Below are 210,967 nucleotides of genomic sequence, written 5' to 3'. Positions count from 1 at the left end.
GTTGAATCTCAAGGAGTTTTCCGTTTCGACTGCGCCGGAAGTGGGGCGAATTATAGGCCCATGGAATCTGCCGTCAACCCTTATTTTCATCTTTCTGTCACAAGGGTCAGAAACAGCGCAGAACACGCTCCCTGTAGGAGCTGGCTTGCCAGCGATGGGGCCAGCAAGCCTTGCAGTGCCCAGAAGGACGCCATCGCCAGCAAGCCGGCTCCTACGGTTTAGGTGTTGCCCCCAAAATGGGTGGACGACGACATACCTGTAGGAGCTGGCTTGCCAGCGATGAGGCCCGCAAGCCTTGCAGCGCCTAGAAGGACGCCATCGCCAGCAAGCCGGCTCCTACAGTTTGGGTGTTGCACCCAAAATGGGTGGACGACTACATAGTTGTGGGAGCTGGCTTGCCAGCGAAGGGGCCAGCAAGCCTTGCAGCGTCCAAGATGACGCCATCGCCAGCAAGCCGGCTCTCCTACCTATATAGAAGAGAGCAGGGCGCCTAGAGCACCCCGGCTTCCCGCAACCCGGCCACCGTCTCCGGTGTCAGGCTCAATACCCGCTGCAGAACCTCCAGCGTGTGCTCGCCCAATAGAGGAGGGGCATTACGATATTCCACCGGCGTCTCGGAAAGCCGGATAGGACTCGCAACCTGCGGCACCCGCCCGGCCAGGGCATGGGGCAGCTCGATGGCCAGCCCACGCGCCTGTACCTGGGGATCGGCAAACACCTGCGACAGATCATTGATCGGCCCGCACGGCACACCGGCCTGCTCCAGCTGCGTCACCCACTCGGCCGTCGTCTTGAATACGGTGGCCTGGCGAATCAGCGGAATCAGCACCGCGCGGTTGGCCACCCGCAGCTTGTTGGTGACGAAGCGCGGATCGTCCGCCCATTGCGGCTGACCCGCCACCTCGGCGAACTTGCGGAACTGCCCGTCATTACCCACCGTCAGGATGAAGTCGCCATCGGCGGTAGGGAAGTCCTGGTACGGCACGATATTCGGATGGGCATTGCCCAGGCGCTTGGGGGCCACCCCAGTGGTGAGGTAGTTCATCGCCTGGTTGGCCAGGCATGCCACCTGCACATCCAGCAAAGCCATGTCGATATGCTGCCCGCCACCGCCATGATCCCGATGGGCCAGGGCCGCAAGGATCGCCACGGTCGAGTACAGGCCGGTGAGGATATCGGTCAGGGCCACGCCCACTTTCACCGGACCGGCACCTTCATCGCCCTCCGGCCTGCCCGTCAGGCTCATCAGCCCGCCCAGCCCCTGGATCATGAAGTCATAGCCGGCACGCTTGGCATAAGGCCCGGTCTGACCGAACCCGGTGATCGAGCAATAGATCAGGTTCGGGTTGAGCGCCTTGAGCGATGGGTAGTCCAGGCCATAGGCCGCCAGCCCGCCGACCTTGAAGTTCTCGATCAGGATATCGGACTTCATCGCCAGCTCGCGTACCAGGCGCTGGCCCTCGGGCCGGGTGAAGTCGATGGTGACCGATTGCTTGTTGCGGTTGGCCGACAGGTAGTAAGCCGCTTCGCTGGTGTTCTCGCCGTAGGCGTCCTTCAGGAAGGGCGGCCCCCACGCACGGGTGTCATCGCCGTTGCCCGGGCGCTCGACCTTGATCACCTCGGCCCCCAGGTCCGCGAGGATCTGACCGGACCAGGGTCCGGCCAATACCCGCGACAAATCCAATACCCGCAGATGCGAAAGCGCGCCCATGAGCCGAGCTCCTGTCAGTAGAACGCCTGGAGGCCGGTTTGCGCACGCCCGAGAATCAGCGCATGCACGTCGTGGGTGCCTTCATAGGTATTCACCACTTCCAGGTTCACCAGGTGACGAGCGACCCCGAACTCGTCGGAGATGCCGTTGCCGCCGAGCATGTCCCGCGCCATGCGGGCGATGTCCAGGGACTTGCCGCAGGAGTTGCGCTTCATGATCGAAGTGATTTCCACCGCCGCCGTACCTTCATCCTTCATCCGACCCAGGCGCAGGCAGCCCTGGAGGGCGAGGGTGATTTCAGTCTGCATGTCGGCCAGCTTCTTCTGGATCAACTGGGTGGCAGCCAACGGGCGACCGAACTGCTGGCGATCCAGGGTGTACTGGCGAGCGGTGTGCCAGCAGAATTCGGCAGCGCCCAGCGCGCCCCAGGAGATGCCGTAGCGGGCGGAGTTGAGGCAGGTGAACGGACCTTTCAGGCCACGGACATCCGGGAAGATGTTCTCTTCGGGGACAAAGACGTTGTCCATGACGATTTCGCCGGTGATGGAGGCGCGCAGGCCGACCTTGCCGTGAATCGCCGGGGCGCTCAGGCCTTTCCAGCCTTTCTCCAGAACAAAACCGCGGATATCGCCGGCATCGTCCTTGCCCCAGACCACGAACACATCGGCGATCGGACTGTTGGTAATCCACATCTTGCTGCCGGTCAGGCTGTAGCCGCCTTCGACCTTGCGCGCACGGGTGATCATCGCCCCGGGATCGGAACCGTGGTTCGGCTCGGTCAGGCCGAAGCAGCCGATCCATTCGCCGGAAGCCAGTTTCGGCAGGTACTTCTGCTTCTGCGCCTCGGTGCCGAACTCATTGATCGGCACCATCACCAGGGAAGACTGAACACTCATCATCGAGCGGTAGCCCGAGTCGACGCGCTCCACTTCACGGGCGATCAGGCCGTAGCTGACATAGTTGAGGCCGCTGCCGCCGTACTCGACCGGAATGGTCGCGCCCAGCAGCCCGACCTCACCCATTTCGCGAAAGATCGCCGGATCGGTCTTTTCATGCCGGAAGGCTTCGAGAACCCGTGGCGCCAGCTTGTCCTGGGCGAACTGCTGGGCGGTGTCACGAATCATCCGCTCCTCTTCAGTGAGCTGTTGATCCAGCAGCAGGGGATCGATCCAGTTGAAGCTAGCTTTACCGCCCATGGGAGAGTCCTCGCGAAGTAGGTCAAATATCGTGGATTGATCCTAGGCGTCACCCGAGGATCCGGCAAACGAGGATTTCGCATGCTGTTGTGCTAATTTCTCACTCCGAAAACCTTTTGAACGCCTTTTCGACCCATATTTAGTGAGGTTGCCGTATATGCGCAGGAAGATCCCCAGCACCGCCGCGCTGGTCAGCTTCGAAGCCGCCGCCCGCCATGAGAGCTTTACCAAGGCCGCGGTCGAGCTTTCCCTCACTCAGGGCGCGATTTGCCGACAGATCGCCAGCCTGGAAGAATTCCTCAGTGTCGAACTCTTCCGACGTTCACGACGGGGCGTGAAGCTGACCGAGGCAGGTCTGTCCTACAGCCGCCGTATCGCCACGCAACTGGACGCGGTCGAACGCGACACCCTGTCCGTCATGGGCCAGCAGGGCACCAATGTGATCGAACTGGCGGTGGTACCGACATTCGGCACCCAATGGCTGTTGCCGCGACTCAAGGATTTCCAGCAACAGCACCCGGAAGTCACGGTCAACCTGACCAACCGCACCCGGCCGTTCCTGTTTGCCGATACCGACTTCGACGCCGCCATCTACTTCGGCGATGCCGACTGGTCGGGTACCGAATCCCATCGCCTGATGGGCGAGAACCCGATGCCGGTATGCAGTCCGGCCATGCTCGGCAACCGCCAGAGCCTGAGCGCGACGCAGATCGCCGAATTGCCGCTGCTGCAACAGACCACACGGCCCTACGCCTGGCGCCAGTGGTTCAACGCCCAGGAACTGAATATCCCCCGCGACATGACAGGCCCGCGCTACGAGCTATTCTCCATGCTGGCCCAGGCCGCCATGCACGAGATGGGGATCGCGCTGATTCCACCGTTCCTGATCCAGCGCGAACTGGCCGAGAAACGCCTGGTGATCGCCAACCCCAATGCGCTCTCCAGCATCAAGGCCTATTACCTGATGATTCCCGACCGGAAAGTCGAATCGGCGTCTTTACGGGCTTTTCGTGACTGGCTGGTAAACCAGGCACAAGGCTACAGCCTGCTTTCCTGAAGGCTTTCCGCCATTACTTGACCTCGTAGTCAGTAAAACAAAAGCCCTACAGATATAAGAATATGTCGCCTTTAAGCAGACTGTACCTACTCCCCTCAAACTTGTACGAAAGTGCCTGATGGCAAGGGCTACAGCCCATATCGCCTGCAATATCGACTTATTCATGTCGCCGATTCGAAATTTCTCCATTTCCAGCCAGAATCCATGTGAGGCCTCTATTCTGTGGGCCTGCGGCCAATCCGTGCGACATTCAGTCACAGGGTGACTTGTAGTTAATATTGCGTCACCTTTCAGAATCTCTTGAAGGGGGCAGTTTTCGCCTGCAAAATGCCGCGCCCCGCCTCGAAACCGGCGGGATCGTGCTGATCGGCCGCTCCAGTCGCACCATCCGCAGTGCGCTGGCCTTCTTATAAAAAAGATCACGCAGGAGATTTGACGTGCACATTGGTGTTCCTCTCGAAACCCAGACGGGTGAAACGCGGGTTGCTGCAACCCCGGAAACCATCAAGAAGCTGGTCGGCCAAGGTCATAGGGTCACTGTGCAAAGCGGCGCCGGGCTCAACGCCAGCGTTGTCGACAGTGCGTATGAGGCAGCAGGCGCCACTATTGGCAGCGCCGCCGAAGCCTTTGCCGCCGAGCTGATTCTCAAGGTGGTCGCCCCCAGCGACAGTGAACTGGCGCTGATCAGGCACGGTACCGTGCTGGTGGGCATGCTCAATCCGTTCAGCAATGAAACCATCGCCAGGCTGGCGGCCCAGGGCATTACGGCCTTCGCCCTGGAGGCCGCGCCACGTACCTCCCGCGCGCAAAGCCTCGACGTGCTCTCGTCCCAGGCCAACATTGCCGGCTACAAGGCCGTGTTGCTGGCCGCCCATCACTACCCGCGCTTCATGCCGATGCTGATGACCGCGGCGGGTACCGTGAAAGCCGCCCGCGTGCTGATCCTCGGTGCCGGCGTGGCCGGACTGCAGGCAATCGCCACGGCCAAGCGCCTGGGTGCGGTGATCGAAGCCTCGGACGTGCGTCCGGCGGTGAAGGAGCAGATCGAGTCCCTCGGAGCGAAGTTCGTCGACGTGCCCTACGAGACCGATGAAGAGCGCGAATGCGCAGTCGGTGTCGGCGGCTACGCACGGCCGATGCCGGCCAGCTGGATGCAGCGCCAGGCCCAGGCCGTGCACGAACGCGCCAAGCAGGCCGATATCGTCATTACCACCGCACTGATTCCCGGTCGCAAGGCACCGGTGCTGCTGAGCGCCGAGACGGTCGCGCAGATGAAGCCCGGCTCGGTGGTCATCGACCTCGCCGCCGCCCAGGGCGGCAACTGCCCGCTGACCGTGGCGGACCAGGTGGTGGTCGAGCACGGCGTGACCATCTGCGGCCCGACCAACCTGGCCGGTGAAGTCGCGGCGGATGCCTCGGCGCTGTATGCCCGCAACCTGCTGGATTTCCTGAAGCTGGTCTTCAACAAGGAAGGCCAGTTCGAAGTGAACCTCGAAGACGACATCGTCGCCGCGTGCCTGATGTGCCGCGACGGCCAAGTCATCCGCAAAAACGCCTAAGCAGGGATTCAGACGATGGAAGAGCTTATCTCCCCCGGTATCTACAACCTGATCATCTTCGTGCTGGCGATCTATGTCGGTTACCACGTGGTCTGGAACGTGACACCCGCGCTGCATACGCCTCTCATGGCAGTGACCAACGCCATCTCGGCGATCGTGATCGTCGGCGCCATGCTCGCCGCCGCGCTGACCGTGACCCCGCTGGGCAAGACCATGGGCACCCTGGCCGTGGCCCTGGCCGCGGTAAACGTGTTCGGTGGCTTCCTGGTGACGCGCCGCATGCTTGAGATGTTCAAGAAAAAAGCCCCGAAAGCCGTAAAAGAAGAGGCGCCGAAGTAATGAGCATGAATCTCGTAACGACGCTCTACCTGATCGCGTCGATCTGCTTCATCCAGGCGCTCAAGGGCCTGTCGCACCCGACCACGTCGCGGCGCGGCAACCTGTTCGGCATGCTCGGCATGGCCCTGGCGATCCTCACCACCATCGGCCTCATCTATAAGCTGGGGGCCGAACTGGCTACCGCGGGTATCGGCTATGTGATCGTCGGCCTGCTGATCGGCGGCACCGCCGGCTCGATCATGGCCAAGCGCGTCGAGATGACCAAGATGCCGGAGCTGGTGGCGTTCATGCACAGCATGATCGGCCTGGCCGCGGTCTTCATCGCCATCGCGGCGGTGGTCGAGCCGCAATCCCTGGGCATCGTCAAGCAACTGGGCGACTCGATTCCGGCGGGCAACCGCCTGGAGCTGTTCCTCGGCGCGGCGATCGGAGCAATCACCTTCTCCGGTTCGGTGATCGCCTTCGGCAAGCTGTCGGGCAAGTACAAGTTCCGCCTGTTCCAGGGCGCACCAGTACAGTTCGGCGGCCAGCACAAGCTGAACCTGCTGCTGGGCCTGGCAACCCTCGGTCTCGGCGTGACCTTCATGCTGACGGGCAACCTCGGCGCCTTTGCCCTGATGCTGGCCCTGGCCTTCGTGCTCGGCGTGCTGATCATCATCCCCATCGGCGGCGCCGACATGCCGGTGGTGGTGTCGATGCTCAACAGCTATTCCGGCTGGGCAGCGGCGGGGATCGGCTTCTCGCTGAACAACTCGATGCTGATCATCGCCGGCTCGCTGGTCGGCTCAAGCGGGGCGATCCTCTCGTACATCATGTGCAAGGCGATGAACCGTTCGTTCTTCAACGTGTTGCTCGGCGGCTTCGGCAACAGCGCGGACGCCGCCGGCCCGGCCGGTGCGAAAGAGGCGCGGCCGGTGAAATCCGGTTCGGCCGACGATGCGACTTTCCTGCTGACCAACGCCGACACGGTCATCATCGTGCCCGGCTACGGCCTGGCGGTGGCCCGTGCCCAGCACGCGCTCAAGGAACTGACCGAGAAACTGACCCACCGCGGCGTTACCGTGAAGTACGCGATCCACCCGGTGGCGGGGCGCATGCCCGGGCATATGAACGTGCTGCTGGCCGAGGCCGAGGTGCCTTACGACCAGGTGTTCGAGATGGAAGACATCAACTCCGAATTCGGCCAGGCCGACGTGGTGCTGGTGCTCGGCGCCAACGATGTGGTCAACCCGGCAGCGAAGAACGATCCGAAGTCGCCGATTGCCGGCATGCCGATTCTCGAGGCCTTCAAGGCCAAGACCATCATCGTCAACAAGCGCTCCATGGCCAGCGGCTACGCCGGCCTGGATAACGAGCTGTTCTACCTCGACAAGACCATGATGGTCTTCGGCGACGCGAAGAAGGTGATCGAGGACATGGTCAAGGCTGTCGAGTAAAACCTTGCCGTAGCGCAATACCGAAAACCCCATCCTTTATTAGGGTGGGGTTTTTCTTTGCCCGCAGAAAACCGACCGAAGGCTCTGAATCGGGGCCTGGCATTCGACCTTGGTCGGGCGGCGAAACCTTTTGAAATGTCTAGACTGCGCATCTTGCCTCCGTTGCCCGAGAAAAACTCCATGTACCGTGATCGTATTCGCTTGCCTTCTCTTTCCAGCAAGGTGATGAGCGCGGCTGACGCTGCCGCCCTGATCCAGGACGGCATGACCGTCGGCATGAGCGGCTTCACCCGCGCCGGCGAGGCCAAGGCCGTCCCTCATGCACTGGCCGAGCGCGCCAAGCTGTCACCGCTGAAGATCACCCTGATGACCGGCGCCAGCCTGGGCAACGACCTCGACAAGCAGCTCACCGAAGCCGGTGTCCTGTCGCGGCGCATGCCGTTCCAGGTCGACAGCACCCTGCGCAAGGCGATCAACGCCGGCGAAGTGATGTTTATCGACCAGCACCTGTCGGAAACCGTCGAGCAACTGCGCAACAAGCAGCTCAAGCTGCCGGACCTGGCGGTCATCGAGGCCGTGGCGATCACCGAGCAGGGGCATATCGTGCCGACCACCTCGGTGGGCAACTCGGCCAGCTTCGCCATCTTCGCCAAGCAGGTGATCGTCGAGATCAACCTCGCGCACAATCCGAACCTGGAAGGCCTGCACGACATCTATATCCCCAGCTATCGCCCGACCCGTACGCCGATCCCGCTGGTCAAGGTCGATGATCGCATCGGCAGCACCGCGATCCCGATCGATCCGGCCAAGATCGTCGCCATCGTGATCACCAACCAGCCCGACTCGCCGTCCACCGTGACCCCGCCGGACGCCGACACCCAGGCCATCGCCGACCACCTGATCGCCTTCCTCAAGGAAGAAGTGGCCGACGGGCGCATGACCAACAGACTCGGCCCGCTGCAGGCCGGCATCGGCAATATCGCCAACGCGGTGATGTGCGGCCTGATCGACTCGCCGTTCGAAGACCTGACCATGTACTCCGAGGTACTGCAGGACTCGACCTTCGACCTGATCGACGCGGGCAAGCTGTCGTTCGCCTCCGGCAGTTCGATCACCTTGTCGAGCCGGCGCAACAGCGATGTGTTCGGCAACCTGGAACGCTATAAAGAGAAGCTGGTGCTGCGTCCGCAGGAAATCTCCAACCACCCGGAAGTAGTGCGCCGCCTCGGTATCATCGGCATCAACACCGCCCTGGAGTTCGACCTGTACGGCAACGTCAACTCCACCCATGTCTGCGGCACGCGGATGATGAACGGCATCGGCGGTTCCGGGGACTTCGCGCGCAACGCGCACCTGGCGATCTTCGTCACCAAGTCGATCGCCAAGGGCGGGGCGATCTCCAGCGTGGTGCCGATGGTCAGCCATGTGGACCATACCGAGCATGACGTCGATATCCTCGTCACCGAAATCGGCCTGGCCGACCTGCGCGGCCTGGCGCCACGGGAGCGGGCGAGGGCGGTGATCGACAACTGCGTGCACCCGATGTACCGCGAGGCACTCGACAGTTACTTCGAACGTGCCTGCGCCCTGGGCGGCCACACACCGCACATCCTGCGCGATGCACTGAGCTGGCACATCAACCTGGAAGAAACCGGGAAAATGCTGGCCGACTGATTGATACAGTTTCCCGCTGACGCAAACACAGTTTCGTCAGCGGGAGCGCCTTCCCCAAACAACTGATAAAAACTGTACTGCTGTACCGGTCATTTTCCTGCTGAAACCTCCCCCGATTTCCCCCATTCGACCAAAAATGCACCAATATTGTGCCGACAGGTACAGTTGCCTCAATTATGAGCAGTACAGCACCTATAAACAGTTAACTGGTCCCTCACAATACAGATGAACTGTATCTAGAGAGACTAGGCAAAGAGGAGGATCATTGGCATCAGTTAAACCACTACCTAATCCCGCCATAAGCGGAAGGATGTCAATCATGGAACGTACACTCAGTTCCGACCTGTTCTACGAAAACACCGCTACCAACGCTCAAGCTGCCCTGCCTCTGCGCGTTCTCGCCAACCTGATGCTGTGGCAGCGCCGTATCGCCAGCCGCCATCAACTGGCTCGCCTGGATGCTCGCCTGCTGGCCGATGCCGGTATCAGCGAAGCACAGCGCTACGAAGAGTTGAGCAAGCCGTTCTGGCGCTAAGCAGCGCTCGCTGGCCCTGACCCACCGGGTCCACCGCCAGCACCCGAATTGAAAAAACAGAGCCCGTCGCGGGAAACCGCGACGGGCTTTGTCGTTTCCGGCCCCGGGATTGTCCGATGGAACGGGAAACACCCGGACATGTACAGTTTTAAATAAATTAAAAATGAACCGGTACAGTTTATGAAATCCGACGAAAAGGCTCTAGCCCGGCTATCAGGACGACAGAACCGGCTTTCCGTCCACCGGGAACTCCGCCTACTATCGCGGTCATAGGTAGCCCGCAGCGCGGAATGTGCGTCTGAGGTTCATCGCTTATCGCGTCCGAGTGGCCGTTGTTGCCTTGCGCCACTGTTCCTACTCATGTCCAGGAGATCCACCATGTCCCGTCTTCGCCTGCTCAGCGCTGCTGCCCTGTTGTGCCTGGCCGCCACGGCCAATGCCAGCAGCTTCATCGTCACCACCGACTCCCTGGTCGGCGCCCTCAAGGCCACTTCCGACGCGACGTCCGATGCCACTTCGTCGTTGCGTGACAACAAGATCGTACGCGCCGCCCAAGACGACGCCGCCAGCTTCGTCGCCAGCGACGGGCAGATCCGCAGCGTGAAGCTGGAAAGCGCATTCGACACGATTCGGCGCCAGGCGCCACAACTGCAAGCCAGCGATGCACAACTGGCCCAGGCGATCCTGGCGATCTGAACCGAATGATCTGCAGGAGCCGGGCTTGTCGGGACGCCGCATCGCCGCGAAGGGGCCGTTGAAATTGTCAAAAGCTTCGCGGGCAAGCCCAGCTCCTGCAAAGGACCGCGCTTGAGTGTTGAAAGGGTGTGCAACGTTGCACGATATTTCATCGATAATTGGCGCGCTGGCTCTGGTCCGCGCATTCCGCTAGCCTTGACGCTCGTTCATTCAGCCCTCGAGACCCATGCGTTCACTATCCTTATTGCTCATAGCACTCTGCTGGATCACTCAGGCCCACGCATTCGACCTGACCACACAAGGCGTCGTCATCAGCGGTTATGCCACCAGCCAGGTGACCACCGCGCCCTTCGACCATAAACTGATACTGGCGGCCCAGGATGACGCCGCAGCCTTTGTCGCCAGTGACGGCCGGTTACGCGGCGCACGACTGGAGTCGGCCCTGGCCTGGCTGCGCCGGGCCCAGCCAAAACTTCATGCCAGCGACCTTGAACTGGCCGAGGCAATTCTCGTCCAATAGTCACTTCTGTATCCCGGAGACACTTCATGCGTACCCCCCTGATCGCCGCTACCCTCGGCCTGTTGTTGCTGGCCGACGTGGCTTCGGCGCATACCCTGGTGGCCACCAGCAACATCATCGTGCGTGCCTCGGGCCGTACCATCGATTTCACCTCGGACACCACCACCTCGATCCGCGACTCGAAAGTGGTTCGCGAAGCCCATGACGATGCCGCCAGTTTTGTCGCCAGCCATGGCGAGATCCGTGGAGCGCAACTGGAAGCCGCCTTCAATGCCCTGCGTACCCAGGTGCCGGAAGCCCGCGACGCCAGCGACCAGACCCTCGCCGAAGCCATTCTCGCTCTGTGAGGCCACTTGCCGGCTGGCTGCTGGCCTGCGCGCTGTTGCTCAGTGGCAACGCGGCCCAGGCCGGCCTGCAACTGCGGCTCAAGACCGACGGCCTGAGCCCCGCCGAACAGAGTGCCAGCCAGGTCCTGCTCGATGAGGCCATGGCGCACCTGCCGCCACGCTTTATCGAGCAGCTGGACCGACGCATCGACGTCGGCTGGTCGACCGATATGCCGGCCAATGCCTACGGGCAGGCAACCCTGGTCGCGGAGCTGGACCTCAACCGCAACCTGCTCCCCGGCCTGGTGGACGGCTCCGCGGCCAGCAAGAAGACCAACCGCCCCCATGGCACCGTGCGCGAGGAAATGCTCGCCACCGTGCTCCATGAGCTCACCCACATCTATGACCGCGCCCGCCTGTGGCCCGATGCCGAACGCACGCTGATCCAGCGCTGCAGCCGACAGAACGACAACACCGGCCTGATCGGCCTGCCCGACCAATGCCGGGGCCAGACCAACCGACGCTTTACCCTCAGCGACGACCCGCGCCTGCTGGACCTGGCCGGCTGGCAGCAGTCGGTGGGCACCCGCGGCCAGCGCGAGCAGCACAACAAGCAGGTCGCCCGCAGCCCGGATATCTACGAGACCACCAATCCCAAGGAGTTCGTCGCGGTCAACATGGAGTACTTCCTCCTCGACCCGGCCTACGCCTGCCGTCGGCCGGCACTGTACCGCTATTACCAGGAACGCTTCGGCTGGGCGCCGCCGGCGAAGGACAACTGCGACAAGGCCTTCCCGTTCCTGAATGCCGGCAACGATTTCGGCAAGACCCCGCTGGGCCGGATCGATCCCGAGCGGGTCTATGAAGTCGACTACCTGTTGGCCGAAGCCAACCAGAACTGGGTCAGCCGCTGGGGCCACAGCATGTTGCGCCTGGTGATCTGCGCCCCCGGCCGTCCACGCGGACCGGATTGCCGGCTGGACCTGGACCAGCACCTGGTGCTGTCGTACCGCGCCTTCGTCAACGACGTGCAACTCTCGACCTGGGGTGGCCTGACCGGTGCCTATCCGTCGCGGCTGTTCGTCCTGCCGCTGGCCCAGGTCATCGACGAATACACCAAGACCGAACTGCGCAGCCTGGCCTCGGTGCCGCTGAAACTGTCGCGCCGGGAAATCGAGGAAGTCGTCGAGCACGCCGCCGAAATGCACTGGAGCTACGACGGCAACTACTACTTCGTGACCAACAACTGCGCCGTCGAGACCCTCAAGCTGTTGCGCAGCGGCACCGACAATGCCCAGCTCAAGGGCCTGGATAGCATCATGCCAAACGGGCTGCTGGAAGTGCTCAAGGGCCGTGGCCTGGCCGACACCAGCGTGCTCGACGACCCGCGTGAAGCCCTGCGCCTGGGGTATCGCTTCGACTCCTACCGCGACCGCTACCAGGCGATGTTCGAAGTGCTGAAGAAACACCTGCCGATCAGGCAGGAAACCGTCGAAGACTGGTTGTCGCTGTCCCCGGAAGAACGCCGCCCCTGGTTCGCCCAGGCCGACCTGCGCACCAGCGCCGCCTTGCTGCTGCTGGAGCAGGCGGGCTATCGCCGGCAACTGCTGCTGGCCCAGGACGAGGTCAAGCAGAAGTACCTGGGCGGACGCGATATCAAGGACGGCGGCATGGACCAGGCCAACCGTACCTTGCAGGCCATCCTCGCCAACAGCGGCTTCCTCAGTCGCCCGGCGGAACTGCTCGGCAGTGGTGGCTATGGCCTGCCGCAACCGGGCGAATGGCAGCGTCTGGAAGCCGAAAGCAGCCAGCGCCAGCAACAGCTGCAACGCCTCACCGGCGACCTGGACAAGGAAGTGCGCAAACTCCTCGACCCGGCGCGCGAGGCCGAGATCGAAGCCAGCGAAGCCAACCTGAAGCTGGTCGGCGAGCACCTGCGCAGCCTGCACAAGGCCGCGGGCGGGCTCGAATTGCCCTGACCGCATGTATTTGTGGGAGCCGGGCTTGTCCGCGAAGAACCATAACGCGATCCGCCTGTCGCTGCGCGTTCGTGGGCAAGCCCACTCCGACCAGCGCGCGGTGCCCAGACAACGCCCATGACCTTCCGTCCGACTTTCAGCAACGAAAGCTGGCTGAAAGCTTGCCCCATTAGCATCGCCTCACCGCCGGCACCAGACCGGTCGGCCGTGGCGCGTCTCGCAGACGCTCAACGGCCCAATCAACAACAACAATTGGTGATACCGATGTCCGCTACGACCCGCCTGTTCGCTGCAACTCCGCCCGTGCCTCCCGCGCTGACCGCCCTGCGCTGACCCCAGTCGCTTCGCCTTTCCCTAGCCGCGTTACGCCCGGAGTATCCCCATGCTGACTTTCCTTGGCTTCGCCATGGTCATTACCTTCATGTACCTGATCATGACCAAGCGCCTGTCCGCGCTGATCGCGCTGATCATCGTGCCGATCATCTTCGCCCTGTTCGGCGGCTTCGCCCCCAGCATCGGCAAGATGATGATCGAAGGCATCACCAAGCTCGCGCCGACCGGCGTGATGCTGATGTTCGCCATTCTCTATTTCGCCCTGATGATCGACTCCGGCCTGTTCGACCCGGCCGTGCGCAAGATCCTCAAGCTGGTCAAGGGTGACCCGCTGAAAGTCTCGGTCGGCACCGCCGTGCTGGCCCTGGTGGTGTCCCTCGACGGTGACGGCGCCACCACCTACATGATCTGCGTCGCCGCCATGCTACCGCTGTACAGCCGCATCGGCATGAGCCCGCGGATCATGGCCGGGCTGATCATTCTCGCCGGCGGCGTGATGAACATGACCCCCTGGGGCGGCCCGACCGCCCGTGCCGCCAGCGCGCTGCACGTCGACCCGTCGGATATCTTCGTGCCGATGATCCCGGCCATGTGCGCCGGGGTGGTCGCGATCCTGCTGATCGCCTACTTCTACGGCAAGCGCGAGCGTGCCCGCCTCGGTGAACTGCATGTGCTCGGCGACGATATCGACCACAGTGAAATCAGCGTCTCGCAATTCCCCGATGCCCGTCGGCCGAAACTGCTCTGGTTCAACGGTGCCCTGACCCTGGGCCTGATGTGCGCGCTGATCGCCGGGCTGTTGCCCCTGCCGGTCCTGTTCATGGTCGCGTTCAGTATCGCCATGATCGTCAACTACCCGTGCCTGCAACAACAGAAGGACCGTATCGCGGCCCACGCCGGCAGCGTGCTGGCAGTGGTCGGGCTGATCTTCGCCGCGGGCATCTTCACCGGTATCCTGTCCGGCACCGGCATGGTCGACGCCATGTCCAAGAGCCTGCTGGCGGTGATTCCACCGGCGCTGGGCCCTTACCTGGCGGTGATCACCGCGCTGGCCAGCATGCCGTTCACCTTCTTCATGTCCAACGATGCGTTCTACTACGGCGTGCTGCCGGTGCTGGCCGAAGCCGCCAGCCACTACGGCATCACCGCCGTGGAAATGGCACGTGCCTCGATCGTCGGCCAACCCGTCCACCTGTTGAGCCCGCTGGTACCATCGACCTACCTGCTGGTCGCCCTGGCCGGTATCGAGTTTGGCGATCACCAACGGTTTACCCTGAAATGGGCAGTGCTGGTGTGCTTGTGCATACTAGTGGGAGCACTACTGCTGGGGACCTTCCCGTTTTTCGGCAGTCTGTAAAGACAACGATTCACCGCCACCCCGGCGACCGGACCCGGTAAAGCACAGGTCGGCGCCGGGGCGGCCCAACACTCGCGCAAAGGAATACACATGGACTGGCTGACCAACCCGGAAATCTGGGTTGCCTTCTTCACCCTGACCGCCCTGGAGATTGTCCTGGGCATCGACAACATCATCATGATCTCGATCCTGGTCAGCCGCATGCCCAAGCACATGCAGCAGCGCACCCGGATCTTCGGCCTCGCCCTGGCGATGGTCACGCGGATCCTCCTGCTGCTGTCGATCACCTGGGTCATGCGCCTGACCGCCGACCTGTTCGTGGTCTTCGGCCAGGGCATTTCCGGACGCGACCTGATCCTGTTCTTCGGTGGCCTGTTCCTGCTGTGGAAAAGCTCCCAGGAGATCTACCACGGCCTGGAAGGCGAAGACGAGGAAGTCGGCGACGAACCCAAGGGCAAGGGCGGCAACTTCCTCTACACCATCATCCAGATCGCGATCATCGACATCGTGTTCTCGCTGGATTCGGTGATCACCGCGGTCGGCATGGTTTCCCATGTGCCGGTGATGGTCGCGGCCATCGTCGTGGCGGTACTGGTGATGATGCTGGCTTCGAAGTCCATCGGCGACTTCATCGACAAGCACCCGTCGCTGAAGATGCTCGCCCTGTCGTTCCTGATCGTGGTCGGCACCGTGCTGATCGCCGAAGCCTTCGAAGTGCATGTGCCAAAAGGCTACGTCTACTTCGCCATGGCGTTCTCCCTGGCCGTGGAAGCGATCAACATCAAGATGCGCACCGCGATGCAGAAAAAGAAACAGCAGCAGGATCCGGTGAAACTGCGCAAGGATGTTCCGGGTCAATAAACCCGAAGCGTCGGCAACCACAGGAAAGGGGCTTCGCTGCCCCTTTTTTGCGTCCGCAGGAAGCTGAATTTGTGACAGTTTTGTTTCAAGGCAGGCTTTGACTATGCGATGCTGGCGCTTGGCCCGATAGCCGACTAAAGCTTAAGGACAAGTCGTAGAAAGGCGCGCGGTATATACATTGGCCCGTTCAGGGCACTGGAACTCCAGGGGGCCCCTTCATGCTCACCCTGCTCAATCTGCTTTCCGCCGTGACCCTGCTGATCTGGGGCACGCACATCGTCCGGACCGGTATCCTGCGGGTCTACGGCTCCAACCTGCGCCATGTCATCGGCCAGAACATGGCCCGGCGCCCGCTGGCCTTTGTCGCCGGTATCCTGGTCACGGCCATGGTCCAGAGCAGCAACGCCACGGCGATGCTGGTGACCTCCTTTGTCGGCCAGGGCCTGATGGCGCTGACCCCGGCCCTGGCAACCATGCTCGGCGCCGACGTCGGCACCGCGCTGATGGCCCGGGTGCTGACCTTCGATCTGTCCTGGCTGTCGCCGCTGCTGATCTTCCTCGGGGTGATCTTCTTCCTCTCGCGCAAACAGACCCGCGCCGGGCAACTGGGCCGCGTGGGCATCGGCCTCGGGCTGATCATCCTCGCCCTGCAACTGATCGTCGAAGCCGCCGCGCCGATCACCCACGCCCAGGGCGTGAAGGTGGTCTTCGCCTCGCTGACCGGCGATATCCTGCTCGACGCCCTGGTCGGCGCACTGTTCGCCATGATCTCCTACTCCAGCCTCGCCGCCGTACTGCTCACCGCGACCCTGGCGGGCGCCGGGGTGATCAGCCTGCCGGTGGCCATCGGCCTGGTGATCGGCGCGAATATCGGCAGCGGCGTGCTGGCTTTCCTCGGCACCAGCATGCAGAACGCCGCGGGCCGCCAGGTCGCGCTCGGCAGCCTGCTGTACAAACTGATCGGCCTGCTGCTGATCATCCCGGTGCTGACCCCGCTGGTGCACTGGATCGACAGCCTGGACTTCAGCCCGCAGGAAATGGTCATCGGCTTCCACCTGCTCTACAACACCGTACGCTGCCTGGTGCTGCTGCCCAGCGTCGGGCCCATGGCGCGGCTGTGCGCCTGGCTGCTGCCGGAACGGCCGGAGGCCAACGGCAAGGTCAAGCCACGCCACCTCGACCCCGCTGCCCTCGACACGCCGAGCCTGGCGCTGTCCAGCGCCGTGCGCGAAACCCTGCGCATCGGCGACCTGATCGACAACATGCTCGCCGCCATGCTGGACGTACTGCGGGGCAAGCAGACCGCCGTCGCCATCGAGATGCGCCGCCTGAGCGACGACGTCGAAGTGCTCTACAGCGCGGTCAAGCTCTACCTGGCGCAGATGCCCCGGGAAGACCTCGGCGAGCAGGACAGCCGGCGCTGGGCGGAAATCATCGAGCTGGCGATCAACCTGAAACTGGCATCCGACCTGATCGAGCGCATGCTGCGCAAGGTCCAGCAACAGAAAACCGCGCAACGCCGCTCGTTCTCGGATGTCGGCCTGGAAGAACTGGCCGGCCTGCACAGCCAGTTGATCGACAACCTGCGCCTGGGCCTCTCGGTGTTTCTCAGCGCCGACCGGGAAAGTGCCCGCCAGTTGCTGCGGGAAAAACGCCGCTTCCGCGCCCAGGAACGGCGCCTGGCCCACGCCCATGTCAGTCGCCTGCAACGCAAGATCGTCCAGAGCATCGAGACCAGCTCCCTGCATCTGGAGCTGATTGCCGACATGAAGCGTCTGAATTCGTTATTCTGCAGCAGCGCCTATGTGGTCCTGGAAACCTCCGAGACCGGCGCGCTGGCCTCGGAAGAAACAGCCGATATCACCCACTCGCCTTGAACGTCCACGGTTTCACCGTTGTCTGTGCGTAGGAACCTGTCCTCGGAAAATGGTTATGCGTTGCCTGCTGTTCGTGTGCCTGCTGCTCAGCCTTGCCCCCGCCCATGCCCTTGATCGCTTCCAGGTCGAGGGTTATCAGTTGCCCAACGGCCTGCAACTGCTGCTCAAGCCCGGCAGCGAACGCGGGCATGTGGCGATCCGCCTGGTGGTGGGCGTCGGCTTCGACGATTTCGCCTGCGCCGACAAGGAACTGCCGCACCTGCTCGAACACCTGCTGTTCAGCGGCATCGACGGCAGCGGCGAGGGCGGCCTCGAGGAACGCATGCAGGCCCTCGGTGGCGAGTGGAACGCCTACACCAGCGACGCCGATACCACCTTCGTGATCGAGGCACCGGCCAACAACCAGCGCAAGATCCTCGACCTGCTGCTGGCCGTCCTGACCCGGACCCGCTTCAGCGACGCCGATATCGCCGCCGCCAAGCAGGTGGTCGAGCGCGAGGACGGCGGTCACTACTCGCACTTGCAGCGCTGGCTGGATATTCAGGAGAGCGGGCACCGCAGCAGCGATCAGCTGGCCGTGGAACTGGGCCTCAAATGTCCCGGGCGGGCAGGGGTCGAGCACCTGACCCGCGAACAGCTGGAGGCGGTACGCAAGAACTGGTACGCGCCGAACAACATGACCCTGATCATAGTCGGCGAGCTCGATCGCCTGCTGCCGGCCTATCTGGACCGGGCCTTTGGCGCACTGCAGCCGGTCGAGCCCAACGACCACCTGCCACTGCCGCAGATCCTCCACCACGGCGCCGCGCAGCGCGACCTGACCCGTGGCTGGGTCGGCAACGGCGCGAAGATCCACTGGCTGTTTCCCGAGCCGGTGCTGGAGGATCAACCCGACGAAGCCCTCGACCTGCTCAAGGACTACCTCGACTGGGCGCTCTACCGTCAGTTGCGGCTGGCCCACAGCCTGTCCTATGGCCCATGGAGCGAACGCGAGGTGCTCGGCGGCGTCGGCTTCTTCAGCCTGAATGCCGATGTCGAACGGGACAACCTCGGCGAGGCGAAGCAGGTGCTGGCCGAGCTGAAGGCACAACTGCTCAAGGACGGCCTCGACCCGACGACCTTCGCCCGCCTGCAACAGGCCGCCGTTGCCCGTCAGGCCTGGGCAGTGCAGGGTAACAGTGCCCTGGCCGACTATTACTGGGGCGCCCTGGGGGATTACGAAGACGGCCATTTCAGCAACCCGGCCAAGGCCTTGCAGGCCGTGACGCTCAAGGATGCCAACCAGGCCCTGCAGAAACTGTTCGAACAGCCGGGCTACCTGCGGATCGAGAAACCGCTGTTCAGCTATGACCAGTTGCTGTGGCTGGGCGCGGGCCTGCTCGGGCTGATCGTGCTCGGCCTGCTGGGCTGGCGCGCCTGGCGCCGCCACCAGATCCCCCGTCCGTGAAGGATCGTTCCCACGCTCCGCGTGGGAATGCCTCCCTGGACGCTCTGCGTCCGCTTTGTGACGCCGAGCGTCACGGGCTGCATGCTTTGCCGCGCGTGGCAACGATCACCACTGGCACCAGGAACCATCAAATACGCTTGCTCCCATCCCCGGCGTTAAAACGGTATTGTGTCAGGGTATTTCTCCCGCCAGCCCTGTGAATCGCCGAATGCCGAAACTGACCCTCTTGATCCAGCGCCTCCTCGAACTGATGAAGCGTTATCCGGGGGTTATCGCGGCCTTTGGCTTCTGCTCGGGGATCGCCAGTTTCATCCTGGTCGACCGCCAGCAGAGCAAGGCCAGCCTGATCGCCATCGTGCTGTTGCTGAGCTGGCTCTGGCTGATGCTGGAAAACGCCCTGACCCAACTGTTCAGCCGGCTGTTCAAGCGCGAGATCCCGGAACCGCTGTTGCGTTATGCGACGCAATTGATCCACCAGGAAAGCCTGTTCTTCGTCCTGCCATTCTTTTTCATCACCACCACCTGGAACAGCGGCCAACTGGTGTTCACCAGCCTGCTCGGCGCGGCGGCGCTGGTGTCGATCACCGACCCGCTGTACTACAAGTGGCTGGCGCCGAAACGCTGGCTGCTGCTCGGCCTGCATACCCTGACGCTGTTCGCCGCGTTGCTCACCGCGCTGCCGATCATCCTGCACCTGACCACCGCCGAGAGCTACAAGCTGGCCCTGGGTACCGCCATGCTGCTGTCGATCCCCAGCCTGGCGGTGAGCCTGCCGCTGCGCAGCGTGCGCGGCTGGCTGATGCTGGTCAGCGTGACCCTGGCCATCGGCGGCTCGGGCTGGCTGCTGCGCTCCTGGGTCCCGCCCGCGACCCTGTGGATGACCGAAGTCGCGGTGACCACGCAATTGCAGGACCGCACCCCCGGTGACAGCCTGAAACAGGTCAGCGCCAGCCAGGTGCGCAACGCCGGGCTCTATGCCTACACTTCGATCAACGCACCGCGCGGACTGGACGAGCGGATCTACCATGTCTGGGAATTCAACGGGCAGGAGGTCGACCGGATCGCCCTGGATATCCACGGTGGGCGCAAGGAGGGCTATCGTGCCTGGACCCACAAGCAGAACTTCCCGGCCGACCCGAGCGGACACTGGCTGGTGCGGGTGCTCACCGAGGACGGGCAGATGCTCGGCGTATTGCGTTTCGAGATCACCGACCAGCAACCGTCGGCAAACACCGCACAAGGGTCCTAGTGATTCGCCGACCGGTCGTGCTATTAAAGTGCTTTGCGCAAACGCCTATCCAGCACGGAGCTCATGATCATCAGCGCGATGGCCGGCAATGCCCAATTGGACACCTCGAGCACGCCCGTACGCCTGCGGATCAGCGGCGACTGGACGCTGGCCCACTACACCGCGCTGAAAAAGCGCACCGCCGGGCTGATCGGCAACTATGACGCCGCCGCGGCCGTCGACCTCGACCAACTGGGCGCCCTCGACACCGCCGGCGCCTCGTTGCTGGTGGAACTGCTGGGTGCCGAACGCCTCGGCCAGCTGGCCGACCATGCCGAGCACCTGTCCGCCGCCGACCGCGCATTGCTGCAAACCGTGTACTGCTCGCTGGCGGACTTCTGCGAACCGGTCAAGGAACCGGAACAGGCCGCCGGCATGCAGTTGCTCGAAAGGATCGGCCGCGCCGTCGACCAGGTGTGGAAAGACACCCTGCAACTGCTGGGCTTCATCGGCCTGATCCTCGAGACCTTCGCCCGCAGCCTGTTGCGCCCCTCGCGCTGGCGGATCACGCCCATGGTCGCCCACATCGAACAGACCGGCCTCGACGCCGCGCCCATCGTTGCGCTGCTGACCTTCCTGGTGGGAGCCGTGGTGGCGTTTCTCGGCGCGACCGTACTGGCAAGCTTCGGCGCCAGTATCTTCACCGTGGACCTGGTGGCGTTCTCCTTCCTGCGTGAATTCGGCGTGCTGCTGACCGCGATCCTGATGGCCGGTCGCACCGCCAGCGCCTTTACCGCGCAGATCGGCTCGATGAAGGCCAACGAGGAAATCGACGCCATTCGCACCCTCGGCCTCGATCCCATGGAGTTGCTGGTGCTGCCACGGGTCCTGGCGCTGCTGATCGCGCTGCCGATGCTGACCTTCCTCGCCATGCTCTGCGGGATTGTCGGCGGCGGCGTGGTCTGCGCGCTGTCGCTGGGCATCTCGCCGGCAATGTTCCTTTCCCTGCTGCAGGCCGATATCGGCGCCCAGCACTTCCTGGTCGGCCTGGTGAAGGCACCGTTCTTTGCCTTCCTGATCGCCGCCGTCGGCTGCCTGGAGGGCTTCAAGGTCAGCGGCAGCGCCGAGTCGGTCGGCGCCCACACCACCTCCAGCGTGGTCCAGTCGATCTTTATCGTGATCGTGCTGGACGCCGTCGCCGCCCTGTTCTTCATGGAGATGGGCTGGTGAGCCGGGTGGCGCGGCCGCCCAGCGAAGCGGCGATCAGGAGCGAAGCGGTGATCCAGGTCCGCGGCCTGTGCAATCGTTTCGGCAGCCAGAGCGTGCACGAGAACCTCGACCTGGACCTGTACAAGGGCGAGATCCTCGCCGTCGTCGGCGGCTCCGGCAGCGGCAAGTCGGTGCTGATGCGCAGCATCATCGGCCTGCGCCGGCCCAGCGAGGGCGAGGTGCGGGTGTTCGGCCAGGACCTGCCGAGCCTCTCGGAACAGGCCCGCTCGCAGGTCGAGCGGCGCTTTGGCGTGCTGTTCCAGAAGGGCGCGCTGTTTTCCTCGCTGACCGTCACCGAGAACGTCGCCCTGCCGCTGATCGAACACGCCGGCCTCAGCCGCGTCGACGCCGAGCACCTGGCCTGTGTGAAACTGGCCCTGGCCGGATTGCCGCTGTCCGCCGCCAACAAATACCCGGCTTCGCTGTCCGGCGGCATGATCAAGCGGGCCGCCCTGGCCCGGGCCCTGGCGCTGGACCCGGATATCCTGTTTCTCGACGAACCCACCGCCGGCCTCGATCCCATCGGCGCCGCCGCCTTCGACCAGTTGATCCTGACACTGCGCGATGCCCTGGGCCTGAGCGTGTTCCTGGTCACCCATGACCTCGACACCCTCTACACCATCACCGATCGGGTGGCGGTGCTGGCACAGAAACGCGTACTGGTGGCGGACGCCATCGAACGGGTCGCCGAAACCGACGACCCGTGGATTCACGAATACTTCCATGGCCCCCGTGGCCGCGCCGCATTCGAAGCGGCGACACCGCTCAAGGAGGGATGAGATGGAAACCCGTGCCCATCATGTGATGATCGGCCTGTTCAGCGTACTGGTGGTGCTCGGCGCCCTGTTCTTCGGCCTGTGGCTGGCCAAGTCCAGCGTCGACACGGCCTTCAAGGACTACGAGGTGGTCTTCAACGAGGCGGTCAGCGGCCTGTCCAAGGGCAGCCCGGTGCAGTACAGCGGGATCAAGGTCGGTGACGTGCTGCAACTGAGCCTCGATCCGAAGGATCCGCGCCGGGTCCTCGCGCGCATCCGCCTGCTCGGCGACACCCCGATCAAGGAAGACACCCGGGCCAAGCTGGCCCTGACCGGCATCACCGGCACCTCGCTGATCCAGCTCAGCGGCGGCACCCCGCAAAGCCCGGAGCTGAAGGGCAAGGACGGCAACCTGCCGGAGATCATCGCCACGCCATCGCCCATTTCACGCCTGCTGAACGACAGCAACGACCTGATGAGCGGCATCAACCTGCTGCTGCACAACGCCAACGCCATGTTCTCCCGGGAGAACGTCGAGCATGTCAGCCAGACCCTCGACAACCTCCAGCAGACCACCGGCGCCATCGCCGGCCAGCGCGACGATATCCGCCAGACCCTGCAGCAGATGACCCAGGTCAGCAAGCAGGTGAGTGCCACCCTGGAACAGACCTCGCTGCTGATGCGCAACGCCAACAACCTGCTCGACAAGCAGGGCACCCAGGCCCTGGGCAGCGCCGAACGCGCCATGCAATCGCTGGAACAGAGCAGCGCTACCATCAACAAGCTGCTGGCCAACAATCAGGATTCGGTCAACAGCGGCTTGCAAGGCCTCAATGAGCTGGCCCCGGCGATCCGCGAGCTGCGTGACACCCTGAGTACCCTGCGGACCATTTCGCAACGCTTGAACGCCAACCCCAGCGGCTATCTGCTCGGCCGTGACAAGAACAAGGAATTCACCCCATGAGGCCTGCCCGTCGCGCCCTGAGCCAACTGACCCTGATCACCGGCCTGGCCCTGGGCAGCGCCTGCTCGATCCTGCCCCAGGCGGAACCGGCGGATGTCTATCGACTGCCGACGGCACAGAACAGCCTCCCGGCCGCCAACAGCCTGCCGGTCGACTGGTCGTTGCGGATTGCCAAGCCCGTTGCCAGCGATGCGCTGAACAACCCGAACATCGCCGTGGTGCCCCAGGGCGACCTGATCAGCCACTACAAGGCTTCGCGCTGGAGCGATCCGGCGCCGGTGCTGCTGCGCAACCGTATTCTCGACGCCTTCCAGCGCGACGGTCGGGTGCGCCTGCTGAGCACCGACGACAGCAACCTGCAGGCGGATTTCGAGCTGGGCGGAGAGTTGCAGGCGTTCCAGACCGAATACCGCGGACAGGACGCCGAGGTGGTGATCCGTTTCGATGCGCGGCTGGTGCGCGGCAGTGACCAGCGGATTCTCGCCAGCCGGCGCTTTGAAGTGCGCCAGCCGATCGGTGACAAGCAAGTGCCCGGCGTGGTCGCGGGCTTCGGCCAGGCCGGCGACAAACTGACCGGGCAGGTGATCGGCTGGGCGGTGCAGCAGGGCGAGAGCTCGGCTAAACGCTGAGGGCCCTATCGCTGGCAAGCCAGCTCCCACAGGGTTCCCGACTCAACGATATTTCGCGGTGAGACACCGAACCATGAGAGCTGGCTTGCCAGTTCCCACAGGGTTCCCGGCCCAACCATATTTCGCGGTGAGGCACCGAACCATGGGAACTGGCTTGCCAGCTCCTACAAGGTTCTCGGCTCAACGCTATTTCGTGGTGAACTCCGTACTGTAGGAGCTGGCTTGCCGGCGATGGCCGCTGAATCTTGCATCGCCCTCACAGACGAGCACTGGTTTTAGCCGAAGAACCAGTAACACACCCCAATGGCCGCCAGCACCCCGGCCAGCTCCGCCAGCAGGGCGCAGCCCACCGCATGGCGGGCGCGCTGGATATTCACCGCGCCGAAGTACACCGCCAGCACATAGAAGGTGGTTTCGGTACTGCCCTGGATGGTCGCCGCCACAAGGGCCGGGAAACTGTCCACGCCCTGGGTCTTCATGGTCTCGATCAGCATCGCCCGGGCGGCGCTGCCGGAGAACGGCTTGACCATCGCCGTCGGCAGCGCATCGACAAAACGCGTGTCCCAGCCGGCCCACTGCACCAGGTGGCGAATGCCGTCGAGACCGAAGTCCAGCGCCCCGGAAGCGCGCAGCACACCAATCGCACAGAGCATCGCCACCAGGTACGGCAACAGGTTCCTGGCAACGTCGAAGCCTTCCTTGGCGCCTTCGATGAACGCCTCGTAGACCTTCACCTTGCGCAGCGCGCCGATCACCAGGAACAGCATGATCAGGCCGAACAGGGTCAGGTTGCCGAGGATCGACGACAGGGCCGCCAGGGCTGTCGCCGACAAGCCGGCCAGCACCGCCATGAAGCCACCGAGGATCAGCGCGCCGGGAACCAGATAGGCCAGCACCACCGGGTCCCACAGGCGCAGGCGCTGCATCACCGCCACCGAGAGCAGGCCGACCAGGGTCGAGGCGCTGGTGGCGAGGAGGATCGGCAGGAACACCAGGGTCGGGTCGGGCGCCCCCTGCTGGGCGCGGTACATGAAGATGGTCACCGGCAGTAGGGTCAGCGACGAGGCGTTGAGCACCAGGAACAGGATCTGCGCATTGCTCGCCACGGTCTGGCTCGGATTGAGCTCCTGCAGGGCGCGCATGGCCTTGAGGCCGATGGGCGTGGCGGCGTTGTCCAGGCCCAGGCCGTTGGCGGCGAAATTGAGGGTGATCAGGCCGATGGCCGGGTGGCCGCGCGGCACTTCCGGCATCAGGCGGCTGAACAGCGGGCCGAGGGCCCTGGCCAGCCAGTCGACGATCCCGGCCTTTTCGGCGATCCGCAGGAAACCGAGCCAGAGGGTCAGGGTGCCGAACAGCAGGACCATCACCTCGACCGACAGCTTGGCCATGGCGAAGATGCTTTCCACCATGACGGCGAAGATCCCGCTGTTGCCGCCCACCAGCCATTGCGCCAGGGCCGAGACCATTGCCACCAGGAAGAAGCCGAGCCAGAGGCCATTGAGCATCGAAAGAACTCCTTGAAGATGCGGCGAATGATAGCGGTCGGGCCGAAAACAACAAACCCCGGAAAGTCCGGGGTTTGTCTGTGCCGCTGATCGTTCCCACGCTCCGCGTGGGAATGCAGCCCTCGACGCTCTGCGTCGCCGCCAAAAAGCCGGACGCGGAGCATCCGGTGAGGCATTCCCACGCGGAGCATGGGAATGCCCGGTCATCAGCCCTTGGCGGTCTCGCCGGCCGGCAGCGGCGCCTTGCTGCGCCAGTGCGGCAGGGAATTCCAGTAGCGCTGGCCCTTGGCATCGTCGTACATGCCTTCCCAACGGGCGATCACCAGCACCGCCAGGGCATTGCCGATCACGTTCAGGGCGGTACGCGCCATGTCCATCACGCGGTCGACACCGGCGATGAAGGCCAGGCCTTCCAGCGGAATGCCCACGCTGCCCAGGGTCGCCAGCAGCACCACGAAGGACACGCCCGGTACGCCGGCAATGCCCTTGGAAGTAACCATCAGCGTCAGCACCAGCAGCAATTGCTGGCTGATGGACAGGTCGATGCCGTACAGCTGGGCAATGAAGATCGCCGCGATGCTCTGGTACAGGGTCGAACCGTCGAGGTTGAACGAGTAGCCGGTCGGGACCACGAAGCTGCAGATGGCCTTCGGCGCACCGTAGGCTTCCATCTTCTCGATCACCCGTGGCAACACGGTTTCCGAACTGGCGGTGGAGTAGGCCAGGACCAGCTCGTCCTTGAAGATGCGCATCAGCTTGAGCACCGAGAACCCGAACAGACGGGCAATCAGGCCGAGCACGACAAAGGCGAAGAAGATGATCGCCACGTAGACCAGCACCACCAGCTTGGCCAGAGGCAGCAGCGAGGCGAAACCGAAGTTGGCCACGGTCACCGCGATCAGGGCGAACACACCGATCGGCGCGTAATTCATGATCATGTGGGTGACCTTGAACATGCTTTCCGAGACGCCCTGGAACATCTTCACCAGCGGGTCGCGCAGTTCCGCCTGCAGGCTCGACAGCCCGAGGCCGAACAGCACCGAGAAGAAGATGATCGGCAGCATCTCGCCACGCGCCATGGCGGCAAAGATGTTCGAGGGAATCAGGTTGAGGATGGTTTCGATGAACGCATGCTCATGCTGCACTTCGGCGGCGGTCGCCTGGTACTTGGAGATATCCACGGTACCGAGGGTGCTCATGTCGATGCCCGTGCCCGGATGGAACACGTTGGCCAGCAGCAGGCCGACGACAATGGCGATGGTGGTGACAATTTCGAAGTAGATGATGGTCTTGAGGCCGATGCGTCCCAGCTTCTTCGCATCGCCGACACCGGCGATGCCGACCACCAGCGAGGAAATGACAATCGGGATCACGATCATCTTGATCAGGCGGATAAAGATGTCGCCCGCCGGTTGCAGGACATTACCGACCCACCAGGCCTTTTCGGCACTGAAATGGTTGAGCAGCGCGCCGATTGCAATCCCCAGTACCAGACCGATGAGGATCTGCCAGGCGAGGCTGAGCTTTGCCTTCTTCATGTCATTACCCTTACTTCAAGTTGACTCGGGCAGAAGCCTCTTGCCCGCACGTCTTGGCGCGCGCAAAGGATGGGCATCTGCCTCATGGAAGGTCACCGCGAGCGAGCCTGAAGGCTCTTTGGCAGGCGAAAAAAGGCGCAACTATTCCGATGCAAGGGTGGCACGTCTAATGCCGTAAACGCCTACCCTATGCCGAATCGGCATGGACTACGTCGGCTTAAACAGGCTTCCACAGCACCGAGAACAAGACGTTTCTGCCGCTGAAACTACCGTAAACCGGCCATTCCAGAGCAATTACTCTTATCTCAAGGGACGAATAAAAGACTACAGAATTTGCGTAAAAGTCTTACAAATTCAAGGGTTGGCAGAACACCAGCGAGGGATTTTTCTAGATATACGGTCGCGCCGCGGATTGGATCCGATACTAATCAGCACTTAATGTCAGAACGACATAGCGACGAAACAGCGGCAAGCCACAGGGACCGCCCTGCAGATTGCCGCCTGTTGCCTTCGCCTGACCCGGCCCTTGCGCAGGCACTCCCTGTACCCGTAGGTCGCTCCGATCCTGAAACAATCAGAACATCCCGGCCCCCTGGTCATGCACCCGCCGTCCTCGGGCGGTGCAGGGGTAGAAACCCATGTCGGGCTTCTGCTCTTTCAATGCATCGAACTCAGTACCAGTTCGGGTCTTTCTTCAGTTGCTCCTTCAACAGTGCCTGCATGCCCGCGTCCGGCTTGCCGAGGAAACGATAGTCGGCATGACGGGTTGGCGACTTGTCGGCGGGCAGTCCGGCCGGCACTTCCACCAACATCGCATAGGCGTCTTTCTTGTCGAGACCGAAGGCGACGATCAGGCGCTTGTTGAGGCAAGTGTCCGCGGTTTCGCACAAGGGGCCGACGAGGTATTTGTCGCCATCCTCCTGCACCGCGTTCATCTGCTCGGCGCTGCCCGACAGGTTCATCACCCATTCCGGCAGGCGCTCCTCTTTCTTCACCACGTCCTGCCAGGCCTGGCGGTACTCGGGGGAAGAGCTCAAGAGCTCGTTGGCCCGAGTCTGGCCGTCGTTGGCCGCCAGCGCCAGGCCGCCGCCGCCCAGCATCACGCCGGCGACGAGGACCCTGAGGGTTGGCAAGAACATGTTCAGCCCCGTCCGCGCCGACCGAAGAAGAACGACGCGACAAACATCACCAGGAACACGACAAAGAGAATCTTGGCGATACCCGTGGCGGTGCCCGCGATACCACCGAAGCCCAGCACTGCGGCGACTATGGCAATGATCAGGAATGTGATTGCCCAGCTCAACATGATGATTCTCCTTACCTAGACCTGCATTTTTTTGGCTGCTGCCTTTTACTGCCTGTTACTGCTTGCTGCTGCGAAACGCCCTGCGGCTTTCCGCCTGTTGCCTAGAACACCCAGCGTTCCTGCCGTGGCAGATCGGCCGGCGATTCGGCTTGCTCGACCGGCATCAGGGTGTAGGCGCCGCGGTCGACCGAAGCCGGTCCGGCAGCGCTGAAATGAGTCTGGGTCGGGGCATGGAAAAACATGGGGCGCGCTTCGACCACCGGCTGGCTCCAGCGTTGAAACGCCTGGCCCGCGATCAGCGTCACGAGCAACGCCAGGAGGGCAAACAGCCCTTGCTGCAAGTGCAGTGGCGAGATACGCAATTGCGCGGCACGTTGGCGATTCATCCTGAAGCTCCTCCGACACAGTATTTATTCTGGGTTGACGCGGCGAGGGCCGGTTCAACCTCGGGCAAGAAGACTATTGCAGCCTGCATGCCAGCTTTTTTGTCAGATAAATACCAATGAAATCAGTGAGTTATAAACAAACAAAAACAACGCGGAGCAGCATCCTGCACGATGCCCGGATTGTGGTCGTGCGAAATGCACGATAGGTTCATGCAAGAGCGCCTAGAATGCTGGAACAAATCAGCCACAAATCAGCCGGAATTAGCTGAGGCGTCGGCTGTCGGAAGCAAAGAGATCAAAAAATTCCCGAAATCAGCGGGTTAGCAATCGGGGGTAGAGACCGTTACCCTGCAGGTCATGGCCTCGATCAGAAGGGATCATGCAACCTGCCCGACCCGTCCGGGATCCATCAGGAACATTCATAATTAAGGAGCGTGGGACATGGAATCCGCCACGGAACACCAAGGCCGTATTCTGCTGGTGGATGATGAGTCCGCCATCCTTCGCACCTTTCGCTACTGCCTGGAAGACGAAGGCTATAGCGTCGCCACGGCCAACAGCGCCGCCCAGGCCGACACCCTGCTGCAGCGCCAGGTATTCGACCTGTGCTTCCTCGACCTGCGCCTGGGCGAAGACAACGGCCTCGACGTGCTCGCCCAGATGCGCATCCAGGCGCCGTGGATGCGGGTGGTGATCGTCACGGCCCACTCTGCCGTCGACACCGCTGTCGACGCGATCCAGGCCGGTGCCGCCGACTACCTGGTCAAGCCTTGCAGCCCCGACCAACTGCGCCTGGCCACGGCCAAGCAGCTGGAAGTCCGGCAGTTGTCGGCACGCCTGGAGGCCCTCGAAGGCGAAGTGCGCAAGCCCAAGGACGGCCTCGACTCCCACAGCCCGTCGATGATGGCGGTGCTGGAAACCGCCCGCCAGGTCGCGGGTACCGACGCCAACATTCTCATTCTCGGCGAATCCGGGACCGGCAAGGGCGAACTGGCCCGGGCCATCCACGGCTGGAGCAAACGCGCGAAGAAATCCTGCGTCACCATCAACTGCCCGTCGCTGACCGCCGAACTGATGGAAAGCGAGTTGTTCGGCCATAGCCGCGGAGCCTTTACCGGTGCCAGCGAAAGCACCCTGGGCCGGGTCAACCAGGCCGACGGCGGCACCCTGTTCCTCGACGAGATCGGCGATTTCCCGCTGACCCTGCAACCCAAGCTGCTGCGGTTTATCCAGGACAAGGAATACGAACGGGTCGGCGATCCCGTGACCCGCCGGGCCGACGTGCGCATCCTCGCCGCCACCAACCTGAACCTGGAAGACATGGTGCGCGACGGACGCTTCCGCGAAGACCTGCTCTACCGGCTGAACGTCATCACCCTGCACCTGCCACCCCTGCGCGAACGCAGCGAGGACATCCTGACCCTGGCCGACCGTTTCCTCGCGCGCTTCGTCAAGGAGTACGCCCGGCCCGCCCGTGGCTTCAGCGACGAGGCCCGCGAGGCGCTGATCAACTACCGCTGGCCGGGCAATATCCGTGAACTGCGCAACGTGGTCGAACGCGCCAGTATCATCTGCCCGCAGGAACGCGTGGAGATCAGCCACCTCGGCATGGCCGAGCAACCGACCAACAACGCCCCGCGCATCGGTGCCTCGATGAGCCTGGACGAGCTGGAGAAAGCCCATATCGGCGCGGTCCTGGCCACCAGCGACACCCTCGACCAGGCCGCCAGGACCCTGGGTATCGACGCCTCGACGCTGTACCGCAAACGCAAACAGTACAACCTGTGAGCCAGCGCCCATGAAGCTTGCGATGAAGTTGCGCACCCGGCTGTTCCTGAGCATTTCGGCACTGATCACCGTGGCCCTGCTGGGCTTGCTGCTGGGCCTGGTGGGCGTGATGCAAATGGCCAAGAGCCAGGAGTCATTGATCGGCGACAACTTCACCACCCTCGACCTGGGCCTCAAGCTGCGCCAGAGCCTGGGCGACCAGTTGATCATCATGCTCAGCGAAAAGCCCGACCAGGCAGCCCTCCAGGCCGCGCGCGCGCACTATCAGGAACTGCTGCGCGAAGGCATCGACCACGAACAGAACAGCGACCTGCGTGGCGGCTTCGCCCAGGCCCGCATCGACTACGAGCACTTCCTGCAGGTCTTCGACCGCTCCCGCAACGGTATGGCCGGCAACGACGAGCTCACCGAGAGCTTCAACACCCTGCGCAACGGACTGATCGTCGAACACAGGCAGGCCCTGGAAAACATCAGCGCCACGGAAAGCGAAGCCCGTGACCGCGCCCTGCTGATCGCCGGCCTGCTGGGCGTGGTCGGGCTGGCGGTACTGATCGTCGGCTTTATCACCGCCCACGGTATCGCCCAGCGTTTCGGCGCGCCCATCGAGGCGCTGGCCAAGGCGGCGGACCATATCGGCCAGGGCAACTTCGAAGTCACCCTGCCGATTTCCTCCGCCGATGAACTGAACCAGCTGACCCGCCGCTTCGGCATCATGGCCGAGGCCCTGCGCCAGCACCAGGCAACCAATATCGATGAGCTGCTGACCGGCCAGCAGCGCTTGCAATCGGTGCTCGACAGCATCGACGACGGGCTGCTGATGATCGATCGCCAGGGTCACCTGGAACACCTCAACCCGGTGGCCCAACGCCAGTTGGGTTGGGATGCCGAGCGTCTCGGCCAGGGCCTGGGCGACGCCCTCGGGCGGCCGGAGCTGGACGAGCAACTGAGCCTGATCCTGCGCGGCGGCAGCCTGGAACGGGCACCGGAGGACCTTGAGGTGGAGGTCGAAGGCGAATCCCGCCTGCTGACCTACAGCCTGACGCCGGTCAGCCATCCCCAGGGACATATCCTCGGTGCGGTCATGGTGCTGCACGACGTCACCGAGCAGCGGGCCTTCGAGCGTGTGCGCAGCGAGTTCGTCCTGCGCGCCTCCCACGAGCTGCGCACCCCCGTGACCGGCATGCACATGGCCTTCGGCCTGTTGCAGGAGCGCGTGCACTTCGACAGCGAATCGCGTGAAGCGGACCTGCTGAACACGGTCAACGAAGAGATGCAGCGCCTGATGCAACTGATCAACGACCTGCTGAATTTCTCGCGCTACCAGAACGGCCTGCAAAAGCTCACGCTGGCGCCCTGCGACATTGAGGAACTGCTGGAAAAAGCCCGCGACCGTTTTGCCGACCAGGCCCTGCGCCAGGGCATCGACCTGCAGATCGAGGTCCAGCCGCCGCTGCCGCGCCTGCACGCCGACCATCCGCAACTGGAACGGGTGATCGACAACCTGCTGGACAACGCCCTGCGCCACACCGCCGACGGCGGACAGATCCGCCTGCAGGCGCGGCGGCATGGCGAGCGGGTGATCATCAGTGTCGAAGACAACGGCGAGGGCATCGCCTACGGCCAGCAGGGGCGGATCTTCGAACCCTTCGTCCAGGTCGGACGCAAGAAAGGCGGGGCCGGCCTGGGCCTGGCCCTGTGCAAGGAAATCGTCCAGTTGCATGGCGGACGCATGGGCGTCTACTCAAGACCGGGGCAGGGCACCCAGTTCTATATGGCGCTGCCACTCTAGGGCCTAAGCCTCGTCGTCGATACGCCTCGCAGTCAGGCGCCGGCCACGGGTGATCATCTCGATGAATTGCACCGCCGTCAGTGCCTGGGCGAACAACCAGCCCTGCCCGTAGTTGACGCCTTCGCTGCTGAGCAGCATGGCCTGGGCCTCGTACTCGATACCTTCGGCAATCACCCGCAACTGCAGGGCATGGGCCATGCGGATGATGTGCGGCGCGACACCGCTGCTGGCCGCGTCGTGCCCCAGTGCATCGATAAACGCCTTGTCGATCTTCAGGCAGTCCACCGGCAGCGTCTGCAGGTAGGCGAGGCTGCAATAGCCGGTGCCGAAGTCGTCGATCAGCACCTGGTGCCCGACATCGCGCAGGGCCTGCAGGTTGTCCCGCGCCACCACGACATCGATCAGGCCGCGCTCCGTCACCTCGAAGGCAATCTGGCTGGCCGCCACCCGATGCGCCCGCAGCAGGCGGCCGATGACTTCGCCGATACGCGGGACCATCACATCGCAGGCCGCCAGGTTGACCGAGATATACAGCTGCGGATTGGCCCGCAGCACCGGCCCGAGCTGTTCCAGCAGGCGCTGCAGGACAAAGTCGGTGATCTGGCGGATCTGTCCGGTGTCTTCCGCCAGGGGAATGAACAGGTCCGGGCTGGTCAGCGTGCCGTCCGGGCGACGCCAGCGGATCAGCGCCTCGGCACCGACACAATGGCGACTGCTCAGCTCGAAGATCGGCTGGTAGAGCACCTGCAACTCGCCCCGACGCAACGCCCCCTGCAACTCGCCATTGAGCGATTGCCGCTGCCGGGCGAACTGCAGGGTCAGGCCGCCGATACAGGCCGCGATCAACAGGCTGGCGGGCAGCAGCCACCACCAGAGGGGGTTGAACTGCAACTGCATGGCACTGCGCGGGGCCACCATCACCAACTGGTACTCGGGGGTACGGGTCGGCATGCGGTAGATCAATTCCTGATCAGTGATCAGCAACGGGTCCTTGCCCTGGGTGGTCCAGCCCCGCGGCGGCCAATCCTGCACCGGCCCCAGGACCGGAATCGCCCGCTTGCCGTGATTGACCACCACCAGCAGGCTGGCGCCGGGCGGCAGCTCGACGACATCGGTCAGATGGCCGCGGGAGGTGGAGACCCGGAAGTTGCCGCGCCCGAGCATCAGGGCCGCGAGGTTATCGTTGGGCTGGGTCGAGGTGTTGAGCCAGTAGCTGTAGGTCGGTCCACGGATATCCGGCGCCCGGGAGGAGACCTGTGAATCCTGTCGGGGCCGGTTGGAACAGGACTGCACGGCATCGATGTAGAACGCTTCGTAGATAAACCGGTAGCTGAAGCTCAGTTGCTGCAGGGTATCGATCATCTGCGCGTCGCAATCGCGCAGGGGTTGGGCCTCGAGCAGATCGAGGCCTTCACGCAACTGGCCGAAAAGCTGCTCCAGGCGCTCGAGGAAACGCTGGCCCTGGGCATTCATCTGCTCGCTTTCATGCTGCCGCACCTGGCGCACCACCACACCCAGGCTGCCGCTGAGCAGCAAGGCAGTACTGATCGTGGCCGCGAGCAACGCCAGCGACCAGGGACGATGGAACCAGGAGCGCAACGTCTCGCGAGCGGCCGGCATCATGGAATATCCGAAGAATTACCAATGAGTTATAGCAACTGATTGGCAAAATAGCGCTAACCGTCCGGCGGTGACATTATTTTGACCGGTTAAGCACCTGCAGGATCGCCGCACTCTGTGCATCGGCGACGCCATCGAAACGCCCCGGACGGAAGTGCATCTGGAACGCCGCCAGCACATGCCGCGTGGCCACGTCCCATTCGCCGGTCTGCGGCGTGCTGTAGCCCAGGTACTGGAGCTGCTGCTGGAACCAGGTCGCGCTCGGCAACTGATAGGCGTAGGCCTCCTGCTGGCGCGCCACGGCCTGCTCGTCCGGCCAGACCCCCAGGCCTTCGGCGGCCAGGCGCTTCCAGGGGAACAGTGGCCCGGGATCCTGTTTGCGCAACGGCGCGATATCGCTGTGGCCGATCACATGGCGTGGCTCGATATGATTGCGCTTGACGATGTCCTTGAGCAGGACGACCAGGGCCTGGACCTGGGCTTCGCTGTAGGGATACCAGACGCGCCCGGCCGGCGTATCGCGAAAACCCGGGTTGACGATTTCGATGCCGATCGAGCTGGAGTTGAGCCAGGTGCGCCCCTGCCACTCGCTTTCCCCGGCATGCCAGGCGCGCTGGCTTTCATCCACCAGCTTGTAGATGGTCGCGGGATTGTCGTCGCCGATCAGGTAATGGCTGCTGACCTGGCCATGGGTCAGCAGGCGCAACGAATTTTCCATGTTCGCCGAGGTGTAGTGGACGACGACGAATTGCACGCGGTTATCGTGATTGACCGAAGGGTGGCTGCTATCGATGCGCGGGCCGCTGGAGCAACCCGCCAGCACCAGGGCCGCGAAAAGAAGAGGGAGCAATTTCATGAGAGAGACGACAAGCCAGGGCAGTAGCGCACTAGCATAACGTACGGAAGGCGCCGGCACCGGCCAAAGCAAGACTCTGTCACAAAACGACAGGTCCCGTTCAGCCCAGCTCCACCCGGTTGCGCCCGGCATCCTTGGCCCGGTAGAGCGCCTCATCGGCTCTTTTGAGCACATGATCGCTACGCTCGCCGGCCTTGAACGCCGAGACCCCGATCGACACGGTGATGGTGACGCGCTCGCCCTTGAAGTGGAAAGGGCAGGCTTCAATGGCCGCCCGCAGGTTCTCGGCCAGCTTGAGTCCCGCCGCCACCGGCGCCCCCGGCACCAGCAGGACGAATTCCTCGCCGCCGAAACGGGCGATGAAGTCGCTGGGGCGCAGACGCTTGCGCAATACGCTGGCGATGATCTTCAGCACCTTGTCGCCGGCCAGGTGGCCGTAGTTGTCATTGATGCGCTTGAAATGATCGAGATCGAGCATGGCGATCAGCAGGGTATTGCCATGCTGCTGCCATTGCGCGACCTCATGGTCCAGGCGCTCGCTCCAGGCGGCGCGGTTGGGCAGGCCGGTGAGCGGATCGATCAGGGCCTTTTGCCGCTGTTCTTCGAGGTGATCGCGATAGCCCTGGGCTTCCTGCTCCATGTGCGCGACGCGCTCGGCCAGGCTTTGCAGGCGGGCGGCGACTTCCTGTTCGCGCAGGTCGCGTTGCTGCTGATGCTGGTCCATGGTGCCCAGCAGACCTTCGAGGCGGTTTTCCAACACATGCTTGAGGCTGTCGAGATCGGCGGCGTCCTGCACGCTGCTCTGCAGACCACCGACATGTTCACGCAACTGGCTGTGCAATTCATTCGCCGCCGAGCGACCTTCGGCATGGCCCTCGCTGGCCGCCTGGAGATGGCTCTGGAACGACTCCAGCCGTTCGTTGAGCTGCTTGAGATACACCTCGAACTCATGCTGGCCGCTGTCGTTGATCGCCAGCATCAGCACCGCCAGATCGTCGAGGATCGGCAGCAACTCGTACCAGTTGAGCCCATGTTCGAGTCGATGACGCATGGCTTCGGCATGGGGGCGATGACGCTCGGGCAGCGTCAGGTCGTCCAGCAGGCCGAGCAGGGTGGACTCGATATGCTCGGCCACGGAGCTGTAGGACGGTTCCGGCGATTCCGGCAGCGCATACAGCACATCCGGCTCGGCAGCTTCGGGATCGACTGCCGCCAGGGCTTCGGCCATCACCGGGGGCAACGGCAGGCTGTCGAGGAATGCCGGAGCAGGAGGCGGCACGGGGGTGACAGCCTCGGGCTGGTCGGGGGGTTCAACGATGGCAGGCGCGGGTTCCGCCGGCACCGCGGGTGCCACCTCGACCCCTGGCGCGACCACGACATCGCTGGCTGCCGGCGTGTCCGGTGCCGGTGCGCTGGCAGGCGCCGGGACCGGCCCGGAAAGCACCACGGGCGGCGCGTAGGCAACCACTTCGGCGGGGACCGCCGGCAACACCGGCTCGACCTGCGGCTCCGGCTCACTGGCCGCGACTGCGGGAGCGGGCGCGTCGGCAACGGACGCAACCGCCACCACTGGAGTGACATGCTCGGGCGCGGGTGGTGCGCTATCCATCTTCGCCGCAGGCTCCACCGACAGCGGCGAAGCAACCGGCACCGCGGCTGGAGGGGCGGCGACGGGCGCCTGGGGCGGGGCGGCGTCAGTCGCCGGTTCCACCGGTTCTTTCGAGCCGAACAAACGCTGCAACAGTCCCGGACGCTCCGGCCCGGCAGGCTGTTCAAGCTGGGTCAGGGCCTTGCCCTGCAAGCCGCTCAGTTCGCTGAGCAGCAGGGGAATCTCGCGGGCCTGGCCGACCCGGCCATCGAGCTGCTTGGCGAAGTTCTTCAGTGGCCGGCTGACTTCTCGCGGCAGCGGCAGGGACTGCAACTGGGTCACCAGGGCCGTCAAGGCGGTGCTGATCTGCTCGACACGGGTCTCGCGCCGCTGCTCGGAGTCGAGCACGGCTTTTTCCAGGCGTGGCAACAGGGCCGCCAGGGGGCCGTCCATATCGTCGGTGCGCACCACCTCGCGCATTTCCTTCATGCACTGGTCGACCGCGCGATCGGTACCTTCCGCCGCCAGGGTGCTGCGCACCAGCCCACGGCGAAGCAGGTCCAGGCGAGCATCCCAGCGGCGCTCGAGCTTTTCCTGTTGTTCGATGCTTTTAAGGTACTTCTCTTTCCAGCGCTGGGCTTCTTCGCTGCTCATTGCACGGCGTCCGCGAGATTTAGCTACTCAAGGCCGGCAACGTATCAGAACCGATGGAACCTGGCAGGCGAATTTCCACGGCAACCGGTAAATGATCGGAAATCGGCTGGGCCAGCACCTGTACCCGCTCCAGGGTCAGGGTCGGGCTGAGCAGGATATGATCAAGGCAGCGTTGCGGACGCCAGCTGGGAAAGGTCGCCTCGACCTGCGGTGCAACCAGCCCCAGGTCACGCAGGGGCGAGTGTTGCAGCAGGTCGCTGGCATGGGTGTTCATGTCGCCCATCAGCACCTGGTGCTTGAAGCCGCCGATCAGCTCACGGATATACGCCAGTTGCCGGGTCCGCGTACGGGCGCCCAGTGCCAGGTGCATCATGACCACCACCAGCGCCTCCGGGCCTTCGCCGAACCGCACCAGGATGGCGCCGCGACCGGCCGGACCGGGCAGCGGGTGATCCTCGATCGCCCAGGGACGCAGGCGGCTGAGCACGCCATTGCTGTGCTGGGCCAGGCGACCGAGGTTGCGATTGAGTTGCTGGTACCAGTAGGGAAAGGCCCCGAGCTGGGCCAGGTGCTCGACCTGATTGATGTAGCCCGAGCGCAGGCTGCCGCCATCGGCTTCCTGCAGGGCCACCAGGTCGAAATCGCCGAGCAGGCCGCCGATCTTCTGCAGGTTGTCGGCCCGCCCGGTGTGCGGCAGCAGGTGCTGCCAGCCACGGGTCAGGTAATGCCGGTAACGCTGGGTGCTGATACCGACCTGGATATTGAAGCTGAGCAGTCTCAGGCGGTTGTCCGCCGGCAGGCCGCTGGCTTCCAGATGGTGTTCGTTGACCTTCGGCTCATGAAGGCCAACGATGCGTTCCGAACCCCAGCGAGCCATGGCCGGGCGCCTTACTTGGCGGCTGTCGCGCCGGCCGCCCGCTCTTTGGCGATCAGCTGATCGGCCACGTTCAGCGCCGCTTCCGGACCGCCGGCGGTGCCGAGGTCGAAGCGGTACTTGCCGTTGACGATCATGGTCGGTACGCCACTGACTTCATACTTCTTGGCCAGTTCGGTGACCTGGACGATCTTGCCCTTGATGGCGAAGGAGTTGAAGGTGGCCAGGAACTTGTCCTTGTCCACGCCCTGAGTCGCGACGAAGTCGGCCATTTCCGCAGGGTCGAGCAGCTTCTTGTGCTCTTTCTGGATGGCGTTGAAGACCGCGGCATGCACCTTGTGCTCGACACCCATGGCTTCCAGGGTCAGGAACAGCTGGCCGTGGGCATTCCACGGGCCGCCGAACATGGCGGGGATACGCACGAAGTGCACGTCCGCCGGCAGCTTCTCGACCCATGGATTGATGGTCGGTTCAAAAGCGTAGCAATGCGGGCAGCCGTACCAGAACAGCTCGACCACTTCGATCTTGCCTGGCTCCGAGATCGGCACCGGGTTCTTCAGTTCCACATAGGTCTCACCGGGTTTCAACGGTACGTCGGCTGCCTGGGCCGTCATGCCGAACAGGCTGGCGGTGACGAGTGCGGCGCTGAGGATCAGATTACGCATGCTTTACTCCTGGACATTAAGACGTCGCTTCCGTCGCGACCTGTATTTCAGACAGACCGAGCGGGCTCTTAGTTCGTTAGTGTAACGGCAGCGGCCACAAAAAAGGGCGGCCAAGGCCACCCTTTTATCGTTGCAGCGAAGGATTAATCGATCATTAACGCGGGGAAAGATACGCCTCTTTCATCCCGCCGTCCGACTCCAACTCAGTGCAGGCCCTGCACGTAGCTGGAAACCGCCTCGATATCCTTGTTGCTCAGCTTCGCGGCGATGCTCTGCATGATCTTGCTGTCGCCGTCGTTGGTGCGGGTCCCTTCGCGGAAGTCGGTCAGCTGCTTGGCGACGTACTGCGCGTGCTGGCCGCCCAGGTGCGGGAAGCCGGCGGCGGCGTTGCCCGCGCCGTTGGGCGAGTGGCAACCGGTGCAGGACGGCATGCCCTGGTCCAGCTTGCCGCCACGGAACAACTCTTCACCGCGAGCCACGACCTTCGGATCGGCGGCGCCGACACTGCCCTTCTGGCTGGCGAAATAGGCGGCGACGTCGGCAATGTCCTGGTCGCTGAGGTTGGTCAGCAGGCCGGTCATCTCCAGGACGGTACGCTTGCCCGACTTGATGTCGTGCAGTTGCTTGTCCAGGTAACGCTCGCCCTGGCCCGCCAGTTTCGGAAAGTTGGGCGCCATGCTGTTGCCATCAGGACCATGGCAGGCACCACACACAGCGGCTTTTGCCTGACCGGCAGCGGCGTCGCCTGCGGCATGGGCGAGGCCGGTGATCCCCAGGGTCAACAGCAGACTCACGATCAATTTGTTCATCAGCTAATCCAACTACGGCTAAGGGTTAAGAGTTATGGACCGGGCTTACTCGCTCATCCATTGGATGATGCTTCGGTAATCCTCGGCACTGCAGTCCATGCACAAACCACGCGGCGGCATCGCCTTGAAACCCTGAGTCACGTGTTGCACCAGCACGTCCATGCCTTGGGCCATTCTTGGCTTCCAGGCGACCTGATCGCCCTTCTTCGGGGCCATCGGCAACTGTCCGGCATGACAGGCACTGCAAACACGGTTGTACACGGCTTCCGGATCCTGTGTAGCCTGAGCGCCGCAAAGCGGTATCAGGACACCGACAACGAGCAGCCATCTAGTCATGAAACGACCTTTTCAGGGTTGGGAACGTGCCGCGTTCTATTGCGCAGCCTGGGTCAATCGTCCCCGTGTTCTTCATCCTACGTTGGGACAAAGCGCACACAAAATCTGCGGCATTATATACTGGCGCTACTGAAACGGAAACGACACAGCTTGTCGCGCCCCCCGGCACCGCCCACATCGGAAATCCCATGCAACTCAAGAATCCCATTCTCGGCCTGTGCCAACAGTCCACCTTCATGCTCAGCGCGGCCAAAGTCGACCAGTGTCCGGACGACGAAGGCTTTGAAGTGGCCTTTGCCGGCCGTTCCAATGCCGGCAAGTCCAGTGCGCTGAACACCCTGACCCACGCCAGCCTGGCGCGTACCTCGAAAACCCCGGGACGCACACAGCTGTTGAACTTCTTCAAGCTAGACGATGAACGCCGTCTGGTCGACCTTCCGGGCTACGGTTATGCAAAAGTACCGATCCCGCTCAAGCAACACTGGCAGCGTCACCTGGAAGCCTACCTGGGCAGCCGCGAGAGTCTGAAGGGCCTGATCCTGATGATGGACATCCGTCATCCAATGACCGACTTCGACCTGCTGATGCTCGACTGGGCGATCGCCAGTGGCATGCCGATGCACATCCTGCTGACCAAGGCGGACAAGCTGACCTACGGCGCGGCGAAGAACACCCTGCTCAAGGTCCAGGCGGAAATCCGCAAGGGCTGGGGCGACGCGGTGACCATCCAGCTGTTCTCGGCGCCCAAGCGCATGGGCCTGGAAGAGGCCTACACTGTATTGGCGGACTGGATGGAACTGGCGGACAAGGGCAGCGAAGCGCAGGCCGAATAACCAGAGCGGACGCGGAGCGTCCAGGGCGGCATTCCCACGCGGAGCGTGGGAACGATCAATGACCGGAGCGAACGAAAAAGCGGCGTTCAGGGCCCCGAATGAGCGTTTTTCGTCCGCTTTCAACGCAGCCTGGGCGCACCACGGGTCGTTCGGGACAAAAAAAACCCCGGACTTCGTATGGGGAGGGGAAGTTCGGGGTCCAAGTTCCGGACCGCTAGGGCGGGGTCCAGATATCTGCCAACACTTAACACAACATAGGAGCATCGAAGGGCTTCACCAGCCATTCAGTAACTCTGAGTCCGGTTTCACCGGTTTAGTTCCGAACTGTTTCAAAAACTATTTGGCATAGCCCCTGAACATTTCAGAACTAATGGCATTTCGATGCTGTTTCCGTAGGAGCCGGCTTGCCGGCGATGACGTCCGGATGGACGCAGCAAGCCTCAAGGACCTCATCGCCGGCAAGCCGGCTCCTACAGGTTTTTTGGCAAGGCGATATTTTGCCGTCAGACACCTATTGTGGGAGCCGGCTTGCTGGCGATGGCGTCCGGATGGACGCCGCAAGCCTCAGGGGCCTCATCGCCGGCAAGCCGGCTCCTACAGGTGAGCGCGGCGCATCCGGGCTCAGTGCGCCTCGTCCCAGTTGTTGCCCACCCCGACTTCGACCAGCAACGGCACATCCAGCTGCACCGCGCCACTCATGTGCTCGCGGATCTTCTCGCTGACCTCGGCCACCAGGTCCTCACGCACCTCGAGCACCAGTTCGTCGTGCACCTGGAGAATGACCTTGGCGTCCAGGCCGGAACTGGTCAGCCAGTCGTCCACCTTGACCATCGCCTTCTTGATGATGTCCGCCGCGGTACCCTGCATCGGCGCGTTGATCGCCGTGCGCTCGGCCGCCGCGCGCTCCTGGGGCCGGTTGGAATGGATATCCGGCAGGTACAGCCGGCGGCCGAACAGGGTCTCGACGTAGCCCTGCTCCGATGCCTGGCCGCGGGTGCGCTCCATGTACTCGCGAACGCCTGGGTAACGGGCGAAGTAGACATCGATATAGGCCTTGGCGGTCTTGGTGTCGACGCCGATGTCCTTGCCCAGTTTCTGCGCGCCCATGCCGTAGATCAGGCCGAAGTTGATCGCCTTGGCGCCGCGCCGCTGGTCGGAAGTGACCTCGCCCAGCTCGACCTTGAATACCTCGGCCGCCGTCGCCGTGTGCACGTCGAGGTTGTCGCGGAAGGCATTGAGCAGGCCTTCGTCCTTCGACAGGTGGGCCATGATCCGTAGCTCGATCTGCGAATAGTCCGCCGCCAGCAGCTTGTAGCCCTTAGGGGCGACAAACGCCTGGCGAATGCGCCGCCCCTCGGCGGTGCGCACGGGGATGTTCTGCAGGTTCGGATCGCTGGAGGACAGACGCCCGGTGGCGGCCACGGCCTGGTGATAGGAGGTGTGGATACGCCCGGTGCGCGGGTTGATCTGCTCCGGCAGGCGATCGGTGTAGGTGCTCTTGAGCTTGCTCATGGAGCGGTACTGCATCAGCACCTTGGGCAGCGGATAGTCGTCTTCGGCCAGCTTGGCGAGGACTTCCTCGGCGGTGGAGGCCTGGCCCTTGCCGGTCTTCTTCAGCACCGGCAGGCCGAGTTTCTCGTAGAGAATGACCCCCAACTGCTTGGGCGAGCCGAGATTGAACTCTTCACCGGCGATCTCGAACGCCTGGCGCTCCAGCTCGACCATCTTGTTGCCCAGCTCGATGCTCTGGACGCCCAGCAGCTCCTTGTCCACCAGGGCACCCTGGCGCTCGATCCGGGCCAGTACCGGCACCAGCGGGATCTCGATATCGCTGAGCACGCTGGCCAGGCTCGGAATGGCGGCCAGTTGCTCATGCAGCGCCTGGTGCAGGCGCAGGGTCACGTCGGCATCTTCCGCCGCATAGTGGCCGGCCTGTTCCAGGGGAATCTGGTCGAAGGTCAGTTGCTTGGCGCCCTTGCCGGCGATGTCCTGGAAGCTGACGGTGTCGTGGTCGAGGTACTTCTTCGCCAGGCTGTCCATGTCGTGACGGGTCGCGGTGGAATTCAGCACGTAGGATTCGAGCATGGTGTCGAAGGCAATGCCGCGCACGGTGATGCCCTGCGACGGGTCGCCGCCGATGGCGCAATTGGCCAGGATATTCATGTCGAACTTGGCGTGCTGGCCGACCTTGAGCTTGTCCGGGTCTTCCAGCAGCGGTTTCAGCGCCAGCAGCACGCTGTCACGGTCCAGTTGCTCCGGCACGCCGATATAGGAGTGGGTCAACGGGATATAGGCCGCTTCATTGGCCTGCACGGCAAAGGAAAGCCCGACCAGCTGCGCCTGCTGGGCGTCGATCCCGGTGGTTTCGGTATCGAAGGCGAACAGCCTGGCGTCCTTGAGCTTCTGCAACCAGACATCGAAGCGGGCCTGGTCGAGGATGGTTTCGTACCGCGGCTCGCCGGACACCGGCTCCACCGCTGCGACCGCGCCCGCGGCGGCCGGCTCGGAGGCTGTCGGGACGGACTCGGCAACAGCCTGCAGTTCGGCGCGCTTGGCTTCGCGCTGCAACTCGTCGATCCAGCTCTTGAACTCCAGCGTGGCATACAGCTCGGCGAGCTTTTCCCGGTCCGGCTCGCCCAGGTGCAGGTCCTCCAGGCCGATATCCAGCGGCACATCGACCTTGATCGTCGCCAGCCGGTAGGACAGGAAGGCCATTTCTTCATGTTCGAGCAATTTGGCCGGCAGGGTTTTCGCCCCACGGATCGGCAGGGTCGGCACCAGGTCGAGGTTGGCGTAGAGCTCCTTGAGGCCACCGTTGACCCCCACCAGCAGGGCGACGGCGGTCTTCTCGCCCACGCCCTTGACCCCGGGGATGTTGTCGGAAGAGTCGCCCATCAGCGCCAGCAGGTCGATGATCTGCTCGGGAGCGACGCCAAACTTCGCCTTCACGCCAGCCACGTCCATGGACGTTTCGTTCATGGTGTTGACCAGGGTAATGTGCCCGTCGACCAACTGCGCCATGTCCTTGTCGCCGGTGGAAATCACCACCGGGCGGTCCGCCGCCGCGCTGCTGCGGGCGAGGGTGCCGATCACATCGTCGGCCTCCACGCCTTCCACGCACAGCAGCGGGAAGCCCATGGCACGGACGCTGGCATGCAGCGGTTCGATCTGCACGCGCATGTCATCGGGCATGCTCGGACGGTTGGCCTTGTAGTCGGCGTACATCTCGTCGCGAAAGGTCCCGCCCTTGGCGTCGAACACCACGGCAAACGGGCTGTCCGGGTACTGCTTGCGCAGGCTGCGGAGCATGTTCAGGACGCCCTTCACCGCGCCGGTCGGCAGACCTTTGGAAGTGGTGAGCGGCGGCATCGCGTGAAACGCGCGGTAGAGGTACGAAGAACCGTCCACCAGGACGAGAGGGGCTTTGCTCATGAGCACGATCAACCTTTTCGGCGGGTCCGGCGCTAGAATAGCGGGACCGTTGACGACAAAGGGACAAGGTTATCATGCGCACGCTCAATCGCCTGTTGTTGGCCGGCCTGTTTGCGATCACTCCGCTGGCGGCCATCGCCGCGGATGACGCACCCTCGGCCGATCCGGAAGTAACCATCCGCACGGAAGGCGATAAAGTCATCCAGGAGTACCGGCAAAATGGCTTTCTGTACGCCATCAAGGTCACCCCCAAGGGTGCCCCGCCTTACTTCCTGGTACGCGCCGACGGAAGTGATGCAAACTTTATCCGTTCGGACCAGCCGGATATGCTGATTCCGTCATGGAAGATCTTCGAATGGAAATAGCCCTTTAACCTTGATCGGCGCCGGCTCAATCGCGGCGCCCGTACTGGCAGTTCTAACCATGTCTGTGTTCACCCCCCTGGCTCGGCCTGAGCTGGAAACCTTTCTCGCCCCTTACGGGCTCGGTCGCTTGCTCGATTTCCAGGGAATTGCCGCCGGTAGCGAAAACACCAATTTCTTTATCAGCCTGGAGAAGGGCGAATACGTCCTGACCCTGGTGGAGCGCGGGCCGGTCCAGGAAATGCCGTTCTTCATCGACCTGCTGGACGTGCTCCATGGCGCCGACCTGCCGGTGCCCTACGCCCTGCGCACCACCGATGGCGAGGCTCTGCGCGAGCTGGCCGGCAAGCCGGCGCTGCTGCAACCGCGCCTGGCCGGCAAGCACATCAAGCAGGCCAATGCCCAGCATTGCGCGCAGGTGGGCGAACTGCTCGGCCACCTGCACCTGGCGACCCGCGACAGAATCCTCGAACGTCGCACCGATCGCGGCCTGGACTGGATGCTCGAAGAGGGCGCCCAGTTCATGTCGCACCTGAGCGCCGAGCCCCAGGCCCTGCTGCAGGCGGCACTGGATGAGATCACCCGGCTCAAGGCGCAGATCCTCGCCCTGCCACGGGCGAACATCCACGCCGACCTGTTCCGTGACAACACGATGTTCGAAGGCACGCACCTGACCGGCCTGATCGACTTCTACAACGCCTGCTCCGGGCCGATGCTGTATGACGTGGCGATTGCCTTGAATGACTGGTGCTCGGACGAGGCCGGCCAGATCGACGGCCAACGCGCCCGGGCGCTGCTGGGGGCCTACGCCGGCCTGCGGCCCTTTACCGCGGCCGAGGCCGAGTTGTGGCCGACACTGCTGCGGGTGGCGTGCGTGCGCTTCTGGCTGTCCCGGCTGATCGCCGCCGAGTCCTTTGCCGGACAGGACGTGCTGATTCACGATCCGATGGAGTTCCAGCTGCGCCTGGCGCAGCGGCAGAAGATCAGCACACCGCTGCCGTTTGCCCTGTAAAACCGTTCCCCTTGCCGGCGATGGTGCTCGATCAGGCGATGCAAGGCTCCAGGGCCTCATCGCTGGCAAGCCAGCTCCCACAGGGCGTTGTGGCGAACACCGAAGTGGCAGACGACACACGCCTCCTGTAGGAGCCGGCTTGCTGGCGATGGCGGCCGATCAGGCGATGCAAGGCTCCAGGGCCTCATCGCTGGCAAGCCAGCTCCTACAGGGATTCCAGGCAACCCGCCAGGTCGTTGCCGAGTTTCTCCAGCACCTGCTCGTAACCATGGGCAGCCGCCGGCGTATAACCGCCCAGGGCATCCAGCTCCGCCAGTTTCACCGGCAGGCCGGAGACCAGGGTCTCGGCCAGGCGCGGGCGCAACGGCGGCTCGCTGAACACACAGGTCTTGCCGACCTCCTGCAGGCGCGTACGCATCGCCGCGACATGCTGGGCACCGGGCTGCACTTCGGCGGCCACGCTGAACACGCCGGTGTGCTTGAGCCCGTAGGCGTCTTCGAAATAATCGAATGCCTCGTGGAAAACGAAGTAGGGCTTGTTGGCAACGCCGGCCAGGCGCGCTTTCAGACGCGCATCCAGCGCATCCAGGCGCCCGTCGAACGCCTCGACATTGTGCTGATAGCGCTGGGCGTTGGCCGGATCGGCCTTGCTCAGGTCGGCGGCCATGCGCGCGGCGATCACCCGCGCATTCACCGTCGACAGCCACAAGTGTGCATCCAGCGAACCCGGGCGGTGGTCGTGGTCGTGCTCATCGGCGTCTTCGGCATGGGAATGGCTGTCTTCGGCGAAACGGCGCAGCTTCATGCCCGGCAGGTCCTGCACCGCCACGGTCGGCAGGCTGCGGCCCTTGAGCACCCGTGGCAGAAAGCTTTCCATGTCCGGCCCGATCCAGTAGAGCAGGTCCACCGACTGCACCTTGCGCACGTCGGAAGGCCGCAGCGCGTAGTTGTGCGGCGAAGCCCCCGGCGGCAACAGCACCTCGGGCGTGTCCACGCCGTCCTGCACCGCGGCGGCGATCAGTTGCAGGGGCTTGATGCTGGTCAGGACGTTGACCTGGGCCTGGACAGGGCCGATCACGAACAAACCGGCGCTTAAAGCGACAAAAAAGGTAAAAAGACGGGACACGATGGGCACTCAAGGCGGCAGGAACAGGTAACATAATAACGTCTCTCACAACAATCGTCGCCGCTCTCATGCCTAAAACACCCCTTGCCAGTCGTCCCCACGATCACTCTCACTGCGTGCACAGCGCGCTGTCCGAGGCCGATGCCCTGTGCGCACGGCAAGGCCTGCGCCTGACCGCCCTGCGGCGGCGGGTGCTGGAACTGGTGTGGCAGAGCCACAAGCCACTGGGCGCCTACGACATCCTCGCCGTGCTCAGCGAGCAGGACGGACGCCGCGCCGCGCCACCGACGGTCTACCGGGCGCTGGACTTCCTGCTGGACAACGGCCTGGTCCATCGCATCGCCTCGCTCAACGCCTTTGTCGGCTGCAACAATCCGGAGCACGCCCACCAGGGCCAGTTCCTGATCTGTCGCAGTTGCCACGCGGCCATCGAGCTCGAACAGAAGGCCATCAGCGACGCGATCATCCAGGGCGCCAGGGATGTCGGCTTCATCGTCGAAGCCCAGACCGTCGAAGTGGTCGGGCTCTGCTCGGGCTGCCAGGGGGCCTGATGAGCACTGCGCTGATTCGCCTTGAGCAGGTGGGCGTGACCTTTGCCGGGCAGAACGTGCTCGACAACATTCACCTGAGCGTCGAACCCCGGCAGATCGTCACCCTGATCGGCCCCAACGGTGCCGGCAAGACCACTCTGGTACGCGCCGTGCTCGGCCTGCTCAAGCCCGACCGCGGCAGTGTCTGGCGCAAGCCGAAGCTGCGGGTCGGCTACATGCCGCAGAAACTGCACGTCGATCCGACCCTGCCGCTGTCGGTGCTGCGGTTCCTGCGGCTGGTGCCGGGGGTCGACCGTGCCCGGGCGCTGGCCGCCCTGGGCGAAGTCGGTGCCGAACAGGTGATCGACAGTCCGGTGCAAAGCATCTCCGGCGGCGAAATGCAGCGCGTGCTGCTGGCCCGGGCGCTGTTGCGCGAACCCGAGCTGCTGGTGCTCGACGAACCGGTGCAGGGCGTCGACGTCGCCGGGCAAGCCGAGCTCTACAGCCTGATCACCCGCTTGCGCGACCGCCATGGCTGCGGCGTGCTGATGGTCTCCCACGACCTGCACCTGGTGATGAGCACCACCGACCAGGTGGTCTGCCTCAACCGTCATGTCTGCTGCTCCGGCCATCCCGAGCAGGTCAGCGGCGACCCGGCCTTCGTCGAGCTGTTCGGCAAGAACGCGCAGAGCCTGGCGATCTATCACCACCATCACGACCACGCCCACGACCTGCATGGCGCGGTGGTCAGCGAAGAGGCCCCGGCGGCCCACGTCCACGTTCACGGAGATAGCTGCAAGCATGGCTGATTTTCTGCTCTACGCCCTGCTCGCAGGCCTGGCTCTGGCGCTGGTGGCGGGCCCGCTGGGCTCGTTCGTGGTCTGGCGGCGCATGGCCTATTTCGGCGACACCCTGTCCCACGCCGCCTTGCTCGGCGTGGCCCTGGGCTTTCTGCTGGATGTCAGCCCGACCCTGGCCGTGACCGTCGGCTGCCTGCTGCTGGCGGTGCTGCTGGTGACCCTGCAACAGCGCCAGCCACTGGCTTCCGACACGCTGCTGGGGATTCTCGCCCCCAGCACCCTGTCCCTTGGCCTGGTGGTCCTGAGCTTCATGCACGAAGTGCGCATCGACCTGATGGCCTACCTGTTCGGCGACCTGCTGGCGATCAGCAGCACCGACCTGGCCTGGATCCTCGGCGGCAGCGCGGCGGTGCTGGTGCTGCTGGTCAGCCTCTGGCGGCCGCTGCTGGCGATCACCGTGCACGAGGAACTGGCGACGGTCGAAGGCCTGCCGGTCGCGACCCTGCGCATGGCCCTGATGCTGCTGATCGCCGTGGTGATCGCGGTGGCGATGAAGATTGTCGGCGTGCTGTTGATCACCTCGCTGCTGATCATTCCGGCGGCGGCGGCCCAGCGTCATGCCCGCTCGCCGGAACAGATGGCCCTCGGCGCCAGCGTCCTGGGGATGCTCGCGGTATGCGGCGGGCTGGCGCTTTCCTGGTTCAAGGACACCCCCGCCGGCCCGTCGATCGTGGTCACCGCCGCCGGGCTGTTTCTGCTGAGTTTTGTCCTGCCACGCAGAGGGGTGTAGACTTGCTCGTTTTTTGCGCAATTAGAGAGTCGCAGGAATGAAGCTGTCCGCCTCCCGTTATCTGCTCCTTGTCGCATTTTCCCTGCTGTTGGGTGCGTGCCAAAGCACCCCGCCGGCCGCTACCGCAGTGCCCGATGCCCGGGCCACGGCGATTGCCGCGCTGGAGCAGAACATCAACAGCAACGAGCTGGCCACCGCCGAAGATCAACTGGCCGCCTTGCAGGCGCAGTCTGCGGACGACCCGCAGCTGGTGCCCTACCAGCGGCAACTGGCCGAAGCCTATCTGCAACGCAGCCAGATCGTGCTGCAGAAGGGTGACGTCAATGCTGCCGCCACCGCCCTGAGCCGCGCCCGGGCCCTGATGCCCAAGGCCCCGGCCCTGACCGGCGGAGTCAACGGCGCCATTGCCCAGGCGCGCAAGGCCGAGCTGGAGAAAGCCGAAGCCGCCCTCAAGGCCGCCGAAGCCAGGCCGGCTGCCCGGCTGATCGATCCCAGCGCCGAAAGCAGCACTATCGCCCTGAATATCCAGGACATCGCGCAACTGCGCAAACAGATGGATGCGCTGGCGGCGGACGTGGTCAATTACCAGTGCGCGGTCACCTTCCAGGTCCCGCGCACCCTGGATTACCCGTGGCTGGCGACCCTGCTGGAGAAACGGGTGAAGAAGCTCGACCCTGGCTTCGCCTTGCAGATGGACAAGCAGATCGACCGGCAGGTGCAGGCCCAGGTGGTCTTGAGCCCGCGCAAGCCCTGAGCCCTGCACCGCCCATCCGGACGCCATCGCCAGCAAGCCGGCTCCTACAGGAGGTTTGTGTCGTCCGCCAAACCGGTGTTCGCCACAACGCCCTGTAGGAGCTGGCTTGCCAGCGATGAGGCCTTGGAGCCTCGCGTCGCCTGATCGACCGCCATCGCCGGCAAGCCGGTGTTCGCCACAACTCCCTGTGGGAGCTGGCTTGCCAGCGATGAGGCCCTGAAGCCTTGCATCGCCTGATCGGCCGCCATCGCCGGCAAGCCGGCTGCCACAGGACCGAGGCCTCACCCCGCTCTCAAGCCGGCACGGCCTTGGCCCGTTCCTCGCGCTCCCAGACCCGGTGCTGGGCCAGCGCCGCGACGAACGCCTTGAGCGTCTTGGCATCGCTGCCGACGATCAACCCCGCGTCCGCCTGCAGATGCAGGACCTCCAGCAACTGCTTCGCCTCCCCGTGCAGGACAATCGCCTTCAGGTGCTTGTAGGCCTCCAGCACGTAGTGCAGGGCCACGCCGTTGCCGGCGAGAGCCTTGACCGACGCCGCGCCACCCGGCACGTAGACCCCGTCGAAGGCGACTGACGGCAAGCCTTCCATCGAACCATCCACCGCCAGGCTCTTGCCATCGGCCGTGGTCACCGGCGCCGACGTCGGCCCGAGCAGCCGGGCATGGGCGCCCTCTGCCGCCAGCAGCTTCTTCAGCGCCGCGATCGCCGCACCATCGACACCGTTGGCCGCCAGGATCGCTACCTTGCGCGTCTTGATATTCCCCGGCAGCAGGTTCGCCTGGCTCAACGCCGGCGACCGCGCCAGGTCGGTCTTGCGCGGCGTCACGGTGCCGCTTTTCGGCGCAGGCAGGCCGAGGTTGGCGGCGACACGCCCGGCCAGTTCCAGGTCGATATTGGCCAGGATCTCGTTGACCTGGCGGGCACGGATGGCTTCCCGCTCGACCTTGCCCAGCTCGAAGCTGTAGGCGGCAATGATGTGTTCCTTCTCATGGCGGCTCATGCTGTTGAAGAACAGCCGCGCCTGGGAGAAGTGATCGCCGAAGGACTCGCTGCGCTGACGGATCTTGGCCGCGTCGATCCGCTCCGGATAACTCTCGAAGCCGCCGTCACGGGCAGCAGGCGGGGTTTCCTTCGGCCAGCCGCCGTCGATCGAGTTGGGCTCGTAGGCGGCTCGGCCCCTGTCGATCACCGTGCGGTGCTGGGCATCGCGCTGGCTGCTGTGGAAGGGCGCCACGGGCCGGTTGATGGGGATCTCGTGGAAGTTCGGGCCGCCCAATCGGCTGATCTGCGTATCGGTATAGGAAAACAGCCGGCCCTGCAGCAGCGGGTCGTTGGAAAAGTCGATCCCCGGCACGATATGCCCCGGACAGAATGCCACCTGCTCGGTCTCGGCGAAGAAATTGTCCGGGTTACGGTTGAGCACCATCTTGCCCAGCGGCGTGATCGGCACCAGTTCCTCGGGGACCAGCTTGGTCGGATCGAGGATATCGAAGTCGAACGCGTGCTCGTCCTCCTCGGCAATGATCTGCACGCCGAACTCCCACTCGGGGTAGTCGCCGCTTTCAATCGACTCCCAGAGGTCGCGGCGGTGGAAATCGGTGTCCTTGCCCGCCAGCTTCTGTGCTTCGTCCCACACCAGCGAACAGGTGCCGACCGTGGGCCGCCAGTGGAACTTGACGAAACTAGAGCGGCCCTCGGCATTGATCAGGCGGAAGGTGTGCACGCCAAAACCCTGCATGGCCCGCAGGCTTTTCGGGATCGCCCGGTCGGACATGGCCCAGATCACCATGTGCGCCGACTCCGGCACCAGCGAGACGAAGTCCCAGAAGGTGTCGTGGGCCGAGCCCCCCGTGGGTATTTCGTTGTGGGGTTCGGGTTTGACGGCATGGACGAAGTCGGGGAACTTGATCGCATCCTGGATGAAGAACACCGGCATGTTGTTGCCGACCAGGTCGAAGTTGCCCTCTTCGGTGAAGAACTTCACCGCGAAACCGCGCACGTCGCGCACCGTATCGCCTGAGCCGCGCGGGCCCTGGACCGTGGAGAAACGCACGAAGACCGGCGTCTTGAGCGCCGGGTCCTGGAGGAAGCCGGCCTTGGTCAGCGCCCCATGGTTGCCGTAGCTCTGGAAATAACCATGGGCCGCCGTACCCCGGGCGTGAACGATGCGCTCGGGAATCCGCTCATGGTCGAAATGCGTGATCTTTTCACGCATGATGAAGTCTTCCAGCAGGGAAGGCCCCCGCGCGCCGGCCTTCAGGGTGTTCTGGTTATCGGCGACCTTGACCCCCTGGTTGGTGCGCAAGGCCTGCCCGGTGGCGTCCGAGCGGAAGGGCTCGAGGCTTTCGAGCTTGTCATTGCTGTTGCCGCGATCCAGGGTAGCGGTTCCCGCCAGCTGGCTCTTGGTGGCCGCGCGCTGGGTAGCAGGGGTTTTCTTGGTACTCATCAGACAGACTCCTCGTTTGCAGTCGCCCGGCCATACCGGACAATGGGGCGAGATTCGAGTTGCCTTAGGAGTGACTGCCGCCGATTTGCGCCGTTCCTTTTTTCTGACCATTGATCGCGTTATTGCCAAATGACAGGTTGAATGCGAAATAAATGCTAATCGCCTCTATACGGACAGGCTAAAATGCGCGCCCGGCTAACCGCTGACCCATTTCCATTGCGCCCCACAAGGTTCGCTACGTGATCGAGTTTCATAACGTCCATAAAACCTACCGGGTCGCCGGTAAGGATATTCCCGCCCTGCATCCGACGAGCCTGCGTGTCGAGGATGGCCAGGTGTTCGGCCTGATCGGTCATTCCGGCGCGGGCAAAAGTACCCTGCTGCGCCTCATCAACCGCCTGGAAGCTCCCAGCGGCGGTACGATCACGGTGGATGGTGAGGAAGTCACCGCCCTCGACGCCGGTGGCCTGCGGCGCTTCCGCCAGCAGGTCGGGATGATCTTCCAGCACTTCAACCTGCTCGCCTCCAAGACCGTAGCCGACAATGTCGCGCTGCCGCTGACCCTGGCCGGTGAATTGTCCCGTCGGGAAATCGACCAGCGCGTCGCCGAGCTGCTGCAGCGCGTCGGCCTGTCCGACCACGCGAAGAAGTACCCGGCCCAGTTGTCCGGCGGCCAGAAGCAGCGCGTCGGCATTGCCCGCGCCCTGGCGACCAAGCCGAAGATCCTGCTGTGCGACGAGGCCACCAGTGCCCTCGACCCGCAGACCACCGCGTCGGTCCTGCAACTGCTGGCCGAGATCAACCGCGAACTGAAACTGACCATCGTGCTGATCACCCATGAGATGGATGTGATCCGTCGGGTCTGCGACGTGGTCGGCGTGATGGACGCCGGGGTGATCGTCGAGCAGGGACCGGTGGCGCAGGTGTTCCTGCACCCCAAGCACCCGACCACCCGGCGCTTCGTGCAGGAAGACGAACAGATCGACGAAAGCGAGCAGCGAGACGACTTTGCCCATGTGCCGGGCCGCATCGTGCGCCTGACCTTCCAGGGCGACGCCACCTACGCGCCCCTGCTGGGCACCGTCGCCCGTGAAACCGGCGTCGACTACAGCATCCTCGCCGGGCGCATCGACCGCATCAAGGACACCCCTTATGGGCAACTGACGCTCGCCGTCACCGGCGGCGACATGGACGCAGCGTTCGCCCGCTTCACCGCGGCGGACGTCCATATGGAGGTACTGCGCTGATGGACCTGTTTCTGAGCTTTTTCGCCAATATCGACTGGGCGGATATCTGGGAGGCCACCGGCGATACAATGCTGATGCTGGGCGGCTCGCTGCTGTTCACCGTGCTGCTCGGCCTGCCGCTGGGCGTGCTGCTGTTCCTGTGCAGCCCGCGCCAGTTGCTGGAACACAAGGCGACCTATGGGGCCCTGGCCTTCGTGGTGAACGTGGTGCGTTCGCTGCCGTTCATCATCCTGTTGATCGTGCTGATCCCCACCACCGTATTCCTCACCGGAACGTCGCTGGGCGTGGCCGGTGCCATTCCGCCGCTGGTGATCGGTGCCGCACCGTTCTTCGCGCGCCTGGTGGAAACCGCGCTGCGGGAAGTCGATCGCGGCATTATCGAAGCGACCCAGGCCATGGGCGCGACCACCCGCCAGATCGTCTTCAATGCCTTGTTGCCGGAAGCCCGCCCGGGCATCCTGGCGGCCATTACCGTGACCACCATCACCCTCGTGGGCTACACCGCCATGGCAGGTGTGGTCGGCGCCGGCGGCCTCGGCGACCTGGCGATCCGCTATGGTTATCAGCGCTTCCAGAACGATGTCATGCTGGTGACCGTGGTCATGCTGGTGGTACTGGTCCAGGTACTGCAGACCATCGGCGACAAGCTGGTGGCACGCTTCTCCCGTAAATGACCATCGTCAATAAAAACACGCTTTAGCAACCTGGAATCAGCCGGCGTCGCGTCGGCAGGTGCCTGCTCACATGGAGTCGTAAGATGAAAAAACTGCTTGCTGCCTTTGCCGCCGTCGCGGCGTTCTCCGCCCATGCCGCCGAGACCCTGACCGTTGCCGCCACGCCGGTGCCCCACGCGGAAATCCTCGAGTTCATCAAGCCGACGCTGGCCAAGGAAGGCGTGGACCTGAAGGTCAAGGTCTTCACCGACTACGTGCAGCCGAACGTGCAAGTGGCCGAGAAACGCCTGGACGCCAACTTCTTCCAGCACCAGCCGTACCTCGATGAATTCAACAAGGCCAAGGGCACCCACCTGATCAGCATCGCTGCGGTGCACGTGGAGCCGCTGGGCGCCTACTCCAGCAAGTACAAGAAACTCGAAGACCTGCCGGGCGGCGCCACCGTGGTGATTCCGAACGACGCCACCAACGGTGGCCGTGCGCTGTTGCTGCTGCAGAAGGCCGGCCTGATCAAGCTGAAGGATCCGACCAACATCCTGTCGACGCCGAAAGACATCAGCGAAAACAGCAAGGACCTGAAGATCCGCGAGCTGGAAGCCGCGACCCTGCCGCGCGTGCTGACCCAGGTCGACCTGGCGCTGATCAACACCAACTACGCCCTGGAAGCCAAGCTCGATCCATCGAAGGACGCGCTGTACATCGAAGGTGCCGACTCACCGTACGTGAACATCCTGGTGGGCCGCGAGGACGACAAGGATTCGGACGCCATGAAGAAGCTGGTCACGGCGCTGCACAGCCCTGAAGTGAAAGCCTTCATCCTCGAGAAGTACAAGGGCTCGATCGTTCCGGCGTTCTAAGCCACAGGCTGATACCCGGCCGGACAAAATACCCTGGGGGGCGATGAGGCCCTTCAGGACGCCACGATCGTTCCCACGCTCCGCGTGGGAATGCCGCCCGCGACGCTCTGCGTCACAACAGCGGACGCTCCGCGCGGGAACGATCAGCTTCACTCAGGCACTCCAGCAGGCAATCCAGTGCCGGCTGGCGCTGGGCGCGGCGCAACACCGCGATCAGCTGACGTTCGAAGGTCAGCTCACCCAACTCGATCACCCGCAACTGATCCGCCCGCTGCAACCACAGCCCGGCCCTGGGCACCAACGATACCCCCAGCCCGCACTCCACCATCCGCGCAATCGCCTCGATCTCGTCCAGCTCCAGCACATCGCGCACCAGGATCCGCTGTTCGCGCAGAAACTGGCTGACCAGGCGACCGCCGAACGAGCCCCGGTCATAGCGTACGAACGGCTGCTCGGCGAGCAGTTGCAACGGATCGTCGCCCGCCAGTTGCAACGGCGCGATCAGCACAAAGGCCTCGCGGGCCAGCGGGATCGCCAGCAACTCCTTGGGCAGCTCGAAGGGCGGCTTGATCAGCAGCGCCAGGTCCAGCTCGCCGGCATCGACCTGGCTCAACAGATTCAGCGACACCCCCGGCACCAGCTTCAGGTCGACCCGTGGCGCCGCCTGCCGAAACCTCGGCAGGGCCTGGGGCAGCAGGCCGGTCTGGACCGTGGCGATGGCACCGATGCGCAGCTCGCCCTGCCATTCCGCCGCGGCAGTGGGCAAGGCCATCGCGCCATACAACGCGAGGATCTGCTCGGCCAGCGGCAGCGCATGGCGTCCGGCGGCATTCAGCACCGCCGCGCGACCACTGCGGTCGAACAGGCGTACGCCCAGGTGCTGTTCGAGCACGCGCATCTGCGCGCTGACCGCCGACTGGGTCAAGCCGAGCTGCTGGCCGGCCGCAACGAAGGTGCCTTCCCGGGACACGCGGATAAAGGTCTTGAGTTCACGCAGCATGAAACACTTACCTAGCAAAATTATTTGGGCTCGACGGCAAGAATATGCGCTTTTCAACAAAATAATCGTCTCTAGACTGAAAGCTCATTTCCTTTTCCGGTATCCACCATGGCGCTCTCTCCCTTTCATCTGGCAATCCCCGTCCATGACCTGGCCGCGGCCCGACATTTCTACGGCGACGTGTTCGGCTGCCCGGAAGGACGCAGCAGCGACCATTGGGTGGACTTCGATTTCTTCGGCCATCAGTTGGTGATCCACCACCAGGCCAGGAACGCCGCCCAGGAACAGGCACTGAGCAACCCGGTGGACGGCCACGATGTGCCGGTGCCGCATTTCGGCGTGGTGCTGGAGTGGGAGACGTGGGAGGCCCTGGCCGAGCGTCTGAAGGCCAGGGAGACGCGATTCGCGATCGAACCCTACGTGCGTTTCAAGGGGCAGGTGGGTGAGCAGGCCACCATGTTCCTGTTCGACCCGTGCGGCAATGCGCTGGAGTTCAAGGCCTTCAGGGATATCGGGCAGATGTTCGCCAAGTGATCGGCAGAGGCCTCCAGGGCCTTTTCGCGGGCAAGCCCGCTCCCACAGGTTCCTCAGGGCCCCTCAATATCCAGGAAAACTTGAACATCATGGGAGCAGACCCGGCAGCCCTGCGCACAAATATTGTGGGAGGGAGCCGGGCGGCACGCCGCGCTAACATTGTGGGAGCGGGCTTGCCCGCGAAAGGGCCGGCCCTGCCACCCCATCTACTGGCGCTTGAGCAGCTCCGGTAACTGCGCCACCAGTTTCTGGTTGTTCAACGGTGCGCGGATAAAGCCGCGCTGACTGCCATCGGGCCCGACGATCGCCAGGTTGCCGCTGTGATCGACGGTGTAGTTCGGCTTGCTGGTATCGGCCGGGATAAACGGAATGCTCACCGCGTTCGCCAGCTTTTGCAGGTCCTCGATGGAGGACGCCGTCAGCCCCTTGAACTCGGGGTCGAAGTAGCCCAGGTACTGCTTGAGCTGCTTGGGGTTGTCCCGATTGGGGTCGACGCTGACCAGGACGATCTGCAGCTTGCCGACGATGTCCTTGGGCAATTCGCTCTTGATCTGGCGTAACTGGGCGAGGGTGGTCGGGCAGATGTCCGGGCAGAAGGTGTAGCCGAAGAACAGCATCGTCCACTTGTCCTTCAACTGGTTGACCTGCACCGGCTGGCCGTCCTGGTCGGTCATCTTCACATCCGGCAGGGAGCGGCTTTGCGGCAGCAGGATAATCCCCGCGTCGATCATCGCCGTGGGATCGCCCTGGCCCTTGCCACTCAGGACCTTGTTGACCGTCAGCCCCAGGACCAGGGCCACCAGCGCGACGAGAATAAAGACGGTTTTCTGGGTTCGAGTCATAGATTCAACAATAGGTAGTGATCGACAAGCAGCGCGATAAACAGCAGGAACAAGTAGTAGATAGAGTACTTGAAGGTGTTGATCGCCGCATGCGGCTGGATGCCACGGTACAGCACCCACGCCCATTGCAGGAAGCGCGCGCCGAGGCCCAGCGCGCAGAGCAGGTAGAGCACGCCGCTCATGTGGATCACGAACGGCAGCAGGCTGACCGCCAACAGGGCAAAGGTGTACAGCAGGATATGCACCTTGGTGTACTGCTCGCCATGGGTCACCGGCAGCATCGGGATATCGGCCTTGGCATATTCCTCCTTGCGGTGGATCGCCAGGGCCCAGAAGTGCGGTGGCGTCCAGGCGAAGATGATCAGCACCAGCAACAGCGGCTCGGCACTCACATGCCCCGTCGCCGCGACCCAGCCCAGCAACGGCGGTGCCGCCCCGGCCAGGCCGCCGATCACGATGTTCTGCGGCGTGGCGCGCTTGAGGAAACCGGTGTAGATCACCGCGTAGCCGAGCAGCGAGGCGAGGGTCAGCCAGGCCGTCAGCGGGTTGGTGAACGCCAGCAGCACGGCCTGCCCGAGCACTGCCAGGAGCAGGGCGAAGGTCAGCGCCGCCAGTGGCGATACCCGTCCTTCGGCAAGCGGCCGCTTGTGGGTCCGCGCCATGACCGCGTCGATGCGCCGGTCTACCACATGATTGACCACCGCCGCGCCACCCGCGCACAGGCCGATGCCCAGGTTGCCGAACACCAGCACTGTCCAGGGTACGCCGGCGCGGGTCGCGAGAAACATGCCCACCAGCGAGGTGATCAGCATCAACACCACCACCTTGGGCTTGGTCAGCTCCAGGTAGTCGCGCCAGATCGCCTGGCGGTGACGCTCACTGACTACAGTCGCCATGGCATTTCTCCTTTTATTGTTATCGGACCGTGGGCGGGTTTGCGCGGGCTGAGCCGCCAGCGCACGGGCGCCTGTTGCCGGACCCGGACCAGGGCGGTCCGTGCGTGGTAGTTGATCAGCACCAGGGTCAGCAGCAGGGCGGCGCCACCAGCGTTGTGGGCCACGGCCACCGGCAGTGGCAAATGGAAGTAGACGTTGCTCAGGCCCAGGCTGATCTGTGCCGCCAGGGCGATCAGCAGCAGCCCGGCCAGCCGGGTCATGCCGACCAGCCGCAACTGCCAGGCCAGCCCCAGCAGCACCAGCGTCACCAGCAGGGCGCCGATACGGTGGGTCAGGTGGATCGCCGTGCGGGCATCGCTGTCCAGCTGGCCGCCGAGATAGTTCGGACCGATATGCTGGGTCAGGTGGAAACCGTTGGCGAAGTCCGCTTGCGGCCACCATTGGCCGTGGCAGGTCGGCAGGTCGATGCAGGCCACGGCGGCATAGTTGGAACTGACCCAGCCACCCAGGGCGATCTGCAGGATCACCAGCAGCAGCCCGGCCGTCGCCCAGCGTTGCAGCCGTCGCGGCACGGCCAGTGCAGGCAGCACGCCGGACAGGCGCAAGGTCAGCAGGAACAACAGGCTCAAGGTGGCAAAGCCGCCCAGCAGATGCCCGGTCACCACCTGCGGCCAGAGCTTGAGGGTGACCGTCCACATGCCGAACGCGGCCTGGGCGAACACCACCGCCAGGAGAAACAGCGGCAACTTCAGCGGCTGCCCCTCGCGCCGCCGCTCCATCCAGGAACGAGCCGCCAGCACGACGATCAGCAGCCCGAGGGTCCCGGCGAAATAGCGGTGGATCATCTCGTTCCAGCCCTTGTGGGCCTCGACCGGCGTATCGGGGAAGTGCAGCTCGGCATGGGCCAGCTGGGCCTCGCTCTTGGGCACGCTGATAAAGCCGTAGCAGCCCGGCCAGTCCGGACAGCCGAGGCCGGCATGGGTCAGGCGGGTATAGGCGCCGAGCAGCACGACGATCAGTGCCAGCAGGGTGGCGAACAAGGCGAGGCGAAATCCAGGTTTGGCCATGACGATGCCCTTATCCGATATTCGACAGTTTCAGCAGCTGGCGCAGGTCGTTGAGCAAGTCCTTGCCCTTGACCCGGGCGTCGTAGCGCAGCACCAGGTTGCCGTGGGGATCGATGATCCACAGCTGCGGCGCGCCATTGCCACGGGCTTCCCGGGTGTAAGCGGGAAGGTCGAGCGGGTAGCGTTGCAGTTGCGGGTATTCGCGTTGCAGCTTGGCGGCATAGTCGCTGTCCAGCGGCTGCGCGGTCGCCAGGGCGTGGCTGGCGCGGGAAGCGTCACGACCCAGGCCGATCTGGATCTGCCGCGCCAGGTAGACCAGTTGCTGGCAATCCACCGAGCACTCCTGGGGCGCCGTCACCAGCATCTGCCAGCGTTGCTCGTCGGCCTGCACGCCGAGGTCGGCACGGCCCTGGCCATTGCCGATCAGCTCGCCGTGATAACTGCGGCTCTCCGGTACCCAGAACTGCAACTTGTACATGCCGGTGGCAAGGATCATCGGGCCGATGACCATCAGCACGATCAGGATCAACTGCCAGCGCCCGCGGGCGCGTCCCCCCGGCTGCCGGGCTTCAGCTGTGTTGAGTCGATTCATGGCCGCTCCCATGGTGTTTCTCCCTTGCGTTATGCCATCCGAGGTAGAGGTAAAGGCCGAACAGCGCCAGGGCCATGGCGAACCACTGCACGGCATAGGCGAGGTGTTTCTCCGGGCCCATGCCTTCGGCCACTACCGGCCAACCGGTTTCATAGGCGCCGGGGCCGGGCTCCTGGCGCAGCTCGTAGGCGAAGCCTTCACGACCCAGTTCCGTCCACAGCTTGCCGGGCTCGATCGTCGTCACCACGCGTGGCCAGGGTGCGTTCAGCGGGTCGGCATGGAGCTGGAAGGTGGCGCCCGGGGCGACATAGACCCAGGCGTCGATATTCAGCGCCTGTTCGGGCGTGCCGAAGACCGGCGGCGTGCGTCGTTCCGGCCAGGGCAGCCAGCCGCGGTTGACCAGCAACCAGAGCCCGCTGGCCTGGTCGTGAAACGGCTGGATCAGCTCGACGCCGACCTGGCCATTACGCACCCGGTTATCCAGCAGGTAGCTGTGCCCGGCATCAAACTGGCCGCGCAGTTGCACGCGGCGAAAGGCCGGGTCGGCACTGCCCTTCAACTGCTCGCCACTCAACGGCTCGGCCGTGCGGCGCTGGGCATAACTTTCCAGCAGCACGCGCTTCTGCTCGCCCCGGCCCAACTGCCAGAAACCCAGCAGCACCAGCAGCGGCAGCAACACCAGCACCACCAGGGTCGGTGCCACGCCGGGGCGAAAGCGCCTCACGACGGCACCCCATTGGCAGCATTCGGACTCGCTATACTCAAGTACACGCGCATCTCCCCCGGAGTCTCACCATGCTCAAAGCGGCGATAGTCCTGATGCTGATAGCCACGGTTGTCAGCCTGTTCAGCGGCCTGTTTTTTCTGGTCAAGGACGAAGGACCGTCTCACCGCCTGCTTACCGCGCTGACGGTGCGGGTCGGTCTCGCCGTCGCCACCCTGGCGTTGATCACCTGGGGCTTCTACAGCGGTCAGCTGGTGTCCAACGCCCCCTGGTAACGGCGCCGCGTCTACAGCACGTAGACGAAAACGAACAGGCCGATCCAGACCACATCGACGAAGTGCCAGTACCAGCTCGCCGCCTCGAAGCCGAACTGATGCTCGGCGTTGAAGTGCCCGCGCATGACCCGTACCAGCATCACGAACAGGATCAGCGTGCCGATGGTCACGTGGGCGCCGTGGAACCCGGTGAGCATGAAGAACGTCGCGCCATAGATGCCCGAGCCCAGGGTCAGGCCCAGTTCGTGGTAGGCGTGGAGGTATTCCTCGGCCTGGAAGCCGAGGAACGCCAGCCCCAGCAGCACCGTCAGCGCCAGCCAGATCTTCAGCGCCCCGCGATGGCCTTTCTTCAAGGCATGGTGGGCGATGGTGACCGTCACGCTGGAACTGACCAGCAGGATGGTATTGAGCAGCGGCAGGCCCCACGGGCTGATGGTGGCCTTGGGCGGCGGGAAGAGTTTCGAGTCCGGGTTCTGCAGCAGCGGCCAGACGTTCTGGAAGTCCGGCCAGAGCATATGCGCCAGGCCCTTGGCACCGCCTTCGCCGGCCAGCCATGGCACCGACATGTGCCGCACGTAAAACAGCGCGCCGAAGAACGCGATGAAGAACATCACCTCGGAAAAGATGAACCAGCTCATGCCCCAGCGGAACGAACGGTCCATCTGGGCGCTGTAGAGACCGGCGCGGCTTTCCTTGATCACCGTGCCGAACCAGCCGAACAGCATGTAGGCCAGCAGCAGTCCGCCGACAAAGAAGATCAGCGGGCCATGGGATTCCGGGCGCGCCGCCTTCAGGTCGTTGAACCAGGTGCCCAGGCCGTAGACGGTGGTCAGCATGCCCAGCGTGGCAATGATCGGCCATTTGCTCTGGGCGGGAACGTAGTAATGCTCGTGGGTTGGAGTTGCCATTTTATTGTTCTCCTTATCGGGCACGCTGGATGGCCTACCCGCCCGAGTGGGCCACGGGTGGGTTGCGGGCAGTGATATCGAACAGCGTGTAGGCCAGCGTCAGGTGCTTCACGTCCTTGGGCATGTCACGGTCAACGATGAAACGTACCGGCATCTCGATCCGCTGCCCGGGTTGCAGCGTCTGCTGGGTAAAGCAGAAGCACTCGGTCTTGTGGAAGTACATCGCCGCATTGCCGGGTGAAATGCTCGGAATCGCCTGGGCCTTCATCACATGGTCGGTGGGGTTGTAGGCGATGAAGATCATTTCGTTGACCGCGCCGGGATTGACGCTGATCTGGTCGGCCTTGGGATAGAACTCCCAGACCATGTCCACGGCATTGGTCGAGAGGAACTGCACCCCGACCCTGCGCGATGCATCCACCACCTGTTCGCCCTCGTACTGGCCGGCGGTCTTGCCGTTGATGCCGAAGGCCTTGCACATCACGTCGTAGATCGGCACCAGGGCGAAGCCGAAGGCGAACATCGCCACCACCACCAGCAGCAGGCGCGTGACCAGGCGCTTGAGTGCGATCGAGTCGCTCATCGGACAGCCCTCCGTGTCATTTCACTTCCGGTGGCGTGGTGAAGGTGTGGTACGGCGCCGGCGACGGGATATTCCACTCCAGCCCTTCGGCCCCGTCCCATGGCTTGGCCGGAGCCACCGGACCGCCACGGATGCACTTGATCACGATGAACAGGAACAGCAGCTGGGTGGTGCCGAACATGAAGCCGCCGATCGACGAAACCATGTTGAAATCGGCGAACTGCAGGTTGTAGTCCGGGATCCGCCGCGGCATGCCCGCCAGTCCCACGAAGTGCATCGGGAAGAAGGTCAGGTTCATGCCGACGAACGACAGCCAGAAGTGCAGCTTGCCGAGGGTTTCGTCGTACATGTGGCCGGTCCATTTCGGCAGCCAGTAGTAGGTCGAGGCGAAGATCCCGAAGATCGCCCCCGGCACCAGCACGTAGTGGAAGTGCGCCACCACGAAGTAGGTGTCCTGGTACTGGAAGTCCGCCGGGGCGATCGCCAGCATCAGGCCGGAGAAACCGCCGATGGAAAACAGGATGACGAACGCCACGGCGAACAGCATCGGCGTCTCGAAGGTCAGCGAGCCTTGCCACATGGTACTGACCCAGTTGAACACCTTGACCCCGGTCGGCACCGCGATCAGCAGCGTGGCGTACATGAAGAACAGCTCGCCCACCAGCGGGATGCCGACCACGAACATGTGGTGCGCCCAGACGATGAACGACAGGAACGCGATGCTCGCCGTGGCGTAGACCATCGACGTGTAGCCGAACAGCGGCTTGCGCGAGAAGGTCGGGATGATCGAGCTGACGGCACCGAAGGCCGGCAGGATCATGATGTACACCTCGGGATGGCCGAAGAACCAGAACACGTGCTGGAACAGCACCGGGTCACCACCGCCGGCGGCACTGAAGAAGCTGGTGCCGAAGTGGATGTCCATCAGCATCATGGTCACGCAACCGGCCAGTACCGGCATCACCGCGATCAGCAGGAAGGCGGTGATCAGCCAGGTCCAGACGAACAGCGGCATCTTCATCAGCGTCATGCCCGGGGCACGCAGGTTGAGGATGGTCGAGACCACGTTGATCGCGCCCATGATCGAACTGATGCCCATCAGGTGGATGGCAAAGATGAAGTAGGTCACGCTTTCCGGCGCGTAGGTGGTCGACAGCGGGGCATAGAACGTCCAGCCGAAGTTAGGTCCGCCGCCGGCGGTGAACAGGGTCGACACCAGCAACAGGAAGGCCGCGGGCAACAACCAGAAACTGAAGTTGTTCATCCGTGGCAGGGCCATGTCCGGCGCCCCGATCATCAGCGGGATCATCCAGTTGGCGAGGCCGACGAAGGCCGGCATCACCGCGCCGAAGACCATCACCAGGCCATGCATGGTGGTCATCTGGTTGAAGAACGCCGGCTGCACGATCTGCAATCCGGGCTGGAACAGCTCGGCACGGATCACCATGGCGAACGATCCGCCCAGCAGGAACATGGCGAAGCTGAACCACAGGTACAGCGTGCCGATATCCTTGTGGTTGGTGGTCAGCACCCAGCGCATCAAACCCTTGGCGGGGCCGTGGGCGTGGTCGCCGGCATGGCCATGGTCATCGATCACAGCACTCATGTCCTGTCTCCTGCAAACGGTTGAACCGGGCGGCCAGGGCATGACCCAGGCCAGTTCAGGGCACACGTCATTGACCTGGTCATTTGCTTTCCGCCTGTTTCAGGGCCAGCACGTCTTTCGGCGTGACCATGTCGCCCTTGTTGTTGCCCCAGGCATTACGCTCGTAGGTGACAACCGCGGCGATATCGACTTCGGAGAGCTGTTTGCCGAAGGCCGCCATGGCGGTGCCCGGCTTGCCGTGATAGACGAGGCTCAGGTGGCCCTCTTTCGGTCCGGTGGCGATTTTCGAGCCCTTGAGGGCCGGGAACATCGGCGGCAGGCCCTGGCCTTCGGCCTGGTGACAGGCGACGCAGGTGGTGTGGTAGACCTTGTCGCCACGGGCCACCAGCTCGTCGAGGGTCCATTCCTTGGTGGTCAGCTCCTTGAGCTTGGCCGCTTCGGCCTTGCGCTCGCCGAGCCAGGTGTCGTAGTCGGCCTTGGACTTCACCTCGACCACGATCGGCATGAAGCCGTGATCCTTGCCGCACAGCTCGGCGCACTGCCCACGGTAGATGCCCGGCTTGTCGACCTTGGTCCAGGCCTCGTTGACGAAACCGGGGATCGCATCGCGCTTGACCGCGAAGGCCGGCACCCACCAGGAGTGGATCACGTCGGCGGCGGTCACCAGGAAACGCACCTTGACGCCCGCCGGCAGCACCAGCGGCTGGTCGACTTCGAGCAGGTAGTGCTCGCCCTTGGCGGCCTGGTTGTGGATCTGTTCGGCAGGCGTGGCGAGGTTGCTGAAGAACTCGACATCCTGGCCCAGGTACTTGTAGTGCCACTTCCACTGATATCCGGTGATCTGGATGTCCACATCCGATTCACTGGCGTCGTACATCTTGATCAGCGTGGCGGTTGCCGGGATCGCCATGGCCACCAGGATCAGGAAAGGCACGATGGTCCAGAGGATTTCCACCGTGGTGCTTTCGTGAAATTTGGCGGCGACCTGCCCGGTGGAACGGCGGTGAAGGATCATCGACCAGAACATGGCACCAAAGACGATGACGCCAATGACCACACAGATCCAGAAGATGGTCATGTGCAGATCGAAGACCGCGTGGCTTACCTCGGTTGCCCCTTGGGTCATATTCGTGGTCCAGGCGGCTTGTGCCTGGCTGAATAACGACCACAACAGGAGGCCCATCCAGACCCGTGGATGTCGCATCATTGCGGGTTCCCCTTATCGTTCTTGTTATCCCGCCGGCTTTCACCTGGGGCAAAGGGGAATGGTCGGACTACGCAAGCGGACCATTCGGTCTTGCCGGAACATGCAGCCGGGCGTCATCAGCTAACTCCATACAAAACCGAGTATAGACAGCGACCGGGACCACGCAACGCGATAAGGAAAATGAACCGGTGATTGGGCCAGAGGCCACGGACGGCGTGGGATAGCGAGAAATGATGGCAAACCGATATAACGCAGACATATAACCATGAAATAATTATGACAAATACGTCTTAGCAACTTTTATAACCCAGCTACCTTATGTTCTCCCTTTTCCCTTTGTTTTCCATCCTGGAGCCTTCATGAACACCGCCGCATTGCGCGAGCAGATACAACGTGCACATCAACACGAGGCCGCTACCGGTCAATTGACGCGCCAACTGGAAGTACAGTTGCCGCACCTTCATCCCGCCATTCAACTACCGGAAGTCGATGCCCAGGGAGTCATGACCCGGTTTGTCACCGCTTATATCGATCTGGTCCCGGACCTGCTGGATGCCGCCAATGAAGTTGCCCGCGAAGCGGGTATCGAGTCGCAGATCAAGCCGGTGCTGAAAATCGCCGAGCAGTTTTTCCTGCAACCGCCGACGATCCTCGATGGCCATGTCGGTCTCGACAGCCTGCTGGACGAGGCGTACCTGGCACATCGCCTGGTGGAAGAGGTCAACGATCTGTACATCGTGCATTTTGGTCAGTCGCTGATCCCGTTGAACACCACCGTGGCCAACCTGATCGCCCACCAGCTGATCGGCGAGGACTTCGCCAACCAACTGGATGAAGCGGTGCACCATGCCGTCGATGAAATGCTCGACGAAGAAAGCTTTGCCCTTGAATCGGTGGAAGCCTACCGCGACCGCCTCAACGACCCGGACACCGAGGCCGCGTGGAAGCGCTGGCCGTGCCTGTCCCGCCAACTGGGCGTAGAGCTGGAACTGGAACAGCCAGCCGCCTGACCTTGCCGCTGCGCACTAAGCCGTCGACCCGATACCGGTCGTAGTGCGCAGGCGACCCTCCAGACGCCGTTTCAACCCTCGGGATTCGATCACCAGCCGCGAGCCCTTGGCCGCGTTGGCACGTCCCCATTCCTCAAGCAGCTCCAGGCAGGAATGGTCGATATACGTCAGGTTGTTCAGCGGCACATGCACCGTGCTGCCTGGCGGCACCGTCGCCAGCACCTGGGTCAGCGCCGGGACCTTGAGAAAGGTCGCCGCCCCCGTCAGTCGCAGCTCCTTTTCCCCCTCGCCCGGCAAATCCACCAGGCTGACTTTCAGTCGCGAGGCCTTCCATGCCAGTTTCGCCAGGGTCAGGCCGAAGCCGATCAGCACACCGGTCAACAGGTCGGTGAAAATGATCGCCAGCGCCGTGACCGCGTAGGTCAGCATCGGCATCCGCCCGTAGCGCGACAAGCCCCGATAGACCTTGAGGTCCACCAGTTTCAGCCCGGTGTAGACCAGCACGCCCGCCAGGCTCGCCACCGGAATGCTTTGCAGCACGCTGGACAGCAACAGCACGAAGGCCAGCAGCCAGAGGCCGTGGAATATCGTCGACAGGCGAGTCCGCGCGCCGGCCTGGACGTTGGCCGAACTGCGCACGATCACGCCGGTCATGGGCAACGCGCCGAGCAGGCCGCAGAGCATGTTGCCAATCCCCTGGGCCGACAGTTCACGGTCGAAATCGGAGCGCTGGCCGTCGTGCATGCGGTCTACCGCCGCCGCCGACAGCAGGGTTTCGGCACTGGCGATAAAGGCTACGGCAAAGGCCGCTATCAACAGCGCCGGATCCGCCAGGTTGAGCAGGTCCGCCGGGCGCAACCAGTCGATGGCCTGCGCCAGGTTATCCGGCACCTCCACCCGCTTGACCGGCAAGGCCAGCACCAGGCTCACCAGTGTCGCCAGGCCCACGCCGAGCAGGGCGCCCGGCACGAAGCGCAGGGCATGGGGCTTGAACTTCTCCCACAGCCACATCACCAGGATCGTCAGCAAGCCCAGCAGGCCGGCCTGCCAGCCAAGGCCGCCGCCGACCATCGGCAAGGCCTTGCCCAGGGCCTCGGGAAAGCCCAGCAGATTGTCCAGGCCCGAGGGCAGGGGAGCGCCGTCGAACATCACATGGATCTGCGAGAGCACGATCAGCACGCCGATCCCGGCGAGCATGCCGTACACCACCGCCGGGGCGGTGACCCGGAACCAGCAGCCCAGGCGCAGGCGCCCGGCGATCAGTTGCAACAAGCCCGCCAGCAGCAGGATCGGTCCCAGCATGGCGATACCGTGCTGGCGCACCAGTTCGAACACCAGCACCGCCAGCCCGGCGGCCGGACCGCTGACCTGCAACGGCGAACCCGCCAGCCAGCCGACCACCAGGCCACCGACAATCCCGGTGATCAAGCCCTTGGCCGGCGGCATGCCGGAAGCAATGGCGATGCCCATGCATAACGGCAGGGCCACGAGGAATACGACCACGGAAGCCAGCAGCTCCCGGGGCAAAACAGCTTTCAGTTGTGCTGCACGCATGATGAATCTCCTGAGGATTTCTTCAGGCATGGCAAAGCCAGACCGCTCTATGGCAGTCGTGGCAGAACCCTATCGATTGAGAAAAGCTTCAGGCTTCAGAAGCGGGCCTTGGGCGTCGCGCTCGGGATTGGACGAGTGCCGTCCAGAGGCAGGAAACAGCCCCGATCCGCGTCATAGGCTTTGATTTCGCTGGTTTCGATGTTGTAGATCCAGCCGTGGATGAACAGGTGCCCGTTGGCCATGCGCGAGGCCACCGACGGATGGGTGCGCAAATGCTGCAACTGGGCGATCACGTTTTCCTCGGTCAGCACCTGCATGCTTTCGCCTTCATTGGCGCAATCGCAGTTTTCCTGGACCATGGTCTTCGCCACTTCGGCGTGACGCAACCAGGCTTTGACCGTCGGCATCTTTTCCAGGCTTTCGGGGGTCAGCACCGCGCGCATCGCCCCGCAGTCCGAATGCCCGCAGACGATGATGTGCTGCACGCCAAGGGCCAGCACGGCGTATTCGATAGCGGTCGAGACGCCACCGTTCATCTGCCCGTAGGGCGGCACCACGTTGCCGACATTGCGGGTGACGAACAGGTCGCCGGGGGAACTCTGGGTGATCAGTTCGGGAACGATGCGCGAGTCGGCACAGGTAATGAACATCGCCCGCGGTTGCTGCGCCGTGGCGAGCTTCTTGAAGAGTTCTTGCTGCTGCGGAAAGACTTCATGATGAAAATGCAGAAAGCCATCGACGATATGCTGCAGTGCTGCATCGGCGCTTTCGGTCTCGGGGAGCGCTGAAGCCGACGCAGCCAATGGCTGTTTATCCTTGTCACTCATGATTCATCCTCTTTTCTGACGGATTGAAGGGGATTTTCCTGATTTGGCTTGCTCAGAGCCAGCGTTCTTCGGGTCAGCACGCCCGATTCCTTGAACACTGCCTGTCATTTGTAGGAAACAGGCGAAATCACCATACCCTCAAAAACTTAACTCAAACTGAATCAGAGGCTCTAGGACGGGTGTTCCACATCGCTCGAAGGATTTCCCCTACAACCGATAAAGACAATCGGAAAGCCACGCTACTCCTGCTCCAGCAGCTTACGTCAGAGCAGTGACATCTGCGCTCCCGGCGGGCAGAAAAGACTGCAATCGAGGTTGAATCCTTCCCGGCGGTTCAACCCGAGGCGCTTGAGGGCCTTGGCGAAGCGCTGGGCCAGCAGGTCGGCGAACGGACCTTCACCGCGCATCCGCGCACCGAAACGGCTGTCATACAATTCCCCGCCACGGCTCTGGCGAATCAGGCTCAGGACGTGGGCGGCACGCTGCGGATAATGGGCCGCCAGCCATTCCTCGAACAGCGGCGCCACCTCCAGGGGCAGGCGCAGCATCATGTAGGCCGCGCTCTGGGCACCAGCGGCGTGGGCCTCGGTGAGCAGGCTTTCGATCTCGCTGTCGTTGATCATCGGAATCATCGGCGAGCACAACACCCCGACCGGGATTCCCGCCTCGCGCATCACCCGGATGGCGCGCAAACGCGCCTTGGGCGCCGCCGCCCGGGGTTCGAGGATGCGCTTGAGCTCGTCGTCCAGGGTCGTGAGGCTGATCATCACCGCCACCAGCCGCTGCCGGGACAGTTCCACCAGCAGGTCGAGGTCCCGCAGGATCAGCGAGCCCTTGGTCACGATCGTCACCGGGTGCCGGTAGCGCAGCAGGACTTCGAGGGTACTCCGGGTCAACCGATGCTCGCGCTCGATAGGCTGGTAGGGGTCGGTGTTGGAGCCCAGGTTGATCGGCGCGCAGCGATAACCCGGCTTCGACAACTGCTGCTCCAGCACCTGCGGCGCATTGCTCTTGGCGATCAGCCGCGTCTCGAAATCCAGGCCCGGCGACATGTCCCAGTAGGCATGGCTGGGCCGCGCATAGCAGTAGATGCAGCCATGCTCGCAGCCGCGATAGGGATTGATGGAACGGTCGAAGGGCAGGTCGGGGGAGGTGTTGCGGGTGATGATGGTCTTCGCTGTCTCGATGCGCACCTCGGTGCCCTGGGTCAGCGGGACTTCCTGGTACCAGCCGTCGTCCTCGGCCACCGAGCGGTTCGGCGCGAAGCGGTTGTGCGGGTTGGTCGCCGTGCCACGGCCACGGGGCGGGAGAGGGGTGGACATTGGAGAATGCTCCATTACTGTATCTATATACAGTAATGGAGTCGGGCGATTCTGCCTAGCACCGTCGGGCAGGCGCCCCCGTCCCGATCACAAATCTTTGACGCCCGCCTCACAGGCTCTTGACCGACGCCAGGACATGCTGTGCCCATTGTCCCTCTCTCGGTCACTTTCCCATGTCGCTGCTCCGTACCCTCTCCGCCCTTGGCCTGGCCCTGACCACCCTGCTCCTGCTGCCCCTGGCCCAGGCCGACAGCGCGCCCGCCGAACGTCCGGCGCAATGGGCCCAGCCCGTCGGCGACAAGTACAACCTCAACGAAATGAGCCCGACGCTCTACCGCAGCGCCCTGCCGGACAAGGACGCCTTGCCGCTGCTGGAGCGGTTGAAGATCGGCACGGTGATCAACTTCCTGCCGGAGTCGGACTCCAGCTGGCTGTTCGCGCCAGGCATCAAGCAGGTGCAACTGCCGTACCGGACCAACCACGTCGACGATGCCGACGTACTGGCCGCGTTGCGGGCGATCAAGGACGCGCAGGCCAACGGTCCGGTGCTCATGCACTGCAAGCACGGCTCCGACCGCACCGGCCTGATGGCCGCCATGTACCGCGTGGTCGTCGAGGGCTGGAGCAAGGAAGACGCGCTGAGCGAGATGACCCAGGGCGGGTTCGGTGACAGCTCGCACTTCAAGGACGGCATCCGCTACATGATGAAGGCCGATATCGAGAAACTGCGCACGGCCCTGGCCAACGGCGATTGCAGCACCAGCCCGTTTGCCACCTGCAACGTGCAGAACTGGTTCAAGTCGGCCAACGCCCACTGACCAGGGCAGGCCTGCCGCTGATCCAGGGCAGGGGTGCCTGAAGCTGCTCCAGCAGGAAGTCGATCAGCACCCGCACCTTCTCCGGCGGCTTGCGCGCCCCCTGGAACACCGCAAACACATCATGCAGCCCGAGGGGCGGATGATTCAGTTGCAGGGCCACCAGGCGGCCGTCCTGCAAATGCTGGTGCACCATGAACAAGGGCTTGTAGATGATGCCGTAGCCTTCGAGCGCAGCGGCAACGATCGCGTCACCGTTGTTGATGGACAAGGTCGCGCGGATCGGCACCGAGCGTTCGCCCTGTGCCCCGAACGTCCACCGGCGCGGACCCAGGTGTTCCGAAAGCGTATAGCCGATGCAGTTATGGTTGATGAGTTCCTCGATCGTCGCGGGCACCCCGCTGCGCTCCAGGTAGCTGGGCGCCGCGCAGACCACCAGCTCGCAAGGAGCCAGGCGACGCGCGCGCAGGGTATTGCTTTTCAGCTTGCCGATCCGGATGACCAGATCCCACCCCTCCTCGACGAGGTCGACGCGCTTGTCGTCGAGGCTCAGGTCGATGTTCAGCCCGGGGTAACGCTGGGAGAACCCGGCCAGCAACGGCGCCAGGATCCGATGCCCGAACGACGCCGGGGCATTCAATCTCAGCAAGCCGCGCACGGCCGCGTCATCGGCAGCGGCGTCCTCTTCCAGCGCTTCGATATCCCGCAACACCCGCGTCACGCCCGCCAGATAACGCTCGCCGGCGGCAGTCAGTTTCAAGCCGCGGGTGCTGCGCAAAAACAGCTTGATATCGAGTTGCTGTTCGAGGGCGGCGATGTGCTTGGTGGCCAGCGTCTGGGAAATTGCCAGGGACCTGGCCGCCGCCGACAGGCTCCCGGAGGAGGCGACACGGGTAAAGATCTGCATTCCGGTGATTCGATCGAGCATGCTTTCCTCCTCGGGCAGCCCCCCCTTGCCGCACGCTGCCGGGCACCGCTGTCCAGCATCGATACTATGCCTTTTACGCGTGGTCCAGGCATACCCGGCTCACTCTGTAGGAGTGAGGCATTCCGCGCAAGGCGGCTCTTCTCCACACTGTCGGCGACGGCGATGATGAAAGGGGTGCCTTTGGCACAATGCCCTGAGAACGAGATCAAGCCATGCCTCTTTACCGTCGCCCGAAGCCCTCCTACCTCGCTGCCTGCGCCACCCTGAGCCTGTCGCTGGGCCTGCTGACGAGCCCGCCAGGCATGGCCGCGGAGCTGAGCCTGAAGTCGGCGACCGCCGCCATCGAGGCCGTCGGTCACGAACCGGCGTTCCACCCGGACCGGGTCGCCATCAGTATCGTCGATGCCGGTGGGCACCTGCTGTACTTCACCCGTCCCGCCAGCGTACCGAGCGGCATGGGCGATGCGGCGACCAAGAAGGCCCGGACCGCGGCCGCCTACGGCATGGATACGAAGGTGCTGGAGGATGCCGTGCAGCAGGGCAACACGACTTACCTGGGACTGCCGGGAATCCTTGCGCTACGGGGTGGGTTGCCGGTCCTTGCCCAAGGTCGGTTGCAGGGGGCCATCGGTGTCGCGGGGGCGAACTCCGATGACGATGCCGCACTGGCCGGGGCCATCCTCCAGGCGCTGGCCCGCTAGCGCACCACAGCCGAATGCCGGGACCGCTGCGCCGATAAAACAACAATAAACCGCAAGCCGGGAGAAATGCCGAATGACGCCATCTTCTCAGTTCAACACGGTGGGAACCCTCAGGGAAAAGCTCGACCAGTGGAGCAACCTGATCTGGGACGTGGTCGGTCGACTCGATACCCAGGTGATCGGTGACGGCCCTTTCGAGGCCTCGGCCATGTTCGGTCACGCCGGAACCCTGCAGTACTGCCGGCTGGACGCCACGCCCCACAGGGTCGAACGTGGCCAGGCGATGATCTCCCGTGACGATCGCGACCTGGTCAAGCTGGTGGTGCAGCAACGTGGGCGGGCGATCTTTGCCCAGGGCGACCGCGAGGTATGCCTGGAGCCGGGCCAGTGGGCGCTGTATGACACGCGGCGCCCCTACAGCGTGACCAACCTCACGCAGGTTCGCCAACTGGTGATGCTGGTACCACGCTCGGAACTGGGCCTGCGCCATGGTGCAGTCGGCGCCCTGACCGCCCGCGGCTTCGGCCGGTGCGCGGGTATCGAACGCATGCTGCCGACCTATCTGGCACGGCTGTTTTCGGAGATCGACGAAGTCGAGCACAGTTCCCGCGCCGAACTCGGCACCATCGCCACCCATCTGCTGCGCATGGCCTTGCTCGAATCCGGGCACAAGTCGGCAACGTCCTCCAGCCGCGAGATCCTGCGTTTGCAGGTCCACGACTTCGTGCAACAGAACCTGATGAACCCGCAGTTGAACGTCGAGTTGATCGCCAGCCGCTTCCGCTGCAGCAAACGCAACCTGCACAAGGCATTCAGCGACGACGAGAGCACCCTGGCCCAGTTCATCTGGCAGTCGCGCCTGGAGCGTGTCCGCGACGCCTTCGGCGACGGTCGCCTGGCCAGCCGCTCGGTCACCGAAATCGCCTATCAGTGGGGGTTCAACAATGCCGCGCATTTCAGCAAGGCGTTCAAGGCCCGGTTCGGTCTGACCCCCACCCGCTATCGGGCCGATGTCCTGTCGTCGATAGCTGTGCCCGACGTGTCGAACGCCACTCACTGAGGCGGCGTTCACGCTCGACAAACCCGGCGTTCCCTGGCGGCAAAGCACCGCGCGGGCAACGCCGTAATCTCCCCCGATACGTGCCCGCGACAGAACGGGCGGGCCGCTTCCGGAGAGAAAAATGAATAACAATAATCAGACATCCGCCACACCGCACGACTCGCGATACGAATGGAAAGCCGTCCTCCTGCTGGCGCTGGGCTTTGGCCTGGTGGGCCTGGACCGCTGGATTCTCGCCCCGCTGTTTCCCGCCATGATGCAGGACCTGCACCTGAGCTACAGCCAGCTCGGCACGCTGGTGGGCGCCCTGGCCCTGTCCTGGGGAGCCTTCTCCATCCTGATCGGCAACGTGTCCGACCGGATCGGCCGACGCGCCATCCTGATCCTCGCACTGCTGATCTTTTCCGTGCTGTCGGGCTTCTCTGGAATGGCCACCGGCTTTCTCTCGCTGCTGCTGGTCCGTGGCGTGATGGGGGCCGCGGAGGGCGCCTTCTGCCCGGTCAGCGTGGCCGCCACCGCCGAGGCCTCCCACCCGCGCCGACGCGGCCTGAACCAGGGCCTGCAACTGAGCACCTTCGCCTTGTTCGGTTTCGGCATCGCACCGATTCTCGCCACGCAACTGCTGGCCGTCGTGCCGTCCTGGCGCGAGGTGTTCATGCTCGTCGCCCTGCCGGGGCTGGTGGTGGCCTATCTGCTCTATCGCGTGTTGCGCGAGCCGCCACACCTCACCCGCCAGGCACGCGCCGCAACGCTGGCGGCCGACAGGCCGTCATGGCTGCAGGTGCTCAAGTCACGCAATGCGCTGCTGGCCGCTGCCTGCCTGTTCTGCACCATGAGCTGCGTATTCGTGATGGGTGCGATGGTCCCCAGCTATCTGGTGGACCAACTGCACCTGACGCCCGCCACCATGGGCTTTGTCCTGTCCGCGATGGGCTGGGGCGGGTTCCTCGGTGAGTTCGCCATCTCGGGACTGTCGGACATCATCGGCCGGCGGCTGGCGACCGTCATCGCGTTTATCGGCGCCGCCATCGGTACCTGGTGCTTTTTCCATGCCCCGGCGGACAGCGTGACGCTGTTCATCTGGCTGGCGATTACCGCGTTCTTCGGCCTCGGCCTGGCTTCCATCCTCACCGGGCCCATCCCGACCGAGGCCGTATCCCCCCAACTGACTTCCTCGGCCATCGGTTTCGTCTCCGGGGCCGGCGAATTCTTCGGCGGCGGCGTGGCCCCGGTGATCGCCGGCTTCGTCGCCCAGCACTTCGGGATCGGCCAGGTGTTCTGGATTCCCATGGTCGGCCTGGCCATTGGTACCTGCCTGGCGCTGCTGCTGCGCGAAACCGCGCCACGCCTTGTCCAGGCCGCGAACGAACGCACCCGGCGCAAGGAAGCCGGGACCGTGGCGCCCTGAAACCGGCGAGACACGGACCACGCAATCGCTTCTTCCCAACCAGAGATTCGCAAAATGTCGAACACCCTGTTACTGATCAATGGCGAGCTGCGGCCCGCCTCGAACGGTGCGACCTTCGTGCGCCACGACTTTGTCGCGGACACCGTGGCCACCACCGCCGCCGCCGCCACCCTCGACGACACCGCCAGCGCGGTCGAAGCCGCCGCCCAGGCCTTTGTCAGTTGGTCCCGGAGCGGCCCGGACTACCGGCGCAACCTGCTGCTGGAGGCGGCCCGGGAGCTGCTCGGCCTCAGCGCAGAACTGACGGCGGCGATGGCCCGGGAAACCAGTGCCACGCAGGGCTGGGCCACGTTCAACATCGCCCTGGGCGCATCGATCCTGCGCGAGGCGGCCTCGCTGACCACGGCCGTCCGGGGCGAAACCATCCCGTCGGACATGCCCGGCTGTTTCTCGATGTCGATCCGCCAGGCCGCCGGCGTCGTGCTGGGGATCGCCCCCTGGAACGCACCCGTGATCCTCGGGGTGCGGGCAATCGCCACGGCGCTGGCCTGTGGCAACAGTGTCATTCTCAAGGCCTCGGAAGCCTGCCCGCAGACGCACTCGCTGATCGGCCAGGCCTTTCTGCGGGCGGGGTTTCCCAAGGGGGTGGTGAATGTCCTCAGCAACGCCCCGGAGGACGCCGGCGCCATCGTCAATGCCCTGATCGATGCTCCGGCGGTGCGACGCGTGAATTTCACCGGGTCGACCCGGGTCGGCCGGCTGATCGCCGAACGTTGCGGGCGCCAGCTCAAGCCGGCGCTGCTGGAACTGGGCGGCAAGGCGCCGTTGCTGGTGCTCGATGACGCCGATCTTGAAACGGCCGTGGATGCTGCGATCTTCGGCGCCTTCATGAATCAGGGACAGATCTGCATGTCCACCGAGCGGGTCATCGTCACCCCTGGCATCGCCGAAGCCTTCGTCGAACGCCTGGCACAGCGGGCCATGGCATTGCGCGCGGACGACCCACGCAAGCACTCGACGCCACTGGGCTCGGTCATCGACCCCCAGGCCGCGGAGCGGGTCCGGACACTGATCGCCGATGCCCTGGCGGCCGGCGCGACACGCCTGGCCGGTGACGACGGGCAGGGCGTGCTGATCCCGGCGAATGTCATCGACCAGGTCACCCCGGCCATGCGGCTGTATACGCAGGAATCGTTCGGGCCGGTGGTTTCGGTGATCCGGGCCAAGGACCAGGAAGACGCGATCCGCATCGCCAATGACAGCGAATATGGCCTGTCCGCCGCCGTGTTCACCCGCGACATTTCCCGCGCGATGGACGTCGCCGGGCGGATCCGCTCGGGAATCTGCCACATCAACGGCGCCACGGTCCACGACGAACCCCAGGCGCCGTTCGGTGGCCTGGGGGCTTCGGGCCATGGTCGCTTCGGTGGCGAGGCCGGGGTCGCCGAGTTCACCGACCTGCGCTGGCTGACCATCCAGCAGCAACCGCGCCATTACCCGCTGTAACTGCGAAAAGACCACCGCAACCCACTGCCTTCCATGCGCTCGGCCGACGGCTGCCGGGCGTATGACCGGCCACTAATAAGAAGATCGAACCATGACTATCAGACACATCGGCATCGCCACCACACTCTGTGCCTCGCTCGGCCTGATCAACACTGCGCAGGCAACGGAAACCGGAGGCGGTGTGTATCCCAACGGTGCAGAGAACTACCTGGCCGGGGCACTGCCGCCGCCCGGTCTCTATGAGCTGACCTACCTGACGCAATACAGCGCCAACCGCTTCAATGACGGCAACGGCCATTCCGGCTTTCTCCCGGACTTCAAGGTCCGCGCCGAGGCATTGGTCTCGCGAACCGTCTATGTCAGCGACAAGACCTTCATGGGCGCGAACTGGGGCGGCCACCTCATCGTCCCGCTGGTGGATCTGGAGGTCGATGCGGCGGGGGTCAACGATCATCGCCGGGGTGTCGGGGACATCACCGTGAACCCGCTGATCATGGGCTGGCATTTCGACAACGGGCTGCATCTCACCACCGGCCTGGACATCAACGTGCCCATCGGCAGCTACGATCGCAACGCCCAGGCCAACTTCAGCCGGCACTACTGGAACTTCGAACCGGTCGTGGCGTTTGCCTATTACGACCCCAACGGCTTCGCCCTGGACATGAAGTTCATGTACGACTTCAACCAGAAGAACACCTCCGCCCAGATCACCGGGCTGAACCCGACCGGCAGCGACTACCGCTCCGGGCAGGAATTGCACGTCGACTTCGCCGCCGGCTACAACATCGACCAGTGGCAGGTGGGGGTCTCGGGCTATTACTACAAACAGACCACCGACGACCACGTCAGCGACCGGGCGACGCAGGATGTCATCGACAGCCTGGACGGCCTGAAGGGCCAGGCCTTCGCCCTGGGACCGGCGATCAGGTACAACGCCGGACCGGCGCAGATAATCGCCACCTGGCAGCACGAGTTCGAAAGCGAATATCGGCCCCAGGGCGAAAGACTGTGGCTGAAATTCATCATCCCGTTCGGCAAATAGGAACGCGGTCTCCCGGGCGCGAAACGCCTCGGGAGACCGGCACGCGGGAGGTTACTTGTCCTCGGCCTTCTTCAGCTTCGGATTGGGGAAAAACTGCACGGTCTGGACTTTCTTGTCGGCGACCTTCACCACTGGCGTGTTGACCCGCGTACCCAACTCCCTGGGCACCGACAAGCCTTGCTCGTTCAGCGTATCGGCATAGCCACAGGCCACGCACTCGCGGTGCGGAACGTCGTCCTCGCTCCACATCATCAGCTTGTCCTGCTCGCTGCACGCCGGGCAGACCGCCCCGGCGATAAAGCGCTTCTTGGTCCTGGTCACGGGTGCCTCACTCATGCTGCCGCGTCCTCACTCAGGCCGCTGTGGCGCAAGAGTGCGTCAATCGACGGCTCACGGCCACGGAAGTCGACGAACAGCACCATCGGCGCCTGGGAGCCGCCACGGGCCAGGATGGCCTCGCGGAACGCGCGACCGGTCTCGGCGTTGAGCACGCCTTCTTCCTCGAACCTGGAGAAGGCATCGGCCGACAGCACTTCAGCCCACTTGTAGCTGTAGTAACCCGCCGCGTAACCGCCGGCGAAAATGTGCGCAAAGCTGTTGGGGAAGCGGTTGTAGGCCGGCGGACGCATCACCGAGACCTCGTCGCGCACGCCCTCGAGAACCTGCGCCACGCTGCGGCCGTCGCCGTGGGTGGCGTGCAGTTCGAAGTCGAACAGCGAGAACTCCAGCTGGCGGACCATCATCAGGCCGGACTGGAAGTTTTTTGCCGCGAGCATCTTTTCCAGCAGGTCCTGGGGCAGCGGCTCACCGCTTTCGTAGTGGCCGGAGATCAGCGCCAGGCCTTCCGGCTCCCAGCACCAGTTCTCCATGAACTGGCTCGGCAATTCCACCGCATCCCAGGCCACGCCATTGATGCCGGAGACACCGGCGTGCTCGACGCGGGTCAGCAGGTGATGCAGGCCGTGGCCGAATTCGTGGAACAGGGTGGTCACTTCATCGTGGGTCAGCAGCGCAGGCTTGCCGCTGTCGGCCGGGGCGAAGTTGCACACCAGGTTCGCCACCGGGCTCTGCAGCACGCCATCGACGGTACGGCGACGGTCGCGGGCGCCGTCCATCCAGGCACCGCCACGCTTGTTGGCGCGGGCGTAGAGGTCGAAGAAGAAGCGGCCGACATGCTGGCCGTTCTCCTTGATCTCGAACAGGCGGACATCCGGGTGCCAGGTGTCGAAGCCTTTCTGCTCGGCGATCTCGATGCCGTACAGGCGCTGGACGATGGCGAACAGGCCGCCGAGCACCTTGTCGATCGGGAAATAGGCGCGCAGGGCTTCCTGGGAAACGCTGTAGCGCTGTTCACGCAGCTTCTCGCCGTAGAACCCGCTGTCCCAGCTTTGCAGTTCGGCACAGCCCTGCTCGGCGGCGTAGGCCCTGAGCTGTTGCAGGTCCTGGGCGGCAAACGGCTTGCTGCGCTTGGCCAGGTCGCGCAGGAAGGTCAGCACCTGGTCGCTGGAGTCGGCCATCTTGGTCGCCAGGCTCAGCTCGGAGAAACTGGCGAAGCCGAGCAATTGCGCCAACTCCTGGCGCAGGTCGAGGATTTCCTGCATCACCGGGCCGTTGTCGTTCTGGCCGGCGTTCGGGCCCTGGTCCGATGCACGGGTGCAGTAGGCGGCGTACACCTCTTCGCGCAGGGCGCGGTCCTCGGCGTAGGTCATCACCGCGTAGTAGCTCGGGAATTCCAGGGTGATCAGCCAGCCGTCGAGGCCCTTGGCCTGGGCGGCGGCGGCCATCTGTGCCTTGGCCGAAGCGCTGAGCCCGGCGAGACCGGCCTCGTCGACAATGTGTCTGGTCCAGGCCTGGGTCGCATCGAGCAACTGGTTGGAGAAGCGGCTGCCCAGTTCGGACAGCTTGCTCTGCACTTCGGCGTAACGCTTCTGCTCGGCCTCCGGCAGGTCGATACCCGAGAGCCGGAAGTCACGCAGGGAATGTTCGAGAATAGTCTTCTGCGCCACGTCGAAGCCGGCGGCCTCGGGGCTGTTGGCCAGCGCCTCGAAGGCCTGGAACAGGGCGCGGTTCTGGCCCAACTCGGTGGAGTAGGCGCTCAGGGCTGGCAGGCAGGCCTCATAGGCTTCGCGCAGCTCGGCGCTGTTGCACACGGCGTTGAGGTGGCTGACCGGACTCCAGGCGGCGCCCAGGCGGTCATTGAGCTCGTCCATGGCCAGGACCAGGCCGGCCCAGCTCGGATTTTTCCCCTGGCTTTGCAGGATGCCTTCGATGGCGGCACGGTTGTCGGCGAGAATCTGCTCGATGGCCGGTTGCACGTGCTCGGCACGGATCGCCGAGAACGGCGGCAGGTCGTAGGACTGCAGAAGAGGGTTGTTCGCGCTCACGGTGGGTACCTTGGCTGGAGAAACATGTAAGAACAAAGATGGGGCCATCTTAATTACAATCAATGCCCACCGCAGCTATCAGCAACAGAGAGAGAGCCTATCGTGACCCTTCGCACCTATCAGAATCACACGCCGACCCTTGGCGCCGGGGCTTTTGTCGATGCGTCGGCGGTGGTGATCGGCGATGTCGAGATCGGCGCCGACAGCTCGGTGTGGCCGCTGACGGTGATCCGTGGCGACATGCACCGCATCCGCATCGGCGCCCGCACCAGCGTGCAGGATGGCTGCGTGCTGCACATCACCCATGCCGGGCCCTTCAATCCGGAGGGTTTCCCGCTGCTGATCGGTGACGACGTGACCATCGCCCACAAGGTCATGCTGCACGGTTGCAGCGTCGGCAGCCGGATCCTGATCGGCATGGGCAGCATCGTCATGGATGGCGCGGTGATCGAGGACGAGGTGATCGTCGGTGCCGGCAGCCTGGTACCGCCGGGCAAGCGCCTGGCCAGCGGCTTTCTCTATGTCGGCAGCCCGGTGAAGCAGGTGCGCGCCCTGACGGACAAGGAGAAGGCTTTCTTCACCTACAGCGCCTCGAACTACGTGAAGCTCAAGGATCAGCATATCGCCGAAGGCTACCATCGGGCCGACTGATCGTTTTTTGTACAGATTGGGGTATTTCATGCACTACCAGACGATTTTGTTCGACCTCGACGGCACCCTGACCGACCCGCGCGAGGGCATCACCCGCTCGATCCAGTACGCCCTCGACAAGCTGGGCATCGACGAGCCGGACCTGAGCAAGCTCGAACACTTTATCGGGCCACCGCTGTTGCAGGCGTTCATGCAGTTCTACGGTTTCGACGAGGCCAGGGCCTGGGAAGCGGTGAATTTCTACCGCGAGCGTTTCAAGGTCACCGGGCTGTATGAAAACCGGGTGTTCGATGGGGTCACGCCCTTGCTGGAAACCCTCGGCGGACAAGGCCGCACCCTGTACATCGCCACGTCCAAGCCCTGGGTGTTCGCCCGCGAGATTGCCCGGCATTTCGATTTTGCCCGGCACTTCAAGATGATCTACGGCAGCGAACTGGACGGCACCCGGACCGACAAGGTCGAGCTGATCGCCCACCTGATCGCCGAGGAAAAACTGGAGCCGGGCAATACGCTGATGATCGGCGACCGCAAGCATGACCTGATCGGCGCCCGACGCAACGGCCTGGACGCGGCGGCGGTGGGTTATGGTTTCGGCAGCTTCGCGGAGCTGGAGGGCGAACAGCCGGCGTATCACTTCCAGACCCTGGCCGACCTGCATCGGGCGTTTGTGTAGGGCGCCAGGGCGAGTCGCCTTCTTTCGCGGACAAGCCCGCTCCCACCGTAGCGCCGGCGTCATGGGCCTGGCTTTGTGGGGGCGGACTTGCCCGCGAAAGCGCCTTTCAGCCTGGCATCAATTGACGCAACGCCGCCTTGCGCTCGGCGACCGGCAGGTTTCCGAGCCTCTCCACCGCCGTGAAAAACGCCGGCCAATCACCGTTGACCTGCCTGAACAACGCGGCGAAAGCCGGCACCCACTGGTCATAGAGACCGAAGGGCAGCAGCTTGGCGTTGTTCAGCGGCGAGTTGATCCAGGCGTCATAGCGCTTGTCCCCCGCCCACTGCGTGGCCTGCACGCGCCGGTACTCCTGGCGCAGGCGCTCGAATTCGGCGGCCTTGCGCTCGCGCATCTGCTCGACCGGCAAGGGCAGGGCGTAGAGCGCCTGCAGGCGTTCACGGGTGTGCAGCACCAGTTCGATGAACTGATCCTTCTGCGCCACGTCATTGGCCTTGGCCGGTGGCAAGCCCCGCGCCGCTCGCCATTGGCGCGTGCCTTCCTGCTCGACGAAGTTGGCGTAGGACTCGTTGAACTCGGTGTCGTCCTTCACATAGAAACGCTGGTGCGCCAGCTCATGGAAGATCAGCGTCGCCAGGCGCTCGTCGCCCCAGTTCAGCATCGAGTTGAGAATCGGATCGTCGAACCAGCCCAGCGTCGAGTAGGCCTCGACGCCGCCAATGTACACATCCAGGCCCTGCTGGCGTTGCAGGGCGGCTTCGCCCCGGGCCGCGCCCTGGTCGTAGTAACCGCGATAGGCCACGCAGCCAGCGATGGGGAAACAGTGGCTCTGCGGGGTCAGGGAAAACTCCGGCGTGGCGAAGACATTCCAGACCACATAGGGCCGCTTGATATCGGCATACAGGCGGTAACTGCGGTTATCCGGCAGATGCAGCTGCTGGCTGGCGAAAGTCCGCGCCTCCTGGGAATGCACCAGGTGCTCGCGCAGCCTGGGAGCGCGGCTCGGATCGGCGATCACCGCGGCGACCGGCTCCCGGGCCCGCAACAGGCTCAACTGCCCACCGGCCAACTGGCTGTAATAACTCACGCTGCTGCAACCGCCGACCAGCAAAAGCAGGAGGCCGGCGAGCGCGGGACGTAAAATGGGCGTGAGTCGCCCAGGGGCTGAGCACCACCTGTGCACCATGGGGAGGTCTTCCGGTCGGGGTTTGCTGCAAGACTATCGCGTGAGGCGGAAAATAATCATGAATGATTGTCGAGGGTCAGGTGTTCACCGGATGTTGGCCAAGGCGACCCGAGGCATCGATCACGGGTATGCTGAACCTCATATCACCGAGCGAAATCCATCATGCGCAAGCTTCTTTCCCTCCTTGCCCTCGCCAGCCTTGGCGGCTGCGTCAGCCCATTGCCGGCGGTCGACCCGCAAATGGCCTGGATCGACGTGGGTACCCGTACCGGCACCCTGGTCATGGCCGAAAGCGTGGATAAAAAACGCCTGGATGACGGGCGCTTCTTCCAGGTCACCCCCGGTGCCCATGAACTGACCGTGCGTTTCGACTTCGATGTGTATGTCGGCGGCATGGCGATGAACACCGATCCACTGGAGCGCATCTGCTACATCACGGTGCCCTACGATCACTTCGAAGCCGGTCGGCGTTATCGCCTGGAAGGCGTTGCCCTGGGCTTCCAGGCCAATGCCCGGCTCTACAACGACAAGGGCGAACAGATCGCCGGCGACCGTACGGTGCTGTGCATGCCGTAGCCGGCCTCAGATATCGTTCTTCTGGTAGATGATTGCCTTGGTGCCGTTTTCGCAGGTCCCGACCACCATGGCGACGTCATGCTTCTCGGCCTCCTCCTTGGAGACGATCTCCAGGGTGTAGGACGGCACGGCGTTGGCCTGGATCTTGACCTCGATCTCTTTCCTCAGCTCCTCGCAGTCCTTGGGGGCCGCCAGGGCCGACGCAGCCAGTGCACAACAGAAAAATCCCAGGGCGATGCGTTTCATGGTCAGGCTCCTTCGCGGCAACGCGTCGCAAGGGCGTACGCACTGGGTTGCCACACCAGATTGGACCACAACCGGGCGAGCCAAGTTCTGACCCAGCTCACAGTTGCGCAAACCCGGGTATTTGCTTGGAGTGTTACCCGGGGGGAAGGTACTCGGGGAGAATGTGGGAGCGGGCTTGCCCGCGAAGCTTTTTCTGGCTTCAGGTGCCTCTTCGCGGCAAGCCCGCTCCCACATGCAAGGCCCCGTTGCACAGGGCCAATCGATCTTTCACCCTCAGCCCAGCAAGGTCGCATCCAGCGAAATCTTCGCGTTCAGGACCTTGGATACCGGGCAACCTTCCTTGGCCTTCCGGGTCAGCTCATCGAACTGCTGCTGGCTGGCGCCGGGGATTTTCGCCTTGAGGATCAGGTGCACCGCGGTAATCGCAAAACCGCCGTCGACCTGATCCAGCGTTACCTCCGCTTGGGTATCGATGCTGTCCGCCTTGAGCCCGGCCTCACCGAGGATCATCGACAGGGCCATGGAAAAGCAGCCCGCGTGGGCCGCGCCGATCAGTTCCTCGGGATTGGTGCCCCGACCGCCTTCGAAGCGGGCCTTGAAGCCATAGGGCGCCTCGCGCAGCACGCCGGTTTCCGTGGAGATGGAGCCGATGCCGGTTTTCAGGTCGCCTTCCCAATGAGCCGATGCTTTCTTCGTGATACTCATAGCTGCCTCCTCAAAAGCCGGCGCGAGGGTTCGCGCCGAACCTAGGGTTCTGAGGATAGTCGGCCCTGCAAAGTTCACCCTGTCGTGATGATCGTGCCCACGCTCCAGCGTGGGAACGCCTCTCCGGACGCTCCGCGTCCGCTTTGTGACGCGCAATTTCATGGCTGCATGCCCACGCGGAGCGTGGGGACGATCCGGACTGGCAATAGCCATCTGCGTTTTTTGCAGGCTAAAAATTCCGCCTGCTCTTGAAACTCGGGTATATGCCCATATTGCCAAGAACACATTGCCAGGTATTTCGCCACGCGACGGAAGCCTGTGCCCCAAGAAGGAGTAGCAGGCTTATGAAGCGACTGTCCGACGTCAAGTTTTCCACCCTCGACCTGGTGCCCGTGCGCCAGGACGGCAGCCCGGGGCAATCCCTGCGCAACTCGCTGGACCTGGCCCGGCACGTAGAAAAATTCGGCTACACCCGCTTCTGGGTCGCCGAGCACCACAACATGGACGGTATCGCCAGTTCGGCGACGTCCGTGCTGCTGGGCTACCTGGCCGGCGGCACCTCGACCATCCGCGTCGGTTCTGGCGGCGTGATGCTGCCCAACCATGCGCCGCTGGTGATCGCCGAGCAGTTCGGCACCCTGGCCAGCCTGTATCCGGGCCGGATCGACCTGGGCCTGGGCCGTGCCCCCGGCTCCGACCAGATGACCGCCCGCGCCCTGCGCCGCGAGCGTTCGGGCAGCGCCGACGACTTCCCGGAAGATGTCGCCGAACTGATGAAGTACCTCGGCCCGCGCACCCCGGACCAGCGGGTGATCGCCATGCCGGGCACCAACACCAACGTGCCGGTCTGGCTGCTCGGTTCGAGCCTGTTCAGCGCACAACTGGCCGGCGAACGCGGCTTGCCCTATGCCTTCGCCTCGCATTTCGCCCCGCGCTTCATGCACGAGGCGATCCGGGTGTACCGCAACCACTTCAAGCCGTCCGAAGTCCTCGACAAGCCCTACGTGATGCTCGGCGTGCCGCTGGTGGCCGCCGATACCGACGAGCAGGCCGATTACCTGGCGACCTCGGTGTACCAGCGCATCCTCGCGCTGATGCGCGGCCAGAGCCTGGTCCAGCGACCGCCGGTGAAGACCATGGACGGCCTGTGGCTGCCCCATGAGCGCGAGGCGGTCGGAGATTTCCTCGGCCTGGCGATGGTCGGCAGCCCGTCGAAAATCCGCGCGAAACTGGACGTGCTGATCGAGCAGACCCAGGCCGATGAGCTGATCTTCACCTGCGACCTCTACGAGCATGCCGACCGGCTGCATTCCTACGAGTTGCTGGCGCAGGTGATGAAGGGCTGAAGCGTTATCGACGCCCATGAAAAAGCCGGCGCGCTGCGCCGGCTTCGATACCCCCGCGGACTTAACCGCGCTTGTAGGTCACAACCTTGGTGCCACCTTCACAAGTGCCGACGATCCGCCCATTCGCGCCTGCTTCACCGGTCGCCCGGTCGACGATCTGCAGCGAATAACCATGGACGCCTTTGGCCTCAAGCTTGTCCTTGATCTCCCTTTCCAGTTCATCACACGACTTACCCGCAGCAAGGGTGGTGCCCGCAATGCTCAGCAAACCTACCGCCAATAGAAGTTTTTTCATCGCTCGCATTCCCTGGTCGAATCAAAAAAAGTGCGTCGGCTTTTGGGCGACGCACATGAGGCTAGATAGAGCCTTCTGTATAGCAATCAATATGGCAGTCGGCCAGTGTGGAAGTTCAAAAGGCCAGTATCTGTTCAGCTATTGGCGATCCTGAAGCCGACTTTCAACGTGACCTGAAAATGCGCCGCCTTGTTGTCCTTGATATGGCCGCGGGTGTCGAGCACCTCGAACCACTCCAGGTGCTTGATGCTCTTGCCGGCCTCGGCCAGGGCGTTGTTGATCGCCTCTTCGATACTGTTGGGCGACGAACCGACCAGTTCGATTTTCTTGTAGGTGTGATGATCACTCATGGCGTTCTCCTGGGCTCTCGGGGGCTGTAGACACAGCCTAGCAGTGATTTCCCGGATGGCCCGGAGCAGGCGGGCGACAGATTTTCTGCACTTTCGCAAACCCGTGCAGTCCCAATCCTCACACGCCACTCATCACTGCAGGAGAGCCAACATGGCCAGTTCATCATTACGTAAAGCTTCGTTGCAAAGCATGGAAGCCGAGATCGAGAGCCTGCTCAAGTCTCTGGAAAGCCTCAAGGACGACGCCTCGGACGAGTCGCGCAAAACCCTCAAGGCCCTCAAGAGCAATGCCGAGAGCGCCCTGCGGCACTCCCGTCACCTGCTCAGCGACGCCTACGAAGAGGTCAAGGTCAAGACCCGCGAAACCGGGATCGCCACCCGCGACTACGCCCAGGAACACCCGTGGACGACCGCCGGTGTCGCGGTCGGTGCCCTCGGCCTGCTGGCCGCCTACCTGCTGTGCAAACGCGGGGATTGAGCGACACGCCTGACGTGGGAGCCGGCTTGCCGGCGAAGGGGGCCTTGAGCCTTGCACCGCCTTTGCGGACGCCATCGCCGGCAAGCCGGCTCCTGCATAAGGTCCGGTGCTGTCAGCTAACGCTGTTTTCCAGCTCGGTCTTGAGCCATTGCGCCAACTGCCCGGCGCGCCCGTCCGCGGCGCGCCGGGGCAGCCACAGCGCCAGTCGTCCGGGCGTTTCGTCGAAGCCCCAGGGCGCCACCAGGCGACCGGCACGCAGGTCGTCCGCCACCAGCGGCTGCGGCGCGATCGCCACGCCCAACCCCGCTACCGCCGCCTCGAGCAGATAGTACAGATGCTCGAATCCCTGCCCGTATTTCAGCTGCGTCGCCTCGATGCCGTTTTGCCGTGCCCAGCTGGGCCAGGCCTGTGGCCGCGAGGTGGTGTGCAACAGCGGCTCGCCCACCAGTTCCCGTGCCGGCGCCTCGAGCAAGGCCGCGTAGCGGGCGAAGTGCGGGCTCATCACCGGCCCGATGCGCTCGCTCGCCAACTCGTGGACCTGCATATCCGCCGGCCATGGCGGCTCGGCGAACAGCAGCAGGGCATCGAGCCCCGGCTTGCGCGGGTCGAGATCGCCTTCGCCCGCCGATAGGTGCAGGCGCAGGTCCGGCAGGTCGGCATTCAGGCGGCCGAGACGCGGGATAAACCAGCGCGCCAGCAAGCTGCCGGAACACCCCAGGACAAACGGCGCATCCACCGAATCCCGGGTCAGCTCGGCGCACACCGCCCGCAGGCGCTCGAAAGCCTCGGCGCTGGCGTCGCGCAGGCGAATGCCGGCATCTGTGAGTTTCAGGCCGCGACCATCCTTGACGAACAGGCTCAGCCCCAAGTGTTCCTCAAGGACTTTCAACTGCCGGCTGACCGCGCCGTGAGTCACGTGCAGTTGTTCGGCGGCCTGGCTGACACTGTTCAGCCGGGCCGTGGCCTCGAAGGCGCGCAAGGCATTGAGCGGGGGCAGGTCGCGGCTCATGGTATCTGTGAGTTTTCCTGACAGGTTACGGCAATCTTATCGGTTTTCATCCGGGCCTGTCATGGTTAGAGTGAACCCATCGCTTGTTCAATCGCCCACCTGGAGCCTCCCATGACCCAGTCCAACCTGCGCAACGGACCCGACGCCAACGGCCTGTTCGGCGCATTCGGCGGCCGCTACGTGGCCGAAACCCTGATGCCGCTGATCCTCGACCTGAATCGTGAATACGAAGCCGCCAAGACCGATCCGGCGTTCATCGAGGAACTGGCCTACTTCCAGCGCGACTACGTCGGTCGTCCAAGCCCGCTGTATTTCGCCGAACGCCTGACCGAACACTGCGGCGGCGCGAAGATCTACCTCAAGCGCGAAGAGCTGAACCACACCGGCGCCCACAAGATCAACAACTGCATCGGCCAGATCCTGCTGGCGCGGCGCATGGGCAAGAAACGCATCATCGCCGAGACCGGCGCCGGCATGCACGGCGTGGCCACCGCCACCGTGGCCGCGCGCTTCGGCCTGGACTGCGTGATCTACATGGGCACCACCGACATCGAGCGCCAGCAGGCCAACGTGTTCCGCATGAAGCTGCTGGGCGCCGAAGTGATTCCGGTCGTGGCCGGTACCGGCACCCTGAAGGACGCGATGAACGAAGCCCTGCGCGACTGGGTGACCAACGTCGACAGCACCTTCTACCTGATCGGCACCGTCGCCGGTCCACACCCGTATCCGGCCATGGTCCGCGACTTCCAGGCCGTGATCGGCAAGGAAACCCGCGACCAGCTCCAGGCCCAGGAAGGGCGCCTGCCCGACAGCCTGGTGGCGTGCATCGGCGGTGGCTCCAACGCCATGGGCCTGTTCCACCCGTTCCTCGATGACACCAGCGTCGAAATCATCGGCGTCGAAGCCGCCGGCCACGGTATCGAGACCGGCAAGCACGCGGCCAGCCTGAACGGCGGCGTACCGGGCGTGCTGCACGGCAACCGGACCTTCCTGCTGCAGGACGACGACGGCCAGATCATCGACGCCCACTCGATTTCCGCCGGCCTCGACTACCCCGGCATCGGCCCGGAACACGCCTGGCTGCACGATATCGGTCGCGTCCAGTACACCTCGGTCACCGATGACGAAGCCCTGGCCGCGTTCCACCAGTGCTGCCGCCTCGAAGGCATCATCCCGGCCCTGGAAAGCGCCCACGCCCTGGCCGAAGTCTTCAAGCGCGCACCGACCCTACCCAAGGATCACCTGATGGTGGTCAACCTGTCCGGTCGCGGCGACAAGGACATGCAAACCGTCATGCACCACATGCAGCAATCCCAGCAGGAGAAACACTGATGAGCCGCCTGCAAACGCGCTTTGCCGAGCTGAAACAACAGAACCGCGCCGCCCTGGTGACCTTCGTCACCGCCGGCGATCCGGGTTATGACACGTCCCTGGCGATCCTCAAGGGCCTGCCCAGGGCCGGTGCCGACGTGATCGAACTGGGCATGCCCTTCACCGATCCGATGGCCGACGGCCCGGCGATCCAGCTGGCGAACATCCGCGCCCTGGCCGCCAAACAGAACCTGGCGAAAACCCTGCAGATGGTTCGCGAGTTCCGCGTCGACAACACCGAGACCCCGCTGGTGCTGATGGGTTACTTCAACCCGATCCACCACTACGGCGTGCCGCGCTTCATCGCCGACGCCAAGGCCGCCGGTGTCGATGGCCTGATCGTGGTCGACCTGCCGCCGGAACATAACGGCGAGCTGTGCGACCCGGCCCAGGCCGCCGGCCTGGACTTTATCCGCCTGACCACGCCGACCACCGATGATGCGCGCCTGCCCACCGTGCTCAACGGCAGCTCCGGCTTCGTCTACTACGTGTCGGTGGCGGGCGTGACCGGTGCCGGCTCGGCGACACTGGAACACGTCGAAGAGGCGGTGAGCCGCCTGCGTCGCCACACCGACCTGCCGATCAGCATCGGCTTCGGCATCCGTACCCCGGAACAGGCCGCGGCCATCGCCCGGCTGGCGGACGGCGTGGTGGTCGGCTCGGCGCTGATCGACCATATCGCCAACGCCACCAGCGACGAACAGGCCGTCGATGGCGTGCTGAGCCTCTGCGCGGCACTGGCGCAAGGGGTGCGCACCGCACGCCACTGACCCATCGGGTCACAGGCAATACCCGAAAGGCCTCGGCGCTACAGCGCCGAGGCCTTTTTTCACGAGTGAATAAGCCGGCCATTGCCTCGGTGTGCGTTTATTGAAAGCGCTGAGGGACAAAAGTGGCTGAGCATCTTCTGCTTGTCTTTCATGTCCGCTCGGAGAATGAAAGACATCCATAATGGAATAGGGCAGAGGAGTTTATAAAATGGGTCCAGGTTCAATATCTACCGCAGGCGCGGTTCAAAATACTGAGTGGTTCAGTCAGTCAGGGAGCATAAAGCGCACCGAATTTGATGCCGAGTTCAAGGTTAACCAAGGTAATATAAAGCTTCTTGAAAGACTGGTAAAAGAGGTCAGTGAAGTTCAAAACAAAAAAGGTGGCGGCTACCTCCGTTTTAATAAAGACAACGGCGGTCTGTATTTCAGCCCCAATAGAAGCATATTGGAAACGCTCAAGCTCCGTGATGGCGGTGCCTCAGAAGCACCTCAATACATGAAAGACTTTAAGCTCGCCGAGTTTGGCAAAAAAATAAAATGCATCACCATTCAGAAGAATCTCAGAGAATGCTTGGATCTTCACAGAAACCGTAGTAAAGAACTGAGAGAGGGTCTTGTTGAAATCGACGCCGCCCAGCAGAAAAAGCTAAGATCGGTCTCAGCTGAGAGCCTGAAAAATGATGCATTCAATTCTCCAAACTCCATCTCGTCGTCAGACACAGGTATCGATTCGGACGCTGTCCCTGGCATCGCGCCAATCCCAAAACCACGTAAAAGAGTTATGGATAGAAGCCTGAGCGATCCTGCCAATAGCCCACAAGCCAAACCGGAGCAGTCAGTGTTTGGTCTGTCTAATAGCGATCCAATAGCCAATGACGCTGTGCACCAGAATTCGCTGAAAGAGCAACCCGTCAAACGTAGTGCTTCGGAAGTCGGCACGAGCTCTACACCCATTCGACCACCACGATTCATAGATGGTCTGAAAGACTTGAAGAAAAGCCAGAGCCCCTCTACAAACGAGACAATCGAACCAACGCGGCTCCAGGTCAACCAACTGAAAACTTTCTGGGAAAACAAAAGCAAGGAAGGTTCGACAGAGCTAACAGGTAAGCAGTAACCCATAAAGCTTTTCGAAAAATAAAAAAGGGGGGGGGAAAGCCATTATCTTTGGTAATGGTTGTTCCCGCCCGCTTTTCACTTCCCGATAAAAGAGTTGAATATGCCATTCAGAATCGGAAGCCGTAATATTCAGGACATACTGAGCGCCCCTCAGGACCTCAAGAAATGCCAAGACAAGATCAGTAATCTGGTGGCAGGGCTGGAACATGTCCGTAACCGCGAAAGGATAATCGTCGAACAAGAAAAGCGCATCGTTGAACACAGAGCCATTGCCAGCGAGCTGAAAGGTGCCGTAGCCGATGCCAGATCACGCTGCAAGTCCTATCGGAAATATACATCCTTCTGGAAATTGAGCGAGAACACACGCCCTTTCGTTCGCCATAAAAATAATCAGATATATATAACCCCACGAAAAGGAGTAAAGATATATTGGGCAGAAAAACTTGACAGAGCGTTCAACACTCAACTAACTGTCGCCCCCTCAAAGTATGACGGTGGATACAATCAGGCCTCTGCCAAGATAAGCCAGCTTAATGAGTACCTGGGAGCGAGAATCGATGGTGTCGAAAAAAGAACACCTATCGATATTCTTGAAGAGATATCCAACGTCAATATACAGCGCAGGGCATTGGAAAAAAACGAAACCTGCATGCACAAGCATGAAAATGCCTTGGATAAAAAATACCTGAAAGAACAAAAGTACCAGGAGCGGGTGGCTATTAAACAGGAGATGACCCAGGCCGCTTTCCATCTATTCGTCGAACCGGGCACCGTCGACTACTTGAACAGGGAAGCAGATAAAAAGCCGAAACTTCCAGAGATTCTAAAAGATGTTTCTCGTAACGATATCATACAACTTTTGAATGACGGGTTTTCGGATCGCACTTCGGAATCGACAAGCACCTATCGCTATGAGACGTGTTTATCCAAAAAGGAAATCAATCTGTACAAAAACCGGATAGGCGACAAGGGCTCCGTTCTCATCGACAAATTCATGCCGGTAGAGCCCGCCCCCTCAGCCGCGAAGGGTACCAATGTCGTGCTCATTATCGAGGGTGCTCCCAGTGAGGCCGAGGCCGGCGGCAGCCGCTACAAGGTATTCAGACATGGCTGCAGGTACATTCCCGAGTCGGTGAAAGTCGAGGACGATGGCAAGACTCACATTCACCTGCGGCAGGTAAGGAGCTCGATGGCCAAGGGTTGAATCCGAGGGCGTTACTTCCTGTTTTCGACGTTGTGGATAACCACCGCAGTCGGCCAAGGTAAAGTTCCTGATACAAAGGAATCTATGCTTTCGCACGCAGACTAAACAGCAAGACCCAGGAGGTTTGAAGCCCTGTCTTCAAACCTCTTTTCGCTGTATTGGCTGTGTGTGAGGAATACCCCGATGAAAATGCCCAAACGCCTGGTTGCCGGTCTTGGCGTGCTGATGCTCGGTGCCAGTTCGCTGCTGCAAGCGGCACCGCAGGATGACGGACGCGGTCCGGATCACGATCGCGGCGGTCATGGCCAACAGGAGCAGGGAAGAGGCCCCGACCGGGGCCCGGGGGAGCAGAACTGGCGCCGTCCGCCACAGGATTTCGGCCCGGTTCGCCAGATCATCCATGACGACCGCGAACATTTCACCCGTGGCGCGCCACCACCGCCGGGCATCCGTGTCGTGCGCGGCCAGCCACTGCCCCACGGGTACTACGGCGAACGCCTGGACCCACGCGCCGTGGCGCGCCTGCCGGCCTACCATGGCTATGAGTGGCGCCGGGTCGGCGGCGATGTCGCGCTGATCGAGGTGGGCACGGGGATCGTCTATGAGGTGCTCAACAGCGTGCTCTATTGATCTGATCGCCCACCACGATCCCTTGCAGACGGGATCACCGGAATATCGACAGGTCCAGCGGCCGTATCGCGCCCATCCAGATCGCATGATCGCTGTGATCCGCCCGATCATCGCCGGTCAACGGGTGCAGGAACACCACCAGGCCCTTGCGATGGAGCGCCAGCCACGGCAGGACGACGCCTATGTACTCGGCGTCGAAGGCCAGCTGGCAGCTCCAGTCCGGATGCGGCCCCACCGGACGCTCATGCATGCGCCCCAGTCGCAACGGAAAGGTCGCCGCCGCCAGCTCGCACAGTTCACGGGCCTGATCGATGGTCGAAGCATCGAAATAGACATGGGCGTGGTAGCCCTTGATACGTTGCATACCGCTCTCTTTCATTGATCCTCAGTAATGGCTCAACGCTACACCGCAATCGACGGCAATCCCAGTCCCACCAGTGACTGGGCGCTGTTGGCCTGCTCGGCCATCAGCCAGTCGAAAAAGCGCTGGATCAACGGCCCCCGGCGTTTGCGCGGCGGCAGCACCACGTAATAACCGAAGGTCGAAAGCACCGTCTCGTTGATCGGCCGGCACAACAATCCCTGCTCCAGCAAGTTATCCACAAGGTGCCGCCAGCCGATGGCCACGCCCTGGCCGCCGATCGCCGCCTGGATCAGCAACGTGTAGTTGTCGAAGCGCAGCTGCCCCGGGGCCGGCGCGGTGGTCAGGCCGAGTTCGCGAAATACCCCGCTCCAGTCGAACCAGTGGCTGCTGTTCTCGCCCTTCAGGTGCAACAACGGGAAATCCAGCAGGCACTGGGTCGACAGCGGTCGCTCGCGGCCCTGGAGCAGTTGCGGGCTGCACACCGGGAACACTTCCTCGCTGAACAGCCAATGGCTCTCGCCCTGCTTGAAACGCCCCTGGCCAAACAGCACCGCCACGTCGATATCGGTGCGCAGCATGTTGTGGCTGCGCTCGCTGGTCACCAGGCTGACATCGACCTGCGGATTGGCCGCGTGGAAGCGGTGCAGGCGCGGCATCAGCCAGTAGGCGGCAAAGGCGAAGTCGGTGGCGACCTGCAACACCTCATGCTGGCTGTGGGCAGTCACCGCGCTCAGGCCGCTGTCGATGCTCTGCAGGCCGGCCTGCACCTGCTCGAACAGGATCGAGCCGGCCTCGGTCAGTTCGATGCCACGGTAGATGCGGTCAAACAGGCGCGTCGCCAGCTGTTCTTCCAGGCGCTTGATCTGCTGGCTGATGGCCGGCTGGGTGGTGCCCAGTTCCACCGCTGCCGCGGTAAAGCTGCGATGACGGGCTGCCGCTTCGAAAACCCGGAGCATGTCGAGGGACAGGTCACCCAACGCATCAAACATAAGCTGTACTTATCCTAGTCATTGTGTGGCATGGGCTTTACCGCACATGGCGTGGGCCACATGCTGGATCGCAGCACTATCGCATAACAATTCACTATGGAATGCCGCGACACCATGAAGCGCAAGAACATTCTCTTCATCATGGCCGATCAAATGGCCGCGCCCCTGTTGCCGTTCTACGGTCCGTCACCGATCAAGCTGCCCAACCTGGACCGCCTGGCCGCCGACGGCGTGGTATTCGACTCCGCCTACTGCAACAGCCCGTTGTGCGCGCCTTCGCGCTTCACCCTGGTCAGCGGCCAGTTGCCGAGCAAGATCGGCGCCTATGACAACGCCGCCGATTTCCCCGCCGATGTGCCGACCTATGCCCACTACCTGCGTCGCCTCGGCTACCGCACCGCGTTGTCGGGCAAGATGCACTTCTGCGGGCCGGACCAGTTGCACGGTTATGAAGAACGCCTGACCAGCGACATCTACCCGGCCGACTACGGCTGGGCGGTGAACTGGGACGAGCCGGACGTACGCCCCAGTTGGTACCACAACATGTCCTCGGTATTGCAGGCCGGGCCCTGCGTGCGCACCAACCAGCTGGACTTCGACGAGGAGGTGGTGTTCAAGGCCCAGCAGTACCTGTTCGACCATATCCGTGAAGACGGCGACCAGCCGTTCTGCCTGACCGTGTCGATGACCCACCCGCACGACCCCTACACCATTCCCAGGGCGTTCTGGGACCTGTACCGCGACGAGGATATCCCGCTGCCGCAGACCCCGGCCCAGGACAGTCTCGACCCGCATTCGCAACGCCTGCTCAAGGTCTACGACCTGTGGGACAAGCCGCTGCCCGTGGACAAGATCCGCGATGCCCGCCGGGCCTACTTCGGCGCCTGCAGCTACATCGACCATAATGTCGGCAAGCTCCTGCAGACCCTCGAAGACACCGGCCTGGCCGACGACACCATCATCGTGTTCTCCGGCGATCACGGCGACATGCTCGGCGAGCGCGGCCTCTGGTACAAGATGCACTGGTTCGAGATGGCCGCGCGGGTGCCGCTGCTGATCAGCGCACCGGGGCAATTCGCCGCCGCACGGGTCAGCGCCGCGGTCTCCACCGCCGATCTGCTGCCGACCCTGGTGGAACTGGCCGGTGGCAACCTGAACGAGCGACTGCCGCTGGACGGCCGTTCGCTGCTGCCGCATCTGCGAGGCGAGGGCGGGCACGACGAAGTGTTCGGCGAATACATGGCCGAAGGCACCATCAGCCCGTTGATGATGATTCGCCGCGGCGCCTACAAATTCATCTACAGCGAAGACGATCCCTGCCTGCTCTTCGATGTCCACAACGATCCGCGGGAGGAGGAAGAGCTCAGCCAGTCACCGCGGCACCAGACGCTGTTCAACGACTTCCTGGCCGAAGCCCGGGCGAAATGGAATATCCCGGGGATCCACCAACAGGTGCTCGCCAGTCAGCGACGCCGGCGTTTCGTCGCCGACGCCCTGACCCTCGGAAAGCTGAAGAGCTGGGACCACCAGCCGATGGTAGACGCCAGTCAGCAATACATGCGCAACCATATCGACCTCGACGATCTGGAGCGCAAGGCTCGTTATCCACAACCCTGCCAAAACCAATAACGAACACAAGGGGAAGGCCATGAAGAAGTTATCCACAGTACTGACCGCCGGGCTGCTGGCCGTGAGCAGCCTGGGCGCGTACGCCGAGCAGAGTTGCGACACGGTGAAGATGGCCGATCCGGGCTGGAGCGATATCGCCGCGACCAACGCCATCACCAGCCTGCTGCTCGACGGCCTGGGCTACAAGGCCAAGGTCGACACCCTGGCGGTGCCGATCACCTACGGCGGCCTCAAGGATGGCCAAGTCGACGTGTTCCTCGGCAACTGGATGCCGGCGCAGCAGGGCTTCTACGACAAGTTCGTGGCCAGCGGCGATGTCACCCAGCTGGCGAAGAACCTCGAAGGCACCGAGTTCACCCTGGCGGTCCCGGACTATGTCTGGGACGCGGGTGTGCATAACTTCGCCGACCTCAACAAATACGCCGACAAGTTCGACAAGAAGCTCTACGGCATCGGCTCCGGCGCGCCGGCCAACGCCTCACTGGCGGAGATCATCAAGAAGAACGAGTTCGACCTGGGCCAGTGGAAACTGGTGGAGTCCAGCGAACAGGCGATGCTGGCCGAGGTGGCCCGGTCGGTGAAGAAGCAGAAGTTCGTGGTCTTCCTCGGCTGGACCCCGCACCCGATGAACGTGCAGATGAAGATGCACTACCTCAAGGGCGGCGAGAAATATTTCGGCGATACCGGCAGCGTCTACACCGTGACCCGCAAGGGTTATGCACAGGCCTGCCCGAACGTCGGCAAGTTGCTGAGCAACCTGAGCTTCACCCAGGACATGGAAAACAGCATCATGGCCGAGGTGGCGAACAAGAAGCTGAGCAATGCCGATGCGGCCAGGGCCTGGATCAAGGCCAATCCGGCGGTGCTGGACAAATGGCTGGACGGCGTCAAGACCGCCGATGGCCAGGACGCGTTGCCGGTGGTGAAAGCCAAGCTCTGACGCGCTTCCCGACACACCGCAGGCCTCAATGTGGGAGCGGGCTTGCCCGCGAAGCTTTTCAGCGGCCTCCACGGCCGCTGCGCGGGAATGCCCGGCTTCTGCAGGCGCGCGGGCGCCCTCGCGGTTGTCACAAATCCCCTTCACCCTGACGCCGACTCAACCAACCGAGAGACCCATGGGCTGGACCAACCGCCACAAAATCCTGCCATTTCTCAGCTGGCTGCCCCGGCAAACCCGCACCAGCGTCCGCCGTGACCTGGTGGTGGGGCTCAGCGGCGCCATTCTCGCGCTGCCACAATCCGTCGCCTACGCCCTGATCGCCGGCCTGCCGCCGGAATACGGGCTGTACGCGGCGATCATTCCGGTGCTGATCGCTTGCCTCTGGGGCTCGTCGTGGCACCTGATCTGCGGCCCCACCGCCGCGATCTCCATTGTCCTGTTCGCCAGTGTCAGCCCACTGGCGGTGCCCGGCAGCCAGGACTACATCACCCTGATCCTGCTGCTGACCTTTATCGCCGGCATCTTCCAGTGGCTCCTGGGCATGCTGCGTTTCGGCGCCCTGGTGAACTTCGTCTCCCATTCGGTGGTGCTCGGCTTCACCCTGGGTGCCGCCGTGGTCATCGCCCTGGGACAGTTGCCCAACCTGCTGGGCATCGACGTGGCGAACCAGGCCACCGCCCTCAACAGCCTGCTGGCGCTGGTACGGCATGTCGGCGAGCTGGATCGCCCGTCGCTGGCCCTCGGGCTCGGCACGCTGCTGGTCGGCCTCGGGCTCAAGTCGCTGCTGCCGCGCTGGCCGACCCTGCTGATCACCCTGATCCTCGCCAGCCTGCTGGTCTGGTTGTGGCCGGGGATGTTCGGCCATGTGCAGCTGGTCAAGGGCTTCGCCGGGCGCCTGCCGCCGTTCAGCCCGCTGCCGCTGGATATCGAGACGGTCCTGCGGCTGCTGCCCAGTGCCGTCGCCGTGGGCATGCTCGGACTGGTGACCAGCCTGTCGATCGCCCGGTCGCTGTCCGCACGCTCCCAGCAATTGCTCGACGCCAACCAGGAAGTCCGCGCCCAGGGCCTGTCGAACATTGTCGGCAGCCTGTTTTCCGGCTACCTGTCCGCCGGCTCGTTCACCCGCGCCGCCCTGAGCTACGAAGCCGGGGCCTGCTCGCCGCTGGCCGGGGTGTTCTCGGCGTTATGGGTGGCGTTGTTCGCGGTGTGCGGCTCGGCGCTGATCGCCCATATTCCGATTCCGGCCATGGCCGGCAGCATTTTGCTGATCAGTTGGGGCCTGGTGGATCATCGCGGGATCCGCGCGCTGTTCCGGGTCAGTCATGCCGAGTTCGCGGTGATGGCCCTGACCTGCGTGGCGACCTTGCTCCTGGAATTGCAGACGGCGATCTATGCCGGGGTGCTGGCGTCGCTGTTCTTCTACCTCAAGCGCACTTCGCAACCCCGGGTGCAGCATTGGCGCGATGGCGACGAGGATGTGCTGCGGGTCGGCGGGTCGATCTTCTTCGGCGCCAGCCATTACCTGCAGGTACGCCTGCAACGGCTGCATGGCCCGCGGGTGGTGATCGAGGCGCAGCAGATCAACTTCATCGACTATTCCGGGGTGGAAATGCTGCACCAGGAAGCCCGGCGCCTGGCGCGGGACGGGCGCAGCCTGACCCTGAGAAAGGCACGGGCCCCGGTGATCGAGGAACTGGTCAAGCTGGAGGGTGTGGATAAGTGCCCGATCCGCTTCGAGGACTGAACACACTCGCCCCCCCAGACACTCATCCTGTGGGAGCGGCGTTCCGACAAGCCCGCTCTCACAGGTTTCAGTTCAAACGGTTTCGGTTCAAAGGGCCAGCAGGCGCCGCAGCTCCGCCAGCACCGGCGCCGTGTCCGGGCGCACGCCACGCCACAGCAGGAAGGCTTCCGCCGCCTGCTCGGCCAGCATGCCCAGGCCATCCATCGCCACGGCCGCGCCCTGTGCGCTGGCCCAGCGGCAGAACGCGGTCGGCTCCTTGCTGTACATCATGTCGTAGCAGAAGGTCTTGCCCGGCTCGATCAGGCTCGGCGCAATCGGCGGCACATCGCCCGACAGGCTGGCCGAGGTGGCGTTGATGATCAGGTCGACCGGTTCGCGCAACCAGTCGAAGCCGCTGGCGGACACCGGCCCCAGGTCGGCGAACAGTTCGGCCAGCAACTCGGCTTTCTCGACGGTGCGGTTGGCGATGATCACGGACGCGGGCTGCTGCGCCAGCAACGGCTCCAGGACCCCGCGCACCGCGCCACCGGCACCCAGCAACAGGATGCGCTTGCCCTGCAGGCTGAAGCCGGCATTCACCGTCAGGTCGCGGACCAGCCCGGCACCGTCGGTGTTGTCGCCCAGCAGGCTGCCATCGGCCAGCTTGCTGAGGGTATTCACCGCTCCCGCGCGCTGCGCCCGTGGCGTCAGGCTGGCGGCCAGGCGAAAGGCCTCTTCCTTGAACGGCACCGTGACGTTGGCGCCGCGACCGTCCTGGAAGAACGCCCGGGCACAGCCGGAAAAGTCATCCAGCGGCGCCAGCAGGGTGCTGTAGTCCAGTTGCTGGGCGGTCTGTTCGGCGAACAGACGGTGGATCAGCGGCGACTTGCTGTGGCCGATGGGGTTGCCGAAGACGACATAACGATCCATCAGGCAGCCCCCTGCGCCAACCAGTCGCGATCCTGCAGGAAGTAGTCGGTCAGGCGTGCCTCTTCGCTGCCCGGAACGGCTTTCCAGTCATAGCCCCAGCGCACTTGTGGCGGCAGCGACATCAGGATCGATTCGGTGCGCCCGCCCGATTGCAGGCCGAACAGGGTGCCGCGGTCATAGACCAGGTTGAATTCCACGTAACGGCCACGGCGGAACTCCTGGAACTCGCGCTGCTGTTCGGTCCAGGCCGCCGCCTTGCGCCGCTGCACGATGGGCAGGTACGCCTCGATATAGGCATCGCCGATGGCACGCATGAAGGCGAAGCTGGTGTCGAAGTCCCACTCGTTCAGGTCGTCGAAGAACAGGCCGCCGATGCCTCGCGGCTCGTTGCGGTGCTTGATATGGAAATAGCTGTCGCACCAGGCCTTGTAGCGCGGGTAGACATCCGCCCCGAATGGCGCGCAGGCCTGCTCGGCCACGCGGTGCCAGTGCACGCAGTCCTCTTCGTTGCCGTAGTAGGGCGTCAGGTCGAAGCCGCCACCGAACCACCAGACCGGTTCTTCACCGGCCTTTTCGGCGATGAAGAACCGCACATTGGCGTGGGACGTCGGCACATGGGGGTTGTGCGGGTGAATCACCAGGGACACCCCCAGCGCCTCGAAACCGCGCCCGGCCAGCTCGGGCCGGTGGGCACTGGCGGACGGCGGCAGGCCGCTGCCGAAGACGTGGGAGAAATTCACCCCGCCTTTCTCGATGACCTCGCCGTTCTCGATCACCCGGGTCCGGCCACCGCCGCCGGCGGGGCGCGTCCAGGCATCCTCGACGAAGCGCGAACCGCCATCTTCGGCTTCCAGCGCAGCGCAGATACGGTCTTGCAGGTCGAGCAAATAGGCTTTAACGGCCTCGGTGCGGGTAGTCATGGCATCACCTTGAATCGGGCAAAGCTACGCGGCACGTCGGGCGGCCGGCGGCAAGGGGGGGCGTAGCATAACACTGCCCTCGCCACCGTCGCAGTTGACGAAGGTCAAACGAAGGAGTCCGATAGACCCTTCGCGCAGCCTCAAGATGAAAACTGCCCAAGGAGAGTATCGATGGCCAAACGCATCCAGTTCCGTGCCCATGGTGGCCCCGAAGTCCTCGAATATGTCGACTACACCCCCGCCGAGCCGGGTCCGCAGCAGGTACGGGTACAGAACAAGGCCATCGGCCTGAATTTCATCGACACCTACTGGCGCAGCGGCCTGTATGCACCGCCGAGCATGCCGTCCGGGTTGGGTGGCGAGGGCGCGGGCATCGTCGACGCGGTGGGTAGCGAAGTCACCGGGTTCAAGGTCGGCGACCGCGTCGCCTATGGCACCGGACCGCTGGGCGCCTACAGCGATTTCCACCTGTTGCCGGCGGCCCACCTGGTCAAACTGCCCGAACAGATCAGCTTCGAACAGGCGGCGGCCGTCATGCTCAAGGGCCTCACGGTGCAGTACCTGCTGCGCCAGACCCATGAGCTCAAGGCCGGCGAAACCGTGCTGTTCCACGCCGCGGCCGGCGGGGTCGGGGCCTTGGCCTGCCAGTGGGCCAAGGCCATCGGGGCGAAGCTGATCGGTACCGTGAGCTCGCCGCAGAAGGCGGCCTATGCCAAGTCCCTCGGGGCCTGGGAGACCATCGACTACAGCCATGAAGACGTGGCGAAGCGGGTGCTGGAGCTGACGGACGGCAAGAAGGTCCCGGTGGTCTATGACGGGGTCGGCAAGGACACCTGGCTGACGTCCCTCGACAGCCTGGCGCCACGGGGCCTGCTGGTGAGCTTCGGCAACGCCTCCGGGGCGGTGGACGGCGTCAACCTGGGTATCCTCGCGGCCAAGGGCTCGCTGTACGTGACCCGGCCGACCCTGGGCACCTACGCCAGCAACCCGCGGCAACTGCAGGCCATGGCCGATGAGTTGTTCGGGCTGATTATCGGCGGGCAGTTGAAGATCGAGATCGGCGCACGCTACAGCCTGGCCGAGGCGGCCAAGGCGCAGACCGAGCTGTCGGCGCGGCGGACCACTGGCTCGACGGTGCTGTTGCCTTAGGAGCGAGGCACCCGCACCGATCGTTCCCACGCTCCGCGTGGGAACGCCTCTTGGGGCGCTCTGCGTCCGTTCTTTGTGACGCAGAGCGTCACGGGCTGCATTCCCACGCAGAGCGTGGGAACGATCAGCGCATCTGCGCAAAGACGCTCATATCGGACTCAGGCCGGGCGCACCACCTTGCCGGTCGCCAGGTCACGGATCAGGCTCGGGTTCTTGCGCCCGCCGAGGCGGCCACCCAGCACCAGGTCGAGCTGGCCGCGGAAATACTGCTCCACTCGCAGACGGGTCTTCGCCGCAGGGCGCCCTTGCGGGTTGGCGGAAGTGGAAATCAGCGGCCCCACCAGCGAACACAGGTCGCGTACCAACGGATGATCACTCACCCGCAGTGCCACGGTGTCGTGCTGGCCGGTCACCCATTCCGGCAACAGATCCTGATGCGGCACCAGCCAGGTATTGGGCCCCGGCCAGGTGCTGGCCATGCGATCGAGCCAGGTTTCCGGAAAGTCTTCGAACAGGAAATCGAACTGCCGGATATTGTCGGCGACCAGGATCAGGCCCTTGTCCACCGAGCGATTCTTGATCGCCAGCAGCCGATCTACCGCCTCTTCGTTCCAGGGATCGCAGCCCAGGCCCCAGACCGCCTCGGTTGGATAGGCAATCACCGCTCCTGCGCGAACTTCTCGTGCGGCTTCTTGCACACGCCAACTCTTGACCATTGCTCGTTTCTCCGGATTCAACGCTGCTCGCAGTTTACTCAGGTACGGCTACCTCATGCGAGCTAACCAGCGTCCGCCTTCATTGGCAACCCGGCCTTCCAGTTCCAGCTCGGTCAGGCTCGCCAGCACCCGCGACAGGTTCCAGCCACAGGCCAGCGCCAGGCCTTCGCTGGTGTGCGGCGCCGCGTGCAGCAAGGCCAGCAGCGGGTGATCGGAGGCGGCGGACGGCGTGCTGGCGGCAACCCGCTGCCAACCGCGCAGGTTCTGCAGGATATCGTCGACCGTCTCCACCAGCACCGCGCCATCGCGGATCAGCTGGTGACAGCCCCGCGCACCGGGATGGTGGATGGATCCGGGAATCGCGTAGACCTCGCGGCCCTGTTCCGCCGCGAGCCGGGCGGTGATCAGCGAGCCGCTGGCGACACTGGCCTCCACCACCAGCACGCCAAGGGACAAGCCGCTGATGATCCGGTTGCGCCGGGGGAAGTTGCCCGGATGCGGCGGGGTATCCAGGGGGAACTCGGAAACCACCGCACTGCCGCGCTCGATCATGGCCTGCGCCAGCGTCCGGTGGCGCTGTGGATAAAAATTCCCGAGGCCGGTGCCGAGCACGCCGATGGTCAGCCCGCCGACATCCAGCGCGGCCTGATGGACAGCGCCGTCGATACCCAGGGCAAGGCCGCTGGTGATGACAAAACCGGCTCCGGCGAGGCTGCGGGAGAACGCCGTGGCAGTGTCCATGCCCGGCTTCGAGGCACGCCGACTGCCGACCAGCGCCAGTTGCGGCTTGTCCATGATCGTCGGGTCGCCGGCCACGAACAGCAGCGGCGGGGCATCGTCCACCTCGGCGAGCAAGGCCGGATAATCAGCCTGGTCCCACATCAGCAGATGCTGGTTCGAGCGCTCTAGCCAGCCCAATGCAGCGCTGGCGCCGTCGCGCACGGCAGGGCTGCGGCGGGCCTCGGCACTGCTCGTGGGCAACCCCAGCGAACGCCAGGCGGCGGCGGGCGCGCTCAGGGCGGAAGAGGCCGAGCCAAAGGTTTCGATCAGCGTGCGAAAGCGCCTCGGACCGATATCCGGAAGGCGATGCAGGCGCAGGCGGGCTTCCAGTTCCGCCGGCGACAGGGAGGGACTCACAGACAGCGACATTCGATCATCCTTGATCCGTGGCGGTCGTGATCCGGCAGGAACAAGCTGTGGATAACTCTGTGAGTAACCTGTTTAGCCTGCTAACGAAATCCGCCCAAGCTGAAGACACCTGTAGGAGCTGGCTTGTCAGCGATAGCGATGCAAGATTCACCACAGTCATCGCTGGCAAGCCAGCTCCCACAGACAGGCATTACGGATTGCGCACCTTGTCCAGCACTGCCAGCGACCGCGTGGCATTGAGTACCAAACCATAGCTGAGCTTTTCGTAGGTGCGGAACACCATCAGCAGGCCCGAACGCTCGTCGGGAATCTTCACCGGCTGCCCGGTGACGCGGTCGCGAACCGTCTCGCCGGTCTTGTACACCGCGAGAACATTGCCTTCGGCCAGTCCATCGCGGCGGCCCTTGTCGATCGTGACCACGTCCATGACCCCGATCTGTGTAACACCCCGTGGCACATCTATGATCACGCCGCTGATCTGCGCCTGGGGAGCGCTGGGCATGAAGGTCGAGGTGATCGGCCGTTCCTCGCTGACGAACAGCCGGTCGCCGAGACGCACTTCCTCGGTGGTGCGGCGCAGCGTCAGGGTGCCGACATCGCCCTCGGTCGCCAGCAGTTCGCCCGTGCCGACGTCGTCGGCGTTGATGCCGAGGAACTCCTTGGTCTGCGGGTCCGTGTAGACCTTGCCCTGGCGGAACAGGCCATACACCGAATGCGTCGGGTCGAACGCGCCACGGGCATAGATCCGGTCGCCCATGCCGCTGAGCACCCGCTCGTTGCTGCCGGCGAGGATATACGGGGCTTTCTTGAAGTCCTCGGGGCTGTCGACGATGCGGTTGCTCAGCAGGAACGCGTTGATCTTTTCCAGTGGAATGCTGGGGATCGCGTCCGCCACCGGCGAACTGCGCACCTGCGGCGACAGCTTGATGGTGCCGCGCGAAGCGCCGCGCTCGACCACCAGCCGCGGCTGGCCGTCGACGAACTGCAGCGTCAGGATGTCGCCCGGGTAGATCAGGTCCGGATTGGCGATCTGTGGGTTGGCGTGCCAGATTTCCGGCCACTTCCAGGGTTCGCGGAGAAATTTCCCGGAAATGTCCCAGAGTGTGTCGCCACGCACCACGGTATAGCGCTGTGGATAACCGTCCTTGAGTTGCACTTGCGCCTGCACGACACCGGTAAAGGCCAGCAGCAGGGCGAGTAGTGTTTTCCTCATGCAGTGAATCCCTTTATTATGTGCCTTCGCGTGAAACGCCAGAGCCCCCGGCGGCTCGCTCCCAGGGAGAACGTTTTACAACGGTAGCCGAATCCCGCCGGGATATTCGGCAGCCGTCTCTGACTTTACCTCACATGTGCAGCAATTACGCCTATGGCCATTTTAAACATCCTCGAATTTCCAGACGCGCGCCTGCGCACCATCGCCAAGCCCGTGGCCGTGGTGGACGACAAGGTGCGGCAACTGATCGATGACATGTTTGAAACAATGTATGAAGCCCCGGGCATCGGCCTGGCGGCCACCCAGGTCAACGTGCATCAACGTATCGTGGTCATGGACCTGAGCGAAGATCGCAGCGAGCCACGGGTGTTCATCAACCCCGAGTTCGAACCGCTGACCGACGAAATGGGCGAGTACCAGGAAGGCTGCCTGTCGGTGCCGGAGTTCTACGAGAACGTCGAACGCCCGACACGCGTACGGATCAAGGCCCTGGACCGCGACGGCAAGCCGTTCGAGCTGGAGGCCGATGGCCTGCTGGCGGTGTGCATCCAGCATGAATGCGATCACCTCAACGGCAAGCTGTTCGTCGATTACCTGTCCACGCTCAAGCGCGACCGGATCAAGAAGAAGCTGGAAAAGAAACACCGCCAGAACGCCTGATCCCTTCATCCCAAAGGCTTGCTGCGGCAAGCCTTTTCTTTTTCAAGCGAGCTTTATCTATGACTGAGCCATTGCGCATCGTCTTTGCCGGCACCCCCGAGTTCGCCGCCGAACACCTCAAGGCCCTGCTCGACAGCCCTTACGAGATCGTCGCGGTCTACACCCAGCCGGACCGTCCGGCCGGGCGCGGGCAGAAGCTGATGCCGAGCCCGGTCAAGCAACTTGCCCTGGAACACGGCATCGCCGTGCTGCAGCCGCCGACCCTGCGCAACGCCGACGCCCAGGCCGAACTGGCGGCACTTGAGCCGGACCTGATGGTGGTGGTCGCCTATGGCCTGATCCTGCCGCAGGTGGTGCTGGATATCCCGCGCCTGGGTTGCATCAACAGCCACGCCTCGCTGCTGCCGCGCTGGCGCGGTGCCGCGCCGATCCAGCGCGCGGTGGAAGCCGGCGACCGCGAAAGCGGCGTGACCGTGATGCGCATGGAAGCCGGACTCGACACCGGGCCGATGCTGCTCAAGACCGTCACCCCGATCGGCACCGAAGACACCGGTGGCAGTCTGCATGATCGCCTGGCCGAACTCGGTCCGCCGGCGGTCCTGCAAGCCATCGCCGGCCTGGCCGCCGGAACCCTGGACGGTGAAGTCCAGGACGACAGCCTGGCCACCTACGCCCACAAGCTGAACAAGGACGAGGCGCGCATCGACTGGAGCCGTCCGGCGGTCGAGCTGGAACGACTCGTTCGCGCCTTCAATCCCTGGCCGGTGTGCCACAGCAGCCTCAACGGCGAAGCGGTGAAGGTCCTCGCCGCCAGCGTCGCCGAAGGCCAGGGCCGGCCGGGTGAAATCCTCGCCGCCAGCAAGGACGGCCTGATCGTCGCCACGGGTGCCGCCGCCCTGTGCCTGACCCGCCTGCAACTGCCCGGCGGCAAGGCCCTGAACTTCAGCGACCTGTTCAACAGCCGCCGCGAGAAATTCGCCCTCGGCACGGTGTTCGGCCAATGAATCCGCGTCTGGCCGCCGCCAAGGCCCTGACCGCCGTGCTCAACGGCAAGGCCTCGCTCAACAGTTCGTTGCCGCTGCAACTGGACAAGGTCGAGGCCCGCGACCGTGGCCTGACCCAGGACCTGGCGTTCGGCACCGCCCGCTGGCAGCCTCGGCTGTCGGCGCTGGCGCTGAAGCTGCTGCAGAAACCCTTCAAGGCTGCTGACGCCGATGTCGAGGCGCTGCTGCTGGTCGGTCTCTACCAGTTGCTCTACACCCGCATCCCGGCCCACGCCGCCATTGGCGAAACCGTCGGCTGCGCGGAAAAACTGAAGAAGCCCTGGGCCAAGGCCCTGCTCAACGCCGTACTGCGTCGCGCGCAAAGGGAGAGCGAAGCGCTGCTGGCCGAGCTGGAACACGACCCGGTGGTGCGTACCGCCCACCCGCGCTGGCTGCAGAAATCCCTGAAGGCCTTCTGGCCCGAGCAGTGGGAAGCCATCTGCGCGGCGAACAACGCCCACCCGCCGATGATCCTGCGGGTCAACCGCCGTCACCACAGCCGCGATGCCTACCTCAAGCTGCTGGCCGATGCCGCGGTCGCCGCCCGGCCTTGCGACTACAGCCGCGACGGCATCGTCCTCGACGAAGCCTGCGACGTGCGCAACCTACCGGGTTTTGCCGAAGGCTGGATCAGTGTCCAGGACGAAGCCGCGCAACTGGCCGCCGACCTGCTGGACCTGGCCCCCGGCCAACGGGTGCTGGATGCCTGCTGTGCTCCTGGCGGCAAGACCTGTCATATCCTCGAAGCCGAGCCGCGACTGGCCGGTGTGGTCGCCGTCGACCTGGAGGCCAAGCGCCTGGTACGGGTGCGCGAGAACCTCGAGCGCCTGGGCCTGGCCGCCGAGCTGATCGCCGCCGATGGCCGGGACACCGCGACCTGGTGGGATGGCAAGCCGTTCCAGCGGATCCTCCTGGATGCGCCCTGCTCGGCCACCGGGGTGATCCGTCGCCATCCGGATATCAAGCTGACCCGCCAACCCGACGACATCGCCGCCCTGGCCGCCCTGCAAGGCGAACTGCTGGACGCGATGTGGACGACCCTCGACGTCGGCGGCATCCTGCTCTATGCCACCTGCTCGACCTTGCCGACGGAAAACACCGAGGTGATCGCAGCGTTCCTGGCCCGCACCTCCGGGGCCCGCGAGCTGGATATCGCCGGTCCGTTCGGCATCAGGCAGCCCCACGGTCGCCAACTGCTGGCCCAGGAAGGCGGCCACGATGGTTTCTACTACGCCAAACTGATCAAGATCGCTGCCGCGCGCGGCTAACCGGGTTGAACGGAGTCATCCGATGAAAATCATCATTCTCGGCGCGGGACAGGTCGGCGGCACCCTGGCCGAGCACCTGGCCAGCGAAGCCAACGACATCACCGTGGTCGACACTGACGGCGAGCGCCTGCGCGACCTCGGCGACCGCCTGGATATCCGTACCGTCCAGGGCCGTGCCTCGTTCCCGACGATCCTGCGCCAGGCCGGCGCGGATGACGCCGACATGCTGGTGGCGGTGACCAACAGCGACGAGACCAATATGGTCGCCTGCCAGGTCGCCCACACCCTGTTCCATACCCCGACCAAGATCGCCCGGGTGCGCGAGGCCGCCTACCTGACCCGCGCCGGCCTGTTCGACAACGACGCGATCCCGGTGGACGTACTGATCAGCCCCGAACAGGTGGTCACCCATTACATCAAGCGCCTGATCGAATACCCCGGCGCCTTGCAGGTGATCGACTTCGCCGAGGGCAAGGCCCAACTGGTGGCGGTCAAGGCCTACTACGGCGGGCCGCTGGTGGGCCAGCAACTGCGCCAGTTGCGCGCGCACATGCCGAATGTCGACACCCGCGTGGCGGCGATCTTCCGTCGCGACCGGCCGATCATGCCCAAGGGCGATACGGTGATCGAAGCCGATGACGAGGTGTTCTTCATCGCCGCCAAGGCGCATATCCGTGCGGTGATGAGCGAAATGCGCCGGCTCGACGAGAGCTACAAGCGCATCGTCATCGCTGGCGGCGGGCAGATCGGCGAGCGCCTGGCCGAAGCGATCGAAAGCCGCTACCAGGTGAAGATCATCGAGATGAACGCGGCACGCTGCCGTCATCTGTCCGATACTCTCGACAGCACGGTGGTCCTGCAGGGCAGCGCTTCGGACCGCGACCTGCTGATGGAAGAGAACATCAACGACGCCGACCTGTTCCTGGCCCTGACCAACGACGACGAGGCCAATATCATGTCGTCGCTGCTGGCCAAGCGCATGGGGGCGAAGAAGGTGATGACCATCATCAACAACCCGGCCTATGTCGACCTGATCCAGGGCGGCGATATCGACATCGCCATCAGCCCGCAACTGGCGACCATCGGCACCTTGCTCGCCCACGTACGGCGGGGCGATATCGTCAGCGTGCACTCGTTGCGCCGGGGCGCGGCGGAAGCCATCGAGGCGATTGCCCATGGCGACGCGAAGTCGAGCAAAGTGATCGGCCGGGCCATCGAAGATATCGCGCTGCCGCCCGGAACCACCATCGGGGCGATCATCCGCGACGAAGAAGTGCTGATCGCCCATGACGATACGGTGATCCAGGCCGGCGACCACGTGATCCTGTTCCTTGTGGACAAGAAACATATCCGCGATGTGGAAAAGCTGTTCCACGTCGGCCTGAGTTTTTTCTGAAGGGAGGCACCGATGCTCGAATCACTGGAAAAAATGCTCGCCAAGGGTGTGGATAACTCGTTGCTGCGCTTCGGCCTGGGCAAGGGTTACCTGGATCTTGGCGACAACGCCAGGGCCGCCGAGCACCTGCAACGCTGCGTGACCTTCGATCCGAAATACTCCGCCGCCTGGAAACTGCTGGGCAAGGCCCATCAGGCCGCCGGCGACACCGACGCAGCGAAACAGGCTTGGGAACAGGGACTGGACGCCGCCCGCGCCCATGGCGACAAGCAGGCGGAAAAGGAAATGACGGTGTTCCTGAAAAAGCTGGAAAAGGCCGCGCTCAAAGATCGATGAAGCGCAGGCCGATGCCCTCGGCGTCGACCCGGATCACTTCCATGCGAATACGCGGCGCGGCCACCGGCAAGTCCTGCACCTGGCCATAGACCACCGTCCCGGTCGGCAGGCGCGACAGGCCCGGGTGCTGCACGTACACACCCTTGCTGGAAAGATTGCGCGTCTGCCCCAGGCATTCGCCAATGCTCGGGTGCTGGATCTTGATACGCAGGTAATTCTTGTTATCGGACATCTATTGCGCCCTTGGATAAAGCCGCTGTGGATAAATCACTGGCGATTTTATCCACAGATCATGCCAATGAGGTGTTTCAGTACCAGCGTTGTTCGCCCGCCGGACGCTTCTTGAAGCGCTTCATGCTCCACATGTACTGGCTCGGATAGGCCCGCACATAACGCTCGACGACCTGGCTCATGGCCGCCGCCGAAGTCTCTGTATCGGCGCTGTACATGGCTTCTGGAGCCGCTTCGAGAATCACCTTGAAACCCGAACCGTCGGGCAGGCGCAGCGCATGCAGGAATACTCCGACCGCCTTGCCGCCGGCGAGCATGTTCGGCACGAACTTGCTGGTCAGGGCCATGGTGCCCAGGAAAGGCACGAAGATCCCGGCGGATTCGGCCGGTTCCGGGTCGGCGGGGATGCCCACCGCACCACCTTTGCGCACTTCCTTGATGACGCTGAGGATGCCTTCCTTGGTCGAGGCCGCCACCCGGTTGCCCAGTTGCACCCGCTGTTTGCGCAGCAGTTCATCGACCGCCTTGAGCTTGGGCGGGCGGTAGAAAATGATCGGTTTGCACTGGTTGCAGTAGAAGTGATTGAGCACTTCCCAGTTGCCCAGGTGGCTGGTGATGCCGACCACGCCCTTGCCCGAGGCCAGGGCGTCCCTGAGTACGTCGAGGCCCTCGACTTCGCGCACCAGGTCGATGGAACGCTGGGCCGGCCAGATCCAGGCACAGGCGCTTTCGGTCAGGGACTTGCCGATGTCCTTGAGGCTCTGTCCGACCAGTTGCTCGCGGGCCACCGGGTCGAGCTCGGGGAAACACTTCGCCAGATTGATCCGCACCACTTCGCGGGAACGGTTGGGCAGCTTCCACATCAGCCAGCCGATGGCCGCGCCGACACGCTGCACGGCACGCCAGGGCAGCATCGCGAACAACCGCAACGCCCCCACCAGCATGGCGCCTTTAAACTTTTCCACAGGTCACTCCCGGTGTGCTCACTCGTCAGCCGGCTATTGTAGCCGTGGCACGGCCAGCGCGGCATAGCTATGACAATCGGTGGTGTGGTCCATGACCATCCCCGAGGCCTGCATGAAGGCGTAGCAGATGGTCGGGCCGACAAAGCTGAAGCCGAGCTTCTTCAGGGCCTTGCTCATGGCTTCGGCCTCGGGCGTGACGGCCGGGACCTCGCTGCGATCCTTGAAGTGGTGAATCCGCGGCAGGCCGCCGACAAACGACCAGAGCAGGGCCACCGGGTCCTTCGTCTGCAACCAGGCCCGGGCGTTGCGCCGGGCCGCGTTGAGCTTCAGGCGGTTGCGCACGATGCCCGGATCGAGCATCAGGGTCTCGATGTAGTCGTCGCTCATTTGCGCGATTTCGCGCACGTCGAAGCCGAACAGGACCTTGCGATAGTGCTCGCGTTTTCTCAGGATCGTGATCCACGAAAGCCCGGCCTGGAACCCTTCGAGCAAAAGCAACTCGAACAATCGCTGCTCGTCGCGCAGCGGTACGCCCCACTCCTGATCGTGATAGTCCATGTACAAAGGCTCGTCGTTGCACCAAAAGCAGCGTGGCATAAGGCTCCAAGGGGGTGGAGGCGCGACCGAATCGGGTATACTCCCGCCTTTTAAATCGCAGCCCAAGTAACAGGTGAATTTCGTGAGCCAGCCTACGCCAGCCGTGCGTACCTTCCAAGACTTGATCCTCGCCCTCCAGCAATACTGGGCTGAGCAAGGTTGTGTGGTACTTCAGCCCTACGATATGGAAGTAGGCGCCGGCACTTTTCATACCGCCACGTTCCTGCGTGCCATCGGCCCGGAAACCTGGAACGCCGCCTACGTACAACCCAGCCGCCGCCCGACTGACGGCCGCTACGGCGAAAACCCGAACCGCCTGCAGCACTACTACCAGTTCCAGGTGGTCCTGAAGCCGAACCCGGAAAACTTCCAGGAACTGTACCTGGGCTCCCTCAAGCGCGTCGGCCTCGACCCGCTGGTGCACGACATCCGTTTCGTCGAAGACAACTGGGAATCGCCGACCCTCGGCGCCTGGGGCCTGGGCTGGGAAGTCTGGCTCAACGGCATGGAAGTCACCCAGTTCACCTACTTCCAGCAGGCGGGCGGCATCGAGTGCTACCCGGTCACCGGCGAAATCACCTACGGCCTCGAACGTCTGGCGATGTACCTGCAGGGCGTCGATTCGGTCTACGACCTGGTCTGGGCCGACGGTCCGTTCGGCAAGGTGACCTATGGCGATGTGTTCCACCAGAACGAAGTGGAGCAATCGACCTACAACTTCGAACACGCCAACGTCGAGAAGCTGTTCGAACTGTTCGATTTCTATGAAAGCGAAGCCAAGCGCCTGATCGAACTGGATCAGCCGCTGCCGTTGCCGAGCTATGAAATGGTCCTCAAGGCCTCGCACACCTTCAACCTGCTGGACGCGCGCCGGGCCATCTCGGTGACCGCCCGCCAGCAGTACATCCTGCGTGTGCGCACCCTGGCGCGTTCCGTCGCCCAAGCCTACCTGCTGGCACGCGCCAAGCTGGGCTTCCCGATGGCAACCCCGGACCTGCGTGATGAAGTGTTGGCTAAGTTGGAGGCGGCACAATGAGTGCGCAAGATTTTCTGGTAGAACTGGGCACTGAAGAACTGCCACCCAAGGCCCTCAATACCCTCGCCGAGGCGTTCCTCGCCGGGATCGAAAAAGGCCTGCAGAGCGCCGGCCTGAGCTTCGAAGCCAAGCAGGTCTACGCCGCGCCACGGCGCCTGGCCGTCTTGCTGACCCAGTTGCAGACCCAGCAACCGGACCGCAGCATCAACCTCGACGGCCCGCCACGCCAGGCCGCCTTCGATGCCGAAGGCAACCCGACCCAGGCCGCCCTGGGCTTCGCCAAGAAGTGCGGCGTCGAGCTGAGCGAAATCGACCAGAGCGGGCCGAAGCTGCGCTACAGCCAGAACATCCCCGGCAAGCCGACCGCCAGCCTGCTGCCGACCATCGTCGAAGACTCGCTGAACGACCTGCCGATTCCCAAGCGCATGCGCTGGGCCGCGCGCAAGGAAGAGTTCGTCCGTCCGACCCAATGGCTGGTGATGCTGCTCGGTGACCAGGTCATCGACTGCACCATCCTCGCCCAGAAGGCCGGTCGCGATTCCCGTGGCCACCGTTTCCATCATCCGCAAAGCGTGCGTATCGGTTCGCCGGCCAGCTACCTCGACGACCTGCGCGGCGCCTACGTGCTGGCCGACGCCAACGAGCGTCGCGAGCTGATCAGCAAGCGTACCGCGGAGCTGGCGACCCTGCAGGAAGGCACCGCCATCGTGCCGCCGGCCCTGCTGGACGAAGTCACCGCCCTGGTCGAATGGCCGGTGCCGCTGGTGTGCTCGTTCGAAGAGCGTTTCCTCGACGTGCCCCAGGAAGCCCTGATCACCACCATGCAGGACAACCAGAAGTACTTCTGCCTGCTGGACGTCGATGGCAAGTTGCTGCCGCGTTTCATCACGGTCGCCAACATCGAGAGCAAGGACCCGCAGCAGATCATCGCCGGCAACGAGAAAGTCGTACGCCCGCGCCTGACCGACGCCGAGTTCTTCTTCAAGCAGGACAAGAAGCAGAAGCTCGCCGACTTCAACCTGCGCCTGCAGAACGTGGTGTTCCAGGAGAAGCTGGGCAGCGTCTACGACAAGGCCGAGCGCGTCTCGAAACTGGCCGCCTTCATCGCCCCACGGATCGGCGGCGACGCCCAGCGCGCGGCCCGTGCCGGCCTGCTGTCCAAGTGCGACCTGGCGACCGAGATGGTCGGCGAGTTCCCGGAGATGCAAGGTATCGCCGGTTACTACTACGCCCTCAATGACGGCGAGCCGGAAGACGTCGCCCTGGCCCTGAACGAGCAGTACATGCCGCGCGGTGCCGGTGCCGAACTGCCGACCACCCTGACCGGTGCGGCCGTGGCGATCGCCGACAAGCTCGACACCCTGGTGGGCATCTTCGGTATCGGCATGCTGCCGACCGGTAGCAAGGACCCCTATGCCCTGCGCCGTGCCGCCCTGGGCGTGCTGCGGATCCTGATCGACAAGAAGCTCGACCTCGACCTGATCGAAACCGTGGCCTTCGCGGTCAGCGCTTTCGGTGCCAAGGTCAAGGCCGCCGGCCTCTCGGAACTGGTGCTGGAATTCATCTTCGACCGCCTGCGTGCCCGTTACGAAGACGAAGGCGTGGATGTCGCGACCTACCTGTCGGTGCGTGCCCTGAAGCCGGGTTCGGCCCTGGACTTCGACCAGCGCGTGCAAGCGGTGCAGAAATTCCGCCAGTTGCCGGAAGCCGCGGCCCTGGCCGCCGTGAACAAGCGCGTATCGAACCTGCTGAGCAAGGCCGAAGGCAACATCCCGACGACCGTCGAGGCGAAGTACTTCGACAACGCCAACGAGTTCTCGCTGTACTCGGCGATCCAGCAAGCGGACCAGGCTGTCCAGCCGATGGCCGCGGCGCGCCAGTACAACGAATCGCTGGCCCGCCTGGCCGCCTTGCGCGAGCCGGTGGACGCGTTCTTCGAAGCGGTGATGGTCAATGCCGACGACGCCAATGTGCGGGCCAACCGCTACGCGCTGCTGGCACGCCTGCGGGGCCTGTTCCTCGGCGTCGCCGACATTTCGCTGCTGGGCTGAGGACAGGTCTTGAAGCTGCTGATTCTCGATCGGGACGGAGTGATCAATCACGACTCCGACGCTTACATCAAGTCGCTGGAGGAGTGGATTCCACTCCCCGGCTCGATCGAGGCCATCGCGCAGTTGAGCCGGGCCGGCTGGACGGTAGCCGTCGCTACCAACCAGTCCGGCATCGCTCGCGGTTACTACGATCTCGCGACCCTGGACGCCATGCACGAGCGCCTGCGTTCGTTGGTGGCGCAACAGGGTGGCGAGCTCGGCCTGGTGGTGTACTGTCCCCATGGTCCGGACGAGGGCTGCGATTGCCGCAAGCCCAAGCCGGGCATGCTCAGGACCATCGCCGCGCATTACGGCGTCGATCTGTCTAGGCTATGGTTTGTCGGAGACAGCCTGGGTGACTTGGAAGCCGCCAGCGCCGTCGATTGTCAGCCAGTTTTGGTTAAAACCGGTAAAGGCGAGAAGACACTGGGGAAAACCCTGCCGGTGGGCACTTTGATTTTTGACGATCTGGCGGCGGTTGCCGCTGAACTTATCCACAATTAGCGCTTCTCTGACTTCCTGACCAAGGACTGTTCGGGGGTGCACTTATTAACAGGCGGGCAGTGCCCGCAACGGTAAATGCCGCTATGTCGATCCTGCAGGCCATCAGAACCTTTTTCTTTTACCTGCTGCTGGGCACCAGTTCGCTGCTGTGGTGCTCCCTGAGCTTTTTTATCGCCCCGTTCCTGCCGTTCAAGGCACGTTATCGCTTCATCAACGTGTACTGGTGCCGCTGCGCCCTGTGGCTGACCAAAGTATTCCTGGGCATCACGGTCGAGATCAAGGGTGCCGAGAATGTGCCCGAGCGCCCTTGCGTGATCCTGTCGAATCACCAGAGCACCTGGGAGACCTTCTTCCTGTCGGCCTATTTCTCGCCGTTGAGCCAGGTGCTCAAGCGTGAACTGCTCTATGTGCCGTTCTTCGGCTGGGCCATGGCTATGCTGCGGCCGATCGCCATTGACCGCGACAACCCGAAGGCGGCGCTCAAGCACGTGGCGAAGAAGGGCGATGAACTGCTCAAGGACAACGTCTGGGTGCTGATCTTCCCGGAAGGCACCCGCGTGCCCTTCGGTACTGTCGGCAAGTTTTCCCGCGGCGGTACGGCGCTGGCGGTCAACGCCGAGCTGCCGGTGCTGCCGATTGCCCACAATGCCGGCAAGTTCTGGCCGAAGACCGGCTGGGCGAAAAAGTCCGGCACCATCACCGTGGTGATCGGTGCCCCGATGTTCGCCGAAGGCAGCGGCCCACGGGCCATTGCCGAGTTGAACGACCGGGTCCAGGCCTGGAACGAGAACACCCAGCGCGAGATGGGTTCATTACCGCCACACACGGTGGCGGAAACGCCGAGCGCGGCCTGACGGTTTTGTGGATAACTTGTGCACAAGATTTGGATTTCTTCCGAAAAAATGTCGTAACTAGCTGATTTAAATACTTATTTCTCGGTATGACTTTTCAACAAAAATCGTGCATAAGTTTTTCTCGGCGATAAAAAAACCGGCGTTAATGCCGGTTTTTTCATGCCTGCGAAAACCTCAGACCTTATCGATATCCACATCCCGGGTTTCTTTCAGACAGAACAGCCCGACCACCAGGCTGATCCCGGTTACCAGCACCGGATACCAGAGCCCGTAGAAGATATTCCCGGTGTAGACCACCAGCGCAAACGAGACGGTGGGCAGGAATCCGCCGAACCAGCCGTTGCCGATATGGTAGGGCAGCGACATCGAGGTATAGCGGATCCGGGTCGGGAACAATTCGACCATCACCGCCGCCAGCGGGCCATAGGTCATGGTGGCGATCAGGATCAGCAGCACGATCAGCAGGACCACCATCGGTTCGTTCACCGACCCGGCGTCAGCCTTGGCCGGGTAGCCGGCCTGGGTGATGGCCGCGCGCATGGCCGCTTCGTCGAAGCCGTTGATCTTCTGCTCGCCCACCGCAACCGTCACCGTCGAACCCGGCGCCGCGGCCTGGGAGTCATACGGCAGGCCCTGTTTGACCAGGAAGGTCTTGACCTTGTCGCAGGGGCTGTCGAAACGGGCCTTGCCCACGGGATCGAACTGGAAGGTGCAACCGGCCGGGTCGGCCATCACGACGATGGGCGCCTGCCGGCTGGCGGCATCCACCTGCGGGTTGGCGTAGTGACTCAGCGCCTTGAACAGCGGGAAGTAGCAGACTGTCGCCAGCAGCAGGCCGAGCATCAGGATCGGCTTGCGCCCGACCTTGTCCGAGAGCCAGCCGAACAGCACGAAGAACGGTGCGCCGATCACCACGCTGATAATCAGCAGCGTGTTGGCCTGGGTCGGGTCCATCTTGAGCATCTGCGTCATGAAGAACATCACGTAGAACTGGGCGGTGTAGAAGGTCACCGCCTGCCCGGCGTTGATGCTGAACAGCGCGGTCAGGACGATCTTCAGGTTCGGCCAGGAACCGAAGGACTCGCGGATCGGCGATTTGCTGACCTTGCCCTGGGCCTTCATTTTCACGAAGGCCGGCGACTCGTGCATGCTCAGGCGGATCCAGGTGGAGATCGCCAGCAGGAAGATCGACAGCAGGAACGGCAGGCGCCAGCCCCAGACTTCGAACTGATCGCCACTGATGTAGCGGCTGGCCAGGACCACCAGCAACGACAGGAGCAGGCCGAGGGTCGCGGTGGACTGGATCCAGCCGGTGTGGAAACCGCGCTTGCCGGCCGGCGCGTGCTCGGCCACATAGGTCGCGGCACCGCCGTATTCACCGCCCAGCGCCAGGCCCTGGAGCATGCGCAACAGCACCAGGATGATCGGTGCGGCGATGCCGATGGTGGTGTAGGTGGGCAACAGGCCGACGGCGAAGGTCGACAGCCCCATCAGGATGATGGTCATGAGGAAGGTGTATTTGCGCCCGATCATGTCTCCCAGCCGACCGAACACCAGCGCGCCGAACGGTCGCACCAGGAAGCCGGCGGCAAAGGCCATCAGGGCGAAGATAAACGCGGTGGTGTCGTTGACCCCGGCAAAGAACTGCTTGCTGATCACCGCCGCCAGGGCGCCATAGAGAAAAAAGTCATACCACTCGAAAACGGTCCCGAGGGATGACGCAAAAATGATCTTTCGTTCTTCCTTGCCCGTGCTGGCAGCCACCGGCGTTGACTGTTGCTCGATATAGTCCGACATGCGTTATGTCCTCGGCCTTGTGGGCCACAGTGATTATTGTTGTTGTTCCACTGTGAATTCCGGCTGACTGCCACCGGAATCCTGATCCCGATCGCCCCGTTCAGGCGGTCGGTAGTGCGGTTTCACGGGTGATGCCCAATCCTCCTTCATCTGTCGCCTGGCGACTTTGCAGAATCATCTGCGCGGCTTTTTCAGCGATCATCACCGTCGGCGAGCAGGTATTGCCGGAGGTGATCTGCGGCATGATCGAGGCATCCGCCACGCGCAATCCGGGTACGCCATGCACCCTCAACCGGGAGTCGACGACGTCCTGCGGACCGTTACCCATGCGGCAGGTGCCGACGGGGTGGAAGATGGTGGTGCCGATCTTCGCGGCGGCCTCGTAGAGTTGTTCTTCACTTTGCAGGGACGCGCCGGGCAGGTACTCCTCGGGCTTGAACACGCGCAGGGCAGGGGAGTCGACAATGCGCCGGGTCAGGCGAATGGCTTCGGCGGCGACCTTCAGGTCTTCGGGATCGCTGAGGTAGTTGGGATCGATCAGCGGTGCGTCGTCCGGGTTGGCCGAGCGGATATCGATGCGGCCGCGACTCAGCGGACGCAGATTGCAGACCGAGGCGGTGAAGGCCGGGAAGCGGTGCAGCGGCTCGCCGAAACGCTCCAGCGACAATGGCTGCACGTGATATTGCAGGTTGGCCGAAGGTTGCTCCGGGTTCGATTTCACGAAGGCTCCCAGCTGGCTCGGCGCCATCGCCAGCGGGCCACTGCGGTCATAAAGATAACGCAGGCCCATGCCGGCCTTGCCCCACAGGCTGTTGGCCACCTGGTTGAGGGTGCGGGCATTGCTGAGCTTGTAGATCAGCCGCAGTTGCAGGTGGTCCTGCAGGTTGCCGCCTACGCCCGGCAGTTCGTGGCGTACGCCAATCCCGAGGTTTTCCAGCAGCGGCCGCGGACCGATGCCGGAGCGTTGCAGGATCCCCGGAGATCCGACCGAGCCGGCACAGAGAATGATTTCCCGGCGGGCCGGGAACAAGTGTTCCTCACCTTGCCACCGTGCCAGGACCGCCGTCGCCCGACCATTTTCCAGGCTGACCCGGTCGACCTGCACGCCCGTCAGGATGGTCAGGTTGGGGCGCTTGAGCACCGGTCGCAGAAACGCCTTGGCTGAATTCCAGCGCACGCCGGAACGCTGGTTGACCTGGAAATATCCACAGCCCTGGTTATCCCCGGCGTTGAAATCGCTGACGCTGGCAATGCCGTTTTCAGCGGCAGCGTCACGGAAGGCGTCGAGGATCGGCCAGGAATAGCGTTGCTGTTCCACCCGCCATTCGCCCTGGTCGCTGTGGAATTCGCCGGCACCGCCGAAGTGGTTTTCGCTGTGCTTGAACAGCGGCAGCACATCTTTCCAGGCCCAGCCCGGATTGCCTTGTTCGGCCCAGCGATCATAGTCGCCGGCCTGGCCGCGCATATAGATCATGCCGTTGATGGACGAGCTGCCACCGAGCACCTTGCCCCGTGGGTAGCTCAGGCTGCGACCTTGCAGGCCAGGCTGGGACTCGGTCTTGAAGCACCAGTCGGTGCGTGGATTGCCGATGCAGAACAGGTAGCCGACCGGGATATGAATCCACGGGTAGTTATCCTGGCCGCCAGCTTCGAGCAGCAGCACATTGTTCTGCGGGTCGGCGGACAGCCGGTTGGCCAGCACGCAGCCAGCGGGTCCGGCACCGACGATCACATAGTCGTAAGGCAAATGGGCAGATGGCATCAGCGACCTCGCCGTTTATTGTTCTTGTATCAGCTCATGTTATTGATTAATTTCGAGATGAAAACGTTCGTTTTTGCGCAAGTGCTGTGCGTTTTCAAGCAAGGCAAGTGAACCCGACGATTCACAAGGAGCCCTATGTTTGACTGGAACGACCTGCGATTTTTCCTCGAACTACAGCGTAGCGGACGTTTGCTGACCGCGGCAAAACGGCTGAATACCACCCACAGCACCGTCGCCCGGCATATCGAAACCATCGAGCAGAGCCTGGGCACCGCGTTGTTCGTCCAGCACGCCCAGGGTTATGAACTGACGCCTTCGGGCCAGGCTTTGCTCAAGCACGCCGAGGCCATGGAGAACGTCGCGTTGCTGGCCCAGGAGGAAATCACCCAGGCCATCGCGCCGCTGGGCAAGATTCGCCTGGGCGTGACCGAAGGCATCGGCATCATGTTTCTCACTTCGCGCATGGGCGGCCTGTTCGAGCGTTACCCCGGACTGGAAGTCGAACTGGTGGCGGTGCCACGCTTCGTCAGCATCCTCAACCGCGAAGCCGAGATCAGCATCCACCTCGACCGGCCCCACGCCGATATGCTGATCACCCGCAAGCTCACCGACTATCGCCTGGCCCTCTATGCCAGCCCGGCGTACCTGGCCCGGGCACCGCGCCTGGCGAATCGCGACGACCTCTCGCAACACCAGTGGATCGGCTATGTCGACGACCTGCTGTTCAGCCAGGAGCTGCTGTTTCTCGACGACTTCTGCCGCTCGCCGAACGTGACCTTCCGCAGCACCAGCGTGATTGCCCAGCAGATCGCCGCACGGGCCGGCCTGGGCATCGCGGTGCTGCCCAACTACATGGCCAAGGACGATCCTGAACTGGTGCGCATACTGCCCCAGGAGACGATCCAGCGCAGTTACTGGATGAGCACCCGCAGGGAACTGCACAAATCGGTGCGGCTGAGGGTGGTTTGGGATTTCTTGTTGGCGTTGTGCGCGAAAGAGCAGGATGTCCTGTTGGCCAATTAAAGTCCCGGGCCACAGGGCAGGGGGTTATTCAACAGCCAATAAAAAACTCCCCGGACCGTCGGGACCGGGGAGTTTCTCTTGCAGCCAGGCTACCTGATCAGAAGTCCAGGTTGGACACCGCCAACGCGTTGCTTTCGATGAAGTCGCGGCGGGGTTCTACCGCGTCGCCCATCAGGGTGTTGAAGATCTGGTCGGCGCCGATGGCGTCTTCGATCGTCACTTTCAGCATGCGACGGACCGCCGGATCCATGGTGGTTTCCCAGAGCTGATCCGGGTTCATTTCACCCAGCCCTTTATAGCGCTGGATCGTGTGGCGCTTGGTGCTTTCAGCCATCAGCCAGTCCAGGGCTTCCTTGAACTCGGTCACGGCTTTCTTGCGTTCACCACGCTGGATGTAGGCGCCTTCGTCGAGCAGGGTGCTCAGTTGCGCGCCCAGGGTCACCACGGTCTTGTAGTCGTTGCTGCCGAAGAAGTCGCGGTTGAAGGTGACGTAGTTCGACAGGCCGTGGGAAATCAGTTCGACTTCCGGCAGCCAGACATTACGTTCACGGTCTTCACGCAGGCTGGCCTTGTAGACCAGGCCGGACTTCTCGTTCAGGCGCAGGCGGACTTCATACTTGGCCAGCCATTCCTGCATCGCCGCGTGATCGCCCAACTGCTCCAGGCTCACCGCCGGCAGGTAGATGAAGTGCTCGGTCAGTTCCTGCGGGTACAGGCGCGACAGGCGCTTGAGGGTCTTCATCACCATGCGGAAGTCGTTCACCAGGCGCTCCAGCGCCTCGCCGGAAATCCCCGGGGCATCTTCGTTCAGGTGCAGGCTCGCATCTTCCAGGGCCGACTGCGTCATGTACTCTTCCATGGCGTCGTCGTCCTTGATGTACTGCTCCTGCTTGCCTTTCTTCACCTTGTACAACGGTGGCTGGGCGATGTAGATGTAGCCACGCTCGATCAGCTCCGGCAACTGGCGGAAGAAGAAGGTCAGCAGCAGGGTACGGATGTGCGAACCGTCGACATCAGCATCGGTCATGATGATGATGTTGTGATAACGCAGCTTCTCGATGTTGTACTCTTCGCGCCCGATACCGCAGCCCAGTGCGGTGATCAGCGTGCCCACTTCCTGGGACGAGATCATCTTGTCGAAACGGGCTTTCTCGACGTTGAGGATCTTGCCCTTCAACGGCAGGATCGCCTGGGTACGACGGTTGCGACCCTGCTTGGCGGAACCGCCAGCAGAGTCACCTTCCACCAGATACAGTTCGGAAAGGGCAGGGTCCTTTTCCTGGCAGTCGGCCAGTTTGCCCGGCAGGCCGGCGATATCCAGCGCACCTTTGCGGCGGGTCATCTCGCGGGCTTTACGTGCCGCTTCACGGGCACGGGCGGCATCGATCATCTTGCCGACCACCAGCTTGGCTTCGTTCGGGTTTTCCAGCAGGAAGTCGGAGAAGTACTTGCCCATTTCCTGTTCGACCGCGGTCTTCACTTCGGAAGAAACCAGCTTGTCCTTGGTCTGGGAGCTGAACTTCGGATCCGGCACTTTCACCGAAATGATCGCGGTCAGGCCTTCACGGGCATCGTCACCGGTGGTGGCGACCTTGTGCTTCTTCGCCAGACCTTCCTGTTCGATGTAGTTGTTCAGGTTACGAGTCAGTGCGGAACGGAAACCCACCAGGTGAGTACCGCCGTCGCGCTGCGGGATGTTGTTGGTGAAGCACAACAGGTTCTCGTTGAAGCTGTCGTTCCACTGCAGGGCGATTTCCACGCCGATGCCGTCTTCACGCTGGATATTGAAGTGGAACACCTGGTTGACCGCAGTCTTGTTGGTGTTCAGGTATTCAACGAACGCACGCAGGCCGCCTTCGTACTTGAACAACTCTTCCTTGCCGCTGCGCTCGTCCTTGAGGACGATGCCGACACCGGAGTTGAGGAAGGACAGTTCGCGAATCCGCTTGGCCAGGATGTCCCAGCTGAAATGGATGTTCTTGAAGGTTTCGCCGGAAGCCTTGAAGTGAATCTGGGTACCGGTGGTTTCGCTCTCGCCGACGATTTTCATCGGTTCCTGAGGCACACCGTGGACGTAGGTCTGTTCCCAGATCTTGCCGCTGCGACGTACGGTCAGCACCAGCAGTTCGGACAGCGCGTTCACCACCGACACACCCACGCCGTGCAGGCCGCCGGATACCTTGTAGGAGTTGTCGTCGAACTTACCGCCGGCGTGCAGCACGGTCATGATGACCTCGGCCGCGGAAACGCCTTCTTCCTTGTGCACGTCGACCGGAATACCGCGACCGTTGTCGCGTACGGTGATCGACTCATCCGGGTGGATGATGATGCTGATGTCGTCGCAATGACCGGCCAGTGCTTCGTCGATGGAGTTATCGACCACCTCGAACACCATGTGGTGCAGACCGCTGCCATCATCGGTGTCGCCAATGTACATACCGGGACGTTTGCGTACGGCATCCAAACCTTTCAGCACTTTGATGCTGGTCGAGTCGTACGTATTTTCTTCGCTCATGCCTTCACTCCCGATGGTCGTGGGTCTGGGTGATACAGCCTTGTTCCACGTGGAACAAAGCGACTGGCGTTTCCGTCTGCCAGCCTTCCCTCAATAATTCGTGGTCTACACAGGTGATAAAGACCTGGCAGCGTAAGTCTTCAAGCAAGCGACACAGTGCGCGACGGTGTTGCTCGTCCAGCTCGGACGGCAAGTCATCCACCAGATAAATACATTGGCCGCGCCGGGCCTGACTGACCAGGTGCCCCTGAGCGATACGCAATGCACAGACCACCAATTTCTGCTGACCCCGCGACAGGATGTCCGCGGCATTGTGTGCACCCAATCGGAGGCGCAAATCAGCTCGTTGTGGTCCGGCCTGGGTATGACCCATTTGCTGGTCCCGATGCAGGGACGAGGCGAGCACTGCACTCAGCTCTTTGTCCTTGTCCCAACCACGGTAATAGCTAAGCGTTAAGCCCTCGAGTTCGACTAGCTCGCTCAAGGTCTGCTCAAAGACTGGTTTCAAGGCTTTGATATAAGCGCGGCGGTATTCATCGATTTCGGCGCTGGCCAGGCACAATTCCCGGTCCCAGGCCGCTTGCGAAGCGGCGTCAAGTGTACCATGCCGCAGCCATGAGTTCCGCTGCCGCAGGGCCTTCTGCAGGCGCTGCCAGGTCGACATGAATCGTGGTTCCACGTGGAACACTCCCCAGTCGAGGAACTGTCGACGAATCTTCGGCGCGCCTTCCAGCAGGCGAAAGCTGTCCGGGTTGATCAGTTGCAGCGGCAGGATCTCCGCCAGCTGCGCCGCGCTCTTGGCGTTCTGGCCGTCGATGCGGATCTGGAATTCACCCTGGCGATCACGGGATATCCCCAACGCGCTGTGTCCACCCTCGGCCAGCTCGACCTGGCCAAATACCGTGCAGGCGAGTTGCTCGTACTGGATCACCGGCAACAGGCGGGTACTACGGAACGAACGGGCAAGCCCCAGCAAGTGGATGGCTTCCAGCACGCTGGTTTTTCCGCTGCCGTTGGCGCCGTAAAGGATATTGATACGCGGGGAGGGAGAGAAGGTCACCGGGTGCAGGTTGCGCACCGCGGTGACCGAAACACGACTGAGGGACATCTAGCGTGTGCTGGACATGGAGAGGCGAGGCACCGTTACAGACGCATCGGCATGACGACGTAGGCCGAGTCGTCGTTATCCGATTCCTGGACCAGCGCACTGCTGTTGGAGTCGGAAAGGATCAGGCGAACCTGCTCGGTGGTCATCACGCCCAGCACATCCAGCAGGTAGCTGACGTTGAAGCCGATTTCCAGGGAGCCGCCGTTGTAGTCGACGCCCACTTCTTCTTCGGCTTCTTCCTGTTCCGGGTTGTTGGCCTGGATCTTCAGCTGACCATTGGCCAGTTGCAGACGGATACCGCGGTACTTCTCGTTGGACAGGATCGCGGTACGGCTGAACGCTTCGCGCAGCGCCTGACGATCGCCCAGCACCAGCTTGTCGCCACCTTTGGGAAGCACGCGCTCGTAGTCCGGGAACTTGCCGTCGACCAGCTTCGAGGTGAAGGTGAACTCACCGGTGGTGGCGCGAATGTGGTGTTGGCCCAGCACGATGCTGACATTGCCTTCCGGTTCGGTCAGCAGGCGCGCCAGTTCAAGAATACCCTTGCGTGGCACGATCACCTGGTGACGGTCGGGCTGACCGATATCGGCCTGCATCGAGCACATTGCCAGACGGTGGCCGTCGGTGGCCACGGCACGGATCACCCCGGCAGAGACCTCGAGCAGCATACCGTTGAGGTAGTAGCGCACGTCCTGCTGGGCCATGGCAAAGCTGGTGCGCTCGATCAGGCGACGCAGCTTGCTTTGATCCAGGCTGCAGGTCAGCGAGCCCGGGCCTTCTTCCACGGTCGGGAAGTCGTTGGCCGGCAGGGTCGACAGGGTGAAGCGGCTACGGCCGGCCTTCACCACCAGTTTCTGCTCGTCGACCTTGATGTCGATCAGGGCGTCGTTCGGCAAGCTTTTGCAGATATCCATCAGCTTGCGCGCCGGCACGGTGATTTCCCCCGGCTCGGCGGGTTCCTCGAGCTGGACGCGACCGACCAGCTCGACTTCCAGGTCGGTACCGGTCAGCGACAGTTGCTGGCCTTCGACGACCAGCAGCACATTGGAGAGCACCGGCAAGGTCTGGCGGCGCTCGACGACGCCTGCGACCAGTTGCAGGGGTTTCAACAGGGCTTCGCGTTGAATGGTGAAATGCATGGTCTAGTCCCTTGCCTTAGTAAGCTGCGCTGCAGTTCTCAAGTGGTCAGTGTACGCAGCAGGTTCTTGTAGTCCTCGCGGATGTCCGCGTCGGATTCCTTAAGTTCGTTGATCTTGCGGCATGCATGCAAGACCGTAGTATGGTCGCGTCCGCCAAAGACATCACCAATTTCAGGCAGGCTGTGGTTGGTCAGTTCCTTGGACAGGGCCATCGCGACCTGACGCGGACGTGCCACCGAGCGCGAGCGGCGCTTGGACAGCAGGTCGGAAATCTTGATCTTGTAGTACTCGGCCACGGTGCGCTGGATGTTATCCACAGACACCAGCTTGTCCTGCAGTGCCAGCAGATCCTTCAGCGATTCGCGAATCAGCTCGATGGTGATATCGCGACCCATGAAGTGCGAGTGGGCGATCACCCGTTTCAGGGCGCCCTCGAGTTCACGGACGTTGGAACGGATACGCTGGGCGATGAAGAACGCCGCATCGTGAGGCAGTTCGACCTTGGCCTGGTCGGCCTTCTTCATCAGGATCGCGACCCGGGTTTCCAGTTCCGGCGGCTCGACCGCTACCGTCAGGCCCCAGCCGAAGCGCGATTTCAGGCGCTCTTCCAGCCCTTCGATTTCCTTCGGATAGCGGTCACTGGTGAGAATCACCTGCTGACCGCCTTCGAGCAGGGCGTTGAAGGTGTGGAAAAACTCTTCCTGGGAACGTTCCTTGCGGGCAAAGAATTGAATGTCGTCGATCAGCAGGGCGTCCACCGAACGGTAGAAACGCTTGAATTCGTTGATGGCGTTGAGTTGCAGCGCCTTGACCATGTCCGCGACGAAACGCTCCGAATGCAGGTAGACCACCTTGGCATTCGGGTTCTTCTTTAATAGATGGTTACCCACGGCGTGCATCAAGTGGGTCTTACCCAGGCCGACGCCGCCATACAGGAACAGCGGGTTGTAACCGTGCTTGGGGTTGTCCGCCACCTGCCAGGCCGCGGCGCGGGCCAGCTGGTTGGACTTACCCTCGACGAAGTTCTCGAAGGTGAAGGTACGGTTCAGGTAGCTGGTGTGCTTGAGCGCACCTTCGACCTGGACGGTCCGTTGCTCCGAACGCACCGGGGCCTGCTGCGAGCTGGCGCCGGCCATGGGGTCGAAACTGTCGCGGGACGGTTCTTCGCTGACTTCGACCACCGGTTTCTGCGCCGGGGCAGGTTGTGCCGGTGTGGCCGCGGGTGTCGGTGCCGGAGCGGCACTGGCCGCCATGGCCTGGGAGGCGGCAGCGGCCAATGGTGCATTGGGAGCCGCCCGTGGAGCGGAACTGCGCTTGCTGCCTATTAATAAGGAAAGGGCAGGCGCCAGGCCATTGCCATGCTCGTTCAACAGTTCGAGCAAACGTCCCAGGTACTTTTCATTCACCCAGTCGAGCACAAAACGGTTCGGTGCATAGACACGCAACTCGTCGCCTTCGGCTTCGACCTGTAGTGGACGGATCCAGGTGTTGAATTGCTGGGCAGGCAGCTCATCACGCAGAAGCTCCACGCACTGCTGCCAAAGTTCCACTGACACGGATATCCCCTAAGTTGAAAGCCGGTGAGGCAAAAACAAGCGGCCATTGTACCGGCAGGCAGAGCACTTATCCACACGTCGATTGAAGGGAGAACCCAAGGAATCAACATCTTATCTGTGAACAAAGCGACAAATGGTATGTGCATAAGCTCTGTGGATAACCGCCCCTGAGGTCGTTGCACAAGTGGGGTCGAAAGTCTGTGGGTAACCGGCCTGTGGATAACATGCCATTCCACACACAGCTTATCCGACAGCGCAGCACAGGCAGGACACCGTTTCCCCACCGTGTTGTCATTCTCTGTACAGTAGGCGGTTAAAGGCGTCGGGGCACTTATCCACAGAGGATGGCTTCCTAAGCTTTTATAAGCTTTACAGAAAAGCTTTAAATAATTCCCTTCTTTATTTCTATATCTAGGTCGCGAGCCGATCAAGCGCACGGACCCTGAATACCTATATGAAGTAAAAGCTGGTTGGAAATTGACCTAGAGGCTTGCTTTCTCTAGAATCCCCGGTCTCTTAAAACGGGGGCCATTCCGGCCCGTTGTGACGAACCAGGTAGCAACGCCATGAAACGTACTTTCCAACCCAGCACTATCAAACGCGCCCGCACCCACGGTTTCCGTGCTCGCATGGCAACCAAGAACGGCCGTGCCGTCCTGTCGCGTCGTCGCGCCAAAGGCCGCGCTCGTCTGGCAGTTTGATAATCCGGCACTGGTGGTGAGTCAGGACTTCAGTCGGGAAAAGCGTCTGCTTACGCCACGACATTTCAAGGCAGTCTTTGACTCCCCTACCGGCAAGGTTCCGGGGAAAAATCTCCTGCTCCTTGCGCGCAACAACGACCTCGATCATCCCCGCCTGGGGCTGGTTATCGGTAAAAAGAGCGTGAAGCTCTCCGTTGAGCGCAATCGCCTCAAACGTCTGATGCGCGAATCGTTCCGTCTGCACCAGGATTCACTGGTCGGCTGGGACATTGTTATCGTCGCGCGCAAAGGTTTGGGGGACGTAGAAAACCCCGAATTGATTCAGCATTTCGGCAAACTGTGGAAACGCCTGGCCCGTAATGCGCCGGCAGCCACCGTCAAAACCGAACCTGCAGGGGTAGACAGTCCAGATGCGTAAACTGGCGCTCGTTCCGATCCAGTTTTACCGCTATGCCATCAGTCCCCTGATGGCCAGTCACTGTCGTTTCTACCCCAGTTGTTCCTGCTACGCGTACGAAGCCATCGAAACTCATGGACTCCTGCGCGGTGGCTGGCTGACCTTTCGTCGTTTAGGTCGCTGTCATCCGTGGAATGCCGGTGGTTATGACCCGGTTCCACCTATCCCTACCTCCCGTTCTTCTTCGATGGCCGAGTAATCATGGATATCAAACGCACGATCCTGATCGTCGCCCTGGCAATCGTGTCCTACGTCATGGTTCTCAAATGGAACCAGGACTACGGTCAGGCTGCCCTGCCGACTCAGAATGTTGCCAGCACCACCGTTTCTGGCTTGCCGGATACGGCAACCGGCAGCAATGCCGCCGCCAGTGATGACATTCCACGAGCTGCCAATGACACCAGTGCTCCTGTTGAAGCGCCGGTGGCCGCCAGCAAAGACCTCATCCATATCAAGACGGATGTGCTCGACCTGGCTATCGATCCAAAAGGTGGGGATGTCGCGCAACTGAAGTTGCCGCTTTATCCACGTCGCCAGGATCACCCGGAAATTCCGTTCCAGCTGTTCGACAACGGTGGCGAGCGTACCTATCTGGCTCAAAGCGGCCTGATCGGCGCCAACGGCCCGGACTCCAGCTCCGCCGGTCGCCCGTTGTACTCCTCCGAACAGAAGAGTTATCAACTGGCTGACGGTCAGGACAAACTGGTCGTCGACCTGAAGTTCAGCGAAAACGGCGTCAACTACATCAAGCGTTTCAGCCTGAAGCGCGGCCTGTATGACGTGACCGTTTCCTACCTGATCGACAACGAAAGCGCCCAGCCATGGTCGGGCGCGATGTTCGCCCAGCTGAAACGCGACGCCAGCGCCGATCCTTCTTCCAGCACCGCCACCGGTACCGCGACTTACCTGGGCGCCGCCCTGTGGACAAGTTCCGAGCCGTACAAGAAAGTGTCGATGAAAGATATCGACAAGGGCCCGCTGAAAGAAACCGTCCAGGGTGGCTGGGTTGCCTGGCTGCAACACTACTTCGTGACCGCGTGGGTCCCTGCCAAGGGCGACAGCAATGTCGTGACCACCCGCAAGGACAGCCAGGGTAACTACATCATCGGCTACACCGGTCCTTCGCTGACCGTGGCTCCAGGCCAGAAAGTCGAGACCAGCGCGGTCCTCTACGCCGGTCCGAAGAGCCAGGCGGTGCTGAAAGAGTTGTCCCCGGGTCTGGAACTGACCGTTGACTACGGCATCCTGTGGTTCATTGCCCAACCGATCTTCTGGCTGCTGCAACATATCCACAGCCTGCTCGGCAACTGGGGCTTCTCGATCATCGTCCTGACCATGCTGATCAAAGGGCTTTTCTTCCCCTTGTCGGCCGCCAGCTACAAGTCGATGGCGCGCATGCGTGCCGTTGCTCCGAAACTGGCTGCGCTGAAAGAGCAACATGGCGATGACCGGCAGAAAATGTCGCAAGCCATGATGGAGCTGTACAAGAAGGAGAAGATCAATCCGCTGGGGGGTTGCTTGCCGATCCTCGTGCAGATGCCGGTCTTCCTCTCGCTGTACTGGGTTCTGCTGGAAAGCGTGGAAATGCGCCAGGCACCGTTCATCCTGTGGATTACCGACCTGTCGATCAAGGATCCGTTCTTCATCCTGCCGATCATCATGGGCGCGACCATGTTCATCCAGCAGCGTCTGAACCCGACTCCGCCGGATCCGATGCAGGCCAAGGTGATGAAGCTGATGCCGATCATCTTCACCTTCTTCTTCCTGTGGTTCCCTGCCGGTCTGGTGCTGTACTGGGTTGTGAACAACTGCCTGTCGATCACCCAGCAGTGGTACATCACACGTAAGATCGAAGCCGCTACCAAAAAAGCCGCTGCGTAACTTACTCTGTGGATAACCACTCAAAACGCCCCCTAGTGGGGCGTTTTGCTATCTGTCACTTTCTGCTTTGAGGCCCGCTCCATGAACGTCCCTCGGGAAACCATCGCCGCCGTTGCCACCGCCCAGGGCCGTGGCGGGGTCGGCATCGTCCGTATTTCCGGGCCTCTGGCGCAAAGTGCGGCGCTGGCCATCAGCGGTCGTGAACTGAAACCGCGTTTCGCCCACTACGGTCCGTTCCACGGCGACGCCGGCGAAGTACTCGATGAAGGCCTCGCGCTGTATTTTCCGGGGCCGAATTCGTTCACCGGCGAAGATGTCCTGGAGCTGCAGGGCCACGGCGGCCCGATCGTCCTCGACATGCTGCTGCAGCGTTGCCTGCAGCTGGGCTGTCGACTGGCTCGCCCCGGTGAATTCAGCGAGCGCGCATTCCTCAATGACAAGCTCGACCTGGCCCAGGCCGAGGCGATCGCCGACCTGATCGAGGCCAGTTCGGCCCAGGCTGCGCGCAATGCCTTGCGCTCGCTGCAAGGGGCGTTCTCCCAGCGTGTGCATAACCTCACCGAACAATTGATCGGCCTGCGGATCTACGTGGAGGCGGCCATCGATTTTCCCGAGGAGGAAATCGACTTCCTCGCCGACGGCCATGTGCTGACGATGCTCGACGCCGTGCGCGACGGGTTATCCACAGTGATCCGCGAGGCCGGCCAGGGGGCACTGCTGCGGGATGGCATGACCGTGGTCATCGCCGGCCGGCCGAACGCCGGCAAATCGAGCCTGCTCAATGCCCTGGCGGGTCGCGAAGCGGCAATCGTCACCGAGATCGCCGGGACCACCCGGGATATCCTGCGCGAACATATCCACATCGACGGCATGCCCCTGCACGTTGTCGATACGGCCGGATTGCGGGATACCGACGATCATGTGGAAAAGATCGGTGTGGAACGAGCCCTCAAGGCCATCGGCGAGGCCGATCGGGTATTGCTGGTGGTGGACGCCACCGCGCCGGAGGCTGTGGATCCTTTTGCCTTGTGGCCGGAGTTTCTCGAACAGCGACCGGATCCGGCGAAAGTCACGTTGATCCGCAACAAGGCCGACCTGACGGGAGAGGGCATCGCCCTGGAGGTCAGCGCGGATGGCCACGTCACCATCAGCCTCAGCGCCAAGGCCGGTGGCGAAGGCCTGGAGCTGCTGCGCGACCACCTCAAGGCCTGCATGGGTTATGAACAGACATCGGAAAGCAGCTTCAGCGCTCGCCGCCGGCACCTGGAAGCCCTGCGCTTCGCCAGTTCGGCCCTCGAGCACGGTCATGCACAGTTGACCCTGGCAGGTGCCGGAGAGCTGCTGGCCGAAGATTTGCGTCAGGCACAGCAATTCCTTGGGGAAATCACCGGTGCCTTCAGCTCCGACGATCTGCTGGGAAGAATCTTTTCGAGTTTTTGTATCGGGAAATGACCAAGCGGAGGCGGTCCGGTTATCCACAGTTGCCGTGAATGCATCAGGAGCACGACGGGACAGGGAGGCGTCCTTGAACCTTACACACCGACGTAGCGGGGAAATGATGAGTTCGTTGTCCATTGATCCAGCCTTTTTCGAGCTTCTGACCGGGAGTTATCAACGGCTTGTCGGTCAGCCATTGGTGCCGCAGGACAGTGATGCGACCTGGTTGTACGAGCGGGCGCCCTTTTGCGTGCTGTCCCACAACACCGATGCCGATCCACGTTTCATCTATGCCAATCGGGCTGCGCAGCACTGTTTCGATTATGACTGGGCGCAGTTCACCCAGTTGCCGTCGCGACTGTCCGCCGAGGCGCCGAACCGTGCGGAACGCCAGTCCTTGCTGGATCGCGTCCATCAACAGGGTTATGCCAGCGGCTACACCGGGATCCGTATCTCCAGGACGGGCAGGCGCTTCTGGATCCGCGAAGGCCTTGTCTGGCAATTGCAGGATGCCGAAGGCGTGATTCACGGCCAGGCCGCCGTATTTCATCGCTGGGACGATGTCTGATTCCACTTCCTGTCTTGCATGGGGGCCGGGCCTGATCCCGGCGTCTCCTCTCTTTCTGCTTCACTGATCCTTCCGCTCTCTTGATGAATTCCGGCTCGCGGAGGGTTTGCGCGTGCCTGCGATTCATCGGGAAAGCGATTTTCTGTGGATTAAGCCCTGTGAATAACTGCCCTTCAGCTCGGTTGATAACCAGGCCTGAAAACTGAGGATGAACCCGCTTGTGGATAAGCAGCGCTTTAATCCACAGGCTTACACCGGTTATCCCAAACCCTCCATGGCACATGACCACAGACTTATGAATCTCTGTACACACCGTAAAACAAGGTCTGTAGAACCTTATCCACAGAATGGGTGCTCACTAAGAATAAACATAAAAACAAAGCTTTAATAAATTTCTCTCTTTTAATTTCTATTACCCCCGATTATCCACAGCTGGTTAAATTTTGTGCAAAGGGTTCTTTAGGAAGGGCGAATTCCCTATACTTGTTCATTCAGTCCAAATTTTTCTTATTTACCTACCTGGAAGCAGGCACGAGGTGCGTGGTGGATTTCCCTTCCCGTTTTGAAGTGATCGTCATCGGCGGCGGTCATGCCGGTACCGAGGCAGCACTAGCATCAGCACGCATGGGGGCAAAAACCCTGTTGCTGACGCATAACGTGGAAACCCTCGGTGCAATGAGTTGCAACCCTGCCATCGGTGGCATCGGCAAGAGCCACCTGGTCAAGGAAATCGACGCCCTCGGCGGCGCGATGGCCATCGCCACCGATAAAGGCGGCATCCAGTTCCGGGTTCTCAACAGCCGCAAGGGCCCGGCCGTGCGTGCAACCCGTGCACAGGCCGACCGCGTGCTGTACAAGGCCGCCGTCCGTGAAATCCTGGAAAACCAGCCGAACCTGTGGATATTTCAACAGGCCGCCGACGACCTGATCGTCGAGCAGGACCAGGTTCGTGGTGTCGTGACCCAGATGGGCCTGCGTTTCTTCGCCGAATCCGTGGTATTGACCACCGGGACTTTCCTCGGTGGACTTATCCACATCGGGATGCAGAACTATTCCGGTGGCCGCGCCGGCGATCCGCCGTCGATTGCCCTGGCTCACCGCCTGCGGGAACTGCCATTGCGCGTCGGTCGCCTGAAAACCGGCACGCCGCCGCGGATCGACGGCCGTTCCGTGGATTTCTCGGTGATGAGCGAGCAACCGGGTGATACGCCCATTCCGGTGATGTCGTTCATGGGCTCGAAAGAGCAGCATCCGCGCCAGGTGAGTTGCTGGATTACCCACACCAACGCCCGGACCCACGAGATCATCGCGGCCAACCTCGATCGATCGCCGATGTATTCCGGTGTGATCGAAGGGATCGGCCCGCGCTACTGCCCGTCGATCGAAGACAAGATCCATCGCTTTGCCGACAAGGAAAGCCACCAGGTCTTCATCGAGCCGGAAGGCCTGACCACCCACGAGCTGTATCCGAACGGGATATCCACATCCCTGCCGTTCGACGTGCAGTTGCAGATCGTCCAGTCGATCCGTGGCATGGAAAACGCCCATATCGTTCGTCCGGGCTATGCCATCGAATACGATTACTTCGATCCGCGTGACCTGAAGTACAGCCTGGAAACCAAGGTGATCGGCGGCCTGTTCTTTGCCGGCCAGATCAACGGCACCACCGGTTACGAAGAGGCCGGTGCCCAGGGTTTACTGGCCGGCGCCAACGCCGCGCTGCGTGCACAGGGCAAGGACAGCTGGTGTCCGCGTCGCGACGAGGCGTACATCGGGGTACTGGTCGACGACCTGATCACCCTAGGTACCCAGGAACCGTATCGGATGTTCACCTCCCGCGCCGAATACCGGTTGATCCTGCGCGAAGACAACGCCGACCTGCGCCTGACCGAAAAAGGTCGCGAGCTGGGCCTGGTGGATGACGTGCGCTGGGCGGCTTTCTGCAAGAAACGCGAGAGCATCGAGCTGGAAGAACAGCGCCTGAAAAGCACCTGGGTACGCCCGGGCACCGAGCAGGGCGATGCCATCGCCGAGAAGTTCGGTACGCCGCTGACCCATGAATACAATTTGCTGAATCTGCTGAGTCGTCCGGAAATCGACTACGCTGGTCTGGTCGAAGTGACCGGACAGGGCGCGCAGGATCCACAGGTCGCCGAGCAGGTCGAGATCAAGACCAAGTACGCCGGCTACATCGACCGCCAGCAGGACGAGATCGCCCGGCTGCGGGCCAGCGAAGACACCCGGTTGCCTGTGGATATCGATTACTCGAACATCTCCGGCCTGTCGAAAGAGATCCAGAGCAAGCTCGGCGCGACCCGGCCCGAGACCCTGGGCCAGGCTTCGCGAATCCCCGGTGTGACGCCGGCGGCGATTTCCCTGTTGATGATTCACTTGAAAAAACGCGGCGCGGGCCGTCAGTTGGAGCAAAGCGCTTGAGTTCGTTGGTCACCTCGCAACACGCCGAAGAGTTATCCACAGGTGCTCGCCAGCTCGGTGTCAACCTGAGCGCAACCCAGCACGAACAGTTGCTGGGCTACCTGGCCCTGTTGATCAAGTGGAACAAGGCCTACAACCTGACCGCGGTGCGCGATCCGGACGAAATGGTTTCACGGCACCTGCTCGACAGCCTGAGCGTGATGTCCTTTGTCGAAGATGGCCGCTGGCTCGACGTTGGCAGCGGCGGCGGCATGCCGGGTATTCCCCTGGCGATCCTGTTTCCCCGGTCGCCAGTGACCTGCCTGGACAGCAATGGCAAGAAAACCCGCTTCCTGACCCAGGTCAAACTCGAACTCCAACTGGATAACCTGCAAGTTATCCACAGTCGCGTCGAAGCCTTCCAGCCGCCGCAGCCGTTCAACGGGATCATTTCCCGGGCGTTCAGCAGCATGGAGAACTTCAGCAACTGGACCCGCCATCTCGGCGACACTGACACACGCTGGCTGGCAATGAAGGGCGTCCATCCGGCGGATGAGCTGGTAGCATTGCCGGCAGACTTCCACCTCGATAGCGAACACGCCTTGGCCGTACCTGGTTGCCAAGGCCAACGTCATCTGCTGATACTGCGCCGCACGGCATGATTGGGAACACAAGCAAGAATGGCTAAGGTATTCGCGATAGCGAACCAGAAAGGTGGCGTGGGCAAGACCACCACCTGCATCAACCTCGCAGCATCCCTGGTCGCGACCAAGCGCCGGGTGCTGTTGATCGATCTCGATCCACAGGGCAACGCCACCATGGGTAGCGGTGTGGATAAACACGGCCTGGAAAACTCCATCTACGATGTGCTGATCGGCGAATGCGATCTGGCGCAGGCCATGCACTTCTCCGAACACGGCAATTATCAATTGCTGCCGGCCAACCGTGACCTGACGGCGGCCGAAGTGGTGCTGCTGGAAATGCAGATGAAGGAAAGCCGTCTGCGCAGCGCCCTGGCGCCGATCCGCGAGAACTACGACTTCATCCTGATCGACTGTCCGCCGTCGCTGTCGATGCTGACCCTCAACGCCCTGGTCGCCGCTGACGGGGTGATTATCCCCATGCAGTGTGAATACTTTGCCCTCGAAGGGCTGAGCGACCTTGTGGATAACATCAAGCGCATCGCCGAACTGCTCAATCCGGAACTGAAGGTCGAAGGCCTGCTGCGGACCATGTACGACCCGCGCCTGAGTCTGATGAACGACGTTTCCGCACAGCTCAAGGAACATTTCGGTGACCAGCTGTACGACACCGTGATTCCACGCAACATCCGTCTGGCCGAAGCCCCGAGCTACGGCATGCCGGCCCTGGCGTACGACAAGCAATCCCGTGGTGCCGTGGCCTACCTGGCCCTGGCCGGCGAGATGGTTCGTCGGCAACGTAAAAATTCACGCGCCGCCGCTCCGGCAACTTAAGGAATCCCCATGGCCGTCAAGAAACGAGGTCTCGGACGTGGACTGGATGCACTGCTGAGTGGTCCGACCGTCAGCTCGCTGGAAGAGCAGGCCGTCCAGGCCGACGAACGTGAACTGCAGCACCTGCCGCTGGACCTGATCCAGCGCGGCAAATACCAGCCGCGCCGCGACATGGACCCGCAGGCGCTGGAGGAACTGGCGAACTCGATCAAGGCCCAGGGCGTGATGCAGCCGATCGTGGTCCGTCCGATCGGCAGCGGGCGCTTTGAAATCATTGCCGGTGAACGCCGCTGGCGTGCCAGCCAGCAGGCTGGCCAGGAAACCATCCCGGCCATGGTCCGCGATGTGCCGGATGAAACCGCCATCGCCATGGCGCTGATCGAGAACATCCAGCGCGAAGACCTCAATCCGATTGAGGAAGCCGTGGCCCTGCAGCGTCTGCAGCAGGAATTCCAGCTGACCCAGCAACAGGTCGCCGAAGCCGTGGGCAAGTCCCGCGTGACCGTGGCCAACCTGCTGCGCCTGATCGCGTTGCCCGAAGTCATCAAGACCATGTTGTCCCACGGCGACCTGGAAATGGGACATGCCCGTGCCTTGCTCGGTTTGCCGGATGACCGGCAGGTCGAAGGGGCGCGACATGTTGTCGCACGCGGCCTTACCGTGCGCCAGACCGAGGCACTGGTTCGCCAGTGGCTGAGCGGCAAACCGGCCCCGGTCGACCCCCCCAAGGCTGACCCGGACATCAGCCGCCTCGAGCAGCGCCTCGCCGAGCGCCTGGGCTCTGCGGTGCAGATTCGCCACGGGCAGAAGGGAAAAGGTCAGTTGGTGATTCGCTATAACTCCTTGGATGAACTACAAGGGGTACTTGCCCACATCCGCTGAAACATTTCCTCATGTAGCGCGCAGTCGGAAATCACTACCCGGCAGTTGAATAGGGGCTGAACCGCCCCTATACTCTGCGCGCATTTTGTCGGCACAATTTATGCCAAGTTATTGATTTCTGGCAGCCGACCCTTGAGGAGCGTGAGTGATGGAAACCCGCAGGCCAAACAGGTTGCCGTTCCATCGCTTGGCGGTATTTCCGGTTTTATTGGCTCAATTGGTCGTATTGCTGGTGGCCGCGGTGGCGCTTTGGCAATGGCACGGTGTCGTTGCCGGATACTCAGGACTCTGCGGAGGCCTGATAGCCTTGCTACCCAATGTGTATTTTGCTCACAGGGCCTTTCGGTTTTCCGGCGCCCGAGCAGCCCAGTCCATCGTCCGGTCTTTTTATGCCGGCGAGGCGGGCAAGTTAATTTTGACGGCAGTGCTGTTTGCACTGACGTTCGCAGGTGTGAAGCCACTGGCGCCGATAGCAGTCTTCGGCGTCTTCGTGCTGACCCAGTCGGTCAGCTGGTTCGCTCCCCTGCTAATGAAAACAAGACTTTCGAGACCTTAGGGCGTTTGAGGCAACCATGGCAGCAGAATCCGCTTCGGGCTATATCCAGCACCACTTGCAGAACCTGACCTTCGGTCAGCTACCTACCGGCGGCTGGGGTTTTGCCCATTCCGCAGCAGAAGCCAAGGCAATGGGCTTCTGGGCATTCCACCTGGATACCCTGGGTTGGTCTGTCGCACTGGGGCTGATCTTCATCCTGTTGTTCCGCATGGCGGCGAAAAAGGCGACCTCCGGTCAGCCGGGCGCCCTGCAGAACTTCGTCGAAGTACTGGTCGAATTCGTCGACGGCAGCGTGAAAGACAGCTTCCACGGCCGTAGCCCGGTGATTGCACCGCTGGCGCTGACCATCTTCGTCTGGGTGTTCCTGATGAACGCCGTCGACCTGGTACCGGTCGACTGGATCCCGCAACTGGCCGCGGCCATTTCCGGCAACCACGAGATTCCGTTCCGCGCCGTGTCGACCACCGACCCGAACGCCACGCTGGCCATGGCCTTCTCGGTGTTCGCGCTGATCATTTTCTACAGCATCAAGGTCAAGGGCATCGGCGGTTTCATCGGCGAGCTGACCCTGCATCCTTTCGGTAGCAAGAACATCTTCATCCAGGCCCTGCTGATCCCGGTGAACTTCCTGCTGGAATTCGTCACCCTGATCGCCAAGCCGATCTCCCTGGCACTGCGTCTGTTCGGCAACATGTACGCCGGTGAGCTGGTATTCATCCTGATCGCTGTGATGTTCGGCAGCGGCCTGCTCTGGCTCAGTGGCCTGGGCGTCGTACTGCAGTGGGCGTGGGCCGTGTTCCACATCCTGATCATCACCCTGCAGGCGTTCATCTTCATGATGCTGACCATCGTCTACCTGTCGATGGCGCACGAAGAAAACCATTAAGACCAGTCTCGACTAGTCTGATGTCCTTCCCGGTAAAACGGGAAGGTGGCCCTCCTGGGCTATGAAACGATTTGTTTTACCGCTTTAAAATCTAAAAAACCTAAACCATACGACGTAAAAGTCGGGAGGAAAGATGGAAACTGTAGTTGGTCTAACCGCTATCGCTGTTGCACTGTTGATCGGCCTGGGCGCACTGGGTACCGCAATTGGTTTCGGCCTGCTGGGCGGCAAGTTCCTGGAAGGCGCAGCGCGTCAGCCAGAAATGGTTCCAATGCTGCAAGTTAAAATGTTCATCGTGGCCGGTCTGCTCGACGCCGTAACCATGATCGGCGTTGGTATCGCTCTGTTCTTCACCTTCGCGAACCCCTTCGTTGGTCAACTCGCTGGCTGATCACTCGAATTTTCGAGTTGATTGGTGTGATGGACAACGAACGAGCGAGGTGTTGGCGTGAACATTAATGCAACCCTGATTGGCCAGTCCGTTGCGTTCTTCATTTTTGTACTGTTTTGCATGAAGTTCGTGTGGCCTCCGGTCATCGCGGCTTTGCACGAACGTCAGAAGAAGATCGCGGATGGATTGGACGCTGCCACCCGTGCAGCTCGCGACCTGGAGTTGGCCCAAGAGAAAGCGGGTCACCAACTGCGCGATGCAAAAGCACAGGCAGCCGAGATCATTGAGCAAGCCAAGAAACGCGGTAACCAGATCGTCGAAGAGGCTGTTGATAAAGCCCGCGTCGAAGCTGAACGCGTGAAGGCTTCGGCTCAGGCCGAGATCGAACAGGAACTGAACAGCGTCAAAGACGCGCTGCGCGCCCAATTGGGTAGCCTGGCCGTTGGCGGTGCCGAGAAGATCCTGGGTGCCACAATCGATCAAAACGCGCACGCGGAGCTGGTTAACAAACTGGCTGCTGAAATTTAAGCGAGGGCGATCATGGCAGAACTGACCACGTTGGCCCGACCTTACGCTAAGGCGGCCTTCGAGCACGCTCAGGCCCACCAGCAACTGGCCAATTGGTCAGCCATGCTCGGCCTGGCTGCAGCGGTGTCGCAAGACGACACCATGCGGCGCGTGCTCAAGGCCCCGCGACTGACGAGCGCAGACAAGGCCACCACGTTTATTGACGTGTGTGGCGACAAGTTCGATGCCAAGGCACAGAATTTCATCCACGTCGTTGCTGAAAACGACCGTCTCCCGCTGTTGCCGGAGATTGCCGCTCTGTTCGACCTGTACAAGGCCGAGCAAGAGAAATCGGTAGACGTGGAAGTCACCAGTGCTTTTGCATTGAACCAAGAACAGCAAGACAAACTCGCCAAGGTTCTCAGTGCACGACTCGACCGGGAAGTGCGCCTGCAAGTTGCGGAAGATTCATCCCTCATCGGGGGTGTTGTCATTCGCGCCGGCGACCTGGTTATCGATGGCTCAGTTCGCGGCAAACTCGCGAAATTGGCCGAAGCATTGAAATCTTGAGTTTGAAGGGGCAGCAGAGCAATGCAGCAACTCAATCCTTCCGAAATAAGTGAAATTATCAAGGGCCGCATCGACAAGCTCGATGTGACCTCCCAAGCCCGTAACGAAGGCACTGTCGTCAGCGTATCTGACGGTATCGTGCGGATTCACGGTCTGGCCGACGTCATGTACGGCGAGATGATCGAGTTTCCGGGCGGCGTCTACGGTATGGCCCTCAACCTGGAGCAAGACTCCGTAGGTGCCGTGGTACTGGGCGCATACACCAGTCTGGCTGAAGGCATGAGCGCCAAGTGCACCGGCCGCATCCTCGAAGTTCCGGTTGGTAAGGAACTGCTGGGTCGCGTTGTCGACGCACTGGGTAACCCAGTTGACGGCAAAGGTCCGCTGAACAACACCGAGACCGATGCGGTCGAGAAAGTTGCTCCGGGCGTGATCTGGCGTAAGTCGGTAGACCAGCCTGTACAGACTGGCTACAAGGCTGTCGATGCCATGATCCCGGTCGGCCGTGGCCAGCGTGAGCTGATCATCGGTGACCGTCAGATCGGTAAGACCGCTCTGGCGATCGACGCGATCATCAACCAGAAAAACAGCGGCATCTTCTGCGTCTACGTCGCGATCGGTCAGAAGCAATCGACCATCGCCAACGTGGTTCGCAAGCTGGAAGAAAACGGCGCCCTGGCCAACACCATCATCGTGGCCGCCAGTGCTTCCGAATCTCCTGCGCTGCAGTTCCTGGCACCGTACTCCGGTTGCACCATGGGCGAGTTCTTCCGCGACCGCGGTGAAGACGCGCTGATCGTTTATGACGATCTGTCCAAGCAAGCAGTGGCCTACCGCCAGATTTCCCTGCTGCTGCGCCGTCCACCAGGCCGTGAAGCCTACCCAGGCGACGTGTTCTATCTCCACTCCCGTCTGCTGGAGCGCGCATCCCGCGTTTCGGAAGAGTACGTCGAGAAGTTCACCAACGGCGCAGTGACTGGCAAAACCGGTTCCCTGACCGCACTGCCGATCATCGAAACCCAGGCTGGCGACGTTTCCGCGTTCGTTCCGACCAACGTGATCTCCATCACCGACGGTCAGATCTTCCTGGAATCGGCCATGTTCAACTCCGGGATCCGTCCTGCTGTGAACGCCGGTGTTTCGGTATCCCGTGTAGGTGGTGCCGCTCAGACCAAGATCATCAAGAAGCTGTCCGGTGGTATCCGTACCGCCCTGGCCCAGTACCGTGAACTGGCGGCATTCGCCCAGTTCGCTTCTGACCTGGACGAAGCGACCCGCAAGCAACTTGAGCATGGTCAGCGCGTTACCGAGCTGATGAAGCAGAAGCAATACGCACCAATGTCGATCGCTGACATGGCGCTGTCGCTGTATGCCGCTGAGCGTGGGTTCCTGACTGACGTCGAAATCGCCAAGGTCGGCAGCTTTGAACAAGCGCTGATTGCTTACTTCAACCGCGATCACGCCGATTTGTTGGCCAAGATCAACGTGAAGGGTGACTTCAATGACGAAATCGACGCTGGCATGAAAGCCGGTATCGAGAAGTTCAAGGCCACCCAAACCTGGTAAGCCGCAGCGGGAGCCGCAAGGCTCCCGCTTGCTAACCTGATAGGTGTTACATGGCAGGCGCAAAAGAGATTCGCAGTAAGATTGCGAGCATCAAAAGCACGCAAAAAATTACCAGCGCCATGGAAAAAGTGGCGGTCAGCAAAATGCGCAAGGCACAAATGCGCATGGCTGCTAGCCGTCCTTATGCGGAGCGTATCCGCCAGGTAATTGGGCATCTGGCCAACGCCAACCCGGAATACCGCCACCCGTTCATGATCGACCGCGAAATCAAGCGTGTCGGTTACGTCGTGGTGAGCAGTGACCGTGGGCTGTGCGGCGGCTTGAACACCAACCTGTTCAAGGCCCTGGTCAAGGACATGGCGGTAAACCGCGAAAACGGCGTCGAGATTGATCTGTGTGTAGTGGGTAGCAAGGGTGCGGCGTTTTTCCGCAACTTCGGCGGTAACGTCGTTGCAGCTATCAGCCACCTGGGTGAAGAGCCGTCGATCAATGACCTGATCGGCAGCGTCAAGGTGATGCTGGATGCCTACCTGGATGGCCGTATTGACCGCCTGTCCGTGGTGTCCAACAAGTTCATCAACACCATGACCCAGCAGCCTACCGTGGAGCAGTTGATTCCACTGGTGGCAACCCCGGATCAAGAACTCAAGCACCACTGGGACTATCTCTACGAACCGGACGCCAAAGAGCTGCTTGACGGCCTGATGGTGCGCTACGTGGAGTCGCAGGTGTACCAGGCGGTGGTCGAGAACAACGCGGCCGAACAAGCTGCGCGGATGATCGCGATGAAGAACGCTACCGACAACGCCGGTGATTTGATCAGCGATTTGCAGCTGATCTACAACAAGGCGCGTCAGGCTGCGATCACCCAAGAGATCTCGGAAATCGTCGGCGGCGCTGCCGCGGTTTAACGGTTCAAATATTCAGAGGATCCAGCTATGAGTAGCGGACGTATCGTTCAAATCATCGGCGCCGTTATCGACGTGGAATTCCCACGCGACAGCGTACCGAGCATCTACAACGCGCTGAAAGTACAAGGCGCGGAAACCACCCTGGAAGTTCAGCAGCAGCTGGGCGACGGCGTGGTTCGTACCATTGCGATGGGTTCCACCGAAGGCTTGAAGCGCGGTCTGGACGTTGTCGACTCCGGCGCTGCCATCTCCGTACCGGTCGGTAAAGCGACCCTGGGCCGGATCATGGACGTCCTCGGCAACCCGATCGACGAAGCTGGCCCGATCGACACCGACGAGCGTTGGGGTATCCACCGCGCGGCGCCGTCGTTCGCCGAACAGGCAGGCGGCAACGACCTGCTGGAAACCGGCATCAAGGTTATCGACCTGGTCTGCCCGTTCGCCAAGGGCGGTAAAGTCGGTCTGTTCGGTGGTGCCGGTGTCGGCAAGACCGTAAACATGATGGAACTGATCCGTAACATCGCCATCGAGCACAGCGGTTATTCCGTGTTCGCCGGTGTGGGTGAGCGTACTCGTGAGGGTAACGACTTCTACCACGAGATGAAGGATTCCAACGTTCTGGACAAAGTGGCACTGGTCTACGGCCAGATGAACGAGCCGCCGGGAAACCGTCTGCGCGTAGCCCTGACCGGCCTGACCATGGCCGAGAAGTTCCGTGACGAAGGTAACGACGTTCTGCTGTTCGTCGACAACATCTACCGTTACACCCTGGCCGGTACCGAAGTATCCGCACTGCTGGGCCGTATGCCTTCGGCAGTAGGTTACCAGCCGACCCTGGCTGAAGAGATGGGCGTGCTGCAAGAGCGCATCACTTCGACCAAGGAAGGTTCGATCACCTCGATCCAGGCGGTATACGTACCAGCGGACGACTTGACCGACCCGTCGCCAGCGACCACCTTCGCCCACTTGGACGCCACCGTCGTACTGTCCCGTGACATCGCCTCCCTGGGTATCTACCCGGCGGTCGATCCACTGGACTCGACTTCGCGCCAGCTGGACCCGAACGTGATCGGCCAGGACCACTACGACACCGCTCGCGGCGTCCAGTACGTTCTGCAGCGCTACAAGGAACTGAAGGACATCATCGCGATCCTGGGTATGGACGAGCTGTCGGAAACCGACAAGCAGTTGGTATCCCGTGCTCGTAAGATCCAGCGCTTCCTGTCGCAGCCGTTCTTCGTGGCTGAAGTCTTCACCGGTGCCTCGGGTAAATACGTTTCCCTGAAAGACACCATTGCTGGCTTCAAAGGCATCCTCAACGGTGACTACGACCACCTGCCAGAACAAGCGTTCTACATGGTTGGCGGCATCGAAGAAGCGATCGAGAAAGCCAAGAAACTGTAATCCCGGCGCCCGGCAACGGGCGCTAATTTAGGTTGAGGCAATCAGATGGCTATGACAGTCCATTGCGATATCGTCAGTGCGGAAGGGGAAATCTTCTCCGGCCTGGTCGAGATGGTGATTGCGCACGGTGCACTGGGTGACCTGGGTATTGCCCTGGGCCACGCGCCGCTGATCACCAATCTCAAGCCGGGTCCGATCCGCTTGATCAAGCAGGGCGGGGAAGCCGAGGTGTTCTACATCTCCGGTGGATTCCTCGAGGTTCAGCCGAACATGGTCAAGGTTCTTGCCGACACCGTGCAACGTGCTGCCGACCTGGACGAAGCCTCCGCTCAGGAAGCCGTCAAGGCTGCCGAGAAGGCCCTGAATGAAAAAGGCGCGGACTTCGACTACGGTTCCGCTGCTGCACGTCTGGCCGAGGCCGCAGCCCAGCTGCGCACCGTCCAGCAGATCCGCAAGAAGTTCGGCGGTTAAGCCGCTGCTTGTTGTGTGATTGATTAAAAAGGGTAGCCTCGGCTACCCTTTTTTCTTTTCCGATGTTCATCACCTGGTCGCAGCCGCTGACCACCCAGGATTGGTAGCCAGTCATGTCTCTCGAAATCGTTATCCTCGCTGCAGGTCAAGGCACTCGCATGCGTTCGGCGTTGCCGAAGGTTCTTCACCCCGTAGCCGGCAATTCGATGCTTGGACATGTTATCCACAGCGCCCGGCAATTGAATCCACAGCGCATTCACGTGGTGATCGGCCACGGCGCGGACCGGGTACGTGAACAACTGGCGGCCGACGACCTGAACTTCGTGTTGCAGGACAAGCAACTGGGGACCGGCCATGCGGTGGCCCAGGCCGTGCCTTTCATCACCGGCGACACGGTGCTGGTGCTCTACGGCGACGTCCCGCTGATCGAAGTGGAGACCCTGCAGCGCCTGCTGCGCCACGCCACGCCTGAGCAGGTGGCGCTGCTGACCGTCGAACTGGCGGATCCGACCGGTTATGGCCGCATCGTGCGCAACGATCAGGGCAAGGCCTGTGCGATCGTCGAGCAGAAGGACGCCAACGAGGCGCAGCGCGCCATCACCGAAGGCAACACCGGCATCCTCGCGCTGCCGGCCCGGCGTCTCGGTGACTGGATGAGTCGCCTGTCGAACAACAACGCCCAGGGCGAGTACTACCTGACCGACGTGATCGCCATGGCGGTCGGCGACGGCCTGGTGGTGGAAACCGAGCAACCCCATGACGCCATGGAAGTGCAGGGCGCCAACGACCGCAAGCAACTGGCCGAACTCGAGCGTCACTACCAGAAGCGCGCCGCGCTGCGCCTGATGGCCCAGGGCGTGACCCTGCGCGACCCGTCCCGCTTCGACGTACGCGGTGAAGTCAGCGTGGGGCGCGATATCCTCATCGACATCAACGTGATCCTGGAAGGTCGCGTGGTGATCGAGGACGATGTGGTGATCGGTCCGAACTGCGTGATCAAGGACACCACGCTGCGCAAGGGCGTGACGGTCAAGGCCAACAGCCACCTCGACGGCGCGATCCTCGGCGAAGGCAGCGACGCCGGTCCTTTCGCCCGCCTGCGTCCCGGCAGCGTGCTGGGTGCCCGCGCCCATGTGGGTAACTTTGTCGAGCTGAAGAACGCGCACCTGGCCGACGATGCAAAGGCCGGCCACCTCACCTACCTGGGCGATGCGCGGATCGGCGCGCGGACCAATATCGGCGCCGGCACCATCACCTGCAACTATGACGGGGCCAACAAGCACCAGACGGTGCTGGGCGAAGACGTCTTCATCGGTTCCAACAACTCCCTGGTAGCGCCTGTGGATATCTCCAACGGCGCCAGCACGGCGGCGGGTTCGACCATCAACCAGAACGTCGGTGAAGGGCAATTGGCCGTGGCCCGTGCGCGCCAGCGCAATATCGAAGGCTGGAAACGGCCGGTGAAGATCAAGAAGAGCTGAGTTATCCGTGGGAGCTGGCTTGCCAGCGATGGGGTGTCATGGGCGCTGCGAGCCTCAAGGACCTTCTCGCCGGCAAGTTCTTGCATCTGTCACTTGACGAAGTTTCGATTTCAGGTTTTGATTGCGTTCGTTATCTTTCGAATCGAAACTTAGACTCCCATGTCGAAACGCAATACACCTCAACGTCGCCATAGCATCCTCGCCTTGCTCAATGAGCAGGGCGAAGTGAGCGTGGACGAGCTGGCCAGGCGCTTCGAAACTTCCGAAGTTACGGTTCGCAAGGATCTGGCCGCCCTCGAAAGCAATGGCTTGCTGCTGCGTCGTTACGGCGGCGCGATCAGCATGCCCCATGAACTGGTCAGCGATCTCGGCCACTCGGTGTCGAAGTACAAGCAGGCGATTGCCCGGGCCGCGGTCGGGCGCCTGCGTGAGCATGCACGGATCATCATCGACAGCGGCAGCACCACCGCCGCCATGATCCCGGAACTGGGCCTGCAACCCGGCCTGGTGGTGATGACCAATTCCCTGCATGTCGCCCGGGCCCTGAGCGAGCTGGAACACGAGCCCGTGCTGCTGATGACCGGTGGCACCTGGGACCCGCATTCCGAGTCGTTCCAGGGCCAGGTCGCCGAACAGGTGCTGCGTTCCTACGACTTCGACCAGCTGTTTATCGGTGCCGACGGCATCGACCTGGAGCGCGGTACCACCACCTTCAACGAATTGCTGGGTTTGAGCCGCGTCATGGCCCAGGTCGCCCGGGAAGTGGTGGTCATGGTCGAGGCCGACAAGATCGGTCGACGCATCCCCAACCTGGAACTGCCCTGGAGCAGCGTCCATACCCTTATTACCGATGAACGCTTGCCGCTTGAGGCACGCGAACAGATTCAGGCCCGCGGCATACATTTGATTTGCGCGGCTGTCAGCTAGGAGAAAAGAGCATGTGCGGAATTGTCGGTGCAGTTGCTGAACGTAATATCACGGCCATCCTGGTCGAAGGCCTGAAGCGTCTGGAATACCGCGGCTATGACAGCGCCGGTGTCGCCGTCTTCACCCATAACGGCACGCTGGAGCGCACCCGTCGCACTGGCAAGGTCAGCGAACTGGACCAGGCCCTTGCCGGTCAACCGCTGGCCGGTCGCCTGGGGATCGCCCACACCCGCTGGGCCACCCATGGCGCGCCGTGCGAGCGCAACGCCCACCCGCACTTCTCCGGCTCGGATATCGCCGTGGTGCACAACGGCATCATCGAGAACCACGAAGTCCTGCGCGAGCAACTCAAGGGCCTGGGTTATGTGTTCACCTCGGACACCGATACCGAAGTGATCGCCCACCTGCTCAACCACAAGCTCAAGGACCTCGGCGACCTGACCAAGGCGCTGAAGGCCACGGTCAAGGAACTGCACGGGGCCTATGGCCTGGCGGTGATCAACGCGCAGCAGCCCGACCGCCTGGTTGCGGCCCGCAGCGGCAGCCCGCTGGTGATCGGCCTCGGCCTGGGGGAAAACTTCCTCGCTTCCGACCAGTTGGCCCTGCGCCAGGTGACCGACCGCTTCATGTACCTGGAAGAAGGTGATATCGCCGAGATCCGCCGTGACAGCGTGCAGATCTGGGATGTCGACGGCCAGGCCGTCGAGCGCGAGGCCGTGCAGTACCGCGACGGTGCCGAAGCCGCCGACAAGGGCGCCTTCCGCCACTTCATGCTCAAGGAAATCCACGAGCAACCGTCGGTGGTGCAACGTACCCTGGAAGGGCGCCTGAGCCAGAACCAGGTACTGGTCCAGGCCTTCGGTCCCCAGGCCGCCGAGCTGTTCGCCAAGGTCCGCAATGTGCAGATCGTCGCCTGCGGCACCAGCTACCATGCCGGCATGGTCGCCCGTTACTGGCTCGAAGGCCTGGCGGGTATCCCGTGCCAGGTCGAAGTCGCCAGTGAGTTCCGCTACCGCAAGGTGGTGGTGCAACCGGACACCCTGTTCGTCTCCGTTTCCCAGTCCGGCGAAACCGCCGACACCCTGGCGGCCCTGCGCAATGCCAAGGAGCTTGGCTTCCTCGGCAGCCTGGCGATCTGCAACGTCAGTATCAGCTCGCTGGTGCGTGAATCGGACCTGACCCTGCTGACCCAGGCCGGCCGTGAAATCGGCGTGGCCTCGACCAAGGCCTTCACCACCCAACTGGTCGGCCTGCTGCTGCTGACCCTGGCCCTGGGCCAGGTACGCGGCACCCTGGCGCCGGCTGTCGAGGCGGAACTGGTGGACGAACTGCGGCGTCTGCCGACCCGCCTGGGCGAGACCCTGGCGATGGACGCCAAGGTCGAGAAAATCGCCGAGCTGTTTGCCGACAAGCACCACACCCTGTTCCTCGGTCGTGGCGCGCAGTACCCGGTGGCGATGGAAGGCTCGCTCAAGCTCAAGGAAATTTCCTATATCCACGCCGAGGCCTATCCGGCGGGTGAGCTCAAGCACGGCCCGTTGGCTCTGGTCGACAACGACATGCCGATCGTCACCGTGGCGCCGAACAACGAGCTGTTGGAGAAGCTCAAATCCAACCTGCAGGAAGTCCGCGCCCGCGGTGGCGAGCTGATCGTCTTCGCTGACGAGAAGGCGGGGATGAGCAATGGCGAGGGCACCCACGTCATCACCATGCCTCATATCCACGACACCCTGGCGCCGATCCTCTACACCATCCCGCTGCAACTGCTGTCGTACTACGTGGCGGTGCTCAAGGGCACCGACGTCGACCAGCCGCGCAACCTGGCGAAGTCGGTCACCGTGGAGTAATCGGCATGGATCGGCTGGCTGCCTGGCTGTTCGGATTAAAGATTGACACAAAAGGTTAAAGTCTGACACAAGGTATTAAAGTTTGACACAACGCGCAAACCCCCGTATTTACGGGGGTTTTCCGTTTCTGGGCCATGCCGTTGGTCCGGATTAACCGCTTCGCTTGGCAGCGAGAGTAGTCTGGAAGTCCCTTCGATGTGGCCGCCGGATAGGGCCATATTTTCCTATGACTATTTTTTGAGGATCAGGTGAAGCACTCCGGTTGGACTGAGGAGGTAGGGGTTTGCGCGGTCGTAGGTTTGTTTCAAAGCAGGATATTGAACGGCACATCGCCAACGGATTTGGATCCGGCGCCGGAGCCGGTTACGTGCCTTGGTTGCGCGTCCAGGATGTCCCTTCGATGGGGCGCTCTCATAAAATTCAAGGCGTTAAAGTCGAGCGCATACATCATCTCTTGTCCGATCTCGAACGTGCCTACCTCTTGGTCTGCGAGTTCTCTGAAGACGTAGTGGACATTCGTGAGCAATACCCGTTGCTGCCTTTTGAAAGCACTCAAGCAATCGCAAAGGCGATTGGTGTCCGCTACCCCAGATACAAAGCTACTGCCCTGCCGCTGGTAATGACGACGGACTTCCTCCTGACTGTTAGGCAGCCAAACGGAGACTTCAAATCCGTAGCAAAGACAATTAAGTATCAGCAAGACCTCAAACAGGACTCTCTTCGGACTTTGGAAAAATTCGAAATCGAGAGGCGGTTCTGGATGGGCCAGGGAGTGGACTGGGCAATTGTCACTGAAGAGTCATTTACTCAAGATCTGATTAAAAACCTCGGACTCCTTAGGCGGTATGCGCAACTGCCCCGTGCGCTGATGAACTCATCACTTCACACTGAATTCCTAGAGCTTCTAGAGTTTAGCAGACCTTACCCCTGGTCCACTTCTGAATGCCTGAGAAAAATTGCCACACGTTTAGGAATAACGTATGGCGATGCTAGGGATATATTCTTCAATCTTATATGGCGGAAAATCATTCAGATTGATTTGAGTGGTGCCCCATTGCACCTGAAATCACCACTACCTGATTTCAAGATTATTTACCCTTCTGACTGGAACGCATTGAGTGAGGGGTCGTTATGAATATTTCAATTAATGACGTATTCGAGCCCGTCACAGAACTCTCGGTACTCACTACCTTAGCAAGAGTCCTTCATCTAGATGAGGATCACGACGCAGTGATCGTGATAGACCTCGTCGAGCCGCCAAGAAAGCCCTACCCTTTGGGGCTTGAAGAACTCAGGCTCTCGCTGGGGGCTGGCAACACCAAATCCGTCGTCACGGGAGTGCCCGAGTTTTTGCTGGTCTTGGAAGATGATCTCGATGAAAGTACTAAGCGCGATAGGGATGAAAAATGGGCGGTGATTGCGCCGCTTCTGGATTCGGCCTACCCAGGACAGATCTTCGTTCGTGGCGAGATGGGGCGCCTTGTGGGAAACCGCGCCGCTGAACTGGGCATGCATCGAAAGACTGTTTATCGTCTTTTGTATAGGTATTGGTTCTATGGCCAGGTAAGAAATGCACTTCTCAAAAATTATTCAGCGGTAGGTGTTGCCAGCAGGAACTACACCCAAGATAAGCGGCCCGGTCCTAAGCCTAAGTTTCAGGGAGCTCTGACCACGCCTTCCAAGCTGCTCAGTGTCGTTGATAAGCGGTGTATTCGGGTAGGTTACTCACTGTATGTTAACGATAAAGCACCTTCAATTCGCATTGCTTATGACAAGATGCTTAAGAAATTCTATTCTGTAAAAGAAATTTCGAAGAACGCAGAAAATCGAATTCGCTTACTTCCAGATACCGAGATACCTAATTACAATCAGTTCGATTATTGGGGCAAAATATTTTTTGACGAGATAGATACTGATCGTGGGCGTAAGGGTTTGAGGAAGTGGCTCAAGGACTGCCGCCCGCTGTCCGGTACCGTCCGCGATTGGCTTAGGGGTCCTTGTCACCAATTCGAGATTGACGCGACGATTGCAGATATCTACTTGGTCAACAGTTATTCCCGGCGGATGGTGATTGGAAGGCCAGTGGTCTACATCGTGGTGGACAGCTTTTCGGGGATGATTGTTGGCCTATATGTTGGTCTGGAGGGGCCCAGCTGGAATGGTGCGCGGCAGGCATTGTTCAATGCATTCACCTCCAAGGTGGATTTCTGCGCGCAGAACGGCGTCGTTATCAATTCCGAGGACTGGGACTGCCACCACCTACCTCAGCAAATCTACGCCGACCGAGGCGAGATGTTGTCTCTGGCTGCGGAAGGATTGGCAACTGGTTTGGGCATCGAGATGGGCACGGCGCCTCCGTACCGTCCAGATTGGAAGCCCATGGTCGAAAGCAGGTTCGGGATCCTCAATGATTTGACCGGTATCAGGTGGCTTCCGGGCGGTGTGGCCGCGCGGGAGAAGGAGCGAGGCGAGCGCGATTATCGGCTCGACGCCACTCTCAACCTGAAGGAGTTCACGCAGATCGTCATTGAGTGCGTCTTGCACTATAACCGTTATCATCGACAGCCAGAACGCCTCACTCAATCGATGATGCTCGATGGCGTTGAGCCTACTCCCATGGGCATATGGTCCTGGGCCTCGGAAAATGATCTGATCCAGGCCAACAACCGGCCTGACGATTTAATCTATCTCCACCTGTTGCCTCGTGAGCGAGCCTCGGTGCAGAAGGGCGGCGTGATGTTCCGCGGTATGCACTACGTGTGTGAGTTTGCGATCCAAGAAAACTGGTTTGCCAAAGCTCGCCGCAATGGCGTTTGGTCGATCGATTGCCGGTTCGATCCGAACTCTGCCGCTCATATCTGGATCCAGGGTGAGAACAAGCAGTTTCTGCGCTGCGATCTTCGACAGTCGGATGCGAAGTACGCCGGTTATCGCTCAGACGAGATCTACGATCTGCTGGAAGCGTATCGGCAAACACCACCCGCTCATAAACGCGCGGAACTGGAAAGCCGTGTTGGCTTGGTTGACACCGTGGAGCAGATCATTAGCACTGCCAAGGCCGAGCGCAAGCTTGAGCCTCCTGCGAGTAGCAAGTCTGAAGCGGTGGCCAACATCCGCGCAAATCGTACTGAGGAACGCCAGCGGGAGCGTGAAAACGCCACTGTCCCAGAGGGTGTCCGGGCAGAGCCCGAACCCGCAGTGGAAGCCCCCACCATTGCACACGACTCGTATGCGGGCCCCCGCAGCGCGCAGGTCATCGATCTGCTCAGAAGACATCGTCCGGGACAGAGCAAATGAAAGGCGCACGGATTTTCGCGAGCTACACCAACCAGACCATATCTGAATATGCGGGAAACCCGTTGATCGAGGCCTTGCCGCCAATTCTTCCGGAAGCGGCGGCCATCGAGTTGATATCGAATTTCCCCCAGCCAGTAACACCTGAAGAGCTTGAGCTCGATGGAGCGACACGCATTCACTGCATTGAGCGACTGAAGACCGTCGTGCAGCCGTTCCTGCTGCATTTGGAGCTGGAGTCCATGTTCTCTCTATTGGTCCGCCGCGGATATGTTGGACGCAATCCAACCTCACCCGACACGGTGAGGCACTTGCATTCGTTGTCGGGTGCCCAGCGCTATCATGACTCTTTCAAATCGACGGCTGATTCCTTCAGCGTTGTAGGCCTGAGTGGTATTGGGAAGTCCACAGCGCTCCACGCCATTCTGAGCCTCTACCCGCAGACGATTCGACATGAGCGCTATGAGGGCAACCAATTTGTCCACACCCAAATCACCTGGCTCAAATTGGATTGCCCGCGCGATGGATCGCTGGCTGGATTCTGCCAGCAGTTTTTCCATGCCGTCGGTCAAGCGCTCGGCGACCTGGATTATCACAAGCGGCACCGGCACCGGAACATCAACGATGCGCTGCAGCAGATGGAGCAGGTAGCCAGTACGTTCTTCATTGGCGCCTTACTTATTGATGAGCTGCAAAACCTTCACCTGGCGAAAACGGGAGGAAAGGAAAGCATGCTGAACTTCTTCCTCCACCTTGTGAACAACATCGGCATCCCCGTCGTGTTCATCGGCACGAACTCGATGATCAGCTTGTTCTCGGACGTCATGCGTGTTGCCCGACGCAGTGGCAGTACGGTCGAGTTCAAGCGGTTCGAAAAGGATGATGAGGAGTGGCAGTTCTTGGTTGAAAACCTGTGGAGTTATCAATGGTGTAAGCAGCCGACAGAACTGACCCCCGAGATCTTTGACGCGTTGTACGAGCACACCCAAGGCGTAACAGACTTCCTGGTGAAGCTACTCGTGCTCTGCCAGCGCTATGCCATTCAAAGTGGCTCCGAATGCCTGACTGCGGAGGCGATCGGCAAGGTGAGCAATGCCAAGATGCAAATCCTCAAGCCAGCACTTTCAGCTCTGCGCAGCCGGGATCCTGCTCGTATGCGGCAGTTCGATGATCTACTTCCCATTGAGGAGCAGTTAATCGACATAATGTCGTTTGATGGGCTTCCACGAGCAGACCGGCTTGCGCTGCTCCGTGGTGTGAAGTCGCATACGAAGCCAGTGGCCCCACCTTCAGCAGCAGCTCCAAGTAAACCCGTAGCTCCCGCTGCACCTGCAGTTGTCGCAGTGGAGGCGTCGCAGGCAAAGGCACTGAGTGAGCAGCATGACACCATAGCAGCACTCAAGTCGGCGGGTTGGATAACCACGGATCTCTTTGAGTTTTCGCCGGCATACCGCAAGTCATGATTCGAAGGTGGCGAAATGGAGCTGAAATTTCATTTCTTCCCAACGGCTTTTCCCGACGAGACACTGCACAGTGTCCTTTCTCGTTATGCCCGGCTTTGCGGTGGAAGTAGCTGCAAAGCAGCGTTCGCTGGGGAGAGAGCTGCTGCTTCGTTCACCCAGAACGTTGCGTTTCCAAGTCGATTGGGTGATTTGGTCGAGGCACTTCCGTATGGCGCCTGCTTCTCGGTGTCTCAAATCATCGCGCGTCATACTCTGCTGCCTTACTACGCACCCTTCCTCACCAGCAATCAGTTGCAGTTTGCCGAAGCCTCAATGGCTGGGGATACCAGAAGACTGATGGTCAAGCTGGGCATCAATGCCAGCCGAATCGAGTGGGCTTCGAGAGCCCGGTTCTGTTCTGAGTGCCTTGAAGAAGACATCCGCCGAGTTGGTGCAGCCTACTGGCACCGAGCTCACCAGCTTCCAGGTGTGTTGGTATGTCCTAACCATGGCACTCTTCTCAAGGTTGTGGACCCTGGTTGGAGCAGCCGCAATTCACGTCAGCTCAACCTTCCTGACGATGACGGCGTGCAAGCCCATGCGATCCTGCTCGATGCTCCCGAGGAGACCCTACCAGGGCTGCGGCAGATCGCAGAGAGTTCACAGCGGCTGCTGTGTCTGCAGCCTTGTTCTCTCCAATCCGATGTAGTTCGCGCTAACCTTCTGCAAGGCGCTGAATACCTTGATCTGACCACTGGTGCAGCGCATCGGTTGGACTTGCGCCGCTTGGGTACGCACATGGTCAGCTTTTTCAAAGCGCTCCCCGTCGCCTGGGAGTACTCGATTCTTCGCGAGTGCTCAGCAGTTTTTCCTGCGACCTGGGTCACCAAGCTGCTTCGTCGACCAAGAGGCACCCACCATCCACTCAAGTACATTGTTCTGGCCAACGCTTTGAAGGTAGACCTGACGCGTATCTCCTGCATCGACAAGCCATCAGAGCCTGCTCGTAAGCGACCATCCCTTTTTGTTGCCTGGTCTTCACAAAAGATGCGATCTCAGCCCCTAGTCGGGGGATTTGCTGGATTACCGGCTGAGATTTGGAAGCTTGCTCTCGCGGGGAGCGAAGCACGGCAGATCGCCGATGCAGTGGGTGTATCTCTGGTTTGCGTGTACCGGGTCATTCGCGCAGTAAACCTTGGCCCCAGCGCATGGAGAGAAGCGAGATTGCTGAGGCAGCGTCGGAAGCGTCGGACATGTTTTGAGGATGAGTATCGGAACCTGCCAGCACACCAATGCCGGGATTATGCGTGGCTGTATCGATGTGACCGGGCCTGGCTTTCGGACTGCATAGCGAAAAACGGAAATCTCCATGCAGGCCGGCCGGACAGCACTGGCAGATTCGCTGCAATTGACGCGACACTCGCCGAGCAGATCTGGTGTTGTTCACAACGGCTTCGTGCTTTACCAGGAAGGCCTGTCTGGATCTCGCGGACAAGAGTTGGGCGAGATCTGCATGTCCAGGCTCGCTTCGAAAAACAGCTCTCAAAGCTGCCCCTTTGCCGGATTGCGTTGGACCAAGCTTGTGAGTCCGTCGAGCAATTTCGCACTCGGCGCCTGTTATGGGCCGAGGCGAAGCTGTTGGATGAGCAGAGCAGCGTTACCCGATCGGCGTTGTACCGTACTGCTTGCATCAGGCCAGAGATGATTCGTGAGGAATAACAGTGGTCTGATTGTTGGACACACCCTAGTGTCAGATCAGGGTCGAAGAGCACATCCTACCCAAACACACAGGCGGGGGTGCTCATCCTCGGTACTGCACGCGAGCTGCCTCCAGCTGAGCCTGTTGCTGCTCCCTCACCACAGCCTGCTCAGCTAACAACGCCTGCATCTGGGTGTAGAGTTGGGCATGTTCATTGTCCCTATCGGCCACGGTTACCACCAGCGAGTATGCTTCTTTCTCTGCCGCTGATGGGTTCCAGTCACGATCCTGGCGCACTACGACCACAAACCACTTTTCCCCAGGCGTGCACTGTTTGACAGTCCAGCGGGATGACTGCACCGTGCCATGGTTTCTCAACTGGGCGGTGATATCCCGGTTGGTGGACCGCGCCTCCTTGAGTACTTCAGTCTTGGCCTTCAGCTCTTGGTTGAAGTGTTTCTGGACTTCATCCAGAGAAGCCCCCGTCACCAAGCGGTAGTTGATCTGGGTGGCTAGGTACTCGATGCGGGTGGTGCGCACGACTGGAGAATAGGCCAGCGTGATGGAAAGCTCACGGGTACCTCTGGAGGAGCGAAGGAAGTTCTCCGGCAGTGGGAGCTCGAAGAACTGGCAACCATCGTTCTCGATAGTCTCCTCCGACATCAACACCACGCAGTGGTCGGAGGATCTGAACAAATCAGCCTCATTCACAGCGCCATAGCCTGCCACATCCCTTGCAACGTCGCGATTGAGCGTTGCCTTGGCCTCCTTGTAGCTCTTTCTGAAATCCTCGGAAAATGAGGTCGTTACCTCCTTCGGAAGATAAGCTTGGTTCACCAGCATGGCGCGAAGCATGTTCGCAGAGGCCGTTGGATAGTGGTTCAACAAACGCCCGGCCAGGTGAGTGATGTACGGCGCCGCTAAGCTCGTTCCGCTGACCTCCTTGAAGACGGTTGCACCGACCACTTGGTGATTGAGCGTCAGCACACCCAGTCCCCTCATGTGGGGCGCCCACTGCGCATTCGCCTGTCGCATGGGGCTGGCAAAGTTACCTCCTGCAGCGACGAGCTCCGGCTTGAGCGCTCCCTTCACCGATGGCCCGTGGCGAGTAAAGGGCGAAGGCTGATTCTCCGATGCCGGCGAGAGCTGATAGATCTCTGGGAACCGCTGGCTGTCGAAAGTGGCGTTGTGCCGGGAAATGCTCCCCACTGTTAGCACCGTCATGGCCGGGGCAGGGTCGATGATCGCGCTCTGCGCAGAGACCAGGTACTCGGGGTATTCATCACGCCAGCTGTTGATGGGTATAGGTGGGTTATCGGAACCGCAGAAGTTACCTGTCGAAACCACGAACAGGATGTTGTGGCGCCTGGATAGGACATCCAGGATGTAGGCAAGGCCTCTGACATGAGATCCGTCGTAGGGCGCATTGTTGTTGCCCAGAGAGAGATTGAAGATCCTGCAGCCCAGCTCGACGAAGTGCGCAACAGCCTTCGTCAGTGAAGCCTCGAGAGAAAGTTCGTCATAGACGGCATTGCCGGTATGAGGGCACTTCTTCATCACCTTACCGTTGAAAATCCAGAGCTCAGGCCGCCAAAAATTCGAGTTGTTGCAGGCCTCTACGTCGCCGTACAAGGCTATACCAGCCACCGCAGTACCGTGACCCGCTTCGTCGGCCTCACCCTCTTCATCCACAAAAGACGCGCTTTCGCCCATCGCCGGTCGAAGCAGTGGGTGGTTAGCGTTGATGCCACTGTCGAGAATGCAGATGCGTGCGGCATCTGCAGGTGGAGAGGGAATATCTCTGGGAAGCTCATTGATGTCCCGATTTAGCTGCTGAATGCTGATACCGGTGGAGGGGATGAGGTCCACCAGGCGTACATCGCGGTGGTTCAGCAGCAGTTGTGCCTGGTCAATAGTTACCTCCACACGGTACATGAGCAGGCTGTCCAGGTTGATTTTGTCGAGCTGATGGATACGCTCCGCAGCCAACCAGGCCTCGAACGCATTTGTGAGCAGGATACGGGTAGGATGGTTCGCAACGTAGACGGGCCACAGCTCAACGTCGAGCTTGAACGTCGGCGTATTCGGAAACCCAATGTTATTGAGCGCCCAGCTCATCCGATCTTCGGGTGACCACGCCTCAACCCCGGCGATGGCTTCCAGGATCTGTCGGTAGGTCAGTGCGGCGTCCATCACGCCCAGCTTTCTGAGGTGATCGGCAAATTGGGCCAGCCCCGCTTCTGTCGCGAACACCACACAGAGCTGCTTACCCTCTTGGCTGACAAATTCCAACCCGTGGGCTGAGAGGTGAGCAAAGGTGAGTGCACCGTCGTATTGCAGCTTGAGGACATAGGGGGAATTTGCGGAAGAGCCGATCTGCTTTTTGGCTTGCCCTTCAGCAGTAGCAAAATATCCGTTTAGCTTCTGGCCATGCCCGCGACGATCTTCACGTGTTACGAAGTGGGGCGGATTCTTGGTCCGACGAGAATTGTCGAGAACTGCCCGCGCAATGCTCAGATGCTTGTAGGTAGCCACTGCTTCTTCCTTGAGAGCCCATTTTTATGACTTCCTAAGGTCCTCCCGTGCAAGGGCGCTTTTCAGCTCCTTGATGGTCAGAAATTCCTGCCCCCTCAGGATCATTCGTTTCGCAGCGCGGCGTATGACTCGCTCGATATCCGCTCCGCTCTTACCTTTAAATTCCTTCAATACTTCCTTGTCGTCAATCTCAAATTGACGTCGGATGCCTCTCAATTTCAGCGACAAAATGTCCTTCAGTTGCTTCTCGTCCGGAAGCGGAAACTCAATGGATTCATCGAATCGTCGCCAAATGGCAGAGTCAAGGATCGTCTCATGGTTCGTAGCGGCCAAAATCAAACTACGACCTTCGTAGGAGTCCATCATCTGCAGCACTGCGTTCACGACGCGGCGAAGCTCACCATGGTCGCCGCTATCGCCACGTTCTTTACCTATGGCATCGAATTCATCAAAGAGCACCACGAACGGGTGTTGGGCAATGAAATCGAAGACCTTTCGAAGGTTGGCAGCTGTCTCCCCTAGGAAGGAAGAGACCAGTGCGTCGAGTCGGACAATAGCCAAGGGCCTATCCAGCTCAAACGCCACAACCTCAGCAGCCAACGTCTTTCCGCAGCCAGGTGGACCAAAGAAAATCACCTTGCCCGCAGGCTTCATGCCGTAACTGCGCAGAACATCAGCACGGCGATTTTCCTCAAGAATCTCTTCCAGCGCTGCGGAACTACTCGGAGGGAGAATCACCTCATCGAGCGAGCGCTTAGGCGTTCTTATATCAAGCAGTGGTAAGCCACGCTCTTTATCGACAGGAACATCATAGTGAACGCGGGGCGCACTGCTCGACGCTCGCAGATTCAAATCGCTGCCGTAAAGAATCTGCTCTAGGTCGTTAGCCAGAAGGTGGTGTTGTTTCTGCCGCTCTTCTTCGATCACCGCTTTGGAGGCAAGGCGAAACGCATCGGCATCGCCCGCTGTACCTGCTCGGAACAGCTGACGGAGAATCTTTCCATTGGCCATAGTCACCACCCTCTGAATTATTGCGTACTGCTGTTTTGATAGACATCGACAAACCTGTCGTGACTACAAGGCTTGCAATAACTCGTGTCGCATTTTGATTTGCATAGTCAAGGACTCCGTTCCCATCGATTACGTGTACACCTTGGCGCTAACTCTGTGAAGCAGGGCAGCTGGCATGGCGGCGTAGCCTAGTCCACTTTCAGGCAGCCTTAAAAGGCTATCTTAGAAAATCCGCCGAGCTGCAGACGATCAAACCACCTCATGACCGATCGCTACCGCCATCCACGAGGGAAGGAGCGACCGGGCCGAAATCAAAGCTTGCCAGTCGGGTGGCGTCAGTTGCTTTCGCAGTTTCCCCATCGCCACGCTTACCTGAGCCTCTCCCAGCCAAGCCAAGGCTCGAACGACAGCGCCGGCAGTCGTTGCACCGAGGGATAGCATCCAACGGGGTGCATGCCTGATCTCGGCCTGAACATCCCCCACACTAAGACTCCGAGCTCGCCCGCTAGTGAGAAAAACGTGTCCATCAGGGATTTGATTGGTCAGGCCCAACATTTTTGCGGAGCCGGCGCCATCAAGGGCGATCACTTCTTGAGTCTTCGAGGCCAGCCCACTGACAACCATCTTCATCGAGGGCACACCCTTCCGATCAACTGTTGGAGCCACGTAGAGCCCACGAGCTGCTCGGATGATTTTCCCTGCCTTCGCCAACCGAGAAAACGCCTGATCTACGGCCGCGCGGCTACCCAGGTGCAGAAACTCCTTGGGGGTGAGTATTCCCCCCTCAGGAAGCTGCCTGCTGTGCTCCAGGATCGATTCGGGAAGGGTCTTCATATACCTCAACCAAGAAGGATTGCCTTAATGTCAGAAACTCTATCTCTTTTCTGACATCCGTCAAGTATTCATCGACTGCCAGTCGGCCCGAATCCAGGAATGCGACAAAGTCTCAGCGTGCAGTAGGGCGTGAGCTTGAATTCCAGGCCTATGGATGGGGAAAAATTCCGAGGTTATGGCTTTACGACGGTAATTACGGACGCATGTTGCTGCTGAGCGAGGTCAACTTCACTCAGCTTTCGTTCCACGCCATCAAGATCTTCATCGCCATCCTGGCATCCAGGGATCGCCGAGGCATCGCACCCATCAGCTACGATCGCCTGTCGGCTTGCACTGGTGTACCCAGGCACCACATGGCCGATGCGATCACGCGTCTCGATGACATGGGGCTGATTTCGCTCCGTCCAGGAGAATTCCATAGGGAACTTGATTTTGATGACACCAACCGGGATCTGGCACCCGGCTTTGGTACTCGTTGGCCAGCCTTGGACGAAGAAAAAACCAGCCCCCAATGTGGTTCCGCACGCAAGCGGCCATCGCGAGTCGACGTGGCCAGCCCCCTCGCATTCGTCACACCAGTTGGAAATTGAGCGTGATGCTTTCGGGTCTTAATGTACGTTTCTACAGGCGTAGTATTGCCAAAAGGTGTGAGGGTATCTTGGGGGGTGGATCGTCGTGTACCCCCCCCGTAGTTCCTGATGTATACGTGGTTTGTATCGGATAGATACTGACCGGGATATGCCTGCAAGTGTGTCAAAGTGCTAAGGCTAATTGACGTCGTGCTATGTGTAAATTTTCAAAAGTCCTGACCCCGATACAGGATTTCGTGTGTTACAAGTATGCCGATCACTGGATGTGCGTCCTTTCCGAGCCCTATCTTGTAAGTCGGTAACTGATGTCTGATCTTCTATTTTTCCCTATGTCGATGCCGGACGAGATGCTGCACTCTCGTATTACGCGTTACCACTTCCTTTCAGGTAACAGAACCGTAGGGGAGACGTTCCGCGATCTGTTTGGCTCGGATCCCTTCAACGTCGGTATGCTCCCGAAGAAGATTGAGGTGCTGGCCGCCAGGCTGCCAGGTGCCACAGCAAACAATCTCGATGAGCTGATCTGCACCAACACTACCTTTCCCGCTTACCGACCATTTCTGGGAATTAGTGAAGGGGCGGAGATAGCTTCGACAGGCCCCAGCTTCATTGGAGTAGCCCGCATTCCCCGCAGGGAGGGGACGGTCCACTGCAAGGCAAAGCTCTGTCCCACCTGCGTTCAGCAGGATCTTCTCGAACTGGGTTATGCGTACTGGCATCGCTCGCACCACCTGCCAGGTGTGTCCGTCTGTTGGCGTCACGGTGACCTGTTGATGCAGGCATGCCCGAGATGCTCTCACCCATTCTTCAGAAAAAATCGGATGCTACCGAGCCTTTCTGATCCGTGTGTCTGCGGTTGGAGCACGCTCACTCCTGCGCCAGTGCGTCAGGGTACTCAGCTTGAAAAGAAATTTGCACAATTCGCACACGAATTGCTACAGCGCAATTTACCGCCGATGAGTAGTGAAGCTTTGTGTTCTAGCTATCTGCGACAATGCAAAAAACGGGGCTTCATACATGGAAGATTTGCTGGAACAGCAAAACTGTTCGACAGTATTCGTGACACATATGGTGATGAAGCCTTGTCTCAGATGTGCAGCGCCTACGCAGCAGGAAAGCATGAACAATGGATAAGGTTCACTTCCCACAAAGGACAGATGGATATGCCGCTTGCACGGCATATGATCATCGCGCTGCATCTTTTCGGCAGTGCTGATGCGTTTGAAAGTGCCTTGAAGAAAGAAAGCATACTTAAAAGTATCGCTGGTGCAAGGCTGCACGGACTGCAGGTCAAACCACTCGTGGGCAAAGAGGCACAGTTCCGGCAGAAAATTGAAACTCTCCTGGCGGTGCGGGCGGATGTCAGCTTGGAGTATCTCTGGGTGAATGCCTATAAAGCGACACGGTGGCTTTACGAGAACGATAAATCGTGGCTGATGGCGAAGCTCAGCAAGCCAAAGCCCACGCCTGTTGAGGTCGAAAGCGCCACTGACCCTCGTGACAAAGGGTTTGCGGCCATCTTGATTGAGGGCGCTGAGGAGATGTATCGGATTTCGAGAGGGCAGAAGCGAGTCAACATTACCAATTTACAGAATCTACTCCCGATCAATCTGCCGAGGCATTGCCCAACCCGCAAGCACAAATTTCCCCTAGCTCTAGAACAGGTTGATCTCCTCTTGGAATCGGTCTGGCACTTCCGTTTGAGGCGATTGATTTGTGCTGTTGACGATATGGTTAGACTAAACCTTCCAATAAATACAGGTAGCCTTCATATAGTTTCCAGCGTTGCAAACCCAGTATTCCATGCTTTAGTCAGCCTCTTCGAATGGGATTTGGAGAGCTTCGCAAAAAATGGCGTAGATCCGGAAGCCCTACTCAGATCAACCGGCGTTTCACGAGATTGGCAGGGACCTCCCGGCTTCCACGTTGTTCTCGGTGGAAACGCTTACTACCGCAATAGACCAGCGATCGGATTTTTGGAGAACGCGAATTATCAGGATTGATCTAGCCCGGTAAAAGGACGGCGTCGGCTTTGATCACCGGCTTACTCAGCGGTAAGCTCATTAAAAGCGTAGGAGTTGAAATCATGATCAGCGGACAGCGCCTTAGCGGCGAGCAGTGTTCGGTCGGACTGAAAGTCGCGCTTCGAATCATCGATGCCTGGGCAGCAACCCCAGAACAAGCCTGCAGTATCCTGCGGATCTCTCTGTCGACGTATCGGCGCGCTTTGCGGGGTCTGGAATGTGGGCAAAGACTCGATTTGGATCAGCAGCAGCGGATGGGCCTGGTGATAGGCATCCATGGATTCTTGAGAGCTGCATTCCGCAACCAGGATAATGTGAAAGGCTTTCCAGGGTTCAAGAATGCCAATCCATTCTTTGAGGGTCGCACGCCTCTGGAGATCATGGCCCAAGGAGACCTAATCTCTTTGTACGAGACGTATCGGCGTATTGAGCAGATTCACTGCGGCGAAATCATCGCTGCTTGATGATCAGCCGCAGTGAGGAGAAGGCGAGGGTTAGGCTACCAACTGCAGGCGAGGAGCGATTGCAAGGTAGTCTTGCGGCATGGTCGATAGGATCGCGGCGACGCTCTCCTGTGGCAGCCGGTTAGAGAGCAGCGCTTCAAGTTTGGCCAACCGTTCTTGAACGGCGAGGGTGCGATCCCACTGAATGGCAAAACGCTTGGCCGCCACCTTCTGCTCCACAAGCACCAGATGACGGTTGAGGTCGTAGGTGTAGCGCATGGTGACCTTGCTCGACGATCCGTCCTCATCTGCCTCTTGGAAGGTCAGCTCGAACACCAGACCCTGAGAGGTTTTGCGAGCCGAGGACTCAACGTAGTCCTCCTCGAAGAGATTGTCGATGAGCTCACTGGGCTGAACGCCACGGGTTACGTGGAGAGTCGAGAGCTCATCAACAAGTATTTTGATGGATTCAAGACTCATTTCAGCATTCTCCTCAGTTCGTCGATGATCACTTCCACGTCCTCAATTGACCTAGTCAGCAAGCCATTGTCGCGGTCAGCAACCCTACCGAATTTCTTCGCCAGCTTGGTGTTGATAAAGCTAACCAGTATACCGTCGTTAGGTGTGTTGGGTTTCACCATCGGAAGGCTGTTTTTGAATATCGGATAAAGGGTAGAAGCTTTTTCTGGAATCTGTCGGTCGCTGAGCAAGGTCGCGACCTCGTCTTGAGCCTTCTTCGTAAGAATCTCGCGCAGCTGCTTTCGGGCGATCTCTGGCCGTTTTTCTACAAGGTTGGGGTCTATGATCTGAGCCGCTTTTTTCGTCTCGGCGTTGAGAAACACGTTCTTGAGCTGCGCTAGAACGTCCGCGTCATAGCCTTCGAGGCCAGTTAGCGCTTGGACCCTCTGGGTCGCGATGGATTCGATCTCAGCCCTTTTCTCGGAAAATATCTTGTTGAAGTCCAGATCTGCAAGGTAGGAGTCCTGATCACTCACGAACGCTTCGGATGTGGAAACGCCACCCAGCTCCTGCTCTTTGCGGGTGTAGTCCTCATCCGTAATGGTGTAGTCACGGGTTCGCTGATGCTGTGCCCGATCAACCTCAGTCTGGAAGGCCGCCCACATCGCGTCCAGACCGGTTTCTTTGTGATAGATCACCACGGCGTTGTTATCGAGCTCAAAGGCCGTAATTTCCTCATCCGGGATCGCTCGCAGGACCCTGCCGACGATCTGCGCAAAGGCGTTTTCGCTTCGGTAGGGCCGGAAAAGCGCAAGGACAGTGAGGTACCGATGGTCGTAGCCTTCCATCAGCATGTTTACGGAGATGACGACATCGCATTGATGGTTGTCGATTACCCGAAACGCTGCAGCGATATCGGCCTGATCCATGTAGCTGTGCACAACAGCTACCCTCAGGTTTTTGGACTGATACCAGGTGCGTAGGTCTTCGGCATGGGTGATGCTGCAGCCAACAGCAAGAATCTTATGCGGCACCTTTGGAGAGGTTTTCCGAAGCTCATTCAGCTTCTGAATGCTCAGGTCGATAACGTCCATCGAGCATTCCGGAGACAAGGCGACGCTACGCTCTACCCACTCCAGATCCTTGTATTCCAGGACTTGTTCCTTGGAGAGCCGGGTACCTGGCTGCTCTGCGATTGTGAAATAGAGCTCGTGAGCACTGACGGTCTCTTTCCTCAGCCACTTTACGTACCGATCACGCATCACCTCAGAAAGCGGTGTCTTGTGGATCAGCTTGCCTGGCACTTCCTGGTTGTCACCGCGGAATGGGGTGCCCGTCACGAAAATCTTCTTGGCCTTGGAGAAATGGGCCAAGGTTTTTTGCCAACTGCCCGCGGGCGCATGGTGACCTTCATCGATGATGATCAGGTCGAAGAAATCTGGGGCCACCCGCTTTACTAGCGATTGCCCGCGCTCGTTGTACACCTGTTGGATGTTCGAATAGACGAAGTGGGCCTGTTCCAGGCTGGCCTGATGTGTTTCCGAGGTGAATTCACATGTGACTGGCAGGTCCCCAGCACTGAAAATCACATCGAAATTGATCCAGAAATTGTCCTCCAGCAGATCCTGGGTCTTGCGGATGCTCTGCTTCGTGACCAAGCCCGGTGTGATGATCAACACGCGACCCTTTGCCAGGCCAAACGGCACGATGGATATCAGTCCACTTTTACCTGTGCCGGTTGGCAGAACGATCAGCGCATCCTCATCGGAGTTTTCGAAATGCTCCTGCGCTTTGATGTAGGCCTCGATTTGCGGGCTTCGCAGCTTTTTATTGCCGAGGATGTTAGCTGCCGTTTCGGTGAAGTAATTCATAGACAGTCGAGGTTCCTATCGGCGGCGCGCGCCAAGGTGCCCGCGCGCTGGGCCACTGCTCGGCGTCGGGGAGGACAGAGTTGGAATTGTTAGAGGTGCAGCAGATGTGGGCATTGAAATATCCATATTTCGGGCCAGGCATCATCGGGCGGTCGTGATGGCCAAGCGTAAGCACTGTGGCTGATTGTAGCCCAGTGATATCACGCTTTGGGGCCTGATTTTCTTGCGAATACGGTTCGTGACCCGTACCAATGAACATTGGTACCTTTCATGGACAGGTTGAAATGAGTGGCATGGCAATACGCTGAATGCCGGCACGAGGCATAACCTGCGTCAGGCTCAGCGAAAGGACCTCCGAGCATGCTTTACCTTACCGACACGGTGTAAAGCATGAATGCTTGAACGGAAAATCCGGGCGTGCGCGCAATGAGCTTGATCTCAGAGGCCACGTGGCTACGCTCCAGCAGTGTCAGCAATCAGCACCTGTAGAGACAACAATGGGCGTTCGAACTATCGCTTTTGCGACGACCGCTTTGGCCTGCCTGGCCGGAAGCGCGGGAGCTACAGAAGATGACCCGAATTTGACGAATGATACTGGCCATCCGCAGCACGAGACGGAAGCCACTGCCGGCACAGGCCGCTGGGACGCGGACGATGGGAGCAAGAACCACTACTGGCTGGAGCACAGTCCAGCGCCCACGGTGCCGATCGAGCGCAAAGAGCCCAGTACGTCGGCAGATACCACTCGGCCAGAGCCGTCATCTACAAATTCCTGGAAGTGATTTCCCGCTCCATTGAGCAGGCAAAAAAAAGCCGCCTTGAGTAGGCGGTTTTTTTACAAGAAACGGGTTACGAAGCCTTTTCTTGAGGTGTCACAGGATGCAGTCAGTGAATTCATCTTAGGGATGGGTGACACCAGCGTCAACCGCCTGGAAACATATTGTTACCTTTGCCCCGCCTGCCCGTCTCCGACGCCAATCGATTTGGATTCCAAAAAGCGAGTATGATTCCACCCAGCTCAAACTGCTTGTTGAATGTTCAGCTGGACCAGGGCCTGAAACGCGCTGTAGAAAGACCGCCTCCTGACATGGACCACGAATCCGTGCCGGCATGCTTGTATTTCGGGTGGCTCCCCAACCCTGGTCACTTCACAGGATGCAGTCAGTGCTCCGAAGGCGACGAAGCGCCGGTTAGACGCTGGAAGATTGACCTCCTTCATGGAGGGCAGACGTATGAAACGATTGTTGAATACGTTGAGCCGCTTGTGGACGATCTACCGTGTTGGAGATTTTCTCCGCTCGGCTTGTGAGTACATCAGCGACATCATTGACGGTTTGTAATGGACCGTTGATAACGCAGTAGAAGAACCGCCACAGCTTGCTGTGGTGGTTTTTTCATTTCTGCGGGCAAAAAAAGCCCGCATCGCGGGCTTTCTCTGTCACGGCGAAGGTTAAACCATGCTGGCGATCAGTCGCTGCTGAGCATCAACTGCGTTTTGTGCATGCCACGCTGCGTCTTTGCAGGCACGCCCCTCTTCATCATGCATGTTGTCTTGGCGAGTGCTGCCGTCTGTACGACGGAAATCATATTCCCGCCAGGCATCCAGCTCCTTTTGAGCGGCGGCAAACGCTTGCTCAAGCTCCAGCAAACGTGCGATGGCGGCTTGCTTCTCTGGTGAATTAGACATAGCGACTCCTTGACTAAACGGGTGCTCAGAGGCACGCCGTACCGTTACGAGCCGCGGGTAATGAAGATCGCTGCGCGGCCCGGTCGCCGTATATATACCCTGGTGCTGGGGGTGTAAAGCGGCCTGCCGCGAGACTTACGCCGCCGGCAGAGCTTGTACAGGCTGCTCGATCCCAAGCTCAACGCGATAGTTCACCAGGGTGCTGAAGCGGTATTCGCGGGTCAGGACGGTCGATTGTGGCTCTTCGATACTGAGCTGCACGTATCGCTCCACGTACTTGCCGAACTGCTGGCTGATGTGAAAACTGCCGTCTCGCAGCTTTTTGAACTCAGCAGGAGGGATCTGGAAGATGGCGTCGGAGACGTAATCCTCCTTGCTCAACAGGACAGCCTTGCCGTAGTCCAAGCCCTTGATTTCACGAACCGTCTTCGCTGTGACAAAGCAATGCTTTCGCGATCGCAGGTTCGAGCGCAAGGGGATGCCGAATTTTAGGCCTCTGAACTCGATAACGACGATGCCATACCCACGGACCTTTTCCTCCACCCACTGGCCAGCCGCTTTGTCCAGCACCTCGACCAGGTGGGTGTTCTCTTCGTAAAAAAGGTTGTCCAGTTTCCTTACATGCATCGCTTACAATTTTCCCTGGGTAAAAAAAAGACCCTTCGTGGGAAGGGCCTCTTTTTGCGCTTTCGGTTTGGAAAATTTCAGTTTTTAACGTGGGGTTTTTCCTACCACCACAGCTTTCTGTTTGGTCATTTCAGTTTTTAACGTGGGGTAGACCTCCCGCCACAACGCATAGAAAATATAACCAACCCCTTATCATTCGTCAACCATTGAGCGTTGACAACAGGGTGTGCTGACTACCCTGGGTCTTCGGCTTCGGCGTCCTCTACCAGCTTGGTATCCCTGAGTGGCGACGGTCCTTCGGTGTTGGTGGCGACGGAGTGGTGTTCGTACCGGCTGCGATGGCGGATGATGATACTGAGATGAATGTCATGCTCTGCGCATCTGATGATGGGCATGGTGCTGCTGTGCACCTTGATCACCATTTCGTGCCGAGCGACTGGCTGAAGCGCGAGTTCCCTAAACACGTCGAGTTGATCGGTATGGTTGAGGCCCGTGCACAAGAAGCTTTGGCTGAGAACCGCCAAGCATAGTCAGCGGGGACCTTGAGTTAGCCTCTGGTGTTGTCACCATGCGGCCGAGTGGCGACGGGGCGATTGCGTGCGACAAGCAATCTCAGTTGGCCCTCTGCTCATCAGTTCGAGGCAACTGGACGTGCTTAGGGCCTACAGCGTTGAAGAGTTCGCTCAAAGTGAGCCCGTCCGTGGTTGTGTCAAACTATATTCCTTGCTGCGGAGTGCTTTTTTCGACGAAGCATGAGTTTGTGTCAAACTATAACTCGTTCGCGGCAGTGGGTTCCATCGCTGGAGGCCACGAATTACGGGGGGCTTTGTGTCAAACTATATTACGAGCCTCCACTGCCATGGAAACCTTTGTCTACGTCGTGGAGACAGGTTCTTTTTCCGCGGCAGCCAGACGCCTGGATATCGGGCAGCCGGCTGTTTCGAAAACCATCGCCCAGCTGGAAGAGCGCCTGGGGGTTCGCCTGCTGACCCGCTCGACGCGCGGGTTATCCGCGACCGAGGCCGGCACGCTGTTTTTCGAGCGGGCAAGGAAGGTCATCGAGGAGGCCGGTGAAGCCGAGCTCGCCGCTCGCGGGGCGGGTGCCGGGCTGACCGGAACACTGCGCATCTCCACCACGGTGACGTTCTCCAGATTGCACATTCTTCCCCATCTGGGGGGCTTCCTGGAGATGCACCCCCTGCTGGACGTCGATGTGCTGCTGGATGACCGCTCGGTGAACCTTGTCGAAGAGGGGGTCGATGTCGCCTTGCGAATGGGCAACCTCAGCGATTCGGGTTTGACGGCGAGAAAGATCGCCCGCTGCCGACGGCTTGTGCTGGGAACGCCCGCCTATTTTGAACGGCGTGGCATACCCGAATCCCCCGCGGACCTGACAGATCATGAAGCGGTGATCTATTCGCTGGGCGGAGGAGGGGCGTCATGGCTGTTCAAAAAAGGCCAGGCCGAGCAGCCGGTCACTCTCAGCGGCCGTGTCCGGGTCAGCGCCGCCGAGGGCGTGCGGACCACCGTCTTGTCGAGCTACGGCCTTACGCTCTCTTCGGAATGGATGTTCGCGCCTGAGCTGGCCAGCGGCGAGGTGGTGCCGGTGCTCGATGATTGGGAGCTGCCCGAAATGGACCTTTGGGCCATCTTCCCGACCGGGCGCATGGCAAGCGCCAAGGCCCGGGCATTTATCGCTTATGTGGAGCAGTTGATGGGGAATGTCGCCGGAGTGTAGTGAAGGCCAGGAGCTGTTCCTCAGCGCAATACCGTCTGCACGGGTCCATGCCCCAACGCTTTCAGTCCACCAGGGAAACCCCGCACCCGCGGTAGTCCCTGTCTCCCACCTTGAGCAGCACGCTCGCCTCGAATTCCTGGCCGCTCATATCGTCGGTGCAGGTTTCCCTGTCGATCAGCACCTGGATCTCGGTGCCGTCGGCGGCATTGCCGAAGAACCCCTCGGGCGTCGCCTCGGTTTTCGCGATGTCGGTCTTCTGCTCGCCATAGTTCATCTGCAGATGCAGTTCCGGCGTTTCGCCACGGCCGATTTCCACCGACCAGCCCGGTTCATTGCCCACGGCGCGAAAGCTGATATTGCGTTTTCTGGCTTGGGCCCAGGGCGAGTCCGGATCGCTGAGCGCCTGATCTGACAGAGCGCTTTTCGGAACAACGTCCTTGGAGGCCGTCGACTGGTCGCATCCGGCAAGCGAAAACAGCAGTACAGCGCAGAGAAACTGGGTAGAAGTCATGAAGGCAATTTCTGTGCTGGAAAGCCCACGAGGTTAGCGCAGTCGTCTGGACAAGGCGGAAAACGAAGGTTTCAAAGTGTAAAAGTGCGCTCGTCATGGAATAAAAATCTGCAGCCGGATGTTCTGTTACATCAGGCTTGTGGCGCGCTCGACATGGACGGCCAATACTGTCCGATCACTTTATCGCTGCCTTTGGGCATTCGTTGTCTGATTCATGACCGCAGGGGGATTCAATGCCAGTTGTGACTATCGATGGGCAATCGCTTCATTATCTGGACCAGGGCGCGGGCGAGGTGGTTGTCCTCGGCTCCAGCTATCTGTGGGACAGCGCCATGTGGGCACCGCAGATCGCCGTCCTGGCCCGGCACTACCGGGTGATCGTGCCGGAACTCTGGGGTCATGGGCAATCCGGAGCGCTGCCGGAAAATACCCACAGCCTGGATGACCTCGCCAACCAGACCCTGGCATTGCTCGATCACCTGGATATCCAGCGTTTCAGCCTGGTCGGCCTGTCGGTCGGCGGCATGTGGGGCGCGCGTCTGGCGCTGGCCGCACCGCAGCGTATTCGCGGGCTGGTGCTGATGGATACCTACGCCGGTGCCGAACCGGAAGCCACCCGGCAGTATTATTTCTCGATGCTGAAGATGATCGAGGACGCTGGCAGTATCCCGCCACCGCTGCTCGACGCCATCGTGCCGATTTTCTTCAAGGCCGGTGTCGACCCCGAAGCCTCGTTCTACCAGACCTTCCGCAGTTCCCTGACGACCTATTCCAGCGAGCGCCTGCGCAACAGCATCGTGCCCCTGGGCCGCCTGATTTTTGGCCGGGACGATCGCCTGGCGGCGCTTGCAGCCCTGGATGCCGGGACCACGCTGGTGATGTGTGGCGAGCAGGACAAGCCGCGCCCACCGAGCGAAGCGCGGGAAATGGCCGAGCTGATCGGGTGTCCGTATATCGGCATTCCCGAGGCCGGGCATATCTCCAGCATCGAGAACCCGGAGTTCGTCAACCAGGCACTGTTGGCTTTCCTGGCGAAACTGCCCGGGTAATCGGTCCGGCTTTTGGGTACGCTGATGGAACAGACAGAGCCGCCGATGCGGCTCTTTTCTTTACTGATTTGACCGAGGGCGTGCCGTGGACAGATTCCAGGAAATGCAGGCGTTTGTTGCCGTGGCCCAGGAGCAGGGGTTCTCGGCGGCGGCGCGGCGCCTGAACCTGTCGGCACCCAGCGTCACCCGGGCGGTGGCGGCACTGGAAAAACGCATCGGCGCGCAGTTGCTGATCCGCACCACGCGCAATGTGCACCTGACCGAGCCCGGCTTGCGCTACCTCGAGGATTGCCGGCGGATTCTCGGTGAAATGGAGGAGGCCGAGGCTTCGGCGGCAGCCAGCCATGCCCAGCCCAGCGGGCAACTGACGGTGACCGCACCGGTGTTGTTCGGCGAGTTGTACGTCACGCCGGTGATGGTGCGTTATCTCGATCAGTACCCGGCCGTCGACATCAACGCCTTGTTGGTCGACCGGGTGGTGCGCATCGTCGAGGACGGCATCGATGTGGCGATACGCATCGGCGAATTGCCGGACAGCGGTCATCACGCGGTGCGGGTAGGGCAGGTGCGCCGGGTGGTCTGTGCGTCCCCTGCCTACCTCGCCATGCATGGCCGGCCCGCCCATCCCGACGAACTGCGCCAGGCGCGGATCGTCATGGCCTCGGCGGCGTCCCAGGTGCGCACCTGGCAGTTTGTCGATGGCGACAAGCCGCTGAGCATCCGCCTGGAACCGCGCCTGGCGGTGACCGCGAACCAGGCGGCGATTCGTGCGGCCTGCCTGGGGGCGGGATTGACCCGGGTGCTGTCCTACCAGGTGGCCGACAAGCTGGCCTGCGGCGAACTGGAGGTGGTGCTGGCCGCCTTCGAACTGCCGCCGCTGCCGATCCACGTGGTGTTTCAGGGCGGGCGCAAGGCCCCGGTCCGGGTGCGCAGTTTTGTCGACTTCGTGGTGGCGGCACTGCGCGAACATCCGGCGCTGAAAGGCTGAGCCACAGAGGCGGGATTTATTTCACCAGATGAAATACTGGATTGCCATTTATGGTGATTCTGTTGTTTTCATCGAAGGCGGAAGATAACTCCATTGGCGCGATCCATCCCGGTTCGTGCCGCTGCCCCACGGAGTCCGTCATGTCCCAGACCGCTATCAAGCTCTATAACTTCTCTCGTTCCGGCCACGCCCATCGTGCCGAATTGATGCTGTCCCTGCTTGGCCTTCCGGTCGAACTGATCCATGTGGACCTGCCCAGCGGCGCCCACAAGAAGCCCGAGTACCTGGCGCTGAACGCATTTGGTCAGGTCCCGGTGATCGACGACCAGGGCGTGGTCCTGGCCGACTCCAACGCGATCATCGTGTACCTGGCGCAGAAGTACGGCAACGGTCGCTGGCTGCCGGCCGATCCGGTGGGCGCTGCCCGCGTGCAACGCTGGTTGTCGGTGGCGGCGGGGCCGATCGCCTTCGGTCCGGCGCGGGCCAGGTTGATCACAGTGTTTGGTGCCGCCTTCGATGCCGAGGAAGCCATCAGCCGTTCCCATGCCCTGCTCAAGGTGATCGAACAGGAACTGAGCCATACGCCGTATCTGGTGGGCAGCGAGCCGACCGTTGCCGATGTCGCCAGCTACAGCTACATCGCCCACGCCCCGGAAGGCAATGTCTCGCTGGCGGACTATCCGAATGTACGGGCCTGGCTGGCGCGTATCGAAGCCTTGCCAGGTTTTGTGCCGATGCCGCGGACTGTTGCCGGTTTGCAGACCGCCTGAGACGGATAAAGTCCCGGCTTATCCAGGCCGGGCCCCTTACAGTGGAGAAGTCGCGATGAACGAACCCGGCGTTTCACCCTGGCACGCAGGCGAACGGCAGATGCAGACGCAAGTCGGCGTGGCCGAACGGATGGCTGAGCTGGGCTCCAGGGTGGTCCGTGACTACATGCCGGACCAGCATCGCGACTTCTATCGCCAACTGCCTTTCATGTTGTTTGGTGCAGTGGATGAGGCCGGGCGCCCCTGGGCAAGCCTGTTCGAGGGTGATCCCGGCTTTGCCGTTTCCCCGGACCCCAGGCACCTGCAACTCGACAGCTTTGCGCAACCCCAGGACCCGGCGTACTCGGCGCTGCGGGCGGGCGCTGCCCTGGGTTTGCTGGGGATCGAATTGCACACACGGCGCCGCAACCGCCTCAATGGGCATATCCAGAGCCTGGGTGACCAAGGCCTGGAGATCGCCGTGGAACAGAGCTTCGGCAACTGCCCGCAATATATCCAGCTGCGTCAGTTCGAGCGGGTGCCGGTCGTCGATCCGGCTCTTCAGGTGGTTCACCGCTCCCAGACCCTGGACGCTGCGGCCACGGCAATGATCTGCAATGCCGACACCTTCTTTGTTGCCAGCTATGTGGATATCGACGGTAAACGCTCGGTGGATGTTTCCCATCGGGGCGGGCAGACCGGGTTTGTCCGGGTGGAAGGCGACCGCCTGACCATCCCCGATTTTGCCGGCAACCTGTTCTTCAACACCCTGGGTAACCTGCTGCTCAATCCCCGCGCCGGGCTGCTGTTTATCGACTTCAATACGGGTGATCTGTTGCAGCTCAGCGGGCGCACGGAAGTCATTCTTGAGGGACCTCAGGTGAAAGCCTTCCAGGGTGCCGAGCGGCTGTGGACGTTCCACGTGGAACATTGTGTGCGCCGTCCGGCTGCAACGAGCCTGCGCTGGAAGTTCGAAGGCTTTTCACCCAACAGCCTGATGACCGGCAATTGGCCGCAAGCCGCCGCCCGTTTGCAGGCTGAAGCCCTGGGCAACAGTTGGCGGCCGTTGCAGATCAGCCGGATTGTCGAGGAAAGCGCGACCATTCGCTCGTTGTACCTGGAGCCGACCGATGGGGCGGGGATGCCGGTGTTTCTGGCCGGGCAGCATCTGCCTCTGCGATTCGACATCGACGGACAAACCCACATCCGCACCTACAGTCTGTCCGGCGCACCTTCGGATTCGTTTCTGCGGATCAGCGTCAAGCGTGATGGCCGGGTGTCTTCGCATATCCATGACCAATTGCGAGTGGGGGACAGGATCGAAGCCCGCGCTCCCCAGGGGCACTTCACCGTAGAGGCTAATGAACGACGGCCACTGGTGCTGCTCGCGGCGGGCGTGGGCATCACGCCATTGCTGTCGATGCTGCGCGAAGTGGTCTACCAGGGCAAACGCACGCGGCGCATGCGGCCCACCGTGCTGTTTCTCAGCGCCCGATCCCAGGCGGAATTGCCTTTCCGTGAGGAACTGGATGAACTGCGCGAGCGCGGCGGCGAATCGGTGCAGGTGCTGCGCCTGTTGAGCCAGCCTGAACCGCAGGCGGTGCTGGGCGAGGATTACGACCTGCCTGGACGCCTGAGTGTCGAAGTCATGCGTTCGTTGTTGCTGATCGAGGACTATGACGCGGTGGATTTCGTGCTCTGCGGGCCGGGCGGTTTTACCCAGGGGATGTACGATCAACTGCGCGGGATGGATATTCGCGATGATCATATCCACGCAGAAACCTTCGGCCCATCGACCTTGCGGCGGCAACTGGACCCGGGGCTCAGTCCGATCGAGCAGCCACCGGCAGCCACGGTCGCGGTACCGGTGATCTTCCATCAGTCGGCGAAGGAGGCGCGCTGGCAGCCGGAGGGCGGCAGCCTGCTGGAACTGGCGGAAAGCCGTGGGTTGCGTCCGGAATTCAGTTGCCGGGGCGGCTCATGCGGGACCTGCAGCACACGCCTGATCAGTGGACAGGTGCATTACCCCTATCCCCCGGCCGAATTACCGGGCGAGGGGCAGGTGCTGATCTGTTGTGCGATCCCGGCCAGTAGCGCGGAGCCGCTGGTGCTGGAGCTCTGAAGTCGCCCTTGGTGGTTTTTTGTGTGTGGTGGGTGCTTCTGTGGGAGCGGGCTTGGTCTGGGCGGCATTCCGACGAAGCTTTCAGCGGTCTCCAGGCCCTCTTCGTGGGCAAGCCCACTCCCACAGAGGTCCATTCCCACGCAAGCCCACTCCCGCAGAAGCATCTCCCAAAGAAGCCCGCTCCAACCGCTTATCGACGCAAAGCGGTATCGATCTGGCTCATGCGGCTGCGCAGGGTGAATACGCCGTCGCCCGACAGAATGGCGCCGCGGGCAAACAGCCGTCCGTTCTCCCAGTTCGAGAGCCCCAGCTCCGGTTTGTTCAGCGCGTATTGCCCGTCGACCCAGCGAGTAAAGCCATCACCGACAAACGGGGCATTGATGCTGTTGTAGAAGTAGTCGTGGGCCTGGCGGTCGGCGCTGATCAGCGACACCGTGAACTGCGGGCTGTAGCGATTGAACAGGCCGATGGCCTGGTCCAGGTCGTCGACGATCTTCAGGCTGACTTCCGGCGTCTCTTCCCATTCCCACTCGCGGCCAAGCTGGTCTTCGGCCAGGGACTCGGTCTGCGCTTCCTCCTGATACCCTTCGGCGCGCTGGATTCGGACGCGGGCCTTCAGCCACTGCTCGGACAGGACACCTTCGTCACCGCTGACGATATGCAGCTTGCAGCTCTGGCCACGGGCCACGCCGGCCTGGGTCAGCGCTTCAAGAAACAGCGGCACCAGTTCGGCCGCGCGCTGGCGGTGGATCACGCAGACATTGAGGGTGTTGCAGACCTTGCGGTCGAGGGAGTTGCGCACCACCTCGGCAAAACGCGCGGCATCGGCATCCTGGTGCGCCACCAGCCAGGCACCGCCGGTGCCGTGCAGGCTGACCACGGTACCGGCCTGCTGGGCGATACCCCCGAGCTGTTTCACCGCATGGCCCGAGCCTCGCGCCACGGCCAGGGACAGGCGACGATCGGCGAACATCGCCCAGCCCGCCGCGCGGTCGATGCTTTCCACCAGCGATACCGCGCCTGCCGGCAAACCGGCCTCGCGCAGCGCCGGGTCCAGCGCATGCTTGACGATCGCCTGGGCCGTGCCGAGGGCATCGCTGCCGATGCGCAGCACGGCGGTATTGCCGGTACGCAAGACCCCGGCCGCATCGGCAAACACGTTCGGCCGACCTTCGAAGACAAACGCCACCACGCCCAGCGGCGCGACCACCTGCTCGACCTTCCAGCCGGCATGTTCCACGGACTCGCGGACACGCCCACGAATCAGCGGCGCATCGCGCCAGGCCCGCAGGCCGGCAATCATGTCGCGGCGCATGGCTTCGCTGGCCAGCAAGCGAGTGGTGGAGCGCCCCAGCGATTTGGCGCGGGCCAGGTCGGCCTGGTTCGCCGCTTCGATCAGTGCCCAGGAGGCGGGCGCTTCCAGATGCCCGGCGAACAGATCGAAGAAGCGACTGATGGCTTCGTCCGATACCTGCGCCAGGGCGGCGAATGCGCCTTGCGCGGTGTCGATGGCCCTGGCGGCGATCTGTTGCACCGCCTGCGGGATCAACAGCAGTTCACCGCTGCCCTGGTCGACCAGCAGGTGATCGCCCGGCTGGAAACGCGCGGCCAATTCCGGCGGCACCGGGGAAACCCGGTTACCCGCGTAGAGAATGGGAGTGCCGGCGATAAGACGATCGAGCGTGCTGGTCATGGTTCGCAAACTAGTCAGGAAAGGAAGGGCAAAATGTATAAGAAAAACGCCGTCGGCTCACCTGCTAACGGCGTTTCTTTTGCGCTCTGGTGCATCCTCGGTGGAGCCGTGCCGTGGGAGCTGGCTTGCTGGCGACGGCGGCCGATACGGCGGCGCACGGCACGAAGGCCTTATCGCCTGCAAGCCGGCTCCTACAGGGGCGGTCAGGCCTGCTGGATAAAGGCGAGGCGGGCGGCGAAACCGATCAGCAAGCCGCCGAACAGCCATTGTTGCAGGCGCTGGGCCCGAGGACTGTTGTCCAGCCAGCGACCGATCCAGGCTCCCGCGAGGGCATAGCCGCTGTCGAACAGCAGGCCGACCAGCACCAGCGTCACGCCGAGCCCGAGAAACTGGGTGCCGACCGCCCCGGCCCGGGGGTCGATGAATTGCGGCAGCAGCACGGAACAGAACAGCAGCGCCTTGGGATTCAGCAGATTGGTCAGCAGTCCCTGGCGCAACGCCCCGCGCCAGCCCAGCCGATTCGCTCGCTCGCCTTCGGTATCGGTGCCCAGCGCGGTCAGGGTTCCGGGACGCAGCATGCGTACGCCGATCCATAGCAGGTAGGCGGCCCCGGCCAGGCGCACCGTATCGAAGGTCCAGGGCGCGGTCTTGAACAGCGCCGCCAGGCCCAGGGCGGCCAGGCCGACATGGCAGGCGCGGGCCATGCCCAGGCCCAGCGCGGTGGTCAGGGCCAGGGTGCGTCCGTGGCGGGCGCCGGTTTGCAGCAGCAGGATCATGTCAGGGCCGGGAAGCAGATAGATCATCGCCAGCGCGAGCAGGTAGAGGAGCATCGTTGCCATTCTCCGAGGTCAGGGTAAAAGCCCGAGGGGAAACCAGGGAAAAGTCTATGCTGGAAGAGCGGGGCAGGTGCTTGCGTATTCGACCCGTTAAAGCCTTAGACTTGGCACTTCATGCCAATCATGACGACAGGGGTAGTCGGATATGCCAAAAATAAAACTCGATGCCTACGACCGCAAGATTCTCGCCGCGCTGCAACGGGACGGTCGCCTGAGCAATGTCGAGCTGGCGGACCAGATCGGCCTGTCGGCATCGCCGTGCCTGCGGCGGGTGCGCATGCTCGAAGAGGCGGGAGTGATCCGGGGCTACCAGGTGAACCTCGACCGCGATGAAGTCGGCCTGGGGTTGACGGTGTTTGTCGGGGTCAAGGTCGAGCGGCACCATGAAGCCGACGCAGAGGCTTTCCGCCTGGCGGTCACGGCCTTGCCGCAGGTGATCTCGGCATTCCTGGTGTCGGGCGAGTCGGACTTCCTGCTGCAGGTGGTGGTCCCCGACCTGCGCGCCTACGAGCGCTTTCTCACCGGTGAGTTGCTGAGGTTGCCGGGGGTACGGGATATCCGCAGCAACTTTGCGATCCAGGCGGTGAAGACGCCTGGACCGCTACCGCTGGATCATCTGCCCGACTAGATCTGCGTCGCCAGCCCTTCCACATTCATCGCCGCCTGGCGCAACGCCTCGGAGCGCGTCGGGTGGGGGTGGCAGGTCAGGGCGATGTCCTCGGCGGAAGCCGAGAATTCCATGGCCACGCAGTATTCGCCGATCATTTCACTGACGCTCGGTCCTACGAGATGCACGCCGAGGACCTCGTCGGTCTGGGCATCGGCCAGGACCTTGGCGAAGCCTTCGGTCTCGTGGTTGATCTTGGCCCGGCTGTTGGCGCTGAAGGGAAACTTGCCGACCTTGTAGACACGACCTTCGGCCTTGAGTTGTTCCTCGGTCTTGCCGACGCTCGCCAGCTCCGGACGGGTGTAGATCACGCTGGGGATCAGCGCGTAATTGACCTCGCCGGCCTTGCCGACGATCTGTTCGATGCAGGCCATCGCCTCGTCTTCGGCCTTGTGGGCGAGCATCGGGCCCGAGGTGACATCGCCGATCACCCAGATCCCGGCGGCCTCGGTACGGTGCCCGTGGTTGGCGAGCAGGCCGCGCGAGTCAGTGGTCAGGCCAACATTTTCCAGGCCGAGGCCGCGGGTGAAGGGGCGACGACCGATCGCCACCAGCACGTAGTCGGCCTCGATCAGCTCGGCTGTGCCGCCTGCCGCTGGTTCGAGCCGCAGTTGCACGGCATCGGCGGAAGTCGTGGCGCTGGTCACCTTGGTCCCCAGCTTGAAGTCAATCCCCTGCTTGGCGAGGGCGCGTTGCAAGGTCTTGCCGGCTTCGGCGTCGACCCCGGGGCAGATACGGTCGAGGTATTCGACCACCGTGACCTGGCTGCCCAGGCGTCGCCACACCGAGCCCAGCTCCAGGCCGATCACCCCGGCGCCGATGACCACCAGGTGCCGGGGCACTTGCGGCAACGACAGGGCGCCGGTCGAATCGAGAATGCGCTGGTTGTCGATCTCCACGCCGGGCAATGGCGTCGGTTCGGAACCGCTGGCGATGACGATGTCCTTGGCCTGCAGTGCCGTCTTCTGGCCGCCGGCGTCGGTCACTTCGACCTGGCCCGGTCCGGTGATGCGGCCCCAGCCCTTGATCCACTCGACCTTGTTCTTGCGGAACAGGTACTCGATGCCCTTGGTCAACCCGGCAACGCTGTCATCCTTCTGTTTCATCATCTGCGCCAGGTTGAGGCTTGGCGTCACCTCGATCCCGAGGTTGGCGAGTTCGCCGCCGGTGGCCGCCTCATACAGCTCGGAAGCGTGCAGCAAGGCCTTGGACGGCATGCAGCCGACGTTCAGGCAAGTGCCGCCGAGGGTTTCCCGACCCTCGATGCAGGCGGCCTTCAGGCCCAGCTGGCCGGCACGAATGGCCGCGTTGTAACCGCCTGGTCCACCGCCGATGATGATCACGTCGTAGCTGCTCATGGCCGTTCTCCTGCAAGTCCTGGGGCGAAGGGAGTAAAATATTATGAATATAATATGAGCGTATTGAACAGGGCCGGTCAAGCGGCCAGGCAGTCACCCTGGTGGCAGGTTCAATGCCTGTCCATCAAGGCGAGCACGGACCTTGCAGGAGCCTGGCTTGCCGGGAACACGGTGGTGCGGTGTCCCGACAAGCCCTGCTCCTACAGCTTACGCGGCGTTTTCAAGGTCGCCTTCAGGTCCACCAGTAACGTACCAGGTGGAAAAAGATCGGCGCGGCGAAGCATACCGAGTCGAGCCGGTCGAGCATGCCGCCATGGCCTTCGATCATGTGGCCCCAGTCCTTGACCCCGCGGTCGCGCTTGATCGCCGACATGACAATGCCGCCGGCAAAGCCCAGCAGGTTGATCAGCAACGCGATCAGCACCGCCTGCCAGGGATTGAACGGGGTGATCCAGAACAGCGCGCCGCCGATCAGCGAGGCCAGGGTGATGCCGCCGACAAAGCCCTCGACGGTTTTCGAGGGCGACAGGTTGGGGGCGATCTTGCGTTTGCCGAACAGCTTGCCGCAGACGTACTGGAGCACGTCCGACAGTTGCACCACGATCACCAGGTAGGCGATCAGCAGCAGGTTGCGGCCCTCGTAGCCGGCAATGTCCAGGGTCAGCAGCGCCGGCACGAACGACACGCAGAACACCGCGATCATCAGGCCCCACTGCACCTTCGAGGCCCGCTCCAGGAAGTGCGTGCTGTCGCCGCCCAGCGAGGCGAGGATCGGCAGCAACAGGAACACGTAGACCGGGATGAAGATCGAGAACAGCCCGTACCAGTCGGAATAGATCAGCAGGTATTGCAGCGGCAGGGCCAGGTAGAACGCCGCCACCAGTGCCGGGTAGTCGCTGCGGCGGGTCGGCGTCAGGGTCAGGAACTCGCGCAGGGCGTAGAACGACACCGCATAGAACAGCAGGATCACCGCGCCGGTGCCGAGCCAGAAGGCCACGCCGATCACCAGCACCATCACCCACCAGGCGTTGATCCGGGCGTTGAGGTTGTCGATCACCGCGTTCGGCGTACCGCGGGTCCGCCACTGCAGAACGAAGCCGATCAGCGAAGCCAGGACCAGGATCATGCCGATCCCGGCGAACAACATCAGGGTCTGCCTATCCATTTCAGTGTTGCTCCGGTGCCAGGGCCAGCAGCGCATCGCGGCTGCGTTGCAGGAAGTGTTCTTTGCTTTCGTCTTCTTCGAGCCGCAGCGGCGCGCCGAAGCTGGTGGTGCATAACAGCGGCAGGGGCAATACCCGGCCCTTGGGCATGACCCGATTGAGGTTGGCGATCCATACCGGGATCAGTTGCGCCTGTGGATAAGTCCGCGCCAGGTGGAAGATCCCGCTTTTGAACGGCAGCAGGCCGTCTTCCTGGTTGCGCGTGCCCTCGGGAAAGATGATCAGCGAGTGGCCTTGTTCCAGCGCGTCGAGCATCGGTTGCAGCGGGTTATCCCCAGGCTCCTTGCGCTCGCGGTCGATCAGCACGCCGTTGAACACCCGCCGGATGATGTAGCGGCGCAACGCGCTCCTGTTCCAGTAGTCGGCGCCGGCGACCGGCCGCGTCAGCTTGCGCAGCGCCGGCGGCAGCGAGGCCCAGAGCAGCACGAAGTCGCCGTGGCTGCTGTGGTTGGCGAAGTAGATCCGCTGCACCGGATCGGGCCCGGAACCTATCCACAGGCTACGGGCGCCAGTGACGAGGCGGGCGCCGGAAGTGATCAGGGTGGCAACCACGGGTTCGAACATGACGATTCCTTATCTGGCGAATGGCAGCCAGGGGCTGGCCAGAATGACGATCAGTGGCAGGGAAATTTGCACTATCAGCAGCAGTGCCTGGCGCTTGAGCAGACCCAGCGCTCCACGGCTGCGCTCGGCCCAGGGCCGTGCCGGCGTGTGCCGTGGTTGCAGGCCGAGGTCGTGCAGCGCCTGGTCCAGCGCCTCGGTCCGGTCGTCCAGGCCGCTGGGTTCCCCGGCCATCAGCTGGAACAGGTCGGCATCGAAGGCGACACGCAAGGCCCAGTATTTTTGCAGCAGGCCGGTCAGCACCAGCCAGGCGCTGAGCAGCAGGCACCAGGAGCTGAGGGTGTCGATCAGCAGCGGCGCCAGTCCCGACAGCACGCCGAGGACCGTCAGCCCTGTGGATAACTGATCCAGCGAGCGGCCGCGGCGCAGCAGGCTGGCGACCACTTGCAGCGGCATGTCAGCGGACATCGGCGACCCCCAGGCTGTCGGGCGCCGGCTCGGACGCCAGGTGGATCATGGCTTCCAGCGCCTGGCGATGTTGCGGATGCAGGACCACGTCGGGACGCGCCGCGCGGATCAGCGCCAGGGCGCCATCGATCTCCGCCGCCCGGCCGCTGTGCAGCAGCCAGGCCGCCAGCGCCGTGGCACTGCGCGAATAGCCCAGGGCGCAGCAGACCAGCAGCGGCCCGTGCTGGCGCAACGCTTCGATACTCAGCGCGGCTTGCCGGCATTGCTCGGCGGACGGGGCGATCAGGTCCAGTACCGGGATGCTCTGGTAGGCCCGGCCTTGCGCGGCCAGCGGCAGCTCCGCGCACAGGTCGACAATGGCCCTGAACGGACCGGCCTGCAGCTCGCGGCGGCTCGGCAGGCGGCCCAGCCAGAGGTTATCCACAACCTGGTCGGGTTGTGGATGGGATCTTGTCCACAGCCGCGAGTTGATCCAGGCGCCGGCCCGGTATGGAGCGAACAGCCAGCGGGCGGCGGGACTCAGGCTGCCGTCGGCGCGCTTCTGGAAGCCCTGGGCACCAAGCAGCGCGTAGTTGAGCGCCACCAGGCCGAGGGCCAGCGCTGGCCACAGCAGCCACAACGCGACACCGGCGAAGCCGAAGGCGGCGATAGCCAGCAGCGCCGCTCCCAGGCCATAGCGCACGGCCAGGCTGAAGCGTTTGCCGTCACGGGCTAGCCGCGCCACGGCCAGGGGGCTGGAACGATCGTCCGGCCATAGCCAGACGCACAACCAGCCGGCCAGGGCGCCGGTGGGCACATCGATAAAGTGGTGTTGATAAGTGGTCAGCACCGACACGCCGATCAGGGCGAACCAGCCATGCACCAGCCAGCGCCCGGCCCCGGCGAAATGCCGGCGGTACATGACCCACAGGATCACCAGCAGCGCGATATGCAGCGACGGCGCCTGGTTGAAGGGTTTGTCGAAGCCCGCCAGTACCGCGAACAGCCAGCCGAACACGCCGTCCAGCGGCGGCCGGGCGAAGGTGAAGGTCAGCGGCCAGAGCAGGAAGCAGGAGACGGCGATGACCTGGGCCGTGAGCAGGCGCAGGGCGTGCCGGTCGAGTTCGCGCTTGCTCGTGGGCAGCAGCAGCGACAGGCCGTACAGCAGGTCGATGGACCAGTAGGGCACGATGGTCCAGGCCCAGAACGGCATGTGGCTTTCCCAGTCGAACACATAGCTGCCGACATCGCTGCGCTGGCTGGTGTACCAGGTGGCAAAGCCGTAGCTGGCGAAGAACAGCGGCGCCAGCAGGAGCAGCCAGAGCACGGCCCGCTTCAGCAGGCCGGCTTCGCGCGCGGTGGCGCCCATCATTGCACCCGTTGTGCCAGGGATACGCTGAAGATCCCCCATTCATCGACCCGCTGGGTGATCTTGCGGAACCCGGCGGCTTCCACCAACTGGTCCATTTCCGCCTGGCTGCGCCGGCGCATCACCCAGGCCTGGCCCTGGCGGTGACTGGTCAGCGCCCGGGCGATCAGTTCCAGCTGCGGGTGCCACGGTTGCCCGGTGTAGACCAGATAGGCACCCGGTTCGCAGGCCTCGGCCAACCCGGCCAGGGAATTGCCGACCATGCCGTTGTCGGCGAACAACTCGTACAGGCCGGACACCACCGCCAGGCTCGGCTTGGGGTCCAGCGCGGCCAGGTCGGCGCGGTCAAAGGCATCGCCCTTGACGAAGCGGGCGATATTTTCCAGACCCTTTTCGACGATCAGCGCGCTGCCGTCACGCACGTTGATATCGCTGTAGTCGCGCAGCAGGATCGATTCCGGCAGCGGCTCGACCCCTTGCAGGGCTTCGAGGATATAGCGCCCGTGGCCGGCGGCGATATCGACGATGCGCACTTCGCGACCCTGCTCGCGCAGCTGGGCCATGGCCAGGCGCAACAGTTCCTCGACATGCAGCTTGCGCTGGCGGATACCGCGCCAGCCGATCGAATTCAGGTAGTTCCGGTCGATCATCCGGCCCACGGCGGTATGCCCGGTGGGGGTGTTGCGGTAGACGTAGTCCAGGGTACTGCCGGAGTCGAAACCGGTGTCGAAGCCGAGCTTGACCCCGGCCGACAGCTTGCTGCCCAGGCCCATGCTGGCGCGGGTCAGGCGCCAGTAGAGATCGCGCGGCGAGTTGTGCGGCAGGGGCGCGGCCAGGGCCTCGGATTCGGCGCAGGTATCGCCGATGCGGTCGGCGTCGAGCAGGGCCGGGCGATTGACCGGCGAAAGGAAGTTTTGCTCGATGAAGCGCCTGGCCCGGCTGACGGCCAGGTGGCGGTCGCGCTCGCCGAGGGTGTCGTGGAAGAACCCCGGCAGTATGTGCAGTTCCTTTTTCAGGCTGCCCAGGCGCTGGAAGAATTGCTCCTGGGGTTTGCGGTGGACGACGAAGTCGGCGCCGGAGATCAGCAACTGGGTCGGCACCTGGATCGCATTGGCATCGGCGACCACCCGGTCGGCGGCCTCGTAGAGCCCGAGCAGGACATTCACCGAAATGGCCTTGGTGATCAGCGGATCGCTGTCATAGGAGGCAACGCGTTCCGGGTCATGGCTGAGGAACTTGGCCTTGACGTAGCTGTTGACGAAAAAGTTGCCGCGAAAGCGCCGCATCAGGGCCAGGCCCGGACGGGCGAAAGGCACGTAGAGCTTGACCTTGAAGGCCGGCGAGGCCAGCACCAGGGCACGGATCCTCGGCGCGTAGTCGTGCACCCAGGTGGCGACGATCACCGCGCCGACGCTCTGGGCGACCACGGCGATATTTTCCTCGGCGATATCGAACGTGGCGCCGAGGTGATCGCAGAAGGTCTGTACGTCGCGCGCGCTGGTGGCGAAGCTCGGGCTGTCGCCGCGTGCGCCCGGCGACTGGCCGTGGCCACGGGCGTCCCAGGCGAAGAAATCGAACTCCGGCAGGTTCAGTTCATCCACCAGGTGGGCGATGCGCCCGGAGTGCTCATGGCCCCGGTGGAACAGCAGGATCGCCTTGCGCGGCTCGCCGGCGACGGGCGCGCTGGCCGGCCAGTGACGATAAAACAGTTCGACGCCATCGTGGGTACTGAAGGTCAGGGCTTGCTCGTCGCGCATTGCAATATCCTTGTGCTGTGTCGCAGATCAGGGGAGGGCCTGGGGGCAGATTTGCAGGGTTATTCTTGAGTCGCGGTCATGGCGTCGGCGTCGTGGCGACCTCTTTCAGGCCCTGGCGTACCCGGTTGATCAGGGTGACCAGCAACAGCGCCGCCATCAGCAGGAACAGGCCGTTTATCCACAGGGCATTGATCAGGCCGAAGGCCACGGCGGTGGCGATAACGCCGAGGACGAAGGCGCGATCGCTCTTGCCCATGGGCCCGTCATAGCGCCGCGAGGCGCCGACCAGCGGACCCATCACCCCGGCGTACTCGCTGAACAGCGCCAGCAGGGTCACCAGCAGCACCGCCAGCAGGCTGACTTCGGGCAACAAGGCAAACGGCAGGATCAACGCGCTGTCGGCGATGATGTCGCACAGCTCGTTCAGGTAGGCCCCCAGCTTCGATTGCTGGCCGAACTCCCGGGCCAGCATGCCGTCGATGGCGTTCAGGGCCATGCGCAGGATCATCCACAGCGGGATGATCGCGAACACCCAGGGATGGACGGCGAAGGTCGCCACCACGGCACCCACCAGCAGGGAAATCACCGCGGCGCTCAGGGTGACCTGGTTGGCGCTGGTGCCATTGTCGAAGAGGCGCTGGACGATGGGCCGCAACAGGTTCTGGAAGCGCGGCTTGAGCTGGTAGATCGAAGGCATGGAAGCGACGGTCCTTGTCTGGGAGGGAAGCGGGTCCGGGGGATTTGCGCAAGCAGGCACGCCTGCTTTTTGGGCAACTGAATTATTGCCACAAATGACAGGGGCTGGCATCAGCTTCCGGATAAAAATGCGTGCGGTTGGACATATTCGGGAAACAAACTTCGGGCAGTCCGCGCAGAATGCGCAGACCGGACCCTGAATCCAGCTGTCAGGCCTCTGGATTCATGGGCGGGAAGATCAAAGTGATAGCTTATTGCTACTGCCGATCAAGGCAGGATCTTCAAGGTAGGTGGTATACGGATAATGCGAGTCGGCGTGGAAATCGATGCGCTGGCCTCGAACCGTAATCAGGCTGGCCTCGACGGTTATGCACAGTGTCTGTCCGCTCTTGAAGGTCAGGCGATGAACTTTTTCATCATCTTCCTGGCGAATCTCGTGGCTGATCAGGTCCAGCAGGTTGTTCAGTGCCAGGCGTGCCCCGGGTTGATTGATGGTCAGGCAATTCATTCTGCTGGAATGCCCCACAGGCCGGGTAGGCCGTTGGAAATAACGATAGTGACTCAGGTCTCGACTCATGGCGGCTCCGTCGCTCGGGGTACATGCCGGGTGTTGGCGATATTATTGGTCACCGGCATGCACAGGAGTATCAAGTGTGTTGGCCGTTTGGCCTATAGTTATGGATTATCGAACTTCATCTGTTCGATTACATGAATACTGCAACGGATAACAGCCATTTTTGCGCTCTGTTATCAGTTTGCAGGCTTTATCTTCAACCTTTTCAGGGACTTTGTGTTTAATGGGAAATCTGCGGAAAAGGTGTCATATAAATATTCAAGTGGCAGGATGGTAGTCACTGGTGATTCGTCAATCAAGCGGCGTAGTTGTTGAATTTTGTTACATTGGTAATGTCTTATCGTGTGGCTATTTATCTGGATATGTCGGTTTGTAGGAACTGTTTTAAGACCATGTAAGAGCAAGCAGGTTAGTTCTGAAGTTTTATAACAGAAAAATAAAAACGGACTTTTTCCGGAGTCTGTCGTTCGGGTTATTGTCCATTCGTCGTGGGCGATACCGGGTGTGCAGGGCCGACATCCTTCGGGTAATAAGTCCATGGGTTCTGGCGGCAGGCCGGAACGCCGTCGGGATTTGTCGGTGATGTGAATAAAAAGTGTTCTGTGAACAGAAAATTCACTCTTTCTGTTATATCGTAACCAAATGCTTCAAGGTGCCCGGTGACGCTGCCTCTCATGGCGGCTCGATGTGCGTGCCGGTGTACCGGTGATTTTGACGATGGATGACCTCGGTGGTTGCATCGGGTCTGGAGTGGACATGCGAGTGGATCTTGAAGCGCCGGGGGCCGATCTGGAAGGTCTGCCGCGCTTCCAACGGGCGGGCTTCCACGCCCGCCGGCTGCGACACCTGGGCATCGGCCTGGCCGTGCTCGCGCTCAGCGGCCTGGTGCTGGGGTTCTTTGTCGGGCTCTTTGCGCCAGCTTCGATCTGGCCGACCCTGCTGAGCAATAACGCCGCCGCGCTGCTGGTGGTGGTCGCGGCGTTGCAGTCGGCCGCCGGCGTGGCGCGTTGGCGCGAGCAGGCGAGGGCTCCCGTCGCGGTCGCGGGCGATGAGTTGGTGTCGCCAGCGCTTGAGGCGGTGGGAATCTACGAGCGCCTGGTCGAGCGCTTCAACGGTGCCTGGCGCAATGCCCTGGCGCAGATCGGCCCCGACACGCTGTGGCTGGCCGGCTGGTCGCTGCTGGCGCTGTTGAGTGTCGAGCAGAGCTGGAACCTGGCGCTGGTCGGGACGAGCCTGGGATTGAGCGCTTCCGTCGCGGCGGCGCTGGGCCTGTCGCTGGGGTTCGCCCTGCTGGTGCTGGAGCGTCAGCTCGCCCAGGCCCACGTTGCCGAATGGCCGGAGGCGCAGGCCCTGGCCCAGGTGATCAGGGTCGCGATCACGGTGCTGGTGCTCAGTGCCCTGTGCCTGTTGTTCACGGGGCCGGAAACCCTGTGGCCGGCGCGCCTGGCCACGTTGATCGGCCTGTTGCCGGCCCTGGTGGCGGCGGAGTTGCTGCTGCGGGCGCTGCTGTCGCTGTTCAGCCCCCGCCGTGAACGCCTCGAGCCACGGCTGATCGCCACCAGCTTTGTCGCCGGCCTGCTGCGCTGGCCGCCGCAGCCGTTGATGGCATTGCAACATGAACTGCACAATCGCTTCGGCATCGACCTGCGTCAGATCTGGGCCTTCAGCTATATGCGCCGGGCGTTTGCCCCGGTGCTGGCGGTGGTCCTCGCGGTGGGTTGGCTGTTGAGCGGGATCAGCGAAGTGCCGCTCCAGGGCCGTGGCATCTACGAGCGTTTCGGCAAGCCCGTGGAAGTCTTCGGCCCCGGATTGCATATCGGCCTGCCCTGGCCGCTGGGCCGCGTGCTGGCGGTGGAAAACGGCGTGGTCCATGAACTGGCGACCAGCGTCGACGCTGCCGCCCCAGCCGAGCTCGAACCGGCCGAAGGCCTGCCGCCGGCCAGCGCCAACCGCCTGTGGGATGCCAGCCATGTGAACGAAAAATCCCAGGTGATCGCCAGCAGCAGCGGCGACAAGCAGGGCTTCCAGATCGTCAACATGGACGTGCGGTTTGTCTACCGTATCGGCCTGAGTGACCAGGCGGCCCTGGCGGCCACCTATAACAGCGCCGATGTGCCGACACTGATCCGCAGCACCGCCAGCCGGGTGCTGGTGCATGACTTCGCTTCCCGCACCCTCGATGGCCTGCTGGGCGAACAGCGCAGTGCCCTGGCCGACGATATCGGCCGCGCGGTGCAGGCCGACCTGCGGCAACTCGACAGCGGCGTGGAGATCCTCGCCACGGTGGTCGAGGCGATTCACCCGCCGGCCGGCGCGGCCAATGCCTATCACGCGGTGCAGGCCGCGCAGATCAGCGCCCAGGCGCTGATCTCCCGCGAGCGCGGCGCCGCCAGCGAACAGGCCAACCAGGCGCAACTGCAGGCCAGCATCGTCCGCGACCAGGCCCGGGCCACGGCGCACGAAGTGCAGGCCGGCGCCCGGGCGGCCGACCTGCGTTTCAGCGCCGAACAGAAAGCCTATGCCCAGGCCGGCCGGGCCTTCGTGCTGGAGCAGTACCTGGCGCAACTGAGCCAGGGGCTGGGCAAGGCCAGGCTGCTGATCCTCGATCATCGCCTGGGGGGCAACAGCGCGCCCACCATCGATCTGCGTTCATTCACGCCGCCGGCCGATCCCGTGCCGCCGCGTAAAGCCGTTCAGCAAGGAGTCACCCCTTGAGCCTGTCTCATTCACACGATCATCAGGATCACGCGGGCCACGATCACGCCGGTCATGGTCATCATCACGGCCACCACCATCATCACCATGGCGCGGGCGAGAGTGGCGGGCCTTTTCCGTGGCGACGCATGGGCTGGGCACTGCTGCTGATCCTGTTCGCGGTCGCGGCGGCGAGCCTGGTCCAGGTGCGCTCCGGCGAGGCCACGGTGATCACCCGTTTCGGCAACCCGTCGCGGGTCTTGCTGGAGCCGGGCCTCGGCTGGCGCTGGCCGGCACCGTTCGAAGCGGCGATCCCGGTGGACCTGCGCCTGCGGACCACCTCCAGCGGCCTGCAGGATGTCGGCACCCGTGACGGCCTGCGCATCATCATCCAGGCCTATGTCGCGTGGCAGGTCCAGGGCGACCCGCAGAACGTCGAGCGCTTCATGCGGGCGGTGCAGAACCAGCCGGACGAAGCGGCGCGGCAGATTCGTACCTTCGTCGGCTCGGCGCTGGAAACCACCGCGGCCAGCTTCGACCTGTCGAGCCTGGTCAACACCGACGCCGGCCAGGTGCGCATCGCCGATTTCGAAGCCCAACTGCGCCAGCAGATCGACCAGCAACTGCTCTCGACCTATGGCGTGCGGGTCCTGCAGGTCGGCGTCGAGCGCCTGACCCTGCCGTCGGTCACGCTCTCGGCCACCGTCGACCGGATGCGTGCCGAACGGGAAACCATCGCCACCGAACGCACGGCGATCGGCAAGCGCGAAGCCGCGCAGATCCGCTCCGCCGCCGAACGCGACGCGCGCATCCTGCAGGCCGATGCCACGGTCAAGGCGGCGGATATCGAGGCGCAGTCGCGGGTCGAGGCGGCGCAGATCTACGGTCGCGCCTACGCCGGCTCGCCGCAGCTGTACAACCTGCTGCGCTCGCTGGATACCCTCGGCACCATCGTCACCCCTGGCACCAAGCTGATCCTGCGTACCGACGCGGCGCCGTTCCGGGTGCTGGTGGACGGTCCTCCCGGCACCGATGGCAAGAACGGATCGCAGCCATGAGCGAGCGGCCTGAACAGGAAGCGGGCCTGAGCAGCCCGTGGATCCAGGCCGGGCGCCTGGCGTTTCTCGGCTTGTATGCGGTGACGTTGCTGGCGGCGCTGGCCTGGGCCTTCTCCAATGTCCGGCAGATCGATCCACAGGACCGCGCGGTGGTCCTGCGCCTCGGTGCGCTGGAGCGGATCCAGAATGCCGGGCTGCTGCTGGCCTGGCCGCGACCGTTCGAGCAGGTGGTGATTTTGCCGGCGGCGGACCGGGTGATCGAGCGGCGGGTCGAAGGCCTGTTGCGCTCCGACGCGGCCCTCCAGGCCGATCGCCAGGCGACCCTGGCGACGCCGGTCAACGACGCGCTGGCCGGCTCCGGGTACCTGCTGACCGGCGATGCCGGGGTGGTGCAGCTCGATGTGCGGGTGTTCTACAAGGTCACCGACCCCTACGCTTTCGTCCTCCAGGCCGGGCATGTACTGCCGGCCCTCGACCGCATCGTCACCCGCAGCGCCGTGGCGCTGACGGCGGCGCGCGACCTGGACACCATTCTCGTGGCCCGTCCGGAACTGATCGGCAGCGACAGCCAGGCCGCCGAACGCCGCGAGCGCCTGCGCGGCGACCTGTTGCAGGGCGTCAACCGGCGGCTGGCCGAACTGGCGGCCACGGGGCAGGGGATCGGTGTCGAAGTGGCGCGGGTCGACGTCCAGTCGAGCCTGCCGGGCCCGGCGGTGAATGCCTTCAACGCGGTGCTGACCGCCAGCCAGCAGGCCGACAAGGCGGTCGCCAATGCCCATAACGAAGCCGCCAAGCTCAGCCAGTCGGCCACCCAGGACGCCGATCGCCTGGTGCGGGTCGCCGAGGCCCAGGCCAGTGAGCGCCTGGCCAAGGCCCAGGCCGATACGGCGACGGTGGTGAGCCTGGCCAGGGCGCAACAGGATGGCAGCGATCCGGGCATGCTGCTGCGCCTGTACCGCGAGCGCCTGCCGAAGATTCTCGGTCAGGCCGGGTCGGTGACCACGGTCGATCCACGGGATGATTCCCGCCTGATCATTCAGGGAGCTGAACAATGAGTAGCCACGTTGCGACCCCCGCGCCAAGCCTGTTGAGCAGCGCCGAACAACGCAGCGCGGCGCGCCAGCTGGTGCTGGCGATGCTTGCCCTCGGCCTGCTCGGCCTGGGCCTGGTGTGGCGCTGGCTGGCGCCCGGACAGGTCGGTGTCAGCCAGTTGCTGTTGGGCTTCGCCTCGGTCCTGGTGGCCGTGCCGGTGATGCGCTCGGCCTGGTACAGCCTGCGTTACCCGAGCCTGCACGGGATCACCGACCAGTTGATCGCCCTGGCGATGCTCGGTGCCTGGGCCACCGGCGACCTGCTGACCGCCGCCTTGCTGCCGATCATCATGATCTTCGGTCATGTGCTCGAAGAACGCAGTGTCATCGGCTCCCAGGAGGCCATCGGCGCCCTGGGCCGCCTGACCCGCAGCCACGCCCGCCGGGTGCGGGCCGATGGCAGCGTGGAGGAAGTGGACAACGCCACGCTCAAGGCCGGCGACCAGGTGGAAGTGCGCGCCGGCGACCGGGTGCCGGCCGATGGCGTGGTGCTGTCGGGTCAGGCGAGTCTCGACACCGCGCCGATCACCGGCGAATCGGTGCCGCTGGAGGCCAGTCCCGGGGTCCAGGTATTCGGGGGGGCGATCAACCTCGACGGGCTGCTGCGGATCGAAGTGACCCGCACCGGCCACGAATCGACCCTGGGCAAGGTGATCGCGCTGATGCAGAGCGCCGAGCGCTCGAAGCCGCCGATCACCCGGCTGCTGGAACGTTATGCCGGCAGCTATATGGTGCTGGTGCTGATGATCGCCGCGGTCACCTGGTTTATCACCAACGATGCCCAGGCGATGCTCGCGGTGCTGGTGGCGGCCTGTCCCTGCGCGCTGGTGCTGTCGGCCCCGGCGACGGCGATTGCCGGGATCGCCGTGGCGGCACGGCACGGGATCCTGATTCGCAGTTCGGCGTTTCTCGAAGAGCTGGCGGACCTGACCTCGCTGGTGGTGGACAAGACCGGTACGCTGACCTACGGCACCCTGCGCCTGCAGTCCCTGCAGACCGAGGTTGTCGATCAGGCGCCATTGCTGAGCCTGGCGGCGAGCCTCGGTTCGGCCAGCAGCCATCCGGTCAGCCGGGCGCTGGCCGGGTTGGTGGCGCCGACGCAGTGGATCGAACTGAGTGAAGTCCATGAACGCCAGGGCCTCGGTGTGGTGGCGAGTACGGCCCACGGGCAGGCGGCGCTGGGTCGGCCCGAGCTGTTCAAGCAGTTGGCGATCGCCACGCCGGCGGTGCCCGAGCACGACGGGCCGATTGCCGGGCTGGCGCTCGACGGCGAGTTTCTCGCCTGGCTGTTGCTGGCCGACAGCGTCAAGCCCGAGGCGCGGCAGGCACTGGCCGAGTTGCGCGAACTGGGCCTGGGTCGACAACTGCTGCTGACCGGCGACCGCCAGAGCGTGGCGGACAGCCTGGCGCGGGAAGTCGGGATCAGCGATATCGAGGCCCAGGCCTTGCCCGAGGACAAGCTCACCCGCGTGCTTGGCGAGATCGGCAGCGGTTTCCGGCCGATGGTGGTGGGGGACGGCATCAACGACTCTTTGGCGCTCAAGGCCGGGGTCGTCGGCGTGGCGATGGGGGCCGGCGGGGCGGATATCGCCCTGGCCTCGGCCGATGTCGTGCTGATCGGCAGTGACCTGCGCCGGCTGGGGACCTGTGTCCGGCTGAGTCGCCAGTGCCGGCGGACCTTGCAGGTCAACGTGGTGATCGGTCTCGGCTGGACCCTGGCGATTGTCGCGGCGGCGGCCTTCGGCTGGCTGGGGGCGGCAGGGGCGATGATCGCGGCACTGCTGCACAACCTCAGTACCTTGCTGGTGCTGGGCAACGCCGGGCGCCTGCTGCGGTTCCAGGAGCCGCTGCTCAAATTGCCCGAATGACCTCAACCTTGTAGGAGGGGGTTGCCGCCGAAGCTTCTGGCGCCCCCGAGGACGCCTTGGGGGGCAAGCCCCCTCCCACAGGGTTCAAAGGGCTTTGATCGTTCCCACGCTCTGCGTGGGAATGCAGCCTGTGACGCTCCGCGTCACTCCCAAAAGCAGAACTCAGGGTTTCTCTCGAAAATATTTGTCGCGCGCTGTAACAGCCGAAAGCGACCGCTCTCTAGTGCTATGTCGAGACTGAACATTCCGTTCGGACCGACACCCCTAGCGATCATTTCGAGGAAACAAAACATGAACATCAAAACTGCTGCTGCCGGTGCTGCTCTCGCTCTCGCTGCTGCCACCATGTTTGCGGGCGTTGTTACCCAGGCGTCGGCTGCCGATGCTCAGGTTCACTGCTATGGCGTCAACGCCTGCAAGGGCCAGAACGACTGCAAGACCAAGGATCACGCTTGCAAAGGCCAGGGCTCCTGCAAAGGCCAGGGCTTCAAGGCAATGAGCAAGTCGGCCTGCGACGCGGCTGGCGGTAAAGTCGGCGAATAATCGGCGACCGAGTGCTCCCGCAGCGGCCGGCCCCCCCACGCCGCTGCGGACACTTCGCGAGGAGTCCAGCATGTCCGCTTCCCGTCCTTTCCTGGGCTATGGCCTGGGTTTGCGCAGTCACTACCACCAGGAGATTCTCGAGCAGTCGCCCGCCGTGGACTGGTTCGAGATCGTTTCCGAGAATTACCTCGTCCAGGGCGGCAAGGCGCTGTATTACCTGGACGCCATCGCCGAGCGTTATCCGCTGGTGATGCATGGCGTGTCGCTGTCCATCGGCGGCCCCCATGAACTCGATGCGCAGTACCTCAAGAACCTCAAGCAGCTGGCCGACCGGGTAAAGCCCGCGTGGATTTCCGACCATCTGTGCTGGAGCCGTGGCAACGCCCATCAACTGCACGACCTGTTGCCGCTGCCTTACACCGAAGAAAGCCTGTACTACGTCGCCGGCCGTGTGCGCCAGGTGCAGGACGTGCTGCAACAGCCGCTGGTGCTGGAGAATGTCTCCAGCTACGTGCGCGCCGCTTCCGACGAGTTCTGCGAATGGGAATTCCTCGAGGCCCTGAGCCGTCTCAGCGATTGCGAGCTGCTGCTCGACGTCAACAATGTCTATGTCAGCGGGCGAAACCACGGTTTCGATCCCTGGACCTTCATTCAAAGCCTGCCGGCGCGCAAGATCCGCCAGTTGCACCTGGCCGGGCATGCCGACTATGGCGACTACGTGATCGATACCCATGACCATCCGGTCTGCGATCCGGTATGGGAGCTCTACCAGCGCACCCTGGAATACCTCGGGCCGGTGGCGACCCTGCTGGAGCGCGACGATCACTTTCCGCCGCTGCAAGAGCTGGTGACGGAACTGGACAAGGCCCGCGAGCTGGGCACCGCCGCGCTGGCGCGGAGACCGCTATGCGCCTGAACGATTGGCAACTGGCCTTTGAACGCTACCTGCTGGGCGAAGCGTCCGAGGCCGAGGCGGCCCTGAGTGGCAGCCTGATCGGCGGTCCGACGCTGGATGTCGAGACTGGCCTGGCGATCTACCACAATGCCTACCGCTCGCGGTTGCAGGAAACCCTGCTCAGCGATTTTCCGACGGTCTGGAACTGGCTGGGCGACGATGAGTTCGATGCGCTGACCCACGCCTACCTGCGTCAATGTCCCTCGTCCAGCTACAGCCTGCGCTGGCTGGGCGCGGGGTTCGAGGCCTTTGTCCAGCGTCACCTGATAGCGGAGCAAAGTGCGCCGCTGGCCGACCTGATACGCCTGGAATGGGCCTTCACCCTGGCCTTCGATGCCTTGCCCGGCGACCCCATGACCCTGGAGCGCATGGCGAGCTTGCCGCCCGAGGACTGGCCGGGGCTGCAACTGGAACTGGTGCCCAGCGTCCGTTGGCTCGAATGCGCGTTCAACAGCCTGGCGATGTGGCGGGCGGTGAAGGCCGAAACCGATTTTCCGGCCAGCGAGCCGCTGGATTCGCCACAGACCTGCCTGGTCTGGCGCGCCGGCCTGGTCTGTCATTACCGCAGCCTGGAGCCCGCCGAAGCCCTGGCCCTGGGCGGCATGGCCCGCGATGGCTGGAGTTTCGCGCAGCTATGCGGCGAACTGGCGCAGAGTCTGGGCGAAGGTGCGCCCTTGCAGGCCGTGACCTGGCTCAAACAATGGGTGAACGACGGCCTGGTGCAGCGGCGAACATCATAGTTCGGGACTATTATCTCGATAGGCTGACAGTTTCCGTGGATGCGCTACCCTTTAATCAGACGTCTGAAACAAGGGGGGATCACTCATGCTCGCGCAACTTCCACCGGCCTTACAGAATCTTCAGCTTCCGCTACGCCTGAGACTCTGGGACGGCCATGAATTCAATCTGGGGCCGGAACCCAGTGTCACCATCATCGTCAAGGACCCGCAGCTGGTTGCGCAATTCACGCACCCCACGCTGGACCTGCTGGGCAGCGCGTTCGTCGAGGGCAAGCTGGAGCTCGAAGGCTCGGTCAGCGAAGTGGTGCGGGTCTGTGACGAGTTGAGCCAGGCGTTGCTGGAGGATGAAGGGGACAGCCTTCCGGTGCGCCAGGCCCACGACAAGGAAACCGACGCGGCTTCCATTTCCTATCACTACGACCTGTCCAACGCGTTCTACCAGCTCTGGCTGGATCGCGAGATGGTCTATTCCTGCGCCTACTTCGAAACCGAGGACGCCACCCTCGAGGAAGCCCAGCAGGCCAAGTTCCGTCACCTGTGCCGCAAGCTGCGCCTGCAACCGGGCGAATACCTGCTGGATGTCGGCTGTGGCTGGGGCGGCCTGGCGCGTTTCGCGGCCCGTGAGTTCGGGGTCAAGGTGTTCGGCATCACCCTGAGCAAGGAGCAACTGGCCCTGGCGAAGGAGCGGGTGATCGCCGAAGGCCTGCAGGACAAGGTCGACCTGCAACTGCTCGATTACCGCGACCTGCCGCAGGACGGGCGTTTCGACAAGGTGGTCAGTGTCGGCATGTTCGAACATGTCGGCCACGCCAACCTCAAGCAGTACAGCGATATCCTCTTCGGCGCGGTGCGCGAGGGCGGCCTGGTGATGAACCATGGCATTACCGCCAAGCACACCGACGGGCGTCCGGTCGGGCGCGGGGCCGGGGACTTCATCGATCGTTATGTGTTCCCCAATGGCGAACTGCCGCACCTGTCGATGATTTCGGCGTTTATCAGCGAGGCCGGCCTGGAAGTGGTCGATGTCGAAAGCCTGCGGTTGCACTACGCCAAGACCCTGAACTTCTGGAGCCAGCGCCTGGAAAACAACCTGGAGGCCGCCGCCCGGCAGGTTCCGGAAAAGGCCCTGCGAATCTGGCGGCTGTACCTGGCCGGTTGCGCCTACGCCTTCGAGAAAGGCTGGATCAACCTGCACCAGATCCTCGCGGTAAAACCCTTCGCCGATGGCAGCCATGACCTGCCCTGGACCCGCGAGGACCTGTACCGCTGACCGGGTGGCCTGTTCTGTCGGTCAACCCCGGCGCCACAAGCCACTAGAGGATCGGCGAGATCAACCGGGCGACCCGCATGCCGAGCTGTTGCAGGCGGTGGGTTTCCCGGCTGTCTTCGCGGGTCACCTCCCGGGCCAGGTCGAAGTCCTTCAAGAGCATGTTTTCCACCTCGCTGGCGAAGGCTTCGTCGACCGTCAGCAGCATCAATTCGAAATTCAGCCGGAACGAGCGGTTGTCCAGGTTGGCGCTGCCGATGGCGCTGATTTCGTTGTCCACCAGCACCACCTTCTGGTGCAGGAACCCCGGGCCATAGCGGAACACCCGGACCCCGGCGCGCACCGCTTCGAAGGCATAGAGGCTGGAGGCGGCGTAGACGATCCGGTGATCCGGCCGCGAGGGTAGCAGCAGGCGGACGTCGACGCCGCGCAGCACCGCCAGGCGCAGGGCGGCGAACACGGCTTCGTCGGGGATGAAGTAGGGGCTGGTGATCCAGACCCGCTCCCGGGCGGCGTGGATCGCCTCGACGAAGAACAGCGAGCAGGTTTCGAAGGGATCGGCCGGCCCGCTGGCGAGCAGTTGGCAGAGCACGCCGTCATCCGGATAGGCATCCGGCAGGATCAGCGGCGGCAACTGTCGCGAAGCCCAGAACCAGTCCTCGGCGAACGACTCCTGCAGGCAGGCCACCACCGGGCCGCTGACCTGCACATGGGTATCGCGCCAGGGTGACAGCGGCGGCCTGGAGCCGAGGTATTCATCACCGACGTTATGTCCGCCGACAAAGCCGGTCAGGCCATCGACCACCACCACCTTGCGGTGATTGCGGAAATTCACTTGGAACCGGTTGAGCCAGCCGCTGCGGGTGGCAAAGGCCTTCACCCGCACACCGCCCTCGCGCAGGACGTCAGCGTAGCCGTGGGGCAGGGCATGGCTGCCGATGCCGTCATACAGCAGGTAGACCTCGACGCCTTCGGCGGCCTTTTCCAGCAGCAGGCTTTGCAGGCGACGCCCGAGCTTGTCGTCGTGGACGATGAAAAACTGCACCAGCACGGCATGTCGGGCCTGGCCGATGGCCTGGAAAATCGCCTCGAAGGTGGCTTCGCCATTGATCAGCAGGCGGACCTGGTTATTCGCCAGGCACGGCATGCGACCGAGCTTGGGCATTGCCCGCAGCGCGGCATAGGCCTGGGAGTTGCGGGCGGTGAGCGCTTCCTCGACCCAGGGGCGCCAGTTCAGGTCGGCGATGGCCTTGCGCATTTCCACGTTGGCCTGGCGCCGGGCCTTGATATAGGCGTCGAAGGTGCTACGGCCGAAGACCAGGTAGGGAATCAGCGTCAGATAGGGAATGAAGATCAGCGACAGGGCCCAGGCAATCGAGCCCTGTGCGGTGCGCACGGTCAGCACGGCGTGGATTGCCGCGATGGTCCCGAGTGAATGAATCAGTGCGATCAGATAGCCGAAAACATGGGGGCCAAAATAATCCATAAGCTCCAGGTCCTGATTTCCCAATGCCTAACAGACCATGTTCCATCACGATTGTCGCTATTTAATTCATCACGCAACCCAAGCATCATTCTGACGTCTAAGCAGGACAATTCTCTAGGAGCAATACGATGAACCTTCGTCTGCCGGGTCTGGCCATCGCCTGTGCCTTCGTGATTCCCGTCGCCCAGGCGCAAGTGCTGCAGCCCGGTTTGTGGGAGCTGACCTCAAGCAATGTGCAGGTCGAAAACCAGTCGCTGGATGTCGGCATGCTGCTCGGCGTGCTCAAGCAGAACACCACGCCGGAGCAGCGGGCGGCCCTGGAAAAGCAGGGCATCAATCTGGGCGGGCAGGGTGTCCGGATGTGCCTGACCCCACAGCAGGTGGCTTCCGACTCGATTCCGCTGACCGATCCGCAGTCCGGCTGCAGCCAGCAGATTACCGAGCGCAACGGCCCGAACTGGAAGTTCAGGTTCAGCTGTCCGAAGGCCCAGGGGGCGGGCACGGCGCACTTTGTCAGTGATCGCGAGTTCACCACCCAGGTCAGCGGCACCTTCAATGCCACGGGTGTCCAGCAGAACGGCAGCATGGACACCAAGGCCGTCTGGCTGGGGCAGGATTGCGGCGTGGTCAAGCCCCGTTCCTGATCGCCTTGCAGGCAGCAACGGGCCTTGTGGGAGGGGGCTTGCCCCCGAAGAGGGCCGTGAGGGCACTAAAAGCTTCGGGGGCGAGCCCCCTCCCACAGAAGTCCGGTGACAAGGTCACGAAGCCAGGAGTTGCAACGCCGCCTCGACGCCCATCGTCCCCAGGTCTTCGCCCTGCCGGCTGCGCACGCTGACCTGCTGCGCGGCCTTTTCCTTCTCACCCACCACCAGCAGGTACGGCACCTTCTGCAGGCTGTGCTCGCGGATCTTGTAGCCGACCTTCTCGTTGCGCAGGTCGGCGACGACGCGGACACCACGGCGCTTCAGCTCCTCGGCGACCTCCCGGGCATAGTCGGCCTGGCCCTCGCTGATATTCAGCACCACCGCCTGGCGGGGTGCCAGCCATAGCGGCAGGGCACCGCTGTAGTGCTCGATCAGGATCCCGATAAACCGTTCCAGCGAGCCGAACAGCGCCCGATGCAACATCACCGGCCGCTGGCGCTCGCCGTTTTCGCCGATGTAGCCGATGTCGAAACGCTCCGGCAGGTTGAGGTCCACCTGCAAGGTCCCGCACTGCCAGTCGCGGCCGATGGCATCGCGCAACACGAATTCCAGCTTCGGCCCATAGAAGGCGCCTTCGCCGGGATTGAGCCGGTACTCGATCCCCATCCGTCCCAGGGCGCCGATCAGCGCACCTTCCAGCTGGTCCCAGGTCTCGTCGCTGCCGATGCGATTGAGCGGGCGGGTCGACAGCTTCACCACGACATCCTCGAAGCCGAACTCGCGATAGATATCGAACACCAGGGCAATCGCCGTTTCGCATTCGGCCTGCATCTGCGCCGGGGTGCAGAAGATATGCGCGTCGTCCTGGGTGAAGTGGCGTACCCGCAGCAGTCCGTGCAAGGCCCCGGACGGTTCGTAGCGATGCACCTTGCCGAACTCGGCGATCCGCAGCGGCAGGTCGCGGTAGCTCTTCAGGCCGTGGCCGAAGATCGACACCGCGCCGGGGCAGTTCATCGGCTTGAGGGCGAATACCCGCTCATCCTCGGTCGTGGTGGTGAACATGTGATCGCGGTAGTTCTGCCAGTGCCCGGAGGTTTCCCACAGGCCCCGGTCCATGACATCCGGGGTATTCACTTCGACATAGCCGGCCTGTTCCTGGCGTTGGCGCATATAGCCGATCAGTTGCTGGAACAGGGTCCAGCCCTTGGCATGCCAGAACACCGATCCCGGCGCGCAATCGTCGAAGTGAAACAGGTCCAGTTGTGCGCCGAGCTTGCGGTGGTCGCGCTTGCCGGCCTCTTCCAGGCGGGTGAGGTAGGCCTTGAGGTCCGCAGGCCGGGCCCAGCAGGTGCCGTAGATCCGTTGCAGCGGTGCATTGTTCGCATCGCCGCGCCAGTAGGCGCCGGCCACCTTGGTCAGCTTGAACGCCTGGAGGATGCCGGTCGAAGGTACGTGGGGGCCACGGCACAGGTCCTCGAAATCGCCCTGGCGGTACAGCGACAGCGTTTCCCCTTCCGGTATCGCCCGGATCAGCTCGGCCTTGTAGTGCTCGCCCAGGGCTTCGAAGTACTCGATGGCTTCGGCGCGCGGCAAGGTGCGTCGGCGTATCGAATGATTGGTCGCGGCCAGGGCCTGCATCCGCGCTTCGATCAGTTCCAGGTCTTTGGGGGTGAAGGGCCGTTCGTAGGCGAAGTCATAGAAAAAGCCGTCTTCGATCACCGGGCCGATGGTCACCTGGGCCGAGGGATACAGTTGCTTGACCGCCATCGCCAGCAGGTGCGCGCAGGAGTGCCGGAGTATTTCCAGGCCTTCGTCGTCCCGTCCGGTGACGATACTCACGCGCGCATCCCGCTCGATCAGGGTGGCGCAATCCACCAGGTTGCCGTCGACCCGGCCGGCCACCGCCGCCTTGGCCAGGCCGAGGCCGATGCTGGCGGCCACTTCGAAGACCGAGAGCGGCTGGTCGTACTCGCGCTGCGAGCCGTCGGGGAGGGTGATGCGGATCATCGAGGGGTGTCCTTGGTCGATCAGGCGATAAAGGTGGATCAGCGAAGAAACTGCAGGGGCTGGCCCTGGCAGTTGTCATGGATCTGTCCGGCATGCCAGGCGATCTGCCCGGACACCACCGTGGTGCCGACGTGATGACGAAAGCTGCGTTCGACAAACGGGGTCCAGCCGCACTGGTAGAGAATCGGTTCGTTACTGACCGCGCGGTTCACCGGCTGACGGTTCATCAGCACCAGGTCGGCCCAGTAGCCTTCGCGCAGGTAGCCGCGCTCGGGAATGGCGAACAGGTCGGCAACCCGGTGGCTGGTCTTTGCCACCAGGGTGGTCAGCGGCAGGACCTTGGCCGCCACCAGCTCCATCAGCGCCGGCAGCGCGTGCTGGACCAGCGGCAAGCCGGAAGGTGCTTCGCTGTAGGGCCGCTGTTTTTCTTCCCAGGTGTGCGGTGCGTGATCGCTGCCGATCACATCCAGGCGGTTGCTCAGCAGCGCTTCGCGCAAGGCGTCGCGATCCGACTGGTGCTTGATCGCCGGATTGCATTTGATCAGGTTGCCCAGGCGCGGGTAGTCGCGGTCATCGAATAGCAGGTGATGCAGGCAGACCTCGGCGGTGATGCGTTTTTCGCTCAGCGGCTTGTTTTCGAACAGTGCCAGTTCGCGCTCGCTGGTCAGGTGCAGGACATGCAGGCGGGTGCCATGTCGCCTGGCCAGCTCGACCGCCAGCGACGAGGAGCGATAACAGGCCTCGGCGTTGCGGATCAGCGGATGGGCGCCGGGCGGGATCATGTCGCCGAACAGTTCGCGCAGATTGTCCATGCGCTGGTCGATGGTCGGCGTGTGTTCGCAATGCGCCAGCAGGATGGTCGGGACCTCGGCGAACAGCCGTTCGAGCACCCGTGGGTCGTCCACCAGCATATTGCCCGTCGAGGCGCCCATGAACACCTTGACCCCGGCCACCTGCCGCGGATCGAGGGCCGCCACGGTGTCGAGGTTGTCGTTGCTGACACCGAAATGAAAACCGTAGTTGGCCACCGAGTTGATCGCCGCCCGCCGCTTCTTGTCGGCCAGGGCGTCGAGGGTCAGGGTCGCCGGCCGGGTGTTGGGCATGTCCATGTAGCTGGTGATGCCGCCGGCCACTGCCGCCCGGGATTCGGTATGGATGCTGCCCTTGTGCGGCGCGCCGGGATCGCGGAAATGCACCTGGTCGTCGATCATTCCCGGCAGCAGCCAGTCGCCGGCCGCGTCGATTTCCCGGTCGGCGCTGGCATTGCTGATCTGTGGGGCAATATGTTCGATGCGGCCGTTGAGCACCCGGACATCGGCGTCGAACTCACGGCCCTCGTTCACCACGCGGGCATTGCGGATCAGCAGGCTGCTCATGTTCAGAACTCGTTTTGCAGGGCCTTGTAGCCCCGGACCAGATCGACGTTGGTGCGCGCCACATCCTCGGAAAATTCCGAGGCACTGACACTCACCGGAGGGAACTGCGACAGGTCGGTGCTTGGCCCGATGCGGGTGGTGGAGGGCACATAGAAACCAGGGGGCAGGTCGCGACCGTCGACCACCGAGTTGTGCCGCACCACGCTGCCGTCACCCACCGCGCAGTTGAACAGCACGCTGTTGAAACCGATGAAGACCCGGTTGCCGACCGTGCAGGGGCCGTGGACGATCGAACGGTGGGCGATGGAGGTGAACTCGCCGATGGTCACCGCCGCGCCGGACTTGGAGTGGATCACCACGCCGTCCTGGATATTCGAGTTGGCGCCGATGACGATGGGGTCCATCTCGCCGCGTTCATTCACTTCGTCGGCGCGGATCACCGCGTAGGGGCCGACAAAGACGTTCTCGCCGATCACCACCTTGCCGCAGATGATCGCAGTCTTGTCCACATAGGCGGACTCGGCGATGACCGGCAGGTCGCCGGAAGGGTTCTTGCGAATCATGCAGAGGTCTCCTCGGGGGCGCTGATGACTTCCACCGCGCCACCACGAATCGCGTTGTAGAAACAGTTGGGGCGCCCGGTATGGCAGGCCGGGCCCTGTTGCTCGACCAGCAGCAGGATGGCGTCGCCGTCGCAATCGAGGCGGGCCTCCACCAGGCGCTGGCGATGTCCCGAGCTTTCGCCCTTGCGCCACAGCCGCTGGCGCGAGCGCGACCAGTAGCAGACCTGGCGTTGCTCGAGGGTTTCGGCCAGGGCCTGGCGATTCATCCAGGCGAGCATCAGCACTTCGCCGCTGTCGTGTTGCTGGGCGATGGCGGCGATCAGGCCGTCATCGTTCCACGGCAGTGCCTCGAGCACTGCCGCGAGGGGCCAGCGGCTGCCCGTCGCCGCGCTCTCCAGATCGAGCATCGACAGGGGCGGCCGCGCGGTCATTTGCTCAGCGCCGCGTGCAGGGTGTTCATGTTGTATTCGAACAATCCGGTAAAGGTGCTCGCCGGGCCTTCGGCCGCGAGGGCATCGGAGTACAGGGTGCCGCCGATCTGCGCGCCGCTCTCGTCAGCGATCTGCTTGAGCAGGCGGGCGTCCTTGATGTTCTCCATGAACACGGCCTTGACCTTGTCCTTGCGGATCTGCGTGATCAGCGTGGCGACTTCGGCGGCGGAGGGTTCACGCTCGGTGGACAGGCCCTGGGGAGCGAGGAACTGGATACCGTAGGCCTGGCCCAGGTAACCGAAGGCGTCATGGGAAGTGACGATGCGACGGTTGCCGGCCGGCAGGTTGCCGAGCTTGACCTTGGCTTCGGCCAGCAGGCGATAGATCTGCTTCAGGTAGGCCTGGCTGTTGCGGGTGTAGTCGTCCTTGTTCGCCGGGTCGACCTGGATCAGCGCCTTGGTGATGTTGTTCACGTACAGCTCGGCGTTCGCCAGGTTGTGCCAGGCGTGCGGATCGGGAATGGTCTCGCCGTCCTCTTCCATGGTATGGGAAATCACACCCTTGCTGGCGGTGACCACGGTGGCCTTGGTTTCGGTGCTGGTCACCAGGCGGTCGAGCCAGGGTTCGAAGCCCAGGCCGTTCTTGACGATCAGCTTGGCCTTGAGCAGCGCCTTGGCGTCATCCGGGGTCGGCTCGTAGGTGTGGGCGTCGGCATCCGGGCCGACCATGCCGGTGACCTCGATATGATCGCCGCCGATCTGTTGGGTGATATCTCGCAGGATACTGAAGCTGGCGACCACGGGAAGCTTGTCCGCCGCCTGGGCGCTGGACAGGTTCAATGACAAGGCCAGCATGGAGCTGAACAACACGAGTAAAGCGCGCATCGGGTGACACCTCATTGGGATGTAGGCAAGGGCGGTCGGCGCAGCAGACCGTGCACCGGACCGAAAACCACGGACAGCAGGTAAAAGCCGCCTGCCACCAGCACGATGGCCGGGCCGCTGGGCAGCGAGTAGTAGAACGACAGCAATAATCCGAGGGTGACCGAGACACAGCCGATCAGCGCCGCGATCGCCATCAGCACCGGCAGGCGCCGACTCCAGAAACGCGAGGCGATGGCCGGCAGCATCATCAGGCCGACCACCATCAGCGCACCGATGGCCTGGAAGCCGATCACCAGGTTGAGTACCACCAGGGTCAGGAACACCCCGTGGGCCAACGGGCCGAGGCGGCTGACGGTCTGCAGGAACAGCGGGTCGAGGGTGTCCAGCAGCAGCGGCCGGTAGATCGCCGCCAGCAGCACCAGGCTGATGCTGCAGACCCAGAGCATGCCGGTCAGGGTCGGTCCATCCACCGCCAGCGCCGAGCCGAACAGCAGGTGCAGCAGGTCCAGGCGCTTGCCGGCGATGCCGAGGATCAGCACGCCGCTGGCCAGGGAGATCGGATAGATCGCCGCGAGGCTGGCGTCTTCGCGCAGGCCGGTGCGACGGGTGATCCAGGCCGACAGGCCGGCCATCCCCATGCCCGCGCCGAGGCCGCCGAGGGTCAGGGCCGGCAGGCTCAGCCCGGCGATCCAGAAACCGAGGGCGGCACCCGGCAGGATGCCGTGGGCCACCGCGTCACCGATCAGGCTCATGCGCCGCAGGATCAGGAACACCCCCAGCGGCGCGGTACTGCAGGCCAGCACCAGGCCACCGAGCAACGCCCGGCGCATGAAGACGAAATCCTGGAACGGCTGCCAGAGATGGTGGGCAAACATCAGCATCAGGCCACCCGCGTGATCGGCTGTTGCACGATCAGTTCGGTGCTCGGGGCCAGCACGCAGCCGCTGCTCTTGATTCGCAAGGCGTCGGGGATGTGGTGCCGCACGGAGGCCAGGTCATGGCAGACCACCACCAGCGTGCGACCCGCCGCGTGCCAGGCATGGATATGTTTCCACAGCAGGGCATTGCCATCCTCGTCGAGCGCGGCATGGGGTTCGTCGAGCAGCAGGATCGGCGCTTCGGCCAGGCTCAGGCGGGCGAGCAGGGCGCGTTGCAATTCGCCACCGGACAAGGCCATCAACGGACGGTGCTCCAGGCCGCTCAGGCACCAGTCTTCCAGCACCGCCTCCAGGCGTTCGCTACGTTGCTGCGGCGTCAGCTTGATGCCCCAGAAGCCGGCCGCTACCAGCTCTTGCAGGCTGATGGGAAATTGCCGGTCGAGGTGCTGTTGCTGCGGCAGGAAAGACAGGTTGCCACGGCGTGGAACATCGAGGGTGACCTTGCCCGCCAAGGGTTTTTGCAGCCCGGCGATCACCTTCAGCAGGCTGCTTTTGCCGGTGCCGTTGGCGCCGATCACGCCCGTCAGGCTGCCGGCGGCCAGTTCGAAATCCACCGCGGGCGTGAGGGGTTGGCCCGGTGCGCCCCAGCGCAGGCCTTGGCAGCGGATCATGACTGCCTCCAGTTCCAGCGGCTTTCGGCCACCGCGTCATGGGCGTGCAGGCTTTCGGCATGCACCACCCGCAATTGGAAACCCTGTACCGCCTCCGAGCGCTTGAGCGCCAGGTTGAGACGGCGTGCGGCGTCTTCGCAGAACATCAGGTTCTGGCCGTTGGCGAGGGCAAAGGCCTGCTCGTCCGCGCGTTTCACGGCGGTCTGCACGGCGGTGCCGAGGGCGGCCTCGACGTCGTCGATCAGGGCCTCGAAGGGAAACCGATACGTTTTTTCATCAAGATGAATTTGCAGGTGTGCAATGCTGCGCTGGCTATGCGGTGTAGCGACGATGCCCTGGGTACCGCCGAGCCAGCTGAGGATATCGCTGTGCTCCAGAGGCTTGTTGGCGAAGTCGTTGGCGAATTGTTGCTGGATCAGTTGTCGGGCGAGGGCTGCCGAGCAGGGGCAGGTCGAGGAATAGGCCACGTCAATTTTTAGTTCCACGTGGAACATTCCGTTTTTCAGTTCGGCTAACACACTGACTGGATAGGTTTTCCAGCCGGCCAGCGGACTGACCAACGCCGGGCGCTTGAGCAACAGGTCGGTATGAATGCGCAGGTAGGCGCTGTGGGACAAGCCGTCGTGGCTGTCGAGGAACTGCTGCAGCACCTCACGGATCAGTGCGGGCGTCAGCTCCTGCTGTTCCAGGCGCTCCAGGGCCAGGTACAGGCGCGACATGTGGATGCCACGCGCTTCGCCGTCGTCGAGACTGACGCCGGCGTCGGCTTTCGCATTGAGACGGTGGCCGCCAATTGCGACCGGTAGAGCAATGCCGCACATGCCCACCCACTCAAGGGGCAAGGCTTGCCGGGATGACTGCGCGGCGATATCCGGCAGCGTCAACGCATTCATGAGCAGGTCCATCGTCGGAAATAAAATGACATGTTATATTATAACTATTCGGTCGACGATGCCTTTTTTGCTGGGGCTTTCACACAGCGATATCGAGTACGGACGCTCCCTTAATTTTTGGTTATCGGTTCATGCATAGACGTCAGCTGCTCAATTTCCTGTTGGCCGGTGCGGCCTTCATACCCCTGGGCCTGTCCGCGGCACAGATCCAGAATGCGCGCCTGTGGCGTACCGGCGACAAGCTGCGCCTGGTGCTCGATCTCAGCGGCCCGGTGCAATACAAGACATTTTCCCTGACCTCGCCCGAGCGGCTGATCATCGACCTGAGCGGGGCGAAGCTGACCGGCGATTTCAGTCAGCTGGCCTTGAAGAACACGGTGATCCGTTCGATCCGCTCCGGGCATTTCGGCCAGGGCGACACCCGGATCGTCCTGGACCTGGCGACGCCGATCCAGCTCAACAGCTTCCTGTTGCCGCCCCAGGACGGCCAGGGCCATCGGCTGGTGCTCGACCTGACCAGCAATGGCACCGCCGGCGTGGCGCCGCAGACCCTGGCGGCGGCCTCGGCTCCCCAGGTACGGCAGGAAACCGCGCCCGGCAAGCCGCATCCCAAGCGCGCCATCATGGTGGTGGTCGATCCGGGACATGGCGGCAAGGACCCGGGGGCCCTGGGCTCGAAGGGCCAGCGCGAGAAAGATGTGGTGCTGTCCATCGCCCAACTGCTGGCCAAGCGCCTGAAGCGCGAGAAGGGCTTCGATGTGCGCCTGGTGCGCAACGACGACTTCTTCGTGCCGCTGCGCAAGCGCGTGGAGTTTTCCCGCAAGAACAACGCCGACATGTTTATCTCGGTGCATGCCGACGCCGCGCCACGCATCACCGCGTCGGGTGCCTCGGTGTATTGCCTGTCCGAAGGCGGCGCGACCTCGACCACCGCGCGGTTCATGGCCCAGCGCGAAAACGGCGCCGACCTGATCGGGGCCCAGAGTCTGCTCAACCTCAAGGACAAGGACCCGATGCTGGCCGGGGTGATCCTCGACATGTCGATGAACGCCACCATTGCCGCCAGCCTGCAACTGGGTCACACCGTTCTCGGCAGCCTGGAAGGCATCACCACCCTGCACCAGAAACGCGTGGAGCAGGCCGGCTTCGCGGTGCTGAAGTCGCCGGACGTGCCGTCGATCCTGGTGGAGACCGGCTTCATTTCCAACGTCCGCGACAGCGAACGCCTGGTCACCGCCCGGCACCAGCAGGCGATTGCCGATGGCCTGTTCCAAGGCTTGAAGACCTACTTCGAGAAGAACCCGCCACAGGACAGCTATATCGCCTGGCGGCAACAGCAGGTGCAGGAAGGGTTGGTATAGACCCGTCGCTGCGGGGTGTCTGGATAACCGCTACCCCTGTAGGAGCCGGCTTGCTGGCGATGAGGCCGGCAAGTCTTGCATCGACTGTTCGGCCGCCATCGCCGGCAAGCCGGCTCCTGCACGGGAGGGCGTCATTTCTCGAGGGCGCTAGCAGCCCACCATCCGATCGCAGACAAATTTCCTGCTCAAGCCGCCTGAGCTGGAAAACCGGTTCTGGGTGGTCCAGCCGACGCGCCGGCTGTAGCCCACCCAGGCTTCGCCATCCGAGGCGATGCCGGTGAAGAAGGTCAGTTGCCCGTAGCGGCTGCTGGTCTGCGCCCAGTAGCGCTTGCCGATCACTTCGAACCCCTGCAGGTAAATCGTCTTGCCCACCGTGGCGACGCCATAGGCGTTGCCGGCGGCGTCCTTGCACGCCAGCAGCGTGGCGCTGCGGGTGCAGTTGGTCAGCGGGCCGGGGATCTGCGCCGAGGCGCTGGCGGCAACCAGCAGCAGGCTCAGCAGCGAGCGTTTCAGGACAGGGCGCATCGGCGTTCTCGTGGAAGGTATCGGCTCCAGCATTGCGCCCTTCGTCGTGGCGAGCAAGCGGGGATTGGCTAAATTGCATTGTTATAATATAACATTAAATAAATCCCCGACGCCTGACCTCCCATGACTGAACAAGAACTGCTCGCCCAGCCCGAGGCGGATTACATGAACGATGCGCAGCAAGGGTTCTTCCGCGAGCTGTTGCTGAGCCAGCGCCGTGAGCTGCAGGAGCGTATCAGCGGCGAGTTCGACGTCCTGCGCGAACACGAACCGAGCAGCGATCCGGCGGATATCGGCAGCGCCGAAGAACAGCGGCAATGGCAACTGCGCCTGCTGGAGCGGGAGAAGAAGCTGCTGGACAAGATCGACCAGACCCTCGACAGCCTGGCCCGTGGCGAATACGGCTGGTGCCGCGAGACCGGCGAACCGATTGGTCTCAAGCGCCTGCTGCTGCGGCCCACCGCGAGCCTGTGCATCGAAGCCAAAGAACGTGAAGAGCTGCGCGAACGCCATAAACGGGCGCTTTGACCCGGCCGACCTGATGAGGAATCAACCATGACCCAACGTCTTCCCGTTACCGTGCTGTCCGGTTTTCTCGGCGCCGGTAAAAGTACCCTGCTCAACTATGTCCTGCGCAACCGCGAGAACCTGCGGGTGGCGGTGATCGTCAACGACATGAGCGAGATCAATATCGATGGCAGCGAGGTCCAGCGTGACGTCAGCCTCAACCGCGCCGAGGAAAAACTCGTCGAGATGAGCAACGGCTGCATCTGCTGCACCTTGCGCGAGGACCTGCTGGAAGAGGTCGGCAAGCTCGCCCGCGACGGCCGCTTCGATTACCTGCTGATCGAATCCACCGGTATCTCCGAGCCGCTGCCGGTGGCCGAGACCTTTACCTTTCGCGACGAAGAGGGCCAGAGCCTGGCCGATATCGCCCGGCTCGACACCATGGTCACGGTGGTCGACGGGATGAACTTCCTGCTCGACTACCAGGCCGCGGAAAGCCTGGCTTCCCGTGGCGAGACCCTCGGCGAGGAAGACGAGCGTTCGATCACCGACCTGCTGATCGAGCAGGTCGAGTTTGCCGATGTGATCCTGGTCAGCAAGATCGACCTGATCAGCAGCCAGGAGCGCGAGGAACTGATCGCGATTCTCGAACGCCTGAACTCCCAGGCCGAAATCATCCCGATGGTGATGGGCGAAGTGCCGTTGGCGAAGATCCTCGACACCGGTCGTTTCGACTTCGAGCGCGCGGCCCAGGCCCCCGGCTGGTTGCAGGAGCTGCGCGGCGAACACGTGCCGGAAACCGAGGAATACGGCATCGCCTCCACCGCCTACCGCGCGCGGCGGCCGTTCCATCCCGAGCGTTTCTTCGACTTTATCAACCGGCCCTGGGTGAACGGCAAGCTGCTGCGCTCCAAGGGTTTCTTCTGGCTGGCGAGCAAATACCAGGAGGCGGGCAGCTGGTCCCAGGCCGGCGGGCTGATGCGGCATGGTTTCGCCGGGCGCTGGTGGCGTTTCGTGCCGAAGCAGCACTGGCCGCAGGACGCCGAAAGCACGGCGGCGATCATGCAGAACTGGACCGCCGACACCGGCGATTGCCGTCAGGAGCTGGTGTTTATCGGGCAGAACATCGATTTCGCGCAGATGACCGCGCGCCTCGACACCTGCCTGCTGACCGATGACGAGATGGCCCTGGGGGTCGAAGGCTGGCAACGGTTGCGCGATCCGTTCGGGCCGTGGCACGACGAAGAGGCGGCCGCCTGATGCTGGCGCCGCGCTTGCAGGCGCAGCCATCGGTTCGCCAGGTCCGGGGCGAGGCACCCACCGTACTCGGCGAGATCTTCGAGAATGGCGTCAACCTGGCGGTCTGGCAGCGCCAGTTGCCTAGCCATATCGCCGATTTCGCCCACCTGCTGCTGTCCCTGGGCGAGCCGCTGGCGGAGTCCCTGATCCTGGAGATGGCCGATGACGACGCCATGCCGAATCTGCAGGGGCTGGCGTCGGGCTTCAGTGACCTGGAAGGCTACGAAGGTTTTCTGACCGACGTGTCCTGGCTGGTCAGTGCCTACGCCTGCCTGCTGGGCGCGCGGCGGATCGGCTTGCGCCTGCGGGTGCTGGACAAGGCCATGTGCCCGCGCTTTCACGTCGACCATGTGCCGGTCAGGTTGATCACCACCTACGTCGGGGTGGGCAGCGAATGGTTGGAGGAGGGCGCGATCGATCGCCGGCAGCTGGGCAATCCGGCGGCAGAGCCCACGGCGGCGGCGCTGATCCGCCAGGTGGACAGCGGTGCGGTGGCGTTGCTCAAGGGGGAACGCTGGCATGGCAACGAAGGCTTTGGCCTGGTGCACCGCTCGCCGCAGGTGGCCGAAGGCGGGCGCCGTCTGATCCTGACCCTGGATTGGCTGGCCTGAGCCGCGGTCGCTATGGCGTTTGCCACTGTCCGCCGCTCTGGCCTTCACAGAACGGCCTGAGGTACGCCGCGTCCGTCGCCACGCCGTAATAGTGAATATTCTGGCGGTAAGGCATATTGGCTACCTGGGCGTTGCGGCAGACGCCAAACGAGCCGCCCGGACACTGTTCGACGTATTCGACCTCGACCTTCTGTCCCGGCAGGTTCGGCTGGCAGAAGCCATCGCTGAACAGCTTGGCCGGGATATTGAGGTTTTCCTGGCAGACTTTGACGTCGAGCCGTTCGCCATGGCTGCGGACTACGCAGGCTTGCGCCAGGACCTGGCTCGAACCCAGCGCCAGCAGCAGCCCCAGGCCAATCGACCGCATCATTCATTCACCCCTTCAAGCCTATCGGTCCACTTATGTTGCAGAACATTCCCACGCATGTCATCGCCGGTCCCCTCGGTGCCGGCAAGACCAGCCTGATTCGCCACCTGCTGGCGCAGAAACCCCAGGGCGAGCGGTGGGCGGTGCTGATCAACGAGTTCGGCCAGATCGGCCTCGATGCCGCGCTGCTGACCCGGGCCGACGATGGTATCGCACTGGGCGAGGTGGCTGGCGGTTGCGTGTGTTGCGTCAATGGCGCGCCCTTCCAGGTCGGACTCGGCCGGCTGTTGCGCAAGGCCCGGCCGGACCGACTGTTCATCGAACCCTCCGGCCTCGGTCATCCGGCACAGATTCTCCGGCAGTTGGGGGCGGCGCCCTGGCTCGGGGTCCTGAGCTTGCAGCCCTGTGTACTGTTGCTCGATGCGCGGGCGCTGGCGGCGGGAAAACCCTTGCCCGACTCGCAGCAGGAGGCCCTGGCGCTCGCCGGCCTGCTGCTGTTGAACAAGTCGCAGGGGCTGGACGAGGTTGAACGCGGGCGGGCCCTGGCACGCTTGCCGGAATGTCCGGTGCGCTGGACCGAGCAAGGGGCGTTGGAGCTGGGCGAGTTGTTGGCGCTGGCCGCGCCGCCAGCGGGCGGGGCGCATGAGCCGGGGACATTGCCGGCGGCCCCGGCGAACGTGGTGCTGCCGGCGATCTGGACCGATCCGACCCAGCCGATCTGCCTGGAGCATGTCCAGGAAGGCAACTGGAGCATCGGCTGGCGCTGGCATCCGAGCCAGCAACTGGACCCCGAGCGTGTCCGCCAGTGGTTGTCAGGCCTGGACTGGCTCAGGGCCAAGCTGGTTATCCACAGCCCCGCCGGGTGGGTTTCCAGCAACGCTGTGGATAACTCGTCGTGGCACTGGCAACCCAGTGAATGGCGGCGGGATTCGCGACTTGAGCTGATTTTCGCTGAAAAGCAGGAGATCGAACGGCTGAAGGCGGGAATGGCGGGTTGTCGTTTGCAGGGTTGATCAGGGTGAACGGGATATCGCTATCGCCAGCAAGCCGGCTCCCACAGGTCGGTGTTTCACCGCGGAGATATTGCCTTGACCGGTCCTGGTGGGAGCCGGCTTGCTGGCGATGATGGCAATAAGACCGGCAGCACAATCGCTGGCAAACCAGCGCTAACCCCGACGGTTCAGTGGTGCGACCGGCTGTGGTCCTTGGGGTGATCCTGGCGCCACTGGCTCAGTTCGATCACCTCGGCGCTGGGCAGGTCGGGCTTGGCGTCGAACGGGTAGGGCGGTAGCTCGATCTGCGCACTGTGGGCGCCGAACTGGGTAATGGTACCCACATGACGCTGGTCGCCGGTGACGGTGAATTCGAAGTTGTAGATCCTGGCCAGGCGCCGCCGGCCATTGGCGTCGCGGACGAAGCCGATACGCTTGAGGGCTACCGCGCCGTCGAGCAATTCCAGATCCAGTCGGGCGCAGTGCTGCTTGACCCGCTCCAGGGCCCGTTCGCGCAGGCCGTGGTTGTGCCAGAGCCAGGCTGCGCCGGTCGCCAGCAACATCAGCACGAACATATTTCCCAGGGTCAGCATGAACGCCACTCCAACAAGTTGAGAGCAGCTTAACTGGCTCGCCGGCCTGTCGTACAGGCTCTGTTTCGTCGCATACTGCGCGGCTTGAATCCATCTGCCTTTCGGGAATCCGGAATGAAACGCACTCCTCATCTGCTCGCCATTCAATCCCATGTGGTTTTCGGCCATGCCGGCAACAGTGCGGCGGTTTTTCCCATGCAGCGGGTCGGGGTGAATGTCTGGCCATTGAACACCGTGCAGTTCTCCAACCACACCCAGTACGGGCAGTGGGCCGGGGAGGTGCTGGCGCCCCATCAGATTCCCGAACTGGTGGAGGGCATTGCCGCCATCGGCGAGCTGGGCAACTGCGATGCGGTGCTGTCCGGTTACCTGGGCAGTGCCGCCCAGGGCCGCTCGATTCTCAGCGGTGTGGCGCGGATCAAGGCGGCCAACCCAAAGGCCCTGTACCTGTGTGATCCGGTGATGGGCCATCCGGAGAAGGGTTGCAGCGTGCCGACGGAAGTCAGCGATTTCCTGCTGCAGGAAGCGGCGGCGATGGCCGATATCCTCTGCCCCAACCAACTGGAGCTGGACAGTTTCTGCGGGCGTTCGCCACAGTCGTTGTTCGATTGCCTGGCAATGGCGCGCAGCCTGCTGGCCCGCGGGCCGAAGGTGGTGCTGGTGAAGCACCTGGCCTACCCGGGCAAACCCGAGGACAGCTTCGAAATGCTCCTGGTGACCGCCGAAGGCAACTGGCACCTGCGCCGTCCGTTGCTGGCGTTTCCACGCCAGCCGGTGGGTGTCGGCGACCTGACCTCGGGCCTGTTCCTGGCGCGCGTGCTGCTGGGCGACAGCCTGGTGGCGGCATTCGAGTTCACGGCCGCCGCGGTGCATGAGGTCCTGCTGGAAACCCAGGCCTGCGCCAGTTACGAACTGGAACTGGTGCGCGCCCAGGATCGCATTGCCCATCCACGGGTGCGTTTCGAGGCGTTGCCGATCAGCGTGTAGGGCGCTGTCTGGATCCTGTGGGAGGAAGGCGCTGCCGATCAGCATGTGGGCGCCGTCTGAACCCTGTGGGAGCGGGGGGGGGGGGGGGGGGGGGGGGGGAGGTTGCGGGTGCCGCTTTGTGGGAAGAGGGCCCCACCCAAACAATCCATCCCAAATAACAGG

At 62.4% G+C, this 210,967-nt stretch carries 200 protein-coding genes; 115 read left to right on the top strand and 85 right to left on the bottom strand.

The features are described 5' to 3' along the window. Window positions 1-490: 490 nt before the first annotated feature. A complete protein-coding gene (locus ACL9RJ_RS22460) occupies window positions 491-1,711 on the bottom strand; it encodes a CaiB/BaiF CoA transferase family protein (protein WP_017129169.1) in 1,221 nt (406 codons plus the stop codon). Between the two features lie 14 nt (window positions 1,712-1,725). Beyond that, window positions 1,726-2,907: an acyl-CoA dehydrogenase gene (locus ACL9RJ_RS22455; protein WP_017129170.1), complete on the bottom strand. Its 1,182-nt coding sequence runs from the start codon at window positions 2,905-2,907 to the stop codon at window positions 1,726-1,728. Window positions 2,908-3,064: 157 nt separating this feature from the next. Here ACL9RJ_RS22455 and ACL9RJ_RS22450 point away from each other — a divergent pair, with 157 nt between their 5' ends. The 19 genes from ACL9RJ_RS22450 (at window position 3,065) to ACL9RJ_RS22360 (ending at window position 23,748) form a co-directional block, all read left to right on the top strand. Next, window positions 3,065-3,964, top strand: a complete 900-nt coding sequence (locus ACL9RJ_RS22450) for a LysR family transcriptional regulator (protein ID WP_212810327.1) — start codon at window positions 3,065-3,067, stop codon at window positions 3,962-3,964. Between the two features lie 437 nt (window positions 3,965-4,401). Next, on the top strand, window positions 4,402-5,523 hold the full coding sequence (locus tag ACL9RJ_RS22445; protein ID WP_212810326.1) for a Re/Si-specific NAD(P)(+) transhydrogenase subunit alpha: 1,122 nt from the start codon (window positions 4,402-4,404) through the stop codon (window positions 5,521-5,523). Between the two features lie 15 nt (window positions 5,524-5,538). Then, window positions 5,539-5,862 (top strand): NAD(P) transhydrogenase subunit alpha, encoded by a 324-nt coding sequence (locus ACL9RJ_RS22440; protein ID WP_003187010.1) that lies wholly within the window; start codon window positions 5,539-5,541, stop codon window positions 5,860-5,862. Next, window positions 5,862-7,298, top strand: a complete 1,437-nt coding sequence (locus ACL9RJ_RS22435) for an NAD(P)(+) transhydrogenase (Re/Si-specific) subunit beta (protein WP_017129173.1) — start codon at window positions 5,862-5,864, stop codon at window positions 7,296-7,298. The genes ACL9RJ_RS22440 and ACL9RJ_RS22435 overlap by 1 nt, the downstream gene beginning before the upstream one ends. Before the next feature lie 180 nt (window positions 7,299-7,478). Beyond that, entirely contained in the window at window positions 7,479-8,972 is a 1,494-nt protein-coding gene (locus tag ACL9RJ_RS22430) for an acetyl-CoA hydrolase/transferase family protein (protein ID WP_017129174.1), read from the top strand. Between the two features lie 319 nt (window positions 8,973-9,291). Then, window positions 9,292-9,507 carry a DUF1127 domain-containing protein gene (locus ACL9RJ_RS22425; protein ID WP_017129175.1) on the top strand — a complete coding sequence of 72 codons (216 nt, stop codon included), beginning with the start codon at window positions 9,292-9,294 and terminating at the stop codon, window positions 9,505-9,507. 378 nt (window positions 9,508-9,885) lie between these two features. Further along, the gene (locus ACL9RJ_RS22420) at window positions 9,886-10,203 is read left to right on the top strand and encodes a DUF2388 domain-containing protein (RefSeq protein ID WP_017129176.1); all 318 of its coding nucleotides are present in this window, start codon (window positions 9,886-9,888) and stop codon (window positions 10,201-10,203) included. Window positions 10,204-10,429: 226 nt separating this feature from the next. Next, window positions 10,430-10,723 carry a DUF2388 domain-containing protein gene (locus ACL9RJ_RS22415; protein WP_042936968.1) on the top strand — a complete coding sequence of 98 codons (294 nt, stop codon included), beginning with the start codon at window positions 10,430-10,432 and terminating at the stop codon, window positions 10,721-10,723. 26 nt (window positions 10,724-10,749) lie between these two features. Further along, entirely contained in the window at window positions 10,750-11,070 is a 321-nt protein-coding gene (locus ACL9RJ_RS22410; protein ID WP_017129178.1) for a DUF2388 domain-containing protein, read from the top strand. Further along, window positions 11,067-13,028: a DUF4105 domain-containing protein gene (locus ACL9RJ_RS22405; RefSeq protein ID WP_177118818.1), complete on the top strand. Its 1,962-nt coding sequence runs from the start codon at window positions 11,067-11,069 to the stop codon at window positions 13,026-13,028. The genes ACL9RJ_RS22410 and ACL9RJ_RS22405 overlap by 4 nt, the downstream gene beginning before the upstream one ends. Before the next feature lie 382 nt (window positions 13,029-13,410). Further along, a complete protein-coding gene (locus ACL9RJ_RS22400; protein ID WP_017129180.1) occupies window positions 13,411-14,718 on the top strand; it encodes a CitMHS family transporter in 1,308 nt (435 codons plus the stop codon). 90 nt (window positions 14,719-14,808) lie between these two features. After that, the gene (locus ACL9RJ_RS22395; RefSeq protein WP_017129181.1) at window positions 14,809-15,579 is read left to right on the top strand and encodes a TerC family protein; all 771 of its coding nucleotides are present in this window, start codon (window positions 14,809-14,811) and stop codon (window positions 15,577-15,579) included. 218 nt (window positions 15,580-15,797) lie between these two features. Further along, complete coding sequence (locus ACL9RJ_RS22390; protein ID WP_017129182.1) at window positions 15,798-17,456, top strand: Na/Pi cotransporter family protein; 1,659 nt, start codon at window positions 15,798-15,800, stop codon at window positions 17,454-17,456. Window positions 17,457-17,511: 55 nt separating this feature from the next. Continuing rightward, complete coding sequence (locus tag ACL9RJ_RS22385; RefSeq protein ID WP_422765687.1) at window positions 17,512-18,903, top strand: M16 family metallopeptidase; 1,392 nt, start codon at window positions 17,512-17,514, stop codon at window positions 18,901-18,903. A 208-nt stretch (window positions 18,904-19,111) separates the two neighbouring features. Continuing rightward, a complete protein-coding gene (locus ACL9RJ_RS22380; protein ID WP_177107308.1) occupies window positions 19,112-20,152 on the top strand; it encodes a DUF5924 family protein in 1,041 nt (346 codons plus the stop codon). Between the two features lie 63 nt (window positions 20,153-20,215). Then, window positions 20,216-21,361 (top strand): ABC transporter permease, encoded by a 1,146-nt coding sequence (locus tag ACL9RJ_RS22375; RefSeq protein ID WP_017129184.1) that lies wholly within the window; start codon window positions 20,216-20,218, stop codon window positions 21,359-21,361. A gap of 32 nt (window positions 21,362-21,393) precedes the next feature. Then, complete coding sequence (locus tag ACL9RJ_RS22370) at window positions 21,394-22,179, top strand: ABC transporter ATP-binding protein (RefSeq protein WP_177087473.1); 786 nt, start codon at window positions 21,394-21,396, stop codon at window positions 22,177-22,179. Window position 22,180: 1 nt separating this feature from the next. After that, complete coding sequence (locus tag ACL9RJ_RS22365) at window positions 22,181-23,119, top strand: MlaD family protein (RefSeq protein ID WP_177087433.1); 939 nt, start codon at window positions 22,181-22,183, stop codon at window positions 23,117-23,119. Beyond that, a complete protein-coding gene (locus ACL9RJ_RS22360) occupies window positions 23,116-23,748 on the top strand; it encodes an ABC-type transport auxiliary lipoprotein family protein (RefSeq protein ID WP_177118819.1) in 633 nt (210 codons plus the stop codon). Before ACL9RJ_RS22365 ends, ACL9RJ_RS22360 begins: the two co-directional genes overlap by 4 nt. Window positions 23,749-24,023: 275 nt before the next feature. On the opposite strand, the gene ACL9RJ_RS22355 is transcribed toward ACL9RJ_RS22360, so the two are convergent. From ACL9RJ_RS22355 to ACL9RJ_RS22335, 5 genes are all read right to left on the bottom strand, one after another. Next, window positions 24,024-25,253: a nucleoside recognition domain-containing protein gene (locus tag ACL9RJ_RS22355; RefSeq protein WP_017129188.1), complete on the bottom strand. Its 1,230-nt coding sequence runs from the start codon at window positions 25,251-25,253 to the stop codon at window positions 24,024-24,026. A gap of 206 nt (window positions 25,254-25,459) precedes the next feature. Continuing rightward, on the bottom strand, window positions 25,460-26,791 hold the full coding sequence (gene gltP / locus ACL9RJ_RS22350) for a glutamate/aspartate:proton symporter GltP (RefSeq protein ID WP_422765686.1): 1,332 nt from the start codon (window positions 26,789-26,791) through the stop codon (window positions 25,460-25,462). Window positions 26,792-27,462: 671 nt separating this feature from the next. Then, window positions 27,463-27,930 (bottom strand): inhibitor of vertebrate lysozyme family protein, encoded by a 468-nt coding sequence (locus tag ACL9RJ_RS22345; RefSeq protein WP_017129191.1) that lies wholly within the window; start codon window positions 27,928-27,930, stop codon window positions 27,463-27,465. 2 nt (window positions 27,931-27,932) lie between these two features. Continuing rightward, window positions 27,933-28,097: a DUF1328 domain-containing protein gene (locus ACL9RJ_RS22340; RefSeq protein ID WP_007989444.1), complete on the bottom strand. Its 165-nt coding sequence runs from the start codon at window positions 28,095-28,097 to the stop codon at window positions 27,933-27,935. A gap of 101 nt (window positions 28,098-28,198) precedes the next feature. Continuing rightward, window positions 28,199-28,483 (bottom strand): hypothetical protein, encoded by a 285-nt coding sequence (locus ACL9RJ_RS22335; RefSeq protein WP_017129192.1) that lies wholly within the window; start codon window positions 28,481-28,483, stop codon window positions 28,199-28,201. 441 nt (window positions 28,484-28,924) lie between these two features. Between ACL9RJ_RS22335 and algB the strand changes: the two genes are divergently transcribed. Both algB and ACL9RJ_RS22325 read left to right on the top strand, forming a co-directional pair. Then, window positions 28,925-30,271 carry a sigma-54-dependent response regulator transcription factor AlgB gene (gene algB / locus ACL9RJ_RS22330; protein WP_017129193.1) on the top strand — a complete coding sequence of 449 codons (1,347 nt, stop codon included), beginning with the start codon at window positions 28,925-28,927 and terminating at the stop codon, window positions 30,269-30,271. Between the two features lie 10 nt (window positions 30,272-30,281). Then, window positions 30,282-32,060, top strand: coding sequence for a KinB sensor domain-containing domain (locus tag ACL9RJ_RS22325; protein WP_042936974.1), 1,779 nt, complete (start codon window positions 30,282-30,284; stop codon window positions 32,058-32,060). Between the two features lie 3 nt (window positions 32,061-32,063). Here the strand turns inward: ACL9RJ_RS22325 and ACL9RJ_RS22320 are convergent, their stop codons facing one another. From ACL9RJ_RS22320 to ACL9RJ_RS22290, 7 genes are all read right to left on the bottom strand, one after another. Beyond that, window positions 32,064-33,680: an EAL domain-containing protein gene (locus ACL9RJ_RS22320; RefSeq protein WP_177087471.1), complete on the bottom strand. Its 1,617-nt coding sequence runs from the start codon at window positions 33,678-33,680 to the stop codon at window positions 32,064-32,066. Between the two features lie 76 nt (window positions 33,681-33,756). Next, window positions 33,757-34,536 (bottom strand): N-acetylmuramoyl-L-alanine amidase, encoded by a 780-nt coding sequence (locus ACL9RJ_RS22315; RefSeq protein ID WP_422765685.1) that lies wholly within the window; start codon window positions 34,534-34,536, stop codon window positions 33,757-33,759. 100 nt (window positions 34,537-34,636) lie between these two features. Beyond that, a complete protein-coding gene (locus ACL9RJ_RS22310; RefSeq protein ID WP_422765684.1) occupies window positions 34,637-36,778 on the bottom strand; it encodes a GGDEF domain-containing protein in 2,142 nt (713 codons plus the stop codon). Between the two features lie 19 nt (window positions 36,779-36,797). After that, window positions 36,798-37,655, bottom strand: coding sequence for an endonuclease/exonuclease/phosphatase family protein (locus ACL9RJ_RS22305; RefSeq protein ID WP_017129197.1), 858 nt, complete (start codon window positions 37,653-37,655; stop codon window positions 36,798-36,800). An 11-nt stretch (window positions 37,656-37,666) separates the two neighbouring features. Beyond that, window positions 37,667-38,317: a thiol:disulfide interchange protein DsbA/DsbL gene (locus ACL9RJ_RS22300; RefSeq protein WP_017129198.1), complete on the bottom strand. Its 651-nt coding sequence runs from the start codon at window positions 38,315-38,317 to the stop codon at window positions 37,667-37,669. Between the two features lie 203 nt (window positions 38,318-38,520). After that, a complete protein-coding gene (locus tag ACL9RJ_RS22295) occupies window positions 38,521-39,126 on the bottom strand; it encodes a c-type cytochrome (RefSeq protein WP_017129199.1) in 606 nt (201 codons plus the stop codon). Window positions 39,127-39,171: 45 nt separating this feature from the next. Next, window positions 39,172-39,462, bottom strand: coding sequence for a c-type cytochrome (locus ACL9RJ_RS22290; protein ID WP_042936980.1), 291 nt, complete (start codon window positions 39,460-39,462; stop codon window positions 39,172-39,174). A gap of 188 nt (window positions 39,463-39,650) precedes the next feature. Here ACL9RJ_RS22290 and yihA point away from each other — a divergent pair, with 188 nt between their 5' ends. Continuing rightward, window positions 39,651-40,295: a ribosome biogenesis GTP-binding protein YihA/YsxC gene (yihA, locus tag ACL9RJ_RS22285; RefSeq protein ID WP_177087423.1), complete on the top strand. Its 645-nt coding sequence runs from the start codon at window positions 39,651-39,653 to the stop codon at window positions 40,293-40,295. Window positions 40,296-40,916: 621 nt separating this feature from the next. Here the strand turns inward: yihA and polA are convergent. Then, window positions 40,917-43,727 (bottom strand): DNA polymerase I, encoded by a 2,811-nt coding sequence (polA, locus tag ACL9RJ_RS22280; RefSeq protein WP_422765683.1) that lies wholly within the window; start codon window positions 43,725-43,727, stop codon window positions 40,917-40,919. 74 nt (window positions 43,728-43,801) lie between these two features. On the opposite strand from polA, the gene ACL9RJ_RS22275 reads away from it, so the two are divergent. Continuing rightward, complete coding sequence (locus ACL9RJ_RS22275) at window positions 43,802-44,092, top strand: DUF2782 domain-containing protein (protein ID WP_017129203.1); 291 nt, start codon at window positions 43,802-43,804, stop codon at window positions 44,090-44,092. A 58-nt stretch (window positions 44,093-44,150) separates the two neighbouring features. After that, window positions 44,151-45,101, top strand: coding sequence for a homoserine kinase (locus ACL9RJ_RS22270; protein WP_422765682.1), 951 nt, complete (start codon window positions 44,151-44,153; stop codon window positions 45,099-45,101). A 205-nt stretch (window positions 45,102-45,306) separates the two neighbouring features. Here the strand turns inward: ACL9RJ_RS22270 and ACL9RJ_RS22265 are convergent, their stop codons facing one another. Continuing rightward, on the bottom strand, window positions 45,307-46,236 hold the full coding sequence (locus ACL9RJ_RS22265; RefSeq protein ID WP_177062076.1) for a zinc ABC transporter substrate-binding protein: 930 nt from the start codon (window positions 46,234-46,236) through the stop codon (window positions 45,307-45,309). 59 nt (window positions 46,237-46,295) lie between these two features. Between ACL9RJ_RS22265 and zur the strand changes: the two genes are divergently transcribed. From zur to ACL9RJ_RS22245, 4 genes are read left to right on the top strand one after another with little or no spacing between them, the layout of a single operon-like run. Beyond that, window positions 46,296-46,778 (top strand): zinc uptake transcriptional repressor Zur, encoded by a 483-nt coding sequence (gene zur / locus ACL9RJ_RS22260; RefSeq protein WP_042936988.1) that lies wholly within the window; start codon window positions 46,296-46,298, stop codon window positions 46,776-46,778. Beyond that, window positions 46,778-47,566 carry a zinc ABC transporter ATP-binding protein ZnuC gene (znuC, locus tag ACL9RJ_RS22255; RefSeq protein ID WP_017129207.1) on the top strand — a complete coding sequence of 263 codons (789 nt, stop codon included), beginning with the start codon at window positions 46,778-46,780 and terminating at the stop codon, window positions 47,564-47,566. Before zur ends, znuC begins: the two co-directional genes overlap by 1 nt. Then, entirely contained in the window at window positions 47,559-48,347 is a 789-nt protein-coding gene (znuB, locus tag ACL9RJ_RS22250; protein ID WP_017129208.1) for a zinc ABC transporter permease subunit ZnuB, read from the top strand. Before znuC ends, znuB begins: the two co-directional genes overlap by 8 nt. A 37-nt stretch (window positions 48,348-48,384) precedes the next feature. Beyond that, on the top strand, window positions 48,385-49,101 hold the full coding sequence (locus ACL9RJ_RS22245; RefSeq protein ID WP_017129209.1) for a PA5502 family lipoprotein: 717 nt from the start codon (window positions 48,385-48,387) through the stop codon (window positions 49,099-49,101). Window positions 49,102-49,393: 292 nt separating this feature from the next. On the opposite strand, the gene katE is transcribed toward ACL9RJ_RS22245, so the two are convergent. Continuing rightward, entirely contained in the window at window positions 49,394-51,547 is a 2,154-nt protein-coding gene (katE, locus tag ACL9RJ_RS22240; protein ID WP_103032996.1) for a catalase HPII, read from the bottom strand. 239 nt (window positions 51,548-51,786) lie between these two features. On the opposite strand from katE, the gene ACL9RJ_RS22235 reads away from it, so the two are divergent. From ACL9RJ_RS22235 to ACL9RJ_RS22225, 3 genes are all read left to right on the top strand, one after another. Continuing rightward, entirely contained in the window at window positions 51,787-52,794 is a 1,008-nt protein-coding gene (locus tag ACL9RJ_RS22235) for a methionine ABC transporter ATP-binding protein (protein ID WP_017129210.1), read from the top strand. Further along, entirely contained in the window at window positions 52,794-53,468 is a 675-nt protein-coding gene (locus ACL9RJ_RS22230; RefSeq protein WP_017129211.1) for a methionine ABC transporter permease, read from the top strand. Before ACL9RJ_RS22235 ends, ACL9RJ_RS22230 begins: the two co-directional genes overlap by 1 nt. An 83-nt stretch (window positions 53,469-53,551) precedes the next feature. Further along, window positions 53,552-54,325: a MetQ/NlpA family ABC transporter substrate-binding protein gene (locus tag ACL9RJ_RS22225; protein WP_017129212.1), complete on the top strand. Its 774-nt coding sequence runs from the start codon at window positions 53,552-53,554 to the stop codon at window positions 54,323-54,325. A gap of 112 nt (window positions 54,326-54,437) precedes the next feature. Here the strand turns inward: ACL9RJ_RS22225 and ACL9RJ_RS22220 are convergent, their stop codons facing one another. After that, the gene (locus tag ACL9RJ_RS22220) at window positions 54,438-55,325 is read right to left on the bottom strand and encodes a LysR family transcriptional regulator (protein ID WP_103032995.1); all 888 of its coding nucleotides are present in this window, start codon (window positions 55,323-55,325) and stop codon (window positions 54,438-54,440) included. Window positions 55,326-55,433: 108 nt separating this feature from the next. Between ACL9RJ_RS22220 and ACL9RJ_RS22215 the strand changes: the two genes are divergently transcribed. Next, a complete protein-coding gene (locus ACL9RJ_RS22215) occupies window positions 55,434-55,859 on the top strand; it encodes a VOC family protein (protein WP_017129214.1) in 426 nt (141 codons plus the stop codon). A gap of 206 nt (window positions 55,860-56,065) precedes the next feature. On the opposite strand, the gene ACL9RJ_RS22210 is transcribed toward ACL9RJ_RS22215, so the two are convergent. The 5 genes from ACL9RJ_RS22210 to ACL9RJ_RS22190 are packed head-to-tail and all read right to left on the bottom strand — an operon-like array spanning window position 56,066 to window position 59,980. Next, window positions 56,066-56,701 (bottom strand): SCO family protein, encoded by a 636-nt coding sequence (locus tag ACL9RJ_RS22210; RefSeq protein WP_017129215.1) that lies wholly within the window; start codon window positions 56,699-56,701, stop codon window positions 56,066-56,068. Further along, entirely contained in the window at window positions 56,698-57,597 is a 900-nt protein-coding gene (gene cyoE, locus ACL9RJ_RS22205) for a heme o synthase (protein WP_177062051.1), read from the bottom strand. The genes ACL9RJ_RS22210 and cyoE overlap by 4 nt, the downstream gene beginning before the upstream one ends. Continuing rightward, window positions 57,585-58,664, bottom strand: a complete 1,080-nt coding sequence (locus ACL9RJ_RS22200) for a COX15/CtaA family protein (protein ID WP_017129217.1) — start codon at window positions 58,662-58,664, stop codon at window positions 57,585-57,587. Before ACL9RJ_RS22200 ends, cyoE begins: the two co-directional genes overlap by 13 nt. Window positions 58,665-58,674: 10 nt before the next feature. Next, window positions 58,675-59,268, bottom strand: coding sequence for a hypothetical protein (locus tag ACL9RJ_RS22195; RefSeq protein WP_042936994.1), 594 nt, complete (start codon window positions 59,266-59,268; stop codon window positions 58,675-58,677). Beyond that, window positions 59,234-59,980, bottom strand: coding sequence for an SURF1 family protein (locus ACL9RJ_RS22190; RefSeq protein WP_042936995.1), 747 nt, complete (start codon window positions 59,978-59,980; stop codon window positions 59,234-59,236). Before ACL9RJ_RS22190 ends, ACL9RJ_RS22195 begins: the two co-directional genes overlap by 35 nt. Before the next feature lie 71 nt (window positions 59,981-60,051). Here ACL9RJ_RS22190 and ACL9RJ_RS22185 point away from each other — a divergent pair, with 71 nt between their 5' ends. Beyond that, on the top strand, window positions 60,052-60,255 hold the full coding sequence (locus ACL9RJ_RS22185) for a twin transmembrane helix small protein (protein WP_017129220.1): 204 nt from the start codon (window positions 60,052-60,054) through the stop codon (window positions 60,253-60,255). Window positions 60,256-60,266: 11 nt separating this feature from the next. Here the strand turns inward: ACL9RJ_RS22185 and ACL9RJ_RS22180 are convergent, their stop codons facing one another. The 4 genes from ACL9RJ_RS22180 to coxB all read right to left on the bottom strand — a co-directional run bounded on the left by ACL9RJ_RS22180 (window position 60,267) and on the right by coxB (window position 64,559). Continuing rightward, window positions 60,267-61,163, bottom strand: coding sequence for a cytochrome c oxidase subunit 3 (locus tag ACL9RJ_RS22180; RefSeq protein WP_017129221.1), 897 nt, complete (start codon window positions 61,161-61,163; stop codon window positions 60,267-60,269). A 34-nt stretch (window positions 61,164-61,197) separates the two neighbouring features. Next, window positions 61,198-61,746 carry a cytochrome c oxidase assembly protein gene (locus ACL9RJ_RS22175; protein WP_017129222.1) on the bottom strand — a complete coding sequence of 183 codons (549 nt, stop codon included), beginning with the start codon at window positions 61,744-61,746 and terminating at the stop codon, window positions 61,198-61,200. Between the two features lie 16 nt (window positions 61,747-61,762). Next, window positions 61,763-63,352 (bottom strand): cytochrome c oxidase subunit I, encoded by a 1,590-nt coding sequence (gene ctaD / locus ACL9RJ_RS22170; RefSeq protein WP_017129223.1) that lies wholly within the window; start codon window positions 63,350-63,352, stop codon window positions 61,763-61,765. Window positions 63,353-63,431: 79 nt separating this feature from the next. Continuing rightward, complete coding sequence (coxB, locus tag ACL9RJ_RS22165) at window positions 63,432-64,559, bottom strand: cytochrome c oxidase subunit II (RefSeq protein ID WP_042936996.1); 1,128 nt, start codon at window positions 64,557-64,559, stop codon at window positions 63,432-63,434. 359 nt (window positions 64,560-64,918) lie between these two features. Here coxB and ACL9RJ_RS22160 point away from each other — a divergent pair, with 359 nt between their 5' ends. Beyond that, window positions 64,919-65,569: a hypothetical protein gene (locus tag ACL9RJ_RS22160; protein ID WP_017129225.1), complete on the top strand. Its 651-nt coding sequence runs from the start codon at window positions 64,919-64,921 to the stop codon at window positions 65,567-65,569. 15 nt (window positions 65,570-65,584) lie between these two features. Here the strand turns inward: ACL9RJ_RS22160 and ACL9RJ_RS22155 are convergent, their stop codons facing one another. From ACL9RJ_RS22155 to ACL9RJ_RS22145, 3 genes are all read right to left on the bottom strand, one after another. After that, window positions 65,585-67,123: a SulP family inorganic anion transporter gene (locus ACL9RJ_RS22155; RefSeq protein WP_017129226.1), complete on the bottom strand. Its 1,539-nt coding sequence runs from the start codon at window positions 67,121-67,123 to the stop codon at window positions 65,585-65,587. 95 nt (window positions 67,124-67,218) lie between these two features. After that, on the bottom strand, window positions 67,219-67,950 hold the full coding sequence (locus ACL9RJ_RS22150; RefSeq protein WP_017129227.1) for a carbonic anhydrase: 732 nt from the start codon (window positions 67,948-67,950) through the stop codon (window positions 67,219-67,221). A gap of 263 nt (window positions 67,951-68,213) precedes the next feature. Continuing rightward, on the bottom strand, window positions 68,214-69,272 hold the full coding sequence (locus ACL9RJ_RS22145; RefSeq protein ID WP_177087402.1) for a PA0069 family radical SAM protein: 1,059 nt from the start codon (window positions 69,270-69,272) through the stop codon (window positions 68,214-68,216). 173 nt (window positions 69,273-69,445) lie between these two features. On the opposite strand from ACL9RJ_RS22145, the gene ACL9RJ_RS22140 reads away from it, so the two are divergent. Further along, on the top strand, window positions 69,446-70,090 hold the full coding sequence (locus ACL9RJ_RS22140; RefSeq protein WP_177109195.1) for a tyrosine-protein phosphatase: 645 nt from the start codon (window positions 69,446-69,448) through the stop codon (window positions 70,088-70,090). Here the strand turns inward: ACL9RJ_RS22140 and ACL9RJ_RS22135 are convergent. After that, window positions 70,068-71,015 carry a LysR family transcriptional regulator gene (locus tag ACL9RJ_RS22135; protein ID WP_177118827.1) on the bottom strand — a complete coding sequence of 316 codons (948 nt, stop codon included), beginning with the start codon at window positions 71,013-71,015 and terminating at the stop codon, window positions 70,068-70,070. The two genes, ACL9RJ_RS22140 and ACL9RJ_RS22135, sit on opposite strands and share 23 nt — an antisense overlap. 212 nt (window positions 71,016-71,227) lie before the next feature. Here ACL9RJ_RS22135 and ACL9RJ_RS22130 point away from each other — a divergent pair, with 212 nt between their 5' ends. The 5 genes from ACL9RJ_RS22130 to ACL9RJ_RS22110 all read left to right on the top strand — a co-directional run bounded on the left by ACL9RJ_RS22130 (window position 71,228) and on the right by ACL9RJ_RS22110 (window position 76,732). Beyond that, window positions 71,228-71,716 (top strand): GlcG/HbpS family heme-binding protein, encoded by a 489-nt coding sequence (locus ACL9RJ_RS22130; RefSeq protein WP_422765680.1) that lies wholly within the window; start codon window positions 71,228-71,230, stop codon window positions 71,714-71,716. 73 nt (window positions 71,717-71,789) lie between these two features. Next, complete coding sequence (locus tag ACL9RJ_RS22125) at window positions 71,790-72,776, top strand: helix-turn-helix domain-containing protein (protein WP_017129232.1); 987 nt, start codon at window positions 71,790-71,792, stop codon at window positions 72,774-72,776. 121 nt (window positions 72,777-72,897) lie between these two features. Next, a complete protein-coding gene (locus tag ACL9RJ_RS22120; RefSeq protein WP_422765679.1) occupies window positions 72,898-74,184 on the top strand; it encodes an MFS transporter in 1,287 nt (428 codons plus the stop codon). A gap of 54 nt (window positions 74,185-74,238) precedes the next feature. Beyond that, window positions 74,239-75,690 (top strand): aldehyde dehydrogenase, encoded by a 1,452-nt coding sequence (locus tag ACL9RJ_RS22115; protein ID WP_422765678.1) that lies wholly within the window; start codon window positions 74,239-74,241, stop codon window positions 75,688-75,690. Between the two features lie 91 nt (window positions 75,691-75,781). Continuing rightward, window positions 75,782-76,732: a SphA family protein gene (locus ACL9RJ_RS22110; RefSeq protein ID WP_177118830.1), complete on the top strand. Its 951-nt coding sequence runs from the start codon at window positions 75,782-75,784 to the stop codon at window positions 76,730-76,732. A gap of 51 nt (window positions 76,733-76,783) precedes the next feature. Here the strand turns inward: ACL9RJ_RS22110 and ACL9RJ_RS22105 are convergent, their stop codons facing one another. Both ACL9RJ_RS22105 and prlC read right to left on the bottom strand, forming a co-directional pair. After that, the gene (locus ACL9RJ_RS22105; RefSeq protein WP_017129236.1) at window positions 76,784-77,068 is read right to left on the bottom strand and encodes a YheV family putative zinc ribbon protein; all 285 of its coding nucleotides are present in this window, start codon (window positions 77,066-77,068) and stop codon (window positions 76,784-76,786) included. Then, a complete protein-coding gene (gene prlC, locus ACL9RJ_RS22100; protein WP_177087393.1) occupies window positions 77,065-79,164 on the bottom strand; it encodes an oligopeptidase A in 2,100 nt (699 codons plus the stop codon). The genes ACL9RJ_RS22105 and prlC overlap by 4 nt, the downstream gene beginning before the upstream one ends. A 54-nt stretch (window positions 79,165-79,218) precedes the next feature. Here prlC and ACL9RJ_RS22095 point away from each other — a divergent pair, with 54 nt between their 5' ends. Then, on the top strand, window positions 79,219-79,767 hold the full coding sequence (locus ACL9RJ_RS22095) for a gamma carbonic anhydrase family protein (RefSeq protein WP_177109202.1): 549 nt from the start codon (window positions 79,219-79,221) through the stop codon (window positions 79,765-79,767). A gap of 28 nt (window positions 79,768-79,795) precedes the next feature. Continuing rightward, the gene (locus ACL9RJ_RS22090) at window positions 79,796-80,440 is read left to right on the top strand and encodes an HAD family hydrolase (RefSeq protein ID WP_177118831.1); all 645 of its coding nucleotides are present in this window, start codon (window positions 79,796-79,798) and stop codon (window positions 80,438-80,440) included. Window positions 80,441-80,546: 106 nt separating this feature from the next. Here ACL9RJ_RS22090 and ACL9RJ_RS22085 read toward each other — a convergent pair whose 3' ends face one another. Next, the gene (locus ACL9RJ_RS22085; RefSeq protein WP_422765677.1) at window positions 80,547-81,626 is read right to left on the bottom strand and encodes an aminopeptidase; all 1,080 of its coding nucleotides are present in this window, start codon (window positions 81,624-81,626) and stop codon (window positions 80,547-80,549) included. Between the two features lie 162 nt (window positions 81,627-81,788). Here ACL9RJ_RS22085 and ACL9RJ_RS22080 point away from each other — a divergent pair, with 162 nt between their 5' ends. Beyond that, a complete protein-coding gene (locus ACL9RJ_RS22080; protein WP_017129241.1) occupies window positions 81,789-82,202 on the top strand; it encodes a hypothetical protein in 414 nt (137 codons plus the stop codon). Between the two features lie 6 nt (window positions 82,203-82,208). Here ACL9RJ_RS22080 and ACL9RJ_RS22075 read toward each other — a convergent pair whose 3' ends face one another. After that, window positions 82,209-82,448 carry a DUF1161 domain-containing protein gene (locus tag ACL9RJ_RS22075; RefSeq protein ID WP_017129242.1) on the bottom strand — a complete coding sequence of 80 codons (240 nt, stop codon included), beginning with the start codon at window positions 82,446-82,448 and terminating at the stop codon, window positions 82,209-82,211. A 273-nt stretch (window positions 82,449-82,721) separates the two neighbouring features. Further along, a complete protein-coding gene (locus tag ACL9RJ_RS22070) occupies window positions 82,722-83,153 on the bottom strand; it encodes an OsmC family protein (protein ID WP_017129243.1) in 432 nt (143 codons plus the stop codon). 344 nt (window positions 83,154-83,497) lie between these two features. Between ACL9RJ_RS22070 and ACL9RJ_RS22065 the strand changes: the two genes are divergently transcribed. Beyond that, window positions 83,498-84,499 carry an LLM class flavin-dependent oxidoreductase gene (locus ACL9RJ_RS22065; RefSeq protein ID WP_017129244.1) on the top strand — a complete coding sequence of 334 codons (1,002 nt, stop codon included), beginning with the start codon at window positions 83,498-83,500 and terminating at the stop codon, window positions 84,497-84,499. A gap of 61 nt (window positions 84,500-84,560) precedes the next feature. Here the strand turns inward: ACL9RJ_RS22065 and ACL9RJ_RS22060 are convergent, their stop codons facing one another. Both ACL9RJ_RS22060 and ACL9RJ_RS22055 read right to left on the bottom strand, forming a co-directional pair. Beyond that, entirely contained in the window at window positions 84,561-84,794 is a 234-nt protein-coding gene (locus ACL9RJ_RS22060; RefSeq protein WP_017129245.1) for a DUF1161 domain-containing protein, read from the bottom strand. Window positions 84,795-84,928: 134 nt separating this feature from the next. Continuing rightward, a complete protein-coding gene (locus tag ACL9RJ_RS22055; RefSeq protein WP_017129246.1) occupies window positions 84,929-85,144 on the bottom strand; it encodes a dodecin in 216 nt (71 codons plus the stop codon). A 151-nt stretch (window positions 85,145-85,295) separates the two neighbouring features. Here ACL9RJ_RS22055 and ACL9RJ_RS22050 point away from each other — a divergent pair, with 151 nt between their 5' ends. Then, complete coding sequence (locus ACL9RJ_RS22050) at window positions 85,296-85,622, top strand: DUF883 family protein (RefSeq protein ID WP_017129247.1); 327 nt, start codon at window positions 85,296-85,298, stop codon at window positions 85,620-85,622. Window positions 85,623-85,734: 112 nt separating this feature from the next. Here the strand turns inward: ACL9RJ_RS22050 and ACL9RJ_RS22045 are convergent, their stop codons facing one another. Next, complete coding sequence (locus ACL9RJ_RS22045) at window positions 85,735-86,631, bottom strand: LysR family transcriptional regulator (protein ID WP_017129248.1); 897 nt, start codon at window positions 86,629-86,631, stop codon at window positions 85,735-85,737. A 111-nt stretch (window positions 86,632-86,742) separates the two neighbouring features. Between ACL9RJ_RS22045 and trpB the strand changes: the two genes are divergently transcribed. From trpB to ACL9RJ_RS22020, 5 genes are all read left to right on the top strand, one after another. Continuing rightward, window positions 86,743-87,963 (top strand): tryptophan synthase subunit beta, encoded by a 1,221-nt coding sequence (trpB, locus tag ACL9RJ_RS22040; RefSeq protein WP_017129249.1) that lies wholly within the window; start codon window positions 86,743-86,745, stop codon window positions 87,961-87,963. Further along, window positions 87,963-88,772 carry a tryptophan synthase subunit alpha gene (trpA, locus tag ACL9RJ_RS22035; RefSeq protein WP_017129250.1) on the top strand — a complete coding sequence of 270 codons (810 nt, stop codon included), beginning with the start codon at window positions 87,963-87,965 and terminating at the stop codon, window positions 88,770-88,772. The genes trpB and trpA overlap by 1 nt, the downstream gene beginning before the upstream one ends. A 208-nt stretch (window positions 88,773-88,980) precedes the next feature. Next, window positions 88,981-89,889, top strand: coding sequence for a hypothetical protein (locus ACL9RJ_RS22030; RefSeq protein ID WP_146049131.1), 909 nt, complete (start codon window positions 88,981-88,983; stop codon window positions 89,887-89,889). A gap of 102 nt (window positions 89,890-89,991) precedes the next feature. Beyond that, entirely contained in the window at window positions 89,992-91,095 is a 1,104-nt protein-coding gene (locus ACL9RJ_RS22025; protein ID WP_017129251.1) for a hypothetical protein, read from the top strand. A gap of 183 nt (window positions 91,096-91,278) precedes the next feature. Further along, the gene (locus tag ACL9RJ_RS22020; protein ID WP_017129252.1) at window positions 91,279-91,725 is read left to right on the top strand and encodes an anti-virulence regulator CigR family protein; all 447 of its coding nucleotides are present in this window, start codon (window positions 91,279-91,281) and stop codon (window positions 91,723-91,725) included. Window positions 91,726-91,759: 34 nt separating this feature from the next. Here ACL9RJ_RS22020 and ACL9RJ_RS22015 read toward each other — a convergent pair whose 3' ends face one another. Next, window positions 91,760-92,089, bottom strand: a complete 330-nt coding sequence (locus ACL9RJ_RS22015) for a DOPA 4,5-dioxygenase family protein (protein ID WP_017129253.1) — start codon at window positions 92,087-92,089, stop codon at window positions 91,760-91,762. 38 nt (window positions 92,090-92,127) lie between these two features. After that, on the bottom strand, window positions 92,128-93,078 hold the full coding sequence (locus ACL9RJ_RS22010) for a choline sulfate utilization transcriptional regulator (RefSeq protein ID WP_017129254.1): 951 nt from the start codon (window positions 93,076-93,078) through the stop codon (window positions 92,128-92,130). A 114-nt stretch (window positions 93,079-93,192) separates the two neighbouring features. On the opposite strand from ACL9RJ_RS22010, the gene betC reads away from it, so the two are divergent. The 3 genes from betC (at window position 93,193) to ACL9RJ_RS21995 (ending at window position 97,391) form a co-directional block, all read left to right on the top strand. Beyond that, window positions 93,193-94,707, top strand: coding sequence for a choline-sulfatase (gene betC / locus ACL9RJ_RS22005; protein WP_422765676.1), 1,515 nt, complete (start codon window positions 93,193-93,195; stop codon window positions 94,705-94,707). A 19-nt stretch (window positions 94,708-94,726) separates the two neighbouring features. Next, a complete protein-coding gene (gene choX / locus ACL9RJ_RS22000) occupies window positions 94,727-95,647 on the top strand; it encodes a choline ABC transporter substrate-binding protein (protein WP_017129256.1) in 921 nt (306 codons plus the stop codon). Window positions 95,648-95,822: 175 nt separating this feature from the next. Next, a complete protein-coding gene (locus ACL9RJ_RS21995; protein ID WP_422765675.1) occupies window positions 95,823-97,391 on the top strand; it encodes a SulP family inorganic anion transporter in 1,569 nt (522 codons plus the stop codon). A gap of 87 nt (window positions 97,392-97,478) precedes the next feature. On the opposite strand, the gene aroE is transcribed toward ACL9RJ_RS21995, so the two are convergent. After that, the gene (aroE, locus tag ACL9RJ_RS21990) at window positions 97,479-98,300 is read right to left on the bottom strand and encodes a shikimate dehydrogenase (RefSeq protein WP_017129258.1); all 822 of its coding nucleotides are present in this window, start codon (window positions 98,298-98,300) and stop codon (window positions 97,479-97,481) included. Continuing rightward, window positions 98,300-99,220 (bottom strand): oxygen-dependent coproporphyrinogen oxidase, encoded by a 921-nt coding sequence (hemF, locus tag ACL9RJ_RS21985; protein WP_017129259.1) that lies wholly within the window; start codon window positions 99,218-99,220, stop codon window positions 98,300-98,302. The genes aroE and hemF overlap by 1 nt, the downstream gene beginning before the upstream one ends. 171 nt (window positions 99,221-99,391) lie before the next feature. Between hemF and ACL9RJ_RS21980 the strand changes: the two genes are divergently transcribed. Next, a complete protein-coding gene (locus ACL9RJ_RS21980; RefSeq protein ID WP_017129260.1) occupies window positions 99,392-100,369 on the top strand; it encodes an NADPH:quinone reductase in 978 nt (325 codons plus the stop codon). A 158-nt stretch (window positions 100,370-100,527) separates the two neighbouring features. Here ACL9RJ_RS21980 and ACL9RJ_RS21975 read toward each other — a convergent pair whose 3' ends face one another. The 3 genes from ACL9RJ_RS21975 to ACL9RJ_RS21965 form a co-directional block, all read right to left on the bottom strand. Next, window positions 100,528-101,085, bottom strand: a complete 558-nt coding sequence (locus ACL9RJ_RS21975; protein ID WP_042937003.1) for an L-threonylcarbamoyladenylate synthase — start codon at window positions 101,083-101,085, stop codon at window positions 100,528-100,530. A gap of 48 nt (window positions 101,086-101,133) precedes the next feature. Further along, window positions 101,134-102,234 (bottom strand): DNA-processing protein DprA, encoded by a 1,101-nt coding sequence (gene dprA, locus ACL9RJ_RS21970; protein ID WP_422765674.1) that lies wholly within the window; start codon window positions 102,232-102,234, stop codon window positions 101,134-101,136. Window positions 102,235-102,424: 190 nt separating this feature from the next. Further along, window positions 102,425-103,447, bottom strand: a complete 1,023-nt coding sequence (locus ACL9RJ_RS21965; RefSeq protein ID WP_177087371.1) for a LysM peptidoglycan-binding domain-containing protein — start codon at window positions 103,445-103,447, stop codon at window positions 102,425-102,427. Between the two features lie 153 nt (window positions 103,448-103,600). On the opposite strand from ACL9RJ_RS21965, the gene def reads away from it, so the two are divergent. From def to ACL9RJ_RS21940, 5 genes are read left to right on the top strand one after another with little or no spacing between them, the layout of a single operon-like run. Next, window positions 103,601-104,107: a peptide deformylase gene (gene def / locus ACL9RJ_RS21960; RefSeq protein WP_017129264.1), complete on the top strand. Its 507-nt coding sequence runs from the start codon at window positions 103,601-103,603 to the stop codon at window positions 104,105-104,107. 59 nt (window positions 104,108-104,166) lie between these two features. Next, a complete protein-coding gene (fmt, locus tag ACL9RJ_RS21955; RefSeq protein ID WP_177146603.1) occupies window positions 104,167-105,111 on the top strand; it encodes a methionyl-tRNA formyltransferase in 945 nt (314 codons plus the stop codon). After that, complete coding sequence (rsmB, locus tag ACL9RJ_RS21950) at window positions 105,108-106,418, top strand: 16S rRNA (cytosine(967)-C(5))-methyltransferase RsmB (RefSeq protein WP_017129266.1); 1,311 nt, start codon at window positions 105,108-105,110, stop codon at window positions 106,416-106,418. The genes fmt and rsmB overlap by 4 nt, the downstream gene beginning before the upstream one ends. A gap of 22 nt (window positions 106,419-106,440) precedes the next feature. Next, window positions 106,441-107,814, top strand: coding sequence for a Trk system potassium transporter TrkA (gene trkA / locus ACL9RJ_RS21945; RefSeq protein WP_017129267.1), 1,374 nt, complete (start codon window positions 106,441-106,443; stop codon window positions 107,812-107,814). Window positions 107,815-107,826: 12 nt separating this feature from the next. Then, a complete protein-coding gene (locus ACL9RJ_RS21940; protein ID WP_177107175.1) occupies window positions 107,827-108,150 on the top strand; it encodes a tetratricopeptide repeat protein in 324 nt (107 codons plus the stop codon). Here the strand turns inward: ACL9RJ_RS21940 and ACL9RJ_RS21935 are convergent. From ACL9RJ_RS21935 to ACL9RJ_RS21925, 3 genes are all read right to left on the bottom strand, one after another. Further along, the gene (locus ACL9RJ_RS21935) at window positions 108,137-108,382 is read right to left on the bottom strand and encodes a PilZ domain-containing protein (RefSeq protein WP_017129269.1); all 246 of its coding nucleotides are present in this window, start codon (window positions 108,380-108,382) and stop codon (window positions 108,137-108,139) included. The genes ACL9RJ_RS21940 and ACL9RJ_RS21935 overlap by 14 nt on opposite strands. Window positions 108,383-108,458: 76 nt before the next feature. Next, window positions 108,459-109,346 (bottom strand): lysophospholipid acyltransferase, encoded by an 888-nt coding sequence (locus ACL9RJ_RS21930; RefSeq protein WP_017129270.1) that lies wholly within the window; start codon window positions 109,344-109,346, stop codon window positions 108,459-108,461. Between the two features lie 33 nt (window positions 109,347-109,379). Continuing rightward, on the bottom strand, window positions 109,380-109,943 hold the full coding sequence (locus ACL9RJ_RS21925) for a DNA-3-methyladenine glycosylase I (RefSeq protein ID WP_042937008.1): 564 nt from the start codon (window positions 109,941-109,943) through the stop codon (window positions 109,380-109,382). Window positions 109,944-110,025: 82 nt separating this feature from the next. Between ACL9RJ_RS21925 and glyQ the strand changes: the two genes are divergently transcribed. From glyQ to ACL9RJ_RS21905, 4 genes are all read left to right on the top strand, one after another. After that, window positions 110,026-110,979, top strand: coding sequence for a glycine--tRNA ligase subunit alpha (gene glyQ / locus ACL9RJ_RS21920; RefSeq protein WP_042937010.1), 954 nt, complete (start codon window positions 110,026-110,028; stop codon window positions 110,977-110,979). Further along, a complete protein-coding gene (gene glyS, locus ACL9RJ_RS21915; protein WP_017129273.1) occupies window positions 110,976-113,030 on the top strand; it encodes a glycine--tRNA ligase subunit beta in 2,055 nt (684 codons plus the stop codon). The genes glyQ and glyS overlap by 4 nt, the downstream gene beginning before the upstream one ends. 9 nt (window positions 113,031-113,039) lie before the next feature. After that, window positions 113,040-113,573, top strand: a complete 534-nt coding sequence (gene gmhB, locus ACL9RJ_RS21910; RefSeq protein ID WP_017129274.1) for a D-glycero-beta-D-manno-heptose 1,7-bisphosphate 7-phosphatase — start codon at window positions 113,040-113,042, stop codon at window positions 113,571-113,573. A gap of 83 nt (window positions 113,574-113,656) precedes the next feature. Continuing rightward, window positions 113,657-114,427, top strand: coding sequence for a lysophospholipid acyltransferase family protein (locus ACL9RJ_RS21905; RefSeq protein ID WP_017129275.1), 771 nt, complete (start codon window positions 113,657-113,659; stop codon window positions 114,425-114,427). A gap of 174 nt (window positions 114,428-114,601) precedes the next feature. Here ACL9RJ_RS21905 and ACL9RJ_RS21900 read toward each other — a convergent pair whose 3' ends face one another. Both ACL9RJ_RS21900 and ACL9RJ_RS21895 read right to left on the bottom strand, forming a co-directional pair. Next, the gene (locus tag ACL9RJ_RS21900; protein WP_017129276.1) at window positions 114,602-116,224 is read right to left on the bottom strand and encodes an MFS transporter; all 1,623 of its coding nucleotides are present in this window, start codon (window positions 116,222-116,224) and stop codon (window positions 114,602-114,604) included. A 100-nt stretch (window positions 116,225-116,324) separates the two neighbouring features. Next, window positions 116,325-117,986: a GMC family oxidoreductase gene (locus ACL9RJ_RS21895; protein WP_177087362.1), complete on the bottom strand. Its 1,662-nt coding sequence runs from the start codon at window positions 117,984-117,986 to the stop codon at window positions 116,325-116,327. 135 nt (window positions 117,987-118,121) lie between these two features. Between ACL9RJ_RS21895 and ACL9RJ_RS21890 the strand changes: the two genes are divergently transcribed. Further along, window positions 118,122-119,009 (top strand): LysR family transcriptional regulator, encoded by an 888-nt coding sequence (locus ACL9RJ_RS21890; RefSeq protein ID WP_017129279.1) that lies wholly within the window; start codon window positions 118,122-118,124, stop codon window positions 119,007-119,009. Between the two features lie 97 nt (window positions 119,010-119,106). On the opposite strand, the gene gyrB is transcribed toward ACL9RJ_RS21890, so the two are convergent. The 4 genes from gyrB to dnaA are packed head-to-tail and all read right to left on the bottom strand — an operon-like array spanning window position 119,107 to window position 125,327. After that, on the bottom strand, window positions 119,107-121,524 hold the full coding sequence (gene gyrB / locus ACL9RJ_RS21885; RefSeq protein WP_177087360.1) for a DNA topoisomerase (ATP-hydrolyzing) subunit B: 2,418 nt from the start codon (window positions 121,522-121,524) through the stop codon (window positions 119,107-119,109). 4 nt (window positions 121,525-121,528) lie between these two features. Further along, entirely contained in the window at window positions 121,529-122,632 is a 1,104-nt protein-coding gene (gene recF, locus ACL9RJ_RS21880) for a DNA replication/repair protein RecF (RefSeq protein WP_017129281.1), read from the bottom strand. 35 nt (window positions 122,633-122,667) lie between these two features. Then, a complete protein-coding gene (gene dnaN / locus ACL9RJ_RS21875; RefSeq protein ID WP_017129282.1) occupies window positions 122,668-123,771 on the bottom strand; it encodes a DNA polymerase III subunit beta in 1,104 nt (367 codons plus the stop codon). Between the two features lie 38 nt (window positions 123,772-123,809). Continuing rightward, complete coding sequence (gene dnaA, locus ACL9RJ_RS21870) at window positions 123,810-125,327, bottom strand: chromosomal replication initiator protein DnaA (RefSeq protein ID WP_042937012.1); 1,518 nt, start codon at window positions 125,325-125,327, stop codon at window positions 123,810-123,812. A 566-nt stretch (window positions 125,328-125,893) separates the two neighbouring features. On the opposite strand from dnaA, the gene rpmH reads away from it, so the two are divergent. The 26 genes from rpmH to ACL9RJ_RS21740 all read left to right on the top strand — a co-directional run bounded on the left by rpmH (window position 125,894) and on the right by ACL9RJ_RS21740 (window position 153,115). After that, entirely contained in the window at window positions 125,894-126,028 is a 135-nt protein-coding gene (gene rpmH, locus ACL9RJ_RS21865; protein ID WP_003213577.1) for a 50S ribosomal protein L34, read from the top strand. A gap of 16 nt (window positions 126,029-126,044) precedes the next feature. Further along, entirely contained in the window at window positions 126,045-126,446 is a 402-nt protein-coding gene (gene rnpA / locus ACL9RJ_RS21860; protein WP_042937055.1) for a ribonuclease P protein component, read from the top strand. Beyond that, on the top strand, window positions 126,439-126,684 hold the full coding sequence (gene yidD, locus ACL9RJ_RS21855) for a membrane protein insertion efficiency factor YidD (RefSeq protein ID WP_039792602.1): 246 nt from the start codon (window positions 126,439-126,441) through the stop codon (window positions 126,682-126,684). Before rnpA ends, yidD begins: the two co-directional genes overlap by 8 nt. A 2-nt stretch (window positions 126,685-126,686) precedes the next feature. Beyond that, a complete protein-coding gene (yidC, locus tag ACL9RJ_RS21850; protein ID WP_017129285.1) occupies window positions 126,687-128,366 on the top strand; it encodes a membrane protein insertase YidC in 1,680 nt (559 codons plus the stop codon). A gap of 81 nt (window positions 128,367-128,447) precedes the next feature. Beyond that, window positions 128,448-129,818, top strand: coding sequence for a tRNA uridine-5-carboxymethylaminomethyl(34) synthesis GTPase MnmE (gene mnmE / locus ACL9RJ_RS21845; RefSeq protein WP_177107171.1), 1,371 nt, complete (start codon window positions 128,448-128,450; stop codon window positions 129,816-129,818). A 73-nt stretch (window positions 129,819-129,891) separates the two neighbouring features. Continuing rightward, window positions 129,892-130,371 carry an MEKHLA domain-containing protein gene (locus tag ACL9RJ_RS21840; RefSeq protein ID WP_256347568.1) on the top strand — a complete coding sequence of 160 codons (480 nt, stop codon included), beginning with the start codon at window positions 129,892-129,894 and terminating at the stop codon, window positions 130,369-130,371. Window positions 130,372-130,914: 543 nt separating this feature from the next. Further along, on the top strand, window positions 130,915-132,807 hold the full coding sequence (mnmG, locus tag ACL9RJ_RS21835) for a tRNA uridine-5-carboxymethylaminomethyl(34) synthesis enzyme MnmG (RefSeq protein ID WP_103032613.1): 1,893 nt from the start codon (window positions 130,915-130,917) through the stop codon (window positions 132,805-132,807). Next, window positions 132,804-133,448, top strand: a complete 645-nt coding sequence (rsmG, locus tag ACL9RJ_RS21830) for a 16S rRNA (guanine(527)-N(7))-methyltransferase RsmG (protein WP_017129288.1) — start codon at window positions 132,804-132,806, stop codon at window positions 133,446-133,448. The genes mnmG and rsmG overlap by 4 nt, the downstream gene beginning before the upstream one ends. Window positions 133,449-133,466: 18 nt before the next feature. Then, window positions 133,467-134,261, top strand: coding sequence for a ParA family protein (locus tag ACL9RJ_RS21825; RefSeq protein ID WP_422765673.1), 795 nt, complete (start codon window positions 133,467-133,469; stop codon window positions 134,259-134,261). A 9-nt stretch (window positions 134,262-134,270) separates the two neighbouring features. Further along, window positions 134,271-135,143 (top strand): ParB/RepB/Spo0J family partition protein, encoded by an 873-nt coding sequence (locus ACL9RJ_RS21820; RefSeq protein WP_177087354.1) that lies wholly within the window; start codon window positions 134,271-134,273, stop codon window positions 135,141-135,143. A gap of 148 nt (window positions 135,144-135,291) precedes the next feature. Then, complete coding sequence (locus ACL9RJ_RS21815; protein WP_017129291.1) at window positions 135,292-135,699, top strand: F0F1 ATP synthase subunit I; 408 nt, start codon at window positions 135,292-135,294, stop codon at window positions 135,697-135,699. Between the two features lie 16 nt (window positions 135,700-135,715). Next, window positions 135,716-136,585: a F0F1 ATP synthase subunit A gene (gene atpB / locus ACL9RJ_RS21810; protein ID WP_017129292.1), complete on the top strand. Its 870-nt coding sequence runs from the start codon at window positions 135,716-135,718 to the stop codon at window positions 136,583-136,585. Window positions 136,586-136,718: 133 nt separating this feature from the next. Next, window positions 136,719-136,976, top strand: a complete 258-nt coding sequence (gene atpE / locus ACL9RJ_RS21805) for a F0F1 ATP synthase subunit C (protein WP_002555987.1) — start codon at window positions 136,719-136,721, stop codon at window positions 136,974-136,976. 57 nt (window positions 136,977-137,033) lie between these two features. Then, entirely contained in the window at window positions 137,034-137,504 is a 471-nt protein-coding gene (locus ACL9RJ_RS21800) for a F0F1 ATP synthase subunit B (RefSeq protein ID WP_017129294.1), read from the top strand. A 12-nt stretch (window positions 137,505-137,516) separates the two neighbouring features. After that, a complete protein-coding gene (locus tag ACL9RJ_RS21795) occupies window positions 137,517-138,053 on the top strand; it encodes a F0F1 ATP synthase subunit delta (protein ID WP_017129295.1) in 537 nt (178 codons plus the stop codon). A 21-nt stretch (window positions 138,054-138,074) separates the two neighbouring features. Beyond that, entirely contained in the window at window positions 138,075-139,619 is a 1,545-nt protein-coding gene (gene atpA, locus ACL9RJ_RS21790; RefSeq protein WP_017129296.1) for a F0F1 ATP synthase subunit alpha, read from the top strand. A 50-nt stretch (window positions 139,620-139,669) separates the two neighbouring features. Further along, window positions 139,670-140,530: a F0F1 ATP synthase subunit gamma gene (gene atpG / locus ACL9RJ_RS21785; protein WP_017129297.1), complete on the top strand. Its 861-nt coding sequence runs from the start codon at window positions 139,670-139,672 to the stop codon at window positions 140,528-140,530. Between the two features lie 27 nt (window positions 140,531-140,557). Beyond that, window positions 140,558-141,934 carry a F0F1 ATP synthase subunit beta gene (gene atpD / locus ACL9RJ_RS21780; RefSeq protein WP_017129298.1) on the top strand — a complete coding sequence of 459 codons (1,377 nt, stop codon included), beginning with the start codon at window positions 140,558-140,560 and terminating at the stop codon, window positions 141,932-141,934. Between the two features lie 45 nt (window positions 141,935-141,979). Continuing rightward, window positions 141,980-142,405, top strand: coding sequence for a F0F1 ATP synthase subunit epsilon (locus ACL9RJ_RS21775; RefSeq protein WP_010447599.1), 426 nt, complete (start codon window positions 141,980-141,982; stop codon window positions 142,403-142,405). A gap of 113 nt (window positions 142,406-142,518) precedes the next feature. Then, complete coding sequence (gene glmU / locus ACL9RJ_RS21770) at window positions 142,519-143,886, top strand: bifunctional UDP-N-acetylglucosamine diphosphorylase/glucosamine-1-phosphate N-acetyltransferase GlmU (protein WP_177107170.1); 1,368 nt, start codon at window positions 142,519-142,521, stop codon at window positions 143,884-143,886. 159 nt (window positions 143,887-144,045) lie between these two features. After that, the gene (locus tag ACL9RJ_RS21765) at window positions 144,046-144,813 is read left to right on the top strand and encodes a DeoR/GlpR family DNA-binding transcription regulator (RefSeq protein ID WP_017129300.1); all 768 of its coding nucleotides are present in this window, start codon (window positions 144,046-144,048) and stop codon (window positions 144,811-144,813) included. 11 nt (window positions 144,814-144,824) lie between these two features. After that, on the top strand, window positions 144,825-146,660 hold the full coding sequence (glmS, locus tag ACL9RJ_RS21760) for a glutamine--fructose-6-phosphate transaminase (isomerizing) (RefSeq protein WP_017129301.1): 1,836 nt from the start codon (window positions 144,825-144,827) through the stop codon (window positions 146,658-146,660). Window positions 146,661-146,943: 283 nt separating this feature from the next. Continuing rightward, a complete protein-coding gene (locus ACL9RJ_RS21755) occupies window positions 146,944-147,795 on the top strand; it encodes a TnsA endonuclease N-terminal domain-containing protein (protein WP_422765672.1) in 852 nt (283 codons plus the stop codon). Then, a complete protein-coding gene (locus ACL9RJ_RS21750; RefSeq protein ID WP_422765671.1) occupies window positions 147,792-149,957 on the top strand; it encodes a Mu transposase C-terminal domain-containing protein in 2,166 nt (721 codons plus the stop codon). The genes ACL9RJ_RS21755 and ACL9RJ_RS21750 overlap by 4 nt, the downstream gene beginning before the upstream one ends. Beyond that, entirely contained in the window at window positions 149,954-151,417 is a 1,464-nt protein-coding gene (locus ACL9RJ_RS21745; protein ID WP_422765670.1) for an ATP-binding protein, read from the top strand. The genes ACL9RJ_RS21750 and ACL9RJ_RS21745 overlap by 4 nt, the downstream gene beginning before the upstream one ends. Window positions 151,418-151,432: 15 nt before the next feature. Beyond that, the gene (locus ACL9RJ_RS21740) at window positions 151,433-153,115 is read left to right on the top strand and encodes a TnsD family Tn7-like transposition protein (protein WP_422765669.1); all 1,683 of its coding nucleotides are present in this window, start codon (window positions 151,433-151,435) and stop codon (window positions 153,113-153,115) included. Between the two features lie 82 nt (window positions 153,116-153,197). Here the strand turns inward: ACL9RJ_RS21740 and ACL9RJ_RS21735 are convergent, their stop codons facing one another. From ACL9RJ_RS21735 to ACL9RJ_RS21725, 3 genes are all read right to left on the bottom strand, one after another. Further along, a complete protein-coding gene (locus tag ACL9RJ_RS21735; RefSeq protein ID WP_422765668.1) occupies window positions 153,198-155,630 on the bottom strand; it encodes a S8 family peptidase in 2,433 nt (810 codons plus the stop codon). 24 nt (window positions 155,631-155,654) lie between these two features. After that, window positions 155,655-156,641: an AAA family ATPase gene (locus ACL9RJ_RS21730; RefSeq protein ID WP_422765667.1), complete on the bottom strand. Its 987-nt coding sequence runs from the start codon at window positions 156,639-156,641 to the stop codon at window positions 155,655-155,657. Window positions 156,642-156,890: 249 nt separating this feature from the next. After that, window positions 156,891-157,475 carry a DUF6088 family protein gene (locus ACL9RJ_RS21725; RefSeq protein WP_422765666.1) on the bottom strand — a complete coding sequence of 195 codons (585 nt, stop codon included), beginning with the start codon at window positions 157,473-157,475 and terminating at the stop codon, window positions 156,891-156,893. A gap of 203 nt (window positions 157,476-157,678) precedes the next feature. Here ACL9RJ_RS21725 and ACL9RJ_RS21720 point away from each other — a divergent pair, with 203 nt between their 5' ends. The 3 genes from ACL9RJ_RS21720 to ACL9RJ_RS21710 all read left to right on the top strand — a co-directional run bounded on the left by ACL9RJ_RS21720 (window position 157,679) and on the right by ACL9RJ_RS21710 (window position 160,553). Then, window positions 157,679-158,065, top strand: coding sequence for a hypothetical protein (locus ACL9RJ_RS21720; protein ID WP_422765665.1), 387 nt, complete (start codon window positions 157,679-157,681; stop codon window positions 158,063-158,065). Window positions 158,066-158,370: 305 nt separating this feature from the next. Next, complete coding sequence (locus ACL9RJ_RS21715) at window positions 158,371-160,068, top strand: TniQ family protein (RefSeq protein WP_422765664.1); 1,698 nt, start codon at window positions 158,371-158,373, stop codon at window positions 160,066-160,068. A gap of 83 nt (window positions 160,069-160,151) precedes the next feature. Next, window positions 160,152-160,553, top strand: coding sequence for an antitoxin Xre-like helix-turn-helix domain-containing protein (locus tag ACL9RJ_RS21710; protein ID WP_422765663.1), 402 nt, complete (start codon window positions 160,152-160,154; stop codon window positions 160,551-160,553). 30 nt (window positions 160,554-160,583) lie between these two features. Here ACL9RJ_RS21710 and ACL9RJ_RS21705 read toward each other — a convergent pair whose 3' ends face one another. The 4 genes from ACL9RJ_RS21705 to tenpIN all read right to left on the bottom strand — a co-directional run bounded on the left by ACL9RJ_RS21705 (window position 160,584) and on the right by tenpIN (window position 165,176). Continuing rightward, complete coding sequence (locus tag ACL9RJ_RS21705; RefSeq protein WP_422765662.1) at window positions 160,584-161,012, bottom strand: hypothetical protein; 429 nt, start codon at window positions 161,010-161,012, stop codon at window positions 160,584-160,586. Next, window positions 161,009-162,862 (bottom strand): DEAD/DEAH box helicase, encoded by a 1,854-nt coding sequence (locus ACL9RJ_RS21700; RefSeq protein WP_422765661.1) that lies wholly within the window; start codon window positions 162,860-162,862, stop codon window positions 161,009-161,011. The genes ACL9RJ_RS21705 and ACL9RJ_RS21700 overlap by 4 nt, the downstream gene beginning before the upstream one ends. Before the next feature lie 1,450 nt (window positions 162,863-164,312). Further along, on the bottom strand, window positions 164,313-164,549 hold the full coding sequence (locus ACL9RJ_RS21695) for a hypothetical protein (RefSeq protein WP_038997933.1): 237 nt from the start codon (window positions 164,547-164,549) through the stop codon (window positions 164,313-164,315). A gap of 135 nt (window positions 164,550-164,684) precedes the next feature. Further along, on the bottom strand, window positions 164,685-165,176 hold the full coding sequence (gene tenpIN / locus ACL9RJ_RS21690; RefSeq protein ID WP_038997934.1) for a type III toxin-antitoxin system TenpIN family toxin: 492 nt from the start codon (window positions 165,174-165,176) through the stop codon (window positions 164,685-164,687). 317 nt (window positions 165,177-165,493) lie between these two features. Between tenpIN and ACL9RJ_RS21685 the strand changes: the two genes are divergently transcribed. Both ACL9RJ_RS21685 and ACL9RJ_RS21680 read left to right on the top strand, forming a co-directional pair. After that, window positions 165,494-165,706 carry a hypothetical protein gene (locus ACL9RJ_RS21685; RefSeq protein ID WP_289667433.1) on the top strand — a complete coding sequence of 71 codons (213 nt, stop codon included), beginning with the start codon at window positions 165,494-165,496 and terminating at the stop codon, window positions 165,704-165,706. 329 nt (window positions 165,707-166,035) lie between these two features. Further along, on the top strand, window positions 166,036-166,914 hold the full coding sequence (locus tag ACL9RJ_RS21680; protein ID WP_422765660.1) for a LysR family transcriptional regulator: 879 nt from the start codon (window positions 166,036-166,038) through the stop codon (window positions 166,912-166,914). 61 nt (window positions 166,915-166,975) lie between these two features. On the opposite strand, the gene ACL9RJ_RS21675 is transcribed toward ACL9RJ_RS21680, so the two are convergent. After that, complete coding sequence (locus ACL9RJ_RS21675; RefSeq protein ID WP_017129326.1) at window positions 166,976-167,425, bottom strand: hypothetical protein; 450 nt, start codon at window positions 167,423-167,425, stop codon at window positions 166,976-166,978. A gap of 233 nt (window positions 167,426-167,658) precedes the next feature. Between ACL9RJ_RS21675 and ACL9RJ_RS21670 the strand changes: the two genes are divergently transcribed. From ACL9RJ_RS21670 to ACL9RJ_RS21655, 4 genes are all read left to right on the top strand, one after another. After that, window positions 167,659-168,474: an alpha/beta fold hydrolase gene (locus ACL9RJ_RS21670; protein ID WP_177107151.1), complete on the top strand. Its 816-nt coding sequence runs from the start codon at window positions 167,659-167,661 to the stop codon at window positions 168,472-168,474. 85 nt (window positions 168,475-168,559) lie between these two features. Further along, window positions 168,560-169,462 carry a LysR family transcriptional regulator gene (locus ACL9RJ_RS21665; RefSeq protein WP_422765659.1) on the top strand — a complete coding sequence of 301 codons (903 nt, stop codon included), beginning with the start codon at window positions 168,560-168,562 and terminating at the stop codon, window positions 169,460-169,462. Window positions 169,463-169,602: 140 nt separating this feature from the next. Beyond that, the gene (locus tag ACL9RJ_RS21660) at window positions 169,603-170,232 is read left to right on the top strand and encodes a glutathione S-transferase family protein (protein ID WP_422765658.1); all 630 of its coding nucleotides are present in this window, start codon (window positions 169,603-169,605) and stop codon (window positions 170,230-170,232) included. A gap of 55 nt (window positions 170,233-170,287) precedes the next feature. Next, on the top strand, window positions 170,288-172,333 hold the full coding sequence (locus tag ACL9RJ_RS21655) for a pyridoxamine 5'-phosphate oxidase family protein (protein WP_017129330.1): 2,046 nt from the start codon (window positions 170,288-170,290) through the stop codon (window positions 172,331-172,333). Between the two features lie 190 nt (window positions 172,334-172,523). Here ACL9RJ_RS21655 and ACL9RJ_RS21650 read toward each other — a convergent pair whose 3' ends face one another. Both ACL9RJ_RS21650 and ACL9RJ_RS21645 read right to left on the bottom strand, forming a co-directional pair. Further along, a complete protein-coding gene (locus ACL9RJ_RS21650) occupies window positions 172,524-174,026 on the bottom strand; it encodes an aldehyde dehydrogenase family protein (protein ID WP_212810310.1) in 1,503 nt (500 codons plus the stop codon). Window positions 174,027-174,229: 203 nt separating this feature from the next. Then, window positions 174,230-174,865, bottom strand: a complete 636-nt coding sequence (locus tag ACL9RJ_RS21645) for a LysE family translocator (RefSeq protein WP_212810309.1) — start codon at window positions 174,863-174,865, stop codon at window positions 174,230-174,232. Between the two features lie 151 nt (window positions 174,866-175,016). Here ACL9RJ_RS21645 and ACL9RJ_RS21640 point away from each other — a divergent pair, with 151 nt between their 5' ends. Next, on the top strand, window positions 175,017-175,490 hold the full coding sequence (locus tag ACL9RJ_RS21640; RefSeq protein WP_042937062.1) for an Lrp/AsnC family transcriptional regulator: 474 nt from the start codon (window positions 175,017-175,019) through the stop codon (window positions 175,488-175,490). Here ACL9RJ_RS21640 and lpdA read toward each other — a convergent pair. The 8 genes from lpdA to ACL9RJ_RS21600 form a co-directional block, all read right to left on the bottom strand. Continuing rightward, window positions 175,487-176,887 carry a dihydrolipoyl dehydrogenase gene (lpdA, locus tag ACL9RJ_RS21635; RefSeq protein ID WP_422765657.1) on the bottom strand — a complete coding sequence of 467 codons (1,401 nt, stop codon included), beginning with the start codon at window positions 176,885-176,887 and terminating at the stop codon, window positions 175,487-175,489. The genes ACL9RJ_RS21640 and lpdA overlap by 4 nt on opposite strands. A 232-nt stretch (window positions 176,888-177,119) precedes the next feature. Beyond that, window positions 177,120-178,052: a phosphatidate cytidylyltransferase gene (locus ACL9RJ_RS21630; protein ID WP_017129335.1), complete on the bottom strand. Its 933-nt coding sequence runs from the start codon at window positions 178,050-178,052 to the stop codon at window positions 177,120-177,122. Between the two features lies 1 nt (window position 178,053). Further along, entirely contained in the window at window positions 178,054-178,674 is a 621-nt protein-coding gene (locus tag ACL9RJ_RS21625) for a lysophospholipid acyltransferase family protein (RefSeq protein WP_017129336.1), read from the bottom strand. Between the two features lie 9 nt (window positions 178,675-178,683). Then, on the bottom strand, window positions 178,684-179,139 hold the full coding sequence (locus ACL9RJ_RS21620) for a hypothetical protein (RefSeq protein WP_422765656.1): 456 nt from the start codon (window positions 179,137-179,139) through the stop codon (window positions 178,684-178,686). Then, window positions 179,129-180,490, bottom strand: coding sequence for a phosphatase PAP2/dual specificity phosphatase family protein (locus tag ACL9RJ_RS21615; protein ID WP_422765655.1), 1,362 nt, complete (start codon window positions 180,488-180,490; stop codon window positions 179,129-179,131). Before ACL9RJ_RS21615 ends, ACL9RJ_RS21620 begins: the two co-directional genes overlap by 11 nt. Continuing rightward, window positions 180,487-182,244 (bottom strand): bifunctional alpha/beta hydrolase/class I SAM-dependent methyltransferase, encoded by a 1,758-nt coding sequence (locus ACL9RJ_RS21610; protein ID WP_017129339.1) that lies wholly within the window; start codon window positions 182,242-182,244, stop codon window positions 180,487-180,489. The genes ACL9RJ_RS21615 and ACL9RJ_RS21610 overlap by 4 nt, the downstream gene beginning before the upstream one ends. Before the next feature lie 76 nt (window positions 182,245-182,320). After that, complete coding sequence (locus ACL9RJ_RS21605) at window positions 182,321-182,941, bottom strand: CDP-alcohol phosphatidyltransferase family protein (protein WP_422765654.1); 621 nt, start codon at window positions 182,939-182,941, stop codon at window positions 182,321-182,323. A gap of 237 nt (window positions 182,942-183,178) precedes the next feature. Next, a complete protein-coding gene (locus ACL9RJ_RS21600; protein WP_422765653.1) occupies window positions 183,179-183,517 on the bottom strand; it encodes a hypothetical protein in 339 nt (112 codons plus the stop codon). A gap of 753 nt (window positions 183,518-184,270) precedes the next feature. Between ACL9RJ_RS21600 and hflK (ACL9RJ_RS21595) the strand changes: the two genes are divergently transcribed. From hflK (ACL9RJ_RS21595) to cfaB, 8 genes are all read left to right on the top strand, one after another. Next, on the top strand, window positions 184,271-186,229 hold the full coding sequence (gene hflK, locus ACL9RJ_RS21595) for a protease modulator HflK (protein WP_422765652.1): 1,959 nt from the start codon (window positions 184,271-184,273) through the stop codon (window positions 186,227-186,229). Next, the gene (gene hflC / locus ACL9RJ_RS21590; RefSeq protein ID WP_042937040.1) at window positions 186,226-187,266 is read left to right on the top strand and encodes a protease modulator HflC; all 1,041 of its coding nucleotides are present in this window, start codon (window positions 186,226-186,228) and stop codon (window positions 187,264-187,266) included. The genes hflK (ACL9RJ_RS21595) and hflC overlap by 4 nt, the downstream gene beginning before the upstream one ends. Next, on the top strand, window positions 187,263-188,321 hold the full coding sequence (hflK, locus tag ACL9RJ_RS21585; RefSeq protein WP_017129344.1) for a protease modulator HflK: 1,059 nt from the start codon (window positions 187,263-187,265) through the stop codon (window positions 188,319-188,321). Before hflC ends, hflK (ACL9RJ_RS21585) begins: the two co-directional genes overlap by 4 nt. Next, window positions 188,318-190,225 carry a cation-translocating P-type ATPase gene (locus ACL9RJ_RS21580; RefSeq protein WP_177087321.1) on the top strand — a complete coding sequence of 636 codons (1,908 nt, stop codon included), beginning with the start codon at window positions 188,318-188,320 and terminating at the stop codon, window positions 190,223-190,225. Before hflK (ACL9RJ_RS21585) ends, ACL9RJ_RS21580 begins: the two co-directional genes overlap by 4 nt. A 291-nt stretch (window positions 190,226-190,516) precedes the next feature. Beyond that, complete coding sequence (locus ACL9RJ_RS21575; RefSeq protein WP_177087319.1) at window positions 190,517-190,768, top strand: hypothetical protein; 252 nt, start codon at window positions 190,517-190,519, stop codon at window positions 190,766-190,768. A gap of 70 nt (window positions 190,769-190,838) precedes the next feature. Beyond that, on the top strand, window positions 190,839-191,684 hold the full coding sequence (locus tag ACL9RJ_RS21570) for a DUF692 domain-containing protein (RefSeq protein WP_017129347.1): 846 nt from the start codon (window positions 190,839-190,841) through the stop codon (window positions 191,682-191,684). Continuing rightward, complete coding sequence (locus tag ACL9RJ_RS21565) at window positions 191,675-192,463, top strand: DNA-binding domain-containing protein (RefSeq protein ID WP_017129348.1); 789 nt, start codon at window positions 191,675-191,677, stop codon at window positions 192,461-192,463. The genes ACL9RJ_RS21570 and ACL9RJ_RS21565 overlap by 10 nt, the downstream gene beginning before the upstream one ends. Window positions 192,464-192,548: 85 nt before the next feature. Then, on the top strand, window positions 192,549-193,733 hold the full coding sequence (gene cfaB, locus ACL9RJ_RS21560) for a C17 cyclopropane fatty acid synthase CfaB (RefSeq protein ID WP_177087317.1): 1,185 nt from the start codon (window positions 192,549-192,551) through the stop codon (window positions 193,731-193,733). Window positions 193,734-193,776: 43 nt separating this feature from the next. Here the strand turns inward: cfaB and cls are convergent, their stop codons facing one another. Beyond that, window positions 193,777-195,216: a cardiolipin synthase gene (cls, locus tag ACL9RJ_RS21555; RefSeq protein WP_177087315.1), complete on the bottom strand. Its 1,440-nt coding sequence runs from the start codon at window positions 195,214-195,216 to the stop codon at window positions 193,777-193,779. A 128-nt stretch (window positions 195,217-195,344) separates the two neighbouring features. Between cls and ACL9RJ_RS21550 the strand changes: the two genes are divergently transcribed. Continuing rightward, on the top strand, window positions 195,345-195,860 hold the full coding sequence (locus ACL9RJ_RS21550; RefSeq protein WP_017129351.1) for a DUF3617 domain-containing protein: 516 nt from the start codon (window positions 195,345-195,347) through the stop codon (window positions 195,858-195,860). A 114-nt stretch (window positions 195,861-195,974) separates the two neighbouring features. On the opposite strand, the gene thrS is transcribed toward ACL9RJ_RS21550, so the two are convergent. From thrS to folE2, 8 genes are read right to left on the bottom strand one after another with little or no spacing between them, the layout of a single operon-like run. Beyond that, window positions 195,975-197,867: a threonine--tRNA ligase gene (thrS, locus tag ACL9RJ_RS21545; protein WP_017129352.1), complete on the bottom strand. Its 1,893-nt coding sequence runs from the start codon at window positions 197,865-197,867 to the stop codon at window positions 195,975-195,977. Window positions 197,868-197,905: 38 nt separating this feature from the next. Then, window positions 197,906-199,243, bottom strand: a complete 1,338-nt coding sequence (locus ACL9RJ_RS21540; RefSeq protein WP_422765651.1) for a dihydroorotase — start codon at window positions 199,241-199,243, stop codon at window positions 197,906-197,908. Between the two features lie 2 nt (window positions 199,244-199,245). Next, window positions 199,246-199,806 (bottom strand): carbonate dehydratase, encoded by a 561-nt coding sequence (locus ACL9RJ_RS21535; protein WP_017129354.1) that lies wholly within the window; start codon window positions 199,804-199,806, stop codon window positions 199,246-199,248. Further along, window positions 199,803-200,237, bottom strand: coding sequence for a phosphoribosyl-AMP cyclohydrolase (gene hisI, locus ACL9RJ_RS21530; protein ID WP_103032611.1), 435 nt, complete (start codon window positions 200,235-200,237; stop codon window positions 199,803-199,805). Before hisI ends, ACL9RJ_RS21535 begins: the two co-directional genes overlap by 4 nt. After that, window positions 200,234-201,121, bottom strand: a complete 888-nt coding sequence (locus ACL9RJ_RS21525; RefSeq protein ID WP_017129356.1) for a metal ABC transporter substrate-binding protein — start codon at window positions 201,119-201,121, stop codon at window positions 200,234-200,236. Before ACL9RJ_RS21525 ends, hisI begins: the two co-directional genes overlap by 4 nt. Before the next feature lie 11 nt (window positions 201,122-201,132). Beyond that, window positions 201,133-201,999, bottom strand: coding sequence for a metal ABC transporter permease (locus ACL9RJ_RS21520; RefSeq protein ID WP_042937065.1), 867 nt, complete (start codon window positions 201,997-201,999; stop codon window positions 201,133-201,135). A gap of 2 nt (window positions 202,000-202,001) precedes the next feature. Then, window positions 202,002-202,670: a metal ABC transporter ATP-binding protein gene (locus ACL9RJ_RS21515; RefSeq protein ID WP_177108977.1), complete on the bottom strand. Its 669-nt coding sequence runs from the start codon at window positions 202,668-202,670 to the stop codon at window positions 202,002-202,004. After that, window positions 202,667-203,563 (bottom strand): GTP cyclohydrolase FolE2, encoded by an 897-nt coding sequence (folE2, locus tag ACL9RJ_RS21510; protein WP_177108978.1) that lies wholly within the window; start codon window positions 203,561-203,563, stop codon window positions 202,667-202,669. Before folE2 ends, ACL9RJ_RS21515 begins: the two co-directional genes overlap by 4 nt. A gap of 131 nt (window positions 203,564-203,694) precedes the next feature. Between folE2 and ACL9RJ_RS21505 the strand changes: the two genes are divergently transcribed. Continuing rightward, entirely contained in the window at window positions 203,695-204,924 is a 1,230-nt protein-coding gene (locus ACL9RJ_RS21505; protein WP_422765650.1) for an N-acetylmuramoyl-L-alanine amidase, read from the top strand. Window positions 204,925-205,071: 147 nt separating this feature from the next. Here ACL9RJ_RS21505 and ACL9RJ_RS21500 read toward each other — a convergent pair whose 3' ends face one another. Next, window positions 205,072-205,449, bottom strand: coding sequence for a glutamine synthetase (locus tag ACL9RJ_RS21500; RefSeq protein WP_177087309.1), 378 nt, complete (start codon window positions 205,447-205,449; stop codon window positions 205,072-205,074). 123 nt (window positions 205,450-205,572) lie between these two features. Here ACL9RJ_RS21500 and dksA point away from each other — a divergent pair, with 123 nt between their 5' ends. The 3 genes from dksA to ACL9RJ_RS21485 are packed head-to-tail and all read left to right on the top strand — an operon-like array spanning window position 205,573 to window position 207,866. Further along, entirely contained in the window at window positions 205,573-205,977 is a 405-nt protein-coding gene (dksA, locus tag ACL9RJ_RS21495; protein ID WP_017129362.1) for an RNA polymerase-binding protein DksA, read from the top strand. Window positions 205,978-206,004: 27 nt separating this feature from the next. After that, a complete protein-coding gene (gene zigA / locus ACL9RJ_RS21490; RefSeq protein ID WP_177087307.1) occupies window positions 206,005-207,216 on the top strand; it encodes a zinc metallochaperone GTPase ZigA in 1,212 nt (403 codons plus the stop codon). After that, window positions 207,216-207,866, top strand: a complete 651-nt coding sequence (locus ACL9RJ_RS21485) for a DUF1826 domain-containing protein (RefSeq protein WP_422765649.1) — start codon at window positions 207,216-207,218, stop codon at window positions 207,864-207,866. Before zigA ends, ACL9RJ_RS21485 begins: the two co-directional genes overlap by 1 nt. Window positions 207,867-207,876: 10 nt before the next feature. On the opposite strand, the gene ACL9RJ_RS21480 is transcribed toward ACL9RJ_RS21485, so the two are convergent. Further along, on the bottom strand, window positions 207,877-208,233 hold the full coding sequence (locus tag ACL9RJ_RS21480; RefSeq protein WP_042937067.1) for a hypothetical protein: 357 nt from the start codon (window positions 208,231-208,233) through the stop codon (window positions 207,877-207,879). A 35-nt stretch (window positions 208,234-208,268) separates the two neighbouring features. Between ACL9RJ_RS21480 and ACL9RJ_RS21475 the strand changes: the two genes are divergently transcribed. Next, window positions 208,269-209,246 carry a CobW family GTP-binding protein gene (locus ACL9RJ_RS21475; RefSeq protein WP_422765648.1) on the top strand — a complete coding sequence of 326 codons (978 nt, stop codon included), beginning with the start codon at window positions 208,269-208,271 and terminating at the stop codon, window positions 209,244-209,246. Between the two features lie 167 nt (window positions 209,247-209,413). Here ACL9RJ_RS21475 and ACL9RJ_RS21470 read toward each other — a convergent pair whose 3' ends face one another. Further along, on the bottom strand, window positions 209,414-209,818 hold the full coding sequence (locus ACL9RJ_RS21470; RefSeq protein WP_017129367.1) for a DUF3301 domain-containing protein: 405 nt from the start codon (window positions 209,816-209,818) through the stop codon (window positions 209,414-209,416). Window positions 209,819-209,932: 114 nt separating this feature from the next. Between ACL9RJ_RS21470 and pdxY the strand changes: the two genes are divergently transcribed. After that, window positions 209,933-210,805 carry a pyridoxal kinase PdxY gene (pdxY, locus tag ACL9RJ_RS21465; RefSeq protein WP_017129368.1) on the top strand — a complete coding sequence of 291 codons (873 nt, stop codon included), beginning with the start codon at window positions 209,933-209,935 and terminating at the stop codon, window positions 210,803-210,805. Window positions 210,806-210,967 lie beyond the last annotated feature (162 nt).

This window comes from Pseudomonas sp. Mn2068 (assembly GCF_049319725.1).
Classification (GTDB): Bacteria; Pseudomonadota; Gammaproteobacteria; order Pseudomonadales; family Pseudomonadaceae; genus Aquipseudomonas; species Aquipseudomonas gingeri.
The sequence above is the reverse complement of the archived record's forward strand: the minus strand, read 5'-3'. Positions and strand labels throughout refer to the sequence as shown.

Bases quoted from the DNA above. Each gene is read 5' to 3' on its own strand.
- ACL9RJ_RS22325 (WP_042936974.1), top strand. From the start codon at position 30,282: ATGAAGCTTGCGATGAAGTTGCGCACCCGGCTGTTCCTGAGCATTTCG.
- ACL9RJ_RS21670 (WP_177107151.1), top strand. From the start codon at position 167,659: ATGCCAGTTGTGACTATCGATGGGCAATCGCTTCATTATCTGGACCAG.
- ACL9RJ_RS21680 (WP_422765660.1), top strand. From the start codon at position 166,036: ATGGAAACCTTTGTCTACGTCGTGGAGACAGGTTCTTTTTCCGCGGCA.
- ACL9RJ_RS21540 (WP_422765651.1), bottom strand. From the start codon at position 199,243: ATGAGCAGCCTGCTGATCCGCAATGCCCGCGTGGTGAACGAGGGCCGT.
- ctaD (WP_017129223.1), bottom strand. From the start codon at position 63,352: ATGAGTGCTGTGATCGATGACCATGGCCATGCCGGCGACCACGCCCAC.
- lpdA (WP_422765657.1), bottom strand. From the start codon at position 176,887: ATGAGCAGCTACGACGTGATCATCATCGGCGGTGGACCAGGCGGTTAC.
- ACL9RJ_RS22450 (WP_212810327.1), top strand. From the start codon at position 3,065: ATGCGCAGGAAGATCCCCAGCACCGCCGCGCTGGTCAGCTTCGAAGCC.
- ACL9RJ_RS22150 (WP_017129227.1), bottom strand. From the start codon at position 67,950: ATGAGTGACAAGGATAAACAGCCATTGGCTGCGTCGGCTTCAGCGCTC.
- ACL9RJ_RS21525 (WP_017129356.1), bottom strand. From the start codon at position 201,121: ATGCGCGCTTTACTCGTGTTGTTCAGCTCCATGCTGGCCTTGTCATTG.
- ACL9RJ_RS22010 (WP_017129254.1), bottom strand. From the start codon at position 93,078: ATGTTTGATGCGTTGGGTGACCTGTCCCTCGACATGCTCCGGGTTTTC.
- ACL9RJ_RS22220 (WP_103032995.1), bottom strand. From the start codon at position 55,325: ATGCTGCGTGAACTCAAGACCTTTATCCGCGTGTCCCGGGAAGGCACC.
- ACL9RJ_RS22050 (WP_017129247.1), top strand. From the start codon at position 85,296: ATGGCCAGTTCATCATTACGTAAAGCTTCGTTGCAAAGCATGGAAGCC.
- ACL9RJ_RS21775 (WP_010447599.1), top strand. From the start codon at position 141,980: ATGGCTATGACAGTCCATTGCGATATCGTCAGTGCGGAAGGGGAAATC.
- recF (WP_017129281.1), bottom strand. From the start codon at position 122,632: ATGTCCCTCAGTCGTGTTTCGGTCACCGCGGTGCGCAACCTGCACCCG.
- ACL9RJ_RS21610 (WP_017129339.1), bottom strand. From the start codon at position 182,244: ATGCGCGACGAGCAAGCCCTGACCTTCAGTACCCACGATGGCGTCGAA.
- cls (WP_177087315.1), bottom strand. From the start codon at position 195,216: ATGGATTATTTTGGCCCCCATGTTTTCGGCTATCTGATCGCACTGATT.
- dprA (WP_422765674.1), bottom strand. From the start codon at position 102,234: ATGTCGCTGTCTGTGAGTCCCTCCCTGTCGCCGGCGGAACTGGAAGCC.
- mnmE (WP_177107171.1), top strand. From the start codon at position 128,448: ATGAACGTCCCTCGGGAAACCATCGCCGCCGTTGCCACCGCCCAGGGC.
- ACL9RJ_RS22295 (WP_017129199.1), bottom strand. From the start codon at position 39,126: ATGAACAAATTGATCGTGAGTCTGCTGTTGACCCTGGGGATCACCGGC.
- ACL9RJ_RS21615 (WP_422765655.1), bottom strand. From the start codon at position 180,490: ATGATGGGCGCCACCGCGCGCGAAGCCGGCCTGCTGAAGCGGGCCGTG.
- znuC (WP_017129207.1), top strand. From the start codon at position 46,778: ATGAGCACTGCGCTGATTCGCCTTGAGCAGGTGGGCGTGACCTTTGCC.
- ACL9RJ_RS21940 (WP_177107175.1), top strand. From the start codon at position 107,827: ATGCTCGAATCACTGGAAAAAATGCTCGCCAAGGGTGTGGATAACTCG.
- prlC (WP_177087393.1), bottom strand. From the start codon at position 79,164: ATGGCCCCATCTTTGTTCTTACATGTTTCTCCAGCCAAGGTACCCACC.
- trkA (WP_017129267.1), top strand. From the start codon at position 106,441: ATGAAAATCATCATTCTCGGCGCGGGACAGGTCGGCGGCACCCTGGCC.
- ACL9RJ_RS22045 (WP_017129248.1), bottom strand. From the start codon at position 86,631: ATGAGCCGCGACCTGCCCCCGCTCAATGCCTTGCGCGCCTTCGAGGCC.
- ACL9RJ_RS22300 (WP_017129198.1), bottom strand. From the start codon at position 38,317: ATGCGTAATCTGATCCTCAGCGCCGCACTCGTCACCGCCAGCCTGTTC.
- ACL9RJ_RS22335 (WP_017129192.1), bottom strand. From the start codon at position 28,483: ATGAATCGCCAACGTGCCGCGCAATTGCGTATCTCGCCACTGCACTTG.
- ACL9RJ_RS21470 (WP_017129367.1), bottom strand. From the start codon at position 209,818: ATGCTGACCCTGGGAAATATGTTCGTGCTGATGTTGCTGGCGACCGGC.
- choX (WP_017129256.1), top strand. From the start codon at position 94,727: ATGAAGAAGTTATCCACAGTACTGACCGCCGGGCTGCTGGCCGTGAGC.
- ACL9RJ_RS21650 (WP_212810310.1), bottom strand. From the start codon at position 174,026: ATGACCAGCACGCTCGATCGTCTTATCGCCGGCACTCCCATTCTCTAC.
- ACL9RJ_RS22115 (WP_422765678.1), top strand. From the start codon at position 74,239: ATGTCGAACACCCTGTTACTGATCAATGGCGAGCTGCGGCCCGCCTCG.
- ACL9RJ_RS21820 (WP_177087354.1), top strand. From the start codon at position 134,271: ATGGCCGTCAAGAAACGAGGTCTCGGACGTGGACTGGATGCACTGCTG.
- zur (WP_042936988.1), top strand. From the start codon at position 46,296: ATGCCTAAAACACCCCTTGCCAGTCGTCCCCACGATCACTCTCACTGC.
- hisI (WP_103032611.1), bottom strand. From the start codon at position 200,237: ATGACCGCGCGGCCGCCCCTGTCGATGCTCGATCTGGAGAGCGCGGCG.
- trpB (WP_017129249.1), top strand. From the start codon at position 86,743: ATGACCCAGTCCAACCTGCGCAACGGACCCGACGCCAACGGCCTGTTC.
- ACL9RJ_RS22020 (WP_017129252.1), top strand. From the start codon at position 91,279: ATGAAAATGCCCAAACGCCTGGTTGCCGGTCTTGGCGTGCTGATGCTC.
- ACL9RJ_RS22380 (WP_177107308.1), top strand. From the start codon at position 19,112: ATGCCGAAACTGACCCTCTTGATCCAGCGCCTCCTCGAACTGATGAAG.
- ACL9RJ_RS22210 (WP_017129215.1), bottom strand. From the start codon at position 56,701: ATGACTCGAACCCAGAAAACCGTCTTTATTCTCGTCGCGCTGGTGGCC.
- ACL9RJ_RS22030 (WP_146049131.1), top strand. From the start codon at position 88,981: ATGGGTCCAGGTTCAATATCTACCGCAGGCGCGGTTCAAAATACTGAG.
- ACL9RJ_RS22105 (WP_017129236.1), bottom strand. From the start codon at position 77,068: ATGAGTGAGGCACCCGTGACCAGGACCAAGAAGCGCTTTATCGCCGGG.
- def (WP_017129264.1), top strand. From the start codon at position 103,601: ATGGCCATTTTAAACATCCTCGAATTTCCAGACGCGCGCCTGCGCACC.
- ACL9RJ_RS21730 (WP_422765667.1), bottom strand. From the start codon at position 156,641: ATGGCCAATGGAAAGATTCTCCGTCAGCTGTTCCGAGCAGGTACAGCG.
- ACL9RJ_RS21745 (WP_422765670.1), top strand. From the start codon at position 149,954: ATGAAAGGCGCACGGATTTTCGCGAGCTACACCAACCAGACCATATCT.
- ACL9RJ_RS22270 (WP_422765682.1), top strand. From the start codon at position 44,151: ATGTCTGTGTTCACCCCCCTGGCTCGGCCTGAGCTGGAAACCTTTCTC.
- ACL9RJ_RS22400 (WP_017129180.1), top strand. From the start codon at position 13,411: ATGCTGACTTTCCTTGGCTTCGCCATGGTCATTACCTTCATGTACCTG.
- ACL9RJ_RS21570 (WP_017129347.1), top strand. From the start codon at position 190,839: ATGTCCGCTTCCCGTCCTTTCCTGGGCTATGGCCTGGGTTTGCGCAGT.
- ACL9RJ_RS21980 (WP_017129260.1), top strand. From the start codon at position 99,392: ATGGCCAAACGCATCCAGTTCCGTGCCCATGGTGGCCCCGAAGTCCTC.
- ACL9RJ_RS22425 (WP_017129175.1), top strand. From the start codon at position 9,292: ATGGAACGTACACTCAGTTCCGACCTGTTCTACGAAAACACCGCTACC.
- ACL9RJ_RS21565 (WP_017129348.1), top strand. From the start codon at position 191,675: ATGCGCCTGAACGATTGGCAACTGGCCTTTGAACGCTACCTGCTGGGC.
- ACL9RJ_RS21935 (WP_017129269.1), bottom strand. From the start codon at position 108,382: ATGTCCGATAACAAGAATTACCTGCGTATCAAGATCCAGCACCCGAGC.
- ACL9RJ_RS21815 (WP_017129291.1), top strand. From the start codon at position 135,292: ATGGAAACCCGCAGGCCAAACAGGTTGCCGTTCCATCGCTTGGCGGTA.
- ACL9RJ_RS21720 (WP_422765665.1), top strand. From the start codon at position 157,679: ATGTTGCTGCTGAGCGAGGTCAACTTCACTCAGCTTTCGTTCCACGCC.
- ACL9RJ_RS22070 (WP_017129243.1), bottom strand. From the start codon at position 83,153: ATGAGTATCACGAAGAAAGCATCGGCTCATTGGGAAGGCGACCTGAAA.
- ACL9RJ_RS21715 (WP_422765664.1), top strand. From the start codon at position 158,371: ATGTCTGATCTTCTATTTTTCCCTATGTCGATGCCGGACGAGATGCTG.
- ACL9RJ_RS22420 (WP_017129176.1), top strand. From the start codon at position 9,886: ATGTCCCGTCTTCGCCTGCTCAGCGCTGCTGCCCTGTTGTGCCTGGCC.
- ACL9RJ_RS22135 (WP_177118827.1), bottom strand. From the start codon at position 71,015: ATGCTCGATCGAATCACCGGAATGCAGATCTTTACCCGTGTCGCCTCC.
- ACL9RJ_RS22460 (WP_017129169.1), bottom strand. From the start codon at position 1,711: ATGGGCGCGCTTTCGCATCTGCGGGTATTGGATTTGTCGCGGGTATTG.
- fmt (WP_177146603.1), top strand. From the start codon at position 104,167: ATGACTGAGCCATTGCGCATCGTCTTTGCCGGCACCCCCGAGTTCGCC.
- glmU (WP_177107170.1), top strand. From the start codon at position 142,519: ATGTCTCTCGAAATCGTTATCCTCGCTGCAGGTCAAGGCACTCGCATG.
- atpB (WP_017129292.1), top strand. From the start codon at position 135,716: ATGGCAGCAGAATCCGCTTCGGGCTATATCCAGCACCACTTGCAGAAC.
- ACL9RJ_RS22415 (WP_042936968.1), top strand. From the start codon at position 10,430: ATGCGTTCACTATCCTTATTGCTCATAGCACTCTGCTGGATCACTCAG.
- pdxY (WP_017129368.1), top strand. From the start codon at position 209,933: ATGAAACGCACTCCTCATCTGCTCGCCATTCAATCCCATGTGGTTTTC.
- atpD (WP_017129298.1), top strand. From the start codon at position 140,558: ATGAGTAGCGGACGTATCGTTCAAATCATCGGCGCCGTTATCGACGTG.
- ACL9RJ_RS21645 (WP_212810309.1), bottom strand. From the start codon at position 174,865: ATGGCAACGATGCTCCTCTACCTGCTCGCGCTGGCGATGATCTATCTG.
- ACL9RJ_RS21535 (WP_017129354.1), bottom strand. From the start codon at position 199,806: ATGATTCGCAAGAACCCTTCCGGCGACCTGCCGGTCATCGCCGAGTCC.
- ACL9RJ_RS21900 (WP_017129276.1), bottom strand. From the start codon at position 116,224: ATGTCGGACTATATCGAGCAACAGTCAACGCCGGTGGCTGCCAGCACG.
- ACL9RJ_RS22055 (WP_017129246.1), bottom strand. From the start codon at position 85,144: ATGAGTGATCATCACACCTACAAGAAAATCGAACTGGTCGGTTCGTCG.
- ACL9RJ_RS22305 (WP_017129197.1), bottom strand. From the start codon at position 37,655: ATGGCTCGCTGGGGTTCGGAACGCATCGTTGGCCTTCATGAGCCGAAG.
- aroE (WP_017129258.1), bottom strand. From the start codon at position 98,300: ATGGATCGTTATGTCGTCTTCGGCAACCCCATCGGCCACAGCAAGTCG.
- ACL9RJ_RS22215 (WP_017129214.1), top strand. From the start codon at position 55,434: ATGGCGCTCTCTCCCTTTCATCTGGCAATCCCCGTCCATGACCTGGCC.
- ACL9RJ_RS22160 (WP_017129225.1), top strand. From the start codon at position 64,919: ATGAACACCGCCGCATTGCGCGAGCAGATACAACGTGCACATCAACAC.
- algB (WP_017129193.1), top strand. From the start codon at position 28,925: ATGGAATCCGCCACGGAACACCAAGGCCGTATTCTGCTGGTGGATGAT.
- rpmH (WP_003213577.1), top strand. From the start codon at position 125,894: ATGAAACGTACTTTCCAACCCAGCACTATCAAACGCGCCCGCACCCAC.
- dnaN (WP_017129282.1), bottom strand. From the start codon at position 123,771: ATGCATTTCACCATTCAACGCGAAGCCCTGTTGAAACCCCTGCAACTG.
- ACL9RJ_RS22390 (WP_017129182.1), top strand. From the start codon at position 15,798: ATGCTCACCCTGCTCAATCTGCTTTCCGCCGTGACCCTGCTGATCTGG.
- dksA (WP_017129362.1), top strand. From the start codon at position 205,573: ATGACTGAACAAGAACTGCTCGCCCAGCCCGAGGCGGATTACATGAAC.
- ACL9RJ_RS22060 (WP_017129245.1), bottom strand. From the start codon at position 84,794: ATGAAAAAACTTCTATTGGCGGTAGGTTTGCTGAGCATTGCGGGCACC.
- znuB (WP_017129208.1), top strand. From the start codon at position 47,559: ATGGCTGATTTTCTGCTCTACGCCCTGCTCGCAGGCCTGGCTCTGGCG.
- folE2 (WP_177108978.1), bottom strand. From the start codon at position 203,563: ATGAATGCGTTGACGCTGCCGGATATCGCCGCGCAGTCATCCCGGCAA.
- ACL9RJ_RS21895 (WP_177087362.1), bottom strand. From the start codon at position 117,986: ATGCCATCTGCCCATTTGCCTTACGACTATGTGATCGTCGGTGCCGGA.
- ACL9RJ_RS22230 (WP_017129211.1), top strand. From the start codon at position 52,794: ATGGACCTGTTTCTGAGCTTTTTCGCCAATATCGACTGGGCGGATATC.
- ACL9RJ_RS21740 (WP_422765669.1), top strand. From the start codon at position 151,433: ATGGAGCTGAAATTTCATTTCTTCCCAACGGCTTTTCCCGACGAGACA.
- ACL9RJ_RS21710 (WP_422765663.1), top strand. From the start codon at position 160,152: ATGATCAGCGGACAGCGCCTTAGCGGCGAGCAGTGTTCGGTCGGACTG.
- ACL9RJ_RS22430 (WP_017129174.1), top strand. From the start codon at position 7,479: ATGTACCGTGATCGTATTCGCTTGCCTTCTCTTTCCAGCAAGGTGATG.
- ACL9RJ_RS21975 (WP_042937003.1), bottom strand. From the start codon at position 101,085: ATGGTCAAGAGTTGGCGTGTGCAAGAAGCCGCACGAGAAGTTCGCGCA.
- ACL9RJ_RS22365 (WP_177087433.1), top strand. From the start codon at position 22,181: ATGGAAACCCGTGCCCATCATGTGATGATCGGCCTGTTCAGCGTACTG.
- gltP (WP_422765686.1), bottom strand. From the start codon at position 26,791: ATGAAGAAGGCAAAGCTCAGCCTCGCCTGGCAGATCCTCATCGGTCTG.
- hflK (WP_017129344.1), top strand. From the start codon at position 187,263: ATGAGCGAGCGGCCTGAACAGGAAGCGGGCCTGAGCAGCCCGTGGATC.
- ACL9RJ_RS22195 (WP_042936994.1), bottom strand. From the start codon at position 59,268: ATGGGAGCGGCCATGAATCGACTCAACACAGCTGAAGCCCGGCAGCCG.
- ACL9RJ_RS21580 (WP_177087321.1), top strand. From the start codon at position 188,318: ATGAGTAGCCACGTTGCGACCCCCGCGCCAAGCCTGTTGAGCAGCGCC.
- ACL9RJ_RS22130 (WP_422765680.1), top strand. From the start codon at position 71,228: ATGCCTCTTTACCGTCGCCCGAAGCCCTCCTACCTCGCTGCCTGCGCC.
- yidC (WP_017129285.1), top strand. From the start codon at position 126,687: ATGGATATCAAACGCACGATCCTGATCGTCGCCCTGGCAATCGTGTCC.
- ACL9RJ_RS21485 (WP_422765649.1), top strand. From the start codon at position 207,216: ATGCTGGCGCCGCGCTTGCAGGCGCAGCCATCGGTTCGCCAGGTCCGG.
- ACL9RJ_RS22245 (WP_017129209.1), top strand. From the start codon at position 48,385: ATGAAGCTGTCCGCCTCCCGTTATCTGCTCCTTGTCGCATTTTCCCTG.
- katE (WP_103032996.1), bottom strand. From the start codon at position 51,547: ATGAGTACCAAGAAAACCCCTGCTACCCAGCGCGCGGCCACCAAGAGC.
- ACL9RJ_RS22080 (WP_017129241.1), top strand. From the start codon at position 81,789: ATGCGCAAGCTTCTTTCCCTCCTTGCCCTCGCCAGCCTTGGCGGCTGC.
- atpA (WP_017129296.1), top strand. From the start codon at position 138,075: ATGCAGCAACTCAATCCTTCCGAAATAAGTGAAATTATCAAGGGCCGC.
- ACL9RJ_RS22340 (WP_007989444.1), bottom strand. From the start codon at position 28,097: ATGTTGAGCTGGGCAATCACATTCCTGATCATTGCCATAGTCGCCGCA.
- ACL9RJ_RS21605 (WP_422765654.1), bottom strand. From the start codon at position 182,941: ATGCCTTCGATCTACCAGCTCAAGCCGCGCTTCCAGAACCTGTTGCGG.
- ACL9RJ_RS21620 (WP_422765656.1), bottom strand. From the start codon at position 179,139: ATGTCCGCTGACATGCCGCTGCAAGTGGTCGCCAGCCTGCTGCGCCGC.
- atpE (WP_002555987.1), top strand. From the start codon at position 136,719: ATGGAAACTGTAGTTGGTCTAACCGCTATCGCTGTTGCACTGTTGATC.
- ACL9RJ_RS22140 (WP_177109195.1), top strand. From the start codon at position 69,446: ATGTCGCTGCTCCGTACCCTCTCCGCCCTTGGCCTGGCCCTGACCACC.
- thrS (WP_017129352.1), bottom strand. From the start codon at position 197,867: ATGATCCGCATCACCCTCCCCGACGGCTCGCAGCGCGAGTACGACCAG.
- ACL9RJ_RS21750 (WP_422765671.1), top strand. From the start codon at position 147,792: ATGAATATTTCAATTAATGACGTATTCGAGCCCGTCACAGAACTCTCG.
- ACL9RJ_RS22375 (WP_017129184.1), top strand. From the start codon at position 20,216: ATGATCATCAGCGCGATGGCCGGCAATGCCCAATTGGACACCTCGAGC.
- ACL9RJ_RS22120 (WP_422765679.1), top strand. From the start codon at position 72,898: ATGAATAACAATAATCAGACATCCGCCACACCGCACGACTCGCGATAC.
- ACL9RJ_RS22145 (WP_177087402.1), bottom strand. From the start codon at position 69,272: ATGTCCACCCCTCTCCCGCCCCGTGGCCGTGGCACGGCGACCAACCCG.
- ACL9RJ_RS22110 (WP_177118830.1), top strand. From the start codon at position 75,782: ATGACTATCAGACACATCGGCATCGCCACCACACTCTGTGCCTCGCTC.
- ACL9RJ_RS21660 (WP_422765658.1), top strand. From the start codon at position 169,603: ATGTCCCAGACCGCTATCAAGCTCTATAACTTCTCTCGTTCCGGCCAC.
- ACL9RJ_RS22225 (WP_017129212.1), top strand. From the start codon at position 53,552: ATGAAAAAACTGCTTGCTGCCTTTGCCGCCGTCGCGGCGTTCTCCGCC.
- ACL9RJ_RS21550 (WP_017129351.1), top strand. From the start codon at position 195,345: ATGAACCTTCGTCTGCCGGGTCTGGCCATCGCCTGTGCCTTCGTGATT.
- ACL9RJ_RS21480 (WP_042937067.1), bottom strand. From the start codon at position 208,233: ATGCGGTCGATTGGCCTGGGGCTGCTGCTGGCGCTGGGTTCGAGCCAG.
- ACL9RJ_RS22310 (WP_422765684.1), bottom strand. From the start codon at position 36,778: ATGAGCAGCGAAGAAGCCCAGCGCTGGAAAGAGAAGTACCTTAAAAGC.
- ACL9RJ_RS21600 (WP_422765653.1), bottom strand. From the start codon at position 183,517: ATGAGTCGAGACCTGAGTCACTATCGTTATTTCCAACGGCCTACCCGG.
- tenpIN (WP_038997934.1), bottom strand. From the start codon at position 165,176: ATGCATGTAAGGAAACTGGACAACCTTTTTTACGAAGAGAACACCCAC.
- ACL9RJ_RS22360 (WP_177118819.1), top strand. From the start codon at position 23,116: ATGAGGCCTGCCCGTCGCGCCCTGAGCCAACTGACCCTGATCACCGGC.
- ACL9RJ_RS21825 (WP_422765673.1), top strand. From the start codon at position 133,467: ATGGCTAAGGTATTCGCGATAGCGAACCAGAAAGGTGGCGTGGGCAAG.
- ACL9RJ_RS21725 (WP_422765666.1), bottom strand. From the start codon at position 157,475: ATGAAGACCCTTCCCGAATCGATCCTGGAGCACAGCAGGCAGCTTCCT.
- rsmB (WP_017129266.1), top strand. From the start codon at position 105,108: ATGAATCCGCGTCTGGCCGCCGCCAAGGCCCTGACCGCCGTGCTCAAC.
- polA (WP_422765683.1), bottom strand. From the start codon at position 43,727: ATGAGCAAAGCCCCTCTCGTCCTGGTGGACGGTTCTTCGTACCTCTAC.
- ACL9RJ_RS22355 (WP_017129188.1), bottom strand. From the start codon at position 25,253: ATGCTCAATGGCCTCTGGCTCGGCTTCTTCCTGGTGGCAATGGTCTCG.
- zigA (WP_177087307.1), top strand. From the start codon at position 206,005: ATGACCCAACGTCTTCCCGTTACCGTGCTGTCCGGTTTTCTCGGCGCC.
- ACL9RJ_RS21675 (WP_017129326.1), bottom strand. From the start codon at position 167,425: ATGACTTCTACCCAGTTTCTCTGCGCTGTACTGCTGTTTTCGCTTGCC.
- ACL9RJ_RS21705 (WP_422765662.1), bottom strand. From the start codon at position 161,012: ATGAGTCTTGAATCCATCAAAATACTTGTTGATGAGCTCTCGACTCTC.
- ACL9RJ_RS22345 (WP_017129191.1), bottom strand. From the start codon at position 27,930: ATGTTCTTGCCAACCCTCAGGGTCCTCGTCGCCGGCGTGATGCTGGGC.
- glmS (WP_017129301.1), top strand. From the start codon at position 144,825: ATGTGCGGAATTGTCGGTGCAGTTGCTGAACGTAATATCACGGCCATC.
- ACL9RJ_RS21630 (WP_017129335.1), bottom strand. From the start codon at position 178,052: ATGGATAGGCAGACCCTGATGTTGTTCGCCGGGATCGGCATGATCCTG.
- ACL9RJ_RS21765 (WP_017129300.1), top strand. From the start codon at position 144,046: ATGTCGAAACGCAATACACCTCAACGTCGCCATAGCATCCTCGCCTTG.
- betC (WP_422765676.1), top strand. From the start codon at position 93,193: ATGAAGCGCAAGAACATTCTCTTCATCATGGCCGATCAAATGGCCGCG.
- hflK (WP_422765652.1), top strand. From the start codon at position 184,271: ATGCGAGTGGATCTTGAAGCGCCGGGGGCCGATCTGGAAGGTCTGCCG.
- ACL9RJ_RS22385 (WP_422765687.1), top strand. From the start codon at position 17,512: ATGCGTTGCCTGCTGTTCGTGTGCCTGCTGCTCAGCCTTGCCCCCGCC.
- ACL9RJ_RS22025 (WP_017129251.1), top strand. From the start codon at position 89,992: ATGCCATTCAGAATCGGAAGCCGTAATATTCAGGACATACTGAGCGCC.
- ACL9RJ_RS22290 (WP_042936980.1), bottom strand. From the start codon at position 39,462: ATGACTAGATGGCTGCTCGTTGTCGGTGTCCTGATACCGCTTTGCGGC.
- ACL9RJ_RS22435 (WP_017129173.1), top strand. From the start codon at position 5,862: ATGAGCATGAATCTCGTAACGACGCTCTACCTGATCGCGTCGATCTGC.
- ACL9RJ_RS22320 (WP_177087471.1), bottom strand. From the start codon at position 33,680: ATGCCGGCCGCTCGCGAGACGTTGCGCTCCTGGTTCCATCGTCCCTGG.
- ACL9RJ_RS21995 (WP_422765675.1), top strand. From the start codon at position 95,823: ATGGGCTGGACCAACCGCCACAAAATCCTGCCATTTCTCAGCTGGCTG.
- ACL9RJ_RS22155 (WP_017129226.1), bottom strand. From the start codon at position 67,123: ATGCGTGCAGCACAACTGAAAGCTGTTTTGCCCCGGGAGCTGCTGGCT.
- ACL9RJ_RS21905 (WP_017129275.1), top strand. From the start codon at position 113,657: ATGTCGATCCTGCAGGCCATCAGAACCTTTTTCTTTTACCTGCTGCTG.
- ACL9RJ_RS21695 (WP_038997933.1), bottom strand. From the start codon at position 164,549: ATGTCTAATTCACCAGAGAAGCAAGCCGCCATCGCACGTTTGCTGGAG.
- ACL9RJ_RS22410 (WP_017129178.1), top strand. From the start codon at position 10,750: ATGCGTACCCCCCTGATCGCCGCTACCCTCGGCCTGTTGTTGCTGGCC.
- ACL9RJ_RS21575 (WP_177087319.1), top strand. From the start codon at position 190,517: ATGAACATCAAAACTGCTGCTGCCGGTGCTGCTCTCGCTCTCGCTGCT.
- ACL9RJ_RS21515 (WP_177108977.1), bottom strand. From the start codon at position 202,670: ATGATCCGCTGCCAAGGCCTGCGCTGGGGCGCACCGGGCCAACCCCTC.
- gyrB (WP_177087360.1), bottom strand. From the start codon at position 121,524: ATGAGCGAAGAAAATACGTACGACTCGACCAGCATCAAAGTGCTGAAA.
- atpG (WP_017129297.1), top strand. From the start codon at position 139,670: ATGGCAGGCGCAAAAGAGATTCGCAGTAAGATTGCGAGCATCAAAAGC.
- ACL9RJ_RS21795 (WP_017129295.1), top strand. From the start codon at position 137,517: ATGGCAGAACTGACCACGTTGGCCCGACCTTACGCTAAGGCGGCCTTC.
- glyS (WP_017129273.1), top strand. From the start codon at position 110,976: ATGAGTGCGCAAGATTTTCTGGTAGAACTGGGCACTGAAGAACTGCCA.
- ACL9RJ_RS22175 (WP_017129222.1), bottom strand. From the start codon at position 61,746: ATGAGCGACTCGATCGCACTCAAGCGCCTGGTCACGCGCCTGCTGCTG.
- ACL9RJ_RS21505 (WP_422765650.1), top strand. From the start codon at position 203,695: ATGCATAGACGTCAGCTGCTCAATTTCCTGTTGGCCGGTGCGGCCTTC.
- ACL9RJ_RS21965 (WP_177087371.1), bottom strand. From the start codon at position 103,447: ATGAGGAAAACACTACTCGCCCTGCTGCTGGCCTTTACCGGTGTCGTG.
- ACL9RJ_RS22180 (WP_017129221.1), bottom strand. From the start codon at position 61,163: ATGGCAACTCCAACCCACGAGCATTACTACGTTCCCGCCCAGAGCAAA.
- trpA (WP_017129250.1), top strand. From the start codon at position 87,963: ATGAGCCGCCTGCAAACGCGCTTTGCCGAGCTGAAACAACAGAACCGC.
- ACL9RJ_RS22440 (WP_003187010.1), top strand. From the start codon at position 5,539: ATGGAAGAGCTTATCTCCCCCGGTATCTACAACCTGATCATCTTCGTG.
- hemF (WP_017129259.1), bottom strand. From the start codon at position 99,220: ATGACTACCCGCACCGAGGCCGTTAAAGCCTATTTGCTCGACCTGCAA.
- ACL9RJ_RS21475 (WP_422765648.1), top strand. From the start codon at position 208,269: ATGTTGCAGAACATTCCCACGCATGTCATCGCCGGTCCCCTCGGTGCC.
- ACL9RJ_RS22015 (WP_017129253.1), bottom strand. From the start codon at position 92,089: ATGCAACGTATCAAGGGCTACCACGCCCATGTCTATTTCGATGCTTCG.
- ACL9RJ_RS22315 (WP_422765685.1), bottom strand. From the start codon at position 34,536: ATGAAATTGCTCCCTCTTCTTTTCGCGGCCCTGGTGCTGGCGGGTTGC.
- ACL9RJ_RS21925 (WP_042937008.1), bottom strand. From the start codon at position 109,943: ATGCCACGCTGCTTTTGGTGCAACGACGAGCCTTTGTACATGGACTAT.
- yidD (WP_039792602.1), top strand. From the start codon at position 126,439: ATGCGTAAACTGGCGCTCGTTCCGATCCAGTTTTACCGCTATGCCATC.
- ACL9RJ_RS22275 (WP_017129203.1), top strand. From the start codon at position 43,802: ATGCGCACGCTCAATCGCCTGTTGTTGGCCGGCCTGTTTGCGATCACT.
- ACL9RJ_RS21890 (WP_017129279.1), top strand. From the start codon at position 118,122: ATGTTTGACTGGAACGACCTGCGATTTTTCCTCGAACTACAGCGTAGC.
- ACL9RJ_RS22090 (WP_177118831.1), top strand. From the start codon at position 79,796: ATGCACTACCAGACGATTTTGTTCGACCTCGACGGCACCCTGACCGAC.
- ACL9RJ_RS22075 (WP_017129242.1), bottom strand. From the start codon at position 82,448: ATGAAACGCATCGCCCTGGGATTTTTCTGTTGTGCACTGGCTGCGTCG.
- ACL9RJ_RS22185 (WP_017129220.1), top strand. From the start codon at position 60,052: ATGCTCAAAGCGGCGATAGTCCTGATGCTGATAGCCACGGTTGTCAGC.
- ACL9RJ_RS22455 (WP_017129170.1), bottom strand. From the start codon at position 2,907: ATGGGCGGTAAAGCTAGCTTCAACTGGATCGATCCCCTGCTGCTGGAT.
- ACL9RJ_RS22125 (WP_017129232.1), top strand. From the start codon at position 71,790: ATGACGCCATCTTCTCAGTTCAACACGGTGGGAACCCTCAGGGAAAAG.
- ACL9RJ_RS21625 (WP_017129336.1), bottom strand. From the start codon at position 178,674: ATGTTCGAACCCGTGGTTGCCACCCTGATCACTTCCGGCGCCCGCCTC.
- coxB (WP_042936996.1), bottom strand. From the start codon at position 64,559: ATGATGCGACATCCACGGGTCTGGATGGGCCTCCTGTTGTGGTCGTTA.
- ACL9RJ_RS21700 (WP_422765661.1), bottom strand. From the start codon at position 162,862: ATGAATTACTTCACCGAAACGGCAGCTAACATCCTCGGCAATAAAAAG.
- cfaB (WP_177087317.1), top strand. From the start codon at position 192,549: ATGCTCGCGCAACTTCCACCGGCCTTACAGAATCTTCAGCTTCCGCTA.
- ACL9RJ_RS21655 (WP_017129330.1), top strand. From the start codon at position 170,288: ATGAACGAACCCGGCGTTTCACCCTGGCACGCAGGCGAACGGCAGATG.
- yihA (WP_177087423.1), top strand. From the start codon at position 39,651: ATGCAACTCAAGAATCCCATTCTCGGCCTGTGCCAACAGTCCACCTTC.
- ACL9RJ_RS22200 (WP_017129217.1), bottom strand. From the start codon at position 58,664: ATGGCCAAACCTGGATTTCGCCTCGCCTTGTTCGCCACCCTGCTGGCA.
- ACL9RJ_RS22065 (WP_017129244.1), top strand. From the start codon at position 83,498: ATGAAGCGACTGTCCGACGTCAAGTTTTCCACCCTCGACCTGGTGCCC.
- ACL9RJ_RS22085 (WP_422765677.1), bottom strand. From the start codon at position 81,626: ATGGTGCACAGGTGGTGCTCAGCCCCTGGGCGACTCACGCCCATTTTA.
- ACL9RJ_RS21500 (WP_177087309.1), bottom strand. From the start codon at position 205,449: ATGCGCCCTGTCCTGAAACGCTCGCTGCTGAGCCTGCTGCTGGTTGCC.
- ACL9RJ_RS22395 (WP_017129181.1), top strand. From the start codon at position 14,809: ATGGACTGGCTGACCAACCCGGAAATCTGGGTTGCCTTCTTCACCCTG.
- cyoE (WP_177062051.1), bottom strand. From the start codon at position 57,597: ATGGCGACTGTAGTCAGTGAGCGTCACCGCCAGGCGATCTGGCGCGAC.